The organism is Agrococcus sp. GCM10030265 (assembly GCF_042666675.1).
Lineage (GTDB): Bacteria > Actinomycetota > Actinomycetes > Actinomycetales > Microbacteriaceae > Agrococcus.
In genome coordinates, this window is the sequence record NZ_JBHTCZ010000002.1 from 509,476 (window position 1) to 731,666 (window position 222,191).

A 222,191-nucleotide genomic window follows, 5' to 3' on the forward strand; every position below is an offset into this window, starting at 1 on the left:
GCGACGCCTACGTCTGGCGCGTGACGATCGAGACGCGCATCGACGTCACGCTCGTCGAGCCCGCCCTGCCCGACGACGTGCTCGTCCTGCTGCACCGCATCCTCGAGCTCGGCGAGCGCCGCTGAGGCCTCGCCGCTAGCGCGCGCCAGCCTCCATCGGCGCTCGCACGACCGCGGCGATGGCGTCGGCGACGGCTTCGATCGCGGGCACGCGGTCGGCACCCGGGCGATGGCGGATGCTGAGCGCCCTGCCCGAGCCGTCGGCGAGCGGCTTCGCCACGACGTCGGAGCGGGTGTGCGCCGCGACGCCCATCGCGGGCAGCAGCGCCACGGCGCCCGTGCAGGCGACGAACGACTGGGCGGCGACGAGGTCGTCGGTCGAGTGCTGGATGTCGGGCGTGAAGCCGGCGCGGCCCGCGAGCGCCTCGAGGTGCGTGCGGCAGCGCGGGCACCCCGCGACCCAGCGGTCGGCTGCGAGGTCGGCGAGCGCGATGGCGTCGGCACCTGCGAGGCGGTGCTCGCGCGGCACGACGACGAGGCTCGGATCGTCGCCGAGGGCGATGCGCTCGAGCCCGACATCGTCGTGCGACTCGGCGTACTCGAACACCACGGCCAGGTCGACGTCGTTCGCGGCGACGGCGGCGAGCGCCTCGGGGGGCTCCGCCTCGACGACGCGCACCTGCACCTGCGGCGCCTCCGCGAGGAGGCGTGCGATCGCACGCGGCACGATGTCGGCCATCGCAGACGGGAATGCCGCGAGCGTCACGGTGCCGCCGCCCGCGGCGAGCTCGGCGAGCTCGGCCTCCGCCTGCCGCAGCGCGGCCTCGATCGCGTCGGCGCGCGCGAGCAGTCGTTCCCCCGCCTCGGTGAGCGTGACGCCCGTGGGACTGCGCAGCAGCAGCGCGGTGCCGAGCTCGGCCTCGAGGGTGCGGAGGTGCTGGCTGACGGCCGGCTGCGTCCACCCGAGGGTGCGGGCGCCGCCCGAGACGGAGCCCGCGCGAGCGACGGCGCGGAAGATCAGCACGCGGCGCGGGTCGATGTCCATGCCATAAGCATACGTGATGCATGCGTGAAGAGAGAGAAGACTAGCCAATGGCTCGGGTGGCTGCTGCGATGGGAGCATGCACGCGACCACCGCATCCACCGAGACCCTCGGCCTCATCGGCGGCATGAGCTGGCACTCGACCGTCGACTACTACCGTGCCATCAACGCGCGCGTGGCGGAAGCGCTCGGGGGCCACCACTCCGCACGCATCCTGCTCTCGAGTGTCGACTTCGCCGAGGTGCGCGACCAGCAGGTGCGCGAGGACTGGGATGCCGCGGCCGCGATGCTCGCAGGCGAGGCGCGCAGGCTCGAGGCCGCCGGGGCCGACCGCATCGCGATCTGCACGAACCTCATGCACAAGGTGGCGCCGCAGGTGGAGGCGGCGATCACCGTGCCCCTCGAGCACATCGGCGACGCCGTCGCTCGCAGCGCCGCCGTGCTCGGCGCCGCACGCGTGGGCGTGCTCGGCACCGACTGGGTCATGCGCGAGCCGTTCTACCGCGATCGTCTCGCCCGCCACGGCGTCGACGCGATCGCCCCGGGCGCGGCCGACCGGGCGGTGGTCGACGGCATCGTGTGGAGCGAGCTGACGCAGGGCATCGTGCGCGACGAGTCGCGCGAGGCGTACCGCGCGGTCGTCGACCGCCTCGTCGACGCGGGGGCGGAGGCCATCGTGCTCGCCTGCACCGAGATCCAGCTGCTCGTCGGGCCGGGCGACGCACCCGTGCCCGTCATCGACTCGATGGCCGCGCACGCCGACGCCCTCGCCCGTGCGGCGCTCGCGCCCGCACGCGCTCGAGGCGACCTGGCGTGTCGCGATGCGGGCGCACGTAGGGTGTCCGCATGAGCGCCTCGATCGAGATCGTCGACGCCGCCGAGCGGGGCCGCTTCGAGCTGCACGTCGACGGTGCCCTCGCCAGCTTCGTCGACTACGTCGACCACGACGGCCGCCGCGCCTACCCGCACACGCAGACCCTGCCCGAGGTCGGCGGCCGCGGGTACGGCACGCAGGTCGTGCGCGCGGCGCTCGACGAGGCGGTCGCCTCGGGCCGCAGCATCGTGCCGTCGTGCCCCTTCGTCCGCGCCATCGTGCAGCAGCATCCCGACGAGTACGGCGGCCTCGTCGCCTGACGCGCCCCCGCGGGCCGGGCTCAGCGCGCGAGCACGCCCTCGCGCACGACCGGTCGACCGCCCGCCGCCAGACGGTCGGCGAGCGCGCGCCGCAGCGCCGTGTCGCGCGGCAGGGCCGAGCGTGCCGGCCAGGGCGGCCGCCTCCCCCACACGAACCACAGCGCATCGTCGGCACCGTCGTCGTCGGACGTCGCCGGCAGCCGATCCCACCGGGCCGCGAACGCCGCGAGGCGCGTGCCGGGCAGCGCCTCGACGAGCCAGGGGTCGAGCATCCACGACGCGCAGTGCACCAGCTGCGTCGCACGCTCGGGGAACGCCTCGGCACCGACGCGTGCGGCCTCCGCGAGCGAGGCGTCGACGGCGGCGCGGTCGAGCGCTGCCCCGCCCGGGATGTGCACGGAGCGCACCCAGCCGAGCTTCGGGTGCCTGCCGTGCGCGACCTGCAGGGCACCGTGCCGCAGCAGCGCGCCCGACCACGGCGTCGCGAGCCAGCCGGCGGTGTCGAGCCCGCCGACCCCGGTCGCAGCGCGATGCACCCGCAGCTGCTGGCCGAGGTCGGCGACGCCCGACGTCGCGGTCGCCGCGTCGACGCCGTTGCCCCGATGCCATGCGACGACGTCGCCCGCGGTGGCGACGAGCGCGAGCATCGGCAGCGCGCCTGCCGGCCGCCCCGCACGATCGGCGAGGCGCGCGTCGCCGGCGAACGGATCCGGTGCCGACGCAGCCTCGGCGCCGATGCCGTCGAGCAGCGAGGATGCCGCGCGCGCGACGACGTGCGCGTCGGCGTCCGTCAGCCGCGCGATCGCGTCGTCGACGAGCGTGCGGTCGTCGCGGTCGAGACCGAGTGCGTCGAGCGGCGCCTCGGCTAGCCGCCGCCGCACGTCGTCGGCCGTGAGGGTCACGCCTCGTCGAAGCCGCGCTCGACGAGCGCAGCCACCGCGTCGACCGCCTCCTGCGCCTGCGACCCCGTCGCCGACACCGTGACCGTGTCGCCGCGGTCGAGCCCGAGGGCGAGGATGCGCAGCATGCTGCGCGCATCGACGCCGTCGACGAGCACGCGGGCGTCGAAGGTGGCGGCGAGCTGCACGAGATCGGCGGCGGGCCGCGCGTGCAGGCCGGACGCGTTCACGAGCCGGAGCGTGCGCGAGGGTGCGTCGCCATCGGCGACCGCGGGCTGCTCGGGCGCTGCCTCGGCGGGCGCGGCCGCGCCGTTCGCCGAGCGTGCGGCGGCGAGCACGTCGGCGAGCGAGTCGCCCGCCTGGGCGGCGACGGCTGCGGCGACGGCGCCCTCGACGATCGGCGCGTCGGCGATGGCGACGCGCTCCCGGGCGTCGTCGTCGAGCAGGTCGAGCGCGGTCTCGGCCGTGAGCACCGCCGAGCCCAGGTCGCACAGCACGACGACGCCGTCGCCGGAGTCGGCCTCGCCGAGCGCCGCCATCACGCGGTCGAAGCTCGTGCCGATCCCGCCGTCGTCGGTGCCCCCCGCGGCGACGATCGCGACGTCGCCCGCCATCTGGCCCGCGAGCTCGACGATGCCCTCCGCGATGCGCGCCGCGTGCGAGACGACGACGAGGCCGACGCTCACGCGTCGGCCGCCGCGCGCAGGATGAGGGCCGTGGACTCGCTGCCGGGGTCGCGGTGCCCGATGGCCCGCTCGCCGAGGTACGAGGCGCGGCCCTTGCGCGCGACGAGCGGCTCGGTGGCCGCTGCCCCCGCCTCGGCGGCGTCCGCGGCGGCGGCGAGCGCCGCCTCGGGGTCGGTGGCGGCTGCGGCGGCGTCGACGGCCGGCGTCCACGCGTCGACCATGGTCTTGTCGCCGGGCTCGGCCTTGCCGCGCGCGACGATGCCGTCGCGCGCGGCGCGCAGCACGTCGACGAGCACGTCGTCGAGCGTCGCGGCGTCGCCCGCCGCCATCGACGCCTTGAGGAAGGCGGTGCCGTACAGCGGGCCGCTCGCACCACCGACCGTCGAGATGAGGGTCGTCGCGACGAGCCTGAGGATGGCCCCGGGCGTCGCGTCGTCGCCCAGGTCGTCGAGCCGCGTGCGCACGGCCGTGAAGCCGCGGTCGAGGTTCTCGCCGTGGTCGCCGTCGCCGATGTCGCGATCGAGGTGCGTCAGCTCGGCCTTCCGCTCGGCGATGCGATCTGCGACGAGGCCGATCCAGCGCCGCGTCCACGCGCCGTCGAGCGTCATCAGCGGCCCCATCGCAGCGCGGGCGACTGCACGGGTGCGTCCCACAGCTCGGTGAGCGCGTCGTCGAGGCGCAGCACCGAGATGGAGGCGCCCTGCATCTCGAGGCTCGTGACGTAGCTGCCGACGAGCGATCGGGTCACCTCGATGCCGCGCGATGCGAGCACCTCCGCGGCGCGGCGGAACACGACGTAGAGCTCGACGAGCGGCGTGCCGCCCATGCCGTTCACGAAGAGCAGCACGCGGTCGCCGGATGCGAACGGCAGGTCGTCGAGGATGGGCTCGAGCAGGCGGTCGACGATGGCGTCGGCGGGCTCGAGCGCGATGCGCTCGCGGCCGGGCTCGCCGTGGATGCCGATGCCGATCTCGATCTCGTCGTCGCCGAGCTCGAACGACGGCTCGCCCGCGTGCGGCACGGTGCAGGGCGACAGCGCCATGCCCATCGTGCGCACGCTCGCGTTCACCGTGCGAGCGATCTCGGCGACCTCGGCGAGCGCGTCGCCGCGCTCGGCCGCGGCCCCGGCGATCTTCTCGACGAGCAGCGTGCCCGCGACGCCGCGCCGGCCCGCCGTGTACAGCGAGTCCTTCACGGCGACGTCGTCGTCGGTCACGACGGTCTCGACCTCGATGCCCTCGGCGAGCGCGAGCTCGGCAGCGGTCTCGAAGTTCAGCACGTCGCCCGTGTAGTTCTTCACGATGTGCAGCACGCCTCGGCCGGCGTCGACGGCCTTCGTCGCCGCGAGGATGGGGTCGGGCGTCGGCGACGTGAACATCGGGCCCGGCACGGCCGCGTCGAGCATGCCGTGGCCCACGAACCCGCCGTGCAGCGGCTCGTGCCCGGAGCCGCCACCCGACACGAGCGCGACCTTGCCATGCACGGGTGCGTCGGCGCGGGCGATGACGTACGGCGGATCCTGGATGACGCGCAGCTCGGGGTGGGCTGCGGCGATGCCTGCGACCGCCTCGTCCACGACCTTCGACGGGTCGTTGATGAGCTTCTTCATGGTGTCCTGCCTCCATCGTCGGATGCGTCGTCGCAGCCAACCTACGCCTCAGCGACGAGCGGCGGCAGCGGTGCGCGGCGGCGTGCCCCGGGCGGGACCACGACGCTCGACGTGTCGCCGCTGTCCAAGCCCATGGCCGAGGCATAGGCTGACGCTGCCCCTCGCCGACGAGGGGCCGGGCGCAGCCCGTCTGCAGCGGAGAGCAGGTACCAGTTGGACAATCTCGGTTTGGTCTTCCTGTCGGAGACCGTGGGCACGGCGATGCTGCTGCTCCTCGGCACCGGCGTCGTGGCGAACGTCGTGCTCGCGAAGACGAAGGGCTTCGGCGGCGGCTTCCTCATGATCAACTTCGGCTGGGGCCTCGCGGTCTTCGCCGGCGTGCTCGTCTCGGGCTACTCGGGAGCGCAGCTGAACCCGGCCGTCACGATCGGCCTCGTCATGAACGACCTCGCCACCGGCAACGAGGTGCGCTGGGGCTTCTACGCCATCTCGGTCGTCGGTCAGTTCGTCGGCGCGTTCATCGGCGCCGTGCTCGCGTGGGCGTCGTACAAGCAGCACTTCGACGCCGAGGAGGACGCGGGCGCGAAGCTCGGCACGTTCTCGACGGGTCCCGGCATCCGCTCGAGCGGCTGGAACCTCGTCACCGAGATCATCGCGACCTTCGTGCTCGTGTTCGTCATCCTCTCGTTCGGCCTGAACGGCGGCGGCGGCGACGCGAACGTCGTCGGCCCGCTGGGTGCGCTCGCGGTGGCGTTCACGGTCGTGGCGATCGGCGCGTCGCTCGGTGGTCCGACCGGCTACGCCATCAACCCCGCCCGTGACCTCGCGCCTCGCATCGCGCACGCGGTGCTGCCCATCCGCGGCAAGGGCGACAGCGACTGGGGCTACGCATGGGTGCCGGTCGTCGGCCCGCTGATCGGTGGCGCGCTCGCCGGTCTCCTCGCACCGGTGCTGCTCGCCGGCAACCTGGCCTGATGCGGCGGCGGAGGGGGATGCGTCCCCCTCCGCCCTGCCGCCCATGGTCCGCGCACAGCGGTCCCACCTAGCCTCGAACCCCCACCCACCACGAAGGAGTGACAATGGCCGACGACTACGTCATCGCGATCGATCAGGGCACCACCTCGACGCGAGCCATCCTGTTCGACCACGCCGGGAGCATCGTCTCGACCGGTCAGCTCGAGCACGAGCAGATCTTCCCCCAGGCCGGATGGGTCGAGCACGACCCGAAGGAGATCTGGAACAACACGCGCGAGGTCATCGGCCAGGCGCTCTCGAAGGCCAACGTCACCCGCCACAACGTGAAGGCCATCGGCATCACGAACCAGCGCGAGACCGCGGTCGTCTGGGACAGGACGACGGGCGAGCCCGTCTACAACGCCATCGTGTGGCAGGACACGCGCACGCAGAAGATCGTCGACCGGCTCGCCGACGGCGACGTCGAGCGCTACAAGGCCAAGGTGGGTCTGCCGCTCGCGACGTACTTCTCCGGCACGAAGATCGTCTGGATCCTCGAGAACGTCGAGGGTGCGCGCGAGCGGGCCGAGGCGGGCGACCTGCTCTTCGGCACGACCGACTCCTGGGTGCTGTGGAACCTCACGGGCGGCGTCGACGGCGGCGTCCACGCGACCGACGTGACGAACGCCTCGCGCACGCTCTTCATGGATCTCGAGACCCTCACGTGGGACGAGTCGATCCTCGCCGACTTCGGCGTGCCGGCCTCGATGCTCCCCGAGATCCGGTCGTCGTCCGGCGACTTCGGCATCGCGAGCGACGCGAGCCTGCTGCGCGAGACGCCCATCACCGGCATCCTCGGCGACCAGCAGGCCGCGACCTTCGGCCAGGCCGCGTTCGACAAGGGCGAGGCGAAGAACACCTACGGCACGGGCAACTTCCTGATCTTCAACACGGGCGAGGAGATCGTCCACTCGAAGAACGGGCTGCTCACGACCGTCGGCTACAAGATCGGCGACGAGCCCACGCACTACGCGCTCGAGGGCTCGATCGCCGTCACGGGCTCGCTCATCCAGTGGCTGCGCGACAACCTCGGCATCATCCCGAGCGCGCCGGCGGTCGAGGAGCTCGCGACCAGCGTCGACGACAACGGCGGCGCGTACTTCGTGCCGGCGTTCTCCGGCCTGTTCGCCCCGTACTGGCGCCCGGATGCGCGCGGCGCACTCGTGGGCCTCACGCGCTTCGTCAACAAGGGCCACATCGCGCGCGCGGCCCTCGAGTCGACGGCGTACCAGACCGCCGAGGTCGTGGATGCGGTGAACGCCGACTCCGGCGTCGACCTCACGGAGCTGAAGGTCGACGGCGGCATGGTCGCCAACGACCTGCTCATGCAGTTCCAGGCCGACATCCTGCGCGTCGCGGTCGTGCGTCCCGTCGTCGCCGAGACGACGGCGCTCGGTGCCGCCTACGCGGCCGGCCTCGCGGTGGGCTTCTGGGCGAACCTCGACGAGCTCCGCGCCAACTGGCAGGAGGACAGGCGCTGGGAGCCGCAGCTCGACGAGGCCGAGCGCGATCGCACCTACCGGCTGTGGAAGAAGGCCGTGCAGAAGACGCTCGACTGGGTCGACGACGACGTGCGCTGAGCGCACGCACGAGGCACGAGAGGGGGTCGGCGGTCGCCGGCCCCCTCTCCGCGTCCGTGGACGCCGTCAGCGCCAGGTCGGGTCGAGCAGCCAGATCGCGACGGTCGTCACGGCGATCCAGCACACGGTGAGCTTCGCGTAGGCGACGGCGAGCAGCACGGTCGCGTACCAGTCCTCGCTCGGGTCGAGCCGCGACTCGGCCGTCGTCTGCTTCGCGAGGTGCAGCAGCACGATCGCGACGGGGTCGAGCATGCAGGCGGTGAGGATGCCCGCGAAGCGGATGCGGTCGCGCTCGCTCCGCGTCGGCAGCCCGTCGCCCGGCGCGTCGATCGGCAGGAGCACGCGCGCCCACCCGTCGACCCACCACGCGAAGATGACGAGCGCGATCGCGACGCCCACGATGACGAGGCTCGCGATGGCGTCGTCGTCGACGGTGAGCAGCGCGGCCTGCCCGCCGTCCTCCCGCGCGTAGCGCTCGCGCAGGAGCGGCAGCACGCGACCGAAGAACGCGAGGCCCGCGAGGCATCCGCCCATGAGGGCGGTGAGGATCGTCACGGGGTGGCGCATGCGCAGCAGGAGCATGATGGCGACCCACGTGATGAAGCCGGCGAACTCGATCGCCGAGATCGCACCGATGCGCTGCCTGCCGAACACGTCGGTCGACACCATGAGGACGCCCGCGATCGCGACGATCGCGTGCAGCAGCAGAGCCCACGCCGCGAGGAGCCGCGCATCGCGGGACGCGGGCGCGAGCGCCACGACGACGACCATGAGCAGGATGCCGAGGACGCGCAGCGGCAGGAGGGCCTCGACGGCCGGCGGCTGCTCGAGCAGCAGCGTGATGCCGTAGGCGACGAGCACGGCGCCCGACGTCAGGGTGATGACGATGAGCGACCGCGTGCCGTGGTCGCCCCAGCGCACGGGCACCCGGCGCCACGGCTCGACCGTGTCGCGCGAGCCGAGCCGGGCGTCGACGGCGCGATCCTCGAGCAGCGTCGCCATCGGGCCTGCGCCCAGCGCCTGCTCGGCGACGCGCCGCTCCACGTCAGGCCTCCGTCGGCACGCGCGACGCAGCCGTGCGCCACCGCTCGAGGGTCGCGGCGGCGGAGCCCGAGTCGATCGCGGCGGCGGCGACGCCCATCGTCTCCTGCAGGCGCTCCCGCATCGGGCGGTCGCCCTCGCGCGGGTCGGCGTTGACGCGCCACGCCGCGAGGGCGGCGGCGGCGTTGAGCAGCACGATGTCGCGCACGGGACCGTGCTCGCCCGCGACGGTGCGTCGCACGGTCTCGGCGTTCGCCACCGCGTCGCCGCCGACGAGGTCGGCCATCGACACGAGCGGGATGCCGAGCTCGCGCGGGTCGACGTCGTGCTCGACGACGTCGCCGCGCACGACCTCCCACAGCTCGGAGTGGCCGGTGGTGGTCAGCTCGTCGAGGCCGTCCTCCCCGCGGAAGACGAACGCGGTGCCGCCGCGGGTCGCGAACACGCCGACGAAGTTCTGGATGCGCGAGCGATCGGCGACCCCGCACGCCGTGACCTCGGGCCGCGCGGGGTGCACGAGCGGACCGAGCTGGTTGAAGACGGTCGACACGCCGAGCGCGGCACGCACGGGACCGGCGTGTCGGAATCCGGGGTGGAACCGCATGGCCCAGGCGAACGAGATGCCCGCCTCGGCGAGGATGGCGCGCACGGTGGCGGGATCCTCGTCCGCCGGGATGACGCCGAGCTCCGTGAGCACGTCGGACGCGCCCGAGAGCGAGGACACCGCGCGGTTGCCGTGCTTCAGCACCGGCACGCCGGCCGCGGCGCACACGATGCTCGCCATCGTCGACACGTTCACGGTGCCGTGGCGGTCGCCGCCCGTGCCGACGATGTCGAGCACGAGCGAGTCGCCGGCCAGCGGCACCGCGTGCTCGAGGATGGCGTCGCGGAAGCCCACGAGCTCGTCGACCGACTCGCGCTTGGCGCGCAGCGCAGCGAGGAACGCGCCCAGCTGCGCGGGCTCGGCACGCCCCGACACGACCTCGCCCATGGCCCACGCGGCCTGCCCGATCGTGAGATCCTGAGGGGTCAGCAGCGTCTCGAGGACGCCTGGCCAGGACTTGGGCTCCATGGGCGACAGCCTATCGACGCCACGCCTGGCACCCGCTGCTGACTGCCGTCTCCAAGTCGCCTAGGATGGACCTGTGACCAGCACCTCCCTCTCCCACCCCGGAGCGACGCAGCTCGTGCGTCGACCCAACAGCGTCGCGGTCGGGACCATCGTGTGGCTGGGCAGCGAGGTCATGTTCTTCGCCGGCCTGTTCGCGATCTACTTCACCCTCCGCTCGACCACCGGCGACATGTTCGCCGAGGAGTCGTCGCTGCTGAACGTCCCGTTCGCCACGGTGAACACCTCGATCCTGGTGCTCTCGTCCGTGACGTGCCAGTTCGGCGTCTTCGCCGCCGAGCGCCTGCAGAAGACCCGCACGGGCTCGCTGTGGAACGTCAAGGCGTGGGGCATGGTCGAGTGGTTCTTCCTCACCTACGTCATGGGCGCGATGTTCATCATCGGCCAGGTCTTCGAGTACGCCGTCCTCGTCCACGAGAACGTGACGCTCGCGACCAGCGCCTACGGCTCTGCGTTCTACATCACGACGGGCTTCCACGGCCTGCACGTGACGGGCGGCCTCATCGCCTTCCTCTTCGTGATCGGGCGCGCCTACGCGGTGAAGCACTTCGGTCACAAGGAGGCGACCAGCGCCATCGTCGTGTCGTACTACTGGCACTTCGTCGACGTGGTCTGGATCGCGCTGTACCTCATCATCTACTGGCTCCGCTAGGAAGGGCGCTTCTCTTGGCACACCGCAGCAAGAAGACCGGCAGGCGACACCCGCTCGCGAGCCTCGGTCTCCTCGTGCTCGGCCTGGTCGCGGCAGGCGGCGTCTCGACGGTCGTCGGGCAGGTCGCATCCGCAGACGCCTCGTCGCAGGCGCCGACGCAGCTCACCGTCGACGACGGCGAGCAGCTCTTCCAGGCCAACTGCGCCTCCTGCCACGGCGTGAACGCCGAGGGCACGTCCGAGGGCCCGAGCCTCATCGGCGTCGGAGCGGCCTCGGTCGACTTCCAGGTCATGACGGGCCGCATGCCCCTCGCGTTCTCCGGCCCCCAGGGCGAGGCGCGCGCGCCGGTCTTCTCGCAGGAGCAGTCGGACGCGATGGGCGAGTACATCGCCGGGCTCGCGCCGGGTCCCGACGTGCCCACCGAGGAGATGCTCGACACCTCCGACGCCAACGTGGCCGAGGGCGCCGAGATCTTCCGCATCAACTGCGCCATGTGCCACAACGTGGCCGGCGCCGGCGGTGCGCTCACCGAGGGCAAGTTCGCCCCCGACCTGCACGACATCGACGCCGCGCACATCTACGAGGCCATGCTCACGGGCCCGCAGAACATGCCGGTGTTCAACGACGACAACATCTCGCCGGAGGAGAAGGCGGACATCATCGCCTACCTCCACTTCCTCGACGAGAACCCGAGCGTCGGCGGCTTCGACCTGGGCTCGCTCGGCCCCGTGTCCGAGGGTCTGTTCATCTGGATCTTCGGCCTCGGCGGCATCGTGGCGATCACGGTCTGGCTGACGGCGAAGCCCAACTGATGACGAAGGACAGCAAGATGGCCCAGGAGGTCGAGGTCCACCGCGACGCCGCGCTGCAGCGCGCCGACGAGTTCCAGAACCCCGGTCTGCCGCCCCACCGGAAGCGTCAGACCGACCTGCACCCCGAGAAGGCGAAGCGCGCCGAGCGCACGGTCTTCCTGTGGTTCGTGCTCTCGGCGCTCGGCTCGCTCATCGCCGTCGCGGCGTACGTGGCCGTGCCGATCACGCCGGGCGACCTCTCGACGACGAGGTTCAACAACCTCTTCCTCGGCCTCGGCATCGCGCTCGCCCTCCTCGCGATCGGCATCGGTGCGGTGCACTGGTCGAAGCAGCTCATGAGCGACGAGGAGCACGTCGAGCTCCGCCACGGCACCCGTGGCACCGAGCAGACCCGCGCGAAGGCCGTCGAGGTCTTCACGCTCGGCGACCAGGAGTCGGGCTTCTCGCGTCGCTCGCTCATCCGCAACTCGCTCATCGGCGCGCTCGCGGTCGCACCGCTCCCCGCGGTCGTCCTCTTCCGCGACCTCGCGCCGGCCGACCAGGTGCCGACCGACGTGTTCGCGCACACGATGTGGGAGTCGGGCACGCGTCTGTGCCTCGACCCGACGGGCACCCCCATCCGCGCCGACGACGTGTCGTTCGGCTCGGCCTTCCACGTCATGCCCGAGGGCATCGACGAGGCGAACCACCCGCTGGACGAGAAGGCGAAGGCAGCCGTGCTGCTCATGCGCCTCCCCGCCGATCAGCTCAACGAGCACCCGGACCGCGCAGGCTGGTCGTACGACGGCATCGTCGCGTACTCCAAGATCTGCACGCACGTCGGATGCCCCGTCGCGCTGTACGAGCAGCAGACGCACCACCTGCTGTGCCCCTGCCACCAGTCGACCTTCGACGTGAAGAACCACTGCAAGGTGATCTTCGGGCCTGCGAAGCGGCCGCTGCCGCAGCTGCCCATCGCCGTGGACGACGAGGGCTACCTCATCGCTCAGAGCGACTTCACCGAGCCGGTCGGTCCGTCGTACTTCGAGCGTCTGCACGACGTCGACGAGGATGAGTACGTCCGCGTCGCCGGCACCACCGAGGACCGCGCATGACCACCACCGAAGCTCCCCAGGCTGCACAGGCCCAGGCCCCGCAGCAGCGCCGCACGATCACCTCGTGGGCGGCGAACTACCTCGACGAGCGCACGAGCATCTCGGGGGTCACGGCCTACCTCGGCCGCAAGATCTTCCCCGACCACTGGTCGTTCATGCTCGGCGAGGTGGCGCTCTACTCGTTCGTCGTCATCCTGCTCTCGGGCACGTTCCTGACGTTCTTCTTCGACCCGTCGATGGGACACACGACCTACGAGGGCTCGTACGTGCCGCTCAAGGGCATCGAGATGTCGATCGCCTACGCGTCGTCGCTCGACATCTCGTTCGACATCCGCGGCGGCCTGCTCATGCGCCAGGTGCACCACTGGGCCGCGCTGCTCTTCGTCGCCTCGATCGGCCTGCACATGCTGCGCGTGTTCTTCACGGGCGCGTTCCGCAAGCCGCGCGAGCTCAACTGGGTCATCGGCTTCCTGCTCTTCATCCTCGCGATGGCCGAGGGCTTCACGGGCTACTCGCTCCCCGACGACCTGCTCTCGGGCAACGGCCTCGCGATCATCAACGGCATGATCAAGGGCATCCCGCTCGTCGGCGGCTGGATCTCGTACCTGCTGTTCGGCGGCATGTTCCCGGGCGTCGTCGTCATCCCAAGGCTCTTCGTGCTGCACATCATGCTGCTGCCGGCGCTCCTCATCGTGCTGCTCGGCCTCCACATGGTGCTGCTGGTGCTCAACAAGCACACGCAGTTCTCGGGCCCGGGCAAGACGAACGACAACGTCGTGGGCGTGCCGATCATGCCGGTGTTCGCGGCGAAGGCCGGTGGCTTCTTCTTCCTGGTCTTCGGCGTCATCGTCGCGATCGCAGCGACCTTCACGATCAACCCGATCTGGAACTACGGGCCCTACGACCCGTCGCCGGTCTCGGCGGGCACCCAGCCCGACTGGTACATCGGCTTCGCCGACGGCGCGCTGCGACTCATGCCGGGTTGGGAGTCCGAGCTCTTCGGCCTGACGTTCTCGTGGAACGTGCTGGTGCCGATGGCGGTCCTCGGTCTGTTCATCGTGCTCGTGATGTTCTACCCGTTCATCGAGGCGTGGGTCACGCAGGACAAGCGCGAGCACCACCTGCTCGACCGTCCGCGCAACGCCGCCACCCGCACCGCGATCGGCTCCGCCGGCGTCGTGTTCTACGCCGTGCTGTGGGCGGGCGCCTCGTCCGACCTCATCGCGACGCACTTCAGGCTGAACGTCTTCCAGGTCACCTGGGTGCTGCAGGCGCTGCTCATCCTCGGCCCCGTCATCGCCTTCTGGGTCACGAAGCGCGTCGCGCTCGCCCTGCAGAAGAAGGATCGCGAGATCCTGCTGCACGGCTTCGAGTCGGGTCGCATCGTGCGTCGCCCGGGTGGCGAGTACGTCGAGGTGCACCAGGGCCTCGACGAGTACGAGTCGTGGCGCCTCAAGGCGTTCGAGTCGCCCGAGCCGGCCAAGGTGCGGCCGGACGAGCGCGGACGCATCACGACGGGCACGCACGTGCGAGCAGCGCTGTCGCGCTGGTTCTTCGAGGACCGCATCGAGCCGGTCACGAAGGCCGAGCTCGAGCGCGTGTCGCACCACTGATCACGCGCATGCTGGGCTTCGGGCTCCACACCTTCGGCGACGTCGTGGGTGCGGAGCCCGACGCGCATCCGCGCACGATCCGCGAGGTCGTCGCCGAGGGGGTGCTCGCCGACCGCGTCGGCGTCGACTTCCTCGGGCTCGGCGAGCATCACCGTGGCGACTTCGCCCTCACGGCGCCCGAGGTCGTCCTCGGCGCCCTCGCGGCCGTCACCGAGCGCATCCGCCTCGGCACGGCCGTCACGGTGCTGTCGTCTGCCGATCCCGTCCGCGTGTTCGAGCAGTTCGCCACGATCGACGGCCTGTCGAACGGCCGCGCCGAGCTCATCGTGGGGCGCGGCTCGTTCACCGAGTCGTTCCCGCTCTTCGGATTCCGTCTCGAGGACTACGAGGCGCTGTTCGAGGAGCGTCTCGAGCTGCTCGCCGCGCTCGTCGCCGAGCAGCCCGTGACGTGGAGCGGCGCGCTGCGATCGTCGCTCGTCGACCAGGAGGTCTGGCCCCGCTCGCAGGCGTCCGCGTCCGGCGCGCAGCTGCCCGTGTGGGTCGGCGTCGGCGGCACGCCGCAGTCGGTCGTGCGAGCAGCCAGGTACGGCTTCGACCTCATGCTCGCGGTCATCGGCGGCAGCCCTCGTGCGTTCGCGCCGTTCTCGCGGCTGTACCGCGAGGCGATGGGGCGATTCGGACACGAGGGCGGCCGCGTCGGGCTCCACTCCCCCGGCCTCATCGCCGAGACCGACGCCGAGGCACGCGAGCTGCTGCGTCCGCACTGGATCGTGCAGCGCAATCGCATCGGCGCCGAGCGCGGATGGGGTCCGGCGAGCGCGCGGGAGTTCGACGACGCAGCGAGCGACGACGGGGCGCTCTTCGTCGGTGCTCCCGACACCGTCGCCGCGAAGATCGTGCGCGCGGTCGGCGACCTCGGGCTCGACCGGTTCGACCTGAAGTACGCCTCCGGCACCCCGCACGAGGCGAACCGGCGCACGATCGAGCTCTACGGCACCGAGGTCATCCCCCGGGTGCGTGCGGCGCTCGACGCCTCCTAGTCGGGCAGCGGCGCCCCGCACTCGCGGCAGGTCGCCGCAGCGGGAACGACCATGAAGCACGACGTGCAGGTGATCTCGCGCATGCCACCGTTCGGCGCGGGCGTCGCACGGGCCGCGCTGCGTTCGCGAGGCGCGCGACGCTCGCGTGTCGCAGGACGTGCGGACGTGCGCGGCGTGAGCTGCGGCCGGCCGCCGTCGGCAGGCAGCTCGGCGCCGAACGCCCGGTAGCACTCGAGTCGATCCTCGGCTGCCTGCCGCTCGCGCGCCTGCACGCCCTCGCCGGGTGCGGCTCCGGCGTGATCGCCGACGGAGAGGTCGGCGCGCACGCACAGCGACGCGAGCCTCGGCTCGCCGCGCGACGCGGCATCGGCAGCGACCCGCGCGAGCACCGCGCCCATCCACTCGTCGGCGGGCTGGCGCGTGGTGATGCCCGTCGCAGCCTGGATGCGCTCCGCCAGCTGCTCCTCCGTGATCCAGGCGCCGTAGTCGTGGGCGGTCTCGACGAGCACGATCCGGGCAGCCGGGGCCCACTGCCTGAGCGCATCGGACTGCGAGACGTACTTGCCGCTGGCGAGGTCGGGCATCGGATGGTCCTCCTTGGGCGTCGGTCCATCTGCCAGGCTACGCGTCAGTCGCGCGCGCCCGCGAATGGGGCCAGCGCGTCGCGGAGCGCCACGAGCGCCTCGGGCGACATGCCCGTCGCCGCCATGACCTGCTCGGGCACCTGCAGCGCCTCCTGCCGCAGGGCCACCCCGGCCTCGGTGAGCCCGATGTCGAGCACGCGCTCGTCGGCGAGGCTGCGCACGCGCGTGACGATGCCCTGCGCCTCGAGTCGCCGCACGAGCGGCGAGAGCGTCGCCGGCTCGAGGGCGACCGCCGCGGCGAGGTCGCGCAGCGACCTGGGCGCGCGCTCCCAGAGGGCGAGCAGCACGAGGTACTGCGGGTGCGTGAGGCCGAGGGGTTCGAGGATGGGGCGGTAGATCGCCACGACGTTGCGGGCGGCCGTGACGATCGCGAAGCACACCTGCTCGTCGAGTCGCAGCATGTCGTCGCGTTCGCTCATGGCAGCCCCTCCCGGCCTCGATCGTGAGTACACTGATCATCATGGCACGAAGGGAATCGCTGCGCGCGCGCATCCGGGCAGCCGGAGGCCTCTATCGCTGGGCGAACGCGAACCTCATCCGCGTCGCCGGCCCGCCGCAGCTCGGCCCATGGGGCGAGGAGCGCGAGGGTCGCGCGACCGCACGGGGCTGCCCCGAGTGCGGCGCGGCGTGGGACGCGCACGAGACGCTGCACGTGCTCGGTCGCGCGAAGCTCGTCTGCCCGACGCCGGAGACGCCTGCGTCGCCCTGAGCCCGCCCAGCTGGCGCGTCGGCCGAGGCTCGGAGCATCCGACGCGCGCCTCGAGCTCGGCTCGGCGCGTCCGACGTGTGCTCGAGCCCGACGATCCCCTGCCCCATGTGCCGCAGCGCGTCCTCGTCACCGCCTCGCAGGCGCGAGCACGGGCACGACGACGCGCGAGGCTCGCACCGAGCGCGTGCTCGACCACGAGCGCGTCGAACCCGATGGGCTGCGCCGGGGCCCGGACTGGACGCCGCATGCAGCCCTCTGCGACGCCCTCGGCGCGCTCGCCGCGTGCGAGCGCCTGGTGACGAGCGCGGCACCACCGCGCCGTGCGCGGTCGTCGCGGCGGCCCCATGCATGATCCTCCACGGCCCGGACACGACGAACGCCCCGACCGAGATGGTCGGGGCGTCCGTGCGGCAGCGTCAGCGGCCGAAGTTGCCGCGGTAGTACTCGAACACCCAGCCGACGAGCATGATGACCACGAGGGCCGCACCGATCGGCAGCATGAACGGCGAGATCGCGAGACCCATGAACGTCAGCGCGAGCGAGCCCGCGAGGAAGACGGGCCACCACGACCACGGCGAGAAGTGCCCGATCTCGGGGTCGCCGTCGTCGATGAGCGCAGCCGCGTCGTCCTCGGGCAGCAGGCCGCCCGACGTGCGGTGCACGATGCCCATGTACGCGGCGATGAACGCGGCGAGGATGGCGCACAGGCCCATGCCCATCGTGCCGACCCACTCGACGGCGCCCGCGTACTCCAGCATGTGCCAGATCGTGTAGGCAGCGGCCGCGGCCGCGAAGAACACGGACAGGACCCAGAGGATCGCGATGTTCGCGCGCATGCGCTACTTCACCTTGCCTTCGGAGATGTCGAGCACCGGGCGCTCGGGAGCGTCCTTGAACGGGCCCACGCCCACCTGCGGACCCACCTCGGGGTGGTGCAGGTCGAACGCCGGCGACTCGCTGCGGATGCGCGGGATCGACGTGAAGTTGTGGCGCGGCGGCGGGCAGCTCGTGGCCCACTCGAGCGAGCGACCCGAGCCCCACGGGTCGTCGACCGTGACCTTCTCGCCGCGACGCGCGGTGACGTAGACGTTCCAGAGGAACGGCACCATCGAGAACGCGAGGATGAACGCGCCGACCGTCGAGAGCTGGTTCATCCAGGTGAACCCCTCCTCCGGCAGGTAGCTGTAGTACCTGCGGGGCATGCCGATGACGCCCAGCCAGTGCTGGATGAGGAACGTCATGTGGAAGCCGATGAAGAGGAACCAGAAGTGCACGTGGCCGAGACGCTCGTTGAGCATCGTGCCCGTCCACTTCGGCCACCAGAAGTAGAAGCCGGCGAACATCGCGAACACGACCGTGCCGAAGACGACGTAGTGGAAGTGCGCGACGACGAAGTAGCCGTCGGAGAGGTGGAAGTCGAGCGGCGGCGAGGCGAGGATGACGCCCGTCAGACCACCGAAGACGAACGTCACGAGGAAGCCCATCGACCACACCATGGGCGTGTCCCACGTGATCGAGCCGCGCCACATCGTGCCGATCCAGTTGAAGATCTTCACGCCCGTGGGCACCGCGATGAGCATCGTCATGAGGGCGAACCATGGCAGGAGCACGGATCCCGTGACGTACATGTGGTGCGCCCACACCGCGACCGACAGCGCAGCGATCGCGATCGTCGCGTAGACGAGCGTCTTGTAGCCGAAGATCGGCTTCCGCGAGAAGACCGGCAGGACCTCGGAGATGATGCCGAAGAACGGCAGGGCGATGATGTACACCTCAGGGTGTCCGAAGAACCAGAACAGGTGCTGCCACAGCAGCACGCCGCCGTTCGACGGATCGTAGATGTGCGCCCCGAACACGCGGTCGGCGGCCATGCCGAAGAAGGCGGCGGCGAGCACCGGGAAGGCGATGATGACGAGGATCGACGTGATGAGGATGTTCCACGTGAAGATCGGCATGCGGAACATGGTCATGCCCGGCGCGCGCATCGTCATGATCGTCGTGATGAAGTTCACGCCACCGAGGATCGTGCCGAATCCGGACAGCGCGAGCCCGAGGAACCAGAGGTTCGCACCGACGCCCGGCGACCACGTCTCGTCGCTGAGCGGCGCGTAGGCCGTCCATCCGAACGAGGCGGCACCCTGGGGCGTGAGGAAGCCGGCGACAGCCATGAGCGAGCCGAACGAGTACAGCCAGTAGGCGAACGCGTTGAGGCGCGGGAACGCGACGTCGGGCGAGCCGATCTGGATCGGCATGAGCACGTTGGCGAAGCCAGCGAACAGCGGCGTCGCGAACATGAGCAGCATGATCGTGCCGTGCATCGTGAAGAGCTGGTTGTACTGCTCTCGCGTCGGCACGATCTCGAGACCGGGCTCGAACAGCTGCGCACGGATCAGCAGCGCCATCACGCCGCCGATGGCGAAGTAGATGAACGAGGTGATCAGGTACATGTACCCGATGGTCTTGGCGTCGGTGGAGGTGATCCACTTGACGAGCACGTTGCCCTTGCGCTCGAAGCCCTCGGAGCCGATGCGCTGCTCCTGCGCGGTGGTCGCGGTGGCCATCACTCGCCCTCCTGCTCTCCCGGCGCCTCGGGCGTCGTGTCGGACTCGTCCCGGCCCTGGTTGGCCGGGTTCGTCACGGGGTTGAGGCCCTCGCCGAACTCGGCGATCTCCTCGTCGTTCAGGACGTTGCCCTCGGTCTCGAGGCTCTCGAGGTACGCGTCGTACTCGGCCTGCGAGACGACCTCGACCTGGAAGAGCATGAGCGAGTGGTACTCGCCGCACAGCTCGGCGCACTTGCCTGCGAAGACGCCCTCGACGTCGCCCGTCTCGAAGTAGAAGCGGTTCGTGACGCCCGGGAGGGTGTCCTTCTTGTAGAGGAAGTCGACGATCCAGAACGAGTGCGCGACGTCGCGCGACTCCAGCTGGATCTCGATCGACGAGTTCACCGGCAGGTACAGGGTGGGCAGCTGCTCGGTGTCGATCGCACCCGCCTCGCCCTCGCCGGACAGGACCTGCGCCTGGATGCCCTGGAAGTAGACGGCCTGCTGGTCGGACTGCTCGTAGACGAAGTCCCACGCCCAGCGCTTGCCGTAGACCGTGATCGAGACGTCGGGGTCGTCGATCGGCTGCTCGATCGCCGCCTGGTCGCGCGCCGTGAAGGCGAACAGGCCGACGACGAGGATGACCGGGACGACCGTGAAGAAGACCTCGATCGGCATGTTGTAGCGCAGCTGCACGGGGAAGCCGGTCTGGCCCTTGCGGCGGCGGTAGACGATGCCGGCCCAGAGCATGAGGCCCCAGGTGACGACGCCGACGGCGAGGAGGACGATCCACGACGTGACCCACAGGCCCACGATGCGGTCGACGTGGTTCGTGACGCCGGGCGTGGACGGGAGCCACCCCTGCATCTGCTCCTGCGTGCAGCCCGCCAGCGCGAGCGTCAGCACGCCGATCGTGGGGATCGCGAGCCACCGGGAGGTGCGACGAGTGCGCAAGAGTGCTTCCTTACGTATGCCTGCTGTGCGGTCCAATCCTAGTACGCGCCCAGCAGACGCCGAGGACGAGCCGATGCATGTCGCCCGGCCCGCCACGGGTTCTCGTGTCGGCCTCGGGCGTGTCGGCCGCTCGCAGCACGACGACGGCCCCGGCGAGTCCGCCGGGGCCGTCGTGTCCTGCGCGCATCGCGCGTCAGTGGAAGCTGTCTCCGCAGGCGCAGGAGCCCTGCGCGTTGGGGTTGTCGAGCGTGAAGCCCTGCTTCTGGATCGAGTCCTCGAAGTCGATGGTCGCGCCGTCGAGGTACGGCACGCTCATGCGGTCGACGATGACCTCGACGCCGTCGAAGTCGCGCACGGCGTCGCCGTCGAGATAGCGCTCGTCGAAGTAGAGCTGGTAGATCAGGCCGGAGCAGCCGCCGGGCTGCACGGCGACGCGCAGGCGCAGGTCGTCGCGACCCTCCTGGTCGAGCAGTCGGCGCACCTTGTCGGCGGCGGCGTCGGTGAGCGCGACGCCGTGCTCGTCGGTCGTCTGCTCGGCAGCGGTGGTGGTGTCGGTCATGGTGCTCCCCTCGACGTGTGGAACGCGTCGTGTCGCTCGATCATTCCACCGAGCGCGCGTTCACGCGAGCGAGCAGCGCCGCCTCGGCGAGGATCGCCTTGCGCAGGACGCCGAGGTGCTGCGACTCATTGGGGCTGTGCGCCATGGTCTCGGGGTCCTCGACGCCCGTCACGAGGATCTGCGCGGCGGGGAACTGCGCGACGAGCTGGGCGATGAACGGGATCGAGCCGCCGATGCCCTGCAGCACGGGCTCGGCGCCCCACGCCTCGGCCATCGCGGCCTGCGCCTCGCCCGCCGCCCATCCGTCGACGTCGACGAGCACGGGCTCGCCCAGGTCGACGTCCGAGACGTCGACGTGCGCGCCGAACGGCGCATGCGCCTCGAGGTGCGCCCGCAGGGCCTCGAAGGCCGACTGCGCCGTCTGCCCGGGCGCGATCCGCGCCGAGACGCGCACGGCGACCTCCGGCAGGAGCGTGTTCGACGCGTCGGCGACGCTCGGCGCATCCATACCCGTGATCGTGATGGAGGGCTGGAACCACTGGCGCGACAGCACGCTGCCCGTGCCGATCGAGCGCACGCCCTCGAGCAGCGCCGCCTCGTCGCGCAGCTGCTCCTCGGAGCGCTCTGGCGTGGGCGCGTCGTGGCTCGTGAGGCCCTCGACGGCGACCGAGCCGTCGGCATCCCACAGCGTGTCGAGCAGGCGGACGGTCGCGAGCATCGCATCCGGCACCGCGCCGCCGTACATGCCCGAGTGGCTCGCGTGGTCGAGCGTGCGCACGCCGAGGCGGAACGTGACGTTGCCGCGCAGCGCGACCGTGAGCGAGGGCACCTCGGTCGACCAGTTGTCGGAGTCGGCGACGACGATGACGTCGGCAGCGAGCGTCTCAGCGTGGGTCTGCAGGAAGCGGCCGAACGAGCGCGAGCCGAACTCCTCCTCGCCCTCGACGAAGAGCACGATGCCGAGGTCGGGGTCGGGGTGCGTCTCGGCGAGCGCGCGCAGCGCGGCGACGTGCGTCATCACGCCCGCCTTGTCGTCGGAGGCGCCTCGACCGTAGAGCCGCTCCCCCACCTCGGTGGGCTCGAACGGGGGCGTGCGCCACAGGGCCTCGTCGCCCCACGGCTGCACGTCGTGATGCGCGTAGAGCAGCACGGTGGGGGCTCCGCCCCTCGGCGCACGGCGGGCGAGGACGGCGGGCTGCCCCTCGCGGCCCTGCTCGTCGTCGACCTGCTCGATGCGCACCTCGTCGAAGAGGCCCGTGCCGGCGACCAGGTCGCGCACGGCCTCGGCGCTCGCCGCGACGTGCGCGCGGTCGTACGCGGCCCACGAGACGCTCGGGATGCGGACGAGGTCCTTGAGGTCGCCGACCGCGCGGTCGAATCCGGCGTCGACGGCGGCGCGGAGCTGATCGAGATGTGCGGATGCCATGGCCTCGATCCTACGGACGGCATCGGCGGTAGGCTGGGTGCCCTCCGAACCGACGTCAGGATCGCCGTGCCTCTCTTCTCGAAGCCCAAGGACGTGGTCGTGCAGCCCGAGGTCGTCAAGCGCGACGGCAAGGGCACCGCGACCCCCAAGCGCAGCCAGCAGATCGCGCGCAACGCGCGCCCGCTGGTGCCCACCGACCGCAAGCAGGCGAAGCGCGAGTCCCGCGAGGCCATGGCCGCCAAGCGCGAGGAGCAGCGCCTCGGCTTCGAGCGCGGCGACGAGCGCTTCCTCCCCGTGCGCGACCGCGGCCCCGTGCGGCGATTCGCCCGCGACTACGTCGACGCTCGCCTCAACGTCGCGATGCTCATGATCCCGGCGATGCTCGTCGTCATCGTGCTCACCTTCTTCGACAGCATGGACGTGCGACTCGTCGCCAACGTCGTGCTGTGGGCGTTCATCGCCGTCGCCGTGCTCGACTGCGTGCTGCTGGGCTTCCTGCTGAAGCGCCGCATCACGGCGAAGTTCGGCCCTGGCAACACGAAGGGCGTCGCCTGGTACGCATCGATGCGTGCCGCGCAGCTGCCGTTCATGCGCATGCCGAAGCCGCAGGTCAAGCTGTTCCAGTTCCCGGAGTGAGCCGGGCCCGGTGAGCCGGGATCCCGCGAGCCGGGGCTCGCACGCGTGAGGGGCGCCCGCCGGTCGGCGGGCGCCCCTCGCGCGTTCACGGCGGGCGTCAGGCCGTCGCGACGACCCTGCCGCCCGCGACGACCATGCGCCGCTCCGGGAGCCGGACGAGCGCGTCCATCGCATGCTCGGCGTCGACGAGCACGACGTCGGCGCGCGCGCCGACGACGAGGTCGTGCACGTCGCGACCCACGGCCCAGGCGCCGTCGGTCGTCGCGAGCCGTACGGCGGCACGCAGATCCTCGTCGCGCACGAGGCTCGAGGCGCGCGCGTACTGCCTCGCGATGGCGAGGGTGTCGCCGTCGCCGTACGGGCTCCAGAGGTCGCGGATGCCGTCGGTGCCGAGCCCGAGGCGCACGCCCGCCTCGGCGAGCTCGCGCATGGGCAGCTGCGGCAGCCGCAGGGGCGCGACGCTCGTCATCCCCACGCCCGCCTCCCCCATCCGTCGCAGCAGGTCGGCACGACGCGCGGGCTCCAGCTGCGCGACGGCGAAGCCGTGCGCGATGACGACGCGGCCGTAAAGCCCGAGTCGCTCGACGCGCTCGAGCACGAGCTCGATCTGGAACGCGCCGAGCTCGGCGGGGTCGTGCAGGTGGATGTCGACCCCGACCCCCGTGTCCGCCGCGAGCCCGAGGATCAGGTCGACCTGGCCGACGGGGTCGCGGTCGATCGACGCCGGATCGAGGCCGCCGACGTGCACGGCGCCCGCCTCGACGGCGTCGCGCAGCAGGCGATCGACGCCGGGCCTGCGCAGCACGCCGTCCTGCGGGAAGGCGACGATCTGCACGTCGAGCGCACCGTCGTACGCCGCGGCGGCCTCCTGCACCGCCTCGATGCCCGCGAGGCCGATGCCGAGATCGACGTCGACGTGCGTGCGGATGGCCGTGGTGCCGTGGCGCACCATCTCGCGCAGCACGGCGCCCGTGATCGACGTCGACGGGATGCCGAGCTCGCCGCGCCGCGCCCGCTCGTGCCGGATGCGGCCATCCGTGCCGCCCTCGCCGCCGTACGACTGCCACGGCAGGCCCCACCACGACTTGTCGACGTGCGCGTGCGCGTTCACGATGCCGGGGAGCGCGCACAGGCCCTGCCCATCGACGACGACGCCCTCGTGCCGCGGGGCGGCTCCGTGCGGGTGGATCGCGGCGATCGTCGTGCCCTCGACGTCGAGGTCGACGGCATCGCCGCCCCACGGCCGCACGTCGGCGAGCCTCGTGATGGGTGTCGTGCCGTGGCCGGTCATCCTGCGCTCCTCCGCGTCGCCCGCCGACGCACGGGGTGCGCCTCGGCTCCTCGATCGAGCCTAGGCGCAGCGACGCGGACCGTCAGGCCTTCGCGATCGTCGCGGTCACGGGCGTGGGGTTCGCGAAGAGGTCGAGCACGGGGCAGTGGGCGTCGACGGCGTCGCGCAGCTGCTCGTAGCGCTCCTGCGTCTCCGGGCCGTCGATCGCGATCGCGAGCCGGATGGCGCTGAAGCCCGCGCGCACCGACTCGTCGGCACCGAGGAGCCGCGCGGCGTCGAGGTCGCCCTCCGCCGTGATGCGGATGTCGTCGAACGGGATGGCGAGGGCGTGCGCGTACAGGCGGTAGACGACGACCTGGCACGCGATGAGCGCACCGAGGGCGACCTCGACGGGGCTCGCGGCGACGTCGTCGCCGGCGAGGGCGGCGGGCTCGTCGACCCAGAAGGCGTGACGCCCGGCCTCGAGCCGGGTCGCGACGGCGCCCTCGCCCGTGCCCGTGACCCGGTAGCGGAGGTGGGCGGCGGTGCGGTCGGCCGCGATGCGGTCGCCCCAGGTGCTCGCAGCGGTCGTGAGTCGGGATGCGCGCTCGTCGGCGCTCGCGTCGGGCAGGGCCTGCGTCGTGGTGTCGATGCTCATGCCGCGACGGTACGAGCGGCGCCGGCGCCTGTCAGCACGCCCTCGTCACGGATCGACGCGCGGCGTCATGTGACGCTGCCGACGCGTCAAGCCCCTGCGCGCGAGACGGTCGTGGCGCCTAGCGTCGCTGCATGGCCATCCTGCGCTCCTCGTCCCGTCGTCCCCGAGTCGCGATCGTCGCGGGAGGCTCGCGAGGGCTCGGCCTGCTCGTCGCCCATCGCCTCGTGCACCTCGGCTTCTCCGTCGCGATCTGCGCGCGCGGCGAGGAGGGCGTCGCCTACGCCGTCGAGCGGCTGCAGCGCGCCGCGCGCGGCCGTGTGGAGGTGCGCGGTGCGACGTGCGACGTCGGCGACGCGGAGTCCGTGGCCGCCTGGGTGCGCGGCGTCGAGGACGAGCTCGGCGGCGTCGACGTCGCCATCACCGTCGCGGGCGCGATCGACGTGGGCCCCGCCGAGACCATGACGACCGACGACTTCGCCCACGCGATCGACATCATGCTGCGCGGACCCATCCACGTCGCGTGGGCCGTGCTGCCCGGGATGCGGGCGCGGCGCCGCGGGCGCATCGGCACGGTCTCGAGCATCGGCGGCGCCGTCGCCGTGCCGCACCTGCTGCCGTACACGGCCGCGAAGGCCGGTGCCATCGCGTTCGCCGAGGGGCTCGCCGCCGAGCTCGCCGGCTCGGGCGTCACGTCGACGGCCGTCATCCCGGGGCTCATGCGCACGGGCGCGCACGAGGTCGCGCGCTTCCGCGGCGACGCGCGGAAGGAGGCGGCGTGGTTCGCCTCGGCCGCCTCGATCCCCGTGCTCTCGATGCCCGCGGCGCGCGCCGCGCGCGTGCTCGTCGACGGCGTGCTCGCGGGGCGCACGCACGTGCGAACGCCCTGGTGGACGCACCTCGCGACGCGCGTGCACGGCGTCGCGCCCTCGACGACCGTGCGCGCGACGCAGCTCGCGGCGCTCCTGCTGCCGCGTGCCGGCGCGAGCCCCGAGCCCGCGACGGAGGGGCGGCTCGTGCCGCGCTCGGCACTGACCTCCGCGCTCACGGCGCTCGGCGAGCGCTCGGCGCGACGGCTCGGCACGCGCGTGGGGCGCGAGCAGACCCGGCACCGCTGACGCGGCGCCGGGCCTGGCATCCGCGTCAGGCGATGCGCAGCTCGGGCTTCAGGACGACCTTGATGCAGCCGTCCTCCTTGCGCTGGAACGTGCGGTAGGCATCCGGAGCACCGTCGAGCGGCAGGCGGTGCGTCGCGAGCGACTCGAGGCCGAGGACGTCCTCCTCCTGCTCGACGATCGGCAGGAGGTCGTCGATCCAGCGGCGCACGTCGCACTGCCCCATGCGCACCTGCAGGCCCTTGTCGAACATGACGCGCAGCGGCATCGGGTCGGCCGAGCCGCCGTAGACGCCGGAGATCGAGACGGTGCCGCCGCGACGCACGGCGTCGATGGCCGTCATGAGCGCCGAGAGGCGGTCGATGCCGCCCTGCTCGACGGCAGCCTGCGCGACGGGCTTCGGCAGCCTGCTCGCGGCGCTGATGAGCGCGGCGGCGACGGGGTTGCCGTGCGCCTCCATGCCGACGGCCTCCACGACGGCGTCGGGCCCGCGGCCGTCGGTCGCGTCGCGCATCGCCTGCACGGCGTCGTCGACGTCGACGGCGATCGCGCCCCACTCCTCGGCGAGCGCGCGACGCTCGGGCTCGGGGTCGGACCCGATGACGCGGATGCCGCGCCGCTGTGCGAGGCGCACGACGAGCTGGCCCACGGGGCCGAGGCCCACGACGCCGAGGGTGCCGCCATCGGGCACGTCGGCGTACTCGAGGGCCTGGTAGGCGGTCGGCAGGATGTCCGAGAGGTACAGGTAGCGCTCGTCGGGGTGCTCGCTGCCGACGACGATGGGGCCGACGTCCGCGAACGGCACGCGCAGCCGCTCCGCCTGGCCGCCGGGCACCGCGCCGTACATCGAGGTGTAGCCGAAGAGCGACGCGCCCGTGCCCTGCTCGCGGTTCTGCGTCGTCTCGCACTGCGAGAAGCGCTTCCGCTCGCACATGAAGCACGCGCCGCACGCGATCACGAAGGGCACGACGACGCGGTCGCCGACCTTGACGCGCGTCACCTCGCTGCCCACCTCCTCGACGACGCCCATCGTCTCGTGGCCGAGGACGTCGCCTTGCTGCAGGTAGGGCGCGAGGACGCGGTAGAGGTGCAGGTCGGAGCCGCAGATCGCGGTCGACGTGACGCGGATGATCGCATCGGTCGGCTGCTCGATGCGGGGGTCGTCGACCTCCGCGATCCGGACGTCCTCGATGCCGTGCCAGGTGAGTGCTCGCATGCTCAGGACGCTATGCGCTGGGCCGGGCGACGGTCACCGGGTGGACAGCGCGACGGCGGCGTGCGACGCGACGGACGCGTGCGACGCGTCAGCGGCGCCGCGCGAGCAGCCCGCCGACGACGGCGTGCGCGAACGGCAGCACCGACACGATCATGAGCGCGATCCCGAGCCCGGCGCCGTCGCCCCACAGCACGGCGCCGCCGACGAGGAGGCCGACGAACAGCACGGCGGACACGACGCGACCGATGCTGCGCTCGACGCGGTCGAGCCTGCGCTCGATGCGCGGCACCGCGACCTGCAGGCGGCCCTCCTCGATGCGGCCCACGAGGCCGTCGAGGCGCTGCGGCAGGCCTGCGGCGACGCGAGCGGCGTCGAGCGCCTGCCGCGCGACGTCCTGCACGACGTTGCCCCGCTCCTCGCGGATGAGGCGCGACGCGTACGGCTCGATCGCGTCCCACAGGTTGAACGCCGGGTCGAGCGACGAGCACACGCCCGACGTGAGCGACATCGCCCGGAAGACCAGCAGCATGTCCTCGGGGAGCTGGAACGGCAGCGTGCGCAGCAGCACCTGGAACTCGAGGGCGAAGTCGCGGAACTCGCGCGGGTCGACCTCGCGCAGCTCGGCGAAGCCCATGCCGCCGAAGCGCGCGAACGCCTGCGTCATCGCCCGCTCGAGCTCGTCGGTGTCGGCCGACGGCAGCAGCACGCCGACGTCGCGGATGCCGTCGACGAGACCCTTGCCGTCGCGAGACGCGGCGGCGATGAGGATGCGACGCAGCCCACGACGCGTCGTGGGCGGGACGGCGCCCATCATGCCGAAGTCGATGAACGTCAGCCGCCAGGTCGGCCGCCCCTCCTCGTCGACGCCGCCGAGCGGCGTGACGAAGACGTTGCCGGGATGCGGGTCGGCGTGGAACCAGCCGTGCGCGAAGAGCTGCTCGAACATCGTGCGCGCGAAGCGGTGCGCGACGGCGCCCGGCTCGATGCCGGCGGCGAGGAGCGCCTCGTGGTCGGTGATCTTGATCGCGGTGACGTCCTGCAGGGTGAGCACGCGGCGCGTCGAGCGCTCCCAGACGACCTCGGGTGCGCCGACGCCCTCGTCGCCCGCGAAGATCGCGGCGAATCGCTCGGCGGACTGCGCCTCGTGGAGGTAGTCGATCTCCTCCTCGCTCGTGCGTGCGAACTCCTCGACGAGCGCGGGCACGTCGGCGCGATCCGCGATGAGCCGGAACCTGCTGAGCCAGCCGCCGACGCGCCGCAGCGCGGCGAGGTCGGTCTGCACGATCTCGGCGATGCCCGGCCGCTGCACCTTCATCACGGCGTCGCGGAAGCCCGTCTCGGCGGCGTCCGCGTCGGTGAGCGTCACCCGATGGGCCTGACCGAGCGACGCCGCTGCGATGGGCTCGTCGGCGACGACGCCGTACGCGGTGGCGAGGGACATGCCGAGCTCGCGCTCGGCGGACGCCCGGATGTCGGGCGTCGGCACGGCGGGCACCTCGTCCTGCAGCCCCTCGAGCTCCTTTGTGACCTCGGGAGGCAGCACGTCGAGGCGCGACGACATGAACTGGCCCACCTTGATCATGAGCCCGCCGAGCTCGACGGCGAAGTCGTGGAAGGAGCGCGCGAAGCGCGTCATCCGTCGCGTGCGGCTGCGCGCGGCGAGGCGCGACAGGCCGATGCTGGGCAGGGCGATCTCGAACCACCACGTCACCGCGAGGTGACGGGCGGCGAACCGCAGGATGCGGCGGTAGCGGGCGCGCGAGGGGACGGCGTCAGCCATCGCACCTCCCGCAGGCCCCGTAGCGCCGGAGCGCAGGCTCGATCGCGCGCTCAGTCGCGCGCGAGGATCGAGTAGAGCCTACGGCGGGCGTCCTCGAGGATCTGGACGGCCTCCTGCACCTGCTCGCGCGTGCCCGTGCGACCCACCTGCGCCGCCGCCTGCGCGAGCTCGAAGCCCGCCTTGGGCAGCGCCGAGAGGCTCGGCGTCTCGCGCTCGTCGGTCGTGGCCCACGGCGTGCCCTGCTCGGCCGCCGCGACGGCGACGACGCGGCCGGCCTCGGTGAGCGAGTAGGTCTTGCGCCCGCCTGCCTCCTCGGCCGCGACGAGGCCCTCGTCGGCGAGCAGCTGCAGCGTGGGGTAGACCGAGCCGGGGCTCGGGCGCCATGCACCGCCGGAGCGCGCCTCGATCTCGGAGATCAGCTGGTAGCCGTGCTTCGGGCCCTCGATCAGCAGCGACAGCAGCGCCTGGCGCACGTCGCCGCGGCCCATGCGCGTGCCGGGCGCCTTGCGCTCGAACTGGCTGCGCAGGTGCTCCATCGCCTCCCACATGCCGCCGCCGTGACGCATGCCGCGGCCTGCGTCGAACTGGTCCTGCTGGTACGAGCCGTGCATGATGCTCCCCTCGTGCCGACGACTGTCGGCGATGCATCGACGATATGTCGTTCGGCGGCGCTGCGGCAAGGATGTTCGCTCGAGGCGTGCGCGAGCACGGCGGCCGCACTATGGTGCGATCCATGGCGGAGCACAGGATCTACGGCGTGCCGTTCGCGAGCATCTACCCGCACTACGTCACGAAGGTCGAGCGCAAGGGTCGCACCGTCGACGAGCTGCACGAGGTGCTGACGTGGCTCACGGGCTACGACGACGCGGGCCTCGCCCAGACGCTCGACGACGAGCGCTCGCTGCGTGACTTCTTCGATCGCGCGCCCGCGATGCATCCCGCTGCCGCGCAGATCACGGGCCTCATCTGCGGCGTGCGCGTCGAGGAGATCGAGGATCCGCTCATGCAGCGCATCCGCTGGATGGACAAGCTCGTCGACGAGCTCGCGCGGGGCAGGGCGATGGCGAAGGTGCTCCGCACGCCCGTCGCGCCCTAGGACTCGGGGTCGAAGCCGAACTCGCGCAGCTCCTGCGGGCACCGGCACGCAGCGGCGATCCTCGCAGCCCACGCCTCGGCCGCGGCCCGGTCGGGCAGGTCGAGCACGCTGTAGCCGCCCTCGAGGCGAGCCGTCTGCGGGTACGTGCCGGGCTGCACCGGGCCGTCGGCGTGGACGCGCACGGGCGGGACCGACTCGTCGATGCCGCCGCCGAAGACGTAGACGCCCGCGGCCCTCGCATCGCGCATGACCTGGTGCGACTCCTCGACGACCCGATCCCACTCGCCATCGGGCACGACCATCTCGCCGCTCGGGAACGAGATCAGGTACTTCGGCATGCGCACACGGTACGCCTGTGGGTGAATGGAGTCCATGTCGACCCGCATCCTGCTCCTCGTCGCGAACGCCGGCAGCGACGACGACGCAGCGCACGACGCGACGGCGCTCGCCGACCTCGCGGATGCCTGGGAGGTGCTCGACGACGCCGGCTGCGAGGTGCTGCTCGTGACGCCGGCCGGCGGGGCTGCGCGCGCGGGCGGCGCGGATGCCGCGGCATCGGCATGGGCGGTGGAGCCCGCGCGACGAGCGCTCCTCGCTCGGACCGCGGCACCCGGCCAGGTCGACGCGGGCGACTTCGACGCCGTCGTCTGCCTCGCGAGCGGGGCCGGCGCGCTCGACGACGTCGTGCACGGGAGCGCAGGGCTCGAGCGCATCGCGCGCAGCGTCGCCGCGCACGGAGGCGTCGTCGCCGCAGCCCGCCACGACGGATGCGCGCTCGCCCTGCTCGCGGATCGCGTCGCGGACGCCGCAGGCGACGCCTCCGCATCCGACGTGGCGCGCGCCGTCGCGCGCGCGCTCACGACGCGCTGACGCGCATCCGCTCAGCCCACGGGCGACGCCAGCAGGTCGAGCACGAGCGCGCGCAGCAGGGCGGTGCGCGGCGCGATCTCGTCGACGAGCGCGTGCTCGTGGTCGGCATGCGCTCCCCCGCCCACGGCACCGAGCCCGTCGAGCGTCGGCACGCCGATGCTCGCCGTGTAGTTGCCGTCGGAGGCACCGCCGACCGAGACCGCGTCGGGCACGGGGATGCCCAGGCGCTCGGCGACCGCGACCGCTCGCCGCAGCACGGGCTCCGACGACGTCCGCTCGAGCGGCGGCCGGTTGATGCCGCCCACGATCGCGATCGTCGCGCCGGCCACGGGTCGCAGCGCGTGGAACGCCTCGTCGACGCGGGCCTGCTCGGCGGCGGTCTCGGCGCGCACGTCGACGGTGAACGATGCGTGCGCTGCGACCGTGTTCGACGTCGAGCCGCCCTGCGCGACCGTCGGCGTGACGGTCGTGCCGAGCGCCGCGTCGCCGAGCGCGGCCGCCGCGACGATCTGGTGCGCCATCTCGACGGTCGCGTTGCGACCGCGCTCGGGCTCGAGCCCGGCATGCGCCGCGCGGCCGACGACCTCGACGCGGTACAGCGACACGCCCTTCCGCGCCACCTTCCATGCGCCGCCGTCGGCGCTCGCCTCGAGCACGAGCGCGGCGACGCAGCCGCGCGCCTCCTCCTCGATGAGCGTGCGCGACGTCGACGAGCCGACCTCCTCGTCGCCGGTGACGAGGAGGGTGACCGCGGTGCGCTGCGGCAGCTCGAGGTCCGCTGCGGCATGCACGGCCATCACGAGGCCAGTGAGCATGTCGAAGCATCCGGGCCCGCGCACGACGCCGTCGTCGATCGACCACGGATGCGTCGCGAGCGAGCCGGTCGGCCAGACGGTGTCGTGGTGCGCGAGCAGCAGCACGCGCGGCGCGGCGGGATCGGCTGCGCCGAGCCGCCATCGCAGATGCGCGACGCCGTCGACGACGATGCGCTCGGCAGGCACGCCGAGCCGGTCGAGGCCGATGGCCGCGACGAGGTCGGCCGAGCGCGCGACCGCCTCGTGGTCGGCCGAGGGCGACTCGCACCGCACGAGCCGCTCGAGGTCGGCGAGCATCTCGGGCAGGCGTCGCTCGGCCTCGACGAGCGCGGCGTGCTGCGCCATCAGCGCAGCGCCCCGCGCAGCCCGCGCCCCGGGTACGCGTCGAGCACCACGTCGCCGTCGCGCACGACGTGCTCTCCCCGCACCAGCAGGTGCACGACGCCGAGCGACGGCCGCGTCGAGTCGAGGTACGTGGCCTGGTCGGTGATGCGCTCGGGGTCGATGACGACGACGTCGGCGTCGGCGCCCACGCCGAGATGGCCCTTGCGCTCGAACGCCGGCGCGACCCGATCGAGCACGCGTGCGGGCAGCATGCTGCAGCGGCGGAACGCCTCGAGCCATGTCCACAGCCCCCGCTCGCGCACCATGGTCCGCAGCGAGCGCGCGAACGTGCCCGAGGTGCGCGGATGCGTCATGCCGCCGGCGGGCAGCGGCCACTCCCGAGTGTCGGTCGACCCGTCCGGCCACGTCACATGCATGGCGTCGGACGCCACGATCGAGTCGGGGAAGGCGAGCGACTGCTCGAGCAGCGCCCGGTCGACCGGGTCGCGCTCGTCGAGGAACTCGACGATGCACGCCGCCCCGGGGTCGGTCGCGCGCACGTGCCGCAGGTGCGCCTCGTCGCGGATGCGCTCCCCCGTCGCGACGATGACGATGCTGCTCGGCGTCAGCTGCCACACGGGCAGCCGCTCGGGAGCGAGGAACGCCGCCCCGATGCCCGTGCTGCCCGCGCCGTACGGGTACGCCTCCACGGTGATCGTCGCGCCTCCGACCCTCGCCCGGTCGATCGTGCCGAGCACGCGGTCGATGTGCCGCCGCGACGTGGAGTTGACGTGGCAGTGGTGCACCTGGCCGCCGAGCTCCATCGCCGCCCGCGCGGCCTCCTCCGTGCCGTCGATCGGGGTCGACGCGTCGGCCTCCACGATCTCGCGCACGTGCGTGAACGTCGGGGCGCCCGCGCGTGCCGCGAGCGCCTGCACCGCGCGATGCTCCGCGGGGTCCGTGCGGGGCGCGTAGCCCTGCAGGATGCCGATGCCGAGCGCGCCGTCGGCGAGCTCGGACTCGAGCCTCCCGAGCCACGCGCGCAGCTGCGCAGGCGACGAGTCGGCTTGCCAGGAGGGATCCGACAGCATCGACAGCCCGAGGTCGGCGTCGGGCACGCGGCCCGAGAGCACCTCCGCGCGCGCCATGCCCCACGACGCCGAGAAGCCGAAGTTGATGGGGCGTCCCTCCTCGAGCGCGCGGGCGTACGCGAGCTCGACCGGCAGCAGCCCCGCCTCGAGCTCGAGCGCCGTCGTGACGCCGTCCATGGCCTGCAGGCGCTGCCCGGCGATGCTGTTGACGTGGCTGTGGAGGTCGACGAACCCCGGCCCCACGATGCGGCCCGCGACGTCGACGACCTCGGCGCCCTCGTGCTCGAGGTCGCGGCCCACCGCCGCGATCCTGCCGTCGACGACGAGCACGTCGGCGACGTCGTCGAATCCCGTGCCCGGGTCGACGACGCGGCCGCCGCGCAGCAGCACGGCGCTCATGCCGCCTCCGCCTCGCGCCGCGGCAGGCAGCGGATGCCCACGTAGGCGGCGGGTGCGCCGTCGACGGTCGTGAACGACACGGCGGCCCACGGCGTCAGCGCATCGGGTCGCACCGCGAACCGCGCGGACTCGGTCGTGGGCAGCATCGGCATCGCCGCGGGCTCGTCCTCCCCCGGCGCGATGCCCATCCGCGTCGCGATCGTCGCGCGCGGCTCGCCGTCGTCGGTGCGCGCGATCGTCAGCGTCGTCGACGCGTCGCCGTACGAGCCGAGCCACGCGTCGTCGAGCACGGCCTCCGATGCCGCGCCGGAGGGCACGAGCGGCAGCGGCGGCGCGATGCCGCCGAACGCGTCGGCGAAGGCGCGGTAGACCTCCGCCGCGGCCGACGGCGCGACGCCGCCGTTGCAGAACACCACGAGCACGAGCCCGTCGTCGGGGAGCACCTGCAGCCAGGCGTTGTTGCCGATCGTCGTGCCGCCGTGCCAGTGCACCCGGTGCCCGCCCCAGTCGTCGAGCATCCAGCCGAGCCCCCAGCGCGGCGCCATCATCGCCGCCGCGGGGTCGAGCTCCCACTGCGTCGACGTCATCTCCTCGACGGTGTCCTCGCGCAGCAGGCGCCCGCCGTCGCGGGTGCGGCCGCGGCGCACGAACGCGCCGCCGAACGAGAGCAGGTCGTCGACGCTCGACGTGATGAGCCCCGCCGGCCCCATCGAGCGCGTGATCGACGTGACGGGGCTCGGCGTCCACGTCGAGGCACCCGGCGCGCGCACGTGCCCGAGCTGATGCCCGTGCCCGAGCACCTCCTCGGGCAGCGTGAGGAAGGTCGACAGCCCGAGGGGCTCGGCGATGCGCGCCCGCAGCGACGCGTCCCACGTGCGTCCGTCGAGCACCTCGACGATGCGGCCCGCGACGACGAACCCGGAGTTGCAGTACGACCAGCCGGTCGACGGCGCGAAGAGCGACTTCGCGGTCGCGAGGGTCTCGACGTACCGCTCGAGGCAGTCGTCGCCACGACCGGTGTCGGTGAAGAGGTCGCCGTCGATGCCCGACGTGTGCGTGAGGAGGTGGCGCACCGTGACGTCGGCGGCGTGCGGCGAGGCGAGCGCGAGCTCGGGCAGCACGTCGACCACGGCGTCGTCGAGCGACAGCCGCCCCTCCTCGACGAGCTGCAGCACCATCGTCGTCGTCACGACTTTCGTGATCGATCCGACCTGGCAGACGGTGTCGCGGTCGTTCGCGACCCCCGTGCGCAGGTTGGCGACGCCGGCGCGGGTCACGAGCCGCTGCTCGAGGCCCGTCTCGGGATCGATGCGCAGGACGCCGGCGACGATGCCGGGCACGTGATGCCGCCGTGCGACGTCGGTGAGCAGCCCATCCCAGGGGCCCGGGTCGAACGCGGTGGGACTGAGGTGGACGGACATCTGCGCTCCATTCGCTTCGCTTCGATCGGATGCCGGCCCGCAGCCGGCGCGGGGACGGGCGGGCGTGCGCTCGGCACGACCCGCCCGCCTTCCCGCTACTCCTCGACGAGGAGGAAGTACGACGTGAGGTCGCCCGCCGCGCCCATCGGCGCGTCGATGCCTCGCGAGTACATGACGTCGGGCCGCATCGCGAAGGGCACGTAGTCGGCCGACGCGTACATCTCGGACTCGGCCTCCTCCCACGACGCGCACGCCTCGCTGCCGGTGAGGTCGGCGGCCTCGGCGACGATCGCGTCGAAGTCGGGGTTCGAGATCGCCGCGTAGTTGTTGCCGGTCGGCGGGGCCTCGCCCGAGATGAACGACGACAGCACGTTCGGCACCGAGTAGTTCGACGCCAGCCAGATCACGTCGTGCTCGGACGCGGCGCCCTCGGCGCGGACGTCCTCGATGAAGACGCCGTACTCCGCACCGTGCTGCTCGACGCCGACGCCGATCGCCGCCCACTGCTCGGCCATGAGCTCGGCGGTCGCCGCGGTCTCCGGCCACCGGGTGTTCCACGCGAAGCTCAGCACGAGCTGCTCGCCGTCGCGCTCGCGGATGCCGTCGGCACCCATGACCCAGCCGGCGTCGTCGAGCGCGGCCTCCGCCGCCTCCACGTCGCTGCTCGGCAGGTTCGCCGCGGCGTCGTACTGGCAGATCTGCGGGGGCAGCACGGCGAGGCGCGTCGCGCGCTCGCCCGTGTCGGACGTCTGCACGCGCATGAGCGCGTCGAGGTCGAGCGCCTGCGTCAGCGCGATGCGCACCGACTCGTCGGCGGTGGGCTGGCCCTCGGCCTGGCTGTAGGCGAACCCGCCCGTCACGAGCGAGGTCGAGATGAGCGGGTCGGCCGTCGCGGCGACGCGCGCCTCGTCGGGACCCTGCACCGCCGTGAGGTCGATCTCGCCGGAGAGCAGCAGGTTCGCGCGCGTGCTCGGGTTCTCGATGATGCGCACGTCGACGGTCTGCGGCACGCCCGCGGTCGAGCCGTCCGGCGCGCCCTCGGGGCCCCACGCGTAGTCGTCCTTGCGCTCGAACGTGTAGTGGTCGCCGGCGACGGCCTCGGTGAGCGCGTACATGCCCGTGCCGTTCGTGGCGCTCGCGACGCTGTCCGGGTCGTCGAGCGCGCCCTGGCAGTAGATGGGGTGGATGCCCAGCTGCGGCAGCAGGAAGGAGTTCGGGGTCGTGGTCGTGAGGGTGACGGTGCGTGCCGCCTCGTCGTGCTCGACGACGGCGTCGGCGGGCACCACGAGGCCGACGAAGCTCGAGCCGTTCGCCGGGTCGAGCATCCACCGGTAGTTGTTCGCGACGGTCTCGGCCGTGAGGGTCGTGCCGTCCTCGCACATGACGCCGTCGCGGATCGTGAACTGCAGCGACGTCGGGGTCTCCTCCCACGACTCCGCGAGCCAGCCCTGCGGCTCGCCGGCGTCGTCGAAGTACACGGGCGCCTCGTACGCCCACGGGTAGACGTAGCTGAGCGTCGCGCTGGAGTTGAGGTGACGGAAGAGGTTGCCGGGATCCTCGTTGATCGCGAACGTCAGCGTCCCGTCGACGACGGGCTCGCCCGCGGCCCCGCCGCTGCCACCGGAGCCGCCGCCTCCGCATCCGGCAAGGACGATCGCGAGCGCCGCACCCGCGGCGACGCCGAGCATCTTCTTCTTCATGGGAGTCCTCCGATGGGTCGTGCAGGGAGCCTGGTCATCGTCTGCTCGCACTCTCTCGCTCGCCGACGTCCGCGGCATCGTCGGAACGCACCGAAGCGCTCGACCGGGCTTGGGCGAAGCGACAGGTCGGGCACCTCACGCGTCACGCAGCTCCGCGACGGCGGCCGCGGCGATCTCGCCGATCGCGCGATCCGCCCACGGCACGACCGACGCCGCGGTCGGCAGGCGCAGGAACACGGCGACGGCCCACGCCTCGCCCGTCGCGACGTGCTCGACGACGCCGACCTCGTTGCGCACCATCGGCAGCGTGCCCGTCTTGCCGCTCACGCGGACGCCGTCGTCCGGGAAGCCCGCGCGCAGCCGGTGCGGCCAGACCTGCAGCCCGAGGATGCGCCGCGCCTCGGCGCATGCGACGGGGTGCAGGTCGCGCTCGGTCCAGATGCGATCGAGCAGCGCCGTCGACTCCCGCGGCGTCGTGCGGTTGGTGCGCGCGGGGTCGAGCACGGCCGCGCCGCGGAGCGCCTCCTCGTCACCGACCCCGATGGCGAGGTCGGCGCCGCGCGGCACGCCCAGGTCGTCGGCGAGCGAGCCGAGCAGCGCGGCGCAGTCGACCTCGACGACCGTGTCGACGAGGCCGAGCGCACGCATGCGCGCAGCGATGCGCTCGAGCCCGACCGCGGCCATGACGACGTCGGTCGCACGGTTGTCGGAGACCGTGATCATCGACATGCACAGGTCGCGGAACGAGAGCGCCACGGGATCGAGGAAGACCGACAGACCCGTCGGCCCCGGTGCGCGGACGTCGTCGGCCCCCAGCGCGATGCGCCGAGTCGGATCGACCTCGCCCGTCGCGACCTGCATGCACGCCTCGACGAGCACGGGCACCTTGCACACGCTCGCGGCCACGACGGGTGCGTCGTCGCGGACGCCCACCTCGCCTCCGCCGCCCACGCGCGCCGCGTGCACGAACGCCCGCATCCCCCACCGCTCCTCGAGCGCCTCCACCGTCTGCCGCAGTCCCATGCGCACACGATCGGCGCCGACGCGGCCGCGCGCATCGGCCGCGCCGACGACGAGCGACGTCGCCGATCGTCGGATCGCACCGCCTTGTCGCTTCGGACAAGCACGGGGATCGGGGATGGGCGGCTTGCATGATGCCGCGTCGGCGCGGACCCGCGAGCCTGGCACCATCACCGGACGAAGGGGACAGCGTGATCGATGCGCACGCCGACTCGGCGATCGCGACGCCCGTCGCAGCCGCTCGCGCGCTCGCCGACGAGGCCCTCGCTGCGGCGGGCATCACGATGGTCGACGCCGCCGACCCCGTCGCAGCGCACCGCATCGCGACGGTGCTGAGCGCGGTGTGGAGCCGCCAGGGCACGCAGATCATGGATCCGGCGATGCTCGTCGCCATCGCGCACGCCGGCAACCTCGTGACCGTCGCCATGGAGGGCGAGACGCCCGTCGGCGCAGCGGCCGGGTTCTGCGGACCGCCGGGCACGCCCTTCCACTCGCACATCGTCGGGCTGCTCGACGCCGCGACGGGGCGCGGCCTCGGGCGCGCGATCAAGCTCTACCAGCGCGCGTGGTGCCTCGAGCGCGGCATCGACGCCATGGCGTGGACGTACGACCCGCTGGTCGCGAGGAACGCCTACTTCAACATGCGTCGGCTCGGCGCGCGAGCCGTCTCGTACCATCCGGACCTCTACGGGGAGATGACCGACGTCATCAACGCCGGCCAGGGCTCCGACCGCATGGTGGTGCGCTGGGACCTGCGCCTCGACCCGCCCGAACCCGGCTCGTCATCGATCGACGGTGCGCCCGGCGGCGCGCACGTCGTGCTCGGCGACGACGCCGGCGAGCCGTCGACCGTCGCGCTGCCCGGCCCCGACGCGCGCGTCGCGACCGTCGGCGTGCCCGCCGACGTCGAGGCGATGCGCCGCGTCGACCCGCAGCAGGCGCTGCGATGGCGGCACGCCACGCGCCACGCGCTCTCGACCCTGCTCGACGACGGCTGGATCGTCGCCGACTTCACCCGTGCACGCCAGTACGTGCTCCACCGCGAAGGGACACCATGAGACTCCTCGGCCTCCGCCTCCACCACGTCGAGATGCCGCTCGTCGCGCCGTTCACGACGTCGTTCATGACGCAGACGCACAAGCGCTGCTTCCTCGTCGAGGCACGGCTCGAGACGGCCTCCGGCGACGTCGTGACCGGATGGGGCGAGAACGTCGCGCTCGACCGGCCCTTCTACTCCCCCGAGCACGTCGACGGTGCGGCGGAGGTCATCGAGCGCTGGATCGGCCCCGTGCTGCTGGCCGTCGACGACCTCACGGCCGAGACCGTCGCCCATCACCTGCGCAGGATCGTCGGGCACCGCATGGCGAAGGCCTCGGTCGAGATGGCGATCCTCGACGCGCAGCTGCGGGCCGAGGGGCGGTCGTTCGCGTCCTACCTCGGCGCCGTGCGCCCGACGGTGCCCTCGGGCGTCTCCGTCGGCATCCAGGACTCCGTCGGCGAGACGCTCGGCGTCATCGGCGGCTACGTCGAGCAGGGCTACGCCCGCATCAAGCTGAAGATCCGGCCCGGCGCCGACGTCGAGCACGTCGCGGCCGTGCGACGCGAGTTCGGCGACGAGCTGCCGTTCCAGGTCGACGCGAACGCCGCATACACCCTCGTGGACGCCGCCCATCTGCGACGTCTCGACGAGCACGGGCTGCTGCTCATCGAGCAGCCGCTCGGCGAGGCCGACATCCGTCAGCACGCCGAGCTGGCGCGGCTCATGACGACGCCCATGTGCCTCGACGAGTCGATCGACTCCGCCGAGTCGGCGGTCGACGCCATCGTGCTGGGCGCCGCCGCCGTCGTGAACGTCAAGCCCGGTCGCGTCGGCGGGTACCTCGAGGCGCGACGCATCCACGACATCGCCAGCGCGCACGGCATCGCCGTGTGGTGCGGCGGCATGCTGGAGACGGGCATCGGCCGCGCGGCGAACGCCGCCCTCGCTGCGCTGCCCGGCTTCACGCTGCCCGGCGACATCTCCGGCTCCGACCGCTTCTACGCCGAGGACGTCGTGACCGAGCCCCTGCGCATGCACGACGGCGTCGTCGACGTGCCGACCGGTCCGGGCTTCGGCGTCGAGGTCGACGTCGACCGGCTCGAGCGCTTCCGCACGCGACTGACGCAGGTGGCATCGTGAGCCGCACCCCCACCCTCGACGACCTCGGAGCGTTCGTCGAGCCGGGCAGCCCCGTGCTGTCGCCCGATGGCGCGCGCGTCGTCTCGGTCGTGTCGCGCGTCGGCGCCTCGGGCGCTGCGACGTCGCAGCTGCACGTCCGCACGATCGAGGGCGGGGAGGATGCGCGGCTCACGACGGGCGACGTCGACGCGGATCCCGCCGTGTCGCCGGACGGCGCGACGGTCGCCTTCGTGCGGAAGGACGGCGGCGACCCGGGCATCCACCTCGTGCCGCTCGCCGGCGGCGAGGCCACGCGGCTGACGAGCGGGCTCCGCGTCGCGGGTGCGCCCGCCTTCTCGCCCGATGGGACGATGCTCGCGTTCGTCGCGCTCGTCGACGACGCCGAGGCGACGCCCCCGGCGCCGCTCGTGTTCGACGGCGACCCCGACCACAAGGTCGACGGCCTCGGCTCGGTCGCCACGGCGCGCATGCACGTGCACGTCGTACGCGTCGCCGACGGCCACGTGGAGCGCCTGACGGTCGAGGGGCACTGCACCGACCCGGCATGGTCGCCCGACGGTGCGACGATCGCGTTCGCGCAGTCGGGCGTCGAGGTCGACGGGCATCCGCTCGCGCGTCGCGTCGGCCTCGTCGACGTCGCCGCTCCCCGCTCCTCCGTGCGGCTCCCGTTCGCGGCGAACGCCGTCGGCGGACCCCTCGCGTGGATGCCCGACGGCGCCGCCGTCGTGGCGATCGGCGACCTGGCGACGCGAGTGGGGCACGGACGGCTCGTGCGCCTCGACGTCGCCGACGGCTCGGCCACGATCCTCGCCGAGGGCCTCGACCGCAACGTCATGGGCGGCGGGCCCGGCTACCCGGGCGGCGCACCCGCGTTCGACGCCGACGGCCGCCTCGTCTTCTGCGTGCGCGACGGCGGGCAGACCGTGGTGCACTCCCTCGACGCGGACGGCGGCGACCTCCGCAGGCACGACGCAGGCGAGGGCGTGGTCGTGAGCGGCCTCTCGGTGGCGGGCACGCGCGCGGTCGTGCGCGTGTCGGATCCGGCGGTGACCGCCGAGCTCGCGCTGCTCGACCTGCGCGCCTCCGACGGCGCCGGCGACGCGGTGCGACGCCTCACCGACCACCTCGGCGATGCGCTGCCCGACGTGGCGTTCGTGCGGACGCGACCTGTGTCGTTCGCGATCGCCGACGGCACGACGGTGCACGGCTGGCTGCTGCGCGCGCCGGAGACCGACGCGCCCGCACCGACGCTGCTCGACATCCACGGCGGCCCCCACAACGCGTGGACCGGCGCCGCCGACGCCGCGCACCTCTACCACCAGCTCCTCGCCGCACGCGGCTGGAACGTGCTGACCCTCAACCCGCGCGGCTCCGACGGCTACGGCGAGGCCTTCCTCACCGCAGCCGTCGGCGGTTGGGGCGAGCTCGACCAGCAGGACTTCCTCGAGCCGCTCGACCGGCTCGTCGCCGACGGCGTCGCCGACCCCGAGCGCCTCGCGGTCACGGGCTACAGCTACGGCGGCTTCATGACGGCCTGGCTCACGACGGTCACCGACCGCTTCCGCGCGGCCGTGCCGGGCGGACTCGTCTGCGATCAGCGCACGCAGGGGGCGTCGAGCGACCTGGGCGGGTTGCTGCGCGATCTCGAGATCGGCGGCGCCGCGAACGCCGCCCGACTGTCGCCGTCGACGTACGCCGATCGCGTGACGACGCCGTCGCTCATCCTCCACGGCGCCGACGACCAGCGCTGCCCCGTGGCGCAGGCGGAGCTGTGGCACGCGCTGCTGCGCGAGCACGGTGTCGAGTCTCGGCTCGTGCTCTACCCGGGCGGCTCGCACCTGTTCATCCTGAACGGGCCGCTCGCGCATCGCCGCGACTACTGCGAGCGCGTCGTCGACTGGGTCGAGCGCCACGCCGCGGCACGCTGAGCCGCCGGGGCGCGGCCGGTCGCGCACCGCGGCCGGCCGCGCACCGCGTGGTGCGGGTCGCGCGACCCGGCGTCAGAGCGTCGGCACGGCGGCGATGAGCTCGCTCGTGTACGGCTCGCTCGGCCGCTCGAGCACCTGCAGGGTCTCGCCCACCTCGACGAGCGCGCCATGCCGCATCACCGCGACCCGATCGCACACCGCGCGCACGACCGCGAGGTTGTGGCTGATGAACAGCACCGAGAAGCCAAGCTCGCGCTGCAGGTCGCGCAGCAGGTTCAGCACGGCACCCTGCACCGACACGTCGAGCGCGGAGGTGATCTCGTCGGCGAGCACCACCGAGGGCCGGGCCGCGATCGCCCGCGCGACGGCGACGCGCTGACGCTGCCCGCCCGACAGCTCGCTCGGCATCCGATCGGCCATCGCGGCCGGCAGGGCGACGGCGTGCAGCAGCTCGCCGATCTCGGCGCGGCGAGCCCGGGCGCCCGCCGCCGAGGCGCCCTCGCGACGCGCGGCCTGCACGAGCGCCTCGTCGACCGACTGGCCGATCGTGCGCCTCGGGTCGAAGCACGACTGCGGATCCTGGAAGATCATCTGCACGCGTCGACGCTCGCGTGCCGCGGCGCCCCGTGCACGCGAGATGACGGTGTCGCCGAGCAGGATGCGGCCGGCCGACGGCTCCTGCAGCCCGACGGCGGCGCGCGCGAGGGTCGACTTGCCCGATCCCGACTCCCCGACGAGCCCGAGCATCTCGCCCGGCTCGACGACGAGGTCGACGCCGCGCACGGCCGCGAACGTCGAGCGCCCGTGGCCGAACGTGATCGTGACCGTCTCGAAGGTCAGCGGCACGCTCATGAGGCCTCCTCTGCCAGGGCCGACTCGCCGAACGTCTCGACGAGCGCGGGGTCGTCGGCTGCGCGCACGATCTCGACGCCCGCCGCCGCCGAGCCTGCCGAGAAGTCCGCGTCGTCGGGGATGGATGCCATGGGCTCGCCGCGCGCGGTCGACATCGTGGGCACGGTGGCGAGCAGCGCGCGCGTGTAGGGGTGGGTGGCGCGCCCCGCCTTGAGGTCGCTCGACCGCACGTCCTCGACCAGCTGGCCGCGGTACATGACGAGCACGCGCGTGCACAGCGAGGTGACGACGGCGATGTCGTGCGACACGAGCACGATCGCGGTGCCGTGCTCCTCGTTGACGCGGCGCAGCTGGGCGAGGATCTCGGCCTGCACCGTGACGTCGAGGGCGGTCGTCGGCTCGTCGGCGAGGATGAGCGCCGGCGTGCCCATGAGGCCCGTCGCGATCATCGCTCGCTGTCGCATGCCACCGGAGTACTCGTGCGGGTACTGGCCGTAGCGACGCTCGGCATCGGGGATGCGCACCGCATGCAGCCGGTCGATCGCCGCGGCCCTCGCCTCCGCCCTCGACATCCCGAGGTGCAGGATGCCGGGCTCGGCGACCTGCGAGCCGACGCTGAGCGCGGGGTTCAGCGACGACATCGGATCCTGGAAGACGATCGCGAGGCGCTGCCCGAGCCGGTGGTCGACCGACGACGCGCGGGGGTCGGTCGTCATCGGCAGCGCCGCGCCGTCGAAGTGCGCGGCGGAGGCGCCCACGCGCAGCGGCGCCTCGAGCAGCCCCGCGACGGCCATGAGGGTCACGCTCTTGCCCGATCCGGACTCCCCCACGACGCCCACGATCTCACCCCGGGCCACGTCGAACGAGATGCCGTGCACGAGCGGCTGCCAGCTGCCGTCGGCGCCGGGCGCGGCGACGCGGAGGTCGCGCACCGAGAGCACCGCATCCTCGTCGACGCCGCGCGCGTCCGATGCGGGCTCGACCTCGCGCGGCGCTCGACGCATCGCGCGCGGCAGCCGACCCCTGGTCGACGGCGTGAGCGCCTGCCCGAGCACCTCGCCGAGCAGCACGAACGTGAGGCCGGCGAGGATGATGGCGGCGCCGGGCACGAGCGCGGCAGCCGGCGTGACGAAGATGCGCGTCACGCCCTCGTTGAGCATGCGGCCCCAGTCGTACTCGGGCACCTGGATGCCGAGGCCGAGGAACGAGAGGCCCGCGAACGCGAGCAGCGCCGTGCCTGCCGTGATGGCGGCGTTCACGAGCAGCGGGTCGCGCACGTTGGGCAGCACGTGCCGCAGCACGGTGCGCCAGTCGGGCACGCCGAGCACGCGCGCCGCCGACACGAAGTCGCGACCCCAGACGGAGGCCGCGAGGTTGTGCGTCAGCCGCCCGTAGCTCGGGATCATGGCGATCGCGATCGCGAGCGTCGCAGCCGTGCCGCTCTGGCCGAGGATCACCGAGAACGCGATGGCGAGCAGCAGGCTCGGGAAGGCGACGCCGATGTTGATGGCGGCGACGATGAGCCTGCCCGCGCGCCCGCCCAGCATGAGCGGCAGCAGACCCACGATCACGCCGCACACGACGCCCGCGACCGTCGCGGTGAGCGCCATGACGACCGACAGCCGGGTCGCGACGAGCGTGCGCAGCAGGATGTCCCTGCCGCTGCCGTCGGTGCCGAACACGTGCTCCGCGCTCGGCGGCTGCGACAGCTGCTCGGTGTCGGTGACGGCGGCCGCCGCACCCCAGAGGATGGGCGCGAAGGTGGTGAGGAAGGCGAGCGCCAGGCACGCGACGACGGCGAGGATGCCGACGGGCGAGCGCAGCACCGCGAGCACGCGACGCGACGTGCGGCTCATGCGGCGTCCAGCGCCGTGCGCGGGTCGACGACGATGAGGATGACGTCGACGACGAGGTTGATGAGCAGCACCGCGGCGCCGTAGAAGAGGATGATCGCCTGCACGAGCGGGAAGTCCTGTCCTTGGATCGAGCTGACGATCGTGCTGCCGAGCCCCGGCCACGCGAAGATGTTCTCGACGAGCACCGTGCCGGCGATCATGCCGCCGAGCAGCAGGCCTGAGATCGTGAGCGTCGACGTCAGCAGGTTGGGCAGCACGTGCCTGCGGTAGAGACGCCCGGCCGACATGCGCCGGGAGCGCGCCGTGCGGATGTAGTCCTGCTCGAGCACCGTGTGGGTCTCGGCGCGCACGATGCGCGTGAGCGCCGCGGTCGGGCCGAGCGCGAGCGCGATGACGGGCAGCACGTACGACGCCGCATCCGATCTCCCGGCCACGGGCAGCCACTGCACGTTGACGGCGAAGAGGTACACGAGCACGATGCCGGCGAGGAACTCGGGGATGACGGCGACGATCGCGGAGATCGACGTGAAGCCCGCCTCGGTGCCCGGTCGGCGCTGCCCGCGCGTGAGCGCGCCGAACGCGAGGCCCGTGGGGATGGCGACGACGAGCACGACGGCGACGGCGAGGAATGCGAGCTCGAGCGTCGCGGGCGCCCTGGTCGCGAGGACCTCGATGACGGGCGTGCGCGAGGTGAAGGAGTCGCCGAGGTCGCCCGTCAGCACGCCGCCCCAGAAGCGCAGGTACTGCACGATCAGCGGCTGGTCGAGGCCGAGCTCGACGCGGCGTGCCTCGACGGCCTCCGGCGTCGCGAGCTCGCCCGCCGATGCACGTGCGGGGTCGCCCGGGATGAGCTGCACGAGCAGGAACGCGAGCGTGACGAGCACGACGAGCGACGCGGCGAAGTACAGGGCGCGGCGCCCGAGGTAGCGCACCCAGGGGTTGCCGCGGCGTTGCTGCGCCGCGAGCGCCAGCACGGTCGTCGTGGTCGCCACGCCTCACCTCGCCTCTCCCGCATGGAACGCGTGGTCACGAGCCTGGCAAGCGTGCGTCCCGGCGGCATCGTCTGATCCGCCAGTGCGCGTGCGACGGCGTTGTGCGATCGATCGATGCGGCAGCGTGCCTCGCTCGTCGAGCGCTCAGGTGCGGCGTACGAGCTCGGGCACGATGCGCAGCTGCAGCTGCGCGGCGAAGCGCGCATCCGCATCCGCGAGGTCCATGTCGCCCACCTCCGCGAGCCGCCGCAGGCGGTAGCGGAAGGTGTTGGGGTGGATGTGCAGGCGGTCGGCCGCCGTCGAGACGTCGCCCATGCAGTCGAGCCAGACGCGCAGCGTCTCGACGAACTCGCTGTCGTGCTCGCGGTCGTGCTCGAGCAGCCGGGCGACGGGCCCCGTCGCCCACTCCCCGCCCACGGCGAAGCGGTCGCGCAGCTCGAGCAGCAGCGACTCGACGTGGACGTCGCTGAAGAGCGCGACGCGCGCGGGCGTCGCCTGCTGCATGAGCACGCGCAGCGCGCGCTCGGCGCCCTCGCGCGAGTGCACGAGCCCGCGGGCGCCGCTCGTGATGCGGCCGATGCCGATCGCGAGCCCCGACGCCTCGCCGATGCGCGCGAGGAAGTCGCTCGCGAGGCGCGCGGCCTGCGCCTCGCCCTGCTCGGGCGAGCGCACGGGGATGAGGCCGTAGATCGTGCCGCCCATGAGCGCGGCGCTCGCCTTCGGGTGCACGGCGGCGAGATGCACGACGATCGCGTCGGCGATGCGCTGGCGCCTCGCCTCGCGTCCGCTCGCCTCGTCGAGGCTCTCGTCGTCGCCGACGATGCCTGCGGCGAAGACCGCGACGTGCTCGTCGGCGATCCCGAGCCGCTCGAGCGCGTACGCCGACCCCTCGCGCCCCTCGAGCGCGGTGCTCAGCACGTCGGCGCGCATGCGGTGCGTGACGTCGGCGCCCGCGCGGATGCGCAGCATGTGCAGCGCGACGACCTTGGCCGCGTCCTGCAGCGCCGACGTGCGCTCGGCGCTCAGGGGCTCCGTGACGGCCGCCCAGATCGAGCCGAGGATCTCGTCGCCCGCCCGCACCGCGAGGGCTGCGCGCTTCTTCAGCTCCTCGCCGTCGACCGTGAGGTCGATGTAGGCGGGATCCTGCGAGGCGTAGAGCGTCTTGAAGAAGCCGGCCTCCGTGAGCAGGCGCGAGTACCGCTCGGGCACCTGGCGCTCGAGGATCGTGGCGACGCGCGACGCGTCCGCGCCGTCCTGCCTGCTCGAGAACGCGATGACGCGCGACGAGCGGTCCTCGATCGTGATGGGTGCGTCGAGCAGGGCCGAGATGGCGTTCGCGAGCGTGAAGAGGTCGCCGCTCGGCAGGCCGCCGATCGTGCCGTCGGCGGGCGGCTGCTGCGACTGCGCGAGCAGCGACGACACCATGGTGCCGAGCTGCGCCCACGATGCGCCGCGCGTGAGGCCGAGGAGCGCGACGCCGCGCTCGCGCGCGACCTCGGCGGTCGCATCGTCGACGACGACGGGCTCGCGCAGCACGATCGCGCTCGCACCCTGCGCGCCCGCGAGCCCCAGCACCGTGCGCAGCTGCGGCCCGTCGGCGAGCCCCACGCCGAGCACGACGGCCCCGTGCGGCACGGCCTGGTTGTCGAGCGGGTCGTACACGAGCACGCCGCCGATGCGGCGCTCGGGATCCGGCAGCGGCACGAGCGGCGACAGGAACGTCGTGCCGAGGTCGTCGAGCATGCGCGCGAGGGTCGGCAGCGGCCAGGGCGCGGGCGCGGCGGCACCGATCGCGGATGCCTCGCCCGAGCCGTCGATGCGTGCGGAGGAGGAGTGCAGCATCCGCTCACGCTATACGCCTGGCGACGTGACATCCCGAGCGCGGAGCACGAGCCGTTCGCCGGGTCACGGTCTGCGTCGAAGGCCCCGGAGATCGGCGCGACCGAAGCGCCCGTGGGGCATCGCGGCGCGGATGCGCTCCGCCGTGAACATCCGATGCGGGCGGAGGGGCTCCGGCAGCTCGGGGGCGGCCGGGGCGGGTGCGTCGACCCCCTCGGCGAGCATGAACGCCTGCGCCTTCGCGACGAGCGGCGTCACCATCGTCCACTCCGTCACCTGCGCGAGCGCCCGGATCGACCAGATCGGCGCCCGCACGTACACGGGTCGCCGCCCCGCGACCTCCGCGATGCGTCGCACGGCAGCACCGAGCTCGAGCCGCTCCGGCCCCATGACGGCGACCGTCGACTCGGTGACGCGGCCTTCGAGCGCCGCGACCAGCACGTCGACCGCGTCGTCGACCGCGATGGGCCGCACCATCCGCTCGGAGTATCCGACGGTCGCGAAGATCGGGAACGTCCGCACGGCCTTCGTCACGTGGTCGACCATGTGGTCGCCGGAGCCGTAGATCATGCCGCACTTGAGGATCGTGTGGTCGATGCCCGATCGGCGCACGATCTCCTCCGCCGCCCACTTCGACTCGTGATACGGCGAGCCGCAGTCCGGGCGAGCCCGCAGGAAGCTCACCATCACGATGCGACGCACACCGGCTCGACGCGCGGCCTCGACGACCGCCCGCGCCCCTCGACGTGGACGCGCTGGTACGTCTGATCGCCGATCTCGCGGTTGATCCCCGCGCAATGCGCGACGGCGTCGCAGCCCTCGAACGCAGCCGCGAGCGCGTCGACGTCGTCGACGGCGACGCCCGTGCGGCGCGAGACGACGACGGTGCGCTCGGGGCCCAGCCGTTGCGCGAGATGCCGCCCGACGAAACCCGTGCCTCCTGTGATCGCGATCTTCATCTCTTCTCCCCTTAGTCGTCATCACTGCCGCGCGAAGCTGCGCCATCGAACTGCGCCTGAACCCGCGCTCCTATTGCGAGCGCCGGAACCATGACCAGCGCGGTCAGCAGCGCCGATGCGACCGGCACGAGCTCGATCGCTCCGAGCATGCTGAATCCGACGACTCCGGCCGCAGCGACCAGGAAGATCGTCGACCGAACCAGTAGGTTGCGCCTCGAGGCCGCGACAGCAGCCACCGGCGTCAGCGCACTGGCGAACAGCAGCACAGGACTACGCGCGAACGCCATGAGGAAGATCCCTTCAGGATCCATGAACGTGGCTCCGTTTCGCGTCGAACCTCCAGAGGTCAGCGCGATGGCCTCGCTCACCGCCAGCAGCAGGAGGGAGAAGCCACCAGAAGCGATGCCGAGAACGACTCCGAATGCCGATGCGCGGAGGAGGCGATCCACGTCTGCGACGCCTTGGCTGCCCGTCTCGGCCCTGTCGCCCAGCAGCGCGTAGGCGACTCCGGCAAGCGGGATGACGAAGGCCAGTCTTGTGCCGGAGATCACCACGTCGTCCCAGTCGATCACCGCGGCTGCGAGAGGCAGGACCGCGACCAGTGCACCGATCGCGCGCGGGATTCGGCTGGAGACGTGCCTGAGGATCGCGGCCAGGGGGATGAAGGCCAGTGAGGTCACGATGCTCGTCGCAGACCAGAGCACAGGCGCGAGCACCAGCGAGAGCGGCAGCGCGAAGTTCACATAGCTCTGATTCATGATCCCGATCGCGAACGAAGCGAGGGACGCAAGGTTCGCCGCGATGACGCTGGCGAGCGCCCATCGCCACCAGGAGCCGCGAACGGAAGGCTCAGGGACGGTACTCATCGAGCACATCTCGGAATCTCATGCGTTGCAGCCACCACGTAGGCCACGGGGCGTAGTTGTCATTCGCGATCTCCGTGAGCAGACTGTCAGGTACTCCATGGCCGGTCTGGACGAGGTGCAGATGGCCGTCGCGCTCGATCACGGTGAACTCGATCGTCGAGCCGGCCTGTTCGAAGTAGCCGTCGCTCTGCACCTCGAAGAGGACTGAGTTCGGCGTCGACGTGACCGAGACCGTCCCATGCCCATTCGGAACGAGTCCCGCGACGAAGCTCGCCCAGTCTGGGGACCCTCGCAGCTCGAAGGCGTGCAGGTCGCAGGTGCTACCCGTCGTCAGCGTCGTGCACCCGTCGATCAGGAACGGGAAGATCTCGTCGGGGCGCTGCTGGAAGATCGCCATCGCATCCTCAGGCGACATCCCGTCAGCGGCGCCGAGGTCCCACGAGTAGGTGTAGTCCACGCGGCTATTGGCTGACGCTGCACCACAGGCGAGGAAAGGCAAGACGCTCAGGCCTGGGATGATGCTGAACGGGAGCAATCCCAGACACGGAGCGGTGGCGGCGCTCGGGCGGTCATGCCGCATCGGGATGAAGCTCGCGCTGGCAGCAGCGGGTGCGGGAGCGGACGCCGCCATCCCTGCCGCTGCCGCGGGGACGCCACGGGGCGAGGGTCGGCTGATGGACCCGATGGGCTGACCGGCACCGATGGAGGCACCGAGCGACCCCGTGCCCCGGCTGCCGCCTGGCGAGGGCTTGGGCGTCTTGCCGCCGATCGTGCTGCGGCAGCCGCTCTCACGTCCCTTGTAGCTGCAGAAGCCGGAGTCGTCGAGGAAGGTGGTGGGATTGTTCTCGACGAACGCGTATCGAGCGAGCGTCTGCGGCTGCGCGAGCAGTCCCCTCCACGAGTCCTGCGACAGCCACGTGCCCGTCGACGGGTCATAGGTGCGTGCGTAGTAGTTGGTGACGCCGAGCTCGGGGTTGACCTGCTCGCCGCCGAAGCCGGTCTCGCTGTCCCAGCCCGTCGTGCCGAAGGCCTGCTCCCCGAAGTCGGAGTAGCTCGCGAGCTGCTCGATGCGTCCGCCGCCGACTTGGCCGACGACGGATCCGAGCCTGTCGAGGAGCGCCCAACGGGCGTCATCGTCGTCGCCGGCCTCGAGCACGAGCTGCCCGACGCGGTCGCGAACGACGGCAGTCGTGCCGTGCTCGTCGTTGCTCTGACCGATGACGTCCAGCCCATCCCACGCCTGCGTCGTGGTCTGCTGTCCTGCGCCTGACGCATCCGTGACGGTCAGCGCGCGTCCGAGCCCGTCGTACCCATAGTCGGCGGAGCGGTCCGGAGTGGCGATCCGGGCGACCTGCCCGAGCGCCGTGTAGCCCGTCGTGGTCGTGCCGTCAGGGGTCGTCTCCGCGATGCGCTGTCCCGCGGCGTCGTATTCGTACGAGGCGTCGACCGTCCCGCTCGATGTCGTCCGCTGGTTCGCCGCGTTGAACGACTGGATCGTCTCGCCGAGGGGGCCTGTCATCCGCAGGATGTTGCCGCCCGCGTCGTAGGCGTAGGTGTGCTCGCCGGCGGCACCTTCGCTGGTGACGAGCCGAGAGCCGACCCGCACACGATCGAACCCGCGAAGTCGGGCACGCCGTCGCGATCCTCATCCTCCGACGCATCGGCGCAGGTCGTCCCGCGTTCGCACGCCTGTGCCTCGACCCAGTCCGAGATCCCATCGCCATCGCGATCCTCGGAACCGTCGGCGCAGGTCTGCGAACCGCACATGCGCTCCTCGATGCCGTTCGCGATGTGGTCGCCGTCGACGGCGGCCGTGGCACTCGGGGCAGCCTGGGCCACACCGAGACCCGGAGGGGCGAGCACGACTGCGGCCGCGACGGCGACCATCCCGAGGGTCTGCCGGAGTCGTCGGCGATCCACTGTTCCTCCATGTGCATGAGCGCATGGTCAGTGTCGGCGGGTGAGGTGGCGCGAGGGACGAGAACCCGAAAGGTGTCAACTTCGGGTGAGGCATCGCTCACCTCGCGGTCCGCGACGAGGCACGAGACGACCGAGGGACGGCGGGCGCCCCGGAGACGACGAACGCCCCGCCGTGCGGCGGGGCGTTCGAGATGGTGGATCTGAGGGGATTCGAACCCCTGACCCCCTGCATGCCATGCAGGTGCGCTACCAGCTGCGCCACAGACCCGTGCTGCCGAAGCAACCCTACGAGACTACACCACGTCGGGACGTCGTCCGAACCACGCCGCTCCGAGGAGGGGTGCCGTGTCGCCGAGCGAGGCTCGCTCGAGGCGTCCGCCCCACCCGTCGAGGCCCGCGAGCACCGCAGGCTCGACGAGGTCCCACGACCGCGACATCGAGCCGCCGATGACGAGCACCTCGGCGTCGAAGCGCGCGAGCCACGGGCGAATGACCTCGCCGACCGCCGAGAACCCCGCAGCGAGCACGGCTGCCGCCTCGTGCTCACCCTCCCGCGCGGCGATGGCGAGCTCGTGCACGTCGCGCTCCACGCCTGTCGCGGCGAGCCCTGCGGCCATGAGCGCGCGCCTCGACACGACGTCCTCGATCGGCAGGCCGCGCAGCGTCTCGAAGTGGATCTCGCCGTCGAGCGGCACGCGCTCCCCCGTCGACACGGGCGCGCCGTCGGCGACGAACGCGCTGCCGAGCCCCGTGCCGAGCGTCAGCACGACGGCGCGCGACGACCCCTCGGCCGCGCCTGCGAACCACTCGCCGAGGCCGTACGCATCCGCGTCGTTCACGAACGACACGTCGGCGCCGAGCGCCGAGCGCAGCGCGGCGCCCACGTCGCAGCCGTCGAGGCTGTCGAACTTGCCGACGTCGCGGAACCTGCCGACGCCGGCGTCGTAGTCGAAGGGGCCGGGCATCGCGACGACCCACGGGCCCGCTGCGCCACCCAGCAGCCGCGCGACCTCGACCCAGCCGCCGAGCAGCTCGTCGGCCGAGCCGTGGGCGTCGGGATGCGCGCGATGCTCGGCGAGGACCCCGTGCGACGCGAGGTCGACGAGCGCCGCCGTCGCGTGGGTGCCACCGATCTCGAGCACCGGCACGATCTGCTGCGGCATCCGCTCACACTCCCTCGTCGTCAGCCGGATCGATCGTAGTCGGGCCGCGCCGTGCTGCCCCGCCGCCCGACCCGGGCGGCGCGCCGTGCGACCGCCCGGCGCGTCAGCGCTGCCTGCGCACCTCGTCCTCGGCGCGCGGGTCCGGGCGCTCGTCGTCCCGCAGCCCTCCGGCGTCGACGCCCTCGAGCACGTCGACGACCTCGATCGGCCCCGACGCGTCCGCCGCCGCAGCCTCCTCGACCTCCTCGAGCTCCTCCGGCGACGGCACGACGAGCGCGGCGATCGCGGTGGTGATGGGGATGGCGAGCACGAGGCCGATGGAGCCGACGAGCGTGCGCACGATCTCCTCCGCGATCTGCCCCGTCGTCCAGCCGACGTTCCCCGGCGCATCCGTGAGCACCATGATCATGAGCACGGGCAGCGCGGCGCCCACGTACGCGAAGGCGATCGTGTACACCGTCGAGGCGATGTGGTCGCGGCCGATGCGCATCGCCCGGCCGAACAGCTCGCGGCGCGACGCGAGCGGCGACGCCGCCCGCAGCTCCCACACGGCCGACGCCTGCGTGATCGTCACGTCGTTGAGCACGCCCATGCCCGCGAGCACGAGGCCGCACAGGTACACCTGCTGCAGGTCGAGGTCGGCGCGGATGAGCAGGAGCCGCGCGTCCTCGGTCGCGGTGCCCGTCATGCTCGCGCCCTGCGTGGCGAACCAGCCGATGCCCGCGGTGAAGACGAGCCCGATGAGGGTGCCGAGCAACGCCGTCGACGTGCGCGCCGTGAACCCGTGCGCGACGTACAGCACGATGAACATCACGACGGCGCTCGTCACGAGCGCGACCGGCAGCCCCGGCTGCCCCGTGAGCAGCGCGGGCAGCGTGAAGAGCAGGATCATCGCGCCGGCGCCGACGAGGCCCACGATGGCCGCGAGCCCCCGCCACCTCGCGACGAGCGCCACGACGAGGATGTACAGCGCGGCGAGGATCCACAGCGGGATCTCGCGCGCGAAGTCGATGAAGACGTACGGGCTGCCGTACAGCTCGGCCTCTGGGATGTAGAGCACCCGCAGCTGGTCGCCCGGCTGCACCGACTCGATGACCTCCGGCGGCACCGTGACGGTGATGGGCTCGCCGTCGAGCAGCGCGTCGACCACCTGCGATGCCGGGTCGGGCGTGCCGTCCGCCTCGACCTGCAGCACCTGAGCGCCCTCGGCCGCGAACGGCAGCGACTCGGGCATCTCGTCGGCGTGCGGCCACAGGATCGCCATGCCGACGAGCGCGACGAGCAGCAGCGGCCCGAGCAGCAGCGCGAGCACGAGGCGCGTGCGCGGCGTCGCGGGCGCGGCCGGCCCGTGGGCGTGGCCGTGCGCCTGGTCGCCCGCATGCGGAGCCGCGGCGTCCGTGCGCCCGAGCAGCCGGTCGCGCACGCGCTCGCGGCGTCGCACCTCCGCGTCGAGCACCGGGTCGACGTCGTGGACGTCGTCCTCGTCGTGCCTCGGCCCGTGCTGCAGACCGCCGTGCCGCCCCATGCGTCCCCCGCTCATCCGCCGCGACGATACCGAAGCGGCGGGTGCCGACGTCGGAGGCGCGTCGCCAGGTGGCGACGCGCCTCCCCCGGACGCCTAGCCGAACGACTTCTCGAAGCCGAGCTGCTTCGCGATGATCGCGAGCTGCACCTCGGTCGACCCCTCGCCGAGCGTGAGGATGCGGGAGTCGCGGTAGTGCCGCGCCACGACGCTCTCGTTCATGAAGCCGTAGCCGCCCCAGATCTGCGTCGCGTCGGCGGCGTTCGCCATCGCCGCCTCCGAGCCGATGAGCTTCGCGAGCGACGCCTCCTTCGTGAAGGGCAGCCCCGCATCGATGCGGCGGGCGGCGTCGTGCATGACGGCGCGGGCCGCGGCGACGCGCGACTGCATGCGGGCGATCGTGAAGGCGATGTGCTGGTTGTCGCCGATGGGGCGGCCGAAGACGACCCGCTCCTTCGCACGCGCGACGGCCTGCTCGAGGCATCCCTGCGCTGCACCGACGCACAGCGCCGCGAACGCGACGCGGCCCTCGTCGAGCACCGAGAGGAAGTTCGCGAAGCCGCGGCCGCGCTGGCCGAGGAGGTTCGCCTCTGGCACCTTGACGCCGTCGAAGACGAGCGGGTGCGTGTCGGACGTGTGCCAGCCGACCTTGTCGTATGCCGGGAGGGCCGTGAAGCCCTCGATCGGCACGGGCACGATGATCGTCGACAGCTCGGGGCCGCGCGAGCCGTCGCGCTTCTCGACCTCGCCCGTCACGGCGGTGACGGTGACGACGTTCGTGATGGGGGTGCCGGAGTTCGTGATGAACTGCTTCGTCCCGTCGATCGTCCACCACCCGTCCTCGAGCGTCGCGGTCGTCTTCGTGGCGCCCGCGTCCGAGCCCGCGCCCGCCTCGGTGAGGCCGAACGCGGCGAGGCCCTCGCCGCGCGCGAGGCTCGGCAGGTACGTGCGCTTCTGCTCCTCGGTGCCGAAGCGGTAGATCGGCATGGCGCCGAGGCCGAGGCCGGCCTCGAGGGTCACGGCGATCGACTGGTCGACGCGCGCGAGCTGCTCGACGGCGATGCACAGGTGCATGTACGACTTGCCCTGGCCGCCGTACTCGACGGGCAGCGGCAGGCCGAAGAGCCCCATCTCGCCCATCTGGCGGATGATCTCGATCGGCAGGCGACGCTGGGTGTCGTACTCGTAGCTCGCAGGTGCGACGACGTCGTCGGCGAACGCGCGCACCTCGGCGGCGAGGCGCTGCAGCTCGGGGTCGAGCATCTCGGTGCCGTCGACGGGCAGCTCGCTCGTCGTGACGTCATGGTCGATGGCGGTCATGGTGCCTCCTCGGGTGCTCGTGGCACGGCGGTGGTGGTGGAGTCCTGCGGTGTCGGCAGGGGGTCGGATGCGGCCGCGGCCCGGGCGCGCACGCTGCGAGCGTGGCGCAGGATGGGCTCGTCGACCATGGCGCCCTCGAAGCGGAAGGCGCCGGGCTGGGTCTCGGCCGCCGCGAGCACGCGCTCGGCCCACGCCGCCTCGTCGGCGGTGGGCGCGAACGCCTCACGGATGGGCGCGACGTGCGCGGGATGGATGGCGGCCTTCGCCGCGAAGCCGGAGGCCGCGGCGTCGACAGCCTCGACGCGGCAGCCGTCGACGTCGGCGATGTCGGTGCGGATGGCGTCGATGGCGCGCCTGCCGTGCGCGGCGGCGGCGAGCAGCACGTGGCTGCGGGCATGCGTCGCGACGGCGCGGTACGCACCCGTCGCGTCGCGGCTCGACGTGCCACCGATCGACGCCACGAGGTCCTCGGCGCCCCACATGAGCGCGACGACGCTCGGGTGCGCGGCGATGTCGGCCGCGTGGACGACGCCGGCGGCGGTCTCGCACAGCGCGACGACGTCGAAGCCGTCGAGGGCGTCGAGCTCGGCCGCCGACTCGGTCTTCGCGAGCATGACCGTCGTGATGCCCGCGCGCCGCACGGCGTCGAGGTCGGCGGCGAGCATGCCCTCGCCGATCGCGTTGACGCGCACGATGGTGCGGGCCGGATCGAGCGCGGCGGTCGCGACGGCCTCGCGCGCCGCGGCCTTGGCGTCGGGGGCGACGGCATCCTCGAGGTCGAGGATCACGGCGTCGGCGCGGTCGGCGGCCTTCGCGAACCGGTCGGGCCGGTCGCCGGGGCAGAAGAGCAGCGCGGGGCCCATCGCGAAGGTCATGCGTCGCCCTCCGCATCCGTGGGCTCGCCCTGCATGAGCACCGTGCGCGTCGCCACGACGACGACGTCGCCGTGCTGGTTGCGGCCGGTGTGCTCGAGCGTCACGACGCCCTGCCCGGGCCGCGACGACGACGGGCGCGCGTCGACGACGCGCGTCTCCGCGTACAGCGTGTCACCGTGCCGCACGGGCGCGGGGAAGCGGATGTCGCCGAAGCCGAGGTTCGCGACGATCGTGCCCTGGGTCAGCTGCGCCACCGAGAGCCCCACGAGGGTCGCGAGCGTGTGCATCGAGTTCACGAGTCGCTCGCCGAACTCCGTCGACTCGGCCCACGCCGCGTCGAGGTGCAGCGACTGCGTGTTCATCGTGAGGGTCGTGAACAGCACGTTGTCGGCCTCGGTCATCGTGCGACCGGGCCGGTGCTCGAAGATCGTGCCCGGCTCGAACTCCTCGAGCCAGAGCCCCCGCTGCCGGATGCGTCGCTCGGTCATCGCTCCCCCTCTGCGTCGGATGCCGCGTCGGTCGCCTCGTCGGCGGTCGCCGCCTCGACCTGCGCGACCTCCTGGCCGCGACGCACGGTCTCGCCGACCGCGACGTGGATGCGTGCGGCACCCGCCGTCGGCGCGCGCAGCACGTGCTCCATCTTCATCGCCTCGACGCTCACGAGCGCCTGCCCCTCGGCGACGTCGTCGCCGTCGGTCACGTGCACGGCCACGACCGTGCCGGGCATCGGCGAGGCGAGCGTCGGCGCCGAGGCGGCGCCCGCCCGGGCGCGCGCGGCGGGCCGCGCGTGCTCGACGAGCCAGTCGCCGCTCGCGAGCGGCAGCCAGACGTCGCCGTCGCGGGTGATCGTCGGATGCAGCAGCCACTCCACGGAGCGCACGAGCTCGACGCTGCCGTCGGCGCGCTCGACGCGCAGCTCGACGTCGCGCGGGGCGTGAAGCCCGCCGCCGTGCCCGAGCCGGGTCTGCATCCGCGCGCCCGCAGACCTCGTGACGGTCGCGACGCCGTCGCCGTCGGCGAGGCGCACGGAGGCGCCGCGGGCGCCCGCGACGCGCCAGCCGTCGCTCGACCACGCTCGTGCGCCGCCAGGCGTGCGCTCGAGGAGCGCGAGGCCCGCCTGCGCGAGCACCGACGCCGGCATCGGCCTGTCGGCGAGCCGTGCCGCATCGCGGTCGATGAGCCCCGTGTCGAGGTCGCCTGCGAGCACGGCCGGCTCGGCGAGGAGCGCACGCAGGAAGGGCACGTTCGTCGTGACGCCGAGCACGTGCGTGTCGGCGAGCGCCGCGTCGAGACGCTCGATGGCCTCGGCGCGCGTCGGTGCGTGCGCGATGACCTTCGCGAGCATGGGGTCGTAGCTCGACGAGACGACGGATCCCTGCTCGATGCCCGCGTCGACGCGCACGCGGTCGCCGCGCGGCCACGTGAGACGCACCACCTCGCCACCGGTGGGCAGGAATCCGGCGGCCGGGTCCTCCGCGTACACGCGGGCCTCGATCGCGTGGCCCGTGAGCGCCACGTCCTCCTGCGCGATGCCGAGCGGCTCGCCCGCGGCGACGCGCAGCTGCTGCTCGACGAGGTCGATGCCCGTCACGGCCTCCGTCACGGGATGCTCGACCTGCAGGCGCGTGTTCATCTCCATGAAGAACGGCTCGTCGGGGCGATCGGCCGAGACGATGAACTCGACGGTGCCCGCGCCGACGTAGCCGACGCTGCGGGCCGTCTCGCACGCGGCGGCGCCGATGGCCGCACGCTGCTCGGGCGTGAGCAGGGGGCTCGGCGCCTCCTCCACGACCTTCTGGTGCCTGCGCTGCAGCGAGCACTCGCGCTCGCCGAGGTGGATGACGTGGCCGTGCTGGTCGGCGAGCACCTGCACCTCGATGTGGCGCGGGTTCGCGACGAAGCGCTCGACGAAGAGCGTGTCGTCGCCGAACGCCGCCGCGGCCTCGCGTCGCGCCTGCACGAGCGCGGCCGGCAGGTCGGCGGGGTCGTCGACGCGGTGCATGCCCTTGCCGCCGCCGCCGGCCGACGGCTTCACGAGCACGGGGTAGCCGACGCGCTCGGCGCCGGCGACGAGCGCGTCGTCGTCGAGCCCGGGCTCGGCGATGCCCGGCACGGTCGAGACGCCGCGCGCCTCGACCGCTGCGCGGGCGCGGATCTTGTCGCCCATCGTGTCGATCGCCTCGGGCGTCGGGCCGACGAAGACGATGCCCGCATCGTCGCACGCCCGCGCGAACGCGGCCGACTCGGCGAGGAACCCGTAGCCGGGGTGGATGGCGTCGGCGCCCGTGGCGACGGCGGCCGCGATGACGCGATCGATCGCGAGGTACGACGCTCGCGCGTCGGCCGGGCCGAGGCGCACGGCCTCCCCTGCGGCGCGCACGTGGGGCGCGTCGACGTCGGCGTCGGAGTAGACGGCGACGGAGGCGATGCCGAGGCGGTCGAGCGTGCGGATGATGCGCACGGCGATCTCGCCCCGGTTGGCGATGAGGACCTTCTGCAGCACTGCCATCACATCCTGAAGACGCCGTAGCGCACGTCGGGCATCGGCGCACGACCGACGACGTCGAGGGCGAGGCCGAGCACGCGGCGCGTGTCGGCGGGGTCGATGACGCCGTCATCCCACAGGCGCGCCGTCGAGTAGAACGGCGAGCCCTGGCGCTCGTACTGCTCCCGCACGGGCGCCTCGAACGCGTCCTGCTCCTCGGCGGACCACGTGCCGCCGCCCGCCTCGATCTGGTCGCGCTTCACCGTCGAGAGCACGGATGCGGCCTGCGGGCCGCCCATGACCGAGACGCGGGCCGTCGGCCACAGCCACAGGAAGCGCGGGGAGTAGGCACGTCCGCACATCGAGTACGTGCCGGCCCCGAACGAGCCCCCGATCACGACGGTGAGCTTCGGCACGCGTGCGCACGAGACGGCGGTGACCATCTTCGCGCCGTGCTTCGCGATGCCACCGCGCTCGTACTCGCTGCCGACCATGAAGCCCGCGATGTTCTGCAGGAAGACGAGCGGGATGCCGCGCTGGTCGCACAGCTCGATGAAGTGCGCACCCTTCTGCGCCGACTCCGAGAACAGCACGCCCGCGTTCGCGACGATGCCGACGGGGTGGCCCCAGATGCGTGCGAAGCCCGTGACGAGCGTCGTGCCGAACCCGGCCTTGAACTCGTGGAACGCGGAGTCGTCGACGAGCCGGGCGATGACCTCACGCACGTCGTACGGGGTCTGGAGGTCGGGAGGCACGGCGGCGCCGAGCGTCGCGGGGTCGACGGCGGGCTCGGATGCGTCCAGCACCTCCCACGGCGGCGCGGGGCTCGGTGGCAGCGTCGCGACGATGTCGCGCACGATGCGCAGCGCGTGCTCGTCGTCGTCGGCGAGGTGGTCGGCGACGCCCGAGACGGTCGTGTGCAGCTCGCCGCCGCCGAGGTCCTCGGCGCTCACGACCTCGCCCGTCGCTGCCTTCACGAGCGGCGGTCCGCCCAGGAAAATCGTGCCCTGCTCGCGCACGATGATCGTCTCGTCGCTCATGGCGGGCACGTACGCGCCACCTGCCGTCGACGAGCCCATGACGCAGGCGATCTGCGGGATGCCCGCGGCGCTCATCCGCGACTGGTTGTAGAAGATGCGGCCGAAGTGCTCACGGTCGGGGAAGACCTCGTCCTGCATCGGCAGGTACGCGCCGCCCGAGTCGACGAGGTAGACGCACGGCAGGTGGTTCTCGCTCGCGATCTCCTGCGCCCGCAGGTGCTTCTTCACCGTCATCGGGAAGTACGTGCCGCCCTTCACGGTCGCGTCGTTCGCGACGATCATGCAGTGGCGGCCCGAGACGAGGCCGATGCCGGCGATGACGCCCGCCGCGGGCGCCTCGTCGTCGTACATGCCGTTCGCGGCGAGCGGCGCGACCTCGAGGAAGGGGCTGCCGACGTCGAGCAGGCGCTCGACGCGCTCGCGCGGCAGCAGCTTGCCGCGCGCGACGTGGCGTTCGCGCGAGCGCTCGGGGCCGCCGAGCGCTGCGACGTCGAGGCGTGCGCGGAGGTCGTCGACGAGCCCGCGCATGGCGTCGGCGCGTGCGACGCCCTCCGACGAGGCGGGGTCGACCGTGGTGGTGAGGCGATCCATCGGCATCCCTCAGCGCCGCGCGAGCGCGAGTCCGGGGTGCTCGAGCAGCGCGCCGACGTCGGCGATGAACGCGCTCGCCTCCTTGCCGTCGAGCACGCGGTGGTCGAACGACACCGTGATCTGCATGACGTCGCGCAGCGCGATCTCGCCGCGATGCTCCCACGGCGTGCGGCGCACGGTGCCGAGCGCGAGGATGACCGCCTCCCCCGGGTTGAGGATCGGGACGCCGCCGTCGACGCCGAAGACGCCGACGTTCGACACGGTCATGGTCGACGACGTGAGCTCGGCGGGGCTCAGCTGGCCTGCGCGGGCGCGCTCCGCCTGCGTGCGGATGCGGCCGGCGAGCTCGGTGGCGTCGAGGAGGTCGGCGTCGTCGACGCTCGCGACGACGAGGCCGCGGTCGGTCGCGACGGCGATGCCGAGGTTGACGGCGCCGTGCACCTCGATCTCGTTCGTCTCGGCGTGGAAGGTGCTGTTGACCTCGGGCGTGCCGGCGGCTGCGAGCAGGATGGCGCGGCACGCCATCGACAGGAACGTCGGCGCATCGCCGCCGCGCGCGCGGGCCTTGAGGTCGGCGACGAGCTGCATCGTCTCGGTGACGTCGACCTGCAGGAACACCGCGGCGTGCGGCGCCGTGAAGGCCGAGTCGGTCATGGCCTTCGCGGTGTGCTTGCGCAGGCCCGACACGCGCTCGCGACGCGATGCGCGAGCGGGCTCGCCGGTGGCACCCGCGGGAGCTGCGTTGGCGCGATCGAGGTCGGCGCGCGTCACGACGCCGCCCTCGCCCGAGGGCTCGATCGACGTCAGGTCGATGCCGCGCTGCCGTGCGAGCGCTCGCACCGGCGGGTAGGCGCGCGCGGGCCGGCGCTCGTCGCGGATGAAGGGCGTCGGCTCGAACGTGCGGCGACGACGCGTCGCGCGTGCTCCCGACCCGAGCTTCACCGAGCCGACGAGCACGCTGACGCGCTCCTCGACGGGCTTCGCGTCGGCGGGCTTGCGCTCCTCGACCGGCTGCGCGGGCGCAGGCTGGCGCTCGGGCTCGGCGGCCTCCGGTGCCGGCGCGGGCGTCTCGGCCTGCGCCTCGGCCCCCTCGACCTCGTACTCGATGAGCGGTGCGCCGACGGCGATCGTCTCGCCCTCGGTCGCGTGCAGGCGCGTCACGACGCCCGCGTACGGGCTCGGCAGGTCGACGACGGCCTTCGCGGTCTCGACCTCCGCGAGGATCTGGTTCAGCTCGACCGTGTCGCCCTCGGCGACGAGCCAGCGCACGATCTCGGACTCCGTGAGCCCCTCGCCGAGGTCCGGCAGCTTGAAGGTGGTCATCGCGAGCCTCCCTGGAGGGCGAGGTCGGCGTCCGAGCGCGAGCTGCGGCGGCCGAGGGTGCGGTCGACGGCGTCGAGGATGCGGTCGACGCTCGGCAGGTACGCCTCCTCGAAGGCGCTGGGCGGATACGGGGTGTCGTAGGCGGTGACGCGCTCGGGCGCCGCCTGCAGCGACGCGAAGGCGCGCTCGACGACGCTCGCGACGAGCTCGGACGACACCGACGACTCCTTCGGCGCCTCGTGGGCGACGACGAGCCTGCCGGTGCGCTCGACGCTCGCGACGACGGTGTCGACGTCGAGCGGCGAGATGGAGCGGAGGTCGATGACCTCGATCTCGATGCCCTCGTCGGATGCCGCGACGGCGGCGTCGAGCGCGGTCTTCACGACGGGCCCGTAGGTCGCGAGCGTCACGTCGCGACCGCGCACGAGGATCTCGGCGGTGTCGAGGTCGCGCACGATCGATCGGTCGACCTCGCCCTTCGACCAGTAGCGCGACTTGGGCTCGAAGAACAGCACGGGGTCGTCGCTCGCGATCGCGGCGCGCAGCGTCGAGTACGCCTCCTGCGGCGTCGCGGCGGTCACGACCCGCAATCCTGCGGTGTGGGCGAAGTACGACTCGGGGCTCTCGGAGTGGTGCTCGACCGAGCCGATGTCGCCGCCGTACGGCACGCGGATGACCATGGGCACGCGCACGCGACCCTTCGTGCGGTAGTGCAGCTTCGCCACCTGCGCGACGATCTGGTCGAACCCTGGGTAGATGAAGCCGTCGAACTGGATCTCGACCACGGGCCGGTAGCCGCGGTACGCCATGCCGATCGCCGTGCCGATGATCGCCGACTCGGCGAGCGGCGAGTCGATGACGCGCTGCGGGCCGTACGTGGCCTGCAGACCGTCGGTGACGCGGAAGACGCCGCCGAGCGCACCGATGTCCTCGCCCATGAGGAAGACGCGGTCGTCCGCCGCCAGCGCGTCGTGCAGGGCGGCGCCGATGGCCTTGCCCAGCTGCATCGTCTCGGGGGCGGTCATGCGTGGTCCTCGGCCTCGATGCTGGCGACGAACGCGTCGTGCTCGGCGAGCTGCCGCTCGAGCCGCTTCGTCGGGGTCGTGTAGACGTGGTCGAACAGCGCGCGCTCGTCGGGCACGTGCACGGCGGTCACGGCCGCGCGCAGCTCCTTCGCCACGGCGTCGCAGCGGATCTTCGCCTCCTCGCGGATGCGCTCGATGGGTGCGCCGACGGCCTCGAGATGGCGCTCGAGCCGCACGATGGGGTCCTTCGCGCGCCAGGCTGCGACCTCGTCCTCGTCGCGGTAGCGCTTGGGGTCGTCGGTCGACGTGTGCGGGCCCATGCGGTACGTCATGGCCTCGATGAACGTCGGTCCGCCGCCGGAGCGCGCGCGCTCGACGGCGATGCGCGTCGCGGCGAGCATCGCGAGCACGTCGTTGCCGTCGACGCGGAGCGCCGGGATGCCGAAGCCGGTGGGGCGCAGCGCGAGCGGGAAGCCCGACTGCACGGCCACGGGCTCGGAGATCGCGTACTGGTTGTTCTGGCAGACGAAGATCACGGGTGCCTGGAAGGCGCTCGCGAACACCATGGCCTCGTTGACGTCGCCCTCGCTCGTGGCGCCGTCGCCGAAGTAGGCGACCGCGACGTCGTCGGAGCCGTCCATCCTCGCGCCCATCGCGTAGCCGGTCGCGTGCAGCGACTGCGCGCCGATGATGATCTGCGGCGTCGCGAGGTGGTGCTCCATCGGGTCCCAGCCCGACTGCTGCACGCCCTTCCAGACGCGCATCGCCTCGCCCTGGTCGACGCCGCGCAGGTACGCGAGGCCGTGCTCGCGGTACGAGCCGAAGACGAAGTCGGTGTCGCGCAGCGCGCGACCCGAGCCGATCTGCGCTGCCTCCTGCCCCTGCGACGGCGGCCACAGCAGCAGCTCGCCCTGGCGGGTGAGCGCGAAGGCCTCCGCGTCGATGCGGCGCAGGATCGAGAGGTCGACGTAGAGGTCGGTGAGCGCGTGCTCGTCGACGTCGCCGAGGTGCGGGTCGAGCAGCTCGCTCGCGTGGCGGCTCCCGTCGGGATGCAGCACGCTCAGCGGCTGGTCGAGACCGGCGGCGAGCGCCGGGTCGGGCGCGGGTACGGTCAGCGACATCGCGGAACCTCCTCGTTCACACGCGCCTCGTGGGCGCATCGCGGGCACCTGGGTGGGGGCCTGCTGCATCCACGCTAGCGACGCGGAGCAGATCGAGCAATGCCGACGCGCGGCGTTGCGCAAGATGCTGCGTCACTACGCCAGCGAGGCGTAGGATGCCCTGCATGCGCGTCGTCGATGACACCGATCGCCGGATCCTGCTCGCCATGACCGAGCACCCCCGCTCGACGATCGTCGCGATCGCCGAGCGGCTCGGCCTCGCCCGCAACACCGTCCAGGCGCGCGTGCAGGCGCTCGAGGCGTCGGATGCGCTGCAGGGCTTCGACCGCAGGCTGCACGCCGAGGCGCTCGGCTACCCGCTCACGGTCTTCATGGCGACGCACGTCGACCAGCCGAGGATCGACCACGTCGTCGCGCAGCTGCGCGAGATCCCCGAGGTCGTGCAGGCGCACGGCATCGCGGGCCAGGCCGACGTGCTCGTGCGCTGCGTCTGCAAGGACGCCGAGGATCTCTACCGCGTGAGCAGGCTCGTGCTGCAGTGCGAGGGCGTCGTGCGCACCGAGACCTGGCTGTCGATGGGCGAGCTCATCCCCTTCCGCCTCGCCCCCGTGCTCGAGCGCGACCTCGGCGCCTGACGGCGTCGCGCAGCGAGCGCGACCCCCTGGCGCGCACCCGCCGTGCGCGTACGCTCGAGGCATGGGTCCTGCACCGCAGTCGTCCATCGCCCTCGAGCGGGGATTCGCCCGCGATCTGCCGGAGATGGCCATCCCCTGGCGGGCTGCCGAGGCGCCCGCCGCGCGACTGCTCGTGCTCAACGAGCGGCTCGCGACCGAGCTGGGCCTCGACCCGGCGTCGCTCCGCAGCCCGGAGGGCGTGCGGATGCTGACGGGAGCCGACGTGCCCGCGGGTGCCGAGCCCGTCGCCCAGGTGTACGCGGGCCACCAGTTCGGCACCTACTCGCCCCGGCTCGGCGACGGGCGCGCCCTGCTGCTCGGCGAGCTGCGCACCGCCGACGACCGGCTGGTCGACCTCCACCTGAAGGGATCGGGGCGCACGCCGCTGGCCCGAGCGGGCGACGGGCTCGCCGCGGTCGGCCCCATGCTGCGCGAGCACCTCGTCAGCGAGGCGATGCACGCCCTCGGCATCCCGACGACCCGTTCGCTCGCGGTCGTCGCGACCGGCAGGCCCGTGCAGCGCGACACGCTGCTGCCGGGCGCCGTGCTCGCGCGCGTCGCGAGCAGCCACCTGCGCGTCGGCAGCGTCCAGCACGCGCGGGCGACGGGCGACGAGGCGTTGCTGCGGCGACTCGTCGATCACACGATCCGCCGCCACCACCCCGACCTCGTCGACGCCGAGGCCCCTGCGCACGCGCTGCTCGACCGGGTCGTCGCCGCGCAGGCATCGCTCGTGGCGCAGTGGATGCTCGTCGGCTTCGTGCACGGCGTCATGAACACCGACAACATGACGCTCTCGGGCGAGACGATCGACTACGGGCCGTGCGCGTTCATGGACGCCTTCGACCCGCAGGCCGTCTACAGCTCGATCGACGTCGGCGGTCGCTACGCGTACGGCAACCAGCCGGGCATCGCGGCCTGGAACCTCGCGCGGCTCGCGGAGGCGCTCCTGCCCGTGCTCGACGACGATCCCGACGCAGCGCTCGCCAAGGCCCAGGCCTCGCTGAACGCCTTCGGCCCCGCGCACGCGAGGCGGTGGAGGGAGGGGATGCTCGCGAAGCTGGGCCTGCCCGCCGAGACGGATGCGGAGGTCGCCTCGGCCCTCGTCGGCGATCTGGCCGACATGCTGCATGCGGCGCGGGCCGACCACACGTCGTCCTTCCGCGCCCTCACATTCGCGGCGCGGGGCGACGAGAGGCGCCTGCGCGCGCTCCTCGACGACGCCGCGGGGCTCGATGCGTGGGTGCGGCGCTGGCTGGCGCTCGGCCCGGACGCGGCGGCGATGGCCGCGAGCAACCCGGTCGTCATCCCGCGCAACCATCTCGTCGAGGAGGCGCTCGCCGCCGCCACCGAGGGCGATCTCGCCCCGTTCGAGCGCCTGCTCGACGCCGTGACGCAGCCCTTCGTCGACCGGCCTGGCTTCGAGCGCTATGCCGAGCCGGCGCCCGAGGCCTTCGGCGCGTATCGGACCTACTGCGGCACCTGACCACTGCATCCACTCCCGCCGCCGTGCGCTCATCTCTGGCGCACTTCTCGAGCGAGTGCATACACTGTGGCAGGAGGACGGCCGACGGAGGATGCGATGCGCGCGAGCGAGCGGGTCTACGCGGCGCTGCGCGACGACATCGAGTCGGGAGCGCTCGCACCAGGAGCCGTCGTCGCCGAGGTCGAGCAGTCGGCGCGGCTCGGGGTCAGCAGGACGCCGCTGCGCGAGGCGATCGACCGCCTCGAGGCCGAGGGGCTCGTCGTGCAGCGCAGCCCGCGCGTCACGGTGGTCGCAGCCCTCGACCTGGCTCGCATCCGCGACCTGTTCGCCGTGCGCCGCGCGCTCGAGGAGGCGGCGGCGAGGCTCGCCGCCGCGCGCGCCGTCGACGACCGCGTCGCCTTCGCTCCCCTCGCCGCCGCCTTCGAGCGCACCGACGCGACCGACGACGTCGCCGCGTACTACGCACGCGTCGCCGAGCTCGACGCCGCCATCGCACGATGCGTCGCCAACGACTTCCTCGCGCGTGCGCTGCAGCCCGTGCGCGCGCACCTCGGCCGCGTGCGCAGGCTCGCGAGCGACCGCCCCGAGCGGCTGCGCGCCTCCGCGGCCGAGCACGCGCTCATCGCCCGCGCCATCGCCGCCGGCGACGGCGACCTCGCCGCCCACGCGACACACGTGCACCTCCATCACGCCCTCGCGAGCGTCGAGCTCGCGCTGACCCCCGACTCGCCAGACGGCGCCGCCACCGGAAGGACCCCATGACCGAGCTCCACCACCTGCGCGCCCACCGCAGCGCCGAGCCCCTGCCGCGCGAGCAGCAGCTCGCCTGGCGCATCGCCGAGGTCGCCACCGATCCCGTCGCGGTCGACGCCGACGTGACCGACATGATCGTGAACCGCGTGCTCGACAACGCAGCCGTTGCGATCGCGAGCCTCACGCGCGCCCCGGTCACCGCTGCACGCGAGCAGGCGCTGAGACACCCGTACGCCCCCGGCGCGACGGTCTTCGGCGTCGACGACCGCGTGAGCCCCGAGTGGGCGGCGTGGGCGAACGGCGTCGCCGTGCGCGAGCTCGACTTCCACGACACGTTCCTCGCCGCCGACTACTCGCACCCCGGCGACAACATCCCGCCCATCCTCGCCGTCGCGCAGCATGCGGGCGCCGACGGCGCGGCCCTCGTCCGCGGCATCGCGACGGGCTACGAGATCCAGGTCGACCTCGTGCGCGCCATCTGCCTCCACGAGCACAAGATCGACCACGTCGCGCACCTCGGCCCCTCGGCTGCCGCGGGCATCGGCACGCTGCTCGGCCTCGATGCCGAGACGATCTTCCAGGCCGTCGGCCAGGCACTCCACACCACCACCGCGACGCGGCAGTCGCGCAAGGGCGAGATCTCGACGTGGAAGGCGCACGCGCCGGCCTTCGCGGGCAAGATGGCCGTGGAGGCCGTCGACCGCGCCATGCGCGGCCAGACGAGCCCCACCCCCATCTACGAGGGCGAGGACGGGTTCATCGCCTGGCTGCTCGGCGGCTGGGAGGCGCGCTACGAGGTGCCGCTGCCCGTGCCGGGCGAGCCGAAGCGCGCCATCCTCGACACGTACACGAAGGAGCACTCGGCCGAGTACCAGGCGCAGGCGTGGATCGACCTCGCCCGCCGCCTCGGCACCGAGCGCCCCGAGCTGCGCGACCCGGCGAACGTCGCCTCGATCGTGCTGCACACGTCGCACCACACGCACGTCGTCATCGGCTCCGGCGCGGGCGACCCGCAGAAGTACGACCCGACGGCGTCGCGCGAGACGCTCGACCACTCCATCCCGTACATCGTCGCGGTGGCGCTGCAGGACGGCGGCTGGCACCACGTCGACTCCTACGCGCCCGAGCGCGCCGCACGACCGGACACCGTCGCCCTCTGGCAGAAGGTCTCGACGCTCGAGGATCCCGCGTGGACGGCGCGGTACCACGACCCCGATCCCGACCGGAAGGCGTTCGGCGGCCGCATCGAGATCGAGCTGACCGACGGCGAGCGCATCGTCGACGAGATCGCCGTCGCCGACGCCCACCCGGCGGGCGCGCGACCGTTCGCGAGAGCCCAGTACCTCGAGAAGCTGCACGCGCTCGCCGACGGCGTCGTCGAGGCCGGCGAGCTCGCGCGGTTCGTCGACCTCGCCGAGCGGCTGCCCGAGCTGAGCGCCGACGAGGTGCGGCAGCTCACCGTCGTCGCACCGTCCGGGCTCATCGTGCCCGGCACCACGCGAGGGCTCTTCTGATGCTCTCCTCCCCCATCGACGCCCGTGCGAAGCGGCAGGCGTTCCGGCTCGGGCTCGCGTCGGGCCGCATCCAGCGCCTCCCCGGTGCGTTCACGCCGCTCTCGACCGCCCTCATCGAGCGACGCGGCTTCGAGGGCGTGTACCTCTCGGGCGCCGTGATGGCGGCCGAGCTCGGGCTGCCGGACATCGGGCTCACGACGCTCACCGAGGTCGCGCAGCGCGCGCACCAGGTGTCGCGGCAGACGTCGCTGCCCGTGCTCGTCGACGCCGACACGGGCTTCGGCGAGCCGATGAACGTCGCCCGCACGATCCACGAGCTCGAGGATGCGGGCGTCGCCGGCCTCCACATCGAGGATCAGGTGAACCCGAAGCGCTGCGGGCACCTCGACGGCAAGGAGGTCGTCGGGCTCGACGTCGCGACGCGACGCATCGCCGCCGCCGTCGCCGCGCGCCGCGATCCGGGCCTCGTCATCATGGCGCGCACCGACGTGCGCGGCGTCGAGGGCCTCGCGGCCGCGGTCGACCGGGCGAAGGCGCTGCAGGATGCGGGCGCCGACGCGATCTTCCCCGAGGCGATGGCCTCGCTCGAGGAGTTCACGGCGATCCGCGCCGCCGTCGAGGTGCCGATCCTCGCGAACATGACCGAGTTCGGGAAGAGCCCGCTGTGGACGGCTCAGCAGCTGGAGGACGTCGGGGTCGGGGTCGTCATCCACCCCGTCTCGCTGCTGCGCGTCGCGTTCGGCGCCATCGAGCGCGCGCTCGACGCGCTCGACGCGGAGGGCTCCCTGGCGAGCCAGGTGCCGAGCATGCAGACTCGGGCCAGGCTCTACGAGCTCAACGACTACGAGGCGTACGCGTCGTTCGACGCGGGCGTGTTCGACTTCGAGGTGCCGGGCGACCCCACGCGCACCCACGACTGAGCATCACCGAGGCGAAGGAGCCGGCATGACCGACCAGGACATCAAGAAGGGCCTCGCGGGCGTCGTCGTCGACACGACGGCGATCTCGAAGGTCAACCCCGAGACGAACAGCCTGCTCTACCGCGGGTATCCCGTGCAGGAGCTCGCCGACACCCAGTCGTTCGAGGCCGTCGCCCATCTGCTGTGGCACGGCGAGCTGCCGAGCGAGTCGGAGCTCGACGCGCTGCAGCAGCAGGAGCGCGGCGACCGGGCGCTCGACCCGCTCACGAGGGAGCTCATCGACCGCTCCCCGGACACCGCCCACCCCATGGACGTGCTGCGCACCGCCGTGTCGGCGACGGGCGCCGACGACCCGGACGCGAACGACGCGTCGCCGACGTCGGACCTCGACAAGTCGGTGCGCCTGCTCGCCCGCATCCCGGCGATGGTCGCGTACGACCAGCGTCGACGCCGCGGCCAGGACCTCGTCGCGCCGCGCGACGACCTCGACTTCTCGGCGAACTTCCTGTGGATGACGTTCGGCGAGGAGCCGGAGCCCGTCGTCGTCGACGCCTTCCGGCGCTCGATGGTGCTCTACGCCGAGCACTCGTTCAACGCGTCGACGTTCACGGCGCGCGTCATCACGTCGACGACGGCCGACCTCTACTCGGCGGTCGTCGGCGCCATCGGCGCGCTGAAGGGCGCGCTGCACGGCGGCGCGAACGAGGCCGTCATGCACCTGTTCGACGAGATCGGCGTCGCCTCGCAGGTCTCCGGATGGCTCGACGTGGCGCTCGCCGAGAGGCGCAAGATCATGGGGTTCGGCCACCGCGTCTACAAGCAGGGCGACTCGCGCGTGCCCACGATGCGCGCTGCCCTCGACCAGCTCGTCGAGCACTACGGCGCCCAGGACATGATGGCGCTCTACGAGGAGCTCGAGCGCGAGTTCGTCGAGCGGAAGGGCATCCACCCGAACCTCGACTACCCCTCGGGCCCCGCCTACCGCCTCATGGGCTTCGACACCCCCACGTTCACGCCGCTCTTCGTCGCGTCGCGCATCACGGGCTGGACGGCGCACGTCATGGAGCAGGCGGCGTCGAACGCGCTCATCCGCCCGCTCGCGGCGTACGACGGGCCCGACGAGCGGCACGTCCCCGGCGCGTAGCGCACGTGGCCGCCTCCGCCTGCGGAGGCGGCCACGCCGCCGGGCGTGGCGTCGCGGCGGCACGTGCAGGCGGCCGGTGCGGCGTCGGCCGGGCGAGCCTCCGTCTGCGCGGTGCAGCCGGCGAGACGCAGCCCGCGCGACGCGGCGGCGCGGCTCAGTCGGCCGTGGGCAGGTCGAGCGGGATCACGGGGCAGTCGCGCCACAGCCGCTCGAGCTGGTAGTACTGGCGCTCCTCCTCGTGGAAGACGTGCACCACGAGGTCGCCGAGGTCGATGAGCACCCAGCGGCCGTCCGCACGGCCCTCGCGCCGCAGCGGCTTCGCACCGAGATCGAAGAGGTCGTCCTCGATCGCACGCGCGATCGCGGAGACCTGACGCTCGGAGGTGCCGGTGGCGAGCAGGAACGCGTCCGTGAGCGGCAGGCGCTCGGAGACGTCGAGGCCGACGAGGTCGGTCCCCATGACGCCGTCTGCCGCCTTCGCGGCAGCCTGGACGAGCTCGATGGAACGATGGGTCGCAGTCAAGGGGTTCAGATCCAGCCGACGATGAAGGCGATGACGGTCACGGTCACCGCGGAGATGCCCACGGCGCCGCCGACGGCGACGACGAGGGGGACGACGTTGCGCGAGCGGCGCTGCGGCGCGATTCGGACGCGGGCGTTCGCGTAGGAGGACACGGCGCGCGACGCGCGCACGGGCTGCGTCTCGGGGCTGCGCACCTCGCCGCCGTCGTCGGCCGCGTCGACGTCGGAGGTGTCGATCGTGCCGCGGCTGCGGCCCGACGACGCGAAGCCGTCCGGCAGGTCGATCGAGCCCGTGACGATGACGCCGTCGGCGGTCTCGACCGTGATGGGCTCGTGCGCACCGGATGCGGGCAGCACGAGCGCGTTGGCCGTGATGGTCGACGTGCCGGTGCCGACGCTCGAGGCGCTGATGGCGCTCGTGTCCTCGCGCAGGTCGGCGATGTGGTGGCGCGAGGTGTCCTCGACGACGTTGACGATGACGGGGAGGCGACCCGTCGCACGCGACGGGCCGGCCTGCGTCTCGACGTCGTCCTCGTCGCCGGCGACGGGGCGATCGTCCTCCAGCAGCGCGGGCGTCGACTCCGCGATGCGGCGCGAGGACACCGGCGCGTCTGCGACGACGACCTCGTCGATCTCGAGGCGGTCGATCTCGGCGTCGTCGACGGTGTCGAGCTCGTCGACCTCGATGCGCGGCATGGGGACGCCCTCGGGGCGCGTGGGCTCCGGACGGTCGCCCTGCAGGTCGGCCAGCACGTCGCCGATCGACTCCGGCGCCTCCTGCTGGTCGTCTGCAGCCTGCTCGACGGGCTGCTCGTCCGCGGCAGGGCTGCGACGGCCGAAGAACCGGCCGAAGCCGGTCGGTGCGGGCTCGGGGGCGGGCTCGGCGGGCGGTGCCGCGTCGGGCACGACGGTCTCGGATGCGGCGGGCACGCCGGCGACGGGCGCGTCGGACGCCGGGGCCGACTGCGGTCGCAGGTCGGCGATGAGCTCGGAGACGTCGATGGCCTGCGTCTCGTCGGGCTCGCCCGTCGGGCGGGACTCGGACGCGGCGGGCGCCTCGTCGGTCTCGGGCGTCGCGGCCTCGAGCGGCTGCGACGCCACCTGCTCGTCGGCGGTGGGCTCGGGAGCGGGGCTCTCGAGGCTCGACGCGTCGACGGCCGGCGTCTGCCCCGTCGCCTCGGCAAGGGCGCGCTCGCGCTCCTTGCGTTCGCGGCGCGTCAGCGGCGGTCCGTCGTAGTCGGTCATGCGTCGATCATCCTGTAGAGAGCGTGCTTGGTGATGTATTGAACCACCCCATCGGGGACGAGATACCACACCGGGTAGCCGGCTCCCACACGGGCTCGGCAGTCGGTGGACGAGATGGCGAGCGCGGGAACCTCCAACGAGGATACCCGGTCTCGCGGATAGCCCTGCACCGACAGCTGATGGCCCGGCCGGGACACCGCGACGAAGTGCGCGAGATCCCAGATGCCCTCGACGTCCTTCCACTCGACGATCGACTGGAACGCGTCGGCGCCCGTGATGAAGAAGAGGTCGGCGTCGGGGTGCAGCGCGCGCATGTCGCGCAGCGTGTCGACGGTGTAGGTAGGCCCTGCGCGGTCGATGTCGACGCGCGACACCGTGAAGCGGGGGTTCGAGGCCGTCGCGACGACCGTCATGAGGTAGCGGTGCTCGGCAGGGCTCGCGTCGGCCTTCATGTACGGCGTGCCCGTCGGCACGAACACGACCTCGTCGAGCTCGAAGTGCTGCGCGACCTCGCTCGCGGCCGAGAGGTGGCCGTGGTGGATGGGGTCGAACGTGCCGCCCATGATGCCGAGGCGGCGGCGGCGAGTGGCCATCGGGTGGATGACCTAGAGGTGACCGGAGGTGTTCTGGGTGCTCTGAACGAACTTGTGGCTGTGCCGGTTCGCGACGTCGCGGTACGAGTGCGTGACGATGCCCATGATGATGAAGACCGCCGCGGCGATGCCGCCGACGATGTACGGCATGATGCCGGGATCGCTGTGGTGCTCGGTCGCCGCGAGGAGGAGGTCCATGCCCTCGATCCTACCCGGGGCGAGGGCGCTCAGGCGCGCACCTGGCCCGTGCCGCGCACGAGCCACTTCGTGCTCGTCAGCTCGGGCAGCCCCATCGGGCCACGCGCGTGCGCCTTCTGCGTCGAGATGCCGACCTCGGCGCCGAAGCCGAACTGCCCGCCGTCGGTGAAGCGCGTCGAGGCGTTGACCATCACGACGGCCGAGTCGACCTCGGCGAGGAAGCGCTCGGCGGCCGCGGCGTCCTCGGTGAGGATGACGTCGGTGTGGTGGGTGCCGAAGCGCTCGATGTGGTCGATCGCGGCGTCGAGGTCGTCGACGACGCGCACGGCGACGTCCATCGACAGGTGCTCGGTCGCCCAGCCGTCCGGGCCGAGGGGCTCGGCATCGGCGACGTCGCCGTCGGCGTGGACCGTCACCCCGGCGGCACGCATCGCGTCGACGACGACGGGCACGGCCGTGTCCGCGATCGCGCGGTGCACGAGCACCGTCTCGAGGGAGTTGCACACGCTCGTGCGCTGCGTCTTCGCGTTCAGGAGCAGCGGGATCGCCAGCGCGAGGTCGGCCGCGGCGTCGACGAAGGCGTGCACGACGCCCGCCCCCGTCTCGATTACGGGCACCTGGGACTCGCGCACGACCGTCTCGATCAGCGAGGCGCTGCCGCGCGGCACGAGGAGGTCGACGAGCCCGCGAGCACGCATGAGCGCCCTCGCCCCGTCGCGTCCGAGCGCGTCGATCGTCTGCACCGACTCGGCGGGCAGCCCCGCGCCTGCGACCGCGCGCTGCATCGTCGCGACGAGCACGGCGTTCGTGCGCTCGGCCGCGCTGCCGCCGCGCAGCACGATCGCGTTGCCCGAGCCGAGCGCGATGCAGGCGAGGTCGACCGTCACGTTCGGCCGGGCCTCGTAGATCGCGCCGACCACGCCGAACGGCACGCGCACCTCGGTGAGCTCGAGCCCGTTGTCGAGCGTGCGCGACCGCGTGACCTCGCCGACGGGGTCGGGCAGGGCTGCGAGCTCGCGAGCGGAGGCCGCGAGGGCGGCGACGCGGCCCTCGTCGAGCGCGAGGCGGTCGAGCAGCCCCTCCGCGAGCGTGCCGCGACCGCGCTGCAGGTCCTCGGCGTTCGCGGCGACGATCGCGTCGACCGAGGCGTCGATCGCGTCGGCGATCGCCTCGATGGCGGCGCGGCGCGGCGCGGTGCCGGCCACGGCCAGCACGCGCGCGGCGCGGCGGGAGGCGTGCAGCAGCGTCTCGAGCTCGATCACGGACACGATCCTAGGCCGCCACGCATGAGCCGCCGGCGTCGTCAGGGCCGGAGCCACGGACCGAGCACCGCGGCGTGCTGGCGCTCGTCGCCCGGACGCTCGTCGGGGACGACGGTGGGTCGCCGTCTCGCACCGTGCGCGCCGCGCTCGACGAGCGCCGATGCGACGTCCACGCGAGGCGGACCCCACGGTCGCACGAGGCCGGCGGCCCCCTCGCGCGCCACGATGGCGCGGGCGCTCGGTGCCGAGCGCTCGCGGAGGCTCACGCCGAGCGGACGGACTGCGCCTGCCTTGCCTCGAAGACCGTGCCGTGATCCTCCCCGGCGAGCGCGCCGGCGAAGAGGTGCGTCGCGGTGAGCAGCACCTCGACGCCTGCGTCGGTCGCGAGGCGTGCCGCGTCGACCTTCGTGCCCGCTCCCCCGGTGCCGACGGCCGACTGCGAGACGCCGAGCGTCACGCCGTCGAGCCCGTCGCCGTACGGCACGCGCGGGATGCGCGTCGCACCCGGCGTGCCGGGGGGCGCCGTGTAGAGCGCGTCGACGTCGCTCAGCAGCACCAGCCGGTCGGCGTGCACGAGCCGCGCGACGAGCGCGGCGAGCTGGTCGTTGTCGCCGAAGTTGATCTCATGCGTCGCGACCGTGTCGTTCTCGTTGACGATCGGCAGCATGCCGAGGCCCAGCAGCCGCTCGAGCGCGTTCAGCGCGTTGACGCGATGCTGGTCGACGCCCATGTCGCTCGCGGACAGCAGCACCTGGGCCGCGATGATCTCGAACCGGTTGAGGCTGCGCTGGTACCGGTTCATGAGCACGTTCTGCCCGATCGCGGCGGCGGCCTGCGTCGTCGGCAGGTCGCCGGGCCGCTCCTCGAGCCCGAGGAACGGCAGGCCGGTGGCGATGGCGCCGGACGAGACGAGGATGACGTCGGCACGCGCGCGCAGCGCGGCGATGTCGTCGACGAGCATCTCGATCTGCCCCCGGTTGTCGCCGGAGATCGACGACGAGCCGACCTTCACGACGATGCGCTCGGGCACCGCCTCCGCGACCGCGTCGACGACCGCGTCGCTCACCGGCCGTCCTGCTGCTCGTCGCCCGTCTCGCCGTCGCCGGAGGCGCGCTCGCCGCGGGGCACCTCGACGTCGAAGCCCTCGTCGTCGACCCACAGGCCGGCCTTGCGCTCGCGCGCCAGCTCGTCGCGGGCGGCCTGCTTCGCATCCATCCGCTCGTGGTAGCCGGCACGGCGCTCGGCGGTCGTCTGCCTGCCGGGGCCGTAGAGGCGCAGGTCGGTGCCGCGATCGCCGAGCTCGGCCATCGACGTCATCGTGGGCTCCCAGTCGAAGACCATGCCGTCGCCCGGTCCGATGACGACCATCGAGCCGGGCACCGCGCCCGCCTTCACGAGCGCGTCCTCGATGCCGAGACGCGCGAGCCGGTCGGCGAGGTAGCCCACGGCCTCGTCGTTGCGGAAGTCGGTCTGCTGGATCCAGCGCTCGGGCTTCGCCCCGCGGATGCGGTACAGCGTGCCGTGCGTGCCGCCCTCGGCCTTCACGGTGAAGCCGGAGTCGTCGATGGCCCTCGGACGCAGCACGATGCGCTCGGGCTCCGGATCGGCCGCACGCTGCGCGCGGTCGGCCTCGACGAGCTCGGCGAGCGCGAACGAGAGCTCGCGGAGCCCCGTGCGCGTCACCGTCGAGATCTCGAGCACGCGGTAGCCGCGCCCCTCGAGGTCTGCGCGCACGAACGCGGCGAGCTCTGCGGCGTCGGGCACGTCGACCTTGTTGAGCGCGACGAGCTGCGGACGCTCGAGGAGCGGCGTCTGCCCCTCGGGCACCGGGTAGGCGCCGAGCTCGCCGAGGATGACGTCGAGGTCGGAGAGCGGGTCGCGGCCCGGCTCGAGCGTCGCGCAGTCGACGACGTGCAGCAACGCGCTGCACCGCTCGACGTGGCGCAGGAACTCCAGCCCGAGGCCCTTGCCCTCGCTCGCACCCTCGATGAGACCGGGGACGTCGGCGATCGTGTACCGCGTCTGCCCCGCCTCGACGACGCCGAGGTTCGGGTGCAGCGTCGTGAAGGGGTAGTCGGCGATCTTGGGGCGCGCGGCGCTCAGCGCAGCGATGAGGCTCGACTTGCCGGCGCTCGGGTAGCCCACGAGCGCCACGTCGGCGACGGTCTTCAGCTCGAGGCCGACCGAGTGCTCCTGGCCCTCGGTGCCGAGGAGCGCGAAGCCGGGAGCCTTGCGCTTCGAGGAGGCGAGACGCGCGTTGCCCAGCCCGCCCTGACCGCCCTCGGCGACCACGACGCGCATGCCGGGATGCGCGAGGTCGGCGAGCGGCTCGCCATCCGCATCGGTGACGACGGTGCCGACGGGCACGGGCAGCACGAGGTCGCCGCCCGTGAAGCCCGTGCGGTGGTCGCCCATGCCCGGCCCGCCGTTGGCGCTCGAGCGATGCGGGCGACGGTGGTACTCGAGCAGCGTCGTGACCTGCGGGTCCGCGACGAGCACGATGTCGCCGCCGTCGCCTCCGTCGCCGCCGTCGGGGCCCGCGAGGGGCTTGAACTTCTCGCGGCGCACCGACACGCAGCCGTGGCCGCCGTTCCCTGCCGTCAGGTGCAGTGCGACGCGGTCGACGAACGTCGCCATCGGGTCCTCCTGGGATGCAGCGAGGGGGCGGGCATCAGCCCGCCCCCTCGCGTGAGTCTTGCGTGCGTCGCAGTCCGTGGACTACGCGGCGACCTCGACCACGTTGACGACCTTGCGGCCGCCCTTCTGACCGAACTCGACCGCACCGGGCGTCAGCGCGAACAGCGTGTCGTCGCCGCCGCGTCCGACGCCGGCGCCGGGGTGGAAGTGGGTGCCGCGCTGACGGACGAGGATCTCGCCCGCCTTCACGACCTGGCCGCCGAAGCGCTTGACGCCGAGGCGCTGCGCGTTCGAGTCACGACCGTTGCGGGTGGACGATGCGCCCTTCTTGTGTGCCATTGCTGCGCTCCTACTTGATCGAGGTGACCTTGAGGCGCGTGAGCTCCTGGCGGTGGCCCTGGCGCTTCTTGTACCCGGTCTTGTTCTTGAACTTCTGGATGACGATCTTCGGCCCGCGCAGGTCGTTCACGACCTCGGCCGTGACCGTGACCTTCGCGAGGCCCTTCGCGTCGGACGTGACCGACTCGCCGTCGACGAGCAGCACGGGAGCGAGCTCGACCGTGCCGTCCTCGGACGCCGCGATGCGGTCGACGACGAGCACCGAGCCCACCTCGACCTTCTCCTGACGCCCGCCGGCGCGCACAACTGCGTAGACCACGTGAATCCCTCACTCGGTATGGATGGAAAGCCTCTGGCGCGCACGAGCGGATCGCGCAGGCGCCAACGGACGACGATACAGGGTGATCACGCACCCGGTCAAACGGCGACACGCGCCGCGAGCCATCGCGTCCGACCTCAAGCATAGGGTCGGTCGCATGGTCTCCCGTGCAGCGACGCTCCGAGAGATCCCGCTCGTCGATGCCCGTCGCATCGCCGTGCGGGCGCAGCTGCTCGACGCGCGGCCCGCATCCGACCTCCTCGCGGTCGTCGAGCACCTGGGCCTGCTGCAGGCCAACGTGACCGACATCGTGATGCCCTCGGCCGAGCACGTCGCGTGGACGCGGCTCGGCGACGACCTCGCCTACGCCGACGTGCGCCGTGCCGTGGAGGTCGAGCAGCGGCTCTTCGAGCACCTGGGCCAGCCCACGCCCGTCGAGCCGCTCGCCGTCGCGCTGCGCCCGACGGCGCTGCTGCCCGAGCTGCTGCCCTCGATGCGGTCGTGGGCCGACGACCATCCGCGCGTCGCCGCCTGGGTGCATGACAACGCCGCCTTCCGCGACCGCGTGCTCGCGCTGCTGCGCGACGACGGGCCGCTGCCGCAGGGGCAGGTGCCGGACACGGCCGAGTGGCCCTGGGACTCGAGCGGCTGGAACGCGAACCGCAACGTCGCGATGCTGCTGGAGCACCTGCAGTGCTCGGGCGTCGTCGCCGTGGTCGAGCGCATCGGCGCCGAGCGCGTGTGGGATCTCGCCGAGCGCGTCCTGCCCCCTGCGGAGCCGCTGCCCGCCGACGAGGCGGATCGGCGCAGGCACGAGCGCGTGCTCGGCTCGCTCGGCATCGCGCGGCCGCGCGTCGTCGGCGGCGTCGGAGAGCCCGTGCGCGTCGAGGGCCTGCGCGGCGACTGGCGCCTCGATCCGGCGGCGACGGCCGAGGGCTTCGCCGGGCGCGTCGCGGTGCTGTCGCCGCTCGACCGCCTCGTCTTCGACAGGCGGCGCATGCGCGACCTCTTCGCCTTCGACTACGCGCTCGAGCAGTACACGCCCGCCGCGCGGCGACGCTGGGGTGCCTTCGCGCTGCCCGTGCTCGACGGCGACGCGCTCGTCGCGAAGGTCGACGCGCGCCGCGACCGCGACGCCGGCGCGCTGCGCGTCGCGGCCCTCCACTGGGACGTCGAGCCCGATGCGCGGCTGCGCGAGGGGGTCGTCGCCGAGCTCGCGAGCATGGCGGCCTTCCTCGGCGTGCGGCTCGCGATGCCGTGACGCGGGTCGCGCTCCCCCATCGGCGAACGCAGGGCGCCGACGCGCCATCCACGCGGTAGCGTCGCGCCATGGCCATCCTCGTCGACGAGCCCCGGTGGCCGAAGCACGGCACGACCTGGGCGCACCTCGTGAGCGACGCGTCGCTCGACGAGCTGCACGCCTTCGCGCGACGCGCAGGGCTGCCCGAGCGCGGGTTCGACCGCGACCACTACGACGTGCCCGCGGAGCGCATCGACGATCTCGTGGCGCTCGGCGCCTCGCCCGTCACCGGGCGCGAGCTCGTCCGCAGGCTGCTCGCGAGCGGTCTGCGCGTGCGCCCGCGCGACCGCTGACCGGCCGGGATGCACGAGGGCCCCGCGACCTGATGGTCGCGGGGCCCTCGTACGCGGCGTCGGCTACTGCTCGTCGGGCTTCGCCGTGACGATGCCGCCGCTCGACGCACGGCGGCTGCGACGCGCGGCCTTGCCGGTGCCGGCGGCAGGCGCCGCGAGGGCGTCGAGCGCGCCGGAGAGCAGGCCCTCGACGTCGCGCGAGCGCTGCGGCTCGGCGGACGGCTCGTCGCGCCGCGGCGCAACCGGGATGTCGAGGATGGTGAGATCCGGTGCCGCGGGCGCCTGCGCGGACGCCTCGACAGCCTCGCGCTGCTCGCGCTGGGCTCGGGGCTCGCGCTCGGCGCGCGGCTCGCGCTCGGCGCGCGGCTCGCGCTCGGCACGGGGCTCGCGCTCGCCACCCAGGGCGCGCTCGTCGCGACCCTGCCTGGTCGACGCGCGGCGGCTGCGGCGCGGCTGCTGCTCGCGCGCAGGGCGCTGCTGCTGCGTCTGCTGCTGCGTCTGCTCCTGCTCGGCCTGCGGGGCCGCGCCATCGTGCTCGTCGTCGACGTGATCGCGACCCTTCGTCGCAGCCGCCATCTGCGAGAGACCCTTGCGAGCATCCTCGGTGATCGCGTGCGTGCCCTGCTGCTGCGAATGCTGCTGGTGCTGCTGCTGCGGCTCCTGGCGCTTGCCGCCACGGCGACGCCCGCTGCCCTCCGAGCCGTTGCCTCCGCCGCCACGCGACTTCGAGACGGGCTCGTGGTGCACGATGAGGCCGCGACCCGCGCATGCATCGCACGTCTCCGAGTACGCCTCGAGCAGACCGAGCCCGAGGCGCTTGCGCGTCATCTGCACGAGGCCGAGGCTCGTGACCTCTGCGACCTGGTGCTTCGTGCGGTCGCGAGAGAGGCACTCGATGAGGCGTCGCTGCACGAGGTCGCGGTTCGACTCGAGCACCATGTCGATGAAGTCGATGACCACGATGCCGCCGATGTCGCGCAGGCGCAGCTGCCGCACGACCTCCTCCGCAGCCTCGAGGTTGTTCTTCGTGACGGTCTCCTCGAGGTTGCCGCCCTGGCCCACGAAGCGGCCGGTGTTGACGTCGATGACCGTCATGGCCTCGGTGCGGTCGATCACGAGCGAGCCACCGGACGGCAGCCAGACCTTGCGGTCGAGGGCCTTGTCGATCTGCTCCGAGACCCGGAAGTGGTCGAAGGGGTCGACGTCGAGCTCGAAGGCCTCGACGCGCTCGAGCAGATCGGGCGCGATGGCACCGAGGTACTCGCGGATGGTCGACAGCGCCTCGTCGCCCTGGATCACCATGCGCTCGAAGTCCTCGTTGAAGACGTCGCGGACGATCTTCACGAGCAGGTCGGGCTCGGCGTGCAGGCGTGCGGGCGCGTTGCCCTTCGCCGTCTGGTCCTGGATCGACTGCCACTGGCGCTTCAGGCGCTCGACGTCGCGCGTCAGCTGATCCTGGGTCGCGCCCTCGGCGGCGGTGCGCACGATGACGCCCATGTCGTCCGGCAGCACCTCCTTGAGGATCTTCTTGAGACGTGCGCGCTCGGTGTCGGGGAGCTTGCGCGAGATGCCGTTCATCGATCCGCCCGGCACCGAGACCAGGTAGCGGCCCGGCAGCGAGATCTGGCTCGTGAGGCGGGCGCCCTTGTGACCGATCGGATCCTTCGTGACCTGCACGAGCACGGTGTCGCCCGGCTTCAGCGCGAGCTCGATCTTGCGCGGCTGGTTCTCGAGGCCCGCGGCCTCCCAGTCGATCTCGCCCGAGTAGAGCACGGCGTTGCGGCCGCGGCCGATGTCGACGAACGCGGCCTCCATGCTCGGCAGCACGTTCTGCACCTTGCCGAGGTACACGTTGCCGATGAGGCTCGTCTCGGACGACTTCGCGACGTAGTGCTCGACGAGGATGCCGTCCTCGAGCACCGCGAGCTGCACGCGGTCGTGGCGCGAACGCACGACCATCGTGCGCTCGACGGCCTCGCGCCTGGCGAGGAACTCGCTCTCGGTCACGACGGCGCGGCGACGGCCGGCGTCGCGTCCCTCGCGGCGTCGCTGCTTCTTCGCCTCGAGTCGCGTCGAGCCCTGCACCTTCTGCGGCTCGGTGATGAGCGGGCGCTCGGCCTGGCGCTCCTCGCGGGTGCGGCCGCGACGGCGACGACGGTTCGAGCGGGGCTCGTCGTCATCCTCGTCGTCCTCGTCGTCGCGCTGCTGCGGCTGCTGCGACGGCAGCGCGGGCAGCGGCGCGAGGCTCGCGAGGTCGGGCGCGAAGAACTGGATCGCGAACGGCAGCGCACCGGCCTCGCGCTCGGGGAGCGTCACCTCGGCGGGCCCCTCGAGCCCCGGCTCGTGCCCGGGCTCCGGCTCGTCGGCGGCCGGCGGCGCCTGGGCGTCGTGCTCCGTCACCGGGTCGTCCTGCTGCGGCACCTCCTGCTGCGCGGCCTCCTGGGCGGCCGCGGCCTCGGTGCTGATGTCGTCGTGGTTCGCGTCTGCCGACGCGTCGTGTGCATCCACCATCGCTGGCGTACTCCTCGACACCGGCTGGGCCGGTGCACTCCTCGTGCGTCGGGCTGCGCCCGTCGCGAATCCGTGTGGGCTCGTGCGGTGTCGCACGGCATCTTGCGTCTCTTCGGAGCTGGCGATCCGACACCCCCTCGCGGGGGCGGCCCGGTGTGCCCGGTCAAATCTGCGGCGCTCGTCGCGCCGGCACCCACGATACCCCACGGCCTCCCGGAAGCCCGTGAGGCCGTGCAGGCCGCCTCGTCGGGCACCTCCGAGGGTCGGCGGATGCATAGGCTCTGCTGGTGGAATCCCCGTGGAGAGGTGGACATGGCCACGAAGCAGACCGCGCGCCCCGCAGCCGAGGGCGCCGTGCCCGCGCAGGGCGCCGACGCCCGCCCCGGGTACGTGCCGCCCAGGTGGCTCGCGATCGTGCTCGTCGTGACGGCCCTCGCCGGGCTCACCGCCGCGCTGACGCTCGCGATCGAGCGCATCCACCTGCTCGAGAACCCCGATGACGGGCTCGGCTGCGACATCAGCCCGTTCGTGAGCTGCTCGGGCGCCATCGAGTCGTGGCAGGGCAGCGTGCTCGGCTTCCCGAACCCCTTCATCGGCCTCATGGCCTTCCCGATCGTCATCGTCATGGGCGTCCTCGCGCTCGCGCGCGTGCGCCTGCCGCGGTGGGTGTGGTCGACGTTCACGGTCGGCGTGCTCGGCGGCCTCGCGTTCGCGCTGTGGCTGTGGCAGCAGAGCGTGTTCGAGCTCGGCCTCGTGTGCCCGTGGTGCTTCCTCGTCTACATGGCGATGTCGGCCATGGCACCGACGCTCGTCGTGTGGGCCGTCGGCTCGGGCGCCATGGTCGCGCCCGCCGGGCTGCGGTCGTTCCTCGCGCGCTGGGGCGAGTGGTCGTGGGTGCTGAGCCTCGCCCTCGCCATGACGATCGTGCTCGTGATCGTCGTGCGGCTCCCCGACATCCCGCGCTTCCTCATCCTCGGCCACTAGGCCCGCGTCGCCGGGCCTCGACCCCGCGCACGACGAACGCCCCGGGCATCGAGCCCGGGGCGTCCGTCGTACGTGCTGGGAAGGCTCAGGCGAACCAGAGCGCAAGCTCGCGCGCCGCCGACTCCTCGGAGTCGGAGCCGTGCACGAGGTTCTGCTGCACCGCGAGGCCCCAGTCGCGGCCGAGGTCGCCGCGGATGGTGCCCGGCGCCGCCGTCGTCGGATCCGTCGTGCCCGCCAGCGAGCGGAAGCCCTCGATGACGCGGTCGCCCGAGAGCCGCAGGGCGACCGACGGGCCCGAGAGCATGAACTCGACGAGCGGCTCGAAGAAGGGCTTGCCCTCGTGCTCGGCGTAGTGCTGCTCGAGCAGCGCGCGCTCGGGGTGCACGAGGCGGAGGTCCTCGATGACGTAGCCCTTGGCCTCGATCCTCGCGAGGATCTGGCCGGTCAGCCCACGGGCGACGCCGTCGGGCTTCACGAGGACGAGGGTGTGCTGCATCGGGTCCCTTCCCACGGTGGCTGCGCTCACTGGCCGCCGGTGATCTGGCGGGCGCGCACGAAGCAGAATATCCACATCGCGATGAAGGCGAGCGCGACGCCGACCATGACCGGCTCGACGAAGGCGAGGCACGCGAAGAGCACCTGCGCGGCGAGGCTCGCGACCCAGCCCCACGAGAACCGCAGCAGGCGGTTGACGAGGATGAGCACGAGCGCGACGACGCCGAACGCCGCGGGCGCCGGCCAGTCGCGCGTGACGCCCCACACGGCGAGGGCGCCGAAGGCGAGCGCGGCGACCTCGAGGCCGTGGACGATCGTGAGCAGCTTCTCGAGCAGTCCCCGCTCGCGGCGCGGCGCGGTGCTCATCGTCGCATCCAACGCTCGGCGCGCGCCTTCGCCTGCACGGCGCCGAGCAGCGTCACCGAGCCGGTGACGACGACGGCGCCGCCGCGATCGTCGGCCTGCTCGCGCGCCGTCTCGACGGCCCGCTCGAGCACGGGCTCGACGCTGACGCGCTCAGGGCCGAAGACCGCGACCGCGACGGCGGCGAGCGCGTCGGCGTCGATCGCGCGCTCGGAGTCGGACTGCGTCACGACGACCTCCTCGACGTGCGGCTCGAGGATGCGCAGCACGCCCTCGGCATCCTTGCCCTCGACCATGCCGACGACGAGCTGGACGTGCTCGAACGAGAACACCTCCTGCAGCGCCGTCGCGAGCGACTGCGCGCCGTGGGGGTTGTGCGCCGCATCGACGACGACCGTCGGATCGGTGCCGACGACCTCGAGGCGCCCGGGCGAGGTGACGGCCGAGAGGGCCGCCGACAGCACGTCCTGCTCGATGGGTCGCGTGCCGCCGCCGAGGAACGCCTCGACGGCGACGAGCGCGAGCGCCGCGTTCTGCCCCTGGTGACGGCCCAGCAACGGCAGCGGCTGATCCTCGTACGCCGCGGCGAGACCGCGCACCGTCAGCAGCTGGCCGCCGACGGCGAGCGTGCTCTCACGGGTGAAGTCGCGGCCCTCGACGAGCACGCGGGCCGCGCCGACCTCGGCCGCGCGCGCCTCGATCACCGCGAGGGCCTCGGGCGCCTGCTCGGCCGTGACGACGATCGCGCCGGGCTTGACGATGCCCGCCTTCTCGGTGGCGATCGCCTCGACGGTCGTGCCGAGCCGGGCCGTGTGGTCGAGCGCGATGGGCGTGAGCACCGCGACGTCGCCATCGGCGACGTTCGTCGAGTCCCAGGTGCCGCCCATGCCCACCTCGACGACCGCGACCTCGACCGGCGCGTCGGCGAAGACGACGTAGGCGAGCACCGTGATGGCCTCGAAGAACGTGAGGCGGCGTTGGCCGTCGCGTTCGAGCTCGGCGTCGACGAGGTCGAGGAAGGGCGCGATCTCGTCCCACGCGCGCGCGAACACCGCATCGGCGACAGGCTCGCCGTCGACGAGGATGCGCTCGGTCACGCGGTCGAGGTGCGGGCTCGTGAGCAGGCCCGTGCGCAGCCCGTGGGCACGCAGGAGCGACTCGGCGACGCGCGCCGTGGAGCCCTTGCCGTTCGTGCCCGTGACGTGGATGACGCCGTACGAGCGCTGCGGGTCGCCGAGCAGCTCGACGGCGCGAGCCGTCGCGGCGAGACGCGGCTCGATCGCCGTCTCCCCCGCGCGCTCGAGCAGCTGCGCGTACGCGGCGTCGGCGGCCTCGCGATCCTCGAGCGAGTCGAGGATGCGGTCGTCGACGTCGTCGTCGTCCGCGTCGTCGTCGCCTCCCGTCGGGAAGGGCAGCGTGGCGCCGCCGCCTCCGGCCTCGAGCGCGTCGAGGTCGAGCGCGTCGACGTCGTCGCCGAGCTCCTCCTCGTACGCCTCGTCCCAGGCGTTCATCTCGTCGCCGTCGGCGTTGCGACGGGCGGGCTCGGGGTGTCGCGGCTCGCGGTCGTCGGTCATGCGCGCTCCAGTCGGATCGTGAGCGGCGAGCCGTCGCCGACTCGGACGTCGGCGGCGTCCGCCGCCTCGCCCGCCGTGTCGTCGACGCGCTCGATGGTGAGGTCGGTCGCGAGCGTCTCGCTCGCGACGAGGGCACGGTGCTCCTCGAGCGCCGCGACGCCGTGGCCGTCGGAGCCGAGCACGAGCACGATGCGGTCCGAGACGTCGAGCCCCGCCTGCTTGCGGGCGTCCTGGATGGCGCGCACTGCGTCGCGTGCGAGGCCCTCGGCCGCGAGCGCGGGCGTGATGCGCGCGTCGAGGTCGAGGTGGGTGGCGCCGAGCAGCGCGCTCTCGCCGTCGTCGTACGCCGACTGCGTCGGCTCGTCGAGCAGCTGGAACTCGCCGGGCTCGAGCACGACGTCGCCGACGACGAGCCGGTCGCCGTCCTGCGTCCACTCGCCACGTCGGATGGCCTCGAACGTGGGCTTGAAGTCGCCCTTGAGGCGTGGCGCCGCGACCTTCGACACGATCTGCGCGGTCGTCCCGAGGCCCGGCAGCGCGTCGCCCTCGGCGACGTGCACCACGCGCACGCGCTTGAGGTTGACCTCGTCCTGCACGAGGTCGGCGAACGCCGACAGGTCGACCCTGCTCGTGATGGTCGCCTCGGCGAGCGGCAGGCGCACGCGCAGCCTGCGCTGCTTGCGCATGGCGTGCAGCGCGGTCACGACGCCGCGGATCTCGTCCATCTGCGCCACGAGCTCGGGGTCGGCGGGCAGCGACGAGGCGTCCGGCCAGTCGACGAGGTGCACGGAGCGTCCGCCCGTGAGGCCCCGCCAGACCTCCTCGGCGACGAGCGGCGCGAGCGGCGCCGCGATCGTCGTGAGGACCTCGAGCACGAGCGCGAGCGTGTCGAACGCCTCGCGGCTGCGCGGGTCGTCGGTGACGCCCTGCCAGAAGCGGTCGCGCGACCGGCGCACGTACCAGTTGGTGAGGGTGTCGGTGAAGTCGCGCAGCGCGAGCGTCGCGCCCGTCGCGTCGAGCGCGTCCATCGCGACCGTCACGGCCTCGACCGTGTCGCGCAGCTTCGCGAGCACGTAGCGGTCGAGCACGTCGGTCGAGTCCGCGCGCGGCGTCGCGACGTACGGCTGCCCGTCGGCTGCGCGGTTCGCGTAGGTCGTGAGGAAGTACCACGTCGACCACAGCGGCAGGTGGAACTGCCGCAGCGCCTCGCGGATGCCCTCCTCGGACACGATGAAGTTGCCGCCGCGCAGGATCGAGCCCTGCAGCAGGTTCCAGCGCACCGCGTCCGATCCGTACGCGTCGAACGACTCGTTGACGTCGGGGTAGTTGCGGCGCGACTTCGACGCCTTGAACCCGTCGTCGCCGAGGATGATGCCGTGGCTGATGACGTTGCGGAACGCCTCGCGGCCGAAGAGCGCCACCGACAGCACGTGCTGCACGTAGAACCAGCCGCGCGTCTGCCCGATGTACTCGACGATGTAGTCGGCCGGGCTGTGGGTCTCGAACCACTCCTGCTGCTCGAAGGGGTAGTGCACCTGCGCGAACGGCATCGAGCCCGAGTCGAACCACACGTCGAGGACGTCCGGGATGCGCCGCATCGTCGAGCGGCCCGTGGGGTCGTCGGGGTTCGGGCGGGTGAGGTCGTCGATGTACGGCCGGTGCAGGTCGGTCGGACGCACGCCGAAGTCGCGCTCGAGCTCGTCGAGCGAGCCGTACACGTCGATGCGCGGGTGGTTCGGGTCGTCGCTCTTCCACACGGGGATGGGGCTGCCCCAGTAGCGGTTGCGGCTGATCGACCAGTCGCGGGCACCCTCGAGCCACCTGCCGAACTGGCCGTGCTTCACGTTCTCGGGCACCCAGTTGATGCGCTCGTTGGCGGCGAGCAGGTCGTCCTTGAGGTCGGTGACGCGCACGAACCACGACGACACGGCCTTGTAGATGAGCGGATTGCGGCAGCGCCAGCAGTGCGGGTACGGGTGCAGGTACGACGCCTCGCGCAGCAGCCGGCCCTTCGCCTGCAGGGCGCGGATGATGGTGCGGTTCGCCTCGAACACCTGGACGCCCGCGATGTCCGACAGCTCGCCGCCCGCGAAGAGCTGCAGGAAGCGACCGCCGTCGTCGACGGACAGGATCGTGGGGATGCCCGCGGCAGCCGTGGCGCGCTGGTCGTCCTCGCCGTACGCGGGCGCCTGGTGCACGACGCCCGTGCCCTCGCCCGTCGCGACGTAGTCGTCGACGAGCACGTGCCATGCGGTGCCGGTGCCCCACTGCTCGTCGTCGGCGAAGTCGTCGAAGAGTCGCTCGTACGCCATGCCGCCGAGCTCGGCACCCGTGAGGGTCTCGAGCACCTCCGGCGCTGCGTCGTCGTAGCCGAGCACCTTGGCGTGCGCGCCCACCGTGTCGGCGGCGAGCAGGTAGCGCGTCTGCCCCGCGACACCGCCGTCGGCGGCGCCCGAGGGGCCCGCCACGACCACGGCGTACGCGATCGCGGGACCGACCGCGAGCGCCATGTTCGTCGGCAGCGTCCACGGCGTCGTCGTCCACGCGAGCATCCGCACGCCGGCGAGGCCCGCGGCCTCCGCCCGCTCGCCGACGAGCGGGAACGTCACCGTGACCGACGGGTCCTGGCGCTCCTGGTAGACGTCGTCGTCCATGCGCAGCTCGTGCGCCGACAGCGGCGTCTCGTCGCGCCAGCAGTACGGCAGCACGCGGTAGCCCTCGTACGCGAGGCCCTTCGCGTGCAGCTCGGAGAACGCCCAGATCACCGACTCCATGTAGTCGAGGTCGAGCGTCTTGTAGTCGTGCTCGAAGTCGACCCAGCGCGCCTGGCGGGTGACGTAGTCCTCCCACTCGCGCGTGTACTCGAGCACCGACTCCCGCGCCTTCGCGTTGAAGACGTCGACGCCCATCGCCTCGATCTCGGCCTTCTCGGTGATGCCGAGCTGCTTCATGGCCTCGAGCTCGGCGGGCAGGCCGTGCGTGTCCCACCCGAAGCGGCGGTGCACCTGCTTGCCGCGCATGGTCTGGTAGCGCGGGAAGACATCCTTCGCGTAGCCCGTGAGCAGGTGCCCGTAGTGCGGCAGGCCGTTCGCGAACGGCGGGCCGTCGTAGAAGACCCACTCCTCGCAGCCCTCGCGGGCGTCGATCGACGCCTGGAAGGTGTCGTCGCCCTTCCAGAACGCGAGGATGCCCTCCTCGACCGCCGGGAAGGACGGGTTCGGCACGACCGTGCCGCCATGCCTGGGGTAGCGCTGCGCGTCCACCTGTGCTCCTCGTAGCTGCTGCCGTCTCGGAGCCGGGACGCTCTCGCGCGGTACCACCCGGCTTGCAGCCCGTCCTGGCGCTGCCGCTCGCTCTTCGGCTGTGACGGGCCGGACCCGCTCGGATCTACTGCACCCAGGACCTCGCGGGCCGGGGTGGTTCTGCCGAGGACTCCCCGGTGATGGCCGGATCGACGTCTGTGCCTCCATGCTACCCGCACGGCGCGCGGACGCGGCGCGAGAGGTGCGGACGCCTGGTCGGACACAGGCGGGTCATGGGAAGCGCGCCTATCGTGGCGGTCATGCGCATCCGTACCGCTGCACTGCCCCTCGCCCTCGCGGCGATCGCGATGCTGACCGCATGCGGAGGTGGCCAGGGCGACCAGGCGCCGTCGACCTCCGTCGACGCCGTCCGCCGAGGCGTCGACGGCCTCGCAGTGCGAGGCGGTGCTCGCGGAGGCGCAGCAGCTCACGACCGACGTCTCCGCGCTCGCGACCCGCTTCACGACCGACCCGCTCGGCGCGCTCGCAGCGGTGCCCGGCATCGTCGACCGCGTCACGACGCTCGGCGACCAGGTCACCGACCCCGAGCTCGCAGCGCACGTCGACGCGATCTCGACGGTCGCGACCGGCGCGATCGACGAGGCCCAGACGGCGATCTCGCAGGGCGACACGCAGGGCGCCATCGACGCGCTCACGAACGCCGCGATCGAGGTCGAGCCCGCCGTCGCCGCCTTGCAGGAGTACTGCGCGGCGCAGTGACCCTCGGGCGCCGAGGCTCGTACCCTGGGCGCATGAGCGCTCCCCTGCTCGCGATGCTCGACGGCTCGATCGTCGACGTCGCGACGCCCATCATCCGAGCTGACGACCTCGGCGTCGTCCGCGGCGACGGCGTCTTCGACGCGACGCTCGTGCGGCGCGGCGTGCTGCGCGACACCGAGGCGCATCTCGACCGCCTCGCGCGGTCGGCTGCCATCCTCGCGCTGCCCGAGCCGGACCGCGAGGGCTATCGCCGCGCGATCGACGCCCTCGTCGCCGCGTGGGACTGGGAGGCGGCGCCCGAGGCCGTCGCTCGCCTCGTGCTGACGCGCGGACGCGAGGGCGGCGGCGAGCCGACGGCGTACGTGCTGCTGCAGGCGCTCTCGGCATCGGTGGTCGCCGAGCGGTCGTCGGGCGTGCGGGTGCTGCTGCTCGATCGCGGCTTCGACGGCGAGGCGATCGCGACGATGCCGTGGCTGCTGCCCGGCGCGAAGAGCCTGTCCTACTCGATCAACATGGCCGCGAAGCGGCACGCGCACGAGCACGGCGCCGACGACGTGCTGTTCGTCGCGCCCTCCGGTCGCCTCCTCGAGGGGCCGACGTCGACGCTCGTCCTCGACGTCGACGGCGAGCTGCTGACGCCCGAGCAGGACGGCATCCTCGCGTCGATCACGCTCGAGCAGCTCGAGCGCGACGCTCCCGCGCACGGGCTCACGGTGCGGCACGCGCCGCTCACGCGCGACGACCTCGCGCGAGCACGGGGCGGCTGGCTCATCTCCTCCGGCCGACTGGCCTCGGCGATCGTGTCGATCGACGGCGAGGCCTTCCCCGCCTCGCCGCTGCACGACGCGCTGTTCCGCGCGCTCGACGTGTAGCGCGCGGCGTCGTCAGCCGAGCGCGGCCGCAGCGCGGCGCACGGCGTCGTCGGCGCCTCCGCGCGACCTGCCGTCCTGGCTCCACTCGACCACCGCGGTCGCCGCGGCCGTGACGAGCGCGGCGGCGACGTGCAGCGCCGCGCGCCCCTCGGCGCCGCGCAGCGCCCGCTCGACGCGAGCGACGAGGGGCTCGAGGCGCTCGAGCACCGACTGCCGCAGCACGACGTCGGTGCCCATGATCGCGGTCTCGCGCAGCATCCACGGCACCCGGTCGCCCCATGGCGCGAGGGCGTCGGCGATCGCGTCGGCCACGGCGGCGCGGTCCATGCCGTCGACGAGCCGGATGCGCGCGAGCACCTGGTCGACGTCGTGCCACAGCAGGTCGGACTTCGCGCCGACGTAGCCGAAGAACGCGCTGCGCGAGATGCCGGCGCGACGTGCGACGTCGTCGATCGACGTCGCCTCGTAGCCCTGCTCGAGGAAGAGCTCGACCGCCGCCTCCTCGAGGTCGGAGACCGAGGTCGAGCGTGGTCTGCCGCGAACGCCTGCCATGGGACTACAGTATGCGAGGGCCTCAGGCGTTCCTGGACCCGATCCATCATTGCTTGGAGCATCCGTGAGCACCATCACGCGCACCTCGAGCCCCCGACGCGTCGCCGCCGCGGCGACGATCGGCACGGCCCTCGAGTCGTACGACTTCTACGTCTACTCGTACTTCGCCGCGTTCTTCGCAGGCCCGTTCTTCTTCTCGGCGCTCGGCGACGCGGGCGCGCAGCTCGCCGCCTTCGCGACGATCGGCATCGCGTTCGTCGTGCGCCCGATCGGCGCCGTGCTCTTCGGCCATCTCGGCGACCGGCTCGGGCGCCGCCGCACGCTCATCCTCACCGTCACGCTCATGGGCGTCGCGACCGGCCTCGTCGGCCTGCTGCCGACCGGCGCCGAGTGGGCTGGCATGAGCGCCGTCGTCCTCGTGCTGCTGCGCGTCGTGCAGGGGCTCTCGCTCGGTGGCGAGTGGGGCGGCGCCATCCTGCTCGCGACCGAGCACGCCGACGCGCGTCGACGCCCGTTCTTCGCGTCGCTGCCGCAGCTGGGCTCCCCCATCGGCTCCGTCGCCGCCGGCGGCTTCATGCTCGCCCTCTTCTTCGGGCTCGGCCCCGAGGCGGTCTCGGCCTGGGGCTGGCGCATCCCGTTCCTCATCGCCATCCCCCTCATCGCCGTGTCGCTCTACCTGCGCGCATCCGTCGACGAGACGCCCGTCTTCACGGCCCTCCAGCAGCGCGGCGAGCGCGAGCGCGTGCCCGCGCTCGCCGCCATCACGAGCCAGCCGGCGGCGTTCGGCGTCGCCATCCTCACGGCGCTGCTCGGCATCGGCTCGTACTCGCTCATGAACACGTACACGATGGACTACGGCGCCGAGGCCCTCGGCTTCGACCCGATGCAGCTGCTGCTCGCCGCGACGATCGGCGGCCTGCTGCAGTTCGTCACCGTGCCGGCGTTCGGCGCCCTCGCCACCCGCATCGGCTCGCCGACCGTCGTCGCGATCGGCGCGATCGGCACGCTGCTCATCGCCTTCCCCATGTACTGGCTGCTCTCGAGCGCGACCTTCGGCTTCCTCGTCACGATGATGATCGTCGGCGGCATCCTCCCCACCGCGTCGTGGGCGGCGCTCGGCGGCACGATGGGCGAGCTCTTCCGCGGTCGCCACGCGTACTCGGCGCTGTCGATCGCCTACGCGATCGCCGCCGTCGTGTCCGGCTTCATCCCGCTCGTGACCGACGCGCTGGGCGACGCCACCTCCGACGCGTGGTGGCACCCCGGCATCGTGCTCGCCGTGCTGTCGGTCGCGACGCTCGTCGGCGCCCTCGCCGCGCGCTCGATGCGCAAGGTCGGCGACGAGGAGGCGGATGCGGCGCAGGCCGTGCCCGCGCGGGAGCCGGTGCGCGCCTGACGCTCGCCCCGCGCGGCGGCGGCCGGCACGATCCCTCGTCGCCGTCCCGCCGCCGCGCGTGCGCACGACCGCCGGCGCGCGCGCACGCCGGGCGGCACGCCGATCCAGCGCGGCTACGCTCGAGCCATGCGCCGCATCCCCCGCGCCACCTGGATCCTCGTCGTCGTCGCCGCCGTGCTCGGCCTCGTCGGCATCACGATGGAGCACATGCTCGTGCGCGACGTGCTGCTCATGGCCTCCGTGGGCACGCTCCTCGTCGCCTTCCTCCTCCTCGTCAAGCCGTCGCGGGAGCGCATCCACCCCGACGCCCCCGGCGACGACGATCGCTGACGCATCGCGGATCGATAGGCTGAGGGGCACAACCAGGCATCTCGGACACGATGCCGTGCAGAGCGAGAAGGGGACGCCATGAGCGCCATGCCGGACAAGCCCGCCCTCGAGGGACTCGAGACGAAGTGGGACGCCCACTGGGAGCAGGAGGGCACGTACCGGTTCGACCGCGAGGGCCAGAGCCGCGACACGATCTACTCGATCGACACGCCGCCGCCCACCGCCTCCGGATCGCTGCACGTCGGGCACGTGTTCTCGTACACGCACACCGACGTCATCGCGCGCTTCCAGCGCATGCGCGGTCGCACGGTCTTCTACCCGATGGGCTGGGATGACAACGGCCTGCCCACCGAGCGTCGCGTGCAGAACTACTACGGCGTGCGCGTCGACCCCTCGCTCTCGTACGACGCCGCGTTCACGCCGCCGTTCGACGGCGACGCGCCCGCGAAGGCGCAGCAGGTGCCCGTGTCGCGGCAGAACTTCATCGAGCTGTGCGAGCGCCTCACCGAGGAGGACGAGCGCAAGTTCGAGGAGCTGTGGCGCACGCTGGGCCTCTCGGTCGACTGGTCGCAGACGTACCGCACGATCTCGGACCACGCGCGCGCCACGAGCCAGCGCGCGTTCCTGCGCAACCTCGAGCGCGGCGAGGCCTACCAGTCCGACGCGCCGACGCTGTGGGACGTCACGTTCCGCTCGGCGGTCGCGCAGGCCGAGCTCGAGGATCGCGAGCAGCCGGGCACGTTCCACACGCTGCTCTTCACGAGCGGCGATGGCGACCTGCGCATCGACACGACGCGGCCCGAGCTGCTGCCCGCGTGCGTCGCGGTCGTGGCGCACCCCGACGACGAGCGCTACCAGCACCTCTTCGGCACGACGGTGCGCACCCCGATCTTCGACGTGGAGGTGCCGTTCGTGGCCCACCACCTCGCGCAGCCCGACAAGGGCACGGGCGTCGCGATGGTCTGCACGTTCGGCGACATGACCGACGTCATCTGGTGGCGCGAGCTCGACCTGCCCGCCCGCGCCGTCATCGGCTTCGACGGCCGCTTCCTGCCCGACGCGCCCGCCGCGATCGTGTCGGAGGCCGGCGTCGAGCTCTACGCGCAGCTCGCGGGCAAGACGGTGTTCTCGGCGAAGGAGGCGCTCGTCGCCGCCCTCGCGGAGGCCGGCCGCACCGTGGGCGAGCCGCGCCGCATCACGCATCCCGTGAAGTTCTACGAGAAGGGCGACAAGCCGCTCGAGATCGTCACGACGCGCCAGTGGTACATCCGCAACGGCGGCCGCGACGCCGAGCTGCGCGAGCGTCTGCTCGAGCTCGGACGCGGCATCGAGTGGCACCCCGACCACATGCGCGTGCGCTACGAGAACTGGGTGCAGGGCCTCGCAGGCGACTGGCTCATCTCGCGCCAGCGGTTCTTCGGCGTGCCCATCCCCGTCTGGTACCGCGTCGGCGAGGACGGCGAGACCCGCTTCGACGACGTGCTGCTGCCGAACCCGTCGCAGCTGCCCGTCGACCCGTCGACCCACGTGCCGGACGGCTTCGACGCCTCGCAGCGCGGCCAGGCCGGCGGCTTCGTCGGCGAGGTCGACATCATGGACACCTGGGCGACGTCGTCGCTCACGCCGCAGCTCGCGGGCGGCTGGGGCGGCGTCGACGACGAGCTCTGGGATCTCGTCGCGCCGTTCGACCTGCGTCCGCAGGGTCAGGACATCATCCGCACCTGGCTCTTCTCGACGGCGCTGCGCGCGCTCTTCGAGGGCGACAGGGCGCCGTGGCGCCACGCGGCGATCTCGGGCTGGATCCTCGACCCGGATCGCAAGAAGATGTCGAAGTCGAAGGGCAACGTCGTCACCCCGCTCGGGATGCTCGAGGAGCACGGCGCCGACGGCGTGCGCTACTGGGCCCTCTCGTCGCGCCTCGGCGTCGACGCGACGCTCGACCCGCAGAACCCGAAGATGATCAAGATCGGTCGCCGCCTGGCGATGAAGGTGCTGAACGCGGCGCGCTTCGTCTACCAGATGGAGGGCGAGCCCGGCGAGATCGCGAACCCGATCGACATCGACATGCTGGCCGAGCTCGGCCAGGTCGTCGACCAGGCGACCGCCGCGCTCGAGCGCTACGACCACGCTCGCGCGCTCGAGCTGACCGAGACGTTCTTCTGGACGTTCTGCGACGACTACCTCGAGGTCGTGAAGCAGCGCGCCTACCAGGGCGACGAGATCGGTCGCGCATCGGCGATCGGCGCGCTGCGCGCCGCGATCGACGTGCTGCTGCGCCTCCTCGCGCCCGTGCTGCCGTTCGCGACGGAGGAGGTGTGGTCGTGGACGCACGAGGGCTCCATCCACGTCGCGCCGTGGCCGACGCGGCACGACCTGCCGACGAGCGCAGGCACCACGGGCCTGCTGCCCGCCGTCTCGGAGGCGCTCATCGGCATCCGCCGTGCGAAGTCCGATGCGAAGGCGAGCCAGCGCACCCCCGTGACGCATGCGGTGCTCGCTGCGCCCTCGGTGCAGCTCGGCCTCCTCGAGCAGGCCGCACGCGACCTCGCCGACGTGGGCCGCATCGAGCGCCTCGAGCTCGTCGCGGGCGACGCCCTCGAGGTGCGCTCGATCGAGCTGGCACCCGAGACCGAGACCCGCTCGTGAACATCGGCTCGCGCTGGCCCGTGGGCGGCGACGCTCCCGCGTCGCTGCCGCCGGTCGTGCGCGAGGCCGTCGCCGCCGAGGAGCGCGCCCTCGTCGACCTCGGCGCCGACACCGCGGGATGGGGCTGGACGCTCACGTACCTCGAGGGCTCCCCGGTCGTCGAGTGCGACGACGGCACGCGCATCCGCCTCGCGGGCGACGGCGTGCTCGTCGAGCGCGACTGACGCCGCCCAGGCACGACGAAGGCCCCCGCGTCCCGCGGGGGCCTTCGTGCGTCGTGGGCGACGGCGGCGACCGGTCGGCGCACGGGGCGCACGCACGCGCGGTCGCAGCGATCCGCCCCCGGTCGCGTCAGCCGGTCGCGTCAGCCGCGCGCGACGATCCAGCCGTGGATCATCGCCATCCACCCGTCGGGATCCGCCGCCCACGCCCGCCACGCCGCCGCGATGACGTCGCGGTCCGCAGCGGTCGCGAGCCCGTGCTCGTCGGTGCCCGACACGAAGCTCGACGCCACCGCGCGCTCGGCCCACTGGTGCCCCCACCAGGCGCGCGCGTCATCCGACTCGAAGCACCACGTCTCGACATCCGTCGCGATCTCGGCGAAGCCAGCGGCACGCGCCCACGCCTTCAGGTGCGTGCCCGCATCCGCCTGCCCGCCGTTGGCGTCCTGCAGCGCGACGATGATGCGGCGCCACTCGCGCAGCCCCTCGCTGAACGGGTGGATGGCCGTCGCCGAGTAGACGACGTCGCGCGCGGCGACGATGCCGCGCGACACGCGCCGCCACTCGGCGAGGGCGGCCACGGGATCCCCGAGGTGCTGCAGCACCTGATGCGCGTGCACGACGTCGAACGCGCCGTCGGCCGCGTCGACCGCGTACGCATCCCCCACCTCGAAGCGCACGTTGCGCACCCCCGCCGACTCGGCGAGCGCGCGGGCCTGCGCGATCACGTCGGCCGACGCATCGATGCCCACGACCTCGCCGTCACCCACCCGGCGGGCGAGGTCGATCGTGATCGACCCCGGCCCGCAGCCGACGTCGAGGATGCGCTGCCCGGGCTCGAGGGACGGCACGAGGTAGGCGGCCGAGTTCTGCACGGTGCGCGCCGCATGCGCGCGCGTGACCGACTCGTGGTGTCCGTGGCTGTAGACGGCGGCGGTGCTCACGGAGGCGAGCCTAGCCAGACGCCGCGGCGCACGACGCACCTAGGCTGGCGGCATGCAGAACCCGTTCTTCGAGCCGTCTCCCCTGCCCTACCAGCTGCCGCCGTTCGCCGACGTGCGCGACGAGCACTACCGGCCGGCGTTCGAGGCGGGCTTCGCGCAGCAGCTCGACGAGATCGCCGCCATCACGGCGCAGGAGGGCGCGCCGACGTTCGACGACACCATCGCGCCGCTCGAGGCGTCCGGCGGCATCCTCGGACGCGTCGCGCACGTGTTCTTCGCGCTGTCGTCGGCCGACACCACGCCGTTCCTCGACGAGCTCGAGGCCGAGATCGCGCCGCGCTGGGCCGCGCACGCCGACGCCATCGAGCTCGACCCCGCCCTGTACGCGCGCATCGCGCACCTGCACGAGCACCCGGATGCGTCGTGGACGCCCGAGCAGCGCTGGGTCGTCGAGCAGTGGCATCTGCGGATGACGCTCGCGGGCGCCGCGCTCGACGCCGAGCGCACCACGCGCCTCAAGGAGCTGAACCAGCGCCTCGCGAGCCTCACGACCACCTTCGACCAGCAGCTGCAGGCAGACACGAACGACCTCGCCGTGCGCGTCGACGACGCGGCCGACCTCGACGGCCTCTCCGCGAGCGACATCGCATCCGCCGCGCAGGCGGCAGCCGACCGCGGCCTCGAGGGAACGCACCTCATCACGCTGCCCCTCTTCACGGGCCACCCGTGGCTCGCGCAGCTCACGAACCGCGACCTGCGCAGGCGCATCATGGAGGCATCGCTCGCGCGCGGCACGCGCGGCAACGCCCACGACAACCGCGCGGTCATCCTCGAGATCGTCGCGCTGCGCGCGGAGCGCGCGGCGCTGCTCGGCTTCCCGACCCACGCGCACGTCGTCACGGCCGACGCGACGGCGAAGACGCCGGAGGCCGTCGACGCGATGCTGTCGCGGCTCGCGCCCGCCGCGGCGCGCAACGCCGTCGCCGAGGCCGCCGACCTGCAGGCCCTCATCGACGAGGCCGGTGAGGACCACGCGCTCGCCTCGTGGGACTGGGCCTTCTGGACCGAGCGGCTGCGCACGGCGCGCTTCGACGTCGACACGCAGGCCCTGAAGCCGTACTTCTCGGCCGAGCGCGTGCTGCAGGACGGCGTCTTCGCCGCCGCGACGCAGATCTACGGCGTGACCTTCACCGAGCGCGACGACCTCCACGGCTACCACCCCGACGTGCGGGTCTTCGAGGTGCACGACGCCGACGGCAGCGAGGTCGGCCTCTACCTGCTCGACCTGCACACGCGCGACGCGAAGCGCGGCGGCGCGTGGATGAACCCGCTCATCTCGCAGAATCGCCTGCTCGACGAGCCGACGGTCGTCATGAACAACCTCAACGTGCCGAAGCCGCCGGCCGGCTCCCCCACGCTGCTCACGTTCGACGAGACGAACACCCTGTTCCACGAGTTCGGCCATGCGCTCCACGGGCTCTTCGCCATCGTGGGCTACCCGAGCGTCGCCGGCACGAACGTGCCGCGCGACTTCGTCGAGTTCCCCAGCCAGGTCAACGAGATGTGGATGCTGTGGCCCGGCATCGTCGAGTCGTACGCACGCCACGTCGACACCGACGAGCCCATCCCCGCCGACGTGCTCGACCGCATCCGCGCGAGCGAGACGTTCGACCAGGGGCACGGGACGACCGAGTACCTGGCGGCCGCGCTGCTCGACCAGGCCTGGCACACGCTCGAGCCGGGCGCGACCGTCGACGACGTCGCCGCCTTCGAGCGCGCCGCGCTCGAGCGCGTCGGGCTGCTGCTCGACACGGTGCCGACGCGCTACTCGTCCGGCTACTTCCAGCACGTCTTCTCGGGCGGCTACTCGGCCGCGTACTACTCGTACATCTGGTCGGAGGTGCTCGACGCCGACACGGTGCAGTGGTTCGAGGAGCATGGCGCGACCCGCGAGTCGGGACAGCGCTTCCGCGAGCGCCTGCTGGGCGTGGGCGGCTCGAAGGACCCGCTCGAGGCGTACCGCGACTTCCGCGGCCGCGACGCCGAGCTCGCACCGCTGCTGCGGCGTCGCGGGCTCGAGTGAGCCGTGGTCGCGGCGCTGCCCTCGCCGGGTCGGCGCCGCGACCGTGCCCGCGCGGGAGCGAGGCTCAGGGCAGCCAGACGATGGGGTCGATCCAGTACGGGTCCGTGCTCGTGCCGCCGTTCGGCACCGTGCCGTCGCCGTAGAACGATGCACCCGTGACCTGGGTGCCGGGCAGGGCGAGGGCGACGATGCAGGTGTCGACGGCGGCGCCCACCTGGGCGCCGGACACCATGAAGCCGCCCGAGCATCCCGGCGCCTCCCCGCCGAAGTCGAGCACGCCCGCCGCGCCCTGACCGTCCGACTGGATGCCCGCGATCGTGCCGCCCACGATGCCGTCGATCCCGCGGCCGAAGAGCGCGACGACCTCGACGCGTCCGCGGACGTACCAGACGGTGCCGCCGGCCTGGTACGCCTCGGCGCCGTCGATGCCCTGCAGGTACGCGTCGTCGCCCCGCTCGATCGCGCTGACCGTGTAGCGCAGGATGCTCCACCCCTCCGACTCCTCGAGCACGCCCACCGCGTTGCGCACGACCATCGAGTCGCCGATCGCGAGCGTCGTGCCGGGCGGGGTCGACTCCGGCAGGGGCACGGGGTTCGCCGGATCCTCCTGCGGAGCGGCCGGCGTCGGCGTCGGCGTGGGCGTCGGCTCGCTGGGGCTCTGCGACGCCGTGGGCGAGGCGGATGCGGTCGGCGAGGGCACCGGCGCGGGCCCGGGCGTCGCGATGCAGCCTGCGAGCACGCTGGCCGCGACGAGCGCGAGGGAGGCGGCGAGCAGACGACGGGGTGCGGGACGCTTCACCCGGGCACGATAGCGCCGAGCGGCGCGGCCGACCCTGGGAGCCGCCGGCCGACTAGCGCGGTCGGCGCCGCGACTGCAGCACGAGCAGGATGAAGTACGGCACGCCCACGAGCGCCGTCATGACGCCCGCAGGCAGCTGCTCCGGGTAGATGAGCCGGCGCCCCAGGAGGTCGGCGGTGCCGACGAGCGCGGCGCCGAGCAGGATCGCGAGGGGCACGAACCGGTGGTGCGCCGAGCCGACGAGCGCCCGCGCCGCATGCGGGGCGATGAGCCCGACGAACGCGACGACGCCGACGGCGGCGACGGCGGTGCCGGTGAGCAGCACCGCGAGCACGAGCGCCAGCAGCTGCACGTGCGACAGGCGCACGCCGAGCAGTCGCGGCGTGTCCTGGTCGAGCTGCACGAGGTCGAGGTCGTGGCGCATGCTCCACGCGATGGCGCCGCAGACCACGATGGCGACCAGCACGGGCAGCGAGTCCTCGAAGCCGCGGCCGTAGGTGCTGCCGCCGAGCCACACGATGGCCTTCGCCGCGTTCCACGGGTCGGTCGTCGTGATGAGCATGCTCGTGAGCGCGCCGAACGCCGCGCTCACCCCGATGCCGGTGAGCACGAGCCGCAAGGTGCCGAGCATGCGCCATCCGACGACGGCGAGCACGATGCCCGCCGCGACGATGCCGCCCGCGAGCGCTCCGCCCGCGACGAGCCATCCGGAGGCGGCCGACGACAGCGTGATGACGGTGACGGCGCCGAAGCCGGCGCCGTTCGCGACGCCCAGCAGGTACGGGTCGGCGAGCGGATTGCGCGCGACGGTCTGCACGAGCGAGCCGCCGAGCGCGAGGGCACCGCCTGCGAGGACGCCTGCGACGACACGGGGCGCGCCCGCGTCGAGCGCGATCGACACCTGCCTTCCCGCCTGGCCCTGCAGCCAGTTGACGAGGTCGCCGAGCAGCATGGGGCGCCCGCCGAGCAGCAGCCCGACGAGCACGACCGCGAGCAGCACGGCGCCGGCGGCCGCGAGCGGGATCCACGTGCGACGGAAGACGGATCGCTCGCCGAGACCGGACATCTGCTCGGTCTGGTTCGCTCCGGGCAGCGTCCTCGCGAGCACGACGAGGAACACGGCGCCGACGATGCTCGTCACGACGCCCGTCGGCACGTCGAGCGAGGCCCGGCCCTGCAGCACCGCCCGCAGCAGCACGTCGGCCACGAGCACGAGGCTCGCCCCCGCGAGGCCCGCGATGGGCAGCGCGACGACGTGCCGGTGGAGCCCGGGGATGCGCGAGCCCGCGAGGCGAACGGCGGCGGGTGCCGCGAGGCCGACGAAGCCGATGGGCCCGGCGATCGCCACGGCGCTCGCCGCGAGCAGCACCGACGCGACGAGCGTCGTGAGGCGCAGCGAGCGCACGCCCACGCCCAGCAGCGAGGCGGTCTCCTCGCCGAGCGAGAGCAGGTCGAGCCGTCGGGCGAGCACGAGCAGCGCGACGATGCTCGCCACGACGATGGGCAGCGCCTGCACGACGGTGCCGATGCCGTTCTGCGACAGGCGCCCCACGCCCCACGCGTAGAGTCCTCGCGTCTCCTGGTCGGCGAGCAGGATCGTGACGACGACGACGCTCTGCAGCGCGAGGGCCAGCGCCGTGCCGACGAGGATCATGCGGGTGCTCTGACCCTTGCCGCGGCCGATCGCGACGACGACCGCGGCCGCGGCGATGCCGCCGACGAAGGCGAGCGCCGCACCGCCGAGGAACGGCAGCGTGATGCCGAACGCCGCCGTGATGCCGAGCGCCGCCGCGGCGCCGCCGTTGACCGCGAGGGTGTCGGGCGAGGCGAGCGGATTGCGCACGAGCGACTGCATGGCGTAGCCGGCGATGCCGAGGGCGACGCCCACGACGAGCGCCGCCGCGAGCCGGGGCACGCGGCCGTCCTGCAGGATCGCGTCGTACGTCGCATCGCCGAGGGCCCAGCCGACGACGTCTCCGAGCCCGAGGGAGGTGGTGCCCTGCGACAGGTGCCAGACCGACAGCGGCAGCAGCAGGGCGACGAGGGCGACCGCGAGCACGGCGACGCCCGCGCCGATCCGACGGCTCGGCGTGCGCGTCGGCGTGCTCGCGGTCGCGACGGTCATGCCTGGACGGCCTCGACGAGCTCGTCGAGGTACGTCGACACGGAGTCGACGCCGCCGAACAGCCAGATGCCGTCGTCGAGGCGCGACACGTTGCCCTCCTGCACGGCCGCGAGGCCCGTGTAGATCGCGTTCGACTGCAGCTGGTTCGCGAAGACGTCGTCGTCGCCGACCGTCATGTACACGAGGTGCGCGTCGTCGGGCAGCGCCGAGAGGCCCTCGACGTCGGTGGTGCCGAGGCCGTACGCGGCATCGCCCTCACCCGTGAAGGCGTTCGCGAAGCCGATGCGCTCGAACGCGCCCGCGAGCAGCGAGCCGCTCTCGTAGGTGCGGATCTCGATCTGGCCGCCGTTCTCGTAGCCGTCGAGGTGCGCGATGGGCGTGCCCTCGAGGCCGGCGTCCTCGACCGTCGTCGTCAGCTCGTCGAGGTGCGTCTCGAACTCGTCGATCGCGCTCTCGGCGGCGTCCTCACGGCCCGTGGCCTCGCCGACGAGGCGCAGGTCGGAGAGCATGGTGTCGACGGGCGCGGAGGCGTTCGCGCCCTCGAGCACGACGACGGGCGCGATGGCCTCGAGCTGCTCGTACTGCTCCTCGGTGCCGCCCGCGACGCCGATGATGAGGTCGGGGGCGATCTCGGCGATCGCGTCGATGCTGGGCTCGCCGCGCGTGCCCACGTCGACGGGCTCGCCCTCGAGCGGGGCGCCGAGCCCCGACCAGTCCTCGTAGCCTGCGACGTCGGCAACGCCGGCGAGCTCGAGGCCCACGGTCTGCACGTGCTCGACGACGACCCACTCGAGCGCGACGACGCTCTCGACGCCTGCGGGGATCGAGACCTCCTCGCCGCGCGAGTCGGTCACGGTGATCGCCTCGCCGGACGCTGCGGACTCGTCCTCCGGCGCCTCGGTGGTGCCGCAGCCCGCGAGGGCGAGCGCCGCGACGGTCGCGGCGGCCGCGGCTGCCAGGATGGGACGGAACGGGGTTCGACGCATGGTCGTTCCTCTCTTCGGGCACGCTCGCGCGGGCCCATCGGTGATCGCGCCGCGTCAGGCGGCGGCGTGGATGCGCCGCTGGCGGCGCGTGGGACGGATGTGCAGGTGACCGTCGTCGTCGGTCGTGACGTCGATCGCGACGCCGTACGCCTCCGACAGCCGCTCGGCCGTCAGCACCTCGTGCGGCGCTCCCGCCGCGACGATGCGGCCGTCGACGAGCAGCACGGCGTCGTCGGCGACGTCGGCGGCCTGGTCGAGGTCGTGCAGCACGACGCCCACGGCGACGCCGGAGTCGGCGAGGTCGCGGACGATGTCGAGGATCTCGATCTGGAAGCGGAGGTCGAGGTAGGTCGTGGGCTCGTCGAGCAGCACGATGCCCGTGTGCTGGGCGAGGCACGACGCGAGCCACACGCGCTGGCGCTGCCCACCCGAGAGCTCGGCGACGGGCCGGTCCGCCAGCTCGAGGACGCCCGTCGCGGCGAGCGCGCGGTCGACGATCGCCGGGCCCTCGGGGTCGCGGCGGCGCAGGCGACCGCGGTGCGGGAAGCGGCCGTACTCGACGATCTCGCGCACCGTGACGCCCGACGGCGTCGGACGCGACTGCGCGAGCATCGCGACCCGCTGCGCGAGCTGCCTCTCGCTGAGCTCGGCCGCCATGATGCCGTCGCCGTAGACGATGGCGCCGTCGGCCGGGCGGTGCAGGCTCGTGAGGCCGCGCAGCAGGGTCGACTTGCCGCTGCCATTCGGGCCCACGAGCACGGTGACGCGGCCGGGCTCGAGCGTGATGGATGCCTCGTGGACGACGTCGCGACGCCCGTAGGCGAGGCGCAGGTCGGATGCGGAGAGGCGCTGGGGATCCGTCACATAGGTGAGGCTACCCTAAGCAGACGCCCGGATGCGCGCGCGAAGGAGCCCATGCCCCTCGGCACGTGCCCCGTCGGGGCTCACGCCGAGAGCTGCTCGATCTCGTCGGCGGTGAGCATGACGGGCATCTCGCCCGCGGACACCGACTCCTCCGTCACGATGACGCGTGCGACGCCCTCGTGCGACGGCACCTCGAACATGACGGGGGCGAGGATGTCCTCGAGGATGGCGCGCAGGCCTCGCGCGCCCGTCTTGCGCAGCACGGCGAGGTCGGCGATCGCGTCGAGCGCGGCGGGCTCGAAGTCGAGGCGTACCCCGTCGAGCTCGAACATGCGCTGGTACTGCTTGACGAGGGCGTTCCTCGGCTCGGTGAGGATCTCGACGAGGGCGGCGCGGTCGAGCGGCGACACCGTGGCGATCACGGGCAGGCGACCGATGAACTCGGGGATGAGCCCGAACTTGTGCAGATCCTCGGGCAGGACCTCGCTGAAGATGTCGAGATCGGCCTTCGCCGACGAGATCTCGGCGCCGAAGCCGATGCCGCGCTTGCCCGCGCGGCCGGCGATGATGTCCTCGAGGCCCGCGAACGCACCGGCGACGATGAACAGCACGTTCGACGTGTCGATCTGGATGAACTCGGAGTTCGGGTGCTTGCGACCGCCCTGCGGCGGCACCGATGCGACGGTGCCCTCGAGGATCTTCAGCAGCGCCTGCTGCACGCCCTCGCCCGACACGTCGCGCGTGATCGACGGGTTCTCGGCCTTGCGCGCCACCTTGTCGATCTCGTCGATGAAGATGATGCCCGTCTCGGCGCGCTTGACGTCGTAGTCGGCGGCCTGGATGAGCTTCAGGAGGATGTTCTCGACATCCTCCCCGACGTAGCCCGCCTCGGTGAGCGCCGTGGCGTCGGCGACCGCGAACGGCACGTCGAGCCTGCGCGCGAGCGTCGAGGCGAGGTAGGACTTGCCGCAGCCCGTGGGGCCGACCATGAGGATGTTCGACTTCTGCAGCTCGACCTGCTCGCGCGCGACCTCGGCGCTCGAGAGCGACTGCATGGCCTGCACGCGCTTGTAGTGGTTGTAGACCGCGACCGACAGCGAGCGCTTCGCGGGCCGCTGACCCACGACGTACTCCTCGAGGAAGTCGAAGATCTCCTTCGGCTTGGGCAGCGGCATGTCGTCGTCGGGCGTCGACTCGCCGGCCTCGGCGAGGCGCTCCTCGATGATCTCGTTGCAGAGCTCGACGCACTCGTCGCAGATGTAGACGGCGGGCCCTGCGATGAGCTGCTGCACCTGCTTCTGGCTCTTGCCGCAGAAGGAGCACTTCAGCAGATCGCCGCTCTCTCCGAGTCGTGCCATGGTGCCGCTCCCTCCCAGGTCGGTGCCACAGAGCCTAGCGCCGAGCGCTGACAGCACCGTGCAGCATGACGCGTGGCGTCGGATGCCGGCGTCCGCGGGCAGCGGACGCGGGGAGCGCGTCCGACGCCGACCTCGCGGGCATCACGCCGGCTCGACGACCGCGAGCAGCATCCCCGCCTCCACGGCGGCCCCCGCCTGGGCGCGCAGCGCGGCGACGACCCCTGCGACCTCGGCGACCACCGGCGTCTCCATCTTCATGGCCTCGACGGTCGCGACGCGATCGCCCACCGCGACGGCGTCGCCGGGCGCGACCGCCCACGTCACGAGCGATCCCGTGAGCGGCGACCGGATGCCCGCTCCCGAGCCCGGCTCGTCGGATGCGTCGGGCTGGGCGCCCGCGCCCGCCGCGCTCCCCGGCGCCGCCTCGGTCGCGAGGGCGGCGAGGAGGCCGACGGGCAGCCCGAGCGTGCGGCGCATGCCGTCCACCTCGATCGCGACGCGACGCAGCGCCGTGCCCGGGTCGGCGTCGGCGAACGCGTCGTCGACGTCGACCGGGGCGAGCTCGGTCTCGACCCAGCGCGTGTGCACGCGGAAGCCGTCGCCGTCGCCCGCGAGGTCGGGGTGCCGCAGGATGGCCCGATGCGCGGGCACGACGGTCGCGACGCCCTCGATGCGCAGCTCGTCGAGGGCGCGACGCGTGCGGTCGAGCGCCGTGGCGCGGTCGGGCCCCCACACGACGAGCTTCGCGAGCAGCGAGTCGAACTGCGGAGGCACCGCGGCGCCGTCGTCGACGCCCGCGTCGACGCGCACGCCCGGTCCCGTCGGCGCGCGGAAGGTCGTCACGACGCCCGACGAGGGCAGGAAGCCGCGTCCGGGATCCTCGGCGTTGATGCGCAGCTCGATCGCGTGGCCGCGCGGCCTCGGCGTCGCGTCGATCGTCAGCCGCTCCCCCGCGGCGATCCGCAGCTGCTCGCGCACGAGGTCGACGCCCGTCGTCTCCTCGGTCACGGGGTGCTCGACCTGCAGGCGCGCGTTGACCTCGAGGAACGCGATGGTGCCGTCGTCGGCGACGAGGAACTCGACGGTGCCCGCGCCGACGTAGCCGGTCTCGCGCGCGATCGCCTCCGACGCCGCCACGATCCGCTCGTGCTGCGCCGCGGTGAGGAAGGGCGCGGGCGCCTCCTCGAGCAGCTTCTGATGCCTGCGCTGCACCGAGCAGTCGCGCGTGCCGACGACGACGACGGTGCCGTGCTCGTCGGCGAGCAGCTGCGCCTCCACGTGCCGCGGCCGGTCGAGGAAGCGCTCCACGAAGCACTCGCCGCGGCCGAACGCCTGCGTCGCCTCGCGCACGGCCGACGCGTACGCATCGGCGATCTCGTCGACGTCGCGCACGACGCGCATCCCTCGACCCCCGCCGCCGTGCGCGGCCTTCACGACGACGGGGAGGCCGTGCTCGGCGACGAACGCCTCCACCTCCCGCACCGAGGCGACCGGCCCGTCGGTGCCCGGCGCGAGCGGCGCGCCGACGCGCAGCGCGACGGCGCGAGCGCGCACCTTGTCGCCCAGCTCCTCGATCGTCTCGGGCCGCGGCCCGATCCACCGCAGCCCTGCCGCGAGCACGGCCCGCGCGAAGGCGGCATCCTCCGAGAGGAAGCCGTAGCCGGGATGCACGGCGTCGGCGCCGACGCGCTCGGCGGCCGCGACGAGGGCTGCGGCGTCGAGGTACGTCTCGGCGGCTCGCGTGCCCTCGAGGGCGACGGCCTCGTCGGCGAGGCGCACGTGCAGGGCGTCGGCGTCCTGGTCGGCGTAGACGGCCACCGAGCGGATGCCCGCGTCGGCGCACGCCCGCACGATGCGCACGGCGATCTCGCCGCGGTTCGCGATCAGCACCTTCTCGATGGTCATGCGGTCTCCTGGGATGCGGTGGGCCCGGGTGCGCCGGGTGCGGTGGCGGATGCGGGGCGCAGGCGCACGGCGGTGCCGGGCGCGAGCTGCGCGAGCGCGTCGAGATGGTCGTCGGCGACGACGGCGACCACGGGGTAGCCGCCCGTCGCGGGATGATCTGCGAGGAACACGACGGGCAGGCCCGACGGCGGCACCTGGATGGCGCCGGGCACGAGGGCCTGGCTCTCGAGCTCGCCGTCGCGACGAGCGATCGGCGGGCCGTCGAGCCGCACGCCGACCCGGTTCGACTGCGGCGTCACGATCCAGGTCGCAGCGGCGAGGGTCGCCGCGGCGTCCGGGATCCACGCGTCGTCGGGGCCGAGCACGACGTCGAGCACGACGTCGCCCTCCCCGTCCTCGCCGTCGGCAGCCCGGGCAGCCACGGCCCCCGCCCCGGCCAGCGGCTCCGGCGCACCGACGGCCTGCGCCGTCGCGCGACCGACCGGCAGCACGTCGCCGGCCCGCACGGGCGGCGGGCCGAGGCCCGAGAGCACGTCGGTCGATCGGCTGCCGAGCACCGCGGGCACGTCGACGCCGCCGCGGACGCCGACGACGACCCGCAGCCCCCCGCGCACGGCGGCGACCTCGAGCGCGTCGCCGTCGCGCAGCGCGAACGGCGCAGCAGGCGCGGGCGAGCGGTCGCCGCGGGGCGAGCGCACGACGAGCGGGGCGGCGGCACCCGTCACGGCGAGCACGTGCTCCCCCGCGGCCTCGATGCGCAGGCCTCCGCCGACGTGCTCGATCGCAGCGGCCTCGACGACGTTGCCGACGAGGCGGTTCGCCTGGCGCAGCGCACCGCGATCGGCGGCCCCCGACCTCGCGATGCCGAGATGCGCGAGGCCGGCGCGGCCGAGGTCCTCGACGAGCGTCTGCGCGCCCGCCGAGCGCACGACGAGCGCATGCGGCGGGCGCTCGGCCGCGTCGACGCGCGGCAGCGGCGCGGCCTGCGCCTCGGCGGCGCGGGCCTGGGCGCGCACGGCGCGGAAGTCGACGCGCGTGCCGGCGGGCAGCAGCGTCGGCTCGTCGCGCTCGAGCGACCACAGCCGCGCGTCGGTGCGACCGACCAGCTGCCACCCGCCCGGCGACGAGCGCGGATACACGGCCGAGTACGAGCCCGCGAGCGCGACGGCGCCCGCGGGCACGCGCGCGCGAGGGCTCGATCGGCGCGGCACGACCGGGCCGTCGCGATCGGCGCGCAGGTACGCGAAGCCCGGCGCGAAGCCGACGAACGCCACGTGCCAGGAGGCGCCGGCGTGCGCACGGACGACGGCCTCGACCGACCTCCCGGTCGCGGCGGCGACGTCGTCGAGGTCCTCGCCGTCGTACACGACGTCGATCGTCACGAGCCCACCGCTCGAGGGCTGCCCCGCGGGCGCCTGCAGCCGTGCGAGCGACGAGCGACCCGCATCCGCATGGGCGAGGGTCGCGAAGCGCACCGTCACGCTCGCCCCACCCGCCGCCACCTCGAGCTGTCCCGGCAGCGGCTCGGCCTCGAGGAGCGTCCGCACGGCGTCGACCGATGCGGACGGCACGCGCGCGAGGACCGCGCGCGTGCCGAGCCGGTGGACGTCGGTCACGGGCGCTCCTGCGTGCGCGCCGTGCCGGAGCCGGCATCCGCATCCGCGACGCCCATGCCCGCCTCGAGCAGCGCGAGATCCTCGGCGTCCTCCGGGTCGCGGCCGAGCGCGAGGCCCACGACCGTCAGCGTCGCCGCCACGGCCAGGTAGACGGCGATGGCGATCCACGACCCGGTCTCGGCGTGCAGGATCGTGAAGAGCAGCGGGGCGGGCGCACCGCCCACGACCCCCGCGAGCGTGTACGCGAGCGACGAGCCCGCGTAGCGCAGCCGGGCGGGGAACTGCTCGGTGATGTACGCGGCCTGCGGCCCGTACATGAGCGCGTGCAGCATCATGCCGACCACGATGCCGACGGTGAGCAGCACGACGTCGCCGCCTTGGATGATGGCGAACAGCACGGGCACCCAGATCGCCGTCAGCACGGCGCCGGCCGCGTACACCGCGCGCCGGTTCAGGCGATCGGTCAGCCAGCCTGCGAGCGGCATGACGACGATCTGCGTCGACGAGCCGATCAGCACCGCCGTGAGCACCTGGCTCGTCTCGAGCCCCAGCACGCTCGTCGCGTACGTCGCGAGGAACACCGTGAGGAGCGAGTAGAGCACGTCCGGCCCGATGCGCGAGAGCGCCGCGGCGACCAGGGCGCGCGGATGCGTGCGGAAGACCTCGAGCAGCGGCGCCTTCGGCCGCTCCGCACGCTGCGCGAGCGCCTGGAAGACGGGGGTCTCCTCGAGTCGGAGCCGGATGACGAGGCCGAACGCCACGAGCAGCGCCGACGCGAGGAAGCCCACGCGCCAACCCCAGTCGAGGAAGGCCTGCTCGCTGAGCGTCGCGGCGAGCACTGCGAGGGCGCCGTTCGCGAGCAGGTTGCCGACGGGCACGCCGATCTGCGCTGCGGATGCCCACAGTCCGCGGCTGCGAGGGTCGGCGAACTCGCTCGACAGCAGCACGGCGCCGCCCCACTCGCCGCCGACGCCGATGCCCTGCGCGAGCCGCAGCAGCACGAGCGCGACCGAGGCGGCGATGCCGAGCGTCGCGTACCCGGGCAGCAGGCCGATGAGCACCGTGGCGATGCCGATGAGCAGCAGCGTCCACACGAGCACGGACTTGCGGCCGACGCGATCGCCGAGCCTGCCGAACAGGATGCCCCCGAGCGGGCGCGCGAGGTACCCGACCGCGAACGTCGAGAACGACAGCAGCAGGCCGACGTACGGGTCGTCGGACGGGAAGAAGACGATCGGGAAGACGACCGCCGAGGCGACCGAGTACAGCGCGAAGTCGTAGTACTCGAGCGACGTGCCGGTGAGGCTCGCCACGTACGCCTTGACGGCGCCGGGCGCGCGTCGACGGACGCCCGGGGTGCTGGATGCGGTGGACACGAGGTGCTCCTGGGAGTCGGGTGCGGGGTCAGGCAGGGGTCACGGGGCCGACGGCGATGGATCCGGCGTCGAGGGCCGTGCGCACGGCGCGCGCGAGGGCGACGGCGCCGGGGGTGTCGCCGTGGACGCAGATCGAGTCGACCGCGTGGGCGACGATCGAGCCGTCGTCGGCCAGCACCTCCCCCGCCGTCGCCATCCGCAGCGCCTGGGCCGCGACGGCGTCGGCGTCGTGCAGCACGCTGCCCTCGCGCGTGCGCGGCATGAGCGTGCCGTCGGGGAGGTAGGCCCGGTCGGCGAAGCCCTCGCGCACGATGCGCATGCCGCGGGCGGCGGCGAGGTCGAGCACGACCGAGCCCGGCAGGCCGACGATGGCGAGATCGCCGGCGGCCTGCACGCCGTCGAGCACGGCTGCCGCCTGTCGCTCGTGATGCACGATCGCGTTGTACAGCGCACCGTGCGGCTTGACGTAGGTGACGCTCGTGCCCTCCGCTCGAGCGATCGCCTGCAGCGCACCCACCTGGTACAGCACCTCGTCGGCGAGCTCGCCGGGGTCGGCGTCGACGAATCGCCTGCCGAAGCCCGCGAGGTCGCGGTAGGCGACGTGCGCGCCGACGGCGACGCCGTTCGCGGCTGCGAGGCGTGCGACGCGGCGGGCCGTGGAGGCGTCGCCCGCGTGGAACCCGCAGGCGACGTTGGCGCTCGAGACGAGCTCGAGCATCGCGGCGTCGTCGCCGAGGCGCCACTGGCCGAACGACTCCCCGACGTCGCTGTTGAGGTCGATGCGCATGGTGGCTCCTGTCCGTCGGGTCGACGGTAGCGGATTGTTGAACAATCGAGAAGCGATCGCGGCGACCGGGTGCACCCGCAGGAGCGCTCGTAGGCTCGGCTGCGTGCAGCACCCCCTCGACCCGCCGTCGCCGCCGCGCCGCGGCCACGCGGCGTCCGACGCCGCGACCGCACTGCGACGCAGGATCGTCGACGGCGAGCTGCTGCCCGGCGCCCGCCTCGTCGAGGGCCGGCTCGCCGACGAGCTCGGCGTCTCGCGCAACACGCTGCGCGAGGCCTTCCGCGCGCTCGCGGGCGAGGGGCTCGTCGCCCACGCGGCCAACCGCGGCGCGCGCGTGCCGCTGCCGACCGCCGCATCCGTGCGCGACGTGTACCGAGTGCGGCGCGCCGTCGAGCTGCAGACGCTGCGCGAGGCCGATGCAAACCACCGCGCGGTCGCATCGATGCGTCGAGCGGTCGCAGCCGGCGAGGCCGCGCTCGCCGCCGACGACGCGCGCGCCATGGGCTCCGCCGACCTCGACTTCCACCGGGCGATCGTCGCGCTCGCCGACAGCCCGCGCATGACGGCGCTCCTCGAGTCGGTGCTCGGCGAGCTGCGCCTCGCCTTCGGTGCCGTGGACGACCTCGGTGCGCTCCACGGCGCGTTCCTCGCCGACAACGCCGCGATCGTCGCCGCGCTCGCCGCCGACGGCCCCGCCGCGGCGACCGCGCTGCTCGAGCGGTACCTCGCGAGGTCCGAGCGCATGGTGCTCGACGCGCACGCGGCGCGCGCGCGTGCGGACGAGCCGACGCCGGCGGATACCGTGGAGGCGTGACCCCCCTCCTCGCACTCGCCGCCGCCGGTGCGGCGCTCGTCCTGCCGCTGCCCGCCCACGCGACGATCGTCGGCACGAACCCGGAGGACGGCGGCACCATCGCCGCCGCGCCGGAGGCGTTCACCGTGACGGCCAACGAGGAGATCCTGTCGATCGACGGCGGCTCGTCGAACGTCATCCTCATCACCGACCAGGCGGGTCTCTACTACGGCTCCGGCTGCGCGACCGTCGAGGGTGCGACGCTCTCGACGACCGCGACGCTCGGCGAGCCCGGCGTCTACACGATGCGCTACGGCCTCGTCTCGGCGGACGGCCACCCGATCGAGGGCGTCGTCGACTTCGCCTACGAGCCCGGCGGCGACGCCGCAGCCGTGCCCGGCGCCGAGACGGCGCCCGAGTGCGGCGCGGCGCAGCCCGAGCCCAGCGCGTCGCCCTCGGCCGAGCCGACCGCGGCCCCCGAGCCGTCGGAGGGCGCCGGCGCGACGAGCGAGCCGCCGTCGTCGAGCACCGCCCCGTCGACCTCGCCGAGCGGCGACGAGTCGAGCGACGGGTCGGATGACGAGGGTGGCATCCCGTCGCTCGCCTACGTCGGCATCGGCCTCGCCCTGCTCGCAGGCGTCGCGACCGTGCTCGTCATCACGTGGCGCCGTGGCCGCCGGCGCGAGCTCGGTGCGCCCGACGAGCCCGCCGGCCCCGACGCGCGCTGATCGCGCGCCGGCACCACGCACGACGAAGGCCCCCGCCCAGCAGGGCGGGGGCCTTCGTGCGACCGACCGGCGTCAGCCCAGCAGCGCGGGCTGCGTCTTGCGCGACGTGAGCACCTGGTCGATGAGGCCGTACTCGAACGCCTCCTCCGCCGAGAGGAACGTGTCGCGCTCGATGTCGCGCGACACCTGCTCGACGTCCTTCTTCGAGTGGTTCGCGAGCGTCTGCTCGAGCCAACCGCGCATCCGCAGCACCTCGCGGGCCTGGATCTCGATGTCGGACGCCTGACCCCGTGCCGCCTCGCCCGTGGCGGGCTGGTGGATGAGGATGCGGGCGTTCGGCAGCGCGAGGCGCTTGCCGGGCTCGCCGGCGGCGAGCAGCACGGCGGCAGCGGAGGCCGCCTGGCCGAGGCACACGGTCTGCACCTGCGGACGGATGTACTGCATCGTGTCGTAGATCGCCGTCATGGCCGTGAACGAGCCACCGGGCGAGTTGATGTACATGACGATGTCGCGATCGGGGTCCTGCGACTCCAGCACGAGCAGCTGGGCCATGATGTCGTCGGCCGAGGCGTCGTCGACCTGCACGCCGAGGAAGATGATGCGGTCCTCGAAGAGCTTCGCGTACGGGTCCTGGCGCTTGAAGCCGTAGGCCGTGCGCTCCTCGAACGAGGGGAGGATGTAGCGCGACCCGGGCATCTGCAGCGCGCTGCCGCCCGACTGGAACGTGGGGGTCTCCATCACTTCTCCTCCTGGTCGCTGCCCGAGGCGCCCTCGGCCTCGGGGTCGGTGCCGCCGCCGCCTGCGACGTCGGTGGCCGACTCGCGCAGGTGATCGACGAAGCCGTACTCGAGCGCCTCCTGCGCGGTGAACCAGCGGTCGCGGTCGCCGTCGGCGTTGACCTGCTCGACGGTCTTGCCCGTGCGCTCGGCCGTGATCTCGGCGAGGCGGCGCTTCATGTCGAGGATGAGCTGCGCCTGCGTCTGGATGTCGGACGACGTGCCGCCGAAGCCACCGTGGGGCTGGTGCAGCAGCACGCGAGCGTTCGGCGTGATGTAGCGCTTGCCGATGGTGCCCGACGTGAGCAGCAGCTGGCCCATCGAGGCCGCCATGCCGATGCCGACCGTGACGATGTCGTTCGGCACGAACTGCATCGTGTCGTAGATCGCCATGCCTGCCGTGACCGAGCCGCCGGGCGAGTTGATGTAGAGGTAGATGTCCTTGTTCGGATCCTCGGCTGCGAGCAGCAGGATCTTCGCGCAGATCTCGTTCGCGTTGTCGTCGCGCACGTCCTCGCCGAGCCAGATGATGCGATCGCGCAGCAGCCGGTCGAAGACAGTGGGCGGGAAGCCGGTTTCAGCCACGTCATGCTCCTTCGGTCGGGTTCAACCCTAGGGTCTTCCAACGCACGCGCTCGGCCCTGTTCGCCGCAGGCGTGCGGGGACGACGAAGGGGCCGGACCATGCGGTCCGACCCCCTCTGCCGATCAGTCCTGCTGCTGCGCGGCGATGGCCGCCTCGGCCTGCTTGATCGCGGCCTCGACGTCGTCCTCGGTCGTGTCGCGCTCGGTCTGGATGAACTCCGACAGGTCGACGACGTTGCCCTCGTCGTCCTTCACCTCGACCTGGCCGAGCGCCCACGTGAGCGCCTTGCCGCGGAGGAGGTCGGCGAGGATCGTGGGCAGCTGACCGTTCTGCTGCAGGATCTCGACGAGCTCCTGCGGCGGCATCTGGTACTGCTGCGCCATCTGCATGACGTACTGCGAGAGCTCGGTCTGCGAGACCTGGAGGTCCTGCTCCTCGGCGATGCGGTCGAAGAGGATGCCCGAGCGGATCTGCTTCTCGGTCTCCTCCTTGACCTCGGCGCGGTGCACGTCGTCCTCGAGGCGGTTCTCGCCCTCGAGGTGACGGTGCACCTCGTCCTCGACGGCCTGCGTCGGCACGGGGATGTCGGCGTCGGCGACGAGCGCCTGCTGCAGCGCCTCGCGGGCGTCCTGCGCCTGCTTGAGCGTCTGGCGGCGCGCGACCGTCGTCGAGAGGTCCTCGCGGAGCTCGGCGATCGTGTCGAACTGGCTCGCCATCTGGGCGAAGTCGTCGTCGGCCTCGGGCAGCTCGCGCTCCTTGACGGCCGTGACCGAGACCTGCACCTCGGCGTCGGATCCCGCGTGCTCGCCGCCGACGAGCGTCGACGTGAACGTCGTCTCCTCGCCGGCCGTGAGGGTCTCGATGGCGTCGTCGATGCCGTCGAGCAGCTCGCCCGATCCGACCTCGTACGAGACGCCGGCCGCGCGGTCGACCTCGGCGCCGTCGATCGTCGCGACGAGGTCGAGGGTGACGAAGTCGCCCTTCGCCGCCGGGCGGTCGACGGTCACGAGGGTGCCGAAGCGGGTGCGGAGCGTCGTGAGCTCGGCGTCGACGGCCTCGTCGCCGACGACGATCGAGGGCACCTCGATCGTGCGGCCCTCGAGCGCGGGCATCTCGAAGTCGGGACGCACGTCGACCTCGATCTCGAGCACGAGGTCGCCGGAGTAGTCCTTCGCCTCGGGCCACGTGGCGATGTCGGCGCTCGGGCGACCGAGGGGCTTGATGCCCGACTCGGCGACGCCGGCGCGGTAGTGCTCGTCGATCGACTCCGACACGGCCTGGCTCAGGACCTGGTCGCGACCGATGCGCTGATCGATGATCGCGGCCGGGACCTTGCCCTTGCGGAAGCCGGGGATCTGGATCTGCTGCGCGATCTCCTTGTAGGCGGCGTCGATGGCGGGACGCAGCTCCTCGGGGGTCACCGCGATGGTGAGCTTCGCGCGCGTGGGCTCGAGCTGCTCGACCGTGGTCTTCACGTGGTCGTCTCCTGGATTCGGTTCCGGATGGTCTGGGTCGGGGCGGCGGGATTCGAACCCGCGGCCTCCCGCTCCCAAAGCGGGTGCTCTAGCCAGGCTGAGCTACGCCCCGTGGGCGCCGGGCCCTGGCAGGAGGCGCACCGATCGAGTCTAGCCCAGGCGCGACGCGCCCGGCATCCCGCTGCGTCGCGTGCGCCGGCGGGCGGTCCGGCAATCCGCAGCCGGGGCGTCTCCGAAGCACATGCGTGACGACGATCGCAACGCCTTGGCGCCTCCCGGCGTCGACGGGTGCGCGTGGGATGCTGGTCCACGTGACCTCCGTCCCAGAGTCGAGCCCCGTGACGCCATCCCGGCGCGCGACCGACGTCGACGAGGCGCTCGTGCGCGTCGCCGGCGGCGACCGCACGGCGTTCGCGATCGTGTACGACGCGCTCGCCGCGCGGGTCTTCGGACTCGTGCTGCGCGTGCTGGTCGATCGCTCGCAGGCCGAGGAGGTGACGCAGGAGGTGTTCGTGGACATGTGGCGCAAGGCGCCGTCGTACGACGCATCCCGCGGCTCCGCCGTCGGCTGGGCGCTCGCGCTCGCGCACTCGAAGGCGGTCGACCGCGTGCGGTCGTCGCAGGCGCAGCGCGATCGCGACGAGCGCATCGGCATCCGCGACTCGGTGGCGCCGTTCGACGTCGTCAGCGAGGCGGCGGACGTGCGCCTCGAGGGCGACCGCGTGCGTGCGGCGCTCGAGACGCTGAGCGAAGCGCATCGCGAGGCGATCGTGCTCGCCTACTACGGCGGGCTCACGCAGAGCGAGATCGCCGAGCGGCTGCAGACGCCGCTCGGGACGGTGAAGACGAGGTTGCGGGACGGCATGATCCGTCTCCGCGCGGCATTGGGGGTGTCGTGATGGAGCATCGCGATGACATGGCGGCACGAGCGCTCGACGCGCTCGGTCCGCAGGAACGGCAGCGCTTCGACGAGCGAGCCGACGCGGCGACGCTCGCGGAGCTCGCGGACATGCAGGAGACGGCTGCGGCGCTGGGGGGCGCCGTGGCGGTCGATCCTCCGGCATCGCTGCGCGCGAGCATCCTGGCCCGGATCGCCGAGGTGGAGCAGGAGCCCGCCGTTCGCAGCGTGCACGCTGCTGAGGAGTCCTCGAGCGCTGCGCCCGCGCAGGGCATCGACGGCATCCGCGAGCCCGCCCTGGTCGGTGGGGGCTCGACGATCGCCGGCCCGCGCGAGCTCGCGGCACGGCGGCGCTGGTTCCAGCGCCCCGGCTCGATGCTCGCCGCAGCCGCGGCCGCCGTCGTGCTCCTCGTCGGAGGCGTCGCGATCGGTCAGGGCATCCGCACGCCCGACCCCGTGTCGGCGCTCGTGCACGCATCCGACGTCGCGACGCAGACGGAGTCGTTCGCCGACGGCACGCAGGCGACGCTGCTGACGTCGGTCGAGCGCGGCGAGGCGGCGCTCGTGTTCGAGGGCCTCGAGTCGCTCGACGAGCAGCAGGTCTACGAGGCCTGGTTCATGCGCGACGGCGTGCCCGTGGCCGCAGGCATCTTCGAGGGCGGCGAGGGCAGCGTCGTGCACGTGCTCGAGGGAGACATGCACGAGGGCGACGGCGTGGCGATCACGATCGAGCCCGAGGGCGGATCCGAGCAGCCCACGTCGAACCCGCTCGTCGTCATGGAGGCGTGACGCCGCTCCGCGGCTCCGCAGCTCGACCCCACGCCCCCGGCCCATGCGGCCGGGGGCGTCGTCGTTCGCCGCGGTGGCGCCGTCTCGCGGGGCGAGGCAGCATCGTGGCGTCGGCGACGGTCCGGATCGCCTCGCCGCCCGCCCGGATCACGTCCACGAGCGTCCGGCTGGCGTCGCAGACGTCGGGTGCGCGCCGTGCGCGCGGACGATGCTCCGAGGCGAGACGCCCTGCGATCGACCGAGCACGGCGGGGACGCGAGGACAGGTGGCGCCCCCGCCGTGCGACCAGGTCACCCGGAGGCGATGCCGAGGGCTCCGGCTCGACGGCGCGCTGCTGCGGGGCTGCATCCCCGGCTGCGCGCATCGTGGTCGAGCATCGCTCCTCCTCGGCTTGGCATGGGGTTCGGTGCCGACGACGCATCGGATTGGACGACGCGCGAACGCAGATCCATCCGCATCCATTCCAATCCAGGTCATGCGGGGCGACGAAGCCTCTACATAGCCCGGCGGACGTCGGGTCCAGATACTCCAACGATGGACAGTGGAAGGAGAGCTGAGATGCTCACCAAGAAGAACCCGCTCACCGCAGGGCTCGTGATGGCAGGCGTCGCGACGTTCGCCCTCGTGGGCTGCTCGGCCGGCTCCAGCGACGCAGACGAGTCGACGGCTCCCGAGACGACGGCCGAGGAGTCGGCCAGCGAGTCGCCCATGGCGTCGGACGACGCGATGGACCCGATGGCGAACCTCGTCGGCAGCGGCTGCTCCGCCTACGCCGAGGCCGTGCCGGACGGTGCAGGCTCGGTCGAGGGCATGTCGCAGGACCCCGTCGCGGTCGCCGCGTCGAACAACCCGCTCCTCACGCAGCTCGTCGCCGCGGTCTCGGGCCAGCTGAACCCGGCCGTCGACCTCGTCGACACGCTGAACGGTGACGAGTTCACCGTCTTCGCACCCGTGGACGACGCCTTCGCGGCGCTCGACCCGGCCACCGTCGCCACGCTGCAGACGCCCGAGGGCGCCGACACGCTGACGCAGGTGCTCACGTACCACGTGGTCCCCGGCCAGATCGCGCCCGACGAGATCGACGGCGAGCTCACCACGGTCCAGGGTGGCACGCTCATGGTCGAGGGCGAGGGCGACAACATCACGGTGAACGGCTCCGCCAACGTCATCTGCGGTGGCGTCCAGACGGCCAACGCGACCGTCTACCTCATCGACTCGGTGCTCATGCCCACGATGTGATGATGCGTTCGCGCACCAGCTAGTCGACGGCTCCTGCCGAACGACACGGGATGGGACGGGGTCGGCCTTCGGGCCGGCCCCGTCTCGCATGTCCGGCACGCGGGACGGGGTCGGCCTTCGGGCCGGCCCCGTCTCGCATGTCCGGCACGCGGGACGCGGTCGGCCTTCGGGCCGGCCCCGTCTCGCATGCGCCGAGCCCCTTCCAGAACTGAACGCGTTCAGGTACGCTCGCGGCATGACTGCTGCACCGGGTGCGAAGGGCGAGCGCACGCGCGCCCGCGTGATCGACGCAGCGCTCGCGACCCTCGCCGAGCACGGCTACGAGGGCGCCTCGATGCGCCGCATCGCCGAGCGCGCCGGCGTCGCACCCGGCACGATCTACCTCTACGTGCCCTCGAAGGCGCATCTCGTGCGCCTCGTCTACGACGACGTGACGACGCGCATCGCGGATCGCGCCCCCGTCGAGCTCGCGGGCGAGCGCCGCTTCGGCGAGCGGCTGCGCACGGCGATGACGATCGCGCTCGACGAGATCGCGCCGCATCACGCGGTCGCGGTCGAGATGCTGGGCGCCTCGCTCGATCCCTCGTCGCCGACGAGCCCGTTCGGCGATGCGAGCGGCGCGATGCGCGAGCGGGCGATCGAGGTCTTCCGGCTCGTGGTCGCCGACTCGGACCTCCGAGCCGACGCCGAGGTCGTCGCGGCGCTGCCCGAGCTGCTGTGGGCGACCCTCATGGCCGTCATGCTCGCGTGGTCGATGGATCGCAGCGAGGGCCAGCAGCGCACGCGCGCGCTCGTCGCCGAGGCCGTGCCGCTCGTCGACGACCTCGCGCGCGCGAGCCGGCTGCCCATCCTGCGCGGCCAGGCCCGCCGCGTCCTCGCGCTCGCGCAGCTCGCGAAGGGCCTCGGCGATGCCTGAGGCGCAGCAGCCCATGCCTCCGCATGGCCTGCGCGTCGCGACGGCACGGCGCGATCCACGACGCCACGAGTTCACGATCCTCGACCTGGCCGTGGGCTGGCTCGTGGCAGCGCTCACGGTGCCCGTGGTGGCCATCGTCCACGAGATGGCCCTGTCGACCTCGACGGGCGGCCCAGCGTCGGCCACGGGCCTCATCGCGGTCTTCGCGGTGCTGTGGGGCATCCCCGTGCTCACGGTCGTCGGCGTGCCGGTCGCGGCCCTCGCCGCGTTCCTCCTGCGGCGCGTGCCGTGGGAGGCCGTGCACCTCCTGGCGTTCGCGCTGCTGGGCGCCGCGGGCTTCGTGGTGCTCGCCGTCGTCGTCTCGCCGTACGCGCTGCTGCTCGCCCCCTACGGCATCGTGGCTGCGGTCGTCGGTCGCTGGAGCGGCGGGCGCTTCGCGATCGCTCGCGTCGACGCGATGCGTGCGAGGGCCCTCGCCAGGGCTCCCGGGATGCGCGACGACGCCTGGCTCGTGGATGCGGACGGCCGCGACGAGCGCCTCGGCGATGCGGGCGACGCCCGAGCCACCCGCGGCCGCGTCGACGCCGGCATCCCCGACCCCCGCCGCAACGAGTTCGGGCTCGTCGACGTCGGGGTGGCGTGGGTCGCCGGCACCGGCACGATCCTCACGGTGGCCGCCGCGACCGGCGGCGTGCTGGCCGTGCAGGGCGAGCCGTACTGGGCAGCGGCAGCGTGGTACGTCGCGACCCTCGGCGCGATCGCGATGACGATCGTCGGGCTGCCGTTCGGCGCGCTGCTCGCGCGAGCGCTGCGGCGGGTGGCGTGGGAGTGGGTGCACCTCGCGGCCTTCGGCGCGCTCGGCCTCGCCGTGACCGTCGTGCCCGCCCTCGTGCTCTCGGGCGGCGCGACGGCGCTCCCCCATCCCGTCCTCCTCGCGACCGTGCTCGTCGCCCTCTCGGCACGCATCGCCGCGAGGCTCGTGGCGATCGCTCGCTTCGATCGGGACGCCCACCGAGCGACCGCGACTGCTCGCGCGTGGCCGCCGCTGCGCGCGTGAGGAGATGCGACGTGCCACGAGGCGCGCGGCGCGCATCCGTGCCGCTGCGACCGTGTAGCGTGGAGTCGCCGGTCAGGCGCCGGGGGTGTAGCTCAATGGTAGAGCTCCAGTCTTCCAAACTGGTGGCGCGGGTTCGATTCCCGTCACCCCCTCCCGAGCCGCTCGGCGCCTCCGCTCCCTGGCCTCAGCCGCCGATGGCGTTCATGCCGCGGACGGGCTGCAGGAAGCTCGGGTCGTCGATCGCATGACCGGGCAGCTTGCCTCGGATGCAGGCGCGCAGCACCCGATCGATGGCCGCGTCGCTCGGGTCGTCTCCTCGGAGGACGGGCAGCAGGTCGTACTCGCTCGTCGAGAAGAGGCAGTTGCGCAGCTGGCCGTCGGCCGTGAGCCGCAGGCGGTCGCAGTCGCCGCAGAAGGGCGCCGTCACCGAGGCGATGACGCCGACGGAGTGCGGCTCGCCGTCGCGACCGACGCTGCCGAGCGTCCAGCGCTCCGCGGGCGCGCCACCGCGTCCGGGCACGGGCGTCAGCGTCCAGCGCGAACGCAGCGCCTCGAGGATCTCCTCGCGCGTCACCATCGTCGTGCGCTCCCACGTGTGACCGGCGTCGAGCGGCATCTGCTCGATGAAGCGCAGCTGGGCGTCGTGGGCGACGGCGAACTCGACGAGGTCGACGATCTCGTCGTCGTTCACGCCGCGCATCGCGACGGCGTTGAGCTTGAGCGGCCGCAGACCCGACGCCTGCGCCGCGCGGATGCCCTCGAGCACGTCGTCGAGCCGGTCGCGTCGCGTGAGCGCCGCGAAGCGCTCGCGGTCGATGGTGTCGATCGAGATGTTGAGCCGTCGCAGGCCCGCGTCGATCAGATCCGGCAGCAGCTGCGCGAGCCGGATGCCGTTCGTCGTCATCGCGATGTCGACGGGTCGCCCATCGGCGCCCACGATCCGCGCGAGCCTGCGCACCACCTCGACGATGTCCTGCCGCAGCAGCGGCTCTCCCCCGGTGAGGCGGAACGTCGTGATGCCGGAGGCCGCCGCGACGCGCGCCACGTGCTCGATCTCGTCGAGCGCGAGGATGCTCGAGCGCGCGAGCCACTCCATGCCCTGCTCGGGCATGCAGTACGTGCAGCGCAGCGAGCAGCGGTCGGTCAGCGAGATGCGCAGGTCGCGGTGCACGCGACCGAAGCCGTCGACGAGCGGGCCCGACGAGGCGTCGTCGCCGGGCGCCACGAGGGGTCGACGACCGATGACGACGGGCGTGACCGTCATGCGCGGTGCTCCGGCTGCATGCCCCGACGCTACTGCGCGCGAGCCTCGACGCCGAGCGTCCCTCGCCGCTTCCGCCGCACGCGCAATCAGCAATCCGCGGCGTCCGCTGCTCCGTAGCCGTCGCCGGCGAGGAGCCGCACGAGCCGTCGCTCGACCCACACCTCGACGCTCGCGCCCGGCGCGAGCCGCAGCTCGGCGGCGTCCGCCGCGGGGAGCTCCGCCGACACCGTGGCGCCTCCATGCGCCGACGACGTCACGACGCGGACGCCGCCGAGGGTCGACTCGAGGCGAGCGACCCGCGCGAGCCAGACGTCGAACCCGCCGGGCGACGCGGCAGCCTCTCGCGCGTCGCTCGCGTCGACGGGCTGCACGCGCACCGCTCCCGGCGGCACGATGGCGACGAGCGGCGCCCCCTCGCGCGCGGCCACGGCGACCGAGGCTGCGTCGACCGGCTGGATGGTGGCGGCGCCGCACGCCCATGCTCCCCGGCGTGCCACGCCCTCGAGCCGATCGACGCCCGCGACGGCCGCGGCGAACCGGGTCGCCGGGCGCGCGAGCACGTCGCGCACGGCGCCCCGCTGCGTCACCGCGCCTCGCTCGACGATCACGAGTCGATCGGCGAGCGCCACGGCGTCGACGGCGTCGTGCGTCACGACCACCGCGGTCGTGCGCGTCGCTGCGAGCTGCTCGGCGACGACGACGCGGATGCCCGCGGCGGTCTCGGCGTCGAGCGACGACAGCGGCTCGTCGAGCAGGATCGCCGCCGGCGCTGCGGCGAGCGCGCGTGCGAGCGCCACGCGCTGCTGCTGCCCGCCCGACAGCGCGACCGGTCGACGCGCCTCCATGCCGGCGAGACCCACGCGATCGAGCCACGCCGTCGCCTCCTCGCGCGCCTGCGTGCGACCGGCGCCGCCCGCCCGCAGCGCGAACGCCACGTTCGCTGCCGCCGTGAGATGCGGGAAGAGCCTCGGCTCCTGCCCGAGCAGCACGACGTCGCGGCGCATCGGCTCCACGTGCGCACGTCGCCGGCCGGCGTCGTCGACGACGCGATCGCCGACGCGGATGCTGCCCCCGCTCGGCCGGACGAGCCCGGCGAGCGCTCCCAGCAGCGTCGACTTGCCAGCGCCGCTCGGCCCCATGACGGCCACGACCCCGCCTGCGGGCACCGAGAGCTCGACGTCGAGCGCGAAGCCGTCGCGCGCGACGACGACGTGCGCGTCGAGCGCCGAGCTCACCGCGCCGCCCCCGGCCGCCACGCGCGCACGAGGAGCAGCACCGCGATCGACGTCGCGAGCAGCAGCAGCGAGAGCGCGACCGCGGTGTCCTGCGAGACGCCGGCGCCGTTGAACGCCGTGTAGATCGCGAGCGGCATCGTCTGCGTCACGCCGGGCGCGTTGCCTGCGAACAGCGCCGTCGCCCCGAACTCGCCGATGGCTCTCGCGAAGCACAGCACGACGCCCGCGACGAGACCGGGTGCTGCGAGCGGCAGGGTGATGCGCAGCAGGATGCGCCACCTGCCGGCGCCGAGCGCGGCAGCCGTCTGCTCGAACGCCACCCCTGTCGCGCGCAGCGACCCCTCGACGGCGAGCACGAGGAAGGGCAGGGCCACGAACGTCTGCGCCAGCACCACCGCCGGGGTCGTGAACGGCACGCGGACGCCCCACTCGGCGAGCAGCGGGCCGAGCCAGCCGGTGCGGCCGAACAGGGCGAGGAGCGACACGCCGCCGACCATCGGCGGCAGCACGAGCGGCACGGTGACGATGGCGCGCAGGAGCGCCGCCGAACGCGCACCCGCTCGGGCGATCGCGAGCGCGATCGGCACGCCGAGCACGACGCACAGCACGGTCGCGGCGAGGCCGGTCTGCATCGACAGCACGAGCGCGGAGCGCGCGGCCGGGCTCGTCACGTCGCCGGGCAGCGTCGCCCAGTCGACGCGCCCGACGAGCGCGACGAGGGGCACGACGAGCAGGGCGAGCCCGAGCGCCGCGGGCACGAGCAGGGCACGCGGCACGAAGCCGCCCGCGTCGCGCGCCGCGGGGCGCGCAGCCGATCGGCTCACGGCGCGCCGAAGCCGAGGCCGGCGAGGACCGCTCGCCCCTCGTCGCCGAGCACGAGCGCGACGAAGGCCGCCGCGGCGTCGGGGTTCGCGGCGCCCTCGAGCGCGACGATGGGATAGGCGTTGACGACCGCCTCGGCCCCTTCGACGGGGATGGTCTCCACCGCGTCCGTCGTCGCGGCGTCGGTCACGTAGACGAGGCCTGCATCGGCCTCGCCCGCCACCACCTTCGTCAGCACGGCCGCGACGTTCTGCTCGACGCTGTCGACCGATGCCGTCACACCCGCGCCGGCGAGCAGCGCCTCGGACGCGGCGCCGCACGGCACCTCGGGAGCGCACAGCACGACGGTGCGATCCGGATCCGCGAGGTCGGCGAGGCCCTCGATGCCTCCCGGGTTGCCTGCGGGGACGACGAGCGCGAGCGTGTTCGTCGCGAAGATCGCGGCGCCGTCGGCGAGACCCGCCTCCTCGACGCGCTCCATGGTGGCGACGTCGGCGGAGGCGAAGACGTCGGCGGGCGCGCCCTCGACGATCTGCGTCGCGAGCGTCGACGACCCGTCGTACGTGATGGGCAGCACGTCGACTCCGGGGTGCTGCGTCTCGAAGGCGATGGCGAGCTCGTCGAACGCCCCGGCGAGCGACGCCGCAGCGGAGATCGCCAGCTCGCCGGAGAGCTCGCCGTCGGCGCCGCCCGCCTGGCCGTCGTCGGCCGACTCGTCCCCCGCGCCGCCGACGCACCCTGCGAGCGCGACGACGCCGAGCACCGCCGCGGCCGCACGCGGGAGGCGAGCACGGCGAGCGCCTCGTGCGAGCACCGTCATGCCCTCGGCGCCTCGACGATGACGGTCGTCGCCTTCACGACCGCCACGGCGAGCGAGCCCGGCTCGAGCGCGAGCTCGTCGACGGCCTCGACCGACATGAGCGAGACGATCCTGTGCGGGCCGGCCTGGATGTCGACCTGCGCCATGATCCCGTCGCGCTGCACGCGCGTCACGAGCCCGACGAGACGGTTCCTCGCGCTCGAGAGCACGTCGGACGGGTCGGCCGACGACCGCGCCAGGTCGACCGCGTGCTCGGCGAGCGCTGCGCCGGGGATGCGTGCAGGCGACTCCCCCGTCGTCGAGAGCACGCCCTGGTCGACCCAGCGCCGCACGGTGTCGTCGCTCACGCCGAGCAGCCGCGCAGCCTCGACGATCCGGTACGAGCCCATGCGCCGACCATAGCCGCATCTGCGGCCTTTGAGCCACCGATCCTCCGATGCTGCGGAACCGTCGTCCTGTCACCTCCCCGGGCGACGACGACCACCTAGCCTGAGCAGCATGCCCATGCCCCCATTGGTCGAGCCCGTCGCAGCGCTCTCACCCGCCGAGCGATCGCGCACCGCCCGGCACGCTGCGCTGTCCGGATTCGGCGAGCTCGGGCAGCGTCGGCTCGCGGCCGCGCACGTCGCCGTCGTGGGTGCCGGCGGCCTCGGATCCCCCGTGGTGCTCGCGCTCGCAGCTGCCGGCGTCGGCACCATCACGGTCGTCGACGACGACGTGGTCGAGGCCTCCAACCTCCAGCGGCAGGTGCTGCATCGGCTCGTCGACGTGGGAGAGCCGAAGACCGCCTCGGCGCAGCGCGTCGCCGCCGACCTCTCACCCGAGACGCGCGTGCTCGCCGTGCGTGAGCGCATCGTCGAGGCGAACGCCGAGCGCCTGCTCGCCGACGCCGACGTCGTGGTCGACGGCACCGACACCTTCGCGACGCGCGCCGTCGTCGCGGCCGCGTGCGAGCGCCTCGGCACGCCGCTCGTCTGGGGCGTCGTGCAGGAGCTCCACGCCCAGCTCACCGTGCTGTGGTCGACCCCACCTGCCGGGCACGACGCCGTGCTGCTCTCGGACCTGTATCCGCCGGACAGCGTCGGCGAGGTGCCCACGTGCGCCGACGTCGGCGTGCTCGGCGCGCTCTGCATCCAGGTGGGCGGGCTCATGGCGCTCGAGACGATCAAGCTCGTGGCCGGCATCGGCGAGCCGCTGCTCGGCCGCGTCGTCGTCGTCGACGCCCTGCAGGGCAGGCAGAGCGAGGTGCCGCTGCGCTCGGCAGGCAGCGCGGCGCGCCCCGCGCAGCCGGCCCCCGCGCCCGTGCCGCACGTCGCGGTCGGCGACGCCCTCGCCGCCCGCGACGCGGGCGCGACGCTCCTCGACGTCCGCGAGCCCGACGAGACGGCGCAGGGCGTCGTCCCCGGATCGCTGCTCGTCCCGTTGGCGACGCTGCTCGCCGACCCGTCCGCCGTCGGCGCCGGGCCCTTCGTCGTCGTCTGCCAGCGCGGCGGGCGAGCGCTCACCGCCGCCCGCGCCCTGCGCGCGGCCGGCGCGGAGGCATCCGTCCTGGCCGGCGGCATCGAAGCCCTCCCAGCAGAGGAGGTCCGTGCATGAGCGACCTGCGCACCGTGGAGGAGCATCTCGCCGAGGTGCTCGCCGCCGTCGAGCCGCTCGACGCGCACGCCGTGCCGCTCGCAGACGCCCTGGGGCGCGTGCTGCGCGAGCCCGTGCGTGCCGCGAACGACATCCCCGCGTTCGACAACTCGGCGATGGACGGCTTCGCGGTGCGGCTCGCCGACGTCGCGACGGCGACGGCCGAGACGCCCGTGACGCTCGCGGTCGTCGCCGACGTGCCTGCGGGCTCGGCGCTCGACCCCGCGCTGCGCGCCGGCGAGGCCGCGCGCATCATGACCGGCGCGCCCATGCCCGCCGACGCCGACGCCATCGTGCCCTTCGAGGACACCCTCGGCGGCCTCGCCGACTCGCTCGGCACCGTGACGGTGCTCGCCGCACCACGAGCCGCAGGCGCGTTCGTGCGCCGCGGCGGTCAGGATGCGCGCGTCGGCGACGTCGTCCTCGACGCCGGCACCCTGCTCGGCCCGCTGCAGTGCTCGGCGGCCGCGGCGAGCGGCACGGCGAGCGTCGTCGTCTCCCGGCGTCCCCGGGTCGCGATCGTCTCCACGGGCTCCGAGCTCGTCGAGCCCGGTACGCCCCTGACGCGCGGCCGGATCCCCGACTCCAACGGCATCCTGCTCGCCGCCCTCGCCGCCGAGGCGGGTGCCGAGGTCGTCCACCGCGGCTCCGTCGACGACGACGGCGCAGGGCTTCGCGCGTCGATCGCGGCGATGGACGACGTCGACGTCGTCGTGCTCTCGGGCGGCGTGAGCGCCGGCGCCTACGAGGTCGTGCGCATCGAGCTCGCCGACAGCATGGCGTTCGTGCGCGTCGCGATGCAGCCCGGCAAGCCGCAGGGCTTCGGACGCCTGCCCGACGGCCCGCTGCTCTTCGGCCTGCCAGGCAACCCCGTGAGCTCGGCGGTGTCCTTCGAGGTCTTCGTCCGCCCCGCCCTCCGCGCGCTGCAGGGCAGGACGGATGGCGAGCGCCGCCGCCTGCGCCTCCCGGCGGCGGTGGCGTGGACGCCGCCCGCCGGCCGTCGTCAGCACCTCCCCGCCGTGATCGATCGCGCCGACCCCGCGCGCTGGACGGTCGCGCCGTCGTCCGCCGGCGGCTCGGGCTCGCACCTCGCGGGCGGGCTCGGACGCGCCGAGGCGTACGCCATCGTGCCCGCCGAGGTCGAGTCGGTCGCGGTCGGCGACCTCGTCGATGTCATGCTGATCGCATGAGCCTCACGCATCTTGACGAGGCGGGGCACGCTCGCATGGTCGACGTGACCGCGAAGGCGCCGACGGTGCGGGCCGCGACGGCCCGCGGCTTCGTCCGCTGCGCCCCCGCGGTCGTCGCGACGCTGCGCGACGGCACCGCGCCGAAGGGCGACGTGCTCGCCGTGGCGCGCATCGCCGGCATCCAGGCCGCCAAGCACACCGCGACCCTGCTGCCCCTCGCGCACGTCATCGGCGTGCACGGCGCCGTCGTCGACCTCGAGGTCGTCGACGAGGGCGTCGAGGTCTCGGCGACGGTGCGCACGGCCGATCGCACGGGCGTCGAGATGGAGGCGCTCACGGCCGTGTCGGTCGCGGCGCTCGCCGTCGTCGACATGGTGAAGGGCATGGACCGTTCGACCTCGATCGAGCACCTGCGCATCACCGCGAAGGAAGGCGGCCGCTCGGGGTCGTGGACGCGCGAGCAGGACGGCCGCTGATGGCTCGCGTCCGCTACTTCGCAGCGGCCGAGGAGCTCGCCGGCGTCGCGCAGGAGCAGCGCGGCGAGGCGACGCTCGGTGCGCTGCGCGCCGCGCTCGCCGCCGAGCGGCCCGGCCTCGGCGGCATCCTGCCGCGCTGCGCCGTGCTCGTCGACGGTGCCCGGCTCGGCGACGACGCCGCACTCGGCGACGACGTGCTCGTCGACGTGCTGCCGCCCTTCGCCGGCGGCTGACGCCGGCGCTCGGCCTAGCCGCCGATGCCCTTCCACGCCGTCGTGCCGTCGGCCTCGACCTGCCGCTTCCACACGGGCAGGTCGGTCTTGATGGTCTCGATGACGGTGCGGCACACGTCGAACGCCTCGGCGCGATGCGGCGACGACACCGCGATGACGACGGCGGCGTCGCCCACGGCGAGCCTGCCGACGCGGTGGCTCACCGCGACGCGGGCCGCGGTGCCCGCGACGGCTCGATCGGCGATGGCGTGCAGCGCCGTCTCGGCGTCGGGATGCGCGGAGTACTCGAGCGCGACGACCGCGCCCGACGCGTCGGGATCGTGATCGCGCACGCGGCCGACGAAGGAGGTCGTCGCGCCCGCGGTCGCGTCGTCGACGGCGTCGAGGTGCGCCACGACGTCGAGGGGGACGTCGAGGATGCGGGCGATCGCGACGGCGCTCACGGGTGGTCGGCGCCGTCGAGCTGCCGCACGACGTGCGACGCGACCGACAGGATCACCGGCATGCCCGTCGTCACGGCGTTCGGCGAGCCGGGCAGGTTGACGACGAGCGCGCCCTGCGCGATGCCCGATCGACCGCGCGACAGCATGCCCTGCGGCAGCTCGGCGGTGCCGAGGCGGCGCAGCTCGTCGGCGATGCCCGGCACGTCGTGCTCCAGCACGAGCGCCGTGCCCTCGGGGGTCTCGTCGCGCGGGGCGACCCCCGTGCCGCCCGTCGTCACGACGACGCGAGCACCCGCCGCGATGGCGGTGCGGAGCGCCTGCGCCACGCTCTCGGCGCCGTCGGGCACGATCGTCGCGTCGCCGCACTCGAAGCCGGCGTCGCGCAGCGCCGCGACGGCGATGGGTCCGCCCGCGTCGTGACGATGGCCGCTCGAGGAGCGGTCGGAGACGGTGATGACTGCTGCGCGCGTGGACATGGGCACAGACTACGGTCGCGGCGGCGCGGCTCGCCCGATCAGCCCGTGACCGTGATGAGCGGTCGCTGCCAGCCCGTCGAGCCGTCGGGCGCGATGGGCGCGCGCTCCTCCACCTGCGTCTCGCCGTCCTTGTTGACGGCGCGGGCCGTGATGTAGTGCGTGCCCGGCTCCGCCTGCCACTCGAGGAACCACTGCACCCAGGTGTCGTCGTTCACGGCGGTCGACAGCGTCGCCTCCTGCCAGTCGCCCTCGTCGATGCGCACCTCGACGCGCTCGATGCCGACCGTCTGCGCCCACGCCATGCCTGCGATCGGCACCGTGCCCGCCTGCACGGGGGTGCCCACGCGAGGCGTGTCGATGCGGGAGGAGAACTTGATGGGCGCCTCGGCGCTGTAGCCGCGCGGCGTCCAGTACGCCTCGTCGTCGGCGAAGGTCGTGACCTTCAGCTCGGTGACCCACTTCGTGGCCGAGACGTAGCCGTAGAGGCCGGGCACGACCATGCGCACGGGGAAGCCGTGCTCGAGCGGCAGCGGCTCGCCGTTCATGCCGACCGCGAGGATCGCGTCGATGCCGTCGTCGGTGAGCGACGAGAGCGGCGTGCTGGCGGTGTAGCCGTCGATGCTCGTCGAGAGCACCATGTCGGCGCCGCCCTGCGGGCCGGCCATCGCGAGGACGTCGCGGATGGGCACGCCGAGCCAGAGCGCGTTGCCGACGAGCCCGCCGCCGACCTCGTTCGACACGCACGTCAGCGTGATGCCGTACTCGTCGACGCCCATGTCGAGCAGATCCTGGAACGAGAGCTCGACGCGCTGGTCGACCATGCCGTCGATGACGAGCGTCCAGGTCTCGGGATCGATCTCCGGCACGGTCAGCGCGGTGTCGACGCGGTAGAAGTCCTCGTTGGGCGTGAACAGCGGGCTGATGCCCGGCACGTCGAGCTCCGCGCCCTCGGGGATCGTCACCGTCGAGCCGGGCGTCGGCAGCTGCAGCGCTCGGCGGATGGCGTCGATCGACGAGCTCGTCATGCTCGCGACGCGGGCGCCGACGCCCACGGCGATTGCGGCGACGGCCGAGACGCCCGCGAGGAGGAAGAACCCTCGGCGGTCGACGGAGGTCGACGACGACGTGCGCGACGAGGTCGCACGCTGCGCGTCGCGCCAGCCGACGAGTCGCCGCCGCAGCAGCACGAGCAGCACGACGGCGGCGACGGTGCCGAGCACCGGCGGCAGGAAGGCGAGGGCGGAGACGCCCGTGCGCGTCACGGTCGCCGCCGTCGCCAGGGCGCCGGCGAGGAGGAGGATGGCGACGCCGAGCGGCGGTCGCACGAGCTGCAGGATGCCTGCGAGCGCCGACGCGACGACGACCGCGAGGCCGAGCCCCGCGAGCAGCACGACCTTGTCGTACTCGCCGAAGGTCGCGATCGCGAACTCCTTGAACGGCTGCGGCACGATGTCGATGACGAACGAGCCGACCGCGAGGATCGGGCTCGCCGTCCGCGCGACGAGGAAGGCGACGAGCTCGGCGACGGCGAGGAACGCCGCCCCGCTCACGATGCCCGAGAGCGCCGCCCAGCCGAGGAATCGCCTGCCGCCGCGTGCACGATCGTGCCTGCTCATGGTGTCCCGCCCTCCGTCGCGCTCGGTGCGCCTTGGTGTGGTTCGGAGCGGCCAGGCGATCGGATGCGTGCGCCGCGAGCTCAGGCGGCCCCGGCCTCCGCCTCGTCGGCCCAGCGACGATCGTGCAGCCAGTTGCCGAGCCCCCGCACCACGACCGCCAGCACGAGGAAGCCGACGACCATCGCGAGGCACAGCAGCAGCACGCCGCCGTAGCCGCCCGAGGCCGCCGGGTCGAAGAACGGGTACGGGTAGAACCCGTCGACGAGGCCTCCGCGCACGACGGCCGCGACGGCATAGACCGCCGGCCAGATCATCCACCAGCCGACGACCGACAGCGGGAGGCGACGCCTGGGCGGCCACAGGATCCAGTCGACGAGCCCCAGCACGGGCAGCAGGAAGTGCACGATGCCGTTCACCCACGGCAGCAGCGAGCCGAGGTCGACGTCGGCGAGCAGCGTGTTGAAGACGAGGCCGACGAAGAGGATGTAGACGACGATGCCGCCGCGCACGGCGACGTCGGTCGCGCTGGGATCCGTGCGGCCGGCGATGAGGCGCAGCGCGCTCACGACGAACACGATCGAGATCATGAGGTTCGAGAGGTTCGTGAAGTAGGAGAAGAAGTTCAGCACGCTGAAGCCGAGCGGGATGTGGACCGCGAAGAGCTGGTAGCCGAGGGCGAACAACGACAGCGTGGCACCGGCGAGCCGCAGCACGATGGCTGCCGAACGAGACGTCATGCGTGCACCATAGCCGCCGACCGACGCACGGATGCCGGGAGCTGCGAGCCTCCGCCGCGGCGCGCCGACCGAGGCGGCGCCGAGGTCAGAGGGCGCGGTCGCGCGCGATGCGCTGGAACGCCAGCGCGGAGTCCTTCAGCGTGCGCTGCTGCGTCTCGTAGTCGACCCGGACGAGGCCGAAGCGCTTGTGGTAGCCCCACGCCCACTCGTAGTTGTCGAGCATCGACCAGTAGAAGTAGCCCTCGACCGGCACGCCGGCGTCGATCGCGTCGAGCACGGCGCCCACGTGGGCCTCGAGGAAGGCGACGCGCTCCGCGTCGTGCACGGCGCCGTCCTCGGCGACGACGTCGTCGTAGGCCGCGCCGTTCTCGGTGACCCACAGGTCGACCATCGCGGGCCCCGCGTACTCCTCGTGCACGCGCTGCAGCACGCGCGTCAGCCCGTCGGGCTGCACCTCCCAGCCCATCGACGTGACGGGCAGGCCGCGCGGATGCGCGTGCACGCCGTCGGCGGCCGGGTACGGCGAGGCGATGGCTCGCGACGTCGGCGCATCCTGCTGCAGCGGCACGACGGGCGGCCGCATGGAGACGGCGTCGCCGTGGTAGTAGTTGACGCCCAGCACGTCGATCGGCGCCGCGATCGAGCCGAGGTCGTTCGGCTGGATGGCGTCGGCGAGGCCGAGGTGCCCCACGTCGGCCAGCAGGTCCTCCGGATACTCGCCACGGAAGATCGGGTCGAGGAAGAAGCGGTTGAACTGGCCGTCGATGCGACGCGCTGCGTCGACGTCGCCCTCGTCGTCGGGGTCGACGGGGTCGGCGACCGTGAGGTTCAGCGTGATGCCGACCCACGCATCCGGCGCGAGCCCGCGGATGACGTCGACGCCGAGCCCGTGGGCGAGCAGCAGGTGGTGGCCTGCGACGAGCCCGTCGCGCACGCTCTGCCGCCCGGGCGCGTGCGCGCCCGCCGTGTAGGAGAGGAACGACGAGCACCACGGCTCGTTGAGCGTCGTGATCGTGGGAACTCGGTCGCCGACGGCCTCGACGACGCTCGTCGCGTACTCGACGAAGCGGTCGACGGTCTCGCGCGACGTCCAGCCGCCGCTGGCCTCGAGCGCCTGCGGCAGATCCCAGTGGTACAGCGTGAGCCACGGCTCGACGTCGGCCTCGAGCAGCTCGTCGACGAGCCGCCGGTAGAAGTCGAGACCCTCCTCGTTGACGGCGCCGCCATCGGGCCGCACGCGCGACCAGCTCGTCGAGAAGCGGTACGACTGCACCCCCATCTCGGCCATGAGCCGCACGTCGTCCGGGTAGCGGTGGTAGTGGTCGCACGCGACCGAGCCGTCGTGCCCGTCGACGACCGCGCCGGGCACCCGCGCGAACGCATCCCAGATCGAGTCGGTGCGCCCTCCCTCGTGGGCTGCGCCCTCGATCTGGTAGGCCGCCGTGGCGACGCCGAGGGTGAAGTCGGGAGGAAGCTGACGCACGCGCTCAGGCTATCGACCTATCGTGGATGCGATGCGCCGCCCGAAGGCGGCGCGAGACGTCGGGAGCGGTGCGCACGTGAAGCTGGATCGAGAGTCCGCCGGTCGTCGGCTCGCCGGCGTCGGCATCGTCGCCGTGTTCGTCGGCCTCATCGTCGCCTGCGTGCCGGCGCCCGTGGTGGCGCCCGCCGATCCCGACATCCCGAACGCCTCGTCGTCGCCCGCCTTCCCCAACCTCACGAACCCGCCGACCACCGCCGGTCCCTCGACGCCGCCCGTGCCGACGACGGCACCCGGCGACTTCGCCTTCGGCGACACGATCGTGATCCACACCGACCAGGGCACGACGTGGGAGATCACGCCCCTGCAGTCGACGGATCCCGCCGACTCGGTCGTGCAGGCGAACGGCTACCGGCCCACGCAGGGCTCGCGCGCCGTCATCCTCGAGCTCACGGTGCGCAACGTCGGCGTCGTCACGACGCATCCGTACTACGACATGGCCTTCGCCTACCAACCCGACAACGCGCCGAGGTACGACCAGAACTCCGGCGCGCTCATCGCCGCGCCGGACGACCTCGGCTACTACCCGGAGATCGCCGTCGGCGACGAGGTGACGGCGGAGATCGTCGTGCAGGTGCCCGAGAACGCGCCCGAGGGCTCGTGGGTCATCGGCGACGGCACGAGCGAGTACCGCTTCCGCTGAGGCTCGGTGCGAGCGCCTGCCACGCGATCGCTCGCAGCCCTAGAGCTGGCAGCCGGGGCACCAGTACAGCTTGCGCTGCTGCATGACCTCGAGCGCGACCGTCGTGCCGCACCGCAGGCACGGCAGGCCCTCGCGCTTATAGACCCAGTGCCGATCGGCGCGCGAGGCCATCGCCGCAGCGAGGCGCGTGCCGCGGAGCCCGTCGATCGTGAGCATCTGGCCCGTCTCGACGCCGATGCGCAGCAGCCGCACCCAGTCGCGCCACAGGCCCCGCAGCTCGTCCTCGCCGAGCGACCGCCCCGAGCGATGCGGCGAGATGCGGGCGCGGAAGAGCAGCTCGGCCCGGTACACGTTGCCGATGCCCGCCACGACCGTCTGATCCATGAGCAGCTGCCCGATGGGCTGCCGCGAGCGCCCCGCACGCGCCACGAAGCGCCGCTCGGCGGCCGACTTCGTCTCGAACAGCGCCTCGGGGTCGGGGCCGAGCCGCTCGGCGACGGCCTCGACCTCGTCGGGCTCGAGCACCTCGCACACCGTCGGCCCGCGCAGGTCGGCGACGGCCGTCGACGTGAGGATGCGCACGCGCACGGCGCCGACGGGCTCGGGCGGGAAGTGCGTGGCCTCGAGCGCGGCATCCGACTCCCCCATCCGCAGGCGTGCAAGGCGAGGGGCGCCGATCGACGCGAGGGACTCCTCGTGGGCGCCGTCTGCGACCGTGCCGCGCATGCCCGTCTGCCCGGCTCGGCCGCCCGCCGAGCGCAGCGTCGCGTCCTCCGTGATGCGGCCCGCGAAGTCCCACGCGCCGTAGATGCCGAGGTGCACGTGCAGCCAGCGGCCGTCGAGGTCGAGCAGCAGGTGCTTGCCGATGGCGCGCGCCGCCGTCATGGTGCGACCGTCGAGCGATGCGGCGCCCTCGGCGAAGCGACCCTGCGGCGACGACAGCGCGCACGCGTCGCCGACGAAGTTCGCGGCGAACTGGCGCGCGATGCGGTGGACGGAGTGGCCCTCTGGCATGCCCGCGTCAGGCCGTGGGGCGCTCGAGCAGGCCCACGATGGCGCCCGTCGTCTCGTACTCGGCGAGCTGGGCGATGCGACGCGCGTGCCGCTCGACGCCCGGGAAGGGCGTGGCGACGAAGAGGTCGATGAGCGCGAGCATCTCGGCCTCGTCGTGCTGGCGGGCGCCGATCGCGATGACGTTGGCGTCGTTGTGCTCGCGCGCGAGCGTCGCGGTCGCGGCGCTCCACACGAGCGCGGCGCGCACGCCCTCGACCTTGTTCGCCGCCATCTGCTCGCCGTTGCCCGAGCCGCCGAAGACCACGCCGAGCGCCTCGACGCCCGCGCGCCCGTCGGCGACGACGGCCTGCGCGGCGGCGATGCAGAACGACGGGTAGTCGTCCTCCGCGTCGAAGGCCGTCGGACCGTGGTCGACGACCTCGTGCCCGAGCCCCTCGAGATGGGCGACGAGCACCTTCGAGTACTCGAAGCCCGCGTGATCGGTGGCGACGTGGATCCTCACGACGCGGTGCCGCTCGTCGTCGAGGCGTCGTCGAAGATCGGATCGCGCGTGCGGCTGCGCTTCAGCTCGAAGAAGCCGTCGACGCTCGCTGCGGCGACGATGCCGTCGAAGAGGCGCAGCGCCGCCTCGCCCGTGGGCGCGGGGCTCACGACGGGGCCGAAGAACGCGACGCCGTCGACCGAGACGACCGGCGTGCCGACGTCGTCGCCCACGAGCTCGATCGCCTCGGCGTGGCTCGCGCGCAGCTGCGCGTCGAACGCATCCGTCTCCTCCGCGAGCGACGCGTCGAGGCCGACCTCCGCGAGCGCCTCCGAGACGATCGCGTCGAGGTCGCGACGACCGCCGGGATGGATGCGGGTGCCGAGGGCGTCGTAGAGCGGCTTCACGACGGCGTCGCCCGCCGTCTCCTGCGCCGCGATCACGAGGCGCGTGAGCCGCAGCGAGCGCGGCATGAGCCGCGCGTACGCCTCCGGCAGGTCTCGGCCCTCGTTGAGCACCGAGAGGGACATGACGCGCCAGTCGACGTCGAATGCGCGCGTGTCGGCGACCTCGCCGAGCCACCGCGACGTCATCCACGCCCACGGGCACGTGGGATCGAACCACATGCGTACCTGAGTCACGGGACCAGCGTAGCCGCGCGACTACGCTGAGGAGACGCCCACGAAGCAATGGAGGAGCGAGCGTGCCCGGAGAGAACCTCACCCGCCAGGAGGCCCAGGAGCGCGCTGCGCTCGTCGCCGTGCAGTCGTACGACGTGGCCCTCGACCTCACGACGGGCGACGAGGTGTTCCGCTCGACGACCACGGTGCGCTTCTCGGCGCACGCACCGGGTGCCTCGACCTTCATCGACCACATCGCCCGCGAGGTGCGCTCGGTGACGCTGAACGGCGTCGCGCTCGACGTCGCCGCCGTCGTCGACGGACCCCGCATCCTGCTCGACGACCTTGCGGTCGACAACGAGCTCACGGTCGTCTCCGACGCGCTTTACGTCAACACCGGCGAGGGCCTGCACCGCTTCGTCGACCCCGTCGACGGCGAGGTCTACCTGTACTCGCAGTTCGAGGTGCCCGACTCGCGTCGCGTCTTCGCGGTCTTCGAGCAGCCCGACCTCAAGGCGACGTTCCGCCTCACCATCACGGCGCCCGCGCGCTGGCAGGTCGTGTCGAACCAGCCCACGCCCGAGCCGACGATCGACGGCGACACGGGCACGTGGCGATTCGGCGAGACGCCGCGCATCTCCTCCTACGTCACGGCGCTCGTCGCCGGCCCCTACTGGGTCACGCGCGACTCGCTCACGAGCGCGTCGGGCGACGAGATCCCGCTCGGCATCTTCTGCCGCGCCTCCCTCGCCGAGCACATGGACGCCGACGCGATCTTCGCGACGACGAAGGCGGGCTTCGCGTTCTACGAGGAGCACTTCCAGACGCCCTATCCGTTCGCGAAGTACGACCAGCTCTTCGTGCCCGAGTTCAACGCCGGCGCGATGGAGAACGCCGGATGCGTGACGTTCACCGAGGCGTACGTCTTCCGCTCGAAGGTGACGGACGCCGTCCGCGAGCGCCGCGTCGTCACGATCCTGCACGAGCTCGCCCACATGTGGTTCGGCGACCTCGTCACGATGCGCTGGTGGAACGACCTGTGGCTCAACGAGTCGTTCGCCGAGTGGGCGTCGACGCTCGCGACGGCCGAGGCGACCGAGTGGACGCACGCGTGGACGACGTTCCAGGCGATGGAGAAGACCTGGGCGTACCGGCAGGACCAGCTGCCCTCGACGCACCCGATCGTCGCCGAGATCCGCGATCTCGAGGACGTCCAGGTCAACTTCGACGGCATCACGTACGCCAAGGGCGGCTCGGTGCTCAAGCAGCTCGTGGCGTGGGTGGGCATCGAGTCCTTCATGCGCGGCCTCGGCGAGTACTTCCGCAAGCACGCCTACGGCAACACCGAGCTGTCGGACCTGCTCGTCGAGCTCGAGGCCGCGAGCGGCCGCGACCTGTCGGGCTGGGCGTCGCTCTGGCTCGAGACCGCGGGCGTCAACACGCTGCGCCCCGAGATCACGACGACGCAGGACGGCATCATCACGTCGTTCGCCATCGCGCAGACCGCGACGGCCGAGCACCCCACGCTGCGCCCGCACCGCATCGCCGTCGGCTTCTACGACGAGCGCAAGGGGCACCTGCAGCGCATCCACCGAGTCGAGCTCGACATCGACGGCGCCTCGACGACCGTGCCGCAGCTCGTGGGCCACGAGCGCCCCGCGCTCGTCCTCATCAACGACGACGACCTCGCGTACGCGAAGATCCGCCTCGACGACGCCTCGACGAAGGTCGCGCTCGAGCGGCTGTCGCGGATCGAGGACCCGCTCGCGCGCGCCCTCGTGTGGGGTGCGGCGTGGGATGCGACGCGCGACGGCGAGACCCCCGCGAGCGACTACGTCGAGCTCGTCCTCGCGAACATCGGCGCGGAGACCGAGTCGACGACCGTGCGGCTCGCCCTCGCGCAGCTCGCGCAGGCCGTGCGCACCTACGTCGCGCCCGAGCGCCGCGCCGGGCTCATCGAGACGACGGGCGACCGGCTGTGGCAGCTCGCGAGGGATGCCGACGCGGGCTCCGACCTGCAGCTGCAGCTCGTGCAGGCCTTCGCCGGCCTCGCATCCTCGCCCGCGCACGTCGCGACGCTGCAGGGCCTCCTCGACGGCACCGAGTCGCTCAAGGGCCTCGAGGTCGACGCCGACCTGCGCTGGCAGATCCTCGACGGCGTCGTGCTGAACGGCGCGGCGGGCGACGACGAGATCGATGCGCTGCTCGCCACGGACGACACCGCGACCGGCCGTCAGTTCGCCGCTCGCGCCCGCGCCACCATCCCCACGGCCGAGGCGAAGGAGCGCGCGTTCGCATCCGTCGCCGACGAGGCAGGCGCGTCGAACCTCATCGTGCGCTACACGGGCATGGGCCTGCAGCACGTCAACGACCCCGCGGCGCTCGCGGGCCTCGTGGAGCGCTACCACGACGCCCTCATCCCGATCTGGGAGTCGCGGACGTACCAGATCGCCGAGGGGCTCATCGTCGGCCTCTACCCCTCGGTCGTCGCGACCGAGGAGCTCGCGTCGGCGACGCGCCGCTGGCTCGACGCCCTCGGCGACGTGCCCGCCCTGCGCCGCCTCGTGCGCGAGCAGCTCGCGGGCGTCGAGCGTGCCCTGCGGGTGCAGGAGCGAGACCGGCAGCGCTGATGACGGACGCGACGACGCTCGGAGAGTGGCTGCGCAGCGTGCTGGGCTGGTGGTACCAGCCCCTCGCGGTGCTGCTCGTGCTGCTGCTCGCACCCGTGGTGTGGTGGATCGTGCGCACGGTCATCGACCGGGTCGTGCAGAACATCGTCACGGGCGCGAAGCGCAAGGCATCCGTCGCCGACACGGAGGCGCTGCAGCGCTCGCCGCTCTACCACGTGCGCATCGTGCAGCGCACGAAGGCGATGGGCGGCGTGCTGCGCACCGTCGGCGCCTGGGTCATCGTGCTCGTCACGGTCATCTCGGTGCTGTCGCTGCTCGGCGTCTCGGGCTCGGCGCTCATCACCGCGGCGGGCCTCTTCGCCGCCGCGCTCGGCATCGGCGCGCAGAACGTCGTGAAGGACGTGCTGACGGGCCTGCTCATGGTGCTCGAGGACCAGCTCGGGATCGGCGACATCGTCGACCTCGGGATGGCGACGGGCGTCGTCGAGCAGGTCGGCATCCGCGTCACGCAGGTGCGCGACGTCAACGGCACGCTCTGGTACGTGCGCAACGGCGAGGTGAACCGCGTCGGCAACATGTCGCAGGGCTGGTCGCGCGTCGTCGTCGACCTCGGCATCCCGTACGAGGCCGACGTCGACGACGCGCAGCGCCGCATCCTGCAGGTCGCGCGCGACCTCGCCGCCGAGCCGAAGTGGACGGCGAGCATCATCGGCGAGCCCGAGCTGTGGGGCATCGAGTCGGTGAGCGCCGACGCGATCGTCGTGCGCGTGACGATGCGCACGCGCACCCAGTCGCGCGATGACGTGGCACGCGAGCTGCGCGCCCGCCTCACGCGCGACCTGCGCGCCGCCGGCATCGCGCTGCCATCGCTCGCGCAGGTCGTGCTCGAGGGCATGGAGGGCGCGGCGAGCGTCTCCGGTGCGCGGCCTCCGCGCACCGCCGAGCTGCCGAGGCAGGACTGACATGACGTTCTACGAGCAGGTGGGCGGCCGAGCGTTCTTCGAGCGGCTCGTCGACGCCTTCTACGAGGGCGTCTGGACCGACGAGCTGCTGCGGCCCATGTACCCGCAGGACGACTACGACGGCGCGCGCGAGCGGCTCACGGGCTTCCTCGAGCAGTACTGGGGCGGGCCGGGGACGTACTCCGAGCAGCGCGGGCACCCACGGCTGCGGATGCGGCACATGCCCTTCCCCATCGGACCGGAGGCGCGCGACCGCTGGCTGCACCACATGCGCGCCGCCGTCGACGTCGCCGCTCCCCCGCCGCTCCTGCGCGAGGAGCTGCTCGACTACCTCGACCGTGCAGCGCACGCGATGGTGAACCAGAACCCCGCCTTCCGCACCCATGTGCCGCCCGCATCCGGTGCGGCGCCCTCCGGCCCGCCGACCCTGCTCTAGGAGCCCCCATGCCATCCGTGCCCGCATCCCGCAGCGACGTGCTCGTGATCGGTGCCGGGCTCGCGGGGCTCGTCGTCGCGCGCGAGGCGCTGCGCGCCGGCCGCACCGTGACGATCGTCGACCAGGAGCCCGCCGCCTCGTTCGGCGGACAGGCGTGGTGGGCGTTCGGCGGGCTGCTGCTCGTCGACACCCCCGAGCAGCGCCGCTTCGGCATCCGCGACTCGCTCGAGCTCGCACGCGCCGACTGGCACCGCACGGCCGGCTTCGACGCGACGGGCGACGAGTGGGGCAGGCAGTGGGCCGACGCGTACTGCGAGTGGGCGGCCGGCGACGCGCGCGCGTGGCTGCGCGACCTGGGCGTGCGCATCTTCCCCGTCATCGCCCACGCCGAGCGCGGCGACGGCACGCGCGGCAACTCCGTGCCGCGCTTCCACATCGTGTGGGGCTCGGGGCCCGGCGTGCTCGCCCCCTTCACGCGGGCGGCGCGCGACGGCGTCGAGGCCGGCCTCCTGACGATCCGCATGCGGCACCGGGTCGATGCGCTCGTCGTCGAGGGCGGCCGCGTCACGGGCGCACGCGGCTCGGTGCTCGCACCCGACGTCGCCGTCCGAGGCGAGGCGTCGAGCCGCGACGTCGTGGGCGAGTTCGCGTTCGCCGCCGACCACGTCGTCGTCGCGACGGGCGGCACCGGCGGATCCCTCGCCGCCGTCGCACGCGACTGGCCCGCGACGCTCGGCTCGATGCCGGCCGCGCCCCTCGTCGGCGTGCCCGCGCACGTCGACGGGCGCGGCCTCGACGTCGCCGAGGCGGTGGGCGCGAACGTCGTGCACCGCGATCGCATGTGGCACTACACCGAGGGCCTCGCCGACTGGGATCCGGTGTGGCCGAACCACGGCATCCGCATCCTGCCGGGGCCGTCGAGCCTGTGGATCGACTCGCGCGGCGACCGCCTGCCCGCACCCTGCTACCCGGGGTTCGACACGCTCTCGACGCTCGAGCACCTGCGCCGCGGCGGTCACGAGCACTCGTGGTTCATCCTCACCGAGACCATCCTGCGTCGCGAGATCGCGCTGTCGGGCTCCGAGCAGAACCCCGACTTCACCGACCGCAGGCTCTCGCTCGTGCTCGACCGCATCCGACACGGGTCCACGGGGGTGCGCGGATTCCTGCACCACGGCGAGGACGTCGTCGTCGCCGATGCGCTGCCCGCGCTCGTCGACGGCATGCGCGCCCTCGAGCCGGCGCTCGACGCCGAGCGCGTCGCAGCCGCCGTCGCGGAGCGCGACGCGGCGATCGACGACCCCGACTCCGACCCGCAGATCCGCGCGATCCATGCAGCCCGAGAGCGCGTCGGCGAGCGCCTGCTGCGCGTCGCGGCGCCGCACCGCCTGCTCGACCCCGAGCACGGTCCCCTCGTCGCGCTGCGCCTGCGCACCCTCACCCGCAAGTCGCTCGGCGGCATCCAGACCGACCTCGACTCGCGCGTGCTCGGCGCCGACGGCCCCATCCCGGGCCTCTCCGCGGTCGGCGAGGCGGCCGGCTTCGGTGGCGGAGGCGTGCACGGCTACCGCTCGCTCGAGGGCACGTTCCTCGGCGGCTGCCTGCACACGGGCCTGCGGGCGGGGCGCGCGATCGTGCGCTGAGGCGCGCGTCAGCGCGCGAGCACGTCACCGAGGCGCGTGGATGCGCGCATCCACGCGCCGACGCCCGTCACCTGCACCGCGTCGGCGCCGAGGAAGCCGAGACCCTCGAGCGCGGCGCAGTGCCCGAGGGTGAGCGGGTGGCCGTCGAGCCCCTGGCTCCACACCGCCCGCCGCACGCGGCGCACGACCGCGTCGCCAGGGCTCGCAGGCAGCTCGCGCTCGACGCGCGCGGCAGCCGCGCTCGCGCCGAGGCGCACGTCGTCGGCCGAGACCTCGCCGAGCGCCCGCCAGCCCGCACGCGGTGCGGACAGCGACGCCCACGCCGGCAGCGTCGCCGCCTCCGGCACGTCGAGGTCGGCACCCTCGGCCAACGCATCCATCACGGCCTCGGCGGGCACGACGGCGTCGAACGCCGCCGCCGAGCGCATGCGCACGACGCGAACCCCGAGGATGGTGGGCCCCGCGTCGAGCAGCCCGCTCGACACGGTGAGCGGCACCGTCACCATCACGACGTCGCCATGCGCCGTGAGCCGCACGCTCGTCTCACCGAAGCGGCCGGCACGGCCCAGCAGCGTGCGCACGTCGGCGCGAGCGCGATCGTCGACGGCGAGGAGCGAACCCATGGCTCCAGGGTACGTCGCGCCTCGCGCGGTGCGTCCCGACGCGTCGGGAGGGGCGTCGGTCGCTGGCTAGGCTGGCAGCCGTGAGTGCCGCCCCCGATCTGCCCCCGCCTCCCCCGTCGGATCCCATGGCGCTGCTGCGCGAGACGCTCGACCTCGTCGACACGGGCGCCCGCACGAGCGAGGACATCCTCACGGGCCCGAGCCATTGGATGCCGCTCGGGCGCGTCTACGGCGGTCAGGTGATGGCGCAGGCCGTCGTCGCCGCCCAGCGCACCGTCGCGGAGGACCGCAGCATCCACTCGGTGCACGGCTACTTCCTGCGCCCGGGCGACGTCGCCAAGCCCATCACGTTCTCGGTCGACCGCATCCACGACGGCCGGTCGTTCGCGACGCGGCGCACGCAGGCGTACCAGGGTGGCGTGCCCATCCTGTCGATGATCGCCTCCTTCCAGGACGACGACGCCGGCGTCGAGAGCCAGACGCCGATGCCGCAGGGCATGCCCGACCCGGAGTCGCTGCCGTCTGCTGCCGAGCTGCTCGGCGGCATCGACCACCCGATCGCGCAGCACTGGTCGCGCGGACGACCCTTCGACATCCGCCACGTCGAGGGACCCATCTACCTCCACGACCGCGACCGGGCACGCTCGGGCACGCAGCACGTGTGGATCAAGGCGATCGGCCCGCTCGACGGCGGCGACGCCATGCATCGGGCGGCGCTCGCCTACCTGTCGGACTACGCCATCCTCGAGCCCGTGCTGCGCCTCCACGGCTACGCCTGGGCGTCTCGCGACATCAAGGTCGCGAGCCTCGACCACGCCGTGTGGTGGCACCGGCCGGTGCGCGTCGACGAGTGGCTGCTGCTCTCGCTCGAGGTGTCGTCGACGAGCGGCGGTCGCGGGCTGACGCTCGCGCACGTGCACGCGCAGGACGGGCGCCACGTCGCGACCGTGGCGCAGGAGGGCATGGTGCGCCTGCCCGTCGAGGGCGCCTGATCCCCCGAGACCGTGCGCTCCCTGTGGCGGCCGATGCTCGACGAGGCGCGCATGGTCGAGCGCGTCTCCGGCGAGGAGTCGCTCGCGAAGGACGGCGATGCGTACGGCACCGCGATCGAGGCCGACGGCACGCTCGTCGGCGAGACCGTCGTGAAGCTCATCGACGCTGCGGGCAGTCAGGCCGAGATCGGCTGGATCCTCGCACCCGAGCACCGCGGCCGTGGCTCCGCGCTCGAGGCCGCACGTGTGGCGCTCGAGCTCGCGTGGGGCATCGGCGCGCACCGCGTCACCGCCGTGCTCGACCACGACGACCAGGCGTCGGCGCGCGTCGCTGAGCGCCTCGGCATGCGCCGCGAGGCCGTGCTCGTCGACGACGGCGTCGATGGCGCGATCGGCGAGCACGGCTCGACCGGGATCTGGGCGATCCTCGAGCGCGAGCGCTGACGCTCGCGCCCGAAGGCGCTCAGTTCTGCGGGAAGCCCAGGTTCAGGCCTCCGTGGCTCGGGTCGAGCCACCGGCTCGTCACGACCTTCTCGCGCGTGAAGAACTGGTACCCGTGCGGGCCGTACGCCTTGCCCTGGCCGAAGATCGACGACTTCCAGCCGCCGAACGAGAAGTAGCCGACGGGCACGGGGATCGGCACGTTGACGCCGACCATGCCGACCTCGACCTCGTGCTGGAAGCGCCGCGCCGCACCACCGTCGTTCGTGAAGATCGCGGTGCCGTTGCCGTACGGGTTCGCGGCGATGAGCGCCATCCCCTCCTCGTACGACGCGACGCGCACCACCGAGAGCACCGGCCCGAAGATCTCGTCGCGGTACACCGCCGACGACGGGTCGACGTGGTCGACCAGCGTCGGCCCGAGCCAGAAGCCCTCCGGCTCGCCGTCGAACTCGGCCTCGCGCCCGTCGACGACGAGCGTCGCGCCGTCGGCGGTGGCGACGTCGAGGTAGCCGGCGACCGTGTCGCGGTGCACCTGCGTGATGAGGGGCCCCATGTCGCACGCACGGCGGCCGTCGCCCGTGCGGATGCCCGCGATGCGCGTGCGGATGCGATCGACGAGCTCGTCGGCGATCGACTCGACCGCGACGACCACCGAGATGGCCATGCAGCGCTCGCCCGCCGAGCCGAAGCCCGCGTTGACGGCGGCGTCGGCCGTGACGTCGAGGTCGGCATCCGGCAGCACGAGCATGTGGTTCTTCGCGCCGCCGAGCGCCTGCACGCGCTTGCCGTGCCGCGACGCGGTCTCGTACACGTGCTGCGCGATCGGCGTCGACCCGACGAACGAGATCGCCGCGACGTCCTCGTGGGTCAGCAGCGCGTCCACGGCCTCCTTGTCGCCGTGCACCACGTTGAACACGCCGTCCGGCAGCCCCGCCTCCTGGTAGAGCTCGCCGATGAGCACCGACGCCGACGGATCCTTCTCGCTCGGCTTCAGCACGACGGCGTTGCCCGCGGCGATCGCGATCGGTGCGAACCACAGCGGCACCATCGCCGGGAAGTTGAAGGGAGCGATGATGCCGACGACCCCGAGCGGCTGCCGGAGCGAGTAGACGTCGACGCCCGTCGACACGTTCTCGGTGTACTCGCCCTTCGTGAGCAGCGGGAACGCCGTGGCGAGCTCGACGACCTCGAGGCCGCGCGCGACCTCGCCGAGCGCATCCGACACCACCTTGCCGTGCTCGCTGGTGACGAGCTCCGCGAGCTCCTGCCTGCGTGCCGCGACGAGCTCGCGGAACGCGAACATCACCTGCTGCCGCTTCGCGACCGACGTGTCGCGCCACTGCGCCGCAGCAGCCTTCGCGACGGCGACGGCCTCACCGAGCTCGTCGGCGGTCGCGAGCGGCACCTCGCGGATCTGCCTGCCGAGCGCCGGGTCGAACACCGGCGCCGTGCGCCCGCCGGACGCGACGCGACGCTCGCCTCCGATCCAGTGCGGGATGGGCTCGATCGTCGTCGTCGCTGCATGCTCGGAGGCGGCCGTGGTCATCGTCGATCCTTCCGTCGGTGCTCGCCAGCGTAGTGGCGGGCGCCGCGGCGCACGACCGCGCGGCCCCTACCGGCGGAAGGTCAGCGGCTCCCCGACGAAGGGGGCCCACGCCGCCCGCTCGTCGTCGGTCAGACGACGCGGGCGGCCCGAGTCGGCGTCGACCATGACGAACGTCGACGCGGCACGCACCGCGACCCGGCCGCCCGGCTCGTCGCTCACCTCGTAGCACAGCTCGACGCTCGAGCCGCCGATGCGCGAGAACCACATGTCGACCTCGAGCGGCGCCCGGCGGTACGGCACGGGCGCGAGGTACTCGACGTGGTGGCTCGCGATGAGCGTGAGCGTGCCCGCGTCGAGACCCGGGTCGAGGATGGCCGTCGCCGGCGCCTCCTCGTCGCCCGTGCGGAAGAAGGCGCGCACGCGCGCCTCCTCGAGGATCGTGAGCATCGTCGAGTTGTTGACGTGCTGGAACGCGTCCTGGTCGCGCCACCGCATCGGCACGGCGACCCGCATGCGAGCGCCCGCGGGCTCGCCGACCGGGCTCGACACGATCAGTCGCGCGTGAGCTTGCGGTACGTCGAGCGGTGCGGCTTCGCCGCGTCGGCACCGAGGCGCTCGACCTTGTTCTCCTCGTACGCCTCGAAGTTGCCCTCGAACCAGTGCCAGCGCGACGGGTTCTCGTCGGTGCCCTCGTAGGCGAGGATGTGGGTCGCGACGCGGTCGAGGAACCACCGGTCGTGCGTGACGACGACGGCGCAGCCGGGGAACTCGAGCAGCGCGTTCTCGAGGCTCGACAGGGTCTCGACGTCGAGGTCGTTGGTGGGCTCGTCGAGCAGCAGCAGGTTGCCGCCCTGCTTGAGGGTCAGCGCGAGGTTCAGTCGGTTGCGCTCTCCGCCCGAGAGCACGCCGGCCTTCTTCTGCTGGTCCGGGCCCTTGAAGCCGAAGCGCGACACGTAGGCGCGGCTCGGGATCTCGACGCTGCCGACCTGGATGTAGTCGAGGCCGTCGGAGACGACCTCCCACAGGGTCTTCTGCGGGTCGAGGTTCGTGCGGCCCTGGTCGACGTACGAGATCTGCACCGTCTCGCCGATCTTCAGGTCGCCGCCGTCGAGCGGCTCGAGGCCGACGATCGTCTTGAAGAGCGTCGACTTGCCGACGCCGTTCGGACCGATGACGCCGACGATGCCGTTGCGCGGCAGCGTGAAGGAGAGGCCGTCGATGAGCACGCGATCGTCGAAGCCCTTGTGCAGGCCCTTCGCCTCGAGCACGAGGGAGCCGAGGCGCGGACCCACGGGGATCTGGATCTCCTCGAAGTCGAGCTTGCGCGTTCGCTCGGCCTCGGCCGCCATCTCCTCGTAGCGCGCGAGACGCGACTTCGACTTGGTCTGACGACCCTTCGAGTTCGAGCGGACCCACTCGAGCTCCTCGGCGAGGCGCTTCGCGAGCTTGGCGTCCTTCTTGCCCTGCACCTGCAGACGCTCGCGCTTCTTCTCGAGGTAGGTCGAGTAGTTGCCCTCGTACGGGTAGAGGCGACCGCGGTCGACCTCGCAGATCCAGGTCGCGACGTGGTCGAGGAAGTACCGGTCGTGCGTGACGGCCATGACGGCGCCCGGGTACTTCGCGAGGTGCTGCTCGAGCCACTGCACGCTCTCGGCGTCGAGGTGGTTCGTGGGCTCGTCGAGCAGCAGCAGGTCGGGCTTCTCGAGCAGGAGCCTGCACAGCGCGACGCGGCGACGCTCGCCTCCGGAGAGGTTCGTGATCGGCCAGTCGCCCGGCGGGCAGCGCAGCGCGTCCATCGCCTGCTCGAGCTGCGAGTCGAGATCCCACGCGTCGGCGGCGTCGATCTCCTCCTGCAGCGTGCCCATCTCGGTCATGAGCGCGTCGAAGTCGGCGTCGGGGTTCGCCATCTCGGCAGAGATCGCGTTGAAGCGGTCGATCTTGCCGCGCATCTCGCCGAAGGCGTCCTGCACGTTCTCGAGCACGGTCTTCGACTCGTCGAGCTCGGGCTCCTGCATGAGGATGCCGACGGAGTAGCCGGGCGACAGGCGCGCCTCGCCGTTGGAGGGCTGGTCGAGCCCCGCGATGATCTTGAGGATCGTCGACTTGCCGGCACCGTTCGGACCGACGACGCCGATCTTCGCGCCCGGCAGGATCGCCGTCGTCACATCGTCGAGGATCACCTTGTCGCCCACCGTCTTGCGGGCGCGCACCATCGAGAACACGTACTCGGCCATGCCGTCGAGTCTACGGGTCGTCGGCGACGGCGAGGACCGCGCACGGGGCTCGAGAGGTGCGCGAGACGGCCCCGGGCGCCGGCCGGTCGGCGCCGGTCCGGCAGCGCCGGCCCGTCCGGGCCGACGAGTCGGTGGCCGACGGTCGGGCCCGACCGATCAGGGCCGATGGGTCAGGGCCGATGGGTCAGGGCCGATGGGTCAGGGCTGATGGGTCAGGGCGCGGCAGGCGAGACGAGGCAGGTGCCGGTGCCGAGCACGGGCACGATCGTCGTCGTGGGCGTGCCATGCCCGACCTGCCCGAGCAGGCACTCGCCCTCGAGGCGCACCGCCACCGTCATGAGCCGGACGGGCTCGCCCTGCTGGTCGACGTCCGAGCTGCGCTCGATCGCGGCGGGATCGAAGCCCGCGGCGGCGAGCGCGGCGACGACGGCCTCGCCGTCCGGCTGCCCCGCGACGTCGTTGGCAGCGAGCACGTCGGCGAACTGCGCGAGCATCGCCTCGGCAGGCGTCTGCTCCACGGGCGCGGCGGACTCGCTGGGCGCCGGAGCCGCGGATTCGCTCGGCGACGGCGACGGCCCGGGTGCCGGCTCGCCCGAGCAGCCGACGAGCGCGATCGCGGCGGCGACGCCGGTCGCGAGCAGTGCAGCGGCTCGACGGCGCATCGCGCTCCCCTCGTGGACGGGTCGCGACGCGCGACCCGCGCCAGCCTATCGACTGCTCGCGCACGATCGACCGTGCGCCGGCGCGCCTGCCACGCCGGCGCTCGGGGCTCAGAAGGGCGGCTCGTCGACGGCGCCGACGAGCGCGGGCGCGCGCGGCTCGACGGGCGTGACGCCGGCAGCCGCGGCACCGGGCGACGCCCAGCCGCGCTCGTCGATGCCGGGCGGGTGGGTGCCGGACGTCTCGGTGCCGTGCGGCTCCTGCGGCGGCGCTGCGATGGGCTGCGCCGACTCCGAGGCGGCACGCGATCGGCGCTGGAACGTCGCGGTGCCCCACCGCAGGGAGTGACCGATGGCCTCGGCGTCGATCTCGACCGACGTGCCCTGCCGCTCCCCCTCGCCCCAGATCGCGATCCGCAGCCTGCCCGTGACGAGCACGGGATCGCCCTGGCGGATCGACTCGACCACGTGGCTCGCGAGGTCGCCCCACGCCGAGACCGTGTACCAGTTGGTGCCGGCGTCGACCCACTGGCCCGAGGCGGGATCCTGCCGACGGAGGTTGGATGCGACGCGCAGGTTCGCGACCTGACGTCCGGATGCGATGGTGCGCAGCTGCGGGCTCGTGCCCGCGGTGCCCTCGATGGTGATGCGATCGGTCATGCGGAGCAGCATGCGCTCGATGCCCCCGGCTGGGCGCGTCGGTGGCGACGCATGTGGACGGAGCGTGCCTGTGCGGGATCGGCTGGCGGTGCGGCGCGGGCCGGGCGGCATGCAGCACCGCACGAGGCGCGTCCTCGCGCGAGCCCTGCCCTGGCGCATCCCGATCGGCGTGTCGGTGGTCGCACCTACGTTCGAGGCATCACCGGGGCCGGCCGGCGTCGAGAGGAGGCATCCATGTCCACCACCGCATACCTGCCCGCGCGATTCGGCATCGCCATGGCCCAGGTCAACGACTCGATGTGGCGCGTGTCGCGCGCCAGCGGCGACGTCATCGGTCACATCGAGCGCCTGCCGGACGTCGCGGGCGACCGGTTCCGCGCGCAGCGACTGCTGCCGCGGGGCCATCGCTACCTCGCGCTGGGCGAGTTCTGGTCGATCGACGACGCGATCGACTGCTTCCGCCAGGGGTGAGGCCCCATGCGGCGCGGCGCGCCGGCCGGCCCCGAGACGGCTCGAGCCCGGCGGACGCTGGTCCACCGGGCTCGAGCGAGGGCGTCGCGCAGTCGCTACTGCTTGACCGCCGAGATCTCGACCTCGACCTTGACGTCGTCGCCGAGCATGAGGCCGCCGGTCTCGAGGGTGGAGTTGAACGAGATGCCGTACTCGTCGCGGCTGATCGTGAAGGTGGCCGTCGCGCCGACGCGCGGGTTGCCGAAGCCGTCGACGCCGAAGCCGCCGAGCTCGAGGGCGAGCGTGATCTCGCGCTCGACGCCGCGCAGCTGGAGGACGCCGTCGACGAGGAGCTCGCCGTCGACGAGGCGCGCGCCGGTCGAGCGGAACGTCCACTGCGGGTGCTCGTCGGTCGCGAAGAAGTCGCCCGAGCGCAGGTGCGCGTCGCGGTCGGCGTTGCGGGTGTTGATGGTGGCGGGGTCGACGGCGGCCTCGACCGTCGACGCGGCGGGGTCGTCCGCCAGCACGATGGTGCCCTCGACGTGCTCGATGACGCCGCGCACCTTGGCGACGACGTGGCGCACCGAGAAGCTGACCGTCGAGTGGCTCGCGTCGATGACGTAGGTGCCTGCCGCGTAGCCGGGGATCTGCGAGGCGGTGAGGGTGTCGGTCATGGTGGCTCCTTGGGAGTGGTTCGGGATCGAGCGACCGCGCGTCACGGTTGCTTCGATTTCGAACAACCCTCGCATGCCCGCATCCATTCCCGAGGCAGCGCGCAGGATCCCGCGCGTGTCGCCGAGTGCGCGCGAGCGGTCAGACGGGGCGGCCCGACTCCGGGTCGAGCCCCGCCGTCCTGCGCCTGCGGTCGTCGAGCACGCGACGCACCACCCAGACGACGACGACCGTCACGACCACCGCGATCACGACCCACTGGAGCACGTCGGCGTAGGGCTCGACGACGTGCCAGTTGCGCCCGAGCGTGAAGCCCGCGAGCACGAAGATCGAGTTCCACACGCCCGAGCCGAGGGTCGTGAGGGCGAGGAACCGCCACACCGGCATGCGCTCGATGCCGGCCGGGATGGAGATGAGGCTCCGGAAGATCGGTAGCACGCGGCCGAACAGCACCGCCTTGCCACCGTGCTTGCGGAACCATGCCGTGGTCGTGTCGATGTCGGAGGCGCGCACGAGCGGCATGCGCTCGGCGATCCGCACGAGGCGATCGTGACCGAGGAGGCGGCCGAGCAGGTACAGCGCCAGCGCGCCGACGACCGAGCCCACCGTCGTCCAGATGAGGGCCTCTGCGAGCGAGAACGACCCCTGCGCCGCAGCGAACCCGGCGAGCGGGAGGATGACCTCGCTCGGGATCGGCGGGAAGAGGTTCTCGGCGGCGATCGCGATCGCGGCCCCGGGTGCGCCGATCGCATCCATGAGCCCGACCGCCCACGCGGCGACTCCCGTGAGGTCCTCGGATCCGGGCGTGGCGGCGGCGGCGAGCGTCGTGGTCAGCACGCGCATCACCCTAGGCGAGCGACCTATGGCCGGGCCGGACGACCGCGCCGTCGCGGCGCCGGCGCATCGCGGACGCATCGGATGCGGGGCGACGACTCGTAGGATCGAGGCATCCGCCCCCGTAGCTCAATGGATAGAGCATCGGCCTTCTAATCCGACGGTTGCGCGTTCGAGTCGCGCCGGGGGCACCACCGCTCCCGGCAGCCACCGCGCCGCCCACGCCGCTCGCCGCCGTGGCGCGGCGAGCGGGCTAGGCTCGACGCCGTGCCTGCCGCTGACCGCATCGTCTGGATCGACTGCGAGATGACGGGCCTCGACCCGTCGATCGACGAGCTCGTCGAGGTCGCCGTCCTCGTGACCGACTTCGAGCTCGAGGTCATCGACCCGGGCATCGAGCTCGTCATCAAGCCCTCCGACGCCGCGCTCGCGCAGATGGGCGACTTCGTGCGTGCGATGCACGAGAAGAGCGGCCTCGATCGGCTCATCCCGCACGGGATGCCGCTCGCAGAGGCCGAGGCGCAGGTGCTCGCCTACATCCGGCGCTTCGTGCCGCTCGAGCGCTCCGCGCCGCTCGGCGGCAACACGATCGGCACCGACCGCACGTTCCTCGCGCGCTACATGCCCGCCGTCGACCAGCATCTGCACTACCGGTCGATCGACGTGTCGAGCATCAAGGAGCTGTCGCGTCGCTGGTACCCGCGCGCCTACTTCCAGGCGCCCGAGAAGGCGGGCGGCCATCGCGCGCTCGCCGACATCCTCGAGTCGGTGCGCGAGCTGCAGTACTACCGCAAGGCCGTCTTCACGCAGGACGAGGTGACGAGCGACGCCGCGCGCGCGGCCTCCGAGGAGGTCGTGACGTCGTTCGCCGACGCGATGTCGTCGAAGGGCTCGGACGTGTCGTAGACTGTCCTGGTTGCGCCGCGAGGTGCGACGCACGGTGGGTATAGCTCAGCTGGTAGAGCGCCTGGTTGTGGTCTAGGAGGTCGCGGGTTCAAGCCCCGTTACTCACCCCGTGCATGGCCCCGGTCCGATGGACCGGGGCCATCGTCGTCGCACCGCCCGCCGCCGGATCCACCGCCGCGGAATCCATGCATCCGCCCTGCATCGTCGATGCGGTCTGCGTAGGGCATACGCAATCACGTAGCGTGGAGTCATCGGCTCGGCAGGGATCGGATCGGTGCACCCGACGATCGGAAGTCGCATGACCATCGCACTCGACGGGCTCGGGCCCGTCCGGACGACGAAGTCCACGGGCGCCGCGCGGGGCGCCAGCACGTTCTCCACGCTGCGCGCCGCAGTGCAGGCCGAGGGACTCCTCGGCCGCACCCGCACCTTCTACGTGCTGCTGTGCACGGGCCTCGGGCTCGCCGTCGTGGGCCTCGGCGTCGCATTCGTCCTGCTCGGCGACTCGTGGTGGCAGCTCGGCGTCGCCGCGGCGCTCGGCCTGCTGCTGACGCAGTTCGCGTTCCTCGGCCATGAGGCCTCGCACCGGCAGATCCTCGCGTCCGGCCCCGCCAACGACCGGCTCGGGCGCGTGCTCGCCGCCGGCGTCGTCGGCATCAGCTACGCGTGGTGGATGACGAAGCACACGCGGCACCACGCGAACCCCAACCGCCTCGCCCACGACCCCGACATCGCCTGGGACACCGTCTCGTTCGTGCCCCAGGACGCAGAGCGCCAGCGCGGCCTGCTCGCAGCCCTCACGCGGCGCCAGGCCTTCCTCTTCTTCCCGCTGCTCGCCTTCGAGGGCATCAACCTGCACGCGCGCGGCCTCGGCCTGCTGCTGTCGCGCCAGCCCGTGCAGGGACGCTGGATCGAGCTCGGCATGATGGCGGCGCGCTGGGCGCTGTACCTCGGCGCGCTCTTCGCGATGCTGCCGGTGGGCATGGCCTTCGCCTTCCTCGGCGTGCAGCTCGCGGTCTTCGGCATCGCCATGGGCGGATCGTTCGCCCCGAACCACATGGGCATGCCGATCGTCGCCGAGGACGAGCGCCTCGACTTCCTCACGAAGCAGGTGCGCACCTCTCGCGACCTGCGCGGCGGGTGGTGGGCGACGGCGATGTTCGGCGGCCTCAACCACCAGGTCGTCCACCACCTCTTCCCGAGCATGCCGCGCCCGCACCTCGCCCGTGCCCGCGACCTGGTGCGAGCGCACTGCCGCACGCACGGCATCGCCTACACCGAGCAGAACCTCGTGCAGGCGTACGCGGCGGTGCTGCGGTCGCTCAACGAGGTGGGCCTGCGCGCCGCCGACCCGTTCGACTGCCCGCTGGTGCAGCGCTTCCGTCGCCGCTGACCCGAGCGCGGCGGCGACCGGTAGCGTGACGGGGATGCCCATGCCCTTCCCCGTCAGCCCCGACGAGTTCGAGGCGATCGTCACCGACGAGCTCGATGCGCTGCCCGACGAGATGGTCGACGGGCTCGACAACGTCGTCTTCCTCGTCGAGGACCGCCACGAGACCGAGGATCTCCTCGGCATCTACGAGGGCGTCGCGATCACCGAGCGCGGCAACTACGGCTTCGGCGAGCTGCCCGATCGCATCATCGTGTTCCGCGAGGCGCACCTCGAGCGCTGCTCGACGATGGACGAGCTGCACGACGAGGTGCACACGACGCTCGTGCACGAGATCGCGCACTTCTACGGCATCGACGACGACGAGCTGCACCGGCTCGGCTGGGCCTGACGCCCGTCGGCGGGTGCGCTACTCCCCCGGCAGCACGACGCCGAGCTGCGCGCGCACCTCGTCCATGACGCGCATGACGCGCAGCGTCTCGCTCCACGGCACCTCGGGCGTCTCGCGCTCGCCGGCGGCGGCCGCGCGCGCGAGCGCGACCGCCTCGTAGCGCAGGCCGTGCTCCTGCTCGGCGGGCTCGAACACGTCGAGCACCTCGCCGTCCGGCGCGACGAGCCGGATGCGGTGCGCCCGGTAGAAGTCGCCGTCGAGCTCGAGCCTCGCCTCGGTGCCCGCGACGACCGCCGTCGTCGGGGTCTTCGCCGACATCGTCGCCTGGCACGTCGCGATCACGCCGTTCGCTCCCGCGAGCGTCACGACCTCCTGCTCGTCGACCCCGAGGTCGGTGCGAGCGCCGACGGCGTGCACGGATCCGATGGTCGGCAGCAGCATCGCCGCGAGATGGATGGGGTAGACCCCGAGGTCGAGGAGCGCGCCGCCCGCGAGCGACGGCTCGGCGAGGCGTGCGGGACCATCCGGCCACAGCCGCTGCCCGTGATCGGCCGTGACGGAGCGCAGCTCGCCGAGCACGCCCTCCTCGACCGCGCGCCGCACGACGTCGTAGCCGGGCAGGTAGCGCGACCACATGGCCTCCGCCGCCGTGACGCCGCGGTCGCGCGCCGCGTCGAGCACCTCGACGGCCTCGCCCGCGTTGCGCGTGAACGCCTTCTCGACGAGCACGTGCCTGCCCGCCTCGATCGCGGCGAGCGCGTGCTCGCGATGCGCGGAGTGCGGCGACGCGACGTAGACGGCGTCGAGATCCTGCGCGAGCAGCCAGTCGTGGTCTCCCGATCCTGCGATGCCGTGGCGCTCGGCGAACGCCGCGGCGCGCTGGGGCGAGCGGGAGCCGACGGCGACGACCTGCTGTCCCGTGCCCTGCTGCAGCGCCTCGACCATCGCCGATGCGATGCCACCGGGGCCGAGGACGCCCCAGCGCAGGCTGGGCGCGTCGCGCGGGTCGGTCGTGCGGGGTGCGGGCAGTCGTCGCTGAGCCATGCCGCCATGGTGGCACGACGACGTCGGCGACGTCAGCGGCAGTCTCGGACCTCGGTCGCGAGCGCCGCGGATGCCTCGCGCGCGTAGAACGCGTCCTCCTGCGCTCGCCACCCCTCCCACCAGTCGTCGACGCCGTCGCGCGCGAGCGCGCGGGCTCGCCGCGTGCGCTCGTCGCACTCGAGCCAGATCGCGCGCTCCGCGAGCGGCGCCGCCGCGCGCGAGAGCGCACCGCAGCCCTCGAGCACGACGTGGGAGCCCGACGGCAGCCGGTGCTCCTCGGCGCGCTCGTGCGCCACCCAGTCCCAGCGCCGCCACACGGCGGCCTCGCCGCGCGACAGGGGCAGCAGGATGCGCTCGAGCGCGTACGCCGACCCCGCGTCGAGGCCACCCCATCCGGGGTAGAGGTCGTCCATGTGCACGACATGGCCGCCGAGCTCGGCCGCGAGCGTCGTGGCGAGCACCGTCTTGCCGGAGCCCGATCGGCCGTCGAGGAGCCAGAGGCGGCTCACGTGCCCACCAGCCGAAACGATCCCGTCGCGATCGCGGCGCTCAGCGCGACGACGACGATCGCGACGGCTGCCCCCAGCAGCACGGCGTCGGCGGCGGCGAGCCGAGACGGCCTCGCCCACGTGCGCTCGGCGTGCCCGAAGCCGCGCGCCTCCATGGCGGTCGCGAGCCTGCCGCCCCGGCGCACGGCGATGACGAGCACCGTGAACGCCATGCCCGTCCACCGTCGGATGCGGCCGCCGTCCCCGAGCCCGCGGGCGCGGCGGGCGGCGGCGAGCGCATCCCAGTCCTCCCGCAGGACGCCGAAGAGGCGGATGCCGGCGAGGGCTGCGAGCACGAAGCGCGCCGGCAGCCGCAGCACCTGCGCGAGCCCGTCGCCGAGCCGCGTCGCGTCGATGCCCGCGAGGATCGCGAGCGTCGGCACGCCGATGGCGAGCACGCGCAGCACGATCGCGATCGCGAGGGCGATGGAGTCGTCGCTCACGACGGCGAGCCAGACACGGAGGTGGACGCGGCCTGCGGGCTGCGCGTAGAGCAGCATGCTGACGCCCGAGAGCGGCGCCGCGACGAGGATGGGCCACGTGCGACGCACGATGGCGCCCGGGCGCAGCCCGGCGGCGAGCAGCCCGGCGAGGCCGAGCACGAGGGCGACGGATGCGCTGACGACGTCGATCGTGACGAGCAGCGGCAGCGACAGCACGACGGCGGCGAGGAAGGGCGTGACGGGATTCACGCGGTCGAGCCGCGTGGGCGCCGCGGCGACGCGCGCACCGATCATGCGACGTCCAACCTCACGACGCGGTCGCCGAGCACGCGCACGACGTCGGCGTCGTGCGTCACCGACAGCAGCGCCGCGCCGTCGGCGACGAGCTCAGCCATGAGCGCGACGAGCTCGCGCCACGTGCTGCGATCCTGCCCGAACGTCGGCTCGTCGAGCACGACCACGCGCGGGCCGGTGGCGAGCACCGTGGCGACCGAGAGCCTGCGCTGCTCGCCACCGGAGAGCGTGAACGGATGCGCGTCGGCGAGGTGGTCGAGGCGCAGCCGCTGCAGCAGCGCGTCGACGCGCGGGGCGTGCTGGGCTCGCGGCACGCCGACCGCTCGGAGGCCGACGCCGATCTCCTCGCGCACCGTGCGGCCGACGAGCTGGTGCTCCGGCTCCTGGAACACCGTGCCGATGCGGGTGGCGAGGGCGCTGGAGCGCCAGCGCGCCGGGTCGGCGGCGAGCCCCGCGGCGAGGGCCGGCGTGGCGACGAGCTCGCCGCCGAGGCGCGGCAGCAGCGACGCCATCGTGAGCGCGAGCGTCGACTTGCCCGCACCGTTCGGGCCCGTCACGACCGTGGAGGTGCCGGCGTCGAGCGCGAGGTCCACGGGCGGGCGCACGGGGGCGTCGCGACCGACGAGGAGGCCGCGCGCGGCGAGCAGCCGCTCGCGGGGCGCGACGGGGGGTCGATCGATCGAGACGGGATGGCCGGGCACCCACACGCCGCGGTCGGCGAGCGCGTCGCCGTGGGCGGCGAACACGACGTCGGGGGCCCCGTCCGCCAGGACGCCGCCGCCGGGCTCGAGCACGATCACGCGATCGACGACCGGGAGCCAGGTCTCGACGCGATGCTCGACGACGACGAGCGTCGACCGGGTCGCGTCGAGCATCCGCACGACGGCGTCGCGCACCTCGACGACGCCGTCGGGGTCGAGGTTGGCGGTCGGCTCGTCGAGCAGCACGAGACCGGGGCGCATCGCGAGGATGCCGGCGAGCGCGAGACGCTGCCGCTGCCCGCCGGAGAGCGCGGCCGTCGACCGGTCGAGGTCGACGTCGAGGCCGACGGCGTCGAGCGCCTGCGCGACGCGTCGCCAGATCTCCTCGCGCGGCACGCGCAGGTTCTCGGGCCCGAACGCGACGTCGTCGCCGACCCTCGACAGGATCGTGTTGGCCTGCGGATCCTGCAGCACGAGGCCCGTCGCGCCCCGGACGGTCGTGGGATGCGCGCCGTCGACGCGCAGCGATCCCGTCTCCTCGCCGTCCTCGGCGTCGCCGAGCACGCCGGCGACGCCTGCGAGCAGCGTCGACTTGCCAGCCCCCGACGCACCGAGCAGCAGCACGCGCTCCCCCGGCTCGATCGCGAGGTCGAGGCCCGAGACGGCGGCGCGCGAGCGTGCCGCATGCCGCCATCCCCAGCCTGCGGCGTCGACGCGCGCCGGGCCTGCTGCCGTCACGCTCGGCGCTGCGCCTCGCGGCCCGCCGCGAACCGCGACAGCGCCCCCGTGGCGGCGAGCCCCCGCACGAGCAGCCAGCCGACGAGCCCCGCGAGCACGGCACCCGAGAGCGACAGGGTCACGAGGTAGATGCCGAGGAACTCCGGGCCCTTCGCGAGGTTGCCGGAGAGGAAGAGCTCGAGGGTCCACGCGCCGACGGCGGCGCCCACGCCGGCGGCCATCGCCGCGAGCACGCCGAAGCGGCGGTAGAGCAGCACGGCGAGCACGAGCTCGGCGCCGAGCCCCTGGGCGATGCCCGAGTACACCGTCTCGATGCCCCACTGGCTGCCGAGCAGCGTGGAGACGTTGGCGGCGAGCAGCTCGACGAAGAGCGCGGCGCCCGGCTTGCGGATGATGAGGCCGCCGATGACGCCGCCGAGGAGCCACGGGCCGACGGCGATGCCGCCGAAGCCGGGCGTGAAGGCGTCGGCGATGGCGAACCAGGCGCCGCCGACGCCGTTCCACAGCACGAAGAGCAGGCCGCACGCGACGGCGAGCACCGAGGCGGTGACGATGTCGACGACGCGCCAGCGGAAGCGCGAGACGGAGGGGGCGCCGGTGGGCGCGGTGATGGTGGACATGCGGTGTGCCTCTCGAGGGAAGGGCACGGGTGAGATCGCTCCCTGCGCCGGCATGACCCGGATCAGGTTCGACGGTCGAAGGCTTCGGCCTTCCTCTCAGCCCGGCGCACCGGACTCCCGTGGTTTCCGCCCATCCTACGCCCGGCGTAGCGTGGTGGGATGCACGTCTCCAGGCTCGTGACGATCGGCGACTCCTTCACGGAGGGCTACGGCGACGACCAGCCGGACGGCTCGGTGCGCGGATGGGGCGATCTCGCCGCCGTCGGCATCGCGACCGCGCAGGGCGAGCCGATCGAGTACGCGAACCTCGCGGTGCGGGGGCGCAAGCTCGGGCGCATCCTCGACGAGCAGCTCGATGCGGCGATCGCGTTGCGTCCGAGCCACCTGTCCATCAACGGCGGTGGCAACGACATCCTGCGCCCGCGCGTCACGATCGACTGGGTGAGCGGGCGGCTTCGGGACGCCGTGCATCGCATCCTCGACGCGGGCATCGTGCCCGTCATGGTGTCGGGCGCGAACCCGTCGGGCGTCATGGCGGGCGGCGGCGTCATGCTGCGGCGCGGCGATGCGCTGCGGGATGCCGTGCGCGGGTGGGCGGACGCGCTCGACGTGCCCTTCGTCGACAACTGGACCGACGTCGAGCTGCAGCACGGCCGGTTCTGGACCGACGACCGCCTGCACCTGAACGCGGCCGGGCATGCGCGCGCGGCGACGACGTTCCTGCGCGCCCTCGGCCACGACGCCCCGCATGCATGGCTCGACCTCGTGCCGCGCACGACGGCCGAGGGTCGCCGCGATGCCGACTACTACCGTCGCCACGTCATGCCCTGGATCGGGCGGCGGCTCACGGGCCGGTCGTCGGGCGACGGCCGCACGGCGAAGATCACGCCGCCGGTCGTGGTCGAGCCGCTGCGCTGACCCCGGTCGCATCGGCACACAGCGCTATCATCGTCGGATGACGATGGATGGGTCGCGCGTCGCGACCGTGCTGCACGCGCTCTCCGACCCGGGCCGCGTGCGACTGCTCACCCATCTCATGGAGGGCGAGCACCGCGTGCGCGACCTCACCGAGCACCTGCATCTTGCGCAGTCGACCGTGAGCGCGCACCTCGCGTGCCTGCGGGACTGCGGGCTCGTCACGTCGCGGCCGGAGGGGCGGGCCTCCTGGTACTCGATCGTCGCCGCCGACGAGGTCGCGGCGGTGCTCGCGGCCGCCGCACTGCTCGCCGACCGCGTCGACGGCGCCACGACCCACGACCACGAGGCCGCCTGATGGGCGCGGGCCACGACCACGCGCCCGGGGCGATCGCGAACCGCAGGCGCCTCGCGATCGCGTTCGGCATCACGGCGAGCGTGCTCGTCGTGCAGGCCGTCGGCGCCGTCGTCACCGGCTCGCTCTCGCTGCTCGTCGACACGGGCCACATGCTCACCGACGTCGCCGGGCTCGCGCTGTCGCTCGTCGCCGCCACGCTCGCGCTGCGGCCGCCCACGGCTCGCCGCACATGGGGCTTCGCACGCGCGGAGGTGCTGAGCGCGGCGACCCAGGCCGGCGTGCTGCTCGCCATCGGCGTGCTCGCGCTCGTCGAGGGCGTGCGGCGCCTGCTCGACCCGCCCGACGTCGAGGGGCAGGCGCTGCTCGTCTTCGGGGTGCTCGGCCTCGCCGCGAACGTCGTCGCGATCCTCGTGCTCGTCTCGGCGCGCGACGCGAACCTCAACCTGCGCGCGGCGTTCCTCGAGGTCGTGAACGACGCGCTCGGCTCGGTGGCCGTCATCGTGGCCGCCGTCGTCATCGCGCTCACGGGCTTCCTGCAGGCCGACGCGATCGCGGCGATGGTGGTCGCGTGCCTCATCATCCCGAGGGCGGCGGTGCTGCTGCGCGCATCCGGCCGCATCCTGCTGGAGGAGACCCCGGAGGCGATCGACCTCGACGCCGTCCGCAGCCACATCCTCGGGCTCGATCACGTCGCGGCCGTGCACGACCTGCACGCCTCGCAGATCGCGACGGGCCTGCCCGTGCTCACCGCGCACGTCGTCGTCGACGACGGCTGCTTCCGCGACGGGCACGGTGCTGCGATCCTCGCCGAGGTGCAGACCTGCATCGCCGAGCACTTCGACGTCGAGCACTCGACGATCCAGGTCGAGCCCGTCGGCCATCGGGATCGAGAGGCGCACGCCTAGGCACCTGGATGCGCACGCAGCGGCACCCTGGGCGCGCATGACGCTCGAGCTCGCGCTCCGTGCGCATCGCGGCGCCGCTACGCCTCCCCCGCGTCCACAGGGTCGCGCCGGCGACGCGCGGCGACGACGAACGGGATCGCGAGCGCCTGCAGCACCGACGACGCCACGATGGTCACGCCGTAGCCCTGCAGGTCGGCGGCGCGACCGAACGCCGGCTGCACGAAGCCCCCGATGCTGCCCAGCAGCGAGTCGAACGACAGCACCGTCGCGCGCTGCTGCGACGGGATGCACGCGTTGAGGTACGCGCGCCGCACGGGCATGAGCGCCGAGAGCGCGAGCCCCCAGACGGCGAGCATCGCCACCGCGACCCAGAACGACGACGTGACGCCCGCGACGACGAGCGCGAGGGTCGACACGACGAGCGCGCCCAGCATGAGCGAGGTGCGCAGGCGCACGACGCGGCGCAGCGGCGCCGCGAGCATGCCGCCCACGATCTGCGCCGCCGCGACGAGCGCCGCGACGATGCCCGCGAGGGCGTAGGCGCGCGGATCGCCGTACAGCTCGAGCAGGTACGGCTGCGCCGCGTAGAAGACGTAGCCCATCGAGCCGCCGACGAAGGGTCCCGCGAGCATGAGCCATCGCAGCCTGCCGTCGCGCAGGCCGACGTCGACCGACACGCGCAGCAGCTGTCGCATCGCGGTGCCCGCCCGCGCGCGCATCGGCGTGAACCCGAGGTCGTGCATCCAGATCGCCGCGGCGACGAGGCTTGCGACGAGCAGCAGCGAGCGCAGCGCGAACGGCAGCCAGAGCCCCACGAGCTGCGCGAGGACTCCGCCGAGCACGCTGCCGACGAGCATCGCGGCGCCCGACGCGGCCTGCGCGCGACCGAAGACGCCGTCGAGCTCGCCTCGGTAGCCCGCCGAGCGCAGCGCATCCACGACCCACGCCTCCATGGCGCCGGAGAAGAAGGTGTAGCCGAACCCGAGCAGCACCGACGCGGCCGCCCACGCCCAGAACGGCGACTCCCACACCCACAGCAGCACGTAGAGCGCCGTCGAGGCGGCGAGCACCGCCGAGCCCAGCAGGAACGACAGGCGACGCCCGCGCAGGTCGGCGACGACGCCCGTCGGGATCTCGAAGAGCAGGAGGCCGACGGTGTAGAACGCGTTCGCCGCGAACGCCTCGAGGTTCGACAGCCCCGCGTCGAGCAGGAAGATCGTGTTGATCCCCCAGATCATGCTCGTGGCGAGCGTCGTCGAGCCGGTGAGCGCGAGGTACGTCGCCTGGATGGCGCGGGGCGAGGTCGCGGCTGCTGCGGGCACGGTCACGGGCCCAGCATGCACCCGATCCCGTCGGCGTCCGCGCGATCAGGCCGTGACGAAGTCGATGAGCTCCTCGACGCGGCCGAGCAGCGCAGGCTCGAGGTCGTTCCAGTCGCGCACCCGAGCGAGGATGCGCTGCCACCCGCGGGCGACGTCCGCCTGGTCCTCGTGCGGCAGGCCGAGGCGTCGCAGCGTGCCGCGCTTCCAGTCCTCGCTGCGCGGCACGTCCGGCCAGCGCTCGAGGCCGACGCGCGCAGGCTTCACCGCCTGCCACACGTCGATGTACGGGTGACCGACGATGCGCACGAACCGGGCGTGCGGGCCGCGCGCGACCTCGGCGGCGATGCGCGACTCCTTCGAGCCGGGCACGAGGTGGTCGACGAGGATGCCGAGCCGGCGCTCGGCGCTCGGCCGGTGGTCGGCGACGAGCGACGCGAGGTCGTCGATGCCGCCGAGCGGCTCCACGGCGACGCCCTCGACCCGCAGGTCGTGTCCCCACACCTTCTCGACGAGCTCGGCATCGTGGGTGCCCTCGACGAGGATCCGGCTCGGCAGCGCCACGCGGGCGCGGTGATCGACGACGGCGCGCGATCCGGACGCCGTGCGCGTCGGCGTGCGCGTCGCCGCCGCCAGCGGCTTCGTCAGCTCGACGGGCTCGCCGTCGACGAGGAACCCGAGGCCCAGGGGGAAGAGCCGCACCTTGCCTCTGCGATCCTCGAGGTGCACGTGGCCCGCCTCGATGCCGACGACGGCGCCGACGAACCCGTCGAGCGTCTCGACGACGAGATCGCGTGCGGCGCCGATCTTCGCGGGCGCCTCGGGCTCGCGCGCAGCCCTCGCCTCGGCGGAGAGCACGTCGCCACCCCACGCGCCCCAGTCCATCCTCACGAGCGCAGCTCCGCGATCGCCTCCAGCGCGGCGACGTCGCCCTGCACGAGCATGCGCGTCACGACGGTCGACTCCCAGCGCTGCAGGTCGTCGCGCACCTTCGCGAGCGGGCCGACGAGCCCGATCTCCTCGACGAGACGCGTCGGCACCGCTGCGATGGCGCCCGCCTTGTCGCCCGCGAGGTAGCGCTCCTGGATGACGTCGCACTCGGCCTCGTAGCCGAGGCGAGCGACGGCGTCGAGATGGAAGTTCTGCCCCTTGGCGCCCATGCCGCCGACGTAGAGGGCGATCATGGGCCGCACGCGGTCGGCCGCCCGCTCGAGGTCGTCGTCGACGACCACGGGCACGGGCAGCGACACCTCGAAGGCCTCGGGGCCGGGCAACGCTGCGTCGCGCTTGGCGAAGCCGTCCGCGAGGTTCGCGCGCGCCTCGGCGTCGAGGGCGGGCGAGAGCAGGAACGGCAGCCAGCCGTCGGCGATCTCGGCGGCGAGCGCCGTGTTCCGCGGCCCCTCGGCGGCGAGGTGGATGGGCACGTGCGGCCGCGCGGGATGCAACGTGGACTGCAGCGGCTTGCCGAGCCCCGTGGTGCCCTCGCCGGTGAGCGGCAACGGCAGCTGCGGCCCGGGGGCCGTCACGGGCGCCTCGCGCGCCATGATGCTGCGGAGGATGGCGACGTACTCGCGGGTGCGTGCGAGGGGCCGCGGGTACGGCTGGCCGTACCAGCCCTCGACGACCTGCGGGCCCGAGGCTCCGATGCCGAGGATGACGCGGCCGCCCGAGAGGTGGTCGAGCGTCATCGCCTGCATCGCGGTGGCCGCCGGCGTGCGCGCGGACAGCTGCGCGATGCCGGTCGCGAGCCGGATCGTCGACGTGCCCGCGCCCCACCACGCGAGCGGGGTGAACGCATCCGAGCCGTACGCCTCCGCCGTCCACACCGAGTCGAACCCGAGCCGCTCGGCGGCGAGGATCGTCTCGAGGGCCTGCGGCGGCGGACCCTGGCGCCAGTAGCCGAGCGAGTAGCCGAACTCCATCCCGCCAGCGTACGGCCGGTGGCCCGAGGGCGCGCGGAGGGCGCGCCTAGGCTCGAGCGCATGACCCTCCGCATCTTCACCGAGCCCCAGCAGGGCGCCTCCTACGACGAGCTGCTCGCGATCGCGCTGCGCGCCGAGGCCGCCGGGTTCGACGCGTTCTTCCGCTCCGACCACTACCTGCGGATGGGCGACGGCGACCCCGGCCACGGCCCGACCGATGCGTGGACGTCGCTCGCGGGCCTCGCGCGCGACACGTCGACCATCCGGCTCGGCACCCTCGTCTCGTCGGTGACCTACCGGCTGCCCGGCATCCTCGCGATCCAGGTGGCGAACGTGGATGCGATGTCCGGCGGCCGGGTCGAGCTCGGCCTCGGCACCGGGTGGTTCGAGCAGGAGCACGCCGCCTACGGCATCCCCTTCCCCGCCAAGCGCTTCGGCATGCTCGAGGAGCAGCTCGCGATCGTCACGGGCCTGTGGGAGACGCCCGCGGGCGAGTCGTTCTCGTTCACGGGCGAGCACTACGCGCTCGCCGACTCCCCCGCGCTGCCGAAGCCCGTGCAGGCGCCCGTGCCCGTGCTCGTCGGCGGCCACGGCGCGAGGCGCACGCCGGCGATCGCGGCGCGCTACGCGACGGAGTTCAACATCCCGTTCCCCGAGCTCGACGCGATCGAGGCGACGTTCGCACGCGTGCGGGAGGCCGTCGCCGAGGCGGAGCGCACCGCGCCCATGACGTACTCGGTGGCGCTCGTCGCGTGCGTCGGGCAGACCGAGGAGGCGTTCGTGCGGCGCGCGGCGCGCATCGGGCGGGAGCCCGCCGAGCTGCGCGAGCACGGCATCGCGGGCACGCCGGCGGAGGCCGCCGACCGTCTCGCGCAGGTGAGAGCCATGGGTGCCGAGCGCGTCTACCTGCAGTGCCTCGACGTCACCGACCTCGACCACGTCGACGAGCTCGCGGCGCTCGCCTGAGCGCGCTCGCGCCCACGCACGACGAAGGGGGCCGACCGGATGGTCGACCCCCTCGTGCATCCTGCGATCAGGCGCGCGTCTTGCCGCGGCTGTTCCGCGTGATGAGGCCGTAGACCAGCAGCACGATGATCGAGCCGCCGATGGCGAGCAGCCACGTCTGCAGCGACCAGAACTCCTCGAGCGGTGCGTTGAAGAGCACGGACCCGAGGAAGCCTCCGAGGAGCGCTCCGACGACGCCCAGCACGAGCGTGATGATCCAGCCGCCACCCTGCCTGCCGGGGAGGATCAGCTTCGCGATGGCCCCAGCGACGAGACCGAGGACGATCCATCCGATGATTCCCATTGGTGCGTTCCTTCCGTTGATGGCACGGCCTCGTGGGCCGTGCCGGGTTGCCCCTTGCGCTCCACCCTCGCACCTAGCAGGAACCTATGACGATCTGAGGCGTAGCCCTTGACGAATGCGCGAAAGGATGGTTCGCATCCCGCCGAGATGGCAGATGGGCCCCCGCGTGTCGCGGGGGCCCATCCGTCGTGCACGTGCCGGATCGTCAGGACTGCGCAGCGCGCTCCAGCACGATCTCGCGCACGCGAGCGGCGTCCGCCTGACCGCGCATGGCCTTCATCACCGCGCCGATCACCGCGCCCGCGGCCTGCACCTTGCCGTCGCGGATCTTCGCGAGCACGTCGGGCTGCGCGGCGAGCGCCTCGTCGACGGCCGCGACGAGCGCACCCTCGTCCGAGACGACCTGCAGCCCACGGGCCGCAGCGACCTCGGACGGCGACCCCTCGCCCGCGACGACGCCCTCGAGCGCCTGCCGCGCGAGGCGGTCGGTGAGCGCGCCCTCGTCGACGAGGCGCTGCAGCTCGGCGACGTGGGCGGGGGACACGAGGGTCGAGGCATCCACGCCGCGCTCGTTCGCGACGCGAGCGAGCTCGCCCGTCCACCACTTGCGCGCCGACGCCGGCGTCGCGCCCGCGCGCACCGTCTCCTCGATCGTGCCCAGCAGGCCCGCGTTCACGACGTCCTGCAGCTCGAGGTCGGTGAAGCCCCACTCCCCCTGCAGCCTGCGCTTGCGGGCGCCCGGCTGCTCGGGCAGCGCCGCGCGCAGCTCCTCCACGAGCTCGCGGCTCGGCTGCACCGGCAGCAGGTCGGGCTCGGGGAAGTAGCGGTAGTCGTCGGCGTCGGACTTCGGGCGGCCCGGGCTCGTGGTGCCCGTGTCCTCGTGCCAGTGCCGCGTCTCCTGCGTGATGGTGCCGCCGGCCGCGAGGATGGCCGCCTGCCGCTGGATCTCGTAGCGCACGGCGCGCTCGACCGAGCGCATCGAGTTGACGTTCTTCGTCTCGGTGCGCGTGCCGAGGCGCTCCTGGCCGCGCGGCCGCAGCGACACGTTCGCGTCGCAGCGCAGGTTGCCGCGCTCCATGCGGGCCTCGGAGATGCCGAGCGACAGCACGATGTCGCGCACGGCCGCGACGTAGGCGCGCGCGAGCTCGGGCGCCGAGTGCTCGGCACCCACGATGGGCTTCGTCACGATCTCGACGAGCGGCACGCCGGCGCGGTTGTAGTCGACGAGCGACGAGGACGCGCCCTGGATGCGCCCGGTCGAGCCGCCGACGTGCGTGAGCTTGCCGGCGTCCTCCTCCATGTGCGCGCGCTCGATCGGGATGTCGACGAGCCGACCATCCGCCAGCTGCACCTCGACGGAGCCCTCGAAGGCGATGGGCTCGTCGTACTGCGAGATCTGGTAGTTCTTCGGCGTGTCCGGGTAGTAGTAGTTCTTCCGCGCGAAGCGGCTCGACTCGGCGATCTCGCACCCGAGCGCGAGGCCCAGCGAGATCGAGTACCGGATGGCGGTCTCGTTCACGACGGGGAGGCTGCCCGGCAGGCCGAGGCTCAGCGGGTCGACGAGCGTGTTCGGCGCCGCGTCGTGGTGGTCGGGATGCGCGGGGTTCGGCGCCGCCGAGAACATCTTCGTGCGCGTGCCGAGCTCGACGTGCACCTCGAAGCCGAGCACGGGCTCGTACAGCTCGAGGGCCTCGTCGAAGTCCATGAGACGGTCCTTCATCGTGCGACCTCCGTGAGTGCCGGTGCCTGGTGGCCGAGGATGCCGCCCCACTGCTCGGCGAGCAGCGCCTCGATCGTCGCGCCCGCGCGGTAGAGCCGCACGTCCTCGAAGAGCGGCGCGAGCAGCTGCAGCCCCACGGGGAGGCCGTCGTCGCCGAGCCCCATCGGGACCGACATGCCGGGGATGCCCGCGAGGTTCGCGGGGATCGTCGTGATGTCGTTCGCGTACATCGCGAGCGGGTCGTCGATCTTCTCGCCGAGGCGGAACGCCGTCGTGGGCGCCGAGGGGCTCACGAGGACGTCGACCTGCGCGAAGGCGGCGTCGAAGTCGCGCTGGATGAGCGTGCGCACCTTCTGGGCCGAGCCGTAGTAGGCGTCGTAGTAGCCGGCCGAGAGCGCGTAGGTGCCGAGGATGATGCGGCGCTTGACCTCGGGACCGAAGCCGACCTCGCGCGTCGCGGCCATGACGTCCTCGACCGTCTGTCCCGGCTGCTCGACCCTGAGGCCGAAGCGCACCGAGTCGAAGCGGGCGAGGTTCGAGGAGGCCTCCGCGGGGAGGATGAGGTAGTAGGCGGCGACGGCGTGCTCGACGCTCGGCATCGACACCTCGACGACCTCGCCGCCCGCGCGCTCGATGAGCGCCACGGTCTCGTGGAAGCGCCGCGCGACGTCGGGGGCGATGCCCTCGCTGTCGAGCTCGCGGATGACGCCGACCCGCAGCCCGGCGAGCGAGCCGGATGCGGCGCCCTCGCGAGCGGCCGCCGCGAACGACGGCCACTCGCGCTCGAGCGACGTGGAGTCGTGCGGATCGTGCCCCGCGATGACGTCGTGCACGAGCGCCGAGTCGAGCACCGTGCGCGACACGGGACCCACCTGGTCGAGGCTCGATGCGAGCGCGATGGCGCCGTAGCGGCTGACGCCGCCGTACGTCGGCTTCACGCCGACGGAGCCGGTCACGGCCGCGGGCTGGCGGATCGAGCCGCCGGTGTCGCTGCCGAGCGCGAAGGGCGCCTCGAACGCGGCGACGGCCGCGGCCGATCCACCGCCCGAGCCGCCGGGGATGCGCTCGAGGTCCCAGGGGTTGCGCGTCGGCCCGTAGGCGGAGTGCTCGGTCGACGACCCCATGGCGAACTCGTCCATGTTCGTCTTGCCGAGCGCGACGAGGCCAGCGGCCTTGAGGCGCGCGACGGGCGTCGCGTCGTACGGCGGCACCCAGCCCTCGAGGATGCGCGAGCCCGACGTCGACGGCATGCCGACGGTGCACAGCACGTCCTTGATGGCGACGGGCGCGCCCGCGAGCTCGTGCAGCGACTCGCCCGCCGCGCGGCGCTCGTCGATGCGGCGCGCCTCGTCGAGCGCGCTCGCGTTGACGTGCAGGAAGGCGTGGACGTCGCCGTCGACGGCTGCGATGCGGTCGAGGTGCGCCTGCGTCGCCTCGACGCTCGACACCTCGCCGGATGCGAGGAGCCCTGCGAGCTCGGCGCCGGAGATCCGCGTCAGGTCGCTCACTGCTCCTCCCCCAGGATCGCCGAGACGCGGAAGCGCTCGCCGTCGTGCGCGGGTGCGCCTGCGAAGACCTGCGCGTTCGAGAGCGTCTCGCCCTCGACGTCGGCGCGCGTCACGTTCGCGAGCGGCACGGGGTGGCTCGTGGCGGGCACGTCGCCCGAGACGGCCTCGGAGACCTTCGCGATGGCGTCGACGATGGCGGAGAGCTCGGTCGTGAGGCTCTCGACCTCCTCGTCGGTGAGGGCGATGCGCGAGAGGCCGGCGAGATGCTCGACCTGCTCGCGAGTGATGTCGGACATGCGACTCCCAGCGTGTCGGAAGGGGATGCGGTCCATCCTACGAAACGCGGCGACCCGCGGCCGCCCGCGTCAGCCGCCGAGCGCGCGCACCGTCGCGAGCGCGCCGACCGCCGCGGCCGGCACGAGCAGCGCGCCGACGATCGCGGCGTGCACGCGGAGGTGGTCGCGCAGCAGCGCGACGTACTCGCGCAGGAGGGCGCTCGGGAGGTAGTAGGCCGCCGTGCGAGCGCCGAGCGCATGGCCGCGCATGCCGAGGCGGCGCAGCAGGGTCGCGGCGCGGAACGCGTGGTAGTCGCTCGTCACCACGGTGACGGGGCCGCGCAGGCCGCGCTCGTCCAGCAGCGCGCGCGTGCGCCGCAGGTTCTCCTCCGTCGTCGTCGACGCATCCTCGAGCAGCATCCTGTGCGACGCGACCCCGAGGGTCTCGGCGTGCTCGGCCATCGCCGCCGCCTCGCTGCGCGGCTCGTCGGCGCCCTGCCCGCCCGAGAGCACGAGCAGCGTGCGCGGATCGCGCTGCGCGAGCTCGACGGCGCGGGCGACGCGCGACGCCAGCAGCGGCGAGACGCGGCCGTCGACGAGCCCGGCGCCCAGCACGACGACGGCTGCGGCCACGGGCGCGCGGCGCGCGATCGCGCCGTATGCGAGCGACCAGCCGAGGAAGGCGAGGAGGACGATGCCGAGGTAGCCCACCGGCGCGGCGAGCAGCACGACGAGCACGGCCACGACGCCGAGCTCGGCGGCGATCGTGAGCCAGCCGAGCGCGTACAGCGCGACGATCGCGACGCCCGCGGCGAGCGACAGCGCATGCGCGGGCGAGCGGCGCTCCCGCAGCAGCATGAGCACGCCGTTCACGACGAGCGCCAGCCCGAGTGCGAGGCCCGCGAGCGCCGGGATCCCGATGAGCAGGAGCGCCTGGGCGAGGCCGCGTGCACGATCGTCGACCCCGAGCAGCGCGCCCACGTCGTCGAGGCCCGTCACGAGCGTCGATGCGAGCGTCGTCACGAGGGAGGCTGCGGCGAGCGTCAGCAGGACGCCGGGCACGAGCCTGCGCGGATCGCGCGACGCGAGCACGATCCCGACGATCGCGAGCGCGATCGCGAGCGGCCCTGGCATCCTCCGATCCTACGGAGCGCGCACGGGTCAGCCGACGAGGGCGGACGTGCGGACGAGGCCGACGATCGTCGATGCGACGGCGAGCGCGCCGAGCACGAGGAAGGTGGCGCGAGCGGGGCGCACCGTCGCGGCGAGCTCGCGCACGAGGGCGCCCGGGCGATACACGGGGCTCGACCACGAGCCCGTCGCGTCGCCGCGGATGCCGAGGCGCTGCAGCAGCACGCGCGTGCGGGGCACGTGGTACTCGCTCGTGACGACGAGCCACGGCTCGGTCGCGCCGAGCGTCCCGCGCGTGAGCGCGAGGTTCTCCTCCGTCGACGTCGAGCGGTCCTCGAGGTCGATCGCCGAGGCGGGCACGCCGCACGCTTCGACGAGGTGCTCGGCCATCGCCGCGGCCTCGCTGCGCGGCTCGTCGGCACCCTGCCCGCCCGACGCCACCATCCGCACGCTCGGGTCGCCGAGGTCGTGCCACAGCGTCGCAGCGCGCTCGACGCGCCTGCGCAGCAGCGGCCCGACGTGCCTGCCCTGCAGCGCGCCGCCCAGCACGACGATCGTGCGCGGCGTCATGCCCGGCTCGAGCGGGCGGGATGCCGCGGCGTGCAGCAGGTAGGCCGTGAACGCGAGTCCCAGCACCCATGCGGGCCAGCAGCAGTGCAGCAGCGCCGTCGCGAGCCGCGGCTGCGCGGGTGCGAGCGCGAGGGCGACCGCGACGATCGCGGTGGCGGCGACGCCGGTCGCGGCGATCAGCGCGTCGTGCGCCTTGACGCGCTGCATCCGCCGCATCGCGGCGACGTGCGCGAATCCGGCGAGGCCCAGCGTCGGCACGGTCGTGAGGGCGGCGATCCACACGAGCGCGTCGAGGACGCGGTCCCACCCGTCGGCGAGGCCGATGGCCGCGGCGAGGGCGAGGGCGGCGAGCGCCACGGCGACGCCCGCCATCTCGAAGCGTCGCCCCAGCACCACGTCAGCCTATGCGGCGGCGGCGTGCTGCTCGCCGGCGTCGGCGAGCACGGGAGCGAGCGATGCGCCGAGCAGCACGGTGCGCAGCGCGCGCTCCGTGCCGTCGGCCACGAGCTCGGCAGCGCGGGCGCAGGCCTCGTCGAGCGCCATGGGCGCGGGCAGGATGCCCTGCACGGCGCCGATGCCGATCGCGCGCACGCAGTCGGCGTCGGCGCCGATCGTGCCCGCGAGCGCGAGGACGGGCACGCCGGCGCGTGACGCGCGGCGCGCGACCTCGGCGGGCACCTTTCCCCGCGGCGTCTGCGCGTCGATGGAGCCCTCGGCGGTGATCACGAGGTCGGCGTCCGCGACGGCCCCGTCGAGGTCGACCTGGTCGAGCAGCACCTCGAAGCGCGGTCGCAGCGTCGCGCCGATGGCTGCGAGGCCCGCGCCGAGCCCTCCCGACGCGCCCGTGCCGAGGCCGCGCCGCAGGTCGACGCCGGCGGCGGCGGGCGCGTCGTGCTCGAGCGTGCGGGCCCAGTGCTTCAGCGCCTTCGCGAGCCGGTCGACCTGACGGGGGCTCGCGCCCTTCTGCGGCCCGAAGACGCGCGCGACGCCGCGCGGCCCCGTCAGCACGTTCGTGGGATTGCACGCCACGGTGATGCCGACGTCGGCGAGGCGCGGATCGAGTCCGGCCAGGTCGATGCGGTCGAGGTCTCGCAGCACCCGGGCACCGTGGCCGAGCTCGCGTCCGTCGGCGTCGAGCAGCCGGGCGCCGAGGGCCTGCAGCGCTCCGGCGCCGCCGTCCGACGTGCCCGAGTCGCCGCATCCGACGAGGATGCGCGTCACGCCCTCGTCGAGCGCGGCGAGGATGAGCTCGCCGACGCCGAACGTCGTCGTGCGCAGCGGATCGCGGCGATCGCGCGGCACGAGACGCAGCCCGGCGGCGGCCGCCATCTCGACGACGGCGGTCGTGCCGTCGCCGAGGATGCCGAGGTGGCTCGCGATCGGCTCGCCGACGGGACCGACGACCGTGCGGCGCACGATGCGGCCACCCGTCGCGGCGACGAGCGCGACGGCCGTGCCCTCGCCGCCGTCGACGAGCGGCATGCAGCGCACGTCGGCGCCGGGGAGCACGCGGCGCACGCCCGTGGCGATGGCGTCGGCGACGAGGTCGGCGTCGAGCGACTCCTTGAAGCCGCTGGGAGCGACGAGGACGGTGGGAGCGGCGAGCATGGTGGACTCCATTCATCGGGTGCCGCGCAGGGCGGCGGGGGTCTCGAGGGGCACGCCGAGGGCGGGCCACAGCCACGCGGCTGCGAGCAGCGTCGTGCCGACGACGACGGGCGCCGTCATGGCGGCGAGGGCGAGGAGGGATGCGCGGTCGAACGACTGCACGCCCGCCACGGAGGCGAACATCGCGACGGGCTTCGCCGACGACGTGAGCGTGAGGCAGAAGCCGGCGGCCGCCGTGGATGCGAGCGCCGCGGCGACCGGGTTGATGCCCGCACCGAGGGCGACGACGAGCACGACGGGCAGCAGCACCGTCGCGCGCGCGGTCCGCGACTGCACGACGAGGTGCGCGAGCGTCGAGACGACGACGATCGCGAGCAGCACGCTCGCGGGATGCGCGCCGCCGAGGGCGCCGAGCGAGGCCTGCGCGAGCCGATCCGCCGCACCGCTCGTCACGAGCGCCGTGCCGAGCGCGAGCGTCGCGGCGAGGAAGACGAGCAGCGACCACGGCACCTGCCGCGCCGCGTGCGCCGGCGTGGTCGTCCCGACGATCGGCAGCACCGTGATCGCGCCGGCGACCATCGCGACGATCGCGGGATGGATGCCGTGCGCGGCCTCCGTCGCCCACAGGGCGATCACCGTCACGAGCGTCACGAGCGCTCGCACCTCGGGTGCGGACGGGGTTCGACGGCGCGTGCCATCGGCCGCGCGGACGGCAGCGGCGACGGCGGCGACGTCGAGGGCGCGGTCGGCGCGGGAGAGCCAGCCGACGAGCACGAGCTCGGTGACGACGACGCACGTCGCGAGCGCGACCGGTGCGCCGAGCAGCAGCCACCACGCGAACGAGATGCGCGTGCCCGTCGCGCTCTCGACGAGGCTCGCGGCGACCAGGTGGGCGCCTGCGCCGAGGATCGACGCGAAGGCCGACAGCAGGATCACCGCGGGGAACAGCAGCGACAGCGCGCGCTGATGCCGTGCGGGCAGCGCGCCGGCGATCGTGCGGAAGACCGGGAGCGCCAGCGCGGCGCGGCCGCTCGTCGCAGGCACCGCGAACGTCGTGAGGACGAGCGCGATCGTCGTGCGATGCCAGAGGCCGCGCACGGAGCGCGCGCCGCCGACGAGCGCGATCGCGGCACGTTGGGCGAGGCCCGACGCCGCGACGCCCGCTGCGAGCGCGCACGAGCCGACGAGCAGCCAGATCGTCGGGTCGACGAACGATCGGCCGACGACGGCGGGCGGCACCGCACCTGCGAGCGCGAGCACGGCGACGGCGACGAGCGCGACGCGCGTGTCGTCGACGCGCGTGACGACCCACGCGAGCGTGGCGCCCGCGAGCGCCGTGAGCACGAGCCGCTGCTCGATGTCCCATCCGTCGGTGGCGTGCCAGGCGGCGACGGCCGCGGCGACGACGGCGCCGCCGCGCAGCAGCGCACCGAACGATGCCCGGGTGCCGAGGGCTGCGGTCGCGATCGAGGTCATGGCTCCACGGTGGAGGCCGCGCACGAGAGGGATGTGAGGGCGACATGAGGGATGTCTCATGTCCGACCTGCGCGACCGCGCCCGAGGCGCCGGCTTGCGCGCGGTTCGAACGTGTGTTCGAATGAGCGGCATGCGATGGGAGTCCCAGCAGGCGACGCATGCCGACGCCGATGCGCTGCCCGGCCTCGAGGAGCGCTCGGCGACGCTCGAGCGATGGCCGACGCCGGGCTTCGACGGCATGGCCTTCATGGAGGTCACGGCGCGCAGCGCCCTCAACCACGTCGCCGGCGGCGGGCCCATGGGCGGCGCATGGACGATCAACCCGTACCGCGGCTGCCAGCACGCATGCGTCTACTGCTTCGCCCGCGACACGCACCGCTACCTCGACCTCGACGCGGGCGCCGACTTCGACAGCCGCATCGTCGTGAAGGCCAACGTCGTCGAGGTGCTCGAGCGCGAGCTGCGCACCACGAGGCGCGACGTCGACCGGGTGCACCTGGGCACGAACACCGACCCCTACCAGCGCGCAGAGGGCCGCTACCGGCTCATGCCCGGCATCCTGCGGGCGCTCGCCGCCCACGGCGCATCCATCGCCGTGCTCACGAAGGGCACGCTGCTGCGCCGAGACCTGCCGCTGCTCGCCGAGCTCGCGAAGGACGTGCCGGTGTCGATCGCGATGTCGATCGCCGTGTTCGACGACGAGCTGCAGCAGTCGGTCGAGCCCGGCACCCCGTCGACCGCCGCGCGCCTCGCGACCGTGCGCGCGGCTCGCGAGGTCGGCCTCGACTGCGAGGTCTTCCTCATGCCCGTGCTGCCCGGGCTCACCGACACGCGCGCGCACCTCGACCGCGCGTACGCCGCGATCGCCGAGGCGGGTGCGACGGGCGTCGCCACGAGTGCGCTGCACCTTCGGCCCGGCGCACGCGAGTGGTACCTCGCGTGGCTCGAGGCCGAGCATCCGCACCTGCGCGAGCAGTACGGCCGCATCTACGGCACGGGCGCGTACGCCTGCCGCGAGTACCGCGACTGGCTGCGAGCACGCACGACGCCGCTCGCACGCAGGCACGGGCTGCTGCGCTCGCGCGTCGCCGACGGCACGGGCACGAACTTCGTGCGCAACGCTCCCCCGCGCGGCGCGCGACAGCTGCCCTCGCGACCCGTCGAGCCGGTCGACGCCCCCGCGCCGCTGTTCTAGTCGGCGGCGTCGCCCGCGTCCGCGTCCGCGGCGCGCACGGGCTGCTGCAGCTCGACGATCCAGTCGGCCTGGTCGTCGGATGCCGCACGCACGTAGCGCTCACGTGCGATGCCCGTCGCGACGAGGCCGCGCTCGGCGATCGCGGCGTGCAGGGCATCCCACGTCGCCCGCACGCCCGACATGGGCCCGTGGTGCTCGAGGCACGCCGCCTGCTCGGCGGGCTCGACGTCGACCGACTCGACGCCCTCGGGCACGAGCATCCCCACGAGGTAGCCCGCGGTGACGCGCATGCGGTCATCGTGGCGCTCGTACGTGGCCATCGGCACGTCCTGCGCGCCCGGTGCGTGCCCGAAGGCGGTCTGCACCTCCTGGAAGAGCGCCTCGACCGCGCCCGGCACGGCCTCGAGCTGCACGTCGTCGGTGGCGGCTGCGAGGAGCACCCCCGGGAGGGGCCTGATCTCGACGTCGGTCATGCGGGAACCTTCCGTGGGGGCAGCCAGGTCATCGAACGGCGTCGGCGCCTGCGAGGCTGTCGCTCGCCCAGCGGCCGAGGTCGTCGAGCACGGGCATGAGCCGCTCGCCCGCATCCGTGAGCGCGTAGCGCACCGAGACGGGCGGACCGGGCTCGACGACGCGGTCGACGAGGCCGGCGCCCGCGAGCTCGGCGAGCCGGTCGGCGAGCATCGTGTCGCTGATGCCGGGGACGGCGCGGCGCAGCTCGGCGAACGAGCCCGTGCCGAAGCCGAGGACGCGCAGGAGCATGCCGTTCCAGCGCTTGCCCAGCACCGAGAACGCGCGCGTGATCGCGGCGTCGCAGACGTGCGGATCGTGGCTGGGCTCGGTCACGCCTCCATCGTACGTCTGCTACGCTCACGCAAGTCGCTTCGCTTTTCTGAGCGACTACGAATGCGCGAGCGATCGCGCGACGAAGGAGCAGCAGCATGTCCCTCTTCCGCCTCGACGCGAGCATCATGCCCGCGACCTCGGCGAGCCGCGCGCTCGGCGACATCGTGGAGTCCGCCTGGATCGCGGCACGCCCCGGCACCGACGTGCGGCGCCGCGACGTCGGCACGGCACCCATCGCCGCCGACCTCTGGGCCGCCGCGATCACCGAGGGCTTCACGCCCGAGGCCGACCGCACGGCGCTCCAGCGCGAGGCACGCGAGCTCTCGACGACCCTCGCCGACGAGCTGCTCGAGGCCGACGCCATCCTCCTCGCCGTGCCCCTCTACAACTACGGCGTCTCGCAGCACGCGAAGACGTGGTTCGACCTCGCCTACGCCGACCCGCGCATCGGCCCCGGCGCCTCGGGCCTCGCAGGCAAGCCCGCCGTGCTCGTGACGGTGCTCGGAGGCTCGTACGCGGCCGGCACGCCCAAGGAGGGCTGGGACCACTCGACCGGCTGGCTCGACCGCGCGCTGCGCGACGTCTGGGGCCTCGACCTCGAGGTGGTGCAGCGCGACCTGACGCTCGCGGGCGTCAACCCGGCGATGGATGCGCTGCGGCCGCTCGCCGACGAGCGCCGCATCGCCGCCGAGGCGCTCGCCGCCGAGGCCGGCGCACGCCTCGCGGGCACCCTCTCGCGCGCCTGACGCACACGACGACGCCCCGCATCCGCGTCACGGATGCGGGGCGCCGCCGTGCCACGGTCAGGCGCGGCCGCGCACGATCCCGTGCCAGTACACCTGCGGCAGCACGTGCCGATCGAGCAGGTACCACGCACGGTGCGCCCGCAGCTCGTCGCGCGCACGCACCGGCAGCGATCGACGCAGCGCTCCGCTGCGGTCGTACTCCGCGAACGACAGCCGACCACCGCCGGTGGCGACCGGCGCGACGGTGTAGCCGTCGTACCGCTCGAGTCCGTCGCCGGCACGCGCCCTGCGGATGTTCTCCACGACGATGCGCGACTGCTTCCGCAACGCGCCGCCCGTGCGCGCGTCGCCGAGCGCTGCGGCATCGCCGATCGCCCAGACCCTCGGATGCGTGGCGTGCCGCAGCGTCTCCGGGTCGACGTCGACGAAGCCGCCCGTGCCCGGCCCGTCGAGCCCGGACGCCGCGACGACCGGGGCGGCGGCGTACGGGGGCAGCAGATGCAGCAGGTCGACGCGTCGCCGACGCTCGCTCCCCTCCGACGCGAGCACCAGCTCGTCGCCGTCGATCGCGGCGACGCGCGTGCCGAGCCGTACGTCGACGCCGGCCGCCTCGAAGTGCCGGCGCCACTCCTCCTCGATCGCGGGCACCGTGTGCAGCGTCGGCTCGTCGTGCACGAGCACGACCTCGATCGCCTCGCGCACCCCCTCTCGTCGCCAGTGGTCGCAGGCGAGCAGCAACGGCTTCAGGGCGGTCTCGCGGCCCGACGCCGGCTGCCCGTGCAGCGTGAAGACGGCGGTGCCGCGCTCGAAGGTGCGGATGCGCTCCCATGCGCGCTCGAGCAGGGCGTCGTCGAACGTCGAGATCGCGAGGCCTCGCTGCACGGCCTCGGCTGCGCCGGGGAGCGCCTGCCAGTCGATGACCATGCCGGGCGCGAGGACCACGTCGGCGCCGGCGACCTCGGAGCCGTCGGCGCACGTGACGACGCGCGTCACGGGGTCGACGTGCACCGCGGAGGTGCGATGCCACGTCACCCCGTCGGGGATGAGGCTCGCCTGCGGGCGCTCGAGCTCGCGCGCGTCGGCGAGGCCGAGGCCGACGTAGTTCTGCAGCGGCTTGTACACGTGCCGCGTCGACGGCTCGATGAGCCCGACGTCCGAGCATCCGCGACGCCGCAGACGCGCCGCCGTGGCGAGCCCGCCGTTGCCCGCGCCGATCACCAGGACGTCGTGCCGATGCGTTGCCATGCCTCGACGCTACGGAGGCGACGCCCGCGCCGCCTGGCCTTGACGCCTGCGCGGCCGGCGGGCGTCAGCGCGTCGGCCACCGCCAGGCGGGCACGTCGAGCGGGCCCTCACGGCCGGCGACGAGGGTCTCGCCGTCATGCTTCTCGAGCTCGATGCGGGCACCGCCGAGGGCGTCGGCCAGATGCTGCTGATGCGTGACGACCACGACCTGCGTCGCCTCGGCCGCCTGCCCGACGAGCGCCGCGAGCGGCTCGACGAGGTCGGCGTGCAGGCTGCGCTCGGGCTCGTTCAGCACCACGAGGCTCGGCTTCTCGGCCGAGAGCAGGGCCGCGACGAGCAGCAGGTACTGCAGCGTGCCGTCGGAGAGCTCGGGCGCGCTGAGCGGACGCAGCAGGCCCTGCTGCTCGAGGGCGACCGCCATGCGGCCGTCGGACATCGGCAGCCGCAGCCGCGAGCCGGGGAAGGCGCGATCGATCGCATCGCGCACCTCGCGATCCCAGCCGGCCTCGATCGCCGTCTGCAGCACGGCGGCGAGGTTGGCGCCGTCGTCGTCGAGGCGCACGGCTCGCGTGGCCACCTGCGGCTGCCGCGCGGGCGCCGTGCGGTCGGTGCGCAGCGCGTCGTGGAAGCGCCAGCGCCGCAGCATGCGTCGTGCGCTCGCGAGCTCGGCGGCCTCCTCGTGCCCGGCGAGCTCGTCGAGCACCGACGCCCACGGGTGCAGGTTGGCGGCGAGCTGCTGCCAGTCGCGGTCGCTGCGCATGCGCGCGAGGCCGCGCTTGCGCTCGACGAGCACGCCCGCGGGCCGCGGATCGAGGCCAGCGAACACGTGCTCCTGCTTGATCTCGGGGTCGAGGTCGAAGACGCTGCGCTGCGCGACGGGGATGCCGAGGTCGATCGCGTATCCGAGCTCATCGGTCGCGACGCCCAGGCGCAGCGAGACGGGGCCCGATCGGATGGTGCCCTGCACTGCGCGGCCTCGTGCGGAGCCCTGCTCGGGGCCCGCCCATCGCACGGCGTCGAGGCCGCCGACCGATGCGAGCGAGCCGATCACGCGACCCTCGCCGCAGTCGGCGAGCAGTCGCAGCGAGCGGTACAGGTTCGACTTGCCGCTGCCGTTCGCGCCCGTCACGACGGTGAGCGGCTCGAGGTCGACCACGAGCGAGCGGATCGAGCGGTAGCCCTCGATCGCGAGGCGACGGATCATGCGCCGAGCAGCCCCCGCACGTATGCGGCCTGACCGGCGTGCTGGATGTCGTCGTCGGCGACGCTCACGAGCCGCACGCCGAGCGTGACGGGCGGATCCCAGCGGTCGTCGACGACGCGGTCGAGGTCGGCCTCGGCGAGCGTCTCGAGATATGCGATGGACCGCGCCTGCACGGCGTCGACGTAGGCGAGCAGCGCCTCGACGGACTCGGGTCGCACGCGTGCGACGTCGTCCGCGTCGTGGCCGTAGCCGGTGTCGTCGGCGTCGGGCTCGAGGCCGAACCGGGCCGCGTGGCCTCCCTCGACCCACTCCTGCGTCTCGCCTGCGAGCTCGCAGACATGGTGGTCCTGCACGCGCGCGAGGTGCCACACGAGCCAGGCGATCGTGTTCGCGCCCTCGGCGGGCCGCGCGACGAGCTGCTCGGGGCTCAGGCCGTCGACGGCGCGACGCACCTCCTCCGGGATGCGTCCGTAGACCTCGTGCAGCAGTGCGATGGCGTCCATCAGTCCTCCTCGGTCGTGCCGGCGTCGCCCGCGGGCGCCGCCTCCTCGGTCGTGCCCGCATCGCGGGCGGGCGTACCGGCGTCGTCGCCGGTCGCCTCCTCGTCGAGGGCCGGGGCCTCCGCGATCGCGTCGGGGCCCTCGGTCACGAGCAGGTGGAACTGCGCCGCGTCGATGATGCGCACGCCGAGCGTCTCGGCCTTCGTGAGCTTCGAGCCAGCACCGGGGCCGGCCGCGACGTAGTCGGTCTTCTTCGACACGCTCGATGCAGCCTTGCCTCCGGCCGCCATGATCGCCTCCTGGGCGCCCTCGCGCGTGTAGCCCTCGAGGGAGCCCGTCGCGACGACCGTGAGTCCGGCGAGCACGCCGCCGGCTGCGGCCGCGGCGCCCGGCCCCGGGTGCCCGGGGATCTCGAACCGCACGCCCGCAGCACGCCAGCGCCGCAGGATCTCCTGATGCCAGTCGACTGCGAGCCAGTCGATGAGCGCGTCGGCGATGATGGGCCCCACGCCCTCGACCTCGGCGAGCTCGTCGCGCGACGCGCGCTCGATGGCCTCGAGCGAGCCGAACCATCCCGCAAGCGCTCGCGCGGCGACGGGGCCGACGTGGCGGATGCTGAGGCTCACGAGCTGCCGCCAGAGGTCGGTCGTCTTGGCGCGCTCGAGCTCGGCGAGCAGCGTGGTGGCCTGCTTCGACGGCTGCGGGCCCTCGAGGCCCGCCTTGCGCTCGGCGGCGGTGGGATTGCGCTGGAAGGGCGTGCGGCGCGAGATCTCGTCGGTCTTGGCGTCGCGCTTCGGCTCGCCCGTCTCGCCGTCGCGCACGATGACCTCGATGCCGATGAGGTCGTCGATCGTGAGCTCGAAGAGGCCCGCCTCGGTCTCGAGCGGCGGCATCGCAGGCACCTCGGGCTGCGTGAGGGCTGCGGCGGTGACCTCGCCGAGCGCCTCGACGTCGAGCGCCCCGCGGCTGCCGACGTGCTCGACGCGGCCGCGTACCTGGGCGGGGCACGAGCGCGCGTTCGGGCAGCGCAGGTCGATGTCGCCCTCCTTCATGGGGCGCAGCTCGGTGCCGCAGTCGGGGCAGTGGCTCGGCATGACGAACGCGCGCTCGGAGCCGTCGCGCAGCTCGGCCACCGGCCCGAGCACCTCGGGGATGACGTCGCCCGCCTTGCGCAGCACGACGGTGTCGCCGATGAGCACGCCCTTCGCGACGACGACCTCCTGGTTGTGCAGCGTGGCCTGGCGCACGACGGATCCGGAGACGTGCACGGGCTCCATGACCGCGAACGGCGTTGCGCGACCCGTGCGGCCCACGCTCACGACGATGTCGAGGAGCCTCGTGCGCACCTCCTCCGGCGGGTACTTGTAGGCGATCGCCCACCGCGGCGCCCTGCTCGTGGCACCGAGCTCGTCGTGCAGCGCGAGCTCGTCGACCTTGACGACGACGCCGTCGATCTCGTGCTCGACCGAGTGGCGCTCGCGGCCGTGCCGCTCGACGTACTCGACCATGGCGTCGACGCCGTCGACGACGCGCAGGTAGGGGCTCGTGGGCAGGCCCCACTCGGCGAGGAGGCCGTACACCTCGGACTGCGTGGCGACGGGCGGCTGCTGCCATGCACCGATGCCGTGGACGTAGAGCCTCAGCGCCGCGATGCGGGCGTCGCCGGCCTCGCGCTCGAGGCCCGCCTTCTTGTCGAGCTGCTGCCGCAGCCCGCCGCTCGCCGCGTTGCGGGGGTTCGCGAAGGCAGGGAAGCGACGCAGTGCGCTCGCGAGCTGCGCCTCCTCGTCGAAGTCGCCCCGGCTCGCCGCCGGCCGCGCGGCCCAGCGCTCGCGCGAGCGCTCGAGCTGCCGAGCACGCAGCTGCTCCTGCAGCGCGTTGAGCGCCGCGAACTCGGCCGACGGGATGAAGACCTCGCCTCGCACCTCGACGAGCGCGGGATGCCCGGAGCCCGTCAGCTGCCGCGGGATGCCCGCGACGCGCAGGGCGTTCTCGGTGACGTCCTCGCCGACGCGACCGTCGCCGCGCGTCGCGGCCGTGACGAGGCGACCGTGCTCGTAGCGCAGCGCGATCGCGAGGCCGTCGATCTTCAGCTCGCACAGCCACGCGCCCTCGCGCCCGGCCGACGCGACCGTCTTCGCCGCCCACTCGCGCAGCTCGTCGACCGAGAAGACGTTGTCGAGGCTCAGCATGCGCTCGGCGTGCTCGACGGGATCGAAGAGCGCGGAGACCGTGCCGCCGACCGTCTGCGTCGGCGAGTCCTGCGACTGCAGCTCGGGATGCTCGCGCTCGAGCGCCTCGAGCGCATGCACGAGCGCGTCGTACTCGGCGTCGGAGAGGACCTGCGCATCCTGCTGGTAGTAGGCGTCGCGTGCCCGCTCGATCTGCTCGCGGAGCTCCTGCGCGCGGTCGTCGGCCGCGTCGAGCGTCGTCGTCATGCCCCCATCCTGCCGCGAACCCCCGACAGGCATCCGCCCGGTTGCGGATCGGCCGCACGCCGCTCCCGACCGGTCACGGGGCGCGTGGCGGTCGTCGAGGGCGGCGCAGCATCGGTCGGCGCGGACGGCCGAACCGGGCCGTGCGAGGAGCGCTCAGGCGTGCGCGGGCTCGGCCGCGGGCGCCGCGGGCGCCGCGGACGTCGTGCGGTCGATCGTGCACTGGCCGAGCACGCGCGTGCCGAGGTAGAGCACGGCCGACTGCCCCGTGGCGACGCCCGCGAGCGGCTCGTCGACGCGCACGACGAGCTCGTCGCCCACGAGCGAGGCGACCGCGGGCACGGGATCGGCGTGCGCGCGGATCTGCACCTCGACCGCGAGCGCCGCCCCCGCGTCGAGGCCAGGGTGCCGCTCCCCCGCCCACGAGACGCGCGAGCCCGCGAGCTCGACGATGGCGAGCGCCTCGCGCGGCCCCACGACGACCTCGCGCGTCGCCGGCCGCACCTCGAGCACGAAGCGCGGTCGCCCGTCGGGGCTCGGCACCCCGAGGTGCAGGCCGCGCCGCTGCCCGACCGTGAAGCCGTGCGCACCCGCGTGCTCGCCGACCTGCGTGCCGTCGCGATCGACGATCGCGCCGGGCGCCTCGCCCAGCCGCTCGGCGAGGAAGCCGCGCGTGTCGCCGTCGGGGATGAAGCAGATGTCGTGGCTGTCGGGCTTGCGAGCGACCGCGAGGCCGCGGCGCTCGGCCTCGGCCCGCACCTCCGCCTTCGACGCCGCGTCGGCGAGCGGGAACATGCAGTGCGCGAGCTGCTCGGCCGTGAGCACCCCGAGCACGTACGACTGGTCCTTCGCCCAGTCGGATGCGCGGTGCAGCTCCGGCCCGGACGCCGTGTCGACGACGCGCGCGTAGTGCCCGGTGGCGACGCGGTCGAAGCCGAGGCCGATCGCGCGGTCGAGGAGCGCCGCGAACTTGATTCGCTCGTTGCAGCGCAGGCACGGGTTCGGCGTGCGGCCGGCGGCGTACTCGCCGAGGAAGTCGTCGACGACCGCCTCCTGGAAGCGCTCGGAGAAGTCCCACACGTAGAAGGGGATGCCGAGCCGGTCGGCGACGCGGCGGGCATCCATCGCGTCCTCGACGGTGCAGCATCCGCGGGCGCCCGTGCGCAGCGTGCCCGCGTTCCGGTTGAGCGCGAGGTGCACGCCGACGACGTCGTGCCCGGCCTCGACGGCGCGTGCGGCGGCCACGGCGGAGTCGACCCCTCCCGACATCGCTGCGAGCACCTGCATGCCCTCCACGCTACCGGCGGCCATCGGCGCTGCTCCGCGGACCGGTCGGGATGCGCTGCCCGACGCGAGCGAGCGGCGCGGCGTCGAGCACGACCGGCGTCCGACCGGATCAGCCCGTCGACGACCGAGCGGGACCGTCGCGCCCGTCGGTGCGACGGCCCGCCTCCGTGGAGGCCGCGCGCGCCGTCGCGATCGCCGCGGGGAGCGCTGCGCACAGCGCGTCGACGTCGTCGGCCGTCGTCGTGCGCCCCAGGGAGACGCGCAGCGGCGCGAGGTGGCCGAGCCCCATGGCGCGGAGCACGTGCGACGGCTCCTGCACGCCCGCGGTGCATGCGGAGCCGTTCGAGACGGCGAACCCGAGCCGGTCGAGCGCGAACACGATGGTCTCGGCCTCGGCGCCCTCGATCGCGAGGTGGGCGACGTGGGGTGCGCACGCATCCGCGGGCGCCGTCGCCCGCACGCCCGGCACGGCGACGCCCGCTGCGAGCACCTGGTCGCGCAGCGCCGCCAGGCGCGCGCACTCCGACGCGAGCTCCGTCACGGCCTCCGCGATCGCGATCGACGCGAGGTGCGCGCCGAGCACGTCCTGCGTGCCCGAGCGCAGCCCGCGCTGCTGGCCGCCGCCGTGCACGATGGGCGCGATGGGCGCGTCGCGGGCGACGAGCAGCACGCCGACGCCCACGGGGCCGCCCACCTTGTGCGCCGAGAGGGCGATCGTCGCGACGCCCGCGGCAGACAGCCCCAGGGAGCGGGCGGAGACCGGCACGTGTCCGAGGGCCTGCACCGCATCCACGTGCATCGGCACCCCCGCGCGCGAGGCGAGCCGGCCGAGCGCCGCGACGTCCTGCACCGTGCCGATCTCGTTCGACACCCACAGCGCCGTCGCGAGCGCCGCGCCCGGCAGGGCGGCGGCGAAGGCCTCGGCGTCGACGACGGCCTGCTGCGAGATCGGCACCCACCGCACCTCGCGACCCGCCGACGCGAGGGCCTCGGCGGTGTCGAGCGTCGCATGATGCTCGCCGTCGGCGACGACGAGCGCGCCGGGCCGCACGCGTGCCATGCCCTGCAGCGCGAGGTTCGTCGACTCCGTGCCGCCCGACGTCAGCACGACCTCGGTGGGATGCGCGTCGACGGCCCCGGCGATCCGCTCCCGCGCCTCCTCGAGCATCGCGGCGGCGCGCTGCCCGGCGCGGTGCGTGGATGCGGGGTTCGCGAGCGACGGAGCCTCGGCCATCGCGGCGAGCACCGACGGCCGCAGCGGGGTCGTCGCGGCGTGGTCGAGGTAGCGCATGGCGTCGCCTAGCCTATGGAGCATGGATGGGTTCGGCGGAGGCCTGGGTCTCCGTGGGACCGAGCAGGGGCACCGCCTGAGCGTCTGGTCGCGGCACGCGACGTCGATGGAGCTGCGCGTGTTCGACCCCGACGACCTCGACGCCGTGTCGCACCGCGTGCCCATGCGCCGCGACGACGACGACGTGTGGAGCGTCGAGTCCGACCTGCTGCAGCCGGGCGCGGCCTACGCCATCGGCGTCGACGGCCCCACGGGCCCCACGCATCGCTTCGACGCGTCGCGGCACGCGCTGCCCCCGCATGCGAAGGGCATCCAGCGCACGCGCTCGGGCGACCACCGCGCCACGGTCATCGACTCGACGTTCGACTGGGGCGACTCGCGACGCCCCGCGACGCCGCTCGACGAGACCGTGATCTACGAGGCGCACGTGAAGGGCCTCACGCAGCTCTCGCCCCACATGCCTCCCGAGCTGCGCGGCACCTACGCGGGCGTCGCGCATCCGAGCACCATCGCGTACCTCAAGGATCTCGGCGTCACGGCGGTGCAGCTCCTCCCCATCCACTACTTCCTCTCCGAGCAACGACTGCTCGAGCAGGGGCGGGTGAACTACTGGGGGTACAACACGCTGTCGTGGTTCACGCCGCACAGCGACTACGCGTCGCGCACCAATCGGCTCGACGGCACGGGCGGCGTGCTGCGCGAGGTGAAGGGCATGGTGCGGCTCCTGCACGAGGCCGGCCTCGAGGTCTACCTCGACGTCGTCTACAACCACACCGCGGAGGAGGGCCCCGGCGGCCCGCCCGCGAGCCTGCGCCTCATCGACGACGCCTCGTACTACCGGCAGACGCCCGAGGGCCACTACGTCGACGTCACGGGATGCGGCAACACGCTCGACCTCTCGCTGCCCGCCGCGCAGTCGCTCGTCATGGACAGCCTGCGCTACTGGGCGCACGACGTGCAGATCGACGGCTTCCGCTTCGACCTGGCCGTGACGCTCGGTCGCGGCGAGGACGCCTCGTTCTCGCCCGACCATCCCCTGCTGCGCGCCATCGCCACGGATCCGACGCTGCGCGGCGTGAAGATGATCGCCGAGCCGTGGGACGTCGGCATGGGCGGGTGGCAGGTGGGGCGCTTCGGCGACGGCTGGAGCGAGTGGAACGACGGCTACCGCGACCGCGTGCGCCAGTTCTGGCTGGGCGACCACCGCAGGCTGCGTCACGGCGAGGCGGCGACCACGTCGGTCGGACCCATCGCGCACGCGATCGCCGGCAGCCAGGGCACGTTCACGGGCAGGCGCGGCCCGCTCGCATCGGTGAACCTCGTCACCGCGCACGACGGCTTCACGCTCACCGACCTCGTGCGCTACGACGAGAAGCACAACCTCGCGAACGGCGAGGACGGCCGTGACGGCACGAACGACAACCGCTCGTACAACCACGGCGTCGAGGGTCGCACCGACGACGTCGCCGTGCAGCTCGATCGGCGCCGCTCGATGCGCAACGTGCTCGGCACGCTGCTCGTGTCGGCCGGCATCCCGATGCTCACGGCAGGCGACGAGTTCGGCAGGACGCAGCGCGGCAACAACAACGCGTACTGCATCGACTCCGCGCTCACGTGGATGCCGTGGCTGCGCAAGCCCTGGCAGGACGAGTTCCTCGAGCAGACGCGCAGGCTCATCCGCCTGCGCCGCGAGCATCCTGCGCTGCGACCGCTCGAGTTCGGTCGCGACGACCTCCGCGTCGCCGGCTCGAGCCGCATGGAGTGGTTCAACGCCTTCGGTGCGCCCATGACGATCGAGGACTGGGAGCACGCGCACGACCGCACCGTGCAGTACATGGCCGAGTCGACGCCGATCGACGAGCCGTACTCGCGCGTGCTGGTCGTGCTGCACGGCTCGCCGCGCGCCACACCCGTCACGATGCCGAACGCCGACGGCGTCGAGGGATACGCGCTGCTGTGGTCGAGCGCCGACGACCGGCACGACGGCGAGGAGCAGGTGCCTGGCGACACGGTGACGGTCGAGCCGATGAGCCTGCGCGTCTACCGCGTCGACGGCGTGCCCGAGGCGGGCGTGCCCACCGCCGAGGTCGTGGAGTGGCGTCGCCGGTCGACGCCACCGCCTCCCCCGCCGCCCTCGATCGGCTGACGCCCGGCGCGCGGCCCTGCCACGGCGCGCGGCTCAGCCACGGCGCGCGGCTCAGCCCGCGATGGCGACGAGCCCCAGCTCGGCGGGCGAGGCGAGCAGCGGATGCTCGGGCACGACGCGCACCGCGTACCCGAAGGTGCCGGCGCGCTCGACGGGCAGCGTCGCCGCGAATCGGTCGGCCGACGCCGACGCCCCCTCGTGCGGGAGGTGGAAGCGGCTCGTGTCGTGCAGCTCGCCGCCCTCGCCCATCGTGCCGGCCACGACCTCGACGCACACGTCCGACGGCTCGAGATCGCCGAGCTCGACGAATGCGCGCACGTCGATCGAGTCGCCCACGACGGGCGTGCGGTCGACGCCCTCGATCTCGACGTGCAGCACGCGCACGCCGTCGAACCCGGCGCGCACGCGTGCGACCCAGGCGGCGAGCTCGCGCGCCGGCGCGTGGCCGCCCTCGCAGACGGCACGCGCGGCGAGCGCCGCGGGCGCGTAGAGCTCGCGCACGTACTGCTGCAGCATGCGCTCGGCGCTCAGCTCGGGGCTGAGGGTCTCGAGCGTGTGCCGGATGGAGCCGATCCAGTCGCGCGGCAGGCCGTGCTCGTCGCGGTCGTAGAACCGTGGCGCGACCTGATGCTCGACGAGGTCGTACAGCGCGGTGGCCTCGAGCGCGTCGCGCGTCGCAGCATCCACGCGCTCGTTCGCCGACGGGATGGCCCAGCCGTTCTGCTCGTCGTGGTACTCGTCCCACCAGCCGTCGAGGATCGAGAGGTTGAGCGAGCCGTTCAGCGCGGCCTTCATGCCGCTCGTGCCGCACGCCTCGAGCGGCCGCAGCGGGTTGTTCAGCCACACGTCGCAGCCCGGGTAGAGCGACTTCGCCATCGAGATGTCGTAGTCCTCGAGGAAGACGATGCGCTCGCGCACGGCAGGATCCTGCGCGAAGCGCACGAGCTCCTGGATGAGCTCCTTGCCCTGCTCGTCGGCAGGATGCGACTTGCCGGCGATGACGAGCTGCACGGGGCGCTCGGGATGCGTGAGCAGCGCGCGCAGCCTGTCGCGGTCGTGGAGCATGAGCGTGAGGCGCTTGTAGGTGGGCACGCGCCTGGCGAAGCCGATCGTGAGCACGTCGGGGTCGAGGAGCCGGTCGATCCATGCCGGCACGGAGCCCTGGTTGCGCTCGTGCTGCCTGCGGGTGCGCTGGCGCGCCTCGCCGACGAGGTGCTCGCGCATCTCGCGGCGCACGGCCCACAGCATGTCGTCGGTGAGCGCCTCGGAGCCCCAGTCGGCCTTCGTGGTGTCGGTCGCGCCGAGCACCTCGCCGGCGAGCCGCTTGAGGTGCGGCGACGTCCACGTCGCGGCGTGCACGCCGTTCGTCACCGATCCGATCGGCACGTCCTCGGCGTCGAAGCCCGGCCAGAGGGGTCCGAACATCTCCCTCGACACGCTGCCGTGCAGCTGCGAGACGCCATTGGCGCGCTGCGCGAGCGAGAAGCCGAGCCGAGCCATGTTGAACACGCCCGGGTCGGCCTCGGCACCGAGCCGCAGCACGTCGTCGGCGTCGACGCCCGCCACGAGCTCGCCGCTCGCGAAGTGCGCGCGCACGAGGGATGCGTCGAATCGGTCGATGCCCGCGGGCACGGGCGTGTGCGTCGTGAAGACCGTCCCCGCCCGCACGACGCGCAGCGCCTCGTCGAACGCGAGGCCGCTCGCGACGAGGCCGCCGATGCGCTCGAGCCCGAGGAAGCCCGCGTGGCCCTCGTTCGAGTGGAAGACCTCGGGCATCTCGCCGCCCGTGCGCTCGGCGTAGGCCGCGAGCGCGCGGACGCCGCCGATGCCGAGCAGCAGCTCCTGCACGAGGCGGTGCTCGCCGCCGCCGCCGTAGAGCCGGTCGGCGACGCCGCGCAGCTCCGGGGTGTTCTCGCGGACGTTCGTGTCGAGCAGCAGCAGCGGCACCCGGCCGACCCGTGCCTCCCAGATGCGCGCGTGCAGCGTGCGCTCGCCAGGCAGCGCGAGCGTCACGAGCACGGGCGCGCCCGCGTCGTCGCGCAGCACCGTGAGCGGCAGGCCGTCGGGGTCGAGCACCGGGTACGACTCCTGCTGCCAGCCCTCGCTCGAGATCGCCTGACGGAAGTAGCCCGCCTGGTAGAAGAGCCCGACGCCGACGATCGGGATGCCGAGGTCGCTCGCCGCCTTGAGGTGGTCGCCCGCAAGGATGCCGAGGCCGCCGGAGTACTGCGGCAGCGCGCTCGTGATGCCGAACTCGGGCGAGAAGTAGCCGATGGATCTCGGCGCCCCCTCGAGCGACTGGTACCAGCGGGCCCGCGACAGGTAGTCCTCGAGATCCTGCGCGAGCGCGTGCACGCGACCGACGAACGCCTCGTCGGCGGCGAGCTCGGCGATGCGCTCCTGGCCGACTCGCCCGAGGAGCTGCACCGGATCGTGTCCGGCGCCGCGCCACGCGTCGAGCGAGAGCTCGCGGAAGAGCTCTCGCGTGGGCTCGTGCCACGACCATCGCAGGTTCGTCGCGAGCGTCTCCAGCGGGCGCAGCGACTCGGGCAGCGACGATCGGACGGTGAACGTGCGGATGGCCTTCACGAGGGCAGCGTAGCGACCCGCGCGGCTCGGATAGCACAGGCGAGCGCGGACTCGCGATCCCCCGAGCCGCTGCCCGACCCGAGGGGTCGCTTCGGTAGCGTGGGCGTCGTGGCGAAGGAGAAGCGCCGAGGCGCGTTCACCAGGAAGCAGCAGGAGCACGCGGCCGTGCCGCCGGAGGCGGTGACGCCCGAGCCGGCTGCCGCGCAGCCCCCTGCCGAGCGGTCGCCTGCGCCCGAGCGGATGCCGGGGGTGCAGGCCCCCTCCCCCGAGCCGCCGGCGCTCGTCGAGCCACCCACGACCGCGCCGACCCTCGGCCTGCGGCGGCCGGCGCCGCGGCCCGCATCCACGGCGACGTCGAGCGCGCCCGCGCCCTCCCCGGTGCCGCAGGATGCCGCCCCGCCGAGCGAGCAGGCGGATGCGGTGCGGCCCGAGCCGCAGGCGACGCCCGACGCCCAGCAGGCATCACGCGCGCAGGCCGCGCGCGACGCGCAGCAGGCATCCGAGGCGCAGCGGGCACCGCAGGCGCCCGAGGCCCAGGAGGGCCTCGAGGCGCAGGCAGCGGCCGACGAGCCCGCGGCGCCGGCCGGCGCCGCGGCATCCGTGACGAACCCCGCGCCCGAGACGCCGACGGCGGACGGCTCGCCCGACCCGCGCACGCAGACCCGGTTCGGCCGCATCCCCGTGCGCGACCTCTTCCCCGTCGTGCCCGGCGGCATGCACGCCGCGAAGGCCGTGGTCGGCGAGGTCGTGCCGTTCTTCGCGACCGTCTTCCGCGAGGGCCACGACCAGATCGGCGCGACCCTCGTGCTGACGGCCTCCTCGGGCGCCGTGCATCGCGAGCGCATGACCCTCGTCGCTCCCGGCACCGACCGCTACTCGGCGCTCGCCGCCATCGACGAGCAGGGCATGTGGTCGTGGCACGTCGAGGGCTGGAGCGACGACTGGGGCACGTGGCTGCACGACGCCGAGATCAAGATCGGCGCGGGCATCGACGTCGAGCTCATGCTCGAGATCGGCGCGCGCCTGCTCGAGCGCTCCATCGCCGAGGCCGACGGCCCCGCGAGCCTCGCCGACGCCGCCGCCGTGCTGCGCGACGAGCGCCGCCCCGCCGACGAGCGCTGGGCGGCGGCCACGACCCCGCAGGTGCGCGCCCAGGTCGAGGCGCATCCGCCGCGCGCGCTCGTCTCGACCTCCGACGACGTCGACCTGCGCGTCGAGCGCACCCGTGCGCTCGTCGGCTCCTGGTACGAGTTCTTCCCCCGGTCCGAGGGCGCGGTGCGCACCGAGGACGGCTGGGTCTCCGGCACCTTCCAGACGGCGCAGCGGCGGCTGCCCGCCGTCGCGGCCATGGGCTTCGACGTGCTCTACCTGCCGCCCATCCACCCGATCGGCGAGGTGAACCGCAAGGGCCCGAACAACTCCCTCACCCCCGGCCCCGGCGACCCGGGCAGCCCGTGGGCCATCGGCTCGCGCCACGGCGGCCACGACGCCGTCCACCCCGACCTCGGCACGATCGACGACCTGCGCGACTTCGTCGAGGCCGCTCGCGGGCACGGCATCGAGGTCGCGCTCGACTTCGCGCTGCAGTGCGCGCCCGACCACCCGTGGGTCACCGAGCACCCGGAGTGGTTCACGCAGCTGCCGGACGGCACCATCGCGTTCGCCGAGAACCCGCCGAAGAAGTACCAGGACATCTACCCGATCAACTTCGACGTCGACCCCGCCGGCATCGCGCACGAGACCGTGCGCCTGCTCGAGCAGTGGATCGACTGCGGGGTGCAGATCTTCCGCGTCGACAACCCGCACACGAAGCCCGTGTGGTTCTGGGAGTGGGTCATCGGGCGCATCACCGACCGCCACCCCGACGTCGTCTTCCACGCCGAGGCGTTCACGCGCCCCGCGATGATGCAGACGCTCGCGCAGGTCGGGTTCCAGCAGTCCGTCACGTACTACGCATGGCGCAACACGAAGGAGGAGCTCGGCGAGTACCTCGCCGAGGTCTCCGGCGAGCAGGCCGCCTGGTTCCGGCCGAACTTCTGGACGAACACGCCCGACATCCTCACGGAGTACCTGCAGTTCGGCGGCGTGCCCGCCTACAAGATCCGTGCGGCCATCGCGGCGATGGCGGTGCCGTCGTGGGCGGTGTACGCCGGCTACGAGCTCATCGAGGACGTCGCGCGCCCCGGCTCCGAGGAGAACGTCGACAACGAGAAGTACGAGTACAAGGACCGCGACTGGGAGCGCGCCGAGCGCCTCGGCATCTCGATCGCGCCCTACCTGACGCGCCTCAACCGCATCCGCGCCGAGCACCCCGCGCTGCACCAGCTGCGCAACCTCTCGGTGCACTGGAGCGACGACGATGCCGTGCTCGTGTTCTCGAAGCACCTCGATGGCCGCTTCACCCCCACCGGCGAGCCCGACACCATCCTCGTCGTCGCCAACGTCGACCCGCACTCGGTGCGGCAGACGACCGTCCATCTCGACCTCGCGGCCCTCGGCCTCGAGCCCGGCTCCTCGTTCGAGGTCCACGACCTCGTGACCGACCAGGTCTGGCAGTGGGGCGGCGACGCGTTCGTACGGCTCGACGCCTTCGTCGAGCCCGTCCACATCCTGCACGTGAGGCACCCATGACGACCACGATCGACGACGCGACCCTCGAGCGCCTCGCCACCGGATCCCACCCCGCCCCGCACGACCTGCTCGGCGCGCACCCGGCGGGCGACGACCACGTCGTGCGCGTCGTGCGCCGACTCGCGGCCAGCGTCCACGCGGTGCCGGAGGGTGGCGACGCCGTGGCGCTCGACCACGTGGGCCACGGCGTCTGGGAGGGCACCGTCCCCGGCCCCGTCGCGACCTACCGCGTGCGCACGGCCTACGACGACGGCGTGGAGCACGAGGCGGACGACCCGTACCGGTTCCTGCCCACCGTCGGCGAGCTCGACGCCCACCTGTGGCGCGAGGGACGCCATGAGCAGGCGTGGGAGGTGCTCGGCAGCCACGTCCGCGAGCACCAGGGCGTCGCGGGCACGGCCTTCGCCGTGTGGGCGCCCAATGCGCGCGCCGCACGCGTCATCGGCGACTTCAACGGATGGGACGGCACGGGCTCCGCGATGCGATCGATGGGCTCGAGCGGCATCTGGGAGCTCTTCGTGCCCGACGTCGGATCCGGCGACGCCTACAAGTACGAGCTGCTGACGCACGACGGCTGGGTGCGCCGCGCCGACCCGTTCGCGCAGTACACCGAGGTGCCGCCCGCGACGGCGTCGAAGACGGGCGTGAGCACGTTCGTCTGGAGCGACGACGAGTGGATGCGCGCCCGCGCGCAGACCGACCCGCACACGGGGCCCATGTCGGTGTACGAGCTGCACTTCGGCTCGTGGCGGCCCGGTCTCTCCTACCGCGAGATGGCCGATCCGCTCATCGCGTACCTCGACGAGACGGGCTTCACGCACGTCGAGTTCCTGCCGCTCGCCGAGCACCCCTTCGGCGGCTCCTGGGGCTACCAGGTCACGGGCTACTACGCGCCGACGAGCAGGTTCGGGCACCCCGACGACCTGAAGTACCTCGTCGACCGCCTCCACCGCGCCGGCTACGGCGTCATCGTCGACTGGGTGCCCGCGCACTTCCCGAAGGACGAGTGGGCGCTCGCGCGCTTCGACGGCACGCCGCTGTTCGAGCACGGCGACCCGCGCCGTGGCGAGCAGCTCGACTGGGGCACGAACGTCTTCGACTTCGGTCGCAGCGAGGTGCGGGGCTTCCTCGTGGCGAACGCCGTGTACTGGCTCGAGGAGTTCCACGTCGACGGCCTGCGCGTCGACGCCGTCGCGTCGATGCTCTACCTCGACTACTCGCGCGCCGAGGGCCAGTGGCTGCCGAACGAGCACGGCGGACGCGAGAACCTCGAGGCGATCTCGCTGCTGCAGGAGGTCAACGCCACCGCGTACCGGCGGTGCCCCGGCATCGTCATGATCGCCGAGGAGTCGACGTCGTGGCCGGGCGTGACGAAGCCCACCGACCAGGGCGGGCTCGGCTTCGGCCTCAAGTGGAACATGGGCTGGATGCACGACACGCTCCGGTACATGCAGGTCGACCCGATGTACCGGTCGCACCACCACCACGACATCACGTTCTCGTTCCTCTACGCCTTCTCCGAGGCGTTCACGCTGCCGATCAGCCACGACGAGGTCGTGCACGGCAAGGGCTCGCTGCTCGGCAAGATGCCGGGCGACCACTGGCAGCAGCTCGCGTCGGTCCGTGCGTACCTCACGTTCATGTGGGCGCATCCCGGCAAGCAGCTGCTCTTCATGGGGCAGGAGTTCGGGCAGCCGAGCGAGTGGAGCGAGGCGCGCGGCCTCGACTGGTGGATCCTCGACCAGCCCGCGCACCAGGGCCTCCTCAGGCTCGTGGGGCGGCTCAACCGCGTGTACCGCGAGCACGAGGCGCTGTGGGGGCGCGACTCCGAGCCCGCGGGCTTCGAGTGGATCGACGGCGGCAACTCGTCCGACAACGTGGTCGCGTTCCTGCGGCACGGGCACGACGGCCGTCCGATCGCCGCGATCCACAACTTCTCCGGCCGTCCGGTGCACGACTACCGCATCGGCCTGCCCGAGGCGGGCGCGTGGACGGAGCTCGTGAACTCGGACGCATCGGAGTACGGCGGCTCGGGCATCGGCAACCTCGGCGCGGTGCACGCGACCGACGAGCCGTTCGGCGGCCGACCCGCATCGGCGACGCTCACGATCCCGCCGCTCGCCGGCCTCCTGCTCACGCCGGAGCGATCGCTGCCTGGCGCCACGGAGGCGTGAGACGCCGACGGCCCCCGACCATCCGGTCGGGGGCCGTCGCTCGTCGCGCCGCCTAGTAGAGCAGCGTCGTGAGCCTGCGCCGGGCCTGCGCGACGCGCGGGTCGTCGGCGCCGACGATCTCGAAGAGGTCGACGAGGCGGAGCCGCACGTCGCGGCGCTCGTCGCCCGTGGTCGCGGCGACGAGGTCGAGCAGCCGCGCGAAGGCGTCCTCGACGTGCCCGCCGGAGAGGTCGAGGTCGGCGGCGAGCATCTGCGCGGCCGCGTCGGACGGCGCGTCGGCGGCAGCCGAGCGGATGGCGTCGGCCGTCGTGCCCTGGAGCCGCTGCAGCAGACGCACGTTCGCGAGACCCGCGACGGCATCGGCATCGCGGGGGTTCGCGACGATGGCGCGCTCGTAGGCGTCGATCGACGCGGCGAGGTCGCCGCGATCGAGCGCGTCGTGCGCCTCCTGGTGCAGCGGAGGCAGGGGCGGCTCCTCCGGCGCTGCCGGCGCGTCGGCGCCGTCGCCCATCGGCAGGCGTCCCGTGATGCCCTCCTGCGCGGCGAACGCCAGGACCTGCTCGAGCACGTCCTGCACCTGCGCCTCGGGGATGGCACCCGTGAAGAGGGCGGCCGGGCGCCCACCGATGACGGCGGCGACCGTCGGGATCGACTGCGCCTGGAACGCCTGCACGAGCTGCGGGTTCTGGTCGGCGTCGACCTTGGCGAGCACGATGCGCCCCTCGTAGGCCGTCACGAGGCGCTCGAGGATGGGCGTGAGCTGCTTGCACGGCCCGCACCACTCGGCCCAGATGTCGATGACGACCGGCACGCTCTTCGACAGCTCGACGATCTGCGCGAAGTCGGCGTCGCCGACGTCGACGATCACGCCGACGCCACCCGCCGGTGCGGCACCCTCGGCGCCGGGCTGCGGAGCGGCGGCGGCGGCGGGGGCCGCGGGGCGCGCGTGACGCGCTGCGAGGCCGGACAGGTCGACGACTCCGGCCATCGACGGGGGCAGACGATCGGTCATCCCTGGACCTCCTGGACGCTCAGCAGGTTCTGCGCGTAGCCGAGCAGCACCAGCTGCTGCGGCTCCTCGCCGTCCTGCGACTTCGGCGGCACGTAGAACAGCGCCTGGATCTGGTACGTCACGGTGAGGCCCGTCGCCGACTGCTCGACGGGAGACAGCACCGAGACGGCGCCGGCGGGCGGGCTCACGGTGACGCCCTCCTCCCGCGGAGTGTAGGTCGTCGCCTCCGAGAACGACGTCGCGACGTAGGCGCCGCCGTCGGCGTCGGCGACGAGGGTGACGGGCGCCTGCGCGTCCTCGGCGCTCGCGAACGTGATGTTCGCGTTCGTGCCGGTCTCGGCCGTGATGAGGCCCTGCTTGTAGTCGTAGCCGATCGACGCCTGCAGATTGTCGTTGTCGGACGGGAAGATGGGCGCCGATGCCGAGCCCGGGCCGTTGATCAGCACGTCGCCGTATGCGGCGGCGAGCGACTCGGGCGCGAGCTGCAGCAGCGGCGTGTCGCTCGGCAGCGCCGGCGCACCGACGTCGGCCGAGGCCCCCGTGAGCGTGTTGCCGGACTGCAGGCGGTACTGGTAGACGAGGCGGTAGTCCTCGCGCGGGTCCTCCTGCACGAAGACGAGCGCCGACTCGGCCTGCGTCTCGTCCTCCCAGCCGACGACCGCGAGCACCGAGCGCGGCCACGTCTCGGTCTGCTGCGGCAGCAGCAGCCGCACGTCGCCGTCCGGGATGCCGGTGGGGGCGGCGAGGCTGCCATCCTGCGAGCGCACCTGATAGGCGACCTCGCGCGCCTCGAGCAGCGGTCCCGCGAGCCGCTCGGCCGCGATCGTCGCGTCGAGCGCCTCGTCGGCGGCGCCGACGACCTCGCGCGTGTCGGCGAGGATGCGATCGAACTGCCGCACGGTGACGGCCGCCGGCGGCAGCGTGTCCTCGAGGCTCGTCGGCTCGGGCGTGCCCGTGGGCGAGGCGGAGGGCTGCGCGAGATCCGGCCAGTACTGCGTGCCGCAGCCCGTCAGCAGCGCGACGCCCATCGCCACCGGCACCACGAGCCGCAGCCTGCCGAGGCGGGGCCGCCGCGTCGGCGTGGCACGGCGCTCGGTGCGCCGGGCGTCGCCGTCCGCCTCACGTGCTCCCTCGGCCTCGGGCGCCCGGCTCGCGTCGGGCGCCCGGCTCGCGTCGGACGCCTGGTCCGCGTCGGGTGCCTGGTCGACGTCGGGTGCCTGATCGACGTCGGATGCCTGATCGACGTCGGATGCCTGGTCGACGTCGGATGCCTGGTCGACGTCGGATGCCTGCCGGGCCTCGGATGCCACGGGCTCCTCCTGACCATCGGATGCCGGGTCCGATGCCTGCGATCCGGGCTCGACCGCCTCCTGCGGGGGCGCGACGGGCAGGCCACGTCGCGCGCCGCGCTGGATCTCGCGGCGCTCGCGGCGCGATGGCACCGGCGAGAGGCGGCGCTGCGGGCCACGGTGCCTGCGGTGCCTGCGCACCGCGAGCAGCAGGAGCACGAGAGCGAGGGCCGCGAGCACGAAGCCCGCGGTCATGAGCGGCCCGAAGAGCGGCATCGAGCGCTCGTTGGGCCACTCGACGCGCACGTCGCTCGGCGCGGGCGCCGTGCCGTCGGAGACGATCGCGATCGAGTAGTCGAGCGGCGCGGCCAGCTCGAGCGACAGCTCGCCGTCGCCCGACACCTCCTGCACCCAGAGGTCGCTCCCTGCGATGGCGGGCACCGCGGCCTCGCCGCCGGTCTCGGCGTCGAGCGTCAGCGCCTCGTCCTCGACGGTCACGGTCGAGTGGTCGCCGCCGCCGATCCACCCGAGCACGTCGCTCGTGCGACCCACGACGGCCGTGAGCTCGCCGTCGCCGGCCACCGTGATGGTCTGCCTGCCGTCGTGGGTGGCGAGCACGTCGCCGCCGATGACGAGCACCGGCGTCTCCACGGGCTCTTGGAGCTGCCACGCGATCGTCTCCGGCGGTGCCCAGATCGTGCGCTGGCCGATGGCGAGCGCGAAGCAGACCAGGGCGAGCAGAAGGCTCACGCCCGAGAGCAGGTATCGCATGCAGGTTCCCTCCGCGCGGCGACGAGTGCGTCGAGCCGCGGCGTCCGACCATCCAGGGTACCCGAGGCCGCGCCGGACGTTCCAGTCGGCGCCGTCGAGGCGTGCGGCATGCGCGCCCTATGCTGGCCGGATGAGGCTCACGGGTGCGTTCCAGGTCGGTCTGCTCGGTGGGCTCGGCGTGCTGCTCGCCATCGCGATCGCGGCCGCCGTCGGGCAGATCTCGTCGGTGCTCGTCTACGCGTTCGCCGCCATCTTCCTCGCGCTCGGCATCGACCCGATCGTGCAGTTCCTCACGCGGCACCGCTTCCCCAGGTGGCTCGCCGTGCTCACGGTCATCGTCGTCATCCTCGGCGCGTTCACCGGCATCGTGCTGATCGTCGTGCCCGTCATCGTCGCCCAGTTCTCGAGCCTCGTGCAGGGCGTGGTCCAGACGTTCCAGGCGGGGCTGCTCGACGACATCCTCGACTGGGCGCAGGAGACCTTCCCCGCCATCGACTGGCAGGCGATGATCGACGACACGCTCGAGGCGCTGCAGGATCCCGACACGTACGCGTCGCTGCCGCCGCAGCTGGGCAGCATCGTCACGAACGTCATCGGTGCCGTCGGCGCCACGGCCGCGGCGATCTTCGGCGGCTTCATCGTCTTCGTCCTCATGCTCTACTTCATGGGCTCGCTGCCGTCGCTGAAGTCGGCGATGTACCGGCTCGTGCCTGCGTCGAAGCGCCCGACCTTCATCCGCATCGCGGAGGAGATCATGCAGTCGATCGGCCGCTTCGTGACGGGCCAGTTCTCGCTGGGGCTCATCAACGGCGTGCTGTCGTTCATCATGCTGTCGATCGTGGGCTCCGAGCTCGCAGCCGTGTACGCCTTTCTCGCCTTCATCGCCTCGACGATCCCGCTCGTGGGCACCGTGACGGCGTCGGTCGTCATCACGCTGCTCGTGCTGCTCCTCGACGGACCGAGCACGGCGCTGCCCGTCGGCATCTACTACCTCGTGTACATGCAGGTCGAGGCCTACTTCGTGAGCCCGCTCATCATGAACCGGGCCGTGAAGGTGCCCGGCGTCGTCGTCGTGCTCGCCGCGCTCACGGGCGGCACGCTCCTCGGCATCCTCGGCGCGCTCGTCGCGATCCCGGTGGCGGCTGCGATCCAGCTGATCCTCAAGGAGGTCGTCATCCCGAGGCAGGACGCCCTCTAGACGCCCCGCCCGTCCGCTCGCGGACGGGCTCTCTCAGGCGACGCGCCAGCAGGCGCTGTGCCAGTGCCTGCGATCCTCGACGGCGCGCTCGCCGAAGAGGCTGTCGGCCCTCCACACGACGACGTGCGCGGTGCCGGGCTCGACGAGCAGCTCGCAGCCGGGGCAGCGGTACGGCTTCTGCGCGTTCGACGCGCTCATCGGCTGCACATGCCACGCGAAGCCCATGCGCGACTCGGTGCGCAGCCCCCCGAGCAGGAGGCGGTCGACGTCGAGCGGGACGTGCTCGGTCGGCCGGCGCCGTGGCCTGCGCCCGGCCACGACCTCAGTACCAGCCGACGGACTCGGAATGCCCCCACGCGCCGCACGGCGTGCCGTAGCGACCGGAGATGTAGCCGAGTCCCCAGGAGATCTGCGTGGCGGCGTTCGTCTGCCAGTCGGCACCCGCCGTCGCCATCTTCGAGCCGGGCAGCGCCTGCGGGATGCCGTAGGCGCCGCTCGAGACGTTGTGGGCGTAGACGTTCCAGTTCGACTCGCGCTGCCAGAGGCTGAACAGGCAGGAGTACTGGTCGTCGCCCCAGCCGTAGGAGGCGAGCATGCCGCGCGCGACCGCCTGCGCCGAGCCCGGGTCGGGCGCCGCCACCGTCGGCAGCGCGATCGACGGCGCCGACGACGAGCCCGCCGCCGCGGCCGCGGCCTCGGTCTCGGTGGGCGTCGGCGTCGGCGTGGGCGTGGGCGTCGGCGTCGGGCTCTCGACGACGAGGTCGTCGCGCGTCACGGCGTCGCCGGATCCGGTCACCTCGTCGATGCCCTGGCCGAGCAGGTTCTCGCTCGCGAGACCGTCGTCCTCCGCGTAGGTCGCGACGCTCGGCGAGACGAGCGAGACGGCGACGAATGCGCTCGCAGCGACGAGCGCGGCGATCGACACGACGCCGCGCGTACGGGTACGGCGCGCGGGGGCATCGGCACGAGAGAACATGGGGATCGAGGCTATCACGGAACGGTAACGACGCGTCCACCTCGGCCGCGCCCACGGCGTCGCTCGGGCCTCAGCGCACCGCGAGCATCAGCGATACGACGGAGTCGAGCACGAGGTCGACCTGATCCTCGTCGTAGCCTCCGCGCTGCGCGGCGAACTGCACCGTGCGCACCTCGCGGGGCGTGATCTCGGGCCCGTCCTCGAGGTAGTGCGCGAGTCGGGCGGCGAAGGCGTCGACCTCGGCCACCTTGTAGCCCTTCGTCAGCGACCCGACGCGGCGGAAGCGCTCGCCGTCGGCCCGCTGCAGGCGCGCGAGCGTCTCCTCGGCCTGCGAGCGGATGCTCTCGAAGAACGCCGACTCGCCCTGCGCCGCGATGCCGCGCTCGCGCTCACGGTTCGCGAACGCCTCCTCGAGCCGCTCGAGCGCGGCGTCGACGTGCGCGGGCGAGTAGCCCGACTTGGCGAGGGCGAACGAGGCCTGTCGGATCTGCGACGAGTCGAGGGCGGTCGGCGAGTCGCTCGCGTAGGCGCGGCGTGCGTCCTCGAGGAAGTCCTCGACCTGCTCGATGTCGTAGCCGAGCTGCCCACGGCGAACCTTCGGGAACGTGGCGCTCATGCCTCGCATCCTCTCACGGGCGTCGCACGCAGCCCTCCCCCGAGGGCGTCGGCGGCCGTCACAGCCCCGCGATCCTCGCGATCTCGTACAGGGCGTACATGACGACGGCGCTCGGCAGGCTCGAGTCGAGACGATCGAGGAACCCTCCGTGGCCGGGCAGGAACGTGCCGATGTCCTTGATGCCGAGGTCGCGCTTGATGAGCGACTCGGCGAGGTCGCCCACCGTCGCGGTGCCGAGGATCGCGAGGCCGATGATCGCGCCGTACCACCACGGCACGCCCAGAGCGAGCACGCCGTAGCCGATGCCCGCCGCGACGACGAGCACCCCCGCGCCCGCGAACCCCTCCCAGGTCTTGCCCGGGCTGATGCGCGGCGCGAGCTTCGTGCGACCGAAGAGCACGCCGGAGGCGAGGGCGCCCGTGTCGTTGACGATGGCGAGCGCGAGGAAGCCGAGCGTCCACAGCTCGCCGCCCGGCTGGGCCGTGAGCAGCACCGAGAAGGCGCCGAGCAGGCCGCAGTACGCGATGCAGAACGCGCCGGCCGCGACGTCGGTCGCGATCTCGCGCGCGCCCGTGCGCGTCGAGGGCGCCACCACCGCCTCGGCGAGCCGGTAGAGCGCGACGAGCGCGATCGCCGCGAGCGTGCCGTACCAGAGGCCGGCACCGTGCCAGAACCACGTCGCGACGAGCAGCGCGACGCCCAGCACGACGAGCGGGATGCGCGGCACGTCGCGCCCGGCGAAGCGCAATGCGCTCGCGAGCTCGTAGAGCGTGAACGCCACGAGCACGCTGCAGAAGACGACGAACAGCCACTTGAACAGCAGCAGGCTCGCGAGCAGCAGCACGCCGAGCACGAGGCCGAGCCCGATCGCGACGGGCAGGTTGCGCCCGGCGCGCGCGTTGGCGCGCTCGTTCGCGGCCTCGATCTGCTCACGCGCCGCGTGGATCTGGGCCTGGATCTGCGCCTCGATCCGATGCGGGTCGCGCTCTGGCACGCGTGCCTCCTGGGGCTGGGTCGCTCAGACCTCGAGCAGCTCGGCTTCCTTCTTCTTCAGGGCCTCGTCGATCTGCTCGACCGCGCCCTTCGTGACGGTCTCGAGCTCCTTCTCGCCGCGTGCGATCTCGTCGTCGCCCACCTCGCCCGTGAGGGCGTCGAGGTCGCTCTTCGCCGAGCGGCGCACGTTGCGGATCGCGACCCGGGCGTTCTCCGCCTTGTCGCGCGCCAGCTTCACGTAGTCCTTGCGGCGGTCGGCCGTGAGCTCGGGCATCGTGATGCGGATGATCTGGCCGTCGTTGTTCGGCGTGACGCCGAGGTGGGGCGCCGCGACGATCGCCTTCTCGATGTCCTTGAGCGCCGACTTGTCGAAGGGCGTGATGACGAGCACGCGCGCCTCGGGCTGCTGGAAGCCGGCGAGCTGCACGAGCGGCGTCGGGGTGCCGTAGTACTCGACGAGCAGCTTCTGGAAGAGCGCCGGATTGGCCCGCCCCGCCGAGATGGTCGCGAAGTCGTCCTTCGCCACCTCGATCGACTGGGCCATCTTGTCCTTGGCCTCGGTGAGCACGTCGCTGATCATGGCGTCTCCATCCTTCTGTTCGATCCTAGGTCGTGCGGGGCTCAGCCGTGGACGACGGTGCCGAGGCGCTCGCCACGGATGGCGCGGGCGATGGCGTCGCCCTCCATGCCGAACACGAGCATCGGCATCGCGTTGTCCATGCAGAGGCTGAAGGCCGTCGCATCGACGATCTTGAGGCCCTGCACGAGGGCCTCCTTGTACGTGATGTCGTCGATGCGCGTCGCGGTCGGATCCTTCTTCGGATCCGCCGTGTACACGCCGTCGACGCCGTTCTTGGCGACGAGCACCTCGTCGGCACCGATCTCGAGGGCGCGCTGCGCCGCGACGGTGTCGGTGGAGAAGTACGGCAGCCCTGCGCCGGCGCCGAAGACGACGACGCGGCCCTTCTCCATGTGGCGCTCGGCGCGCAGGGGGATGTAGGGCTCGGCGACCTGCGTCATCTGGATGGCCGACTGCACGCGCGTCGCGGCGCCCGCCTGCTCGAGGAAGTCCTGCAGGGCGAGCGCGTTCATGACGGTGCCGAGCATGCCCATGTAGTCGGCGCGCCCGCGGTCCATGCCGCGCTGCGAGAGCTCGGCGCCGCGGAAGAAGTTGCCGCCGCCGACGACGATGGCGATCTCGACGTCCTTCGCCGCATCCGCGATCTGCGCGGCGATGCCCTGCACGACGTCGGGGTTCACACCGAGCGAGCCGCCACCGAACGCCTCGCCCGAGAGCTTCAGCAGGACGCGTCGGCGAGTGGTGCGTACGGCGTCGGTCATGTCTGCTCCGTCGGTCGTGGGGCCAGGCCGCCTCCGACCCTATCGGGCTGCGCGACGCCTCGAGCGCCTCCGCGCGGGTGCGCGGGACCGCTGGCACCCGGATGCGTCACCAGGCCCCTGAGATCGCGCCCCCGTGTCCGGCGCGTCCCGCACGGTGGCACGACGAAGGGGGCCGGACGGATCCGGCCCCCTTCGAGGTGCGTGCTGCAGGTGACGGCTACGCGCCGACCTTGAAGCGCGAGAACGACGACACGCTCAGGCCAGCGGCGTCGAGGACCTTGCCGACGGTCTGCTTGTTGTCGCGTGCGTAGTCCTGGTCGACGAGCACGATCTGCTTGAAGAAGCCCGTGAGGCGACCCTCGATGATCTTCGGCAGGGCGGCCTCGGGCTTGCCCTCGCCGAGCGCGATCTCGGTAACGAGCGCGCGCTCCTTCTCGACCTGCTCGGCCGGCACGTCATCCCGCGAGACGACGGTCGGGTCGAACATCGCGATGTGCTGCGCCACGGCGCGAGCGGTCTCGGCGTCGTCACCCGTGAAGGCGACGACGACGCCGACCTGCGGGGGCAGGTCCTTGCTCGTGCGGTGCAGGTACGTCGCGAAGGCGTCGCCCGTGAGGGTCGAGACCTTGGCGAGCTCGATCTTCTCGCCGATGGTCGCAGCCTGGTCCTCGATCACCTGCTGCACGGTCGCACCCTCTGCGGGAGCCGCGAGGGCCTCCTCGAGGGTCGACGCGCCCGCGGCGGCGATCGCGGCCACGACCTTGTCGGCGAGCGCGATGAACTTGTCGTTCTTCGCGACGAAGTCCGTCTCGCACGCGAGCTGGATCATCGTGATCGAGCCTGCGCCCTCCGCGACGGCCACGAGGCCCTCGGAGGTGGTGCGGTCGGCACGCTTCGCGTTGCCCTTCGCGCCCTTGAGTCGGAGGATCTCCGTCGCCTTCTCGACGTCGCCACCGGCCTCCTCGAGGGCGGCCTTGGTGTCGGACATGCCGGTGCCCAGCTGCTCGCGCAGGGCCTTCAGGTCGGCGATGTTGACGGCCATGTGTCTCCTCGGTTCGTTACTTCGATGCGGGCGCGTCGGCGCCCTCGGTCTCGGCGGCCTCGGTCGCCTCGGGGGCGGCCTCGGCGGTCTCGGTCGCCTCAGGGGCGGCCTCGGCGGCAGCCTCGGTGGTCTCGGCGGCGGCCTGGGCCTCCGTCGCAGCCTCCTCGGCGGCGGGCTCGGTCGCGGCGGCCTCGGCCTGCTCGGCGACGACCTCGGTGGCCTCGGGCGCAGCGGCACCCTCGGTCACGAGCAGCTCGCGCTCCCACTCGGCCATGGGCTCGGCGGCCTCGTCGGACGAGCCCTGGTGGCGCTCCATGAGGCCCTCGGCCGCGGCGTCGGCGATGATCTTCGTGAGCAGGCCCACCGAGCGGATCGCGTCGTCGTTGCCGGGGATCGGGAACTGCACGTCGTCGGGGTCGCAGTTCGTGTCGAGGATGGCGATGACCGGGATGCCCAGCTTCTTCGCCTCGTCGATCGCGAGGTGCTCCTTGTTCATGTCGACGATCCAGAGGGCCGACGGCGTGCGCTGGAGGTTGCGGATGCCGCCGAGCGACTTCTGCAGCTTCGTCAACTCGCGCTGCTTGAGGAGGAGCTCCTTCTTCGTGAAGCCCGAGCCCGCGACGTTCTCGTAGTCGATCTCCTCGAGCTCCTTCATGCGCGTGAGGCGCTTGGAGACCGTCTGGAAGTTCGTGAGGAGGCCACCGAGCCAACGCTGGTTCACGTAGGGCTGGTTGACGCGGGTCGCCTGCTCGGCGATCTGCTCCTGCGCCTGCTTCTTCGTGCCGACGAAGAGGATCGAGCCGCCGCGCGACACGGTCTCCTTGACGAAGTCGTACGCCTTGTCGATGTAGGCGAGCGACTGCTGGAGGTCGATGATGTAGATGCCCGAGCGCTCCGTGAAGATGAAGCGCTTCATCTTGGGGTTCCAGCGACGGGTCTGGTGCCCGAAGTGGACGCCGCTGTCGAGCAGCTGGCGAGTGGTGACGACGGCCATGAGCCATCTCCTGGTTCTGTCGCGGTTCGTCGGAGCGGTCGGCGACCGCTCCCCTGGCGTCCCGCGCAGCACCCGCCGACGTGGATCGGACCGTGGGGGCTGTCGCGTTCGTGGACGCGCGAAGTCACCCCCGACTCGGGGGTGCTGGGCCCATGCTACACGCTCGTCGCGGCGCGGCGACGCCCGGCACGGCTCCCCCACAGGCCGCCCGCCTCCCCAGGGTGCGTGCGCGCCGCCGCGAGGGCGGGCCGGGCGAGCGAGGGTGTCGGCATGCTGCGCCGCGCCCTCCCCATCGTCCTCTGCCTCCTCGCGATGCTCGCCGGCGCCGCGGCCGAGGTGCGCGCCCACGCGGGCCCTGCGGAACCGGGCGCGACGGCCGCCGCCGTGCCCGACGCGCTCGCGGCGTCGCTGACGTGGCCCGTGCCGCAGGCGGCCGTGCTGCGCGCCTTCGCAGCCCCGACGATGCGCTGGGGTGCGGGGCATCGCGGAGTCGACGTCGCTGCCGTGCCCGGCGAGGTCGTGGTCGCCGCGACGGACGGCGTCGTGACGTTCGCCGGCACGGTCGTCGACCGCCCGCTCGTCACGATCCGCATGCACGACGTGCCGTGGGAGGTGCTCGTGACGGTCGAGCCCGTGGCCCCGACGGTGGCCGAGGGCGACGTGGTCGCGGCGGGCGACGCCATCGGCACGCTGCAGGGCGGTCATCGCCCGTGCGGGGCGTGCCTGCACCTCGGCGTGCGCATCGATGCCGCGTACGCGAACCCCATGGCCCTGCTCGGCGCCGAGCGCGCCGTGCTGCTGCCGCTCGAGCGGGCGAGCGCCGGCGCCTACGCCCGCGGATGCGCCGTGCGGTACGACGCCGTCAGCCGGTCGAGGGAGACGTGCGTGTAGATCTGCGTCGTGCCGAGGCTCGCGTGACCGAGCAGCTCCTGCACGGCACGCAGGTCGGCCCCTCCGTCGAGGAGGTGCGTCGCCGCCGTGTGCCGCAGGGCGTGGGGGCCGGCGGGACCGGAGCCCGGCACGTCGTCGAGCAGGCGGGCGACGAGGGCGTGCACGGCTCGCTGTCCCATCCGGCCACCGCGTGCGCCGAGCAGCAGGGCGCGCGTCTCGGCACCGGTCGCGAGCGCGGGTCGCCCGAGCCGGATCCAGTCGTGCACGGCGTCGAGCGCGGGGACGCCGAACGGCACCACCCGCTCCTTCGCACCCTTGCCGAGCACGCGCACGGTGAGACGCTCGAGGTCGACGTCGTCGACGTCGAGGCCGACGAGCTCGGACACGCGCAGCGCGCTCGCGTACAGCAGCTCGACGATCGCGAGGTCGCGCCGCGCGATGGGGTCGCCGGTGGCGGCATCGGCCTCGAGCTGCGCGACGATCCCGTCGATCGCGGCGCGCGAGAGCACGCGCGGCAGATGCGCGTCGCGCCTCGGCGTGCGCAGGCGCGCGGCGCCGATCGCGACGCCCTCGCGCTCGAGCCAGGCGCCGAGGCCTCGTGCCGAGGCGCTGCGTCGCGCGAGCGTCGCCTTCGCGAGCCCCCGCTCGCTCGCGGCGAAGAGCCAGTCGCGCAGCACCTCGAGATCGAGCGCGTCGACGTCGACGACGCCGTTCGCCTCGCAGTGCGCGGCGAGGTCGCGCAGGTCGGCGCCGTACGACCGCACGGTGCGGGGGCTCGCGGCGCGTTCGCGCTCGAGGTGCACGAGGTAGGCGTCGATCGCCTCCGCGACGCGCATGCCGGAGGCGCCCACGCGTCAACGCTTCCGGCTGAACCGCTCGAGGCGGGCCGCGGCGTCGAGCGGTGCGAGCTCGGCGTGGAGGCCCGCGGGCAGCGGCGACAGCGACGGCAGCGCGAAGGCAGGCACGACCGAGTGGGCGACGGTGGTCGGGTAGACCTCGAGGACGTTGGCCGACTGCGCGCCATCGACGCCCGCGAAGCCCGTCGGGCCCGCCGCGAGGTCGTCGGCGTACGATGTGGCGTTCGCGAGGATGACGGGGATGCCCGCGAAGGTGCCCGAGCCGTCGACGTGGAGGTGGCCCGAGAGGATGGCGCGCACGTCGGACCCCGCGAGCACCTCGGCGAGCAGCGGCTCGTCGTGGAACTCGAGCACCTGCAGGATCCGCGCTCGGTACGGCAGCGGCGGATGGTGGGCGACGAGCAGCGTGCCGTGCTCGGCGGGCGTCGCGAGCACGTCGGCGAGCCACTGCGCCTGCCCGTCGTCGAAGCCGCCGTGGTGGTAGCCGGGCAGGCTCGTGTCGAATGCGACGATGCGCAGCCCCGCGACCTCGTGCACGCGGTCGTAGGGCGCGTCGGAGTCGTCGTCGTGCAGCGCGCGCCACATCGGCGCACGCTCGTCGTGGTTGCCAGCGGCGTACACGACCTCGGCGCCCATGCGCTCGGCCACCGGCTCGACGATCTCCTGCAGCAGGCGGTACGCCTCGGGCTCGCCGAGGTCGGTGCAGTCGCCGGAGACGACGAGCGCATCGGCCGTCGGGGCGGCGAGCTCGAGCCGCGCGAGGGCGTCGCGCAGGTGCTGGGCCGTGTCGATGGCACCGCCGAGGAGCGCGCCGCCCGCCAGCAGGTGGGTGTCGCTCAGGTGCGCGATGACGTGCGTCGGGGCCGGGTGCTGACCGAGTCCATCGTGCATGCCCCAAGGCTAGGCCGCACCCTCCGACATCGCGCGCACCCCGGCGCCGGGGTGCGGACGCGTGTCGGCATCGAGCATCCCTCAGGTCGTGCCGCACACTGTCGTCATGGACTCCGTCATGACGACCGTCGGCCTGCCGGTCGCGTTGGGCATCATCATGCTCGGCCTGGGCCTCGGGCTCACGGTGGGCGACTTCGCGCGCGTGACGCGGCAGCCGCGCGCCGTGCTCGTGGCGCTCGCCTGCCAGCTGCTCGTGCTGCCGGCGCTGTGCCTCGGCCTCGTGGTCGCGTTCCAGCTGCCTCCCGTGCTGGCCGTCGGCATGATGATGCTCGCCGCCTCCCCGGGCGGCACGGTCGCGAACCTCTACAGCCACCTGTTCGGCGGTGACGTCGCGCTCAACATCACGCTGACGGCCATCAACTCGGTCGTCGCGGTCGTGACGCTGCCGCTCATCACGAACCTCGCCATCGCGCTCTTCGACCCGTTCGAGGGGCAGCTGGGGCTGCAGGTGTCGAAGGTCGTCGAGGTCTTCCTCGTCGTGCTGGGCCCCGTGGTGATCGGCATGCTCATCCGCCGCATCCGGCCGTCGTTCGCCGATCGCATGGACAAGCCCGTGCGCGTGGGCTCCGCCATCGTGCTCGTCGTCGTCATCGTCGGCGCGGTCGCCTCGAACTGGCGCGTGCTCGTCGAGAACGTCGGCTCGCTCGCCCTCATCACCGTGCTCTTCTGCGCGCTGAGCCTCGCCATCGGGTTCTGGGTGCCGCGCCTGCTGCGCGTCGGCCGCAGGCAGGCGGTCGCCTCGTCGTTCGAGATCGGCATCCACAACGCCGTGCTCGCGATCGTCATCGCGCAGACCGTGCTCGGGTCGGTCGAGCTCAGCCTGCCGGCCGGCGTGTACGGCGTGCTCATGCTCTTCGTCGCCGCGGCATTCGGCACGCTCATCCGCGAGCGCGGTCCCGCGCGGGGCGCTGCGGAGGCGCTCCCGGCCTAGCCCGCCCGCGCGGCGCGGCGCACCCATCCGCTCCCCCGCTGCTCCACGGCTCCCGCGAGGTCGAGGAGCCCGAGCGTCGCACGCACCTCGGCGAGCGACATGCCGGCGCGGGATGCGAGATCGTCGGCATCGCGCGCCTGCCGCACGCTCAGAGCGTCGAGCAGCCGCGTCTCGCCCGAGCCGACGCGCACGCCGAGCGTCGAGTCCTGCTCGTCGCCGTCGACGAGTGCGCGCATCTCGTCGGCACCCTGCACGAGCTGCGCGCCGTAGTCGCGGATCAGCCGATGGCAGCCGGCGCTCGCCCCGCTCGTCACCGGCCCGGGCACCGCGCCGAGCGGGCGACCGAGCGTCGCCGCGTGGCCTGCCGTGTTGATGGACCCGGAGCGCACGCTCGCCTCGACGACGACCGTCGCCCGCGCGAGCGCCGCGATGAGCCGGTTGCGGGCCAGGAAGCGCCATCGCGACGGCGTCGCGCCGCACGGCACCTCGGCGACGAGCGCACCCTCGCGCTCGACGCGGCGCAGCAGGTCGTCGTTGCCAGGCGGGTACAGCCGGTCGAGGCCGCCGGCCATGACCGCGATCGTCGTGCCGCCGACGGCCATCGTCGCGCGGTGCACGCACGCGTCGATGCCGTAGGCGGCGCCGGAGACGGTCGCGAAGCCATGCCGCACGAGCCCCTCCACGGCCTCCATCGCGACGTGCTCGCCATAGCCGCTCGCCGCGCGCGACCCCACGAGCGCCATCGAGCGGTCGAGCGAGGCCAGCGCCGCGAGCGAGCCGCGCACCCACAGCGCAGCGGGCGCGTGGGGGCCGAGGTCGTCGAGACCGCTCGGCCACTCGACGGCGAGGGGCGACAGCATCGACTGGCCCCACGCGGCGCCCTGCTCGAGCGATCGGCGCACCCGTGCGTCGTCGAGCCGCGGGCGCCAACGCCCGACCGCGTCGTCGATGTGCCGCACGAGGTCGGATGCGACCTCGCCCGCCTCGGCGAGCCACCGCGACGGCTCCGCCCCCTCGACGAGCAGCTCGAGCGCCCGCACGTCGCCGAGCGCATCGCGCGCGGTGCCCGCGACGGCATCGCCGGGCTCGGGGATGCACGACCAGGCTGCCGCGGCGAAGAGCCGCACCGCCGTGTCGTCGTCGGGGTCGGCGAGGCTCGGCGGCGCGACGCCGGCGGCGAGGTCGCGGATGGTCTGCAGCGGCAGCCGGAAGCGGGTCATGACGGGATCCCCTGTCGGTAGAAGAGCGCTCGGCCGACGTGCTCGCGCCCCACGGGCGCGTCGTCGAGGTCGGCCACCGTGTGCGCGACCGCTGACATAGGTTTAGGACATAGTTGGCACATGACGCGTGCAGCCCTCTACCTCCGCCAATCGCTGGACCGTGAGAACAGCGAGGAGGGCATCCGCCGCCAGCGGGCCGCGTGCGCCTCGCTCGCCGAGCTCCGCGGATGGGCCGTCGTCGGCGAGTACGTCGACAACGACGTGAGCGCTTCGAAGCCTCGCGGCCCCGGCACGGCCTGGCATCGGCTCGTGAACGCCGACGCGAGCACGCGCCCCGACGTGATCCTCGCGGTCGACCTCGATCGGCTCCTCCGCACGCAACGCGACCTCGTCACCCTCATCGACCTCGGGATCAAGGTGGTCACGGTCGACGGCGAGGTCGACCTCGCGACGGCCGACGGCGAATTCCGCGCCACCATGACGACCGCGCTCGCGCGCTTCGAGACGCGACGCAAGAGCGAGCGCCAGCGACGCGCCAACGCCCACCGCCGGCTCGAGGGCCGCCTCCCCGCGGGCAGCAAGCGAGCCTTTGGCTACACCCCGCTCATGCGTGGCGCTGGCGTCGTTACGGCGACGCGCGTGGGCGCCGACGGGCTCTCCTACCCCGCCTACGGCCACGAGCCGCTCGAGCCCGAGGCGACCGCCGTGCGCGACGGCTTCGCGCTCCTCCTCGCTGGCGACTCGGTGCGGAGCATCATGCGCGAGTGGAACGGGCGCGGGCTGACCACGACGACCGGCGCCCCCTGGACGGCGCAGAGCGTCCGGGGCGTGCTCGTGAACCCTCGCTACGCAGGACTCATCGCGCCGCCGCGGCTCGTGGGCGCCGTGAGCCAGCAACAGCACCACGTGGGGCTCGGCGACCTCGAGGCCGGCTCGTGGGAGCCGCTCGTCAGCCCCGAGACGTGGGCGGCGGTGCGCGACCTCCTCGCCGACCCCGCACGGCGCTCCAACCCCGGCAGGGCGCCCAAGTGGCTCCTCTCGGGCATCGCGACGTGCGGAGTGTGCGGGGCGCCGATGAAGGGCGGCCAGGTGCGTGGCATCCAGGCCTACCGATGCAGCGCGACGCCGCACCTCGCCCGCAAGCGCGACGACGCCGACCACCTCATCGTCGAGCGCATCATCCACCGCCTTAGCCAGCCCGACGCGGCCGACCTCCTCACCGCCCAGGACGCTCCCGACGTCGACCGCCTCCGGGGCGAGCTCCGCGAGGTGCAGGAGGGCGAGCGAAACGTCGTGAGCATGGTGGCCCGCGGGCTCACGTCGATGCGCGCGGCCGAGGCGACGCTCCGCGACGTCCGCCGCCGCATCGCCGACCTCGAGGCCCGCCTCAGCGACGCGGGCCGGGTCGACGTGCTCGGCAGCCTCGTCAGCGCCGACGACGTGCGAGCCACGTGGGAGGCGCTCGGTGGCGACCGCCAGCGCGCCGTGGTCAGGGCGATGCTCACCATCGAGATGCACTCCCCGGGCAAGGGCTCGCGGGCGCCTCGCGACCCGGGCGGGCGACTGGCTCACACTGCGGCGACCATGCGCCTCGCCTGGCTCTGAGGTACGCCTAGCGACGCACGCGGTCGCCTACCTGCCACGGTCGTAGCCCACGACCCTCCCTGACGTCCCCTCACGCACGATCCCTCGCGAAATAAGGGGGCGTCAGGGGGCGTCGACAAGCGACTACCCAGTCAGGACAAGGGCAGTGGCGGAGCCCACCAACCCTCCCTCACGTCCCCTCACGTTCCCTCACGCGCCCTCGCGACGTTCCCTCACCCCCCTATAGGGGGGAGGGGACGTCGGAGGGAATCGAGGGGTGGTCGAGAGCTCGAATCGAGACACCGCGGCGACGCTCTCTCCCTCCGGCCGCGGAGGGGTGGTCAGGATCGCAACTGGTACCGAAGTCGCGCACCCCCGTCGCGACCGCTCCCCCGCAACGACGCGGCGGAGCACGCGCCGCCCCCTGACCACCCGCGACACGCCGAGAGCCATACGTCCCGAACAATGGCACCGAGCGAAGTACGCTGTCGCCACTCCCATCGAAAGGTGGAGCCGGGCTAGCCGCCCCGGCGCTCGGAGTGCGGCAGGTATCGCACCATCGAAGGTGCGGGCGGAAAGTGGCAGCGCGGGAGCGCCCTACGAACGTCGAGCGGCCAGAGCTCACCAAGATTCGAATCCTCGAATTGGTGAACACTCATGGCCTCCACCGCCACTCCGACCATCCCCACTCCCGCGCCATCCGAGGCTGACGTCCTCGACGCGCTCGCCGCCGACTACGCCCCGCTCACCGAGGCGACTCGTAGCCGGCTCGCCGTCCTCCTGGGCGGTGCCCGATGAGCCCGAACCCCGGCCACCGCCGCGACGCGAGTGGCAAGTCCGTCGACCATTCCCGCGCCGGGCTTGCGCGCTGGGCAAAGGTCGATCCCGTCGACCGCGCCGCCTTCATGGCCGAGCTCTCGAAGAAGGCGATCGCCAAGAAGGCCGAGCAACGCGCCGCCCTGGAGGCTCTCGGCCTCGCGGGCAAGCGCAAGCGACGCACGGCCATCGACGACGCCGCGCCCGACCTCGAGGCGCTCGACGGGCCGATGCGCCTCATTCAGGCTCGACGGAAGGAGCAAGGCCTCCCCGCCCTGCCCTGGGAGGCGCTCGTGCGCCAGGCAGCCCTGGAGCTCCGCCAGTCGGTCGCTGAGAGCACCTACCTCGCCATGCGCGCCGAGGAGCGCGACGCATGACCCTCGAGGCCGCCCTCGACCTCGCCGCCAAGGGCTTCCACGTCTTCGCTCTCACTGAGGGGTCGAAGGAGCCGTTGAAGGGCTCCCGCGGGCTTCACGACGCCACGCGCGACGCGGAGGCCTTGGCGACGGCGTGGGGTGCGCACCCGCGCGCCAACGTCGGCATCGCGACCGGCCATGACGGGCTCGTGGTCCTCGACGTGGACGTGAAGGACGGAGCGCCCGGCCTCGAGAGCCTCCGCCGCCTCTGCAAGCGCACCGGGCTCGACCTCGATGCCGTGCCGATGGTGGACACCCCGAGCGGCGGCCTCCACCTCTACTTCCGCGATCGACGCCTCGCGGGCCTCCGCAACAGCGTGAGCAAGCTCGCTCCCGGCATCGACGTGCGGGCCGCTGGCGGATACGTCGTCGCTCCGCCCTCGAGGATCGGCGGGAGGCGGTACGCATGGCGCGCTCGGTGAAGGCCCCTTCGCTGGGCGACCTCCCTCGCACGCCCAAGGCGCTCCGCAAGCGCATGGAGCGACGTCTCGCGCCCAAGGAGACGCCGGCTCACCCCAAGGAGGCCAGTGGTCCCCTGACGGCTCGGCAACGCGCCTACGTCGAGGCAGGGGTCGAGGCCGAGGTCCGCCGCCTCGCCGCCATGCGCTACGCGACGACCGGCACCCCCGACGAGTACCGCGGCGAGCCGTGGGATGCGACGTGCCACGCGGTCGCGTGCCGACTCATCGAGCTCGGCAACGCGACGGGCGACGGAGAGCGCTACCGCGAGCGCTTCGAGGCCGAGGCGCCGACCGATGCGGGCTTCTCCGAGCGCACCGTCGCGGCCAAGTGGGCTTCCGCCGCCCGCACTGTCGGCGACCGGCCGGCGAGCGTGCCCGAGCACGTCGAGCCCTCGACGCCGACCACGTTGCCGCTCGACGCGCCAGCGGCCGCTCCGCTCGACCTCGCCTGCATCGACCCTCGCCTCGCGGACCCCGAGCTCGCCGCCCTCGTGCTGAGTGCCGTGCAGGGGCAGGACATTCGCGACCTCGCTGGCCTCGTGCGAGCGGCGCGCGACGGCGTGGGTCGCCCGACGTGGGAGGCATCGACACTCGACGAGGTGCTCGCCCTGCCGACCGAGGCTCGGTGGCGCGTCGAGGGGCTCCTCCCCTCGCTCGGTCGCCTTCTCCTCATCGCCCAACGGAAGGTGGGCAAGACGACGTGGACCATGAACCTCCTCCGGTCGCTCTTGCTCGGGGAGCCGTTCCTCGGGCGCTTCGACGTGACCCCGCTGAGCGGCTCGGTCCTCCTCCTCAACTTCGAGGTGGATGCAGCGACGCAAGGGCGCTGGCTCGCCGACGTCGGGCTCGACGACCCGGCGCTCGCGAGCCGCGTCGTCGTCGTGAACGTGCGCGGCGTCGAGAACCCGCTCGCCACCGACGCCGGCCGCCGCCGCCTCGCCGCCGTCATGCGTGAGCGCGACGTCGAGGCCGTGGTCGTCGACCCGTTCGGGCGCGCCTTCACGGGCATCGAGCAGAGCAACAACAGCGAGGTCACGGCATGGCTCTCGGCTCTCGACCGCGTGGTGACCGAGGGCGGGGCTTCGGAGCTCGTGCTCGTCGCGCACGCCGGATGGGGCGACGCCAAGGGCCAGTCGCAGACCCGCGTCCGCGGCGCCTCCGCCCTCGAGGACTGGGCCGACTCGATCGTCCGCTACTGGAAGGACCGCAACGACGACGACGCACCCCGCTTCATGGAGGCCGAGGGGCGCGACGTGGCGATGCCTGCCGACCGTCTCGACTTCGACCCGTCCACTCGTCGCCTCACCCTGACGGGCACGGGCGGCCAGCGTGCCGCCCGCAGCCTCAAGCGCGCCTCGTTCCTCGAGGAGCCGATCCTCGACCTCGTGCGGCTCTCGCCCGGCGCCACCGCCTCGCAGATCGAGGCGAGCCTCCGTCAGCGCGGCAATTCCTTCTCGAAGGGCGACGAGGGCCACGCGCTCCGCTCGCTCGAGGAGGCCGGGCTCATCGTGCGCCGGAAGGACGGGCGCACCATGCGCCACTACCTTCCCGACGCCGCACCGCCGCCCCGCGGCGTCCTCCCCCTCGACCTCTCGACCGAATCACCCACCACCAAGGAGAAGAACTCGTGATCAATATCCGCAACCGAGAGAGCGGCGTCCACGTCGTGCTCCCCGCCCCGAACCGCCTGCCCGCGAACGTCGGCAAGGCGCTCGAAGCCCTCATCGACGCCGAGGCAGCACTCAAGGGCGCTCAGCGTGAGCGCGACGGCCTCGTGGCCGCCGTGCAGAAGCGCCGCGACCAGGCCCAGGAGGTCGCCGACGCGGCGGTCGAGGCGGGCGACGACCCGCCCAAGGGGCTCCTCGCCGAGGTCCGCGCCGCCGAGGAGGCCGCCGAGGAAGCGGCGATGCTCTGGAAGGCGCGGCGCAAGGCGTTCAGGAAGGCCGCCGACCGCCTCGCCCCGGTGCTCGAGGCGAACCGCTCCGACCTCATCAAGCGGGCGCTCAAGGATGCCGAGCAAGGCGTGAAGCTCCTCGCCTCCGCCCGACTCTCCGCCGAGGAGGGCCGAGCGCTCATCGAGGCCTCCCACAGCATCCTGGGGCTCTTCCTCGCCGCGGGCGACGGGGACGTCGTGCAGCCGCGCGCCGCCCTCCCCGTGGGCAGCAAGGCGACCTTCAACGCGGGAGCCGCGGTGGGAGCGCTCACCGAGGCGACCGCATCCGCGAACGCCGAGACGGACGGGCTCCGCCGTGTCCTCGCGTGAGCTCGTGCGCGGCGACGAGCGGGTCGAGCAAGCCCTCCGCGCGGTCGTCATGCGTCGCGAGGGCTACTCCTACGCCGACATTGCCTCGCGCCTCGGGATCAGCACGATCGAGGCCCAGGAGGTCGCGAGGGTCGCATACGCCCAGCTCGGAGAGCAGACCGCCGACGAGCTCCGCGTCGAGGTCGAAGACCGGCTCGACGAGGTGATCCGCAAGGCGACGCGCGACCTCATGCTCGCCACGAGCCAGACCGAGCGCACGGCCCTCTACCGCGTGCTCCTCACCGCCGAGGCGCAGCGTGCGCGGCTCCTCGGCCTCAACCTGAAGGGAGAGGGCCATGGGCAGGAAACGTGACCTCTACGACCGCCACATGGACGACACCGTGCGCGAGCGCCTCGCATGGGAGCGGTGGTGGCTCACGCCGATCAGCAAGCGACGGAGGCGCGACGAGCCGCTCCGCGGACGGCTCCTCCACTACGCCGCCACGCGCAGCGGTGCGAGCGTCATGACGACGCGTGAGGCGACGCCGTGGGTGCTCGCGTTCTTCGCCGTCTTCTTCGCCGCTCGGGCGATGGAGCGGATGGAGGCCGACGGCCTGCCGTGGGAGCGCTTCGCCACCGAGGAGGTGCGCACATGCCGCTGAAGCGACGGCCACGCCCTCGCGACCGAGGCGACTCCCTCTTCGCATCCACCGGCGCCGCCGAGCGCCAGCAACTGGAGGAGGCGCTCGAGCGTCTCGACGGCACGCGGTCGCGCATCCGCGAGCTCGCCACCGTGGAGCCGTTCACGGACGACCAGGAGCGGGAGTGGCGGGCGCTCGCGAAGCGCTACCGCAAGGCCCGACGCGAGAGCCGGGCCTTCGCGGCAGCGGTCGCCGCAGCGAAGGAGGAGTGGGAAGCCCGCCAAGGCGACGACGCCTTCTTCGAGCGTTGGGCGCGGCGGGCCGCGAAAGACCCCAGCCGCTCCTCCCCGACACCACCCACCACCGACGACGTGCGAGCGCACTTCGTCGTCCACCGCATCACGAAGGGACACTGACCATGACCACCGACTCCGACCGCCTCCAGGCGGAAGCCGACCGTATCCGCGCCGAGCTCAAGCGACGCACCACCACCCTCAGCCAGCGCCAGGCGCGAGCCCTCGGCGCCGACGTCGAGCTCGGCGACCCCGACCTCGACAACTACGCGGACGGTCGCAGCGTCACCCAGCGCCAGGCCGACATCCTCCTCGGAAGGAGCGAGCCATGAGCGCGCACACCTTCGTCGTGCAGCCCTACGACGCCGCGACCCTCGACGTCGAGCGGCACCGCGCCGTCGCGGCCTCGATCGTCCTCCACGGCGGCGACACGCGCGTCCGCGCGACCACGGCGGAGGTCGCTGCGATGAGCGGCCCGGCCGTCGTCGAGCGCGCCGACGGGAGCGCCACGCTGACCTTCACGCTCGGGAGCGGATCGTGACCGCGCCGGCCGTCGAGAGGCCGCCCGACCCTATCGTCGCGGCCCTGCGTGTCGCACTCCAGGGAACAAGATCGAAGCGCTGATCAAGACACGAAGCCCCGGGGACCCCCGGGGCTTCGTGCTGCCGGTCATGTCGGAGTGGCCGACGGTGGGCCCAGGCGGGCCCGTGTGGGCCCGTGTGGGCCCATTCCCAACTCTCGACCCAACATGTTCGCAGGAAGCGAACACATCTGTTGGGTTTCGCCAACAACGTCTGGTAGGCTCGAGGGAGACCGAGAGATGAAGGAGGTTGACGATGGACCAGAACGCCCAGCAGACGATGCTCGCCCAGGCGATGCGCGAGCTCGATGCCGCGCGTGTCCGCGTGACCCACCTGGAGCAGGTCGTTGACGGACTGACGGGCCTCCTCGGTTTGTCTGACCCCGATCAGCGCCACGCAACGCTGAGCAGGATGCGTCACGCTGAAGAGGCTCCCCGCCCTCGCGATGCCGTACTCGAAGTTCTCTCCAGTCGACCTGGTCTCCCGATGACTGCGCGCGAGGTCTACGACACCCTCAGAGGCCGTGGCCTGGTCGACTCGACAAAGAAGTCGGGCATCGCCGCCTACGACATGGCTCTTCGTCGACTCGCCGACGAGACCGATTCCAACGTGCGTCGGGACGAAGAGAAGAACACCTACACGTTCCGTCCCTCTCGTGGGACCTACGTGTCGATTGACGGCCTGGCACGCGACCAGCTCGCCGCAGCGGTTGCCGAACGTCACGAACGAAGCACCCGGTCGTCGAGCGCCAGCAACGGCCGACAGTCCCCCGGAACCTCGGGGATCAAGATGTGGGAGGACCGAATGTAAGACTTCGCCCCCGTCGTGCAACAACACGACGGGGGCGAGGGTCCTACCCAAAAACGCCCCCGTAGCTCAATTGGACAGAGCATGGCTTTCTCAGGGCACCGGTTGCGGGTTCGAATCCCGCCGGGGGCGCCTACTAATCTACTCCGTTCTTAGATTTTCTCAAGGCCTCAGCCTGTGAGACGGCTCCTAGTTACGTCCCAACGCTGCCTTGTTGACGCGCAGCGTGCGGTCGTACCCGCGCATCGAGATCGCGCCGCGCGCGAGCGCCTCGTCGAGCGGCGCCGCGACGTCGGCGGGCAGCGGATGCCGCTTGCGCAGCCACGGGCCGTCGACCCGCCCCATCGCGCGCCACGGCGTGCCCCTGAGGCGGTGCGCCGCACGCGCCCGTGCGGCGAGCACCCGCTCGCGAGCCACGGCGGACGAGGTGCGAGGCTCGTCGGCTCGCAGCACGGCCTCGACCGGTCGCACGCGATCGACCGTCACCTGCAGGTCGACCCGGTCGAGCAGCGGACCCGACAGCCTGCCGAGGTACCTGCGTCGCTGCGCGGGCGCGCACCGGCACTGCCCCGTGCCGTGCTGGCCGCACGGGCACGGGTTCGCAGCGAGGACGAGCTGGAACGCCGCGGGGAACACCGCAGACGCCGCCGCGCGGTGGATCTCGATGACGCCGGACTCGAGCGGCTCGCGCAGCCCGTCGAGCACGACGCGGGAGTACTCGGGCGCCTCGTCGAGGAAGAGCACGCCGTGCGACGCTCGCGAGACGGCACCGGGCCGGATGATCGCCCCACCGCCGCCGACGAGCGCACCGGCGGTCGCGGAGTGATGGGGCGCCTCGAACGGCGCCGTGCGGTCGAGCCGGATGCACGCGAGCCCGGAGAGCGAGCGCATGGAGGCGACGTCGAGCGCCTGGTCGACGTCGAGCTCGGGCAGCAGCCCGGGCAGGCGCGACGCGAGCATGGTCTTGCCCGCCCCCGGCGGCCCGAGCATGAGCATGTGATGCGCGCCGGCCGCAGCGACCTGCAGGGCCTCGACCGCGTGGGCGTTGCCGATGACGTCGGCGAGCTCGGGCACGGATCGTCGCGACTCGGGCGGCACGCGCAGCGTCGCCGGCTCGACGGGCACGGGCTCGACGTCGGCGCCGAGCACGATCGCCGCCTCGCGCAGGCTCGCCACCGCGCGCACCCGCACGCCCTCGACGAGCGATGCCTCGTCGGCGTTCGCATGCGGCACGAGCACCTCGGCTGCGCCGTCGAGCGCCGCTGCGCGCACGAGCGGCAGCACGCCGCGCATCGGCTGCAGCCTGCCATCGAGCCCGAGCTCGCCGAAGAGCGCAGCGTCGCGCTCCGCAGGCACGACGCCCGTGGCGCGCAGGAGCGCGATCGCCATCGGCAGGTCGAGGTGCGAGCCCGCCTTCGGCAGCGACGCCGGCGTGAGGTTGATGAGCACGCGCGTGCAGGGGAACTCGAACCCCGAGGTCTCGATCGCCGACTGCGTGCGATGCTGCGCCTCGCGGATCGCGGCGTCGGGCATGCCGACGACGCGCACGGTCGGCAGCCCGCTCGCCACGTCGACCTCGACGTCGACCCGACGACCGGCGAGGCCCTGCAGCGCGATGGTGCGCGCCGCGCCCACGACGCGCACGATCGCCGTCATCGGATGCCTCGCACGTGCTCGAGGCGCATCGGCGCGTCGTGCGGCGCGTCGACGGCGACGGCGTCGAGCCGCATGGGCCCCCGCACGTCGTGCGCCTGCATCCACAGCGCCGCGAGCGTGCGCAGCCGTCGCACCTTGGCGCGCGTGATGGCCTCGAGCGGATGCCCGAACCGGCGCCCTCGTCGCGTCTTGACCTCGACGAACACCCACGTGACGCCGTCGCGCGCGACGAGGTCGAGCTCGCCGTGCCGACAGCGCCAGTTGCGATCGACCACGCGCATGCCCGCCTGCGTCAGCAGGTCGGCAGCGGCGCGCTCACCTGCTCGTCCGAGCTCGTCCTTGGGATGCATGCTGGGCATCCCACACGGCTCGGCTCACCATGCCGATCGTCGGCGGGCGCGGATGTGGATGGCGGCGCACGATCCTCGCTGTGGAGGAGGCCTGCGCGAGCGGGCGTCAGCCCTCGATCGCGAGATCCTTCGGCAGCTCGAGGTCGCGGTCGGAGAGCTCCTCGACGTTGACGTCCTTGAACGTCAGCACGCGCACGTTCTTCACGAAGCGATCGGCGCGGTAGATGTCCCACACCCACACGTCGGTGAGCTCGAGCTCGAAGTAGAAGTCGTTGCCCGCATCCTGCCGCGTCAGCCGCACGTCGTTGGCGAGGTAGAACCGCCGCTCGGTCTCGACGACGAACTTGAAGGTGCCGACGACGTCTCGGTACTCGCGGAAGAGCTGCAGCTCGACCTCGCGGTCGTAGTCGTCGATGTCCTCTGGCTCCACGATGACGATCCTACGCGGCGACGGCGCCCGCGACGGCACCGCCCGGCTTGAGCCAGGTGCGCCGATGCAGTCGCGTGGGGCCGAGCGTGCGGATGCCCTCCATGTGCACGGCGGCGGCGTAGCCCTTGTTCGAGGCCCAGCCGTAGCCGGGATGCTCGGCGTCGTGCGCCACCATGAGCGCGTCGCGCTCGACCTTCGCGACGCACGCCGCGCCCGCCACCGAGGCGCAGTCGCGGTCGGCCTTCGGGCGCAGCGTGATCGCGAGCGGACGTCGCAGGCGCGGGCTCAGCCAGTCGTGCGAGCCGTCGAGCAGGAGCGCGCTCGCCACGAAGTCGACGCCGGCGGCGTGCAACCCCTCGAGCGCGCGACGCCCTGCGATGGCCAACGCGGCCATGATGCCGATCGCGTCGATCTCGGCGGCGCTCGCGTGCCCGACGGCGGCGACGCCCCACTCGCGGACCACGGGCGCCGTGCGCTCGCGCGATCGAGCGGTCATCGCCTTCGAGTCGCGCAGGCCCTCGGGCACGGCGTCGCACCGGGCGAGGGCGAACGCGCCGACCGACACGGGGCCCGCGAGCGCGCCGCGGCCCACCTCGTCCATCCCGATCACGAGCGGATGCGCATCCCACAGCGGCGTCTCGACGTCGAGCGTCGGCTCGATCACCGCCACGACGCACCTGCCGGCCCGCATGCGGTCGCGATCACTCGCCGCCCGATCCCACGCCCGAGAACACCTCGTCGTGGTCGTCGATCCACTGCCAGCGCGCGACGGGCCACGAGACGACGATCGCGCGGCCGACGACGTCGGAGACGGGCACGAAGCCCCCGGAGGGCTGATCCATGTGCGCGCGCGAGTCGGCCGAGTGGTACCGATTGTCGCCGAGCACCCACAGCTGGCCCTCGGGCACGACGACGTCGAAGTCGGTGCCCGACGCGGGCAGCCCCTCCTGGTCGAGCGTGACGTAGTCGCCCTCGTCGATGGGCACGCCGTTGATCGTGAGCTGGCCGAAGTCGTTGCAGCACACCACGTGGTCGCCGGGCAGGCCGATGACGCGCTTGATGAGGTAGCCGTGGCTGTCGTCGGGCGCGAGTCCCACGAACGTCAGGAACCAGTCGACGGCGCCGGCGACGCCCTCGGGCTGGTCGACCTGCGGGTCGGGCAGCCACGCGTCGGGGTCCTCGAAGACGACGACGTCGCCGCGCTCGAGCTGGACGAGCTGCGGCGTGAGCAGGCTCACGATGACGCGGTCGTCGACCTCGAGCGTGTCGGACATCGAGGGCGACGGGATGTAGAACGGCCGCACGAGGAACGTCTTCACGAGGAAGGAGATGAGGAGCGCGGCCAGGAAGATGACTGCGAGGTCGCGCACGAACAGGATGACCGTCCTGGAACCGCGCCTGTCGGCCGTCGTCGCCATCCGTGCCCCGCCCTTCGCCAGCCTCCAAGCCTAGGGCCCGATCGCCTGCCCGGACCACGACGCGACGGGTGCAGGGAGCACTTCGTTGCCGAACCGTGCTCATCGAGCATCGCTCACGTGCCGCGGCGTCTCGGTGGCGAGGGGATGCCATGCGGAGACGACGAAGGGGGCCGGTCTCCCGGCCCCCTCGTGCAGCGCTCGACGCTCAGCGGTCGCGCTTCTCCTTGATCTTCGCAGCCTTGCCGCGGAGGTTGCGGAGGTAGTACAGCTTGGCGCGGCGCACGTCGCCGCGCGAGACGATCTCGATCTTCTCGATGACGGGCGAGTGCACGGGGAACGTGCGCTCGACGCCGACCTGGAACGAGACCTTGCGGACCGTGAAGGTCTCGCCGACGCCACGGCCCTGGCGGCCGATGACGTGACCCTGGAACACCTGGACGCGCGAGCGCGAGCCCTCGATGATGTTCACGTGGACCTTGACGTTGTCGCCGGGGCGGAAGTCGGGGACGTCGGAGCGGAGCGATGCTGCGTCGACGTGGTCGAGGATGTTCATGGCGATGTCGCAATCCGCGGCCGCCACAGGTCGACCGCAATCAGGGGTTCGATGCTCGAGGTGCCCGCTCGCTCCCCCGTGGCAGAGCATGCGCATGGCACAAGCGACCATCCTGCCACATCGCGAGCTCGGGTCGCCACCTCCGAGCCTCGCACGCGCGTCAGTCGGTCGTGCCGCGCTCGATGCGGATGGTCGTGCCCGCCTGCGGCCCCTCGGCCCGCTCGAACACCGCATCCTGCGCGACGATCGGCCGCTGCTGCACCTGGTCGACGTACGCCGTGAGCCGCGTGCGCGTCTCGAGCAGCAGCATGCGCAGCTGCAGGTACGCGACGAGGAAGCCCGCGAGCACCACCAGGAGGCCCAGCACGGCGGCGATGGCGTTGGATGCGGTGCGCGCGCCGTCGCCCACGAGCGCCGTGAGCGCGCTGCCCGCCGCGTCGCCCGAGCCGTCGACGACGAGCATGCCGAACGCGACGATGCCGAGCAGCCACGGGCCGACGACGCGCACGTCGTGCCACGTGACGGCCCTCGGGCCCCGCACCTCCTTGCGCGCGAACGTCAGCCCGACGACGGCGCCGATCTGCAGCGCGATGACGGGCGCGAGGACCGCGAGCGGCAGCAGCGCCTGCCCGAGGGGTGCTCCGAACAGGCCACGGCCCACGAGCACCCACAGGGGCAGCACGACGACCGAGGCGATCATGATCCACAGGAACGCGCGGCGCATGGCGCGAGCGTAGCGAGCGCACCGATGGACTCGCCCGTGCGTTCGCCGTCAGCGACCTGCGGCCGCGCGCGCCGTCAGTCGGCGAGCAGGTCGGGCCGGATGCGTCGCGTGCGCTCGAGCGCCTGCTCGCGCCGCCATGCGGCCACGCGCCCGTGGTCGCCGGAGCGCAGCACGTCGGGCACGTCGAGGCCCCGCCACGACGCGGGCTTCGTGTAGATCGGGTACTCGAGCAGCCCGCCGTCGCCGTGGCTCTCCTCGACGATCGACTCGGGGTTGCCCACCATGCCGGGCACGAGGCGCGTGATCGCCTCGAGCATCGCGACGACCGCGACCTCGCCGCCGTTCAGCACGTAGTCGCCGAGGCTCAGCTCGCGCACGCTCGCGCGCGACGCGACGTGCTCCGCGACGCGCGAGTCGATGCCCTCGTAGCGACCGCACGCGAAGACGAGGTGCGGCGCCTGCGCGAGCTCGTGGGCGATGGCCTGCGTGAAGCGCTCGCCCGCGGGCGACGGGAACACGACGATCGCCTCCGAGCCTCGGCCGCTCGACCCGTCGTCGCCGAGCACCGCGTCGAACGCCTCGCCCCACGGCTCGGGCTTCATGACCATGCCGGCACCGCCGCCGTACGGGGTGTCGTCGACGGTGCGATGCCGGTCGTGCGTGAAGTCGCGCAGGTCGTGGACGTGGGCGTCGACGAGGCCTCGCTGGCGGCCGCGGCCCAGCAGCGAGACGTCGAGCACCGAGAAGAACTCCGGGAAGATCGAGACGACGTCGATGCGCACGTCGGTCAGTCCTTCGGGTCGGGAGCCTCGGATGCGGGCTGCTGCTCGGCGTCGGCGTCGGCCTCGACGTCGGCGTCGATCTCGGCGGCATCCGCACGCGCGCCCGCGCCCTGCGGCTCGGGCTCGGCGTCGGCGGGATCAGGGTCCTCGAAGAGCCCGCCGGGCGGCGTGATCTCGATGCGCCCGCGCTGGAGGTCGACCGTCGGCACGAACGCGCGCACGAACGGCAGCAGCACCTCGGAGTCGCCGCTCGCGATCACGAGGAGGTCCTGCGCGGGCATCGGGTCGATGCGGGCGATGCGCCCCACCATCGCGCCGTCGCGCCACACCTCGAGGTTCGCGAGCTGATGCTGGTACCAGGCGTCGGGCTCGCTCGGGAGCTCGGTGGCGTCCTGCTCGACCCACAGCACGGCCTTCACGAGGGTCTCGGCCTCGGATCGGTCGTCGATGCCCTCGAAGAACCCGACCGGGTTGCCGTTGAAGACCTTGAAGTCGATGAGGGTGATCGTCTTGCGGTGCCACTTCGACGACGTGGGCACCTGCAGCGAGAACTCGGCGCCCGGGGTGAACCGGCGCTCGGGCTCGTCGGTGTAGAGCTCGATCTTCAGCGCACCCTTGAGCCCGTGCGCCTTGGTCAGTCGACCGACGCGCAGCTGGGTGCGCGCGCGCTCAGGAATCGGTGTCCACCACGTCGACGCGGACGCGGCGCCCCTGCGCGAGCGCACCGACGACGGTGCGCAGCGCGGTCGCGGTTCGGCCTCCACGGCCGATGACGCGGCCGAGGTCCTCGGGGTGCACGCGCACCTCGAGGACCTCGCCGCGCGGGGTCTCGCGCGACGCGACGGCGACCTCGTCCGGGCGATCGACGATGCCCGTCACGAGGTGCTTCAGCGCCGCAGCGAGCATGGACTACTCGCCCTTGGTCTCGGCGTCGGCCGGCGTCTCGTCGGCGGGAGCCTCGGCCTCGGCGGGTGCCTCGGCGGGCTCCGCCTGCTTCTCGGCCTTCGGACGCAGGACGGCGGCCTTCTTCTCGTCGGCGACGAACGCGACCTTGGCCTCGGGCTGCTGCACGGTCGACACCGCGTCGGCGTCGCCCTGGAACCTGGCCCAGTCGCCCGTGAGCTTGAGGATGGCGGCGACCTGCTCGGTCGGCTGCGCGCCGACGCCGAGCCAGTACTGCGCACGCTCGCCGTCGACCTCGATGCGCGAGGGGTTCTCGATCGGGTGGTACAGGCCGATCTCCTCGATGACGCGACCGTCGCGCTTGGTGCGCGAGTCGGCCACGACGATGCGGTAGTACGGCGCGCGCATCTTGCCGAAGCGCTTCAGACGGATCTTGACAGCCACAGTTCTCCTGGTGGTTCTCGCAGTTGAGTGCACCCCTCGGGCCACGGCGGGGTCGCGGCGAGGGAAGGCGTTGGGAGCCTGCGCGCCCGAGAGAGGGCGGACGTGCTGGCTCGACCCACCATTCTGGCACATGACGCGCCGGGACCGCGCGCACTCGCGCGCACCGGCGCGCGTCCTACGCTTGCGGCATGGACTTCGCCCCTTCGAAGCGTGGCACCCTCGGCGTCGAATGGGAGCTGCAGCTCGTGGATCGGTCGACGCGGGACCTCGCTCCCGCCGCGCCCGCCGTGCTCGCACGCATCGGCGACGACCGCGTCAAGGGCGAGTTCCTGCAGAACACGGTGGAGCTCGTCACGGGCATCCACGAGACGACCGCGGCGGCCGTCGCCGAGGTGCGCGAGCTGCGCGACCTCGTGCTCGACGCCGCGGACGCGGAGGGCGTCGACGTCATCGGCTCCGGCACGCATCCGACGGCGCAGTGGCGCGGCCAGCCCGTGTCGGACTCCGCCCGGTACCGCAGGCTCATCGAGCACGGCGGGTCGTGGGCCGAGCGGCTGCTGATCTTCGGCGTGCACAACCACGTGGGCCTCGACCGGCCCGAGCGGCAGGCGATCCCCGTGCTGCACGCGCTGCTCGACCACCTGCCGCTGCTGCTCGCGCTCTCGGCGTCGAGCCCCTACTGGGCGGGCAGCGACTCGGGGTACGCGTCGCAGCGCGCCATGCTCTTCCAGCAGATCCCGAACGCGGGGCTGCCCCCCGAGATGCCCGACTGGGCGACGTGGGAGCGCGTGGCGCACGACCTCGTGCACGTGGGCGCAGCCGACGGGCTCACCGAGCTGCGCTGGGACGTGCGACCGTCGCCTCGACTCGGCACCGTCGAGGCGCGCATCGCCGA

General features: G+C 73.1%; 221 protein-coding genes, 6 tRNA genes and 1 riboswitch (2 of these 228 only partly in view). Of the genes, 84 read left to right on the forward strand and 143 right to left on the reverse strand.

Annotated features, from left to right (window positions below):
* Positions 1-125 carry the 3' end of a M4 family metallopeptidase gene (locus ACFQPP_RS06620; RefSeq protein WP_376915764.1) on the forward strand. The gene continues 1,240 nt to the left of window position 1, outside the view, so 125 of the gene's 1,365 nt are visible here — the last part of the coding sequence; its start codon lies beyond the left edge, outside the window; the stop codon is at positions 123-125.
* Positions 126-135: 10 nt separating this feature from the next.
* Here ACFQPP_RS06620 and ACFQPP_RS06625 read toward each other — a convergent pair whose 3' ends face one another.
* On the reverse strand, positions 136-1,044 hold the full coding sequence (locus ACFQPP_RS06625; RefSeq protein ID WP_376915765.1) for a LysR substrate-binding domain-containing protein: 909 nt from the start codon (positions 1,042-1,044) through the stop codon (positions 136-138).
* A gap of 76 nt (positions 1,045-1,120) precedes the next feature.
* On the opposite strand from ACFQPP_RS06625, the gene ACFQPP_RS06630 reads away from it, so the two are divergent.
* Both ACFQPP_RS06630 and ACFQPP_RS06635 read left to right on the forward strand, forming a co-directional pair.
* A complete protein-coding gene (locus tag ACFQPP_RS06630; RefSeq protein WP_376915766.1) occupies positions 1,121-1,891 on the forward strand; it encodes an aspartate/glutamate racemase family protein in 771 nt (256 codons plus the stop codon).
* A complete protein-coding gene (locus ACFQPP_RS06635; RefSeq protein ID WP_376915767.1) occupies positions 1,888-2,175 on the forward strand; it encodes a GNAT family N-acetyltransferase in 288 nt (95 codons plus the stop codon). Before ACFQPP_RS06630 ends, ACFQPP_RS06635 begins: the two co-directional genes overlap by 4 nt.
* A gap of 20 nt (positions 2,176-2,195) precedes the next feature.
* Here the strand turns inward: ACFQPP_RS06635 and ACFQPP_RS06640 are convergent, their stop codons facing one another.
* Genes ACFQPP_RS06640 through dhaK form a run of 4 tightly spaced genes read right to left on the reverse strand, consistent with a single transcriptional unit; the run spans position 2,196 to position 5,369 of the window.
* The gene (locus tag ACFQPP_RS06640) at positions 2,196-3,077 is read right to left on the reverse strand and encodes an acyltransferase domain-containing protein (protein WP_376915768.1); all 882 of its coding nucleotides are present in this window, start codon (positions 3,075-3,077) and stop codon (positions 2,196-2,198) included.
* Positions 3,074-3,760, reverse strand: a complete 687-nt coding sequence (gene dhaM, locus ACFQPP_RS06645; RefSeq protein WP_376915769.1) for a dihydroxyacetone kinase phosphoryl donor subunit DhaM — start codon at positions 3,758-3,760, stop codon at positions 3,074-3,076. The genes ACFQPP_RS06640 and dhaM overlap by 4 nt, the downstream gene beginning before the upstream one ends.
* A complete protein-coding gene (gene dhaL / locus ACFQPP_RS06650) occupies positions 3,757-4,368 on the reverse strand; it encodes a dihydroxyacetone kinase subunit DhaL (protein WP_376915771.1) in 612 nt (203 codons plus the stop codon). The genes dhaM and dhaL overlap by 4 nt, the downstream gene beginning before the upstream one ends.
* Entirely contained in the window at positions 4,368-5,369 is a 1,002-nt protein-coding gene (gene dhaK / locus ACFQPP_RS06655; RefSeq protein ID WP_376915773.1) for a dihydroxyacetone kinase subunit DhaK, read from the reverse strand. The genes dhaL and dhaK overlap by 1 nt, the downstream gene beginning before the upstream one ends.
* Before the next feature lie 261 nt (positions 5,370-5,630).
* On the opposite strand from dhaK, the gene ACFQPP_RS06660 reads away from it, so the two are divergent.
* A complete protein-coding gene (locus ACFQPP_RS06660; RefSeq protein ID WP_376916768.1) occupies positions 5,631-6,344 on the forward strand; it encodes an MIP/aquaporin family protein in 714 nt (237 codons plus the stop codon).
* A gap of 104 nt (positions 6,345-6,448) precedes the next feature.
* Positions 6,449-7,963 carry a glycerol kinase GlpK gene (gene glpK / locus ACFQPP_RS06665; RefSeq protein ID WP_376915774.1) on the forward strand — a complete coding sequence of 505 codons (1,515 nt, stop codon included), beginning with the start codon at positions 6,449-6,451 and terminating at the stop codon, positions 7,961-7,963.
* A 66-nt stretch (positions 7,964-8,029) separates the two neighbouring features.
* Here glpK and ACFQPP_RS06670 read toward each other — a convergent pair whose 3' ends face one another.
* On the reverse strand, positions 8,030-9,007 hold the full coding sequence (locus ACFQPP_RS06670) for a hypothetical protein (RefSeq protein ID WP_376915775.1): 978 nt from the start codon (positions 9,005-9,007) through the stop codon (positions 8,030-8,032).
* Between the two features lies 1 nt (position 9,008).
* On the reverse strand, positions 9,009-10,076 hold the full coding sequence (gene trpD, locus ACFQPP_RS06675; protein WP_376915776.1) for an anthranilate phosphoribosyltransferase: 1,068 nt from the start codon (positions 10,074-10,076) through the stop codon (positions 9,009-9,011).
* Positions 10,077-10,149: 73 nt separating this feature from the next.
* Between trpD and ACFQPP_RS06680 the strand changes: the two genes are divergently transcribed.
* From ACFQPP_RS06680 to ACFQPP_RS06700, 5 genes are read left to right on the forward strand one after another with little or no spacing between them, the layout of a single operon-like run.
* A complete protein-coding gene (locus ACFQPP_RS06680) occupies positions 10,150-10,785 on the forward strand; it encodes a heme-copper oxidase subunit III (RefSeq protein WP_376915777.1) in 636 nt (211 codons plus the stop codon).
* A 14-nt stretch (positions 10,786-10,799) separates the two neighbouring features.
* Entirely contained in the window at positions 10,800-11,597 is a 798-nt protein-coding gene (locus ACFQPP_RS06685; protein ID WP_376915778.1) for a cytochrome c, read from the forward strand.
* A 17-nt stretch (positions 11,598-11,614) separates the two neighbouring features.
* Positions 11,615-12,691 carry a Rieske 2Fe-2S domain-containing protein gene (locus ACFQPP_RS06690; RefSeq protein ID WP_376916769.1) on the forward strand — a complete coding sequence of 359 codons (1,077 nt, stop codon included), beginning with the start codon at positions 11,615-11,617 and terminating at the stop codon, positions 12,689-12,691.
* Positions 12,688-14,304 (forward strand): cytochrome bc complex cytochrome b subunit, encoded by a 1,617-nt coding sequence (locus ACFQPP_RS06695; RefSeq protein WP_376915779.1) that lies wholly within the window; start codon positions 12,688-12,690, stop codon positions 14,302-14,304. Before ACFQPP_RS06690 ends, ACFQPP_RS06695 begins: the two co-directional genes overlap by 4 nt.
* A gap of 8 nt (positions 14,305-14,312) precedes the next feature.
* Positions 14,313-15,344: an LLM class flavin-dependent oxidoreductase gene (locus ACFQPP_RS06700; protein WP_376915780.1), complete on the forward strand. Its 1,032-nt coding sequence runs from the start codon at positions 14,313-14,315 to the stop codon at positions 15,342-15,344.
* On the opposite strand, the gene ACFQPP_RS06705 is transcribed toward ACFQPP_RS06700, so the two are convergent.
* Together ACFQPP_RS06705 and ACFQPP_RS06710 are read right to left on the reverse strand one after the other, a co-directional pair.
* On the reverse strand, positions 15,341-15,928 hold the full coding sequence (locus ACFQPP_RS06705; protein ID WP_376915781.1) for a hypothetical protein: 588 nt from the start codon (positions 15,926-15,928) through the stop codon (positions 15,341-15,343). The two genes, ACFQPP_RS06700 and ACFQPP_RS06705, sit on opposite strands and share 4 nt — an antisense overlap.
* 44 nt (positions 15,929-15,972) lie before the next feature.
* A complete protein-coding gene (locus ACFQPP_RS06710) occupies positions 15,973-16,407 on the reverse strand; it encodes a MarR family winged helix-turn-helix transcriptional regulator (protein WP_376915782.1) in 435 nt (144 codons plus the stop codon).
* A 41-nt stretch (positions 16,408-16,448) separates the two neighbouring features.
* On the opposite strand from ACFQPP_RS06710, the gene ACFQPP_RS06715 reads away from it, so the two are divergent.
* Positions 16,449-16,697, forward strand: a complete 249-nt coding sequence (locus ACFQPP_RS06715; protein WP_376915783.1) for a hypothetical protein — start codon at positions 16,449-16,451, stop codon at positions 16,695-16,697.
* A 416-nt stretch (positions 16,698-17,113) separates the two neighbouring features.
* Here the strand turns inward: ACFQPP_RS06715 and ACFQPP_RS06720 are convergent, their stop codons facing one another.
* From ACFQPP_RS06720 to ACFQPP_RS06740, 5 genes are all read right to left on the reverse strand, one after another.
* On the reverse strand, positions 17,114-17,533 hold the full coding sequence (locus tag ACFQPP_RS06720) for a cytochrome c oxidase subunit 4 (protein WP_376915785.1): 420 nt from the start codon (positions 17,531-17,533) through the stop codon (positions 17,114-17,116).
* A gap of 3 nt (positions 17,534-17,536) precedes the next feature.
* Positions 17,537-19,258, reverse strand: coding sequence for a cytochrome c oxidase subunit I (gene ctaD / locus ACFQPP_RS06725; RefSeq protein ID WP_376915786.1), 1,722 nt, complete (start codon positions 19,256-19,258; stop codon positions 17,537-17,539).
* Positions 19,258-20,193, reverse strand: coding sequence for a cytochrome c oxidase subunit II (coxB, locus tag ACFQPP_RS06730; RefSeq protein WP_376915787.1), 936 nt, complete (start codon positions 20,191-20,193; stop codon positions 19,258-19,260). Before coxB ends, ctaD begins: the two co-directional genes overlap by 1 nt.
* Before the next feature lie 193 nt (positions 20,194-20,386).
* Positions 20,387-20,752, reverse strand: a complete 366-nt coding sequence (locus ACFQPP_RS06735; RefSeq protein ID WP_376915788.1) for a HesB/IscA family protein — start codon at positions 20,750-20,752, stop codon at positions 20,387-20,389.
* A 40-nt stretch (positions 20,753-20,792) separates the two neighbouring features.
* Positions 20,793-22,178 (reverse strand): dipeptidase, encoded by a 1,386-nt coding sequence (locus tag ACFQPP_RS06740; protein WP_376915789.1) that lies wholly within the window; start codon positions 22,176-22,178, stop codon positions 20,793-20,795.
* A gap of 66 nt (positions 22,179-22,244) precedes the next feature.
* Here ACFQPP_RS06740 and ACFQPP_RS06745 point away from each other — a divergent pair, with 66 nt between their 5' ends.
* The gene (locus ACFQPP_RS06745; RefSeq protein WP_376915790.1) at positions 22,245-22,814 is read left to right on the forward strand and encodes a DUF3043 domain-containing protein; all 570 of its coding nucleotides are present in this window, start codon (positions 22,245-22,247) and stop codon (positions 22,812-22,814) included.
* A 97-nt stretch (positions 22,815-22,911) separates the two neighbouring features.
* Here the strand turns inward: ACFQPP_RS06745 and ACFQPP_RS06750 are convergent, their stop codons facing one another.
* Together ACFQPP_RS06750 and ACFQPP_RS06755 are read right to left on the reverse strand one after the other, a co-directional pair.
* The gene (locus tag ACFQPP_RS06750) at positions 22,912-24,105 is read right to left on the reverse strand and encodes an amidohydrolase family protein (protein ID WP_376915791.1); all 1,194 of its coding nucleotides are present in this window, start codon (positions 24,103-24,105) and stop codon (positions 22,912-22,914) included.
* Between the two features lie 82 nt (positions 24,106-24,187).
* Positions 24,188-24,742, reverse strand: coding sequence for an OsmC family protein (locus tag ACFQPP_RS06755; RefSeq protein WP_376915793.1), 555 nt, complete (start codon positions 24,740-24,742; stop codon positions 24,188-24,190).
* A 131-nt stretch (positions 24,743-24,873) separates the two neighbouring features.
* On the opposite strand from ACFQPP_RS06755, the gene ACFQPP_RS06760 reads away from it, so the two are divergent.
* Positions 24,874-25,857, forward strand: a complete 984-nt coding sequence (locus ACFQPP_RS06760; protein WP_376915794.1) for an SDR family NAD(P)-dependent oxidoreductase — start codon at positions 24,874-24,876, stop codon at positions 25,855-25,857.
* Between the two features lie 25 nt (positions 25,858-25,882).
* Here the strand turns inward: ACFQPP_RS06760 and ACFQPP_RS06765 are convergent, their stop codons facing one another.
* From ACFQPP_RS06765 to ACFQPP_RS06775, 3 genes are all read right to left on the reverse strand, one after another.
* Positions 25,883-27,070 (reverse strand): alcohol dehydrogenase catalytic domain-containing protein, encoded by a 1,188-nt coding sequence (locus ACFQPP_RS06765; protein ID WP_376915795.1) that lies wholly within the window; start codon positions 27,068-27,070, stop codon positions 25,883-25,885.
* A gap of 88 nt (positions 27,071-27,158) precedes the next feature.
* Positions 27,159-28,850 (reverse strand): ABC1 kinase family protein, encoded by a 1,692-nt coding sequence (locus ACFQPP_RS06770; RefSeq protein WP_376915796.1) that lies wholly within the window; start codon positions 28,848-28,850, stop codon positions 27,159-27,161.
* 50 nt (positions 28,851-28,900) lie between these two features.
* Positions 28,901-29,461: a PadR family transcriptional regulator gene (locus ACFQPP_RS06775; protein ID WP_376915797.1), complete on the reverse strand. Its 561-nt coding sequence runs from the start codon at positions 29,459-29,461 to the stop codon at positions 28,901-28,903.
* A gap of 122 nt (positions 29,462-29,583) precedes the next feature.
* On the opposite strand from ACFQPP_RS06775, the gene ACFQPP_RS06780 reads away from it, so the two are divergent.
* The gene (locus tag ACFQPP_RS06780; protein ID WP_376915798.1) at positions 29,584-29,946 is read left to right on the forward strand and encodes a DUF2200 domain-containing protein; all 363 of its coding nucleotides are present in this window, start codon (positions 29,584-29,586) and stop codon (positions 29,944-29,946) included.
* Here ACFQPP_RS06780 and ACFQPP_RS06785 read toward each other — a convergent pair.
* Positions 29,943-30,284 carry a transcription initiation protein gene (locus tag ACFQPP_RS06785; RefSeq protein WP_376915799.1) on the reverse strand — a complete coding sequence of 114 codons (342 nt, stop codon included), beginning with the start codon at positions 30,282-30,284 and terminating at the stop codon, positions 29,943-29,945. The genes ACFQPP_RS06780 and ACFQPP_RS06785 overlap by 4 nt on opposite strands.
* Before the next feature lie 34 nt (positions 30,285-30,318).
* On the opposite strand from ACFQPP_RS06785, the gene ACFQPP_RS06790 reads away from it, so the two are divergent.
* Positions 30,319-30,816 carry a hypothetical protein gene (locus ACFQPP_RS06790; RefSeq protein ID WP_376915800.1) on the forward strand — a complete coding sequence of 166 codons (498 nt, stop codon included), beginning with the start codon at positions 30,319-30,321 and terminating at the stop codon, positions 30,814-30,816.
* An 11-nt stretch (positions 30,817-30,827) separates the two neighbouring features.
* On the opposite strand, the gene ACFQPP_RS06795 is transcribed toward ACFQPP_RS06790, so the two are convergent.
* From ACFQPP_RS06795 to ACFQPP_RS06815, 5 genes are all read right to left on the reverse strand, one after another.
* Positions 30,828-31,976, reverse strand: a complete 1,149-nt coding sequence (locus ACFQPP_RS06795; RefSeq protein WP_376915801.1) for a M20 family metallopeptidase — start codon at positions 31,974-31,976, stop codon at positions 30,828-30,830.
* Positions 31,976-33,445: an amidohydrolase family protein gene (locus ACFQPP_RS06800; RefSeq protein WP_376915803.1), complete on the reverse strand. Its 1,470-nt coding sequence runs from the start codon at positions 33,443-33,445 to the stop codon at positions 31,976-31,978. Before ACFQPP_RS06800 ends, ACFQPP_RS06795 begins: the two co-directional genes overlap by 1 nt.
* Entirely contained in the window at positions 33,442-34,866 is a 1,425-nt protein-coding gene (locus ACFQPP_RS06805) for a serine hydrolase domain-containing protein (RefSeq protein WP_376915804.1), read from the reverse strand. Before ACFQPP_RS06805 ends, ACFQPP_RS06800 begins: the two co-directional genes overlap by 4 nt.
* 95 nt (positions 34,867-34,961) lie before the next feature.
* On the reverse strand, positions 34,962-36,566 hold the full coding sequence (locus tag ACFQPP_RS06810; RefSeq protein ID WP_376915805.1) for an ABC transporter substrate-binding protein: 1,605 nt from the start codon (positions 36,564-36,566) through the stop codon (positions 34,962-34,964).
* 135 nt (positions 36,567-36,701) lie between these two features.
* A complete protein-coding gene (locus ACFQPP_RS06815) occupies positions 36,702-37,589 on the reverse strand; it encodes a serine hydrolase (RefSeq protein WP_376915806.1) in 888 nt (295 codons plus the stop codon).
* 188 nt (positions 37,590-37,777) lie between these two features.
* Here ACFQPP_RS06815 and ACFQPP_RS06820 point away from each other — a divergent pair, with 188 nt between their 5' ends.
* From ACFQPP_RS06820 to ACFQPP_RS06830, 3 genes are read left to right on the forward strand one after another with little or no spacing between them, the layout of a single operon-like run.
* Positions 37,778-38,644 carry a hypothetical protein gene (locus ACFQPP_RS06820; RefSeq protein WP_376915807.1) on the forward strand — a complete coding sequence of 289 codons (867 nt, stop codon included), beginning with the start codon at positions 37,778-37,780 and terminating at the stop codon, positions 38,642-38,644.
* Positions 38,641-39,765 carry an o-succinylbenzoate synthase gene (gene menC / locus ACFQPP_RS06825; protein ID WP_376915808.1) on the forward strand — a complete coding sequence of 375 codons (1,125 nt, stop codon included), beginning with the start codon at positions 38,641-38,643 and terminating at the stop codon, positions 39,763-39,765. The genes ACFQPP_RS06820 and menC overlap by 4 nt, the downstream gene beginning before the upstream one ends.
* Positions 39,762-41,693 (forward strand): S9 family peptidase, encoded by a 1,932-nt coding sequence (locus tag ACFQPP_RS06830; RefSeq protein ID WP_376915809.1) that lies wholly within the window; start codon positions 39,762-39,764, stop codon positions 41,691-41,693. Before menC ends, ACFQPP_RS06830 begins: the two co-directional genes overlap by 4 nt.
* 72 nt (positions 41,694-41,765) lie before the next feature.
* Here the strand turns inward: ACFQPP_RS06830 and ACFQPP_RS06835 are convergent, their stop codons facing one another.
* From ACFQPP_RS06835 to ACFQPP_RS06925, 19 genes are all read right to left on the reverse strand, one after another.
* On the reverse strand, positions 41,766-42,545 hold the full coding sequence (locus ACFQPP_RS06835; protein ID WP_376915810.1) for an ABC transporter ATP-binding protein: 780 nt from the start codon (positions 42,543-42,545) through the stop codon (positions 41,766-41,768).
* Positions 42,542-44,401, reverse strand: a complete 1,860-nt coding sequence (locus ACFQPP_RS06840; RefSeq protein WP_376915812.1) for a dipeptide/oligopeptide/nickel ABC transporter permease/ATP-binding protein — start codon at positions 44,399-44,401, stop codon at positions 42,542-42,544. The genes ACFQPP_RS06835 and ACFQPP_RS06840 overlap by 4 nt, the downstream gene beginning before the upstream one ends.
* Positions 44,398-45,393, reverse strand: coding sequence for an ABC transporter permease (locus ACFQPP_RS06845; protein ID WP_376915813.1), 996 nt, complete (start codon positions 45,391-45,393; stop codon positions 44,398-44,400). The genes ACFQPP_RS06840 and ACFQPP_RS06845 overlap by 4 nt, the downstream gene beginning before the upstream one ends.
* 144 nt (positions 45,394-45,537) lie before the next feature.
* A complete protein-coding gene (locus ACFQPP_RS06850; protein ID WP_376915814.1) occupies positions 45,538-47,235 on the reverse strand; it encodes a PucR family transcriptional regulator in 1,698 nt (565 codons plus the stop codon).
* A gap of 63 nt (positions 47,236-47,298) precedes the next feature.
* On the reverse strand, positions 47,299-47,934 hold the full coding sequence (locus tag ACFQPP_RS06855; RefSeq protein WP_376915815.1) for an SDR family oxidoreductase: 636 nt from the start codon (positions 47,932-47,934) through the stop codon (positions 47,299-47,301).
* The gene (locus ACFQPP_RS06860) at positions 47,919-48,191 is read right to left on the reverse strand and encodes an NAD-dependent epimerase/dehydratase family protein (RefSeq protein WP_376915816.1); all 273 of its coding nucleotides are present in this window, start codon (positions 48,189-48,191) and stop codon (positions 47,919-47,921) included. Before ACFQPP_RS06860 ends, ACFQPP_RS06855 begins: the two co-directional genes overlap by 16 nt.
* Positions 48,192-48,202: 11 nt before the next feature.
* Positions 48,203-49,057 carry a hypothetical protein gene (locus tag ACFQPP_RS06865; protein WP_376915817.1) on the reverse strand — a complete coding sequence of 285 codons (855 nt, stop codon included), beginning with the start codon at positions 49,055-49,057 and terminating at the stop codon, positions 48,203-48,205.
* Complete coding sequence (locus ACFQPP_RS06870; protein ID WP_376915818.1) at positions 49,041-50,663, reverse strand: RHS repeat domain-containing protein; 1,623 nt, start codon at positions 50,661-50,663, stop codon at positions 49,041-49,043. Before ACFQPP_RS06870 ends, ACFQPP_RS06865 begins: the two co-directional genes overlap by 17 nt.
* Positions 50,664-51,169: 506 nt before the next feature.
* A tRNA-Ala gene (locus ACFQPP_RS06875) sits at positions 51,170-51,245 on the reverse strand.
* Between the two features lie 25 nt (positions 51,246-51,270).
* Positions 51,271-52,140 carry an ROK family protein gene (locus tag ACFQPP_RS06880; RefSeq protein WP_376915819.1) on the reverse strand — a complete coding sequence of 290 codons (870 nt, stop codon included), beginning with the start codon at positions 52,138-52,140 and terminating at the stop codon, positions 51,271-51,273.
* Positions 52,141-52,243: 103 nt separating this feature from the next.
* The gene (locus ACFQPP_RS06885) at positions 52,244-53,680 is read right to left on the reverse strand and encodes a YibE/F family protein (RefSeq protein ID WP_376915820.1); all 1,437 of its coding nucleotides are present in this window, start codon (positions 53,678-53,680) and stop codon (positions 52,244-52,246) included.
* Between the two features lie 78 nt (positions 53,681-53,758).
* Positions 53,759-54,982 carry an acyl-CoA dehydrogenase family protein gene (locus ACFQPP_RS06890; RefSeq protein WP_376915821.1) on the reverse strand — a complete coding sequence of 408 codons (1,224 nt, stop codon included), beginning with the start codon at positions 54,980-54,982 and terminating at the stop codon, positions 53,759-53,761.
* A complete protein-coding gene (locus ACFQPP_RS06895; RefSeq protein ID WP_376915822.1) occupies positions 54,979-55,857 on the reverse strand; it encodes an HpcH/HpaI aldolase/citrate lyase family protein in 879 nt (292 codons plus the stop codon). Before ACFQPP_RS06895 ends, ACFQPP_RS06890 begins: the two co-directional genes overlap by 4 nt.
* Positions 55,854-56,345 (reverse strand): MaoC family dehydratase, encoded by a 492-nt coding sequence (locus ACFQPP_RS06900; RefSeq protein ID WP_376915823.1) that lies wholly within the window; start codon positions 56,343-56,345, stop codon positions 55,854-55,856. The genes ACFQPP_RS06895 and ACFQPP_RS06900 overlap by 4 nt, the downstream gene beginning before the upstream one ends.
* Positions 56,342-58,366, reverse strand: a complete 2,025-nt coding sequence (locus tag ACFQPP_RS06905; RefSeq protein ID WP_376915824.1) for an acetyl/propionyl/methylcrotonyl-CoA carboxylase subunit alpha — start codon at positions 58,364-58,366, stop codon at positions 56,342-56,344. Before ACFQPP_RS06905 ends, ACFQPP_RS06900 begins: the two co-directional genes overlap by 4 nt.
* The gene (locus ACFQPP_RS06910) at positions 58,366-59,973 is read right to left on the reverse strand and encodes a carboxyl transferase domain-containing protein (protein ID WP_376915825.1); all 1,608 of its coding nucleotides are present in this window, start codon (positions 59,971-59,973) and stop codon (positions 58,366-58,368) included. Before ACFQPP_RS06910 ends, ACFQPP_RS06905 begins: the two co-directional genes overlap by 1 nt.
* Before the next feature lie 9 nt (positions 59,974-59,982).
* A complete protein-coding gene (locus ACFQPP_RS06915) occupies positions 59,983-61,296 on the reverse strand; it encodes a dihydrolipoamide acetyltransferase family protein (RefSeq protein WP_376915826.1) in 1,314 nt (437 codons plus the stop codon).
* Positions 61,293-62,321 carry an alpha-ketoacid dehydrogenase subunit beta gene (locus ACFQPP_RS06920; RefSeq protein WP_376915827.1) on the reverse strand — a complete coding sequence of 343 codons (1,029 nt, stop codon included), beginning with the start codon at positions 62,319-62,321 and terminating at the stop codon, positions 61,293-61,295. Before ACFQPP_RS06920 ends, ACFQPP_RS06915 begins: the two co-directional genes overlap by 4 nt.
* A complete protein-coding gene (locus ACFQPP_RS06925) occupies positions 62,318-63,442 on the reverse strand; it encodes a thiamine pyrophosphate-dependent dehydrogenase E1 component subunit alpha (protein WP_376915828.1) in 1,125 nt (374 codons plus the stop codon). Before ACFQPP_RS06925 ends, ACFQPP_RS06920 begins: the two co-directional genes overlap by 4 nt.
* Before the next feature lie 164 nt (positions 63,443-63,606).
* Here ACFQPP_RS06925 and ACFQPP_RS06930 point away from each other — a divergent pair, with 164 nt between their 5' ends.
* From ACFQPP_RS06930 to ACFQPP_RS06955, 6 genes are all read left to right on the forward strand, one after another.
* Positions 63,607-64,077: an Lrp/AsnC family transcriptional regulator gene (locus ACFQPP_RS06930; RefSeq protein WP_376915829.1), complete on the forward strand. Its 471-nt coding sequence runs from the start codon at positions 63,607-63,609 to the stop codon at positions 64,075-64,077.
* A 61-nt stretch (positions 64,078-64,138) separates the two neighbouring features.
* Positions 64,139-65,602 (forward strand): YdiU family protein, encoded by a 1,464-nt coding sequence (locus ACFQPP_RS06935; protein ID WP_376915830.1) that lies wholly within the window; start codon positions 64,139-64,141, stop codon positions 65,600-65,602.
* 96 nt (positions 65,603-65,698) lie between these two features.
* A complete protein-coding gene (locus ACFQPP_RS06940) occupies positions 65,699-66,364 on the forward strand; it encodes a GntR family transcriptional regulator (protein WP_376915831.1) in 666 nt (221 codons plus the stop codon).
* Positions 66,361-67,869, forward strand: a complete 1,509-nt coding sequence (locus ACFQPP_RS06945; protein ID WP_376915832.1) for an MmgE/PrpD family protein — start codon at positions 66,361-66,363, stop codon at positions 67,867-67,869. Before ACFQPP_RS06940 ends, ACFQPP_RS06945 begins: the two co-directional genes overlap by 4 nt.
* A complete protein-coding gene (prpB, locus tag ACFQPP_RS06950; protein WP_376915833.1) occupies positions 67,869-68,789 on the forward strand; it encodes a methylisocitrate lyase in 921 nt (306 codons plus the stop codon). Before ACFQPP_RS06945 ends, prpB begins: the two co-directional genes overlap by 1 nt.
* A gap of 25 nt (positions 68,790-68,814) precedes the next feature.
* Positions 68,815-69,933: a bifunctional 2-methylcitrate synthase/citrate synthase gene (locus ACFQPP_RS06955; RefSeq protein WP_376915834.1), complete on the forward strand. Its 1,119-nt coding sequence runs from the start codon at positions 68,815-68,817 to the stop codon at positions 69,931-69,933.
* A 154-nt stretch (positions 69,934-70,087) separates the two neighbouring features.
* Here the strand turns inward: ACFQPP_RS06955 and rsfS are convergent, their stop codons facing one another.
* The 9 genes from rsfS to rplU form a co-directional block, all read right to left on the reverse strand.
* Positions 70,088-70,456 (reverse strand): ribosome silencing factor, encoded by a 369-nt coding sequence (gene rsfS, locus ACFQPP_RS06960; protein WP_376915835.1) that lies wholly within the window; start codon positions 70,454-70,456, stop codon positions 70,088-70,090.
* 5 nt (positions 70,457-70,461) lie between these two features.
* Complete coding sequence (locus tag ACFQPP_RS06965) at positions 70,462-71,700, reverse strand: hypothetical protein (RefSeq protein ID WP_376915836.1); 1,239 nt, start codon at positions 71,698-71,700, stop codon at positions 70,462-70,464.
* Entirely contained in the window at positions 71,697-72,293 is a 597-nt protein-coding gene (gene nadD / locus ACFQPP_RS06970) for a nicotinate-nucleotide adenylyltransferase (RefSeq protein ID WP_376915837.1), read from the reverse strand. Before nadD ends, ACFQPP_RS06965 begins: the two co-directional genes overlap by 4 nt.
* 12 nt (positions 72,294-72,305) lie before the next feature.
* Positions 72,306-72,491, reverse strand: coding sequence for a hypothetical protein (locus tag ACFQPP_RS06975; RefSeq protein ID WP_376915838.1), 186 nt, complete (start codon positions 72,489-72,491; stop codon positions 72,306-72,308).
* Between the two features lie 29 nt (positions 72,492-72,520).
* Positions 72,521-73,759 carry a glutamate-5-semialdehyde dehydrogenase gene (locus ACFQPP_RS06980; RefSeq protein ID WP_376915839.1) on the reverse strand — a complete coding sequence of 413 codons (1,239 nt, stop codon included), beginning with the start codon at positions 73,757-73,759 and terminating at the stop codon, positions 72,521-72,523.
* A 256-nt stretch (positions 73,760-74,015) separates the two neighbouring features.
* Entirely contained in the window at positions 74,016-74,819 is an 804-nt protein-coding gene (proB, locus tag ACFQPP_RS06985; protein ID WP_376915840.1) for a glutamate 5-kinase, read from the reverse strand.
* Complete coding sequence (obgE, locus tag ACFQPP_RS06990; RefSeq protein WP_376915842.1) at positions 74,816-76,390, reverse strand: GTPase ObgE; 1,575 nt, start codon at positions 76,388-76,390, stop codon at positions 74,816-74,818. The genes proB and obgE overlap by 4 nt, the downstream gene beginning before the upstream one ends.
* Before the next feature lie 81 nt (positions 76,391-76,471).
* Positions 76,472-76,729 (reverse strand): 50S ribosomal protein L27, encoded by a 258-nt coding sequence (gene rpmA / locus ACFQPP_RS06995; protein WP_376915844.1) that lies wholly within the window; start codon positions 76,727-76,729, stop codon positions 76,472-76,474.
* A 10-nt stretch (positions 76,730-76,739) separates the two neighbouring features.
* Positions 76,740-77,048 (reverse strand): 50S ribosomal protein L21, encoded by a 309-nt coding sequence (gene rplU / locus ACFQPP_RS07000; protein WP_376915845.1) that lies wholly within the window; start codon positions 77,046-77,048, stop codon positions 76,740-76,742.
* Between the two features lie 157 nt (positions 77,049-77,205).
* Here rplU and ACFQPP_RS07005 point away from each other — a divergent pair, with 157 nt between their 5' ends.
* Together ACFQPP_RS07005 and ACFQPP_RS07010 are read left to right on the forward strand one after the other, a co-directional pair.
* Entirely contained in the window at positions 77,206-78,309 is a 1,104-nt protein-coding gene (locus ACFQPP_RS07005) for a DNA glycosylase AlkZ-like family protein (protein ID WP_376915846.1), read from the forward strand.
* A 68-nt stretch (positions 78,310-78,377) separates the two neighbouring features.
* Positions 78,378-78,641 carry a DUF4031 domain-containing protein gene (locus ACFQPP_RS07010; protein ID WP_376915848.1) on the forward strand — a complete coding sequence of 88 codons (264 nt, stop codon included), beginning with the start codon at positions 78,378-78,380 and terminating at the stop codon, positions 78,639-78,641.
* Positions 78,642-78,704: 63 nt separating this feature from the next.
* On the opposite strand, the gene ACFQPP_RS07015 is transcribed toward ACFQPP_RS07010, so the two are convergent.
* Positions 78,705-81,152 carry an Rne/Rng family ribonuclease gene (locus ACFQPP_RS07015; protein ID WP_376915850.1) on the reverse strand — a complete coding sequence of 816 codons (2,448 nt, stop codon included), beginning with the start codon at positions 81,150-81,152 and terminating at the stop codon, positions 78,705-78,707.
* Positions 81,153-81,464: 312 nt separating this feature from the next.
* On the opposite strand from ACFQPP_RS07015, the gene ACFQPP_RS07020 reads away from it, so the two are divergent.
* Positions 81,465-82,136, forward strand: a complete 672-nt coding sequence (locus tag ACFQPP_RS07020; RefSeq protein WP_376915851.1) for a vitamin K epoxide reductase family protein — start codon at positions 81,465-81,467, stop codon at positions 82,134-82,136.
* An 85-nt stretch (positions 82,137-82,221) separates the two neighbouring features.
* On the opposite strand, the gene ndk is transcribed toward ACFQPP_RS07020, so the two are convergent.
* Genes ndk through ileS form a run of 4 tightly spaced genes read right to left on the reverse strand, consistent with a single transcriptional unit; the run spans position 82,222 to position 87,831 of the window.
* Positions 82,222-82,632 carry a nucleoside-diphosphate kinase gene (gene ndk, locus ACFQPP_RS07025; RefSeq protein WP_376915852.1) on the reverse strand — a complete coding sequence of 137 codons (411 nt, stop codon included), beginning with the start codon at positions 82,630-82,632 and terminating at the stop codon, positions 82,222-82,224.
* A 26-nt stretch (positions 82,633-82,658) separates the two neighbouring features.
* The gene (locus ACFQPP_RS07030) at positions 82,659-82,997 is read right to left on the reverse strand and encodes a DUF4233 domain-containing protein (protein WP_376915853.1); all 339 of its coding nucleotides are present in this window, start codon (positions 82,995-82,997) and stop codon (positions 82,659-82,661) included.
* Positions 82,994-84,568, reverse strand: a complete 1,575-nt coding sequence (locus tag ACFQPP_RS07035) for a bifunctional folylpolyglutamate synthase/dihydrofolate synthase (RefSeq protein WP_376915854.1) — start codon at positions 84,566-84,568, stop codon at positions 82,994-82,996. Before ACFQPP_RS07035 ends, ACFQPP_RS07030 begins: the two co-directional genes overlap by 4 nt.
* Positions 84,565-87,831, reverse strand: coding sequence for an isoleucine--tRNA ligase (gene ileS / locus ACFQPP_RS07040; protein WP_376915856.1), 3,267 nt, complete (start codon positions 87,829-87,831; stop codon positions 84,565-84,567). Before ileS ends, ACFQPP_RS07035 begins: the two co-directional genes overlap by 4 nt.
* 366 nt (positions 87,832-88,197) lie before the next feature.
* On the opposite strand from ileS, the gene ACFQPP_RS07045 reads away from it, so the two are divergent.
* Both ACFQPP_RS07045 and ACFQPP_RS07050 read left to right on the forward strand, forming a co-directional pair.
* The gene (locus ACFQPP_RS07045; RefSeq protein ID WP_376915857.1) at positions 88,198-88,590 is read left to right on the forward strand and encodes a hypothetical protein; all 393 of its coding nucleotides are present in this window, start codon (positions 88,198-88,200) and stop codon (positions 88,588-88,590) included.
* Between the two features lie 32 nt (positions 88,591-88,622).
* Positions 88,623-89,462 carry an aminotransferase class IV gene (locus ACFQPP_RS07050; RefSeq protein ID WP_376915858.1) on the forward strand — a complete coding sequence of 280 codons (840 nt, stop codon included), beginning with the start codon at positions 88,623-88,625 and terminating at the stop codon, positions 89,460-89,462.
* A 12-nt stretch (positions 89,463-89,474) separates the two neighbouring features.
* On the opposite strand, the gene ACFQPP_RS07055 is transcribed toward ACFQPP_RS07050, so the two are convergent.
* Positions 89,475-90,014 (reverse strand): helix-turn-helix domain-containing protein, encoded by a 540-nt coding sequence (locus tag ACFQPP_RS07055; protein ID WP_376915859.1) that lies wholly within the window; start codon positions 90,012-90,014, stop codon positions 89,475-89,477.
* A gap of 64 nt (positions 90,015-90,078) precedes the next feature.
* Between ACFQPP_RS07055 and ACFQPP_RS07060 the strand changes: the two genes are divergently transcribed.
* The 4 genes from ACFQPP_RS07060 to ACFQPP_RS07075 all read left to right on the forward strand — a co-directional run bounded on the left by ACFQPP_RS07060 (position 90,079) and on the right by ACFQPP_RS07075 (position 94,610).
* Positions 90,079-91,410 carry an MFS transporter gene (locus ACFQPP_RS07060; protein WP_376915860.1) on the forward strand — a complete coding sequence of 444 codons (1,332 nt, stop codon included), beginning with the start codon at positions 90,079-90,081 and terminating at the stop codon, positions 91,408-91,410.
* 126 nt (positions 91,411-91,536) lie between these two features.
* Positions 91,537-91,740 (forward strand): hypothetical protein, encoded by a 204-nt coding sequence (locus ACFQPP_RS07065; protein ID WP_376915861.1) that lies wholly within the window; start codon positions 91,537-91,539, stop codon positions 91,738-91,740.
* Between the two features lie 78 nt (positions 91,741-91,818).
* Positions 91,819-94,386, forward strand: a complete 2,568-nt coding sequence (gene valS / locus ACFQPP_RS07070) for a valine--tRNA ligase (protein WP_376915862.1) — start codon at positions 91,819-91,821, stop codon at positions 94,384-94,386.
* Positions 94,383-94,610, forward strand: a complete 228-nt coding sequence (locus tag ACFQPP_RS07075; protein ID WP_376915863.1) for a hypothetical protein — start codon at positions 94,383-94,385, stop codon at positions 94,608-94,610. The genes valS and ACFQPP_RS07075 overlap by 4 nt, the downstream gene beginning before the upstream one ends.
* A 140-nt stretch (positions 94,611-94,750) precedes the next feature.
* Here ACFQPP_RS07075 and ACFQPP_RS07080 read toward each other — a convergent pair whose 3' ends face one another.
* Positions 94,751-95,551 (reverse strand): class I SAM-dependent methyltransferase, encoded by an 801-nt coding sequence (locus ACFQPP_RS07080; protein WP_376915864.1) that lies wholly within the window; start codon positions 95,549-95,551, stop codon positions 94,751-94,753.
* A gap of 52 nt (positions 95,552-95,603) precedes the next feature.
* Between ACFQPP_RS07080 and ACFQPP_RS07085 the strand changes: the two genes are divergently transcribed.
* Positions 95,604-97,634 (forward strand): M3 family metallopeptidase, encoded by a 2,031-nt coding sequence (locus tag ACFQPP_RS07085; RefSeq protein WP_376915865.1) that lies wholly within the window; start codon positions 95,604-95,606, stop codon positions 97,632-97,634.
* Positions 97,635-97,698: 64 nt separating this feature from the next.
* Here the strand turns inward: ACFQPP_RS07085 and ACFQPP_RS07090 are convergent, their stop codons facing one another.
* The 9 genes from ACFQPP_RS07090 to ACFQPP_RS07130 all read right to left on the reverse strand — a co-directional run bounded on the left by ACFQPP_RS07090 (position 97,699) and on the right by ACFQPP_RS07130 (position 109,450).
* Positions 97,699-98,433 carry a hypothetical protein gene (locus ACFQPP_RS07090; protein ID WP_376915866.1) on the reverse strand — a complete coding sequence of 245 codons (735 nt, stop codon included), beginning with the start codon at positions 98,431-98,433 and terminating at the stop codon, positions 97,699-97,701.
* A 52-nt stretch (positions 98,434-98,485) separates the two neighbouring features.
* A complete protein-coding gene (locus ACFQPP_RS07095) occupies positions 98,486-100,558 on the reverse strand; it encodes an iron ABC transporter permease (RefSeq protein ID WP_376915867.1) in 2,073 nt (690 codons plus the stop codon).
* Complete coding sequence (locus ACFQPP_RS07100; RefSeq protein WP_376915868.1) at positions 100,555-101,544, reverse strand: ABC transporter substrate-binding protein; 990 nt, start codon at positions 101,542-101,544, stop codon at positions 100,555-100,557. The genes ACFQPP_RS07095 and ACFQPP_RS07100 overlap by 4 nt, the downstream gene beginning before the upstream one ends.
* Positions 101,545-101,598: 54 nt before the next feature.
* Positions 101,599-102,408, reverse strand: a complete 810-nt coding sequence (locus ACFQPP_RS07105) for an ABC transporter ATP-binding protein (protein ID WP_376915869.1) — start codon at positions 102,406-102,408, stop codon at positions 101,599-101,601.
* Between the two features lie 80 nt (positions 102,409-102,488).
* On the reverse strand, positions 102,489-103,766 hold the full coding sequence (gene clpX / locus ACFQPP_RS07110) for an ATP-dependent Clp protease ATP-binding subunit ClpX (RefSeq protein ID WP_376915870.1): 1,278 nt from the start codon (positions 103,764-103,766) through the stop codon (positions 102,489-102,491).
* 141 nt (positions 103,767-103,907) lie between these two features.
* Entirely contained in the window at positions 103,908-105,671 is a 1,764-nt protein-coding gene (locus tag ACFQPP_RS07115; RefSeq protein ID WP_376915871.1) for a biotin carboxylase N-terminal domain-containing protein, read from the reverse strand.
* Positions 105,668-107,287: a 5-oxoprolinase/urea amidolyase family protein gene (locus ACFQPP_RS07120; RefSeq protein WP_376915872.1), complete on the reverse strand. Its 1,620-nt coding sequence runs from the start codon at positions 107,285-107,287 to the stop codon at positions 105,668-105,670. Before ACFQPP_RS07120 ends, ACFQPP_RS07115 begins: the two co-directional genes overlap by 4 nt.
* Complete coding sequence (locus ACFQPP_RS07125) at positions 107,284-108,663, reverse strand: MFS transporter (protein ID WP_376915873.1); 1,380 nt, start codon at positions 108,661-108,663, stop codon at positions 107,284-107,286. The genes ACFQPP_RS07120 and ACFQPP_RS07125 overlap by 4 nt, the downstream gene beginning before the upstream one ends.
* A gap of 28 nt (positions 108,664-108,691) precedes the next feature.
* A complete protein-coding gene (locus ACFQPP_RS07130; RefSeq protein ID WP_376915874.1) occupies positions 108,692-109,450 on the reverse strand; it encodes a LamB/YcsF family protein in 759 nt (252 codons plus the stop codon).
* A gap of 103 nt (positions 109,451-109,553) precedes the next feature.
* Between ACFQPP_RS07130 and ACFQPP_RS07135 the strand changes: the two genes are divergently transcribed.
* Together ACFQPP_RS07135 and ACFQPP_RS07140 are read left to right on the forward strand one after the other, a co-directional pair.
* Entirely contained in the window at positions 109,554-110,264 is a 711-nt protein-coding gene (locus ACFQPP_RS07135; RefSeq protein ID WP_376915875.1) for a GntR family transcriptional regulator, read from the forward strand.
* Entirely contained in the window at positions 110,261-110,971 is a 711-nt protein-coding gene (locus tag ACFQPP_RS07140; RefSeq protein WP_376915876.1) for a copper resistance protein CopC, read from the forward strand. Before ACFQPP_RS07135 ends, ACFQPP_RS07140 begins: the two co-directional genes overlap by 4 nt.
* A gap of 72 nt (positions 110,972-111,043) precedes the next feature.
* Here the strand turns inward: ACFQPP_RS07140 and ACFQPP_RS07145 are convergent, their stop codons facing one another.
* The 4 genes from ACFQPP_RS07145 to ACFQPP_RS07160 form a co-directional block, all read right to left on the reverse strand.
* A complete protein-coding gene (locus ACFQPP_RS07145; RefSeq protein WP_376915877.1) occupies positions 111,044-111,709 on the reverse strand; it encodes an ATP-dependent Clp protease proteolytic subunit in 666 nt (221 codons plus the stop codon).
* Positions 111,709-112,332, reverse strand: coding sequence for an ATP-dependent Clp protease proteolytic subunit (locus ACFQPP_RS07150; protein WP_376915878.1), 624 nt, complete (start codon positions 112,330-112,332; stop codon positions 111,709-111,711). The genes ACFQPP_RS07145 and ACFQPP_RS07150 overlap by 1 nt, the downstream gene beginning before the upstream one ends.
* Before the next feature lie 122 nt (positions 112,333-112,454).
* Complete coding sequence (tig, locus tag ACFQPP_RS07155; protein WP_376915879.1) at positions 112,455-113,807, reverse strand: trigger factor; 1,353 nt, start codon at positions 113,805-113,807, stop codon at positions 112,455-112,457.
* Positions 113,808-113,844: 37 nt separating this feature from the next.
* Positions 113,845-113,919 (reverse strand) — tRNA-Pro (locus tag ACFQPP_RS07160).
* A gap of 187 nt (positions 113,920-114,106) precedes the next feature.
* On the opposite strand from ACFQPP_RS07160, the gene sigK reads away from it, so the two are divergent.
* The 6 genes from sigK to ACFQPP_RS07190 all read left to right on the forward strand — a co-directional run bounded on the left by sigK (position 114,107) and on the right by ACFQPP_RS07190 (position 118,858).
* Positions 114,107-114,706, forward strand: coding sequence for an ECF RNA polymerase sigma factor SigK (gene sigK / locus ACFQPP_RS07165; protein ID WP_376915880.1), 600 nt, complete (start codon positions 114,107-114,109; stop codon positions 114,704-114,706).
* The gene (locus tag ACFQPP_RS07170; RefSeq protein WP_376915881.1) at positions 114,706-115,494 is read left to right on the forward strand and encodes an anti-sigma factor; all 789 of its coding nucleotides are present in this window, start codon (positions 114,706-114,708) and stop codon (positions 115,492-115,494) included. Before sigK ends, ACFQPP_RS07170 begins: the two co-directional genes overlap by 1 nt.
* Before the next feature lie 558 nt (positions 115,495-116,052).
* Entirely contained in the window at positions 116,053-116,733 is a 681-nt protein-coding gene (locus tag ACFQPP_RS07175) for a fasciclin domain-containing protein (protein WP_376915882.1), read from the forward strand.
* 235 nt (positions 116,734-116,968) lie between these two features.
* Positions 116,969-117,649 carry a TetR family transcriptional regulator gene (locus ACFQPP_RS07180; RefSeq protein WP_376915883.1) on the forward strand — a complete coding sequence of 227 codons (681 nt, stop codon included), beginning with the start codon at positions 116,969-116,971 and terminating at the stop codon, positions 117,647-117,649.
* A 13-nt stretch (positions 117,650-117,662) separates the two neighbouring features.
* Entirely contained in the window at positions 117,663-118,706 is a 1,044-nt protein-coding gene (locus ACFQPP_RS07185) for a hypothetical protein (RefSeq protein ID WP_376915884.1), read from the forward strand.
* Positions 118,707-118,787: 81 nt separating this feature from the next.
* A tRNA-Gly gene (locus tag ACFQPP_RS07190) sits at positions 118,788-118,858 on the forward strand.
* A 32-nt stretch (positions 118,859-118,890) separates the two neighbouring features.
* On the opposite strand, the gene moaA is transcribed toward ACFQPP_RS07190, so the two are convergent.
* From moaA to ACFQPP_RS07215, 5 genes are all read right to left on the reverse strand, one after another.
* Positions 118,891-119,970, reverse strand: coding sequence for a GTP 3',8-cyclase MoaA (moaA, locus tag ACFQPP_RS07195; protein WP_376915885.1), 1,080 nt, complete (start codon positions 119,968-119,970; stop codon positions 118,891-118,893).
* Between the two features lie 86 nt (positions 119,971-120,056).
* On the reverse strand, positions 120,057-121,205 hold the full coding sequence (locus ACFQPP_RS07200) for a sulfate/molybdate ABC transporter ATP-binding protein (RefSeq protein WP_376915887.1): 1,149 nt from the start codon (positions 121,203-121,205) through the stop codon (positions 120,057-120,059).
* Positions 121,202-122,029 (reverse strand): ABC transporter permease, encoded by an 828-nt coding sequence (locus ACFQPP_RS07205; protein ID WP_376915888.1) that lies wholly within the window; start codon positions 122,027-122,029, stop codon positions 121,202-121,204. The genes ACFQPP_RS07200 and ACFQPP_RS07205 overlap by 4 nt, the downstream gene beginning before the upstream one ends.
* Complete coding sequence (gene modA / locus ACFQPP_RS07210) at positions 122,026-122,847, reverse strand: molybdate ABC transporter substrate-binding protein (RefSeq protein WP_376915889.1); 822 nt, start codon at positions 122,845-122,847, stop codon at positions 122,026-122,028. The genes ACFQPP_RS07205 and modA overlap by 4 nt, the downstream gene beginning before the upstream one ends.
* The gene (locus ACFQPP_RS07215) at positions 122,844-123,236 is read right to left on the reverse strand and encodes a molybdopterin-binding protein (RefSeq protein WP_376915891.1); all 393 of its coding nucleotides are present in this window, start codon (positions 123,234-123,236) and stop codon (positions 122,844-122,846) included. The genes modA and ACFQPP_RS07215 overlap by 4 nt, the downstream gene beginning before the upstream one ends.
* Before the next feature lie 109 nt (positions 123,237-123,345).
* Between ACFQPP_RS07215 and ACFQPP_RS07220 the strand changes: the two genes are divergently transcribed.
* From ACFQPP_RS07220 to ACFQPP_RS07235, 4 genes are read left to right on the forward strand one after another with little or no spacing between them, the layout of a single operon-like run.
* Positions 123,346-124,443, forward strand: coding sequence for a ThiF family adenylyltransferase (locus tag ACFQPP_RS07220; protein WP_376915893.1), 1,098 nt, complete (start codon positions 123,346-123,348; stop codon positions 124,441-124,443).
* Positions 124,440-125,672, forward strand: a complete 1,233-nt coding sequence (glp, locus tag ACFQPP_RS07225) for a gephyrin-like molybdotransferase Glp (protein ID WP_376915894.1) — start codon at positions 124,440-124,442, stop codon at positions 125,670-125,672. Before ACFQPP_RS07220 ends, glp begins: the two co-directional genes overlap by 4 nt.
* The gene (gene moaC / locus ACFQPP_RS07230; protein ID WP_376915895.1) at positions 125,669-126,148 is read left to right on the forward strand and encodes a cyclic pyranopterin monophosphate synthase MoaC; all 480 of its coding nucleotides are present in this window, start codon (positions 125,669-125,671) and stop codon (positions 126,146-126,148) included. The genes glp and moaC overlap by 4 nt, the downstream gene beginning before the upstream one ends.
* Positions 126,148-126,381, forward strand: coding sequence for a MoaD/ThiS family protein (locus tag ACFQPP_RS07235; RefSeq protein WP_376915896.1), 234 nt, complete (start codon positions 126,148-126,150; stop codon positions 126,379-126,381). The genes moaC and ACFQPP_RS07235 overlap by 1 nt, the downstream gene beginning before the upstream one ends.
* A gap of 14 nt (positions 126,382-126,395) precedes the next feature.
* Here ACFQPP_RS07235 and ACFQPP_RS07240 read toward each other — a convergent pair whose 3' ends face one another.
* The 5 genes from ACFQPP_RS07240 to ACFQPP_RS07260 form a co-directional block, all read right to left on the reverse strand.
* Entirely contained in the window at positions 126,396-126,824 is a 429-nt protein-coding gene (locus ACFQPP_RS07240; RefSeq protein WP_376915897.1) for a molybdenum cofactor biosynthesis protein MoaE, read from the reverse strand.
* Complete coding sequence (locus ACFQPP_RS07245; RefSeq protein ID WP_376915898.1) at positions 126,821-127,300, reverse strand: molybdenum cofactor biosynthesis protein B; 480 nt, start codon at positions 127,298-127,300, stop codon at positions 126,821-126,823. Before ACFQPP_RS07245 ends, ACFQPP_RS07240 begins: the two co-directional genes overlap by 4 nt.
* 38 nt (positions 127,301-127,338) lie before the next feature.
* Positions 127,339-128,916: a molybdopterin-dependent oxidoreductase gene (locus tag ACFQPP_RS07250; protein ID WP_376915899.1), complete on the reverse strand. Its 1,578-nt coding sequence runs from the start codon at positions 128,914-128,916 to the stop codon at positions 127,339-127,341.
* An 80-nt stretch (positions 128,917-128,996) separates the two neighbouring features.
* The gene (locus tag ACFQPP_RS07255; RefSeq protein WP_376915900.1) at positions 128,997-129,653 is read right to left on the reverse strand and encodes a Pr6Pr family membrane protein; all 657 of its coding nucleotides are present in this window, start codon (positions 129,651-129,653) and stop codon (positions 128,997-128,999) included.
* A gap of 85 nt (positions 129,654-129,738) precedes the next feature.
* A complete protein-coding gene (locus ACFQPP_RS07260) occupies positions 129,739-131,136 on the reverse strand; it encodes a GH1 family beta-glucosidase (RefSeq protein ID WP_376915901.1) in 1,398 nt (465 codons plus the stop codon).
* A 76-nt stretch (positions 131,137-131,212) separates the two neighbouring features.
* On the opposite strand from ACFQPP_RS07260, the gene ACFQPP_RS07265 reads away from it, so the two are divergent.
* Positions 131,213-131,836 carry a hypothetical protein gene (locus tag ACFQPP_RS07265; RefSeq protein WP_376915902.1) on the forward strand — a complete coding sequence of 208 codons (624 nt, stop codon included), beginning with the start codon at positions 131,213-131,215 and terminating at the stop codon, positions 131,834-131,836.
* A 39-nt stretch (positions 131,837-131,875) separates the two neighbouring features.
* Here ACFQPP_RS07265 and ACFQPP_RS07270 read toward each other — a convergent pair whose 3' ends face one another.
* From ACFQPP_RS07270 to ACFQPP_RS07280, 3 genes are read right to left on the reverse strand one after another with little or no spacing between them, the layout of a single operon-like run.
* Positions 131,876-132,850 (reverse strand): Fpg/Nei family DNA glycosylase, encoded by a 975-nt coding sequence (locus ACFQPP_RS07270; RefSeq protein ID WP_376915903.1) that lies wholly within the window; start codon positions 132,848-132,850, stop codon positions 131,876-131,878.
* A 7-nt stretch (positions 132,851-132,857) separates the two neighbouring features.
* Entirely contained in the window at positions 132,858-133,352 is a 495-nt protein-coding gene (locus tag ACFQPP_RS07275; protein ID WP_376915904.1) for a ribose-5-phosphate isomerase, read from the reverse strand.
* A complete protein-coding gene (locus ACFQPP_RS07280) occupies positions 133,349-133,957 on the reverse strand; it encodes a DsbA family protein (RefSeq protein WP_376916770.1) in 609 nt (202 codons plus the stop codon). Before ACFQPP_RS07280 ends, ACFQPP_RS07275 begins: the two co-directional genes overlap by 4 nt.
* A gap of 77 nt (positions 133,958-134,034) precedes the next feature.
* Between ACFQPP_RS07280 and pepN the strand changes: the two genes are divergently transcribed.
* Genes pepN through ACFQPP_RS07300 form a run of 4 tightly spaced genes read left to right on the forward strand, consistent with a single transcriptional unit; the run spans position 134,035 to position 139,622 of the window.
* The gene (gene pepN, locus ACFQPP_RS07285) at positions 134,035-136,581 is read left to right on the forward strand and encodes an aminopeptidase N (protein ID WP_376915905.1); all 2,547 of its coding nucleotides are present in this window, start codon (positions 134,035-134,037) and stop codon (positions 136,579-136,581) included.
* Positions 136,581-137,543, forward strand: a complete 963-nt coding sequence (locus tag ACFQPP_RS07290; RefSeq protein WP_376915906.1) for a mechanosensitive ion channel family protein — start codon at positions 136,581-136,583, stop codon at positions 137,541-137,543. Before pepN ends, ACFQPP_RS07290 begins: the two co-directional genes overlap by 1 nt.
* Position 137,544: 1 nt before the next feature.
* Positions 137,545-137,979 carry a globin gene (locus ACFQPP_RS07295; RefSeq protein ID WP_376915907.1) on the forward strand — a complete coding sequence of 145 codons (435 nt, stop codon included), beginning with the start codon at positions 137,545-137,547 and terminating at the stop codon, positions 137,977-137,979.
* Positions 137,980-137,987: 8 nt separating this feature from the next.
* Positions 137,988-139,622, forward strand: coding sequence for an FAD-binding dehydrogenase (locus ACFQPP_RS07300; RefSeq protein WP_376915908.1), 1,635 nt, complete (start codon positions 137,988-137,990; stop codon positions 139,620-139,622).
* A gap of 8 nt (positions 139,623-139,630) precedes the next feature.
* Here the strand turns inward: ACFQPP_RS07300 and ACFQPP_RS07305 are convergent, their stop codons facing one another.
* On the reverse strand, positions 139,631-140,245 hold the full coding sequence (locus ACFQPP_RS07305; RefSeq protein ID WP_376915909.1) for a hypothetical protein: 615 nt from the start codon (positions 140,243-140,245) through the stop codon (positions 139,631-139,633).
* A gap of 125 nt (positions 140,246-140,370) precedes the next feature.
* Here ACFQPP_RS07305 and ACFQPP_RS07310 point away from each other — a divergent pair, with 125 nt between their 5' ends.
* Complete coding sequence (locus tag ACFQPP_RS07310) at positions 140,371-141,237, forward strand: acyl-CoA thioesterase (RefSeq protein WP_376916771.1); 867 nt, start codon at positions 140,371-140,373, stop codon at positions 141,235-141,237.
* A 33-nt stretch (positions 141,238-141,270) separates the two neighbouring features.
* Positions 141,271-141,681, forward strand: coding sequence for a GNAT family N-acetyltransferase (locus tag ACFQPP_RS07315; RefSeq protein WP_376916772.1), 411 nt, complete (start codon positions 141,271-141,273; stop codon positions 141,679-141,681).
* A 19-nt stretch (positions 141,682-141,700) separates the two neighbouring features.
* Here ACFQPP_RS07315 and ACFQPP_RS07320 read toward each other — a convergent pair whose 3' ends face one another.
* The 5 genes from ACFQPP_RS07320 to ACFQPP_RS07340 form a co-directional block, all read right to left on the reverse strand.
* A complete protein-coding gene (locus tag ACFQPP_RS07320) occupies positions 141,701-143,227 on the reverse strand; it encodes a CoA-acylating methylmalonate-semialdehyde dehydrogenase (RefSeq protein WP_376915910.1) in 1,527 nt (508 codons plus the stop codon).
* A 66-nt stretch (positions 143,228-143,293) separates the two neighbouring features.
* Positions 143,294-143,740 (reverse strand): acyl-CoA thioesterase, encoded by a 447-nt coding sequence (locus tag ACFQPP_RS07325; RefSeq protein ID WP_376916773.1) that lies wholly within the window; start codon positions 143,738-143,740, stop codon positions 143,294-143,296.
* A 38-nt stretch (positions 143,741-143,778) separates the two neighbouring features.
* Entirely contained in the window at positions 143,779-145,461 is a 1,683-nt protein-coding gene (gene ettA / locus ACFQPP_RS07330) for an energy-dependent translational throttle protein EttA (RefSeq protein WP_376915911.1), read from the reverse strand.
* 212 nt (positions 145,462-145,673) lie between these two features.
* Positions 145,674-146,123, reverse strand: coding sequence for a DUF6993 domain-containing protein (locus tag ACFQPP_RS07335; RefSeq protein WP_376915912.1), 450 nt, complete (start codon positions 146,121-146,123; stop codon positions 145,674-145,676).
* Between the two features lie 108 nt (positions 146,124-146,231).
* A complete protein-coding gene (locus ACFQPP_RS07340; protein ID WP_376915913.1) occupies positions 146,232-146,780 on the reverse strand; it encodes a single-stranded DNA-binding protein in 549 nt (182 codons plus the stop codon).
* Between the two features lie 234 nt (positions 146,781-147,014).
* Between ACFQPP_RS07340 and ACFQPP_RS07345 the strand changes: the two genes are divergently transcribed.
* Positions 147,015-147,251, forward strand: coding sequence for a hypothetical protein (locus ACFQPP_RS07345; RefSeq protein ID WP_376915914.1), 237 nt, complete (start codon positions 147,015-147,017; stop codon positions 147,249-147,251).
* Between the two features lie 95 nt (positions 147,252-147,346).
* On the opposite strand, the gene ACFQPP_RS07350 is transcribed toward ACFQPP_RS07345, so the two are convergent.
* Together ACFQPP_RS07350 and ACFQPP_RS07355 are read right to left on the reverse strand one after the other, a co-directional pair.
* Positions 147,347-147,904 (reverse strand): YceI family protein, encoded by a 558-nt coding sequence (locus ACFQPP_RS07350; RefSeq protein WP_376915915.1) that lies wholly within the window; start codon positions 147,902-147,904, stop codon positions 147,347-147,349.
* Positions 147,905-148,043: 139 nt separating this feature from the next.
* Positions 148,044-148,745, reverse strand: coding sequence for a DedA family protein (locus ACFQPP_RS07355; RefSeq protein ID WP_376915916.1), 702 nt, complete (start codon positions 148,743-148,745; stop codon positions 148,044-148,046).
* Positions 148,746-148,854: 109 nt separating this feature from the next.
* Here ACFQPP_RS07355 and ACFQPP_RS07360 point away from each other — a divergent pair.
* The 5 genes from ACFQPP_RS07360 to ACFQPP_RS07380 all read left to right on the forward strand — a co-directional run bounded on the left by ACFQPP_RS07360 (position 148,855) and on the right by ACFQPP_RS07380 (position 151,423).
* Positions 148,855-148,930, forward strand: a tRNA-Arg gene (locus ACFQPP_RS07360).
* Between the two features lie 112 nt (positions 148,931-149,042).
* A complete protein-coding gene (gene orn / locus ACFQPP_RS07365; protein WP_376916774.1) occupies positions 149,043-149,642 on the forward strand; it encodes an oligoribonuclease in 600 nt (199 codons plus the stop codon).
* Between the two features lie 34 nt (positions 149,643-149,676).
* A tRNA-His gene (locus ACFQPP_RS07370) sits at positions 149,677-149,749 on the forward strand.
* Between the two features lie 191 nt (positions 149,750-149,940).
* Positions 149,941-151,035: a fatty acid desaturase family protein gene (locus tag ACFQPP_RS07375; RefSeq protein WP_376915917.1), complete on the forward strand. Its 1,095-nt coding sequence runs from the start codon at positions 149,941-149,943 to the stop codon at positions 151,033-151,035.
* A 40-nt stretch (positions 151,036-151,075) separates the two neighbouring features.
* Positions 151,076-151,423, forward strand: coding sequence for a metallopeptidase family protein (locus ACFQPP_RS07380; protein ID WP_376916775.1), 348 nt, complete (start codon positions 151,076-151,078; stop codon positions 151,421-151,423).
* Between the two features lie 18 nt (positions 151,424-151,441).
* Here ACFQPP_RS07380 and ACFQPP_RS07385 read toward each other — a convergent pair whose 3' ends face one another.
* The 5 genes from ACFQPP_RS07385 to ACFQPP_RS07405 are packed head-to-tail and all read right to left on the reverse strand — an operon-like array spanning position 151,442 to position 155,811.
* Positions 151,442-152,467: a Gfo/Idh/MocA family protein gene (locus tag ACFQPP_RS07385; protein ID WP_376915918.1), complete on the reverse strand. Its 1,026-nt coding sequence runs from the start codon at positions 152,465-152,467 to the stop codon at positions 151,442-151,444.
* Between the two features lie 32 nt (positions 152,468-152,499).
* On the reverse strand, positions 152,500-152,976 hold the full coding sequence (locus ACFQPP_RS07390; protein ID WP_376915919.1) for a hypothetical protein: 477 nt from the start codon (positions 152,974-152,976) through the stop codon (positions 152,500-152,502).
* Entirely contained in the window at positions 152,973-153,752 is a 780-nt protein-coding gene (locus tag ACFQPP_RS07395; RefSeq protein WP_376915920.1) for an energy-coupling factor transporter transmembrane component T family protein, read from the reverse strand. The genes ACFQPP_RS07390 and ACFQPP_RS07395 overlap by 4 nt, the downstream gene beginning before the upstream one ends.
* Positions 153,749-155,191: an ABC transporter ATP-binding protein gene (locus ACFQPP_RS07400; RefSeq protein ID WP_376915921.1), complete on the reverse strand. Its 1,443-nt coding sequence runs from the start codon at positions 155,189-155,191 to the stop codon at positions 153,749-153,751. The genes ACFQPP_RS07395 and ACFQPP_RS07400 overlap by 4 nt, the downstream gene beginning before the upstream one ends.
* Entirely contained in the window at positions 155,188-155,811 is a 624-nt protein-coding gene (locus ACFQPP_RS07405; protein ID WP_376915922.1) for an ECF transporter S component, read from the reverse strand. The genes ACFQPP_RS07400 and ACFQPP_RS07405 overlap by 4 nt, the downstream gene beginning before the upstream one ends.
* A 21-nt stretch (positions 155,812-155,832) precedes the next feature.
* Positions 155,833-155,942: riboswitch (TPP riboswitch) on the reverse strand.
* Positions 155,943-155,970: 28 nt separating this feature from the next.
* Here ACFQPP_RS07405 and ACFQPP_RS07410 point away from each other — a divergent pair.
* Genes ACFQPP_RS07410 through ACFQPP_RS07420 form a run of 3 tightly spaced genes read left to right on the forward strand, consistent with a single transcriptional unit; the run spans position 155,971 to position 157,989 of the window.
* Positions 155,971-156,729, forward strand: coding sequence for an SGNH/GDSL hydrolase family protein (locus ACFQPP_RS07410; RefSeq protein ID WP_376915923.1), 759 nt, complete (start codon positions 155,971-155,973; stop codon positions 156,727-156,729).
* Positions 156,730-156,766: 37 nt separating this feature from the next.
* The gene (locus ACFQPP_RS07415) at positions 156,767-157,084 is read left to right on the forward strand and encodes an ArsR/SmtB family transcription factor (RefSeq protein ID WP_376915924.1); all 318 of its coding nucleotides are present in this window, start codon (positions 156,767-156,769) and stop codon (positions 157,082-157,084) included.
* A complete protein-coding gene (locus tag ACFQPP_RS07420; protein WP_376915925.1) occupies positions 157,084-157,989 on the forward strand; it encodes a cation diffusion facilitator family transporter in 906 nt (301 codons plus the stop codon). The genes ACFQPP_RS07415 and ACFQPP_RS07420 overlap by 1 nt, the downstream gene beginning before the upstream one ends.
* A 77-nt stretch (positions 157,990-158,066) precedes the next feature.
* Here the strand turns inward: ACFQPP_RS07420 and ACFQPP_RS07425 are convergent, their stop codons facing one another.
* Genes ACFQPP_RS07425 through ACFQPP_RS07435 form a run of 3 tightly spaced genes read right to left on the reverse strand, consistent with a single transcriptional unit; the run spans position 158,067 to position 161,230 of the window.
* Positions 158,067-159,317 (reverse strand): MFS transporter, encoded by a 1,251-nt coding sequence (locus ACFQPP_RS07425; RefSeq protein WP_376915926.1) that lies wholly within the window; start codon positions 159,315-159,317, stop codon positions 158,067-158,069.
* 39 nt (positions 159,318-159,356) lie between these two features.
* Positions 159,357-160,193 carry a DUF3097 domain-containing protein gene (locus tag ACFQPP_RS07430; protein WP_376915927.1) on the reverse strand — a complete coding sequence of 279 codons (837 nt, stop codon included), beginning with the start codon at positions 160,191-160,193 and terminating at the stop codon, positions 159,357-159,359.
* 2 nt (positions 160,194-160,195) lie between these two features.
* On the reverse strand, positions 160,196-161,230 hold the full coding sequence (locus tag ACFQPP_RS07435; protein ID WP_376915928.1) for an LLM class F420-dependent oxidoreductase: 1,035 nt from the start codon (positions 161,228-161,230) through the stop codon (positions 160,196-160,198).
* A gap of 60 nt (positions 161,231-161,290) precedes the next feature.
* Here ACFQPP_RS07435 and ACFQPP_RS07440 point away from each other — a divergent pair, with 60 nt between their 5' ends.
* The gene (locus tag ACFQPP_RS07440) at positions 161,291-162,196 is read left to right on the forward strand and encodes an LLM class F420-dependent oxidoreductase (protein WP_376915929.1); all 906 of its coding nucleotides are present in this window, start codon (positions 161,291-161,293) and stop codon (positions 162,194-162,196) included.
* 67 nt (positions 162,197-162,263) lie between these two features.
* Here ACFQPP_RS07440 and ACFQPP_RS07445 read toward each other — a convergent pair whose 3' ends face one another.
* From ACFQPP_RS07445 to ACFQPP_RS07480, 8 genes are all read right to left on the reverse strand, one after another.
* A complete protein-coding gene (locus ACFQPP_RS07445) occupies positions 162,264-162,539 on the reverse strand; it encodes a GlsB/YeaQ/YmgE family stress response membrane protein (RefSeq protein ID WP_376915930.1) in 276 nt (91 codons plus the stop codon).
* A gap of 205 nt (positions 162,540-162,744) precedes the next feature.
* A complete protein-coding gene (gene gatB / locus ACFQPP_RS07450; RefSeq protein WP_376915931.1) occupies positions 162,745-164,259 on the reverse strand; it encodes an Asp-tRNA(Asn)/Glu-tRNA(Gln) amidotransferase subunit GatB in 1,515 nt (504 codons plus the stop codon).
* The gene (gatA, locus tag ACFQPP_RS07455; RefSeq protein WP_376915932.1) at positions 164,256-165,767 is read right to left on the reverse strand and encodes an Asp-tRNA(Asn)/Glu-tRNA(Gln) amidotransferase subunit GatA; all 1,512 of its coding nucleotides are present in this window, start codon (positions 165,765-165,767) and stop codon (positions 164,256-164,258) included. The genes gatB and gatA overlap by 4 nt, the downstream gene beginning before the upstream one ends.
* Positions 165,764-166,063 carry an Asp-tRNA(Asn)/Glu-tRNA(Gln) amidotransferase subunit GatC gene (gene gatC / locus ACFQPP_RS07460; RefSeq protein ID WP_376915933.1) on the reverse strand — a complete coding sequence of 100 codons (300 nt, stop codon included), beginning with the start codon at positions 166,061-166,063 and terminating at the stop codon, positions 165,764-165,766. Before gatC ends, gatA begins: the two co-directional genes overlap by 4 nt.
* Positions 166,064-166,132: 69 nt before the next feature.
* Positions 166,133-167,176 carry a YdcF family protein gene (locus tag ACFQPP_RS07465; RefSeq protein ID WP_376915934.1) on the reverse strand — a complete coding sequence of 348 codons (1,044 nt, stop codon included), beginning with the start codon at positions 167,174-167,176 and terminating at the stop codon, positions 166,133-166,135.
* Between the two features lie 27 nt (positions 167,177-167,203).
* On the reverse strand, positions 167,204-168,136 hold the full coding sequence (locus ACFQPP_RS07470; RefSeq protein WP_376915935.1) for a YdcF family protein: 933 nt from the start codon (positions 168,134-168,136) through the stop codon (positions 167,204-167,206).
* A gap of 9 nt (positions 168,137-168,145) precedes the next feature.
* Complete coding sequence (locus tag ACFQPP_RS07475) at positions 168,146-169,351, reverse strand: glycerate kinase (protein ID WP_376915936.1); 1,206 nt, start codon at positions 169,349-169,351, stop codon at positions 168,146-168,148.
* Between the two features lie 12 nt (positions 169,352-169,363).
* Positions 169,364-170,827 carry an SLC13 family permease gene (locus tag ACFQPP_RS07480; RefSeq protein WP_376915937.1) on the reverse strand — a complete coding sequence of 488 codons (1,464 nt, stop codon included), beginning with the start codon at positions 170,825-170,827 and terminating at the stop codon, positions 169,364-169,366.
* A gap of 130 nt (positions 170,828-170,957) precedes the next feature.
* Here ACFQPP_RS07480 and ACFQPP_RS07485 point away from each other — a divergent pair, with 130 nt between their 5' ends.
* Positions 170,958-172,022 carry an Rv2578c family radical SAM protein gene (locus tag ACFQPP_RS07485; RefSeq protein WP_376915939.1) on the forward strand — a complete coding sequence of 355 codons (1,065 nt, stop codon included), beginning with the start codon at positions 170,958-170,960 and terminating at the stop codon, positions 172,020-172,022.
* Here ACFQPP_RS07485 and ACFQPP_RS07490 read toward each other — a convergent pair.
* Both ACFQPP_RS07490 and ACFQPP_RS07495 read right to left on the reverse strand, forming a co-directional pair.
* Positions 172,019-172,495 (reverse strand): GyrI-like domain-containing protein, encoded by a 477-nt coding sequence (locus ACFQPP_RS07490; RefSeq protein WP_376915941.1) that lies wholly within the window; start codon positions 172,493-172,495, stop codon positions 172,019-172,021. The genes ACFQPP_RS07485 and ACFQPP_RS07490 overlap by 4 nt on opposite strands.
* Positions 172,496-172,523: 28 nt before the next feature.
* Entirely contained in the window at positions 172,524-172,868 is a 345-nt protein-coding gene (locus tag ACFQPP_RS07495) for a winged helix-turn-helix transcriptional regulator (protein WP_376915942.1), read from the reverse strand.
* A 95-nt stretch (positions 172,869-172,963) separates the two neighbouring features.
* Between ACFQPP_RS07495 and ACFQPP_RS07500 the strand changes: the two genes are divergently transcribed.
* Positions 172,964-173,614, forward strand: a complete 651-nt coding sequence (locus ACFQPP_RS07500; RefSeq protein ID WP_376915943.1) for an FMN-dependent NADH-azoreductase — start codon at positions 172,964-172,966, stop codon at positions 173,612-173,614.
* Between the two features lie 57 nt (positions 173,615-173,671).
* Here ACFQPP_RS07500 and ACFQPP_RS07505 read toward each other — a convergent pair whose 3' ends face one another.
* The 6 genes from ACFQPP_RS07505 to ACFQPP_RS07530 form a co-directional block, all read right to left on the reverse strand.
* Positions 173,672-174,859 (reverse strand): NAD(P)/FAD-dependent oxidoreductase, encoded by a 1,188-nt coding sequence (locus ACFQPP_RS07505; RefSeq protein ID WP_376915944.1) that lies wholly within the window; start codon positions 174,857-174,859, stop codon positions 173,672-173,674.
* A gap of 64 nt (positions 174,860-174,923) precedes the next feature.
* Positions 174,924-176,063 carry an AAA family ATPase gene (locus ACFQPP_RS07510; protein ID WP_376915945.1) on the reverse strand — a complete coding sequence of 380 codons (1,140 nt, stop codon included), beginning with the start codon at positions 176,061-176,063 and terminating at the stop codon, positions 174,924-174,926.
* Complete coding sequence (locus ACFQPP_RS07515) at positions 176,060-176,566, reverse strand: DinB family protein (protein ID WP_376915946.1); 507 nt, start codon at positions 176,564-176,566, stop codon at positions 176,060-176,062. The genes ACFQPP_RS07510 and ACFQPP_RS07515 overlap by 4 nt, the downstream gene beginning before the upstream one ends.
* A complete protein-coding gene (ligA, locus tag ACFQPP_RS07520) occupies positions 176,566-178,998 on the reverse strand; it encodes an NAD-dependent DNA ligase LigA (RefSeq protein WP_376915947.1) in 2,433 nt (810 codons plus the stop codon). Before ligA ends, ACFQPP_RS07515 begins: the two co-directional genes overlap by 1 nt.
* 153 nt (positions 178,999-179,151) lie before the next feature.
* A complete protein-coding gene (gene mnmA, locus ACFQPP_RS07525) occupies positions 179,152-180,282 on the reverse strand; it encodes a tRNA 2-thiouridine(34) synthase MnmA (protein ID WP_376915948.1) in 1,131 nt (376 codons plus the stop codon).
* Between the two features lie 109 nt (positions 180,283-180,391).
* On the reverse strand, positions 180,392-181,573 hold the full coding sequence (locus ACFQPP_RS07530) for a cysteine desulfurase family protein (RefSeq protein WP_376915949.1): 1,182 nt from the start codon (positions 181,571-181,573) through the stop codon (positions 180,392-180,394).
* Positions 181,574-181,595: 22 nt separating this feature from the next.
* On the opposite strand from ACFQPP_RS07530, the gene glgX reads away from it, so the two are divergent.
* Positions 181,596-183,719, forward strand: a complete 2,124-nt coding sequence (gene glgX / locus ACFQPP_RS07535; RefSeq protein ID WP_376915950.1) for a glycogen debranching protein GlgX — start codon at positions 181,596-181,598, stop codon at positions 183,717-183,719.
* 51 nt (positions 183,720-183,770) lie between these two features.
* Here glgX and glgP read toward each other — a convergent pair whose 3' ends face one another.
* Entirely contained in the window at positions 183,771-186,308 is a 2,538-nt protein-coding gene (gene glgP / locus ACFQPP_RS07540; RefSeq protein WP_376915951.1) for an alpha-glucan family phosphorylase, read from the reverse strand.
* A 702-nt stretch (positions 186,309-187,010) separates the two neighbouring features.
* Here glgP and ACFQPP_RS07545 point away from each other — a divergent pair.
* A complete protein-coding gene (locus ACFQPP_RS07545) occupies positions 187,011-188,939 on the forward strand; it encodes an alpha-1,4-glucan--maltose-1-phosphate maltosyltransferase (protein ID WP_376916776.1) in 1,929 nt (642 codons plus the stop codon).
* Positions 188,936-191,113 carry a 1,4-alpha-glucan branching protein GlgB gene (gene glgB, locus ACFQPP_RS07550; protein ID WP_376915952.1) on the forward strand — a complete coding sequence of 726 codons (2,178 nt, stop codon included), beginning with the start codon at positions 188,936-188,938 and terminating at the stop codon, positions 191,111-191,113. The genes ACFQPP_RS07545 and glgB overlap by 4 nt, the downstream gene beginning before the upstream one ends.
* Before the next feature lie 52 nt (positions 191,114-191,165).
* Here glgB and ACFQPP_RS07555 read toward each other — a convergent pair whose 3' ends face one another.
* The gene (locus ACFQPP_RS07555) at positions 191,166-192,125 is read right to left on the reverse strand and encodes a tetratricopeptide repeat protein (RefSeq protein WP_376915953.1); all 960 of its coding nucleotides are present in this window, start codon (positions 192,123-192,125) and stop codon (positions 191,166-191,168) included.
* On the reverse strand, positions 192,122-194,185 hold the full coding sequence (locus ACFQPP_RS07560) for a hypothetical protein (RefSeq protein WP_376915954.1): 2,064 nt from the start codon (positions 194,183-194,185) through the stop codon (positions 192,122-192,124). The genes ACFQPP_RS07555 and ACFQPP_RS07560 overlap by 4 nt, the downstream gene beginning before the upstream one ends.
* Before the next feature lie 130 nt (positions 194,186-194,315).
* Here ACFQPP_RS07560 and ACFQPP_RS07565 point away from each other — a divergent pair, with 130 nt between their 5' ends.
* Positions 194,316-195,383: an AI-2E family transporter gene (locus ACFQPP_RS07565; RefSeq protein ID WP_376915955.1), complete on the forward strand. Its 1,068-nt coding sequence runs from the start codon at positions 194,316-194,318 to the stop codon at positions 195,381-195,383.
* A 33-nt stretch (positions 195,384-195,416) separates the two neighbouring features.
* Here ACFQPP_RS07565 and ACFQPP_RS07570 read toward each other — a convergent pair whose 3' ends face one another.
* The 8 genes from ACFQPP_RS07570 to rpsB form a co-directional block, all read right to left on the reverse strand.
* On the reverse strand, positions 195,417-195,581 hold the full coding sequence (locus ACFQPP_RS07570) for a hypothetical protein (protein ID WP_376915956.1): 165 nt from the start codon (positions 195,579-195,581) through the stop codon (positions 195,417-195,419).
* A gap of 124 nt (positions 195,582-195,705) precedes the next feature.
* Positions 195,706-196,359 carry a lytic transglycosylase domain-containing protein gene (locus ACFQPP_RS07575; RefSeq protein WP_376915957.1) on the reverse strand — a complete coding sequence of 218 codons (654 nt, stop codon included), beginning with the start codon at positions 196,357-196,359 and terminating at the stop codon, positions 195,706-195,708.
* A gap of 70 nt (positions 196,360-196,429) precedes the next feature.
* Positions 196,430-196,975: a DivIVA domain-containing protein gene (locus ACFQPP_RS07580; RefSeq protein ID WP_376915958.1), complete on the reverse strand. Its 546-nt coding sequence runs from the start codon at positions 196,973-196,975 to the stop codon at positions 196,430-196,432.
* Positions 196,976-197,033: 58 nt separating this feature from the next.
* Positions 197,034-197,969 (reverse strand): phosphatidate cytidylyltransferase, encoded by a 936-nt coding sequence (locus tag ACFQPP_RS07585; protein WP_376915959.1) that lies wholly within the window; start codon positions 197,967-197,969, stop codon positions 197,034-197,036.
* 24 nt (positions 197,970-197,993) lie between these two features.
* Positions 197,994-198,548: a ribosome recycling factor gene (gene frr, locus ACFQPP_RS07590; RefSeq protein ID WP_376915960.1), complete on the reverse strand. Its 555-nt coding sequence runs from the start codon at positions 198,546-198,548 to the stop codon at positions 197,994-197,996.
* A gap of 41 nt (positions 198,549-198,589) precedes the next feature.
* Positions 198,590-199,309, reverse strand: a complete 720-nt coding sequence (gene pyrH, locus ACFQPP_RS07595) for a UMP kinase (protein WP_376915961.1) — start codon at positions 199,307-199,309, stop codon at positions 198,590-198,592.
* Between the two features lie 217 nt (positions 199,310-199,526).
* Positions 199,527-200,351 carry a translation elongation factor Ts gene (tsf, locus tag ACFQPP_RS07600; RefSeq protein ID WP_376915962.1) on the reverse strand — a complete coding sequence of 275 codons (825 nt, stop codon included), beginning with the start codon at positions 200,349-200,351 and terminating at the stop codon, positions 199,527-199,529.
* A gap of 16 nt (positions 200,352-200,367) precedes the next feature.
* Positions 200,368-201,345: a 30S ribosomal protein S2 gene (gene rpsB / locus ACFQPP_RS07605; protein ID WP_376915963.1), complete on the reverse strand. Its 978-nt coding sequence runs from the start codon at positions 201,343-201,345 to the stop codon at positions 200,368-200,370.
* 270 nt (positions 201,346-201,615) lie between these two features.
* Here rpsB and ACFQPP_RS07610 point away from each other — a divergent pair, with 270 nt between their 5' ends.
* Positions 201,616-202,236 (forward strand): M23 family metallopeptidase, encoded by a 621-nt coding sequence (locus tag ACFQPP_RS07610; RefSeq protein WP_376915964.1) that lies wholly within the window; start codon positions 201,616-201,618, stop codon positions 202,234-202,236.
* Here ACFQPP_RS07610 and ACFQPP_RS07615 read toward each other — a convergent pair.
* Positions 202,173-203,072 (reverse strand): tyrosine recombinase XerC, encoded by a 900-nt coding sequence (locus ACFQPP_RS07615; protein WP_376916777.1) that lies wholly within the window; start codon positions 203,070-203,072, stop codon positions 202,173-202,175. The genes ACFQPP_RS07610 and ACFQPP_RS07615 overlap by 64 nt on opposite strands.
* A gap of 18 nt (positions 203,073-203,090) precedes the next feature.
* Positions 203,091-203,984 (reverse strand): metallophosphoesterase, encoded by an 894-nt coding sequence (locus ACFQPP_RS07620; protein ID WP_376915965.1) that lies wholly within the window; start codon positions 203,982-203,984, stop codon positions 203,091-203,093.
* A gap of 106 nt (positions 203,985-204,090) precedes the next feature.
* On the opposite strand from ACFQPP_RS07620, the gene ACFQPP_RS07625 reads away from it, so the two are divergent.
* A complete protein-coding gene (locus tag ACFQPP_RS07625) occupies positions 204,091-204,975 on the forward strand; it encodes a bile acid:sodium symporter family protein (protein ID WP_376915966.1) in 885 nt (294 codons plus the stop codon).
* Here the strand turns inward: ACFQPP_RS07625 and dprA are convergent.
* Complete coding sequence (gene dprA / locus ACFQPP_RS07630; RefSeq protein ID WP_376915967.1) at positions 204,972-206,195, reverse strand: DNA-processing protein DprA; 1,224 nt, start codon at positions 206,193-206,195, stop codon at positions 204,972-204,974. The two genes, ACFQPP_RS07625 and dprA, sit on opposite strands and share 4 nt — an antisense overlap.
* Positions 206,196-206,315: 120 nt before the next feature.
* On the opposite strand from dprA, the gene ACFQPP_RS07635 reads away from it, so the two are divergent.
* The 12 genes from ACFQPP_RS07635 (at position 206,316) to ACFQPP_RS07690 (ending at position 214,168) form a co-directional block, all read left to right on the forward strand.
* A complete protein-coding gene (locus tag ACFQPP_RS07635) occupies positions 206,316-207,800 on the forward strand; it encodes a recombinase family protein (protein WP_376915968.1) in 1,485 nt (494 codons plus the stop codon).
* A gap of 773 nt (positions 207,801-208,573) precedes the next feature.
* Entirely contained in the window at positions 208,574-208,972 is a 399-nt protein-coding gene (locus ACFQPP_RS07640; protein WP_376915969.1) for a hypothetical protein, read from the forward strand.
* Complete coding sequence (locus ACFQPP_RS07645) at positions 208,969-209,433, forward strand: bifunctional DNA primase/polymerase (protein WP_376915970.1); 465 nt, start codon at positions 208,969-208,971, stop codon at positions 209,431-209,433. The genes ACFQPP_RS07640 and ACFQPP_RS07645 overlap by 4 nt, the downstream gene beginning before the upstream one ends.
* Complete coding sequence (locus tag ACFQPP_RS07650) at positions 209,418-211,103, forward strand: AAA family ATPase (protein WP_376915971.1); 1,686 nt, start codon at positions 209,418-209,420, stop codon at positions 211,101-211,103. Before ACFQPP_RS07645 ends, ACFQPP_RS07650 begins: the two co-directional genes overlap by 16 nt.
* A complete protein-coding gene (locus tag ACFQPP_RS07655) occupies positions 211,100-211,735 on the forward strand; it encodes a hypothetical protein (protein WP_376915972.1) in 636 nt (211 codons plus the stop codon). The genes ACFQPP_RS07650 and ACFQPP_RS07655 overlap by 4 nt, the downstream gene beginning before the upstream one ends.
* A complete protein-coding gene (locus tag ACFQPP_RS07660; protein ID WP_376915973.1) occupies positions 211,722-212,087 on the forward strand; it encodes a hypothetical protein in 366 nt (121 codons plus the stop codon). The genes ACFQPP_RS07655 and ACFQPP_RS07660 overlap by 14 nt, the downstream gene beginning before the upstream one ends.
* Complete coding sequence (locus tag ACFQPP_RS07665; protein ID WP_376915974.1) at positions 212,071-212,376, forward strand: hypothetical protein; 306 nt, start codon at positions 212,071-212,073, stop codon at positions 212,374-212,376. The genes ACFQPP_RS07660 and ACFQPP_RS07665 overlap by 17 nt, the downstream gene beginning before the upstream one ends.
* Entirely contained in the window at positions 212,367-212,771 is a 405-nt protein-coding gene (locus tag ACFQPP_RS07670; RefSeq protein WP_376915975.1) for a hypothetical protein, read from the forward strand. The genes ACFQPP_RS07665 and ACFQPP_RS07670 overlap by 10 nt, the downstream gene beginning before the upstream one ends.
* A 2-nt stretch (positions 212,772-212,773) precedes the next feature.
* On the forward strand, positions 212,774-212,980 hold the full coding sequence (locus ACFQPP_RS07675; protein ID WP_376915976.1) for a hypothetical protein: 207 nt from the start codon (positions 212,774-212,776) through the stop codon (positions 212,978-212,980).
* Entirely contained in the window at positions 212,977-213,189 is a 213-nt protein-coding gene (locus ACFQPP_RS07680; RefSeq protein ID WP_376915977.1) for a hypothetical protein, read from the forward strand. Before ACFQPP_RS07675 ends, ACFQPP_RS07680 begins: the two co-directional genes overlap by 4 nt.
* A 295-nt stretch (positions 213,190-213,484) precedes the next feature.
* On the forward strand, positions 213,485-214,039 hold the full coding sequence (locus ACFQPP_RS07685) for a hypothetical protein (RefSeq protein ID WP_376915978.1): 555 nt from the start codon (positions 213,485-213,487) through the stop codon (positions 214,037-214,039).
* Positions 214,040-214,094: 55 nt separating this feature from the next.
* Positions 214,095-214,168: transfer RNA gene (locus tag ACFQPP_RS07690), tRNA-Glu, on the forward strand.
* Positions 214,169-214,225: 57 nt separating this feature from the next.
* Here the strand turns inward: ACFQPP_RS07690 and ACFQPP_RS07695 are convergent.
* The 11 genes from ACFQPP_RS07695 to rpsP all read right to left on the reverse strand — a co-directional run bounded on the left by ACFQPP_RS07695 (position 214,226) and on the right by rpsP (position 221,296).
* Positions 214,226-215,692: a YifB family Mg chelatase-like AAA ATPase gene (locus tag ACFQPP_RS07695; RefSeq protein WP_376915979.1), complete on the reverse strand. Its 1,467-nt coding sequence runs from the start codon at positions 215,690-215,692 to the stop codon at positions 214,226-214,228.
* Positions 215,689-216,042, reverse strand: coding sequence for a YraN family protein (locus ACFQPP_RS07700; protein ID WP_376915980.1), 354 nt, complete (start codon positions 216,040-216,042; stop codon positions 215,689-215,691). Before ACFQPP_RS07700 ends, ACFQPP_RS07695 begins: the two co-directional genes overlap by 4 nt.
* Before the next feature lie 106 nt (positions 216,043-216,148).
* Positions 216,149-216,472: a DUF2469 domain-containing protein gene (locus ACFQPP_RS07705; RefSeq protein ID WP_376915981.1), complete on the reverse strand. Its 324-nt coding sequence runs from the start codon at positions 216,470-216,472 to the stop codon at positions 216,149-216,151.
* Positions 216,473-216,482: 10 nt separating this feature from the next.
* On the reverse strand, positions 216,483-217,142 hold the full coding sequence (locus ACFQPP_RS07710; protein ID WP_376915982.1) for a ribonuclease HII: 660 nt from the start codon (positions 217,140-217,142) through the stop codon (positions 216,483-216,485).
* Positions 217,143-217,173: 31 nt separating this feature from the next.
* On the reverse strand, positions 217,174-217,842 hold the full coding sequence (lepB, locus tag ACFQPP_RS07715) for a signal peptidase I (RefSeq protein ID WP_376915983.1): 669 nt from the start codon (positions 217,840-217,842) through the stop codon (positions 217,174-217,176).
* A 253-nt stretch (positions 217,843-218,095) separates the two neighbouring features.
* A complete protein-coding gene (gene rplS, locus ACFQPP_RS07720) occupies positions 218,096-218,443 on the reverse strand; it encodes a 50S ribosomal protein L19 (protein WP_376915984.1) in 348 nt (115 codons plus the stop codon).
* 160 nt (positions 218,444-218,603) lie between these two features.
* Positions 218,604-219,167 carry a hypothetical protein gene (locus tag ACFQPP_RS07725; RefSeq protein WP_376915985.1) on the reverse strand — a complete coding sequence of 188 codons (564 nt, stop codon included), beginning with the start codon at positions 219,165-219,167 and terminating at the stop codon, positions 218,604-218,606.
* A gap of 74 nt (positions 219,168-219,241) precedes the next feature.
* Positions 219,242-219,949 carry a tRNA (guanosine(37)-N1)-methyltransferase TrmD gene (gene trmD / locus ACFQPP_RS07730; protein ID WP_376915986.1) on the reverse strand — a complete coding sequence of 236 codons (708 nt, stop codon included), beginning with the start codon at positions 219,947-219,949 and terminating at the stop codon, positions 219,242-219,244.
* 5 nt (positions 219,950-219,954) lie between these two features.
* Entirely contained in the window at positions 219,955-220,674 is a 720-nt protein-coding gene (gene rimM / locus ACFQPP_RS07735) for a ribosome maturation factor RimM (protein WP_376915987.1), read from the reverse strand.
* Positions 220,619-220,855, reverse strand: coding sequence for an RNA-binding protein (locus tag ACFQPP_RS07740; RefSeq protein WP_376915988.1), 237 nt, complete (start codon positions 220,853-220,855; stop codon positions 220,619-220,621). Before ACFQPP_RS07740 ends, rimM begins: the two co-directional genes overlap by 56 nt.
* Positions 220,856-220,858: 3 nt before the next feature.
* A complete protein-coding gene (gene rpsP, locus ACFQPP_RS07745) occupies positions 220,859-221,296 on the reverse strand; it encodes a 30S ribosomal protein S16 (RefSeq protein WP_376915989.1) in 438 nt (145 codons plus the stop codon).
* A 188-nt stretch (positions 221,297-221,484) separates the two neighbouring features.
* Between rpsP and ACFQPP_RS07750 the strand changes: the two genes are divergently transcribed.
* Positions 221,485-222,191 carry the 5' portion of a YbdK family carboxylate-amine ligase gene (locus ACFQPP_RS07750; protein ID WP_376915990.1) on the forward strand. It continues 391 nt past the right edge of the window, so 707 of the gene's 1,098 nt are visible here — the first part of the coding sequence; it begins with the start codon at positions 221,485-221,487; the stop codon falls past the right edge of the window.

Coding starts and splice junctions, on each gene's coding strand:
- ACFQPP_RS06625 (WP_376915765.1), bottom strand. CDS start 1,044: ATGGACATCGACCCGCGCCGCGTGCTGATCTTCCGCGCCGTCGCTCGC.
- ACFQPP_RS06630 (WP_376915766.1), top strand. CDS start 1,121: ATGCACGCGACCACCGCATCCACCGAGACCCTCGGCCTCATCGGCGGC.
- ACFQPP_RS06635 (WP_376915767.1), top strand. CDS start 1,888: ATGAGCGCCTCGATCGAGATCGTCGACGCCGCCGAGCGGGGCCGCTTC.
- dhaL (WP_376915771.1), bottom strand. CDS start 4,368: ATGACGCTCGACGGCGCGTGGACGCGGCGCTGGATCGGCCTCGTCGCA.
- dhaK (WP_376915773.1), bottom strand. CDS start 5,369: ATGAAGAAGCTCATCAACGACCCGTCGAAGGTCGTGGACGAGGCGGTC.
- ACFQPP_RS06660 (WP_376916768.1), top strand. CDS start 5,631: ATGCTGCTGCTCCTCGGCACCGGCGTCGTGGCGAACGTCGTGCTCGCG.
- glpK (WP_376915774.1), top strand. CDS start 6,449: ATGGCCGACGACTACGTCATCGCGATCGATCAGGGCACCACCTCGACG.
- trpD (WP_376915776.1), bottom strand. CDS start 10,076: ATGGAGCCCAAGTCCTGGCCAGGCGTCCTCGAGACGCTGCTGACCCCT.
- ACFQPP_RS06690 (WP_376916769.1), top strand. CDS start 11,615: ATGGCCCAGGAGGTCGAGGTCCACCGCGACGCCGCGCTGCAGCGCGCC.
- ACFQPP_RS06695 (WP_376915779.1), top strand. CDS start 12,688: ATGACCACCACCGAAGCTCCCCAGGCTGCACAGGCCCAGGCCCCGCAG.
- ACFQPP_RS06700 (WP_376915780.1), top strand. CDS start 14,313: ATGCTGGGCTTCGGGCTCCACACCTTCGGCGACGTCGTGGGTGCGGAG.
- ACFQPP_RS06705 (WP_376915781.1), bottom strand. CDS start 15,928: ATGCCCGACCTCGCCAGCGGCAAGTACGTCTCGCAGTCCGATGCGCTC.
- ACFQPP_RS06710 (WP_376915782.1), bottom strand. CDS start 16,407: ATGAGCGAACGCGACGACATGCTGCGACTCGACGAGCAGGTGTGCTTC.
- ACFQPP_RS06715 (WP_376915783.1), top strand. CDS start 16,449: ATGGCACGAAGGGAATCGCTGCGCGCGCGCATCCGGGCAGCCGGAGGC.
- ACFQPP_RS06720 (WP_376915785.1), bottom strand. CDS start 17,533: ATGCGCGCGAACATCGCGATCCTCTGGGTCCTGTCCGTGTTCTTCGCG.
- ctaD (WP_376915786.1), bottom strand. CDS start 19,258: ATGGCCACCGCGACCACCGCGCAGGAGCAGCGCATCGGCTCCGAGGGC.
- ACFQPP_RS06735 (WP_376915788.1), bottom strand. CDS start 20,752: ATGACCGACACCACCACCGCTGCCGAGCAGACGACCGACGAGCACGGC.
- ACFQPP_RS06740 (WP_376915789.1), bottom strand. CDS start 22,178: ATGGCATCCGCACATCTCGATCAGCTCCGCGCCGCCGTCGACGCCGGA.
- ACFQPP_RS06750 (WP_376915791.1), bottom strand. CDS start 24,105: ATGACCGGCCACGGCACGACACCCATCACGAGGCTCGCCGACGTGCGG.
- ACFQPP_RS06755 (WP_376915793.1), bottom strand. CDS start 24,742: ATGAGCATCGACACCACGACGCAGGCCCTGCCCGACGCGAGCGCCGAC.
- ACFQPP_RS06760 (WP_376915794.1), top strand. CDS start 24,874: ATGGCCATCCTGCGCTCCTCGTCCCGTCGTCCCCGAGTCGCGATCGTC.
- ACFQPP_RS06765 (WP_376915795.1), bottom strand. CDS start 27,070: ATGCGAGCACTCACCTGGCACGGCATCGAGGACGTCCGGATCGCGGAG.
- ACFQPP_RS06770 (WP_376915796.1), bottom strand. CDS start 28,850: ATGGCTGACGCCGTCCCCTCGCGCGCCCGCTACCGCCGCATCCTGCGG.
- ACFQPP_RS06775 (WP_376915797.1), bottom strand. CDS start 29,461: ATGCACGGCTCGTACCAGCAGGACCAGTTCGACGCAGGCCGCGGCATG.
- ACFQPP_RS06780 (WP_376915798.1), top strand. CDS start 29,584: ATGGCGGAGCACAGGATCTACGGCGTGCCGTTCGCGAGCATCTACCCG.
- ACFQPP_RS06785 (WP_376915799.1), bottom strand. CDS start 30,284: ATGCCGAAGTACCTGATCTCGTTCCCGAGCGGCGAGATGGTCGTGCCC.
- ACFQPP_RS06790 (WP_376915800.1), top strand. CDS start 30,319: ATGTCGACCCGCATCCTGCTCCTCGTCGCGAACGCCGGCAGCGACGAC.
- ACFQPP_RS06795 (WP_376915801.1), bottom strand. CDS start 31,976: ATGGCGCAGCACGCCGCGCTCGTCGAGGCCGAGCGACGCCTGCCCGAG.
- ACFQPP_RS06800 (WP_376915803.1), bottom strand. CDS start 33,445: ATGAGCGCCGTGCTGCTGCGCGGCGGCCGCGTCGTCGACCCGGGCACG.
- ACFQPP_RS06805 (WP_376915804.1), bottom strand. CDS start 34,866: ATGTCCGTCCACCTCAGTCCCACCGCGTTCGACCCGGGCCCCTGGGAT.
- ACFQPP_RS06810 (WP_376915805.1), bottom strand. CDS start 36,566: ATGAAGAAGAAGATGCTCGGCGTCGCCGCGGGTGCGGCGCTCGCGATC.
- ACFQPP_RS06815 (WP_376915806.1), bottom strand. CDS start 37,589: ATGGGACTGCGGCAGACGGTGGAGGCGCTCGAGGAGCGGTGGGGGATG.
- menC (WP_376915808.1), top strand. CDS start 38,641: ATGAGACTCCTCGGCCTCCGCCTCCACCACGTCGAGATGCCGCTCGTC.
- ACFQPP_RS06835 (WP_376915810.1), bottom strand. CDS start 42,545: ATGAGCGTGCCGCTGACCTTCGAGACGGTCACGATCACGTTCGGCCAC.
- ACFQPP_RS06840 (WP_376915812.1), bottom strand. CDS start 44,401: ATGAGCCGCACGTCGCGTCGCGTGCTCGCGGTGCTGCGCTCGCCCGTC.
- ACFQPP_RS06850 (WP_376915814.1), bottom strand. CDS start 47,235: ATGCTGCACTCCTCCTCCGCACGCATCGACGGCTCGGGCGAGGCATCC.
- ACFQPP_RS06860 (WP_376915816.1), bottom strand. CDS start 48,191: ATGAAGATCGCGATCACAGGAGGCACGGGTTTCGTCGGGCGGCATCTC.
- ACFQPP_RS06865 (WP_376915817.1), bottom strand. CDS start 49,057: ATGAGTACCGTCCCTGAGCCTTCCGTTCGCGGCTCCTGGTGGCGATGG.
- ACFQPP_RS06880 (WP_376915819.1), bottom strand. CDS start 52,140: ATGCCGCAGCAGATCGTGCCGGTGCTCGAGATCGGTGGCACCCACGCG.
- ACFQPP_RS06885 (WP_376915820.1), bottom strand. CDS start 53,680: ATGAGCGGGGGACGCATGGGGCGGCACGGCGGTCTGCAGCACGGGCCG.
- ACFQPP_RS06890 (WP_376915821.1), bottom strand. CDS start 54,982: ATGACCGCCATCGACCATGACGTCACGACGAGCGAGCTGCCCGTCGAC.
- ACFQPP_RS06895 (WP_376915822.1), bottom strand. CDS start 55,857: ATGACCTTCGCGATGGGCCCCGCGCTGCTCTTCTGCCCCGGCGACCGG.
- ACFQPP_RS06900 (WP_376915823.1), bottom strand. CDS start 56,345: ATGACCGAGCGACGCATCCGGCAGCGGGGGCTCTGGCTCGAGGAGTTC.
- ACFQPP_RS06905 (WP_376915824.1), bottom strand. CDS start 58,366: ATGGCAGTGCTGCAGAAGGTCCTCATCGCCAACCGGGGCGAGATCGCC.
- ACFQPP_RS06910 (WP_376915825.1), bottom strand. CDS start 59,973: ATGGATCGCCTCACCACCACGGTCGACCCCGCCTCGTCGGAGGGCGTC.
- ACFQPP_RS06915 (WP_376915826.1), bottom strand. CDS start 61,296: ATGACCACCTTCAAGCTGCCGGACCTCGGCGAGGGGCTCACGGAGTCC.
- ACFQPP_RS06920 (WP_376915827.1), bottom strand. CDS start 62,321: ATGACCGCCCCCGAGACGATGCAGCTGGGCAAGGCCATCGGCGCCGCC.
- ACFQPP_RS06925 (WP_376915828.1), bottom strand. CDS start 63,442: ATGTCGCTGACCGTACCCGCGCCCGACCCGGCGCTCGCCGCCGGTCTC.
- ACFQPP_RS06930 (WP_376915829.1), top strand. CDS start 63,607: ATGCGCGTCGTCGATGACACCGATCGCCGGATCCTGCTCGCCATGACC.
- ACFQPP_RS06935 (WP_376915830.1), top strand. CDS start 64,139: ATGGGTCCTGCACCGCAGTCGTCCATCGCCCTCGAGCGGGGATTCGCC.
- ACFQPP_RS06940 (WP_376915831.1), top strand. CDS start 65,699: ATGCGCGCGAGCGAGCGGGTCTACGCGGCGCTGCGCGACGACATCGAG.
- ACFQPP_RS06945 (WP_376915832.1), top strand. CDS start 66,361: ATGACCGAGCTCCACCACCTGCGCGCCCACCGCAGCGCCGAGCCCCTG.
- prpB (WP_376915833.1), top strand. CDS start 67,869: ATGCTCTCCTCCCCCATCGACGCCCGTGCGAAGCGGCAGGCGTTCCGG.
- ACFQPP_RS06955 (WP_376915834.1), top strand. CDS start 68,815: ATGACCGACCAGGACATCAAGAAGGGCCTCGCGGGCGTCGTCGTCGAC.
- ACFQPP_RS06965 (WP_376915836.1), bottom strand. CDS start 71,700: ATGACCGACTACGACGGACCGCCGCTGACGCGCCGCGAACGCAAGGAG.
- nadD (WP_376915837.1), bottom strand. CDS start 72,293: ATGGCCACTCGCCGCCGCCGCCTCGGCATCATGGGCGGCACGTTCGAC.
- ACFQPP_RS06975 (WP_376915838.1), bottom strand. CDS start 72,491: ATGGACCTCCTCCTCGCGGCGACCGAGCACCACAGCGATCCCGGCATC.
- obgE (WP_376915842.1), bottom strand. CDS start 76,390: ATGGCGACGTTCGTCGACCGCGTCGCACTGCACCTGACGGCAGGGAAC.
- rpmA (WP_376915844.1), bottom strand. CDS start 76,729: ATGGCACACAAGAAGGGCGCATCGTCCACCCGCAACGGTCGTGACTCG.
- ACFQPP_RS07005 (WP_376915846.1), top strand. CDS start 77,206: ATGGTCTCCCGTGCAGCGACGCTCCGAGAGATCCCGCTCGTCGATGCC.
- ACFQPP_RS07010 (WP_376915848.1), top strand. CDS start 78,378: ATGGCCATCCTCGTCGACGAGCCCCGGTGGCCGAAGCACGGCACGACC.
- ACFQPP_RS07015 (WP_376915850.1), bottom strand. CDS start 81,152: ATGGTGGATGCACACGACGCGTCGGCAGACGCGAACCACGACGACATC.
- ACFQPP_RS07020 (WP_376915851.1), top strand. CDS start 81,465: ATGGCCACGAAGCAGACCGCGCGCCCCGCAGCCGAGGGCGCCGTGCCC.
- ndk (WP_376915852.1), bottom strand. CDS start 82,632: ATGCAGCACACCCTCGTCCTCGTGAAGCCCGACGGCGTCGCCCGTGGG.
- ACFQPP_RS07030 (WP_376915853.1), bottom strand. CDS start 82,997: ATGAGCACCGCGCCGCGCCGCGAGCGGGGACTGCTCGAGAAGCTGCTC.
- ACFQPP_RS07035 (WP_376915854.1), bottom strand. CDS start 84,568: ATGACCGACGACCGCGAGCCGCGACACCCCGAGCCCGCCCGTCGCAAC.
- ACFQPP_RS07050 (WP_376915858.1), top strand. CDS start 88,623: ATGAGCGCTCCCCTGCTCGCGATGCTCGACGGCTCGATCGTCGACGTC.
- ACFQPP_RS07055 (WP_376915859.1), bottom strand. CDS start 90,014: ATGGCAGGCGTTCGCGGCAGACCACGCTCGACCTCGGTCTCCGACCTC.
- ACFQPP_RS07065 (WP_376915861.1), top strand. CDS start 91,537: ATGCGCCGCATCCCCCGCGCCACCTGGATCCTCGTCGTCGTCGCCGCC.
- valS (WP_376915862.1), top strand. CDS start 91,819: ATGAGCGCCATGCCGGACAAGCCCGCCCTCGAGGGACTCGAGACGAAG.
- ACFQPP_RS07085 (WP_376915865.1), top strand. CDS start 95,604: ATGCAGAACCCGTTCTTCGAGCCGTCTCCCCTGCCCTACCAGCTGCCG.
- ACFQPP_RS07095 (WP_376915867.1), bottom strand. CDS start 100,558: ATGACCGTCGCGACCGCGAGCACGCCGACGCGCACGCCGAGCCGTCGG.
- ACFQPP_RS07100 (WP_376915868.1), bottom strand. CDS start 101,544: ATGCGTCGAACCCCGTTCCGTCCCATCCTGGCAGCCGCGGCCGCCGCG.
- clpX (WP_376915870.1), bottom strand. CDS start 103,766: ATGGCACGACTCGGAGAGAGCGGCGATCTGCTGAAGTGCTCCTTCTGC.
- ACFQPP_RS07115 (WP_376915871.1), bottom strand. CDS start 105,671: ATGACCATCGAGAAGGTGCTGATCGCGAACCGCGGCGAGATCGCCGTG.
- ACFQPP_RS07130 (WP_376915874.1), bottom strand. CDS start 109,450: ATGCGCATCGACCTCAACAGCGACGTCGGGGAGTCGTTCGGCCAGTGG.
- ACFQPP_RS07145 (WP_376915877.1), bottom strand. CDS start 111,709: ATGGAGACCCCCACGTTCCAGTCGGGCGGCAGCGCGCTGCAGATGCCC.
- sigK (WP_376915880.1), top strand. CDS start 114,107: ATGCTGGTCCACGTGACCTCCGTCCCAGAGTCGAGCCCCGTGACGCCA.
- ACFQPP_RS07170 (WP_376915881.1), top strand. CDS start 114,706: ATGGAGCATCGCGATGACATGGCGGCACGAGCGCTCGACGCGCTCGGT.
- ACFQPP_RS07175 (WP_376915882.1), top strand. CDS start 116,053: ATGCTCACCAAGAAGAACCCGCTCACCGCAGGGCTCGTGATGGCAGGC.
- ACFQPP_RS07180 (WP_376915883.1), top strand. CDS start 116,969: ATGACTGCTGCACCGGGTGCGAAGGGCGAGCGCACGCGCGCCCGCGTG.
- ACFQPP_RS07185 (WP_376915884.1), top strand. CDS start 117,663: ATGCCTCCGCATGGCCTGCGCGTCGCGACGGCACGGCGCGATCCACGA.
- moaA (WP_376915885.1), bottom strand. CDS start 119,970: ATGACGGTCACGCCCGTCGTCATCGGTCGTCGACCCCTCGTGGCGCCC.
- modA (WP_376915889.1), bottom strand. CDS start 122,847: ATGACGGTGCTCGCACGAGGCGCTCGCCGTGCTCGCCTCCCGCGTGCG.
- ACFQPP_RS07215 (WP_376915891.1), bottom strand. CDS start 123,236: ATGGGCTCGTACCGGATCGTCGAGGCTGCGCGGCTGCTCGGCGTGAGC.
- ACFQPP_RS07220 (WP_376915893.1), top strand. CDS start 123,346: ATGCCCATGCCCCCATTGGTCGAGCCCGTCGCAGCGCTCTCACCCGCC.
- glp (WP_376915894.1), top strand. CDS start 124,440: ATGAGCGACCTGCGCACCGTGGAGGAGCATCTCGCCGAGGTGCTCGCC.
- moaC (WP_376915895.1), top strand. CDS start 125,669: ATGAGCCTCACGCATCTTGACGAGGCGGGGCACGCTCGCATGGTCGAC.
- ACFQPP_RS07235 (WP_376915896.1), top strand. CDS start 126,148: ATGGCTCGCGTCCGCTACTTCGCAGCGGCCGAGGAGCTCGCCGGCGTC.
- ACFQPP_RS07245 (WP_376915898.1), bottom strand. CDS start 127,300: ATGTCCACGCGCGCAGCAGTCATCACCGTCTCCGACCGCTCCTCGAGC.
- ACFQPP_RS07250 (WP_376915899.1), bottom strand. CDS start 128,916: ATGAGCAGGCACGATCGTGCACGCGGCGGCAGGCGATTCCTCGGCTGG.
- ACFQPP_RS07255 (WP_376915900.1), bottom strand. CDS start 129,653: ATGACGTCTCGTTCGGCAGCCATCGTGCTGCGGCTCGCCGGTGCCACG.
- ACFQPP_RS07270 (WP_376915903.1), bottom strand. CDS start 132,850: ATGCCAGAGGGCCACTCCGTCCACCGCATCGCGCGCCAGTTCGCCGCG.
- ACFQPP_RS07280 (WP_376916770.1), bottom strand. CDS start 133,957: ATGTGGTTCGATCCCACGTGCCCGTGGGCGTGGATGACGTCGCGGTGG.
- ACFQPP_RS07290 (WP_376915906.1), top strand. CDS start 136,581: ATGACGGACGCGACGACGCTCGGAGAGTGGCTGCGCAGCGTGCTGGGC.
- ACFQPP_RS07295 (WP_376915907.1), top strand. CDS start 137,545: ATGACGTTCTACGAGCAGGTGGGCGGCCGAGCGTTCTTCGAGCGGCTC.
- ACFQPP_RS07300 (WP_376915908.1), top strand. CDS start 137,988: ATGCCATCCGTGCCCGCATCCCGCAGCGACGTGCTCGTGATCGGTGCC.
- ACFQPP_RS07305 (WP_376915909.1), bottom strand. CDS start 140,245: ATGGGTTCGCTCCTCGCCGTCGACGATCGCGCTCGCGCCGACGTGCGC.
- ACFQPP_RS07310 (WP_376916771.1), top strand. CDS start 140,371: ATGGCGCTGCTGCGCGAGACGCTCGACCTCGTCGACACGGGCGCCCGC.
- ACFQPP_RS07315 (WP_376916772.1), top strand. CDS start 141,271: ATGCTCGACGAGGCGCGCATGGTCGAGCGCGTCTCCGGCGAGGAGTCG.
- ACFQPP_RS07320 (WP_376915910.1), bottom strand. CDS start 143,227: ATGACCACGGCCGCCTCCGAGCATGCAGCGACGACGACGATCGAGCCC.
- ACFQPP_RS07325 (WP_376916773.1), bottom strand. CDS start 143,740: ATGCGGGTCGCCGTGCCGATGCGGTGGCGCGACCAGGACGCGTTCCAG.
- ettA (WP_376915911.1), bottom strand. CDS start 145,461: ATGGCCGAGTACGTGTTCTCGATGGTGCGCGCCCGCAAGACGGTGGGC.
- ACFQPP_RS07335 (WP_376915912.1), bottom strand. CDS start 146,123: ATGCGCCGTCGAGCCGCTGCACTGCTCGCGACCGGCGTCGCCGCCGCG.
- ACFQPP_RS07340 (WP_376915913.1), bottom strand. CDS start 146,780: ATGACCGATCGCATCACCATCGAGGGCACCGCGGGCACGAGCCCGCAG.
- ACFQPP_RS07345 (WP_376915914.1), top strand. CDS start 147,015: ATGTCCACCACCGCATACCTGCCCGCGCGATTCGGCATCGCCATGGCC.
- ACFQPP_RS07350 (WP_376915915.1), bottom strand. CDS start 147,904: ATGACCGACACCCTCACCGCCTCGCAGATCCCCGGCTACGCGGCAGGC.
- ACFQPP_RS07355 (WP_376915916.1), bottom strand. CDS start 148,745: ATGCGCGTGCTGACCACGACGCTCGCCGCCGCCGCCACGCCCGGATCC.
- orn (WP_376916774.1), top strand. CDS start 149,043: ATGACGGGCCTCGACCCGTCGATCGACGAGCTCGTCGAGGTCGCCGTC.
- ACFQPP_RS07375 (WP_376915917.1), top strand. CDS start 149,941: ATGACCATCGCACTCGACGGGCTCGGGCCCGTCCGGACGACGAAGTCC.
- ACFQPP_RS07380 (WP_376916775.1), top strand. CDS start 151,076: ATGCCCTTCCCCGTCAGCCCCGACGAGTTCGAGGCGATCGTCACCGAC.
- ACFQPP_RS07385 (WP_376915918.1), bottom strand. CDS start 152,467: ATGGCTCAGCGACGACTGCCCGCACCCCGCACGACCGACCCGCGCGAC.
- ACFQPP_RS07395 (WP_376915920.1), bottom strand. CDS start 153,752: ATGATCGGTGCGCGCGTCGCCGCGGCGCCCACGCGGCTCGACCGCGTG.
- ACFQPP_RS07405 (WP_376915922.1), bottom strand. CDS start 155,811: ATGTCCACCATCACCGCGCCCACCGGCGCCCCCTCCGTCTCGCGCTTC.
- ACFQPP_RS07410 (WP_376915923.1), top strand. CDS start 155,971: ATGCACGTCTCCAGGCTCGTGACGATCGGCGACTCCTTCACGGAGGGC.
- ACFQPP_RS07415 (WP_376915924.1), top strand. CDS start 156,767: ATGACGATGGATGGGTCGCGCGTCGCGACCGTGCTGCACGCGCTCTCC.
- ACFQPP_RS07420 (WP_376915925.1), top strand. CDS start 157,084: ATGGGCGCGGGCCACGACCACGCGCCCGGGGCGATCGCGAACCGCAGG.
- ACFQPP_RS07430 (WP_376915927.1), bottom strand. CDS start 160,193: ATGGACTGGGGCGCGTGGGGTGGCGACGTGCTCTCCGCCGAGGCGAGG.
- ACFQPP_RS07435 (WP_376915928.1), bottom strand. CDS start 161,230: ATGGAGTTCGGCTACTCGCTCGGCTACTGGCGCCAGGGTCCGCCGCCG.
- ACFQPP_RS07440 (WP_376915929.1), top strand. CDS start 161,291: ATGACCCTCCGCATCTTCACCGAGCCCCAGCAGGGCGCCTCCTACGAC.
- ACFQPP_RS07445 (WP_376915930.1), bottom strand. CDS start 162,539: ATGGGAATCATCGGATGGATCGTCCTCGGTCTCGTCGCTGGGGCCATC.
- gatB (WP_376915931.1), bottom strand. CDS start 164,259: ATGAAGGACCGTCTCATGGACTTCGACGAGGCCCTCGAGCTGTACGAG.
- gatC (WP_376915933.1), bottom strand. CDS start 166,063: ATGTCCGACATCACTCGCGAGCAGGTCGAGCATCTCGCCGGCCTCTCG.
- ACFQPP_RS07465 (WP_376915934.1), bottom strand. CDS start 167,176: ATGCCAGGGCCGCTCGCGATCGCGCTCGCGATCGTCGGGATCGTGCTC.
- ACFQPP_RS07475 (WP_376915936.1), bottom strand. CDS start 169,351: ATGCTCGCCGCTCCCACCGTCCTCGTCGCTCCCAGCGGCTTCAAGGAG.
- ACFQPP_RS07480 (WP_376915937.1), bottom strand. CDS start 170,827: ATGACCTCGATCGCGACCGCAGCCCTCGGCACCCGGGCATCGTTCGGT.
- ACFQPP_RS07485 (WP_376915939.1), top strand. CDS start 170,958: ATGCGATGGGAGTCCCAGCAGGCGACGCATGCCGACGCCGATGCGCTG.
- ACFQPP_RS07490 (WP_376915941.1), bottom strand. CDS start 172,495: ATGACCGACGTCGAGATCAGGCCCCTCCCGGGGGTGCTCCTCGCAGCC.
- ACFQPP_RS07500 (WP_376915943.1), top strand. CDS start 172,964: ATGTCCCTCTTCCGCCTCGACGCGAGCATCATGCCCGCGACCTCGGCG.
- ACFQPP_RS07505 (WP_376915944.1), bottom strand. CDS start 174,859: ATGGCAACGCATCGGCACGACGTCCTGGTGATCGGCGCGGGCAACGGC.
- ACFQPP_RS07510 (WP_376915945.1), bottom strand. CDS start 176,063: ATGATCCGTCGCCTCGCGATCGAGGGCTACCGCTCGATCCGCTCGCTC.
- ACFQPP_RS07515 (WP_376915946.1), bottom strand. CDS start 176,566: ATGGACGCCATCGCACTGCTGCACGAGGTCTACGGACGCATCCCGGAG.
- ligA (WP_376915947.1), bottom strand. CDS start 178,998: ATGACGACGACGCTCGACGCGGCCGACGACCGCGCGCAGGAGCTCCGC.
- mnmA (WP_376915948.1), bottom strand. CDS start 180,282: ATGCAGGTGCTCGCAGCGATGTCGGGAGGGGTCGACTCCGCCGTGGCC.
- ACFQPP_RS07530 (WP_376915949.1), bottom strand. CDS start 181,573: ATGCGCTACCTCGACCACGCCGCGACGACCCCGCTGCGGCCGTCGGTG.
- glgX (WP_376915950.1), top strand. CDS start 181,596: ATGGATGGGTTCGGCGGAGGCCTGGGTCTCCGTGGGACCGAGCAGGGG.
- glgB (WP_376915952.1), top strand. CDS start 188,936: ATGACGACCACGATCGACGACGCGACCCTCGAGCGCCTCGCCACCGGA.
- ACFQPP_RS07555 (WP_376915953.1), bottom strand. CDS start 192,125: ATGACCGATCGTCTGCCCCCGTCGATGGCCGGAGTCGTCGACCTGTCC.
- ACFQPP_RS07560 (WP_376915954.1), bottom strand. CDS start 194,185: ATGCGATACCTGCTCTCGGGCGTGAGCCTTCTGCTCGCCCTGGTCTGC.
- ACFQPP_RS07565 (WP_376915955.1), top strand. CDS start 194,316: ATGAGGCTCACGGGTGCGTTCCAGGTCGGTCTGCTCGGTGGGCTCGGC.
- ACFQPP_RS07570 (WP_376915956.1), bottom strand. CDS start 195,581: ATGAGCGCGTCGAACGCGCAGAAGCCGTACCGCTGCCCCGGCTGCGAG.
- ACFQPP_RS07575 (WP_376915957.1), bottom strand. CDS start 196,359: ATGTTCTCTCGTGCCGATGCCCCCGCGCGCCGTACCCGTACGCGCGGC.
- ACFQPP_RS07580 (WP_376915958.1), bottom strand. CDS start 196,975: ATGAGCGCCACGTTCCCGAAGGTTCGCCGTGGGCAGCTCGGCTACGAC.
- frr (WP_376915960.1), bottom strand. CDS start 198,548: ATGATCAGCGACGTGCTCACCGAGGCCAAGGACAAGATGGCCCAGTCG.
- pyrH (WP_376915961.1), bottom strand. CDS start 199,309: ATGACCGACGCCGTACGCACCACTCGCCGACGCGTCCTGCTGAAGCTC.
- tsf (WP_376915962.1), bottom strand. CDS start 200,351: ATGGCCGTCAACATCGCCGACCTGAAGGCCCTGCGCGAGCAGCTGGGC.
- rpsB (WP_376915963.1), bottom strand. CDS start 201,345: ATGGCCGTCGTCACCACTCGCCAGCTGCTCGACAGCGGCGTCCACTTC.
- ACFQPP_RS07610 (WP_376915964.1), top strand. CDS start 201,616: ATGCTGCGCCGCGCCCTCCCCATCGTCCTCTGCCTCCTCGCGATGCTC.
- ACFQPP_RS07615 (WP_376916777.1), bottom strand. CDS start 203,072: ATGCGCGTCGCGGAGGCGATCGACGCCTACCTCGTGCACCTCGAGCGC.
- ACFQPP_RS07620 (WP_376915965.1), bottom strand. CDS start 203,984: ATGCACGATGGACTCGGTCAGCACCCGGCCCCGACGCACGTCATCGCG.
- ACFQPP_RS07625 (WP_376915966.1), top strand. CDS start 204,091: ATGGACTCCGTCATGACGACCGTCGGCCTGCCGGTCGCGTTGGGCATC.
- dprA (WP_376915967.1), bottom strand. CDS start 206,195: ATGACCCGCTTCCGGCTGCCGCTGCAGACCATCCGCGACCTCGCCGCC.
- ACFQPP_RS07635 (WP_376915968.1), top strand. CDS start 206,316: ATGACGCGTGCAGCCCTCTACCTCCGCCAATCGCTGGACCGTGAGAAC.
- ACFQPP_RS07640 (WP_376915969.1), top strand. CDS start 208,574: ATGAGCCCGAACCCCGGCCACCGCCGCGACGCGAGTGGCAAGTCCGTC.
- ACFQPP_RS07645 (WP_376915970.1), top strand. CDS start 208,969: ATGACCCTCGAGGCCGCCCTCGACCTCGCCGCCAAGGGCTTCCACGTC.
- ACFQPP_RS07650 (WP_376915971.1), top strand. CDS start 209,418: ATGGCGCGCTCGGTGAAGGCCCCTTCGCTGGGCGACCTCCCTCGCACG.
- ACFQPP_RS07665 (WP_376915974.1), top strand. CDS start 212,071: ATGGGCAGGAAACGTGACCTCTACGACCGCCACATGGACGACACCGTG.
- ACFQPP_RS07670 (WP_376915975.1), top strand. CDS start 212,367: ATGCCGCTGAAGCGACGGCCACGCCCTCGCGACCGAGGCGACTCCCTC.
- ACFQPP_RS07675 (WP_376915976.1), top strand. CDS start 212,774: ATGACCACCGACTCCGACCGCCTCCAGGCGGAAGCCGACCGTATCCGC.
- ACFQPP_RS07680 (WP_376915977.1), top strand. CDS start 212,977: ATGAGCGCGCACACCTTCGTCGTGCAGCCCTACGACGCCGCGACCCTC.
- ACFQPP_RS07685 (WP_376915978.1), top strand. CDS start 213,485: ATGGACCAGAACGCCCAGCAGACGATGCTCGCCCAGGCGATGCGCGAG.
- ACFQPP_RS07695 (WP_376915979.1), bottom strand. CDS start 215,692: ATGACGGCGATCGTGCGCGTCGTGGGCGCGGCGCGCACCATCGCGCTG.
- ACFQPP_RS07700 (WP_376915980.1), bottom strand. CDS start 216,042: ATGCATCCCAAGGACGAGCTCGGACGAGCAGGTGAGCGCGCCGCTGCC.
- rplS (WP_376915984.1), bottom strand. CDS start 218,443: ATGAACATCCTCGACCACGTCGACGCAGCATCGCTCCGCTCCGACGTC.
- ACFQPP_RS07725 (WP_376915985.1), bottom strand. CDS start 219,167: ATGCGCCGCGCGTTCCTGTGGATCATGATCGCCTCGGTCGTCGTGCTG.
- ACFQPP_RS07740 (WP_376915988.1), bottom strand. CDS start 220,855: ATGCTCGCTGCGGCGCTGAAGCACCTCGTGACGGGCATCGTCGATCGC.